General features: G+C 71.8%; 196 protein-coding genes, 4 tRNA genes, 1 other RNA gene and 1 pseudogene (2 of these 202 only partly in view). 77 read left to right on the top strand and 125 right to left on the bottom strand.

Going from position 1 to position 230,686, the window contains the following annotated elements; all coding sequences use genetic code 11:
* Positions 1–1,244, bottom strand: the 5' portion of a protein-coding gene (otsA, locus tag BLT36_RS13130; protein WP_092095710.1) for an alpha,alpha-trehalose-phosphate synthase (UDP-forming). It extends 349 nt beyond the left edge of the window; the window shows 1,244 of its 1,593 coding nt (coding positions 1–1,244); it begins with the start codon at positions 1,242–1,244; the stop codon falls past the left edge of the window.
* A gap of 182 nt (positions 1,245–1,426) precedes the next feature.
* Between otsA and BLT36_RS13125 the strand changes: the two genes are divergently transcribed.
* Both BLT36_RS13125 and BLT36_RS13120 read left to right on the top strand, forming a co-directional pair.
* Positions 1,427–4,099 carry a hypothetical protein gene (locus tag BLT36_RS13125; RefSeq protein WP_092095708.1) on the top strand — a complete coding sequence of 891 codons (2,673 nt, stop codon included), beginning with the start codon at positions 1,427–1,429 and terminating at the stop codon, positions 4,097–4,099.
* A 76-nt stretch (positions 4,100–4,175) separates the two neighbouring features.
* Positions 4,176–5,147 (top strand): magnesium transporter CorA family protein, encoded by a 972-nt coding sequence (locus tag BLT36_RS13120; RefSeq protein ID WP_092095706.1) that lies wholly within the window; start codon positions 4,176–4,178, stop codon positions 5,145–5,147.
* 238 nt (positions 5,148–5,385) lie between these two features.
* Here BLT36_RS13120 and BLT36_RS13115 read toward each other — a convergent pair whose 3' ends face one another.
* Positions 5,386–6,537 carry an SLC13 family permease gene (locus BLT36_RS13115; RefSeq protein WP_092095704.1) on the bottom strand — a complete coding sequence of 384 codons (1,152 nt, stop codon included), beginning with the start codon at positions 6,535–6,537 and terminating at the stop codon, positions 5,386–5,388.
* Between the two features lie 93 nt (positions 6,538–6,630).
* Between BLT36_RS13115 and BLT36_RS13110 the strand changes: the two genes are divergently transcribed.
* Positions 6,631–6,822 carry a hypothetical protein gene (locus BLT36_RS13110; RefSeq protein ID WP_092095702.1) on the top strand — a complete coding sequence of 64 codons (192 nt, stop codon included), beginning with the start codon at positions 6,631–6,633 and terminating at the stop codon, positions 6,820–6,822.
* Between the two features lie 122 nt (positions 6,823–6,944).
* Here the strand turns inward: BLT36_RS13110 and BLT36_RS13105 are convergent, their stop codons facing one another.
* The 4 genes from BLT36_RS13105 to BLT36_RS13090 all read right to left on the bottom strand — a co-directional run bounded on the left by BLT36_RS13105 (position 6,945) and on the right by BLT36_RS13090 (position 11,400).
* Complete coding sequence (locus tag BLT36_RS13105; protein ID WP_092095700.1) at positions 6,945–8,108, bottom strand: mechanosensitive ion channel family protein; 1,164 nt, start codon at positions 8,106–8,108, stop codon at positions 6,945–6,947.
* 102 nt (positions 8,109–8,210) lie between these two features.
* Positions 8,211–9,134, bottom strand: a complete 924-nt coding sequence (locus BLT36_RS13100; RefSeq protein ID WP_092095698.1) for a glycine betaine ABC transporter substrate-binding protein — start codon at positions 9,132–9,134, stop codon at positions 8,211–8,213.
* A 14-nt stretch (positions 9,135–9,148) separates the two neighbouring features.
* The gene (locus BLT36_RS13095; protein ID WP_254787617.1) at positions 9,149–10,123 is read right to left on the bottom strand and encodes an ABC transporter permease; all 975 of its coding nucleotides are present in this window, start codon (positions 10,121–10,123) and stop codon (positions 9,149–9,151) included.
* Positions 10,120–11,400: a quaternary amine ABC transporter ATP-binding protein gene (locus BLT36_RS13090; protein WP_254787631.1), complete on the bottom strand. Its 1,281-nt coding sequence runs from the start codon at positions 11,398–11,400 to the stop codon at positions 10,120–10,122. The genes BLT36_RS13095 and BLT36_RS13090 overlap by 4 nt, the downstream gene beginning before the upstream one ends.
* Before the next feature lie 516 nt (positions 11,401–11,916).
* On the opposite strand from BLT36_RS13090, the gene BLT36_RS13085 reads away from it, so the two are divergent.
* Complete coding sequence (locus BLT36_RS13085; protein WP_092095696.1) at positions 11,917–13,473, top strand: amino acid permease; 1,557 nt, start codon at positions 11,917–11,919, stop codon at positions 13,471–13,473.
* A 97-nt stretch (positions 13,474–13,570) separates the two neighbouring features.
* Complete coding sequence (locus BLT36_RS13080) at positions 13,571–13,876, top strand: hypothetical protein (protein ID WP_092095694.1); 306 nt, start codon at positions 13,571–13,573, stop codon at positions 13,874–13,876.
* Here BLT36_RS13080 and BLT36_RS13075 read toward each other — a convergent pair.
* The 9 genes from BLT36_RS13075 to BLT36_RS13035 form a co-directional block, all read right to left on the bottom strand.
* Positions 13,873–14,709: a VOC family protein gene (locus BLT36_RS13075; protein WP_092095692.1), complete on the bottom strand. Its 837-nt coding sequence runs from the start codon at positions 14,707–14,709 to the stop codon at positions 13,873–13,875. The two genes, BLT36_RS13080 and BLT36_RS13075, sit on opposite strands and share 4 nt — an antisense overlap.
* 102 nt (positions 14,710–14,811) lie before the next feature.
* The gene (locus BLT36_RS13070; protein WP_092095690.1) at positions 14,812–15,477 is read right to left on the bottom strand and encodes a PepSY domain-containing protein; all 666 of its coding nucleotides are present in this window, start codon (positions 15,475–15,477) and stop codon (positions 14,812–14,814) included.
* Between the two features lie 48 nt (positions 15,478–15,525).
* Positions 15,526–16,944, bottom strand: coding sequence for a sensor histidine kinase (locus BLT36_RS13065; RefSeq protein WP_254787615.1), 1,419 nt, complete (start codon positions 16,942–16,944; stop codon positions 15,526–15,528).
* On the bottom strand, positions 16,937–17,614 hold the full coding sequence (locus tag BLT36_RS13060) for a response regulator transcription factor (protein ID WP_092095688.1): 678 nt from the start codon (positions 17,612–17,614) through the stop codon (positions 16,937–16,939). Before BLT36_RS13060 ends, BLT36_RS13065 begins: the two co-directional genes overlap by 8 nt.
* 135 nt (positions 17,615–17,749) lie before the next feature.
* Positions 17,750–17,962 carry an SCO4848 family membrane protein gene (locus tag BLT36_RS13055; protein WP_092095687.1) on the bottom strand — a complete coding sequence of 71 codons (213 nt, stop codon included), beginning with the start codon at positions 17,960–17,962 and terminating at the stop codon, positions 17,750–17,752.
* Positions 17,963–18,087: 125 nt separating this feature from the next.
* Positions 18,088–18,912: an alpha/beta hydrolase gene (locus BLT36_RS13050; protein ID WP_092095685.1), complete on the bottom strand. Its 825-nt coding sequence runs from the start codon at positions 18,910–18,912 to the stop codon at positions 18,088–18,090.
* Between the two features lie 133 nt (positions 18,913–19,045).
* Entirely contained in the window at positions 19,046–19,972 is a 927-nt protein-coding gene (locus tag BLT36_RS13045; RefSeq protein WP_092095684.1) for a hypothetical protein, read from the bottom strand.
* Entirely contained in the window at positions 19,969–20,430 is a 462-nt protein-coding gene (locus tag BLT36_RS13040; protein WP_092095682.1) for an ImmA/IrrE family metallo-endopeptidase, read from the bottom strand. The genes BLT36_RS13045 and BLT36_RS13040 overlap by 4 nt, the downstream gene beginning before the upstream one ends.
* On the bottom strand, positions 20,427–20,867 hold the full coding sequence (locus BLT36_RS13035; protein WP_092095681.1) for a hypothetical protein: 441 nt from the start codon (positions 20,865–20,867) through the stop codon (positions 20,427–20,429). The genes BLT36_RS13040 and BLT36_RS13035 overlap by 4 nt, the downstream gene beginning before the upstream one ends.
* Positions 20,868–20,950: 83 nt before the next feature.
* Here BLT36_RS13035 and BLT36_RS13030 point away from each other — a divergent pair, with 83 nt between their 5' ends.
* Positions 20,951–21,601, top strand: coding sequence for an IMPACT family protein (locus BLT36_RS13030; RefSeq protein WP_254787613.1), 651 nt, complete (start codon positions 20,951–20,953; stop codon positions 21,599–21,601).
* A 114-nt stretch (positions 21,602–21,715) separates the two neighbouring features.
* Here the strand turns inward: BLT36_RS13030 and BLT36_RS13025 are convergent.
* Positions 21,716–21,791 (bottom strand) — tRNA-Lys (locus tag BLT36_RS13025).
* Positions 21,792–21,883: 92 nt separating this feature from the next.
* Here BLT36_RS13025 and bcp point away from each other — a divergent pair.
* Positions 21,884–22,354 carry a thioredoxin-dependent thiol peroxidase gene (bcp, locus tag BLT36_RS13020; protein ID WP_092095680.1) on the top strand — a complete coding sequence of 157 codons (471 nt, stop codon included), beginning with the start codon at positions 21,884–21,886 and terminating at the stop codon, positions 22,352–22,354.
* Positions 22,355–22,432: 78 nt separating this feature from the next.
* Here bcp and BLT36_RS13015 read toward each other — a convergent pair whose 3' ends face one another.
* Positions 22,433–22,855, bottom strand: a complete 423-nt coding sequence (locus BLT36_RS13015; protein WP_139166466.1) for a hypothetical protein — start codon at positions 22,853–22,855, stop codon at positions 22,433–22,435.
* Positions 22,856–23,114: 259 nt separating this feature from the next.
* Between BLT36_RS13015 and BLT36_RS13010 the strand changes: the two genes are divergently transcribed.
* On the top strand, positions 23,115–23,363 hold the full coding sequence (locus tag BLT36_RS13010) for a WhiB family transcriptional regulator (RefSeq protein WP_022904217.1): 249 nt from the start codon (positions 23,115–23,117) through the stop codon (positions 23,361–23,363).
* A gap of 196 nt (positions 23,364–23,559) precedes the next feature.
* Here BLT36_RS13010 and BLT36_RS13005 read toward each other — a convergent pair whose 3' ends face one another.
* Positions 23,560–25,062, bottom strand: coding sequence for a sensor histidine kinase (locus BLT36_RS13005; protein WP_092095677.1), 1,503 nt, complete (start codon positions 25,060–25,062; stop codon positions 23,560–23,562).
* Between the two features lie 100 nt (positions 25,063–25,162).
* Between BLT36_RS13005 and BLT36_RS13000 the strand changes: the two genes are divergently transcribed.
* Positions 25,163–25,594: an Rv3235 family protein gene (locus BLT36_RS13000; RefSeq protein ID WP_139166465.1), complete on the top strand. Its 432-nt coding sequence runs from the start codon at positions 25,163–25,165 to the stop codon at positions 25,592–25,594.
* Between the two features lie 85 nt (positions 25,595–25,679).
* Here BLT36_RS13000 and secA read toward each other — a convergent pair whose 3' ends face one another.
* From secA to mtrA, 6 genes are all read right to left on the bottom strand, one after another.
* Positions 25,680–28,460, bottom strand: coding sequence for a preprotein translocase subunit SecA (secA, locus tag BLT36_RS12995; RefSeq protein ID WP_092095673.1), 2,781 nt, complete (start codon positions 28,458–28,460; stop codon positions 25,680–25,682).
* A gap of 156 nt (positions 28,461–28,616) precedes the next feature.
* Positions 28,617–29,324, bottom strand: a complete 708-nt coding sequence (gene raiA / locus BLT36_RS12990) for a ribosome hibernation-promoting factor, HPF/YfiA family (protein ID WP_092095672.1) — start codon at positions 29,322–29,324, stop codon at positions 28,617–28,619.
* A gap of 164 nt (positions 29,325–29,488) precedes the next feature.
* Positions 29,489–30,163 (bottom strand): ComF family protein, encoded by a 675-nt coding sequence (locus BLT36_RS12985; RefSeq protein ID WP_092095670.1) that lies wholly within the window; start codon positions 30,161–30,163, stop codon positions 29,489–29,491.
* A gap of 219 nt (positions 30,164–30,382) precedes the next feature.
* The gene (locus tag BLT36_RS12980; RefSeq protein ID WP_092095668.1) at positions 30,383–32,065 is read right to left on the bottom strand and encodes an LpqB family beta-propeller domain-containing protein; all 1,683 of its coding nucleotides are present in this window, start codon (positions 32,063–32,065) and stop codon (positions 30,383–30,385) included.
* The gene (gene mtrB, locus BLT36_RS12975; RefSeq protein WP_302847118.1) at positions 32,065–33,639 is read right to left on the bottom strand and encodes an MtrAB system histidine kinase MtrB; all 1,575 of its coding nucleotides are present in this window, start codon (positions 33,637–33,639) and stop codon (positions 32,065–32,067) included. The genes BLT36_RS12980 and mtrB overlap by 1 nt, the downstream gene beginning before the upstream one ends.
* Positions 33,640–33,845: 206 nt before the next feature.
* The gene (gene mtrA / locus BLT36_RS12970) at positions 33,846–34,520 is read right to left on the bottom strand and encodes an MtrAB system response regulator MtrA (protein WP_092095666.1); all 675 of its coding nucleotides are present in this window, start codon (positions 34,518–34,520) and stop codon (positions 33,846–33,848) included.
* Positions 34,521–34,663: 143 nt separating this feature from the next.
* On the opposite strand from mtrA, the gene BLT36_RS12965 reads away from it, so the two are divergent.
* Genes BLT36_RS12965 through BLT36_RS12945 form a run of 5 tightly spaced genes read left to right on the top strand, consistent with a single transcriptional unit; the run spans position 34,664 to position 40,317 of the window.
* Positions 34,664–36,115: a glycerophosphoryl diester phosphodiesterase membrane domain-containing protein gene (locus BLT36_RS12965; RefSeq protein WP_139166464.1), complete on the top strand. Its 1,452-nt coding sequence runs from the start codon at positions 34,664–34,666 to the stop codon at positions 36,113–36,115.
* Positions 36,112–36,750 (top strand): DUF4129 domain-containing protein, encoded by a 639-nt coding sequence (locus BLT36_RS12960; protein ID WP_092095663.1) that lies wholly within the window; start codon positions 36,112–36,114, stop codon positions 36,748–36,750. The genes BLT36_RS12965 and BLT36_RS12960 overlap by 4 nt, the downstream gene beginning before the upstream one ends.
* Entirely contained in the window at positions 36,747–37,976 is a 1,230-nt protein-coding gene (locus tag BLT36_RS12955; protein ID WP_092095660.1) for a DUF4350 domain-containing protein, read from the top strand. The genes BLT36_RS12960 and BLT36_RS12955 overlap by 4 nt, the downstream gene beginning before the upstream one ends.
* Entirely contained in the window at positions 37,973–38,965 is a 993-nt protein-coding gene (locus BLT36_RS12950; RefSeq protein WP_092095659.1) for an AAA family ATPase, read from the top strand. Before BLT36_RS12955 ends, BLT36_RS12950 begins: the two co-directional genes overlap by 4 nt.
* Positions 38,965–40,317 carry a DUF58 domain-containing protein gene (locus tag BLT36_RS12945; protein WP_092095657.1) on the top strand — a complete coding sequence of 451 codons (1,353 nt, stop codon included), beginning with the start codon at positions 38,965–38,967 and terminating at the stop codon, positions 40,315–40,317. The genes BLT36_RS12950 and BLT36_RS12945 overlap by 1 nt, the downstream gene beginning before the upstream one ends.
* 4 nt (positions 40,318–40,321) lie before the next feature.
* Here BLT36_RS12945 and BLT36_RS12940 read toward each other — a convergent pair whose 3' ends face one another.
* Positions 40,322–41,317: a stage II sporulation protein M gene (locus tag BLT36_RS12940; protein ID WP_092095655.1), complete on the bottom strand. Its 996-nt coding sequence runs from the start codon at positions 41,315–41,317 to the stop codon at positions 40,322–40,324.
* A 132-nt stretch (positions 41,318–41,449) separates the two neighbouring features.
* Here BLT36_RS12940 and BLT36_RS12935 point away from each other — a divergent pair, with 132 nt between their 5' ends.
* Positions 41,450–42,319, top strand: a complete 870-nt coding sequence (locus tag BLT36_RS12935; RefSeq protein WP_092095653.1) for an RDD family protein — start codon at positions 41,450–41,452, stop codon at positions 42,317–42,319.
* A gap of 194 nt (positions 42,320–42,513) precedes the next feature.
* Here BLT36_RS12935 and ahcY read toward each other — a convergent pair whose 3' ends face one another.
* A complete protein-coding gene (ahcY, locus tag BLT36_RS12930) occupies positions 42,514–43,992 on the bottom strand; it encodes an adenosylhomocysteinase (protein ID WP_092095652.1) in 1,479 nt (492 codons plus the stop codon).
* A 103-nt stretch (positions 43,993–44,095) separates the two neighbouring features.
* Positions 44,096–44,311: a DUF3499 family protein gene (locus tag BLT36_RS12925; protein WP_092095650.1), complete on the bottom strand. Its 216-nt coding sequence runs from the start codon at positions 44,309–44,311 to the stop codon at positions 44,096–44,098.
* A 139-nt stretch (positions 44,312–44,450) separates the two neighbouring features.
* Here BLT36_RS12925 and BLT36_RS12920 point away from each other — a divergent pair, with 139 nt between their 5' ends.
* On the top strand, positions 44,451–44,810 hold the full coding sequence (locus BLT36_RS12920; RefSeq protein ID WP_254787611.1) for a metallopeptidase family protein: 360 nt from the start codon (positions 44,451–44,453) through the stop codon (positions 44,808–44,810).
* A 103-nt stretch (positions 44,811–44,913) separates the two neighbouring features.
* On the opposite strand, the gene BLT36_RS12915 is transcribed toward BLT36_RS12920, so the two are convergent.
* From BLT36_RS12915 to manA, 5 genes are all read right to left on the bottom strand, one after another.
* A complete protein-coding gene (locus tag BLT36_RS12915) occupies positions 44,914–46,317 on the bottom strand; it encodes a DUF5719 family protein (RefSeq protein WP_092095648.1) in 1,404 nt (467 codons plus the stop codon).
* Positions 46,314–49,187, bottom strand: coding sequence for a glycosyltransferase (locus BLT36_RS12910; RefSeq protein ID WP_092095647.1), 2,874 nt, complete (start codon positions 49,185–49,187; stop codon positions 46,314–46,316). The genes BLT36_RS12915 and BLT36_RS12910 overlap by 4 nt, the downstream gene beginning before the upstream one ends.
* A 174-nt stretch (positions 49,188–49,361) precedes the next feature.
* Positions 49,362–49,685 carry a WhiB family transcriptional regulator gene (locus BLT36_RS12905; RefSeq protein WP_071292023.1) on the bottom strand — a complete coding sequence of 108 codons (324 nt, stop codon included), beginning with the start codon at positions 49,683–49,685 and terminating at the stop codon, positions 49,362–49,364.
* Between the two features lie 200 nt (positions 49,686–49,885).
* Complete coding sequence (galE, locus tag BLT36_RS12900; RefSeq protein ID WP_092095645.1) at positions 49,886–50,848, bottom strand: UDP-glucose 4-epimerase GalE; 963 nt, start codon at positions 50,846–50,848, stop codon at positions 49,886–49,888.
* Positions 50,849–50,902: 54 nt separating this feature from the next.
* Positions 50,903–52,111 carry a mannose-6-phosphate isomerase, class I gene (gene manA, locus BLT36_RS12895; protein WP_092095644.1) on the bottom strand — a complete coding sequence of 403 codons (1,209 nt, stop codon included), beginning with the start codon at positions 52,109–52,111 and terminating at the stop codon, positions 50,903–50,905.
* A 62-nt stretch (positions 52,112–52,173) separates the two neighbouring features.
* Between manA and BLT36_RS12890 the strand changes: the two genes are divergently transcribed.
* Positions 52,174–53,553 (top strand): O-antigen ligase family protein, encoded by a 1,380-nt coding sequence (locus tag BLT36_RS12890; RefSeq protein WP_092095642.1) that lies wholly within the window; start codon positions 52,174–52,176, stop codon positions 53,551–53,553.
* Between the two features lie 91 nt (positions 53,554–53,644).
* Here BLT36_RS12890 and BLT36_RS12885 read toward each other — a convergent pair whose 3' ends face one another.
* Positions 53,645–55,060 carry a hypothetical protein gene (locus tag BLT36_RS12885; protein WP_092095641.1) on the bottom strand — a complete coding sequence of 472 codons (1,416 nt, stop codon included), beginning with the start codon at positions 55,058–55,060 and terminating at the stop codon, positions 53,645–53,647.
* Between the two features lie 103 nt (positions 55,061–55,163).
* On the opposite strand from BLT36_RS12885, the gene BLT36_RS12880 reads away from it, so the two are divergent.
* Positions 55,164–56,465 (top strand): O-antigen ligase family protein, encoded by a 1,302-nt coding sequence (locus BLT36_RS12880; protein ID WP_092095639.1) that lies wholly within the window; start codon positions 55,164–55,166, stop codon positions 56,463–56,465.
* 192 nt (positions 56,466–56,657) lie between these two features.
* A complete protein-coding gene (locus BLT36_RS12875; protein ID WP_092095637.1) occupies positions 56,658–58,517 on the top strand; it encodes a glycoside hydrolase family 25 domain-containing protein in 1,860 nt (619 codons plus the stop codon).
* Positions 58,518–58,586: 69 nt separating this feature from the next.
* Here BLT36_RS12875 and BLT36_RS12870 read toward each other — a convergent pair whose 3' ends face one another.
* Both BLT36_RS12870 and BLT36_RS12865 read right to left on the bottom strand, forming a co-directional pair.
* Positions 58,587–59,324, bottom strand: coding sequence for a polyprenol monophosphomannose synthase (locus tag BLT36_RS12870; protein ID WP_092095636.1), 738 nt, complete (start codon positions 59,322–59,324; stop codon positions 58,587–58,589).
* The gene (locus BLT36_RS12865; protein ID WP_092095857.1) at positions 59,321–61,810 is read right to left on the bottom strand and encodes a glycosyltransferase; all 2,490 of its coding nucleotides are present in this window, start codon (positions 61,808–61,810) and stop codon (positions 59,321–59,323) included. Before BLT36_RS12865 ends, BLT36_RS12870 begins: the two co-directional genes overlap by 4 nt.
* A gap of 218 nt (positions 61,811–62,028) precedes the next feature.
* Between BLT36_RS12865 and BLT36_RS12860 the strand changes: the two genes are divergently transcribed.
* Complete coding sequence (locus BLT36_RS12860) at positions 62,029–63,327, top strand: glycosyltransferase family protein (RefSeq protein ID WP_092095634.1); 1,299 nt, start codon at positions 62,029–62,031, stop codon at positions 63,325–63,327.
* A gap of 114 nt (positions 63,328–63,441) precedes the next feature.
* On the opposite strand, the gene BLT36_RS12855 is transcribed toward BLT36_RS12860, so the two are convergent.
* Positions 63,442–65,880 carry a hypothetical protein gene (locus tag BLT36_RS12855; protein WP_092095632.1) on the bottom strand — a complete coding sequence of 813 codons (2,439 nt, stop codon included), beginning with the start codon at positions 65,878–65,880 and terminating at the stop codon, positions 63,442–63,444.
* Positions 65,880–66,464, bottom strand: a complete 585-nt coding sequence (locus BLT36_RS12850) for a hypothetical protein (protein ID WP_092095631.1) — start codon at positions 66,462–66,464, stop codon at positions 65,880–65,882. Before BLT36_RS12850 ends, BLT36_RS12855 begins: the two co-directional genes overlap by 1 nt.
* A 217-nt stretch (positions 66,465–66,681) precedes the next feature.
* Here BLT36_RS12850 and BLT36_RS12845 point away from each other — a divergent pair, with 217 nt between their 5' ends.
* From BLT36_RS12845 to BLT36_RS12825, 5 genes are all read left to right on the top strand, one after another.
* Positions 66,682–67,584 carry an ABC transporter permease gene (locus BLT36_RS12845; RefSeq protein WP_092095629.1) on the top strand — a complete coding sequence of 301 codons (903 nt, stop codon included), beginning with the start codon at positions 66,682–66,684 and terminating at the stop codon, positions 67,582–67,584.
* Between the two features lie 3 nt (positions 67,585–67,587).
* Positions 67,588–68,817 (top strand): ABC transporter ATP-binding protein, encoded by a 1,230-nt coding sequence (locus BLT36_RS12840; RefSeq protein WP_092095628.1) that lies wholly within the window; start codon positions 67,588–67,590, stop codon positions 68,815–68,817.
* On the top strand, positions 68,736–69,851 hold the full coding sequence (locus tag BLT36_RS12835) for a glycosyltransferase family 2 protein (RefSeq protein WP_092095626.1): 1,116 nt from the start codon (positions 68,736–68,738) through the stop codon (positions 69,849–69,851). Before BLT36_RS12840 ends, BLT36_RS12835 begins: the two co-directional genes overlap by 82 nt.
* 74 nt (positions 69,852–69,925) lie before the next feature.
* Positions 69,926–71,092 carry a glycosyltransferase family 4 protein gene (locus tag BLT36_RS12830; RefSeq protein ID WP_254787609.1) on the top strand — a complete coding sequence of 389 codons (1,167 nt, stop codon included), beginning with the start codon at positions 69,926–69,928 and terminating at the stop codon, positions 71,090–71,092.
* The gene (locus tag BLT36_RS12825; protein WP_092095623.1) at positions 71,089–71,943 is read left to right on the top strand and encodes a glycosyltransferase family 2 protein; all 855 of its coding nucleotides are present in this window, start codon (positions 71,089–71,091) and stop codon (positions 71,941–71,943) included. The genes BLT36_RS12830 and BLT36_RS12825 overlap by 4 nt, the downstream gene beginning before the upstream one ends.
* 193 nt (positions 71,944–72,136) lie before the next feature.
* Here BLT36_RS12825 and BLT36_RS12820 read toward each other — a convergent pair whose 3' ends face one another.
* The 3 genes from BLT36_RS12820 to BLT36_RS12810 are packed head-to-tail and all read right to left on the bottom strand — an operon-like array spanning position 72,137 to position 75,502.
* Positions 72,137–74,011 (bottom strand): glycosyltransferase, encoded by a 1,875-nt coding sequence (locus BLT36_RS12820; RefSeq protein WP_139166463.1) that lies wholly within the window; start codon positions 74,009–74,011, stop codon positions 72,137–72,139.
* Between the two features lie 8 nt (positions 74,012–74,019).
* A complete protein-coding gene (gene rfbA, locus BLT36_RS12815) occupies positions 74,020–74,883 on the bottom strand; it encodes a glucose-1-phosphate thymidylyltransferase RfbA (RefSeq protein WP_092095620.1) in 864 nt (287 codons plus the stop codon).
* A gap of 10 nt (positions 74,884–74,893) precedes the next feature.
* Positions 74,894–75,502, bottom strand: coding sequence for a dTDP-4-dehydrorhamnose 3,5-epimerase family protein (locus BLT36_RS12810; RefSeq protein ID WP_092095618.1), 609 nt, complete (start codon positions 75,500–75,502; stop codon positions 74,894–74,896).
* Between the two features lie 140 nt (positions 75,503–75,642).
* On the opposite strand from BLT36_RS12810, the gene BLT36_RS12805 reads away from it, so the two are divergent.
* From BLT36_RS12805 to BLT36_RS12780, 6 genes are all read left to right on the top strand, one after another.
* Entirely contained in the window at positions 75,643–76,584 is a 942-nt protein-coding gene (locus tag BLT36_RS12805) for a glycosyltransferase family 2 protein (protein WP_092095617.1), read from the top strand.
* Positions 76,574–78,157 (top strand): DUF2142 domain-containing protein, encoded by a 1,584-nt coding sequence (locus BLT36_RS12800; protein WP_092095615.1) that lies wholly within the window; start codon positions 76,574–76,576, stop codon positions 78,155–78,157. Before BLT36_RS12805 ends, BLT36_RS12800 begins: the two co-directional genes overlap by 11 nt.
* Complete coding sequence (gene rfbB / locus BLT36_RS12795; protein ID WP_092095614.1) at positions 78,154–79,140, top strand: dTDP-glucose 4,6-dehydratase; 987 nt, start codon at positions 78,154–78,156, stop codon at positions 79,138–79,140. The genes BLT36_RS12800 and rfbB overlap by 4 nt, the downstream gene beginning before the upstream one ends.
* A 14-nt stretch (positions 79,141–79,154) precedes the next feature.
* The gene (gene rfbD / locus BLT36_RS12790; RefSeq protein WP_092095612.1) at positions 79,155–80,006 is read left to right on the top strand and encodes a dTDP-4-dehydrorhamnose reductase; all 852 of its coding nucleotides are present in this window, start codon (positions 79,155–79,157) and stop codon (positions 80,004–80,006) included.
* Positions 80,003–80,950, top strand: coding sequence for an NAD-dependent epimerase/dehydratase family protein (locus tag BLT36_RS12785; RefSeq protein WP_175529635.1), 948 nt, complete (start codon positions 80,003–80,005; stop codon positions 80,948–80,950). Before rfbD ends, BLT36_RS12785 begins: the two co-directional genes overlap by 4 nt.
* A gap of 78 nt (positions 80,951–81,028) precedes the next feature.
* The gene (locus tag BLT36_RS12780; RefSeq protein ID WP_092095609.1) at positions 81,029–82,132 is read left to right on the top strand and encodes an acyltransferase family protein; all 1,104 of its coding nucleotides are present in this window, start codon (positions 81,029–81,031) and stop codon (positions 82,130–82,132) included.
* A gap of 90 nt (positions 82,133–82,222) precedes the next feature.
* On the opposite strand, the gene BLT36_RS12775 is transcribed toward BLT36_RS12780, so the two are convergent.
* Complete coding sequence (locus BLT36_RS12775; RefSeq protein ID WP_092095607.1) at positions 82,223–83,401, bottom strand: glycosyltransferase family 4 protein; 1,179 nt, start codon at positions 83,399–83,401, stop codon at positions 82,223–82,225.
* A 29-nt stretch (positions 83,402–83,430) separates the two neighbouring features.
* On the opposite strand from BLT36_RS12775, the gene BLT36_RS12770 reads away from it, so the two are divergent.
* Together BLT36_RS12770 and BLT36_RS12765 are read left to right on the top strand one after the other, a co-directional pair.
* Positions 83,431–84,486, top strand: coding sequence for a lysylphosphatidylglycerol synthase transmembrane domain-containing protein (locus tag BLT36_RS12770; RefSeq protein WP_092095605.1), 1,056 nt, complete (start codon positions 83,431–83,433; stop codon positions 84,484–84,486).
* A gap of 57 nt (positions 84,487–84,543) precedes the next feature.
* The gene (locus BLT36_RS12765) at positions 84,544–85,686 is read left to right on the top strand and encodes a glycosyltransferase family 4 protein (RefSeq protein ID WP_092095603.1); all 1,143 of its coding nucleotides are present in this window, start codon (positions 84,544–84,546) and stop codon (positions 85,684–85,686) included.
* 16 nt (positions 85,687–85,702) lie between these two features.
* Here BLT36_RS12765 and purE read toward each other — a convergent pair whose 3' ends face one another.
* The 4 genes from purE to BLT36_RS12745 all read right to left on the bottom strand — a co-directional run bounded on the left by purE (position 85,703) and on the right by BLT36_RS12745 (position 90,194).
* A complete protein-coding gene (gene purE / locus BLT36_RS12760; protein ID WP_092095602.1) occupies positions 85,703–86,215 on the bottom strand; it encodes a 5-(carboxyamino)imidazole ribonucleotide mutase in 513 nt (170 codons plus the stop codon).
* A 9-nt stretch (positions 86,216–86,224) separates the two neighbouring features.
* Entirely contained in the window at positions 86,225–87,334 is a 1,110-nt protein-coding gene (locus tag BLT36_RS12755) for a glycosyltransferase (RefSeq protein ID WP_092095601.1), read from the bottom strand.
* Positions 87,335–87,353: 19 nt separating this feature from the next.
* On the bottom strand, positions 87,354–88,859 hold the full coding sequence (locus BLT36_RS12750) for a glycoside hydrolase family 6 protein (protein ID WP_092095600.1): 1,506 nt from the start codon (positions 88,857–88,859) through the stop codon (positions 87,354–87,356).
* A gap of 198 nt (positions 88,860–89,057) precedes the next feature.
* Positions 89,058–90,194, bottom strand: a complete 1,137-nt coding sequence (locus BLT36_RS12745; RefSeq protein WP_092095599.1) for a 5-(carboxyamino)imidazole ribonucleotide synthase — start codon at positions 90,192–90,194, stop codon at positions 89,058–89,060.
* Positions 90,195–90,347: 153 nt separating this feature from the next.
* On the opposite strand from BLT36_RS12745, the gene BLT36_RS12740 reads away from it, so the two are divergent.
* Complete coding sequence (locus BLT36_RS12740; RefSeq protein ID WP_175529634.1) at positions 90,348–90,824, top strand: GtrA family protein; 477 nt, start codon at positions 90,348–90,350, stop codon at positions 90,822–90,824.
* Positions 90,825–90,953: 129 nt separating this feature from the next.
* On the top strand, positions 90,954–92,570 hold the full coding sequence (locus tag BLT36_RS12735) for a DUF2142 domain-containing protein (protein ID WP_092095596.1): 1,617 nt from the start codon (positions 90,954–90,956) through the stop codon (positions 92,568–92,570).
* Between the two features lie 60 nt (positions 92,571–92,630).
* Here BLT36_RS12735 and BLT36_RS12730 read toward each other — a convergent pair whose 3' ends face one another.
* The 3 genes from BLT36_RS12730 to BLT36_RS12720 form a co-directional block, all read right to left on the bottom strand.
* Positions 92,631–93,938, bottom strand: coding sequence for a UDP-glucose dehydrogenase family protein (locus BLT36_RS12730; RefSeq protein ID WP_092095594.1), 1,308 nt, complete (start codon positions 93,936–93,938; stop codon positions 92,631–92,633).
* A 76-nt stretch (positions 93,939–94,014) separates the two neighbouring features.
* Positions 94,015–94,563 carry a PH domain-containing protein gene (locus BLT36_RS12725; protein WP_092095593.1) on the bottom strand — a complete coding sequence of 183 codons (549 nt, stop codon included), beginning with the start codon at positions 94,561–94,563 and terminating at the stop codon, positions 94,015–94,017.
* A 4-nt stretch (positions 94,564–94,567) separates the two neighbouring features.
* Positions 94,568–95,383 carry a biotin--[acetyl-CoA-carboxylase] ligase gene (locus BLT36_RS12720; protein WP_092095591.1) on the bottom strand — a complete coding sequence of 272 codons (816 nt, stop codon included), beginning with the start codon at positions 95,381–95,383 and terminating at the stop codon, positions 94,568–94,570.
* Positions 95,384–95,457: 74 nt separating this feature from the next.
* Here BLT36_RS12720 and BLT36_RS12715 point away from each other — a divergent pair, with 74 nt between their 5' ends.
* Together BLT36_RS12715 and BLT36_RS12710 are read left to right on the top strand one after the other, a co-directional pair.
* Positions 95,458–97,053, top strand: coding sequence for an acyl-CoA carboxylase subunit beta (locus BLT36_RS12715; protein WP_092095589.1), 1,596 nt, complete (start codon positions 95,458–95,460; stop codon positions 97,051–97,053).
* A 31-nt stretch (positions 97,054–97,084) separates the two neighbouring features.
* Positions 97,085–97,402 (top strand): acyl-CoA carboxylase subunit epsilon, encoded by a 318-nt coding sequence (locus tag BLT36_RS12710; protein ID WP_092095588.1) that lies wholly within the window; start codon positions 97,085–97,087, stop codon positions 97,400–97,402.
* Between the two features lie 957 nt (positions 97,403–98,359).
* Here the strand turns inward: BLT36_RS12710 and BLT36_RS12705 are convergent.
* From BLT36_RS12705 to BLT36_RS12690, 4 genes are all read right to left on the bottom strand, one after another.
* Positions 98,360–99,409 (bottom strand): hypothetical protein, encoded by a 1,050-nt coding sequence (locus tag BLT36_RS12705; RefSeq protein ID WP_092095586.1) that lies wholly within the window; start codon positions 99,407–99,409, stop codon positions 98,360–98,362.
* The gene (locus BLT36_RS12700) at positions 99,406–100,857 is read right to left on the bottom strand and encodes a sensor histidine kinase (protein ID WP_092095585.1); all 1,452 of its coding nucleotides are present in this window, start codon (positions 100,855–100,857) and stop codon (positions 99,406–99,408) included. Before BLT36_RS12700 ends, BLT36_RS12705 begins: the two co-directional genes overlap by 4 nt.
* Positions 100,858–100,862: 5 nt before the next feature.
* Entirely contained in the window at positions 100,863–101,576 is a 714-nt protein-coding gene (locus BLT36_RS12695) for a response regulator transcription factor (RefSeq protein ID WP_071290598.1), read from the bottom strand.
* A gap of 165 nt (positions 101,577–101,741) precedes the next feature.
* Positions 101,742–103,001 (bottom strand): class I SAM-dependent RNA methyltransferase, encoded by a 1,260-nt coding sequence (locus BLT36_RS12690; protein WP_092095583.1) that lies wholly within the window; start codon positions 102,999–103,001, stop codon positions 101,742–101,744.
* 14 nt (positions 103,002–103,015) lie between these two features.
* On the opposite strand from BLT36_RS12690, the gene BLT36_RS12685 reads away from it, so the two are divergent.
* Both BLT36_RS12685 and BLT36_RS12680 read left to right on the top strand, forming a co-directional pair.
* Positions 103,016–103,843: a Maf family protein gene (locus BLT36_RS12685; protein WP_092095582.1), complete on the top strand. Its 828-nt coding sequence runs from the start codon at positions 103,016–103,018 to the stop codon at positions 103,841–103,843.
* Between the two features lie 65 nt (positions 103,844–103,908).
* Entirely contained in the window at positions 103,909–105,687 is a 1,779-nt protein-coding gene (locus tag BLT36_RS12680; RefSeq protein ID WP_092095580.1) for an acetyl/propionyl/methylcrotonyl-CoA carboxylase subunit alpha, read from the top strand.
* Between the two features lie 156 nt (positions 105,688–105,843).
* Here the strand turns inward: BLT36_RS12680 and BLT36_RS12675 are convergent, their stop codons facing one another.
* The 13 genes from BLT36_RS12675 to BLT36_RS12615 form a co-directional block, all read right to left on the bottom strand.
* Positions 105,844–106,770 carry a hypothetical protein gene (locus tag BLT36_RS12675; RefSeq protein ID WP_092095579.1) on the bottom strand — a complete coding sequence of 309 codons (927 nt, stop codon included), beginning with the start codon at positions 106,768–106,770 and terminating at the stop codon, positions 105,844–105,846.
* Positions 106,771–106,997: 227 nt separating this feature from the next.
* Positions 106,998–108,659: a phospho-sugar mutase gene (locus tag BLT36_RS12670; protein WP_092095577.1), complete on the bottom strand. Its 1,662-nt coding sequence runs from the start codon at positions 108,657–108,659 to the stop codon at positions 106,998–107,000.
* A complete protein-coding gene (locus tag BLT36_RS12665; protein ID WP_092095576.1) occupies positions 108,656–109,498 on the bottom strand; it encodes a purine-nucleoside phosphorylase in 843 nt (280 codons plus the stop codon). The genes BLT36_RS12670 and BLT36_RS12665 overlap by 4 nt, the downstream gene beginning before the upstream one ends.
* Positions 109,499–109,527: 29 nt before the next feature.
* The gene (locus tag BLT36_RS12660; RefSeq protein WP_092095574.1) at positions 109,528–109,806 is read right to left on the bottom strand and encodes a PTS sugar transporter subunit IIB; all 279 of its coding nucleotides are present in this window, start codon (positions 109,804–109,806) and stop codon (positions 109,528–109,530) included.
* On the bottom strand, positions 109,803–110,249 hold the full coding sequence (locus BLT36_RS12655) for a PTS sugar transporter subunit IIA (protein ID WP_092095573.1): 447 nt from the start codon (positions 110,247–110,249) through the stop codon (positions 109,803–109,805). The genes BLT36_RS12660 and BLT36_RS12655 overlap by 4 nt, the downstream gene beginning before the upstream one ends.
* 3 nt (positions 110,250–110,252) lie before the next feature.
* Positions 110,253–111,365: an adenosine deaminase gene (locus BLT36_RS12650; RefSeq protein WP_092095571.1), complete on the bottom strand. Its 1,113-nt coding sequence runs from the start codon at positions 111,363–111,365 to the stop codon at positions 110,253–110,255.
* Positions 111,366–111,485: 120 nt separating this feature from the next.
* Entirely contained in the window at positions 111,486–112,784 is a 1,299-nt protein-coding gene (locus BLT36_RS12645) for a thymidine phosphorylase (RefSeq protein ID WP_092095570.1), read from the bottom strand.
* A gap of 4 nt (positions 112,785–112,788) precedes the next feature.
* Positions 112,789–113,268, bottom strand: coding sequence for a cytidine deaminase (locus tag BLT36_RS12640; protein ID WP_175529633.1), 480 nt, complete (start codon positions 113,266–113,268; stop codon positions 112,789–112,791).
* A gap of 119 nt (positions 113,269–113,387) precedes the next feature.
* Positions 113,388–114,677 (bottom strand): ABC transporter permease, encoded by a 1,290-nt coding sequence (locus BLT36_RS12635; protein WP_092095568.1) that lies wholly within the window; start codon positions 114,675–114,677, stop codon positions 113,388–113,390.
* Entirely contained in the window at positions 114,674–116,101 is a 1,428-nt protein-coding gene (locus BLT36_RS12630) for an ABC transporter permease (protein WP_254787607.1), read from the bottom strand. Before BLT36_RS12630 ends, BLT36_RS12635 begins: the two co-directional genes overlap by 4 nt.
* Positions 116,102–116,150: 49 nt before the next feature.
* A complete protein-coding gene (locus tag BLT36_RS12625; protein ID WP_092095567.1) occupies positions 116,151–117,671 on the bottom strand; it encodes an ABC transporter ATP-binding protein in 1,521 nt (506 codons plus the stop codon).
* Positions 117,672–117,745: 74 nt separating this feature from the next.
* Positions 117,746–118,819 (bottom strand): BMP family lipoprotein, encoded by a 1,074-nt coding sequence (locus BLT36_RS12620; protein ID WP_092095565.1) that lies wholly within the window; start codon positions 118,817–118,819, stop codon positions 117,746–117,748.
* Positions 118,820–119,028: 209 nt separating this feature from the next.
* Positions 119,029–120,144: a mannose-1-phosphate guanylyltransferase gene (locus BLT36_RS12615; RefSeq protein WP_092095563.1), complete on the bottom strand. Its 1,116-nt coding sequence runs from the start codon at positions 120,142–120,144 to the stop codon at positions 119,029–119,031.
* A 164-nt stretch (positions 120,145–120,308) separates the two neighbouring features.
* On the opposite strand from BLT36_RS12615, the gene BLT36_RS12610 reads away from it, so the two are divergent.
* From BLT36_RS12610 to BLT36_RS12585, 6 genes are all read left to right on the top strand, one after another.
* Entirely contained in the window at positions 120,309–121,547 is a 1,239-nt protein-coding gene (locus BLT36_RS12610) for a glycosyltransferase family 4 protein (RefSeq protein ID WP_254787605.1), read from the top strand.
* Between the two features lie 77 nt (positions 121,548–121,624).
* Entirely contained in the window at positions 121,625–122,104 is a 480-nt protein-coding gene (gene sdhC / locus BLT36_RS12605) for a succinate dehydrogenase, cytochrome b556 subunit (RefSeq protein WP_092095560.1), read from the top strand.
* Between the two features lie 11 nt (positions 122,105–122,115).
* Positions 122,116–122,562, top strand: a complete 447-nt coding sequence (gene sdhD, locus BLT36_RS12600) for a succinate dehydrogenase, hydrophobic membrane anchor protein (RefSeq protein WP_092095559.1) — start codon at positions 122,116–122,118, stop codon at positions 122,560–122,562.
* 77 nt (positions 122,563–122,639) lie between these two features.
* Entirely contained in the window at positions 122,640–124,433 is a 1,794-nt protein-coding gene (gene sdhA / locus BLT36_RS12595; protein ID WP_092095557.1) for a succinate dehydrogenase flavoprotein subunit, read from the top strand.
* A 1-nt stretch (position 124,434) separates the two neighbouring features.
* Positions 124,435–125,208, top strand: a complete 774-nt coding sequence (locus BLT36_RS12590) for a succinate dehydrogenase iron-sulfur subunit (RefSeq protein WP_092095556.1) — start codon at positions 124,435–124,437, stop codon at positions 125,206–125,208.
* Positions 125,209–125,277: 69 nt separating this feature from the next.
* Positions 125,278–125,937 carry a TNT domain-containing protein gene (locus BLT36_RS12585; protein ID WP_092095554.1) on the top strand — a complete coding sequence of 220 codons (660 nt, stop codon included), beginning with the start codon at positions 125,278–125,280 and terminating at the stop codon, positions 125,935–125,937.
* A gap of 66 nt (positions 125,938–126,003) precedes the next feature.
* Here BLT36_RS12585 and BLT36_RS12580 read toward each other — a convergent pair whose 3' ends face one another.
* The 7 genes from BLT36_RS12580 to BLT36_RS12555 all read right to left on the bottom strand — a co-directional run bounded on the left by BLT36_RS12580 (position 126,004) and on the right by BLT36_RS12555 (position 130,096).
* Complete coding sequence (locus tag BLT36_RS12580) at positions 126,004–126,777, bottom strand: DUF805 domain-containing protein (protein ID WP_092095553.1); 774 nt, start codon at positions 126,775–126,777, stop codon at positions 126,004–126,006.
* A complete protein-coding gene (locus tag BLT36_RS12575) occupies positions 126,774–127,322 on the bottom strand; it encodes a DUF805 domain-containing protein (protein ID WP_092095551.1) in 549 nt (182 codons plus the stop codon). The genes BLT36_RS12580 and BLT36_RS12575 overlap by 4 nt, the downstream gene beginning before the upstream one ends.
* Positions 127,319–127,831: a DUF805 domain-containing protein gene (locus BLT36_RS12570; protein WP_092095549.1), complete on the bottom strand. Its 513-nt coding sequence runs from the start codon at positions 127,829–127,831 to the stop codon at positions 127,319–127,321. Before BLT36_RS12570 ends, BLT36_RS12575 begins: the two co-directional genes overlap by 4 nt.
* 64 nt (positions 127,832–127,895) lie before the next feature.
* Positions 127,896–128,417, bottom strand: coding sequence for a DUF805 domain-containing protein (locus BLT36_RS12565; RefSeq protein WP_175529632.1), 522 nt, complete (start codon positions 128,415–128,417; stop codon positions 127,896–127,898).
* Between the two features lie 108 nt (positions 128,418–128,525).
* Positions 128,526–129,458 (bottom strand): NADP-dependent oxidoreductase, encoded by a 933-nt coding sequence (locus BLT36_RS12560; protein ID WP_092095546.1) that lies wholly within the window; start codon positions 129,456–129,458, stop codon positions 128,526–128,528.
* A 123-nt stretch (positions 129,459–129,581) separates the two neighbouring features.
* Positions 129,582–129,731, bottom strand: coding sequence for a hypothetical protein (locus tag BLT36_RS18780; protein ID WP_175529631.1), 150 nt, complete (start codon positions 129,729–129,731; stop codon positions 129,582–129,584).
* Positions 129,732–129,826: 95 nt separating this feature from the next.
* A complete protein-coding gene (locus BLT36_RS12555; protein ID WP_092095545.1) occupies positions 129,827–130,096 on the bottom strand; it encodes a hypothetical protein in 270 nt (89 codons plus the stop codon).
* Between the two features lie 65 nt (positions 130,097–130,161).
* Between BLT36_RS12555 and BLT36_RS12550 the strand changes: the two genes are divergently transcribed.
* Positions 130,162–130,737, top strand: coding sequence for a hypothetical protein (locus BLT36_RS12550; RefSeq protein ID WP_092095543.1), 576 nt, complete (start codon positions 130,162–130,164; stop codon positions 130,735–130,737).
* Between the two features lie 598 nt (positions 130,738–131,335).
* Here BLT36_RS12550 and BLT36_RS12545 read toward each other — a convergent pair.
* Complete coding sequence (locus BLT36_RS12545) at positions 131,336–131,803, bottom strand: hypothetical protein (protein WP_139166461.1); 468 nt, start codon at positions 131,801–131,803, stop codon at positions 131,336–131,338.
* Positions 131,804–132,150: 347 nt separating this feature from the next.
* Between BLT36_RS12545 and BLT36_RS12540 the strand changes: the two genes are divergently transcribed.
* Both BLT36_RS12540 and BLT36_RS19180 read left to right on the top strand, forming a co-directional pair.
* Positions 132,151–132,495 carry a hypothetical protein gene (locus BLT36_RS12540; RefSeq protein ID WP_092095540.1) on the top strand — a complete coding sequence of 115 codons (345 nt, stop codon included), beginning with the start codon at positions 132,151–132,153 and terminating at the stop codon, positions 132,493–132,495.
* Positions 132,438–132,788: a TNT domain-containing protein gene (locus BLT36_RS19180; RefSeq protein WP_092095539.1), complete on the top strand. Its 351-nt coding sequence runs from the start codon at positions 132,438–132,440 to the stop codon at positions 132,786–132,788. Before BLT36_RS12540 ends, BLT36_RS19180 begins: the two co-directional genes overlap by 58 nt.
* On the opposite strand, the gene BLT36_RS12530 is transcribed toward BLT36_RS19180, so the two are convergent.
* Genes BLT36_RS12530 through BLT36_RS12500 form a run of 7 tightly spaced genes read right to left on the bottom strand, consistent with a single transcriptional unit; the run spans position 132,774 to position 137,387 of the window.
* Complete coding sequence (locus tag BLT36_RS12530; RefSeq protein ID WP_092095537.1) at positions 132,774–133,304, bottom strand: hypothetical protein; 531 nt, start codon at positions 133,302–133,304, stop codon at positions 132,774–132,776. The genes BLT36_RS19180 and BLT36_RS12530 overlap by 15 nt on opposite strands.
* Positions 133,301–133,846 carry a hypothetical protein gene (locus BLT36_RS12525; RefSeq protein WP_139166460.1) on the bottom strand — a complete coding sequence of 182 codons (546 nt, stop codon included), beginning with the start codon at positions 133,844–133,846 and terminating at the stop codon, positions 133,301–133,303. The genes BLT36_RS12530 and BLT36_RS12525 overlap by 4 nt, the downstream gene beginning before the upstream one ends.
* Positions 133,847–133,882: 36 nt before the next feature.
* Complete coding sequence (locus tag BLT36_RS12520) at positions 133,883–134,146, bottom strand: hypothetical protein (protein WP_175529630.1); 264 nt, start codon at positions 134,144–134,146, stop codon at positions 133,883–133,885.
* Positions 134,147–134,190: 44 nt separating this feature from the next.
* On the bottom strand, positions 134,191–136,290 hold the full coding sequence (locus BLT36_RS12515; RefSeq protein WP_092095532.1) for a hypothetical protein: 2,100 nt from the start codon (positions 136,288–136,290) through the stop codon (positions 134,191–134,193).
* 29 nt (positions 136,291–136,319) lie between these two features.
* Positions 136,320–136,703 carry a DUF6507 family protein gene (locus BLT36_RS12510; protein ID WP_092095530.1) on the bottom strand — a complete coding sequence of 128 codons (384 nt, stop codon included), beginning with the start codon at positions 136,701–136,703 and terminating at the stop codon, positions 136,320–136,322.
* 1 nt (position 136,704) lies between these two features.
* The gene (locus BLT36_RS12505) at positions 136,705–137,022 is read right to left on the bottom strand and encodes a pore-forming ESAT-6 family protein (protein ID WP_092095528.1); all 318 of its coding nucleotides are present in this window, start codon (positions 137,020–137,022) and stop codon (positions 136,705–136,707) included.
* Positions 137,023–137,051: 29 nt separating this feature from the next.
* A complete protein-coding gene (locus tag BLT36_RS12500) occupies positions 137,052–137,387 on the bottom strand; it encodes a WXG100 family type VII secretion target (protein ID WP_079236509.1) in 336 nt (111 codons plus the stop codon).
* 130 nt (positions 137,388–137,517) lie between these two features.
* On the opposite strand from BLT36_RS12500, the gene BLT36_RS12495 reads away from it, so the two are divergent.
* The 8 genes from BLT36_RS12495 to BLT36_RS12465 are packed head-to-tail and all read left to right on the top strand — an operon-like array spanning position 137,518 to position 147,132.
* Positions 137,518–138,612: an FHA domain-containing protein gene (locus BLT36_RS12495; protein WP_092095527.1), complete on the top strand. Its 1,095-nt coding sequence runs from the start codon at positions 137,518–137,520 to the stop codon at positions 138,610–138,612.
* Positions 138,609–139,718, top strand: coding sequence for a DUF6177 family protein (locus tag BLT36_RS12490; RefSeq protein ID WP_092095525.1), 1,110 nt, complete (start codon positions 138,609–138,611; stop codon positions 139,716–139,718). The genes BLT36_RS12495 and BLT36_RS12490 overlap by 4 nt, the downstream gene beginning before the upstream one ends.
* Positions 139,702–139,944: a hypothetical protein gene (locus BLT36_RS12485; RefSeq protein WP_092095523.1), complete on the top strand. Its 243-nt coding sequence runs from the start codon at positions 139,702–139,704 to the stop codon at positions 139,942–139,944. Before BLT36_RS12490 ends, BLT36_RS12485 begins: the two co-directional genes overlap by 17 nt.
* Positions 139,941–141,308, top strand: coding sequence for an EsaB/YukD family protein (locus BLT36_RS12480; RefSeq protein ID WP_175529629.1), 1,368 nt, complete (start codon positions 139,941–139,943; stop codon positions 141,306–141,308). The genes BLT36_RS12485 and BLT36_RS12480 overlap by 4 nt, the downstream gene beginning before the upstream one ends.
* Before the next feature lie 2 nt (positions 141,309–141,310).
* Complete coding sequence (locus tag BLT36_RS18915; protein ID WP_139166459.1) at positions 141,311–142,165, top strand: hypothetical protein; 855 nt, start codon at positions 141,311–141,313, stop codon at positions 142,163–142,165.
* Positions 142,162–146,190 (top strand): type VII secretion protein EccCa, encoded by a 4,029-nt coding sequence (gene eccCa / locus BLT36_RS12475; protein ID WP_139166458.1) that lies wholly within the window; start codon positions 142,162–142,164, stop codon positions 146,188–146,190. The genes BLT36_RS18915 and eccCa overlap by 4 nt, the downstream gene beginning before the upstream one ends.
* On the top strand, positions 146,180–146,527 hold the full coding sequence (locus tag BLT36_RS12470; protein WP_092095518.1) for a hypothetical protein: 348 nt from the start codon (positions 146,180–146,182) through the stop codon (positions 146,525–146,527). Before eccCa ends, BLT36_RS12470 begins: the two co-directional genes overlap by 11 nt.
* Entirely contained in the window at positions 146,524–147,132 is a 609-nt protein-coding gene (locus tag BLT36_RS12465; RefSeq protein WP_092095516.1) for a hypothetical protein, read from the top strand. Before BLT36_RS12470 ends, BLT36_RS12465 begins: the two co-directional genes overlap by 4 nt.
* 137 nt (positions 147,133–147,269) lie before the next feature.
* Here the strand turns inward: BLT36_RS12465 and BLT36_RS12460 are convergent, their stop codons facing one another.
* The 4 genes from BLT36_RS12460 to ptsP form a co-directional block, all read right to left on the bottom strand.
* The gene (locus BLT36_RS12460; RefSeq protein WP_092095515.1) at positions 147,270–148,427 is read right to left on the bottom strand and encodes a mannitol-1-phosphate 5-dehydrogenase; all 1,158 of its coding nucleotides are present in this window, start codon (positions 148,425–148,427) and stop codon (positions 147,270–147,272) included.
* The gene (locus tag BLT36_RS12455; RefSeq protein WP_079236519.1) at positions 148,424–148,861 is read right to left on the bottom strand and encodes a PTS mannitol transporter subunit IIA; all 438 of its coding nucleotides are present in this window, start codon (positions 148,859–148,861) and stop codon (positions 148,424–148,426) included. Before BLT36_RS12455 ends, BLT36_RS12460 begins: the two co-directional genes overlap by 4 nt.
* Positions 148,862–148,937: 76 nt before the next feature.
* Positions 148,938–150,491, bottom strand: coding sequence for a PTS mannitol transporter subunit IIBC (locus BLT36_RS12450; protein WP_092095513.1), 1,554 nt, complete (start codon positions 150,489–150,491; stop codon positions 148,938–148,940).
* Positions 150,492–150,567: 76 nt separating this feature from the next.
* A complete protein-coding gene (gene ptsP, locus BLT36_RS12445) occupies positions 150,568–152,223 on the bottom strand; it encodes a phosphoenolpyruvate--protein phosphotransferase (RefSeq protein ID WP_092095512.1) in 1,656 nt (551 codons plus the stop codon).
* Positions 152,224–152,474: 251 nt separating this feature from the next.
* Between ptsP and BLT36_RS12440 the strand changes: the two genes are divergently transcribed.
* From BLT36_RS12440 to BLT36_RS12395, 10 genes and pseudogenes are all read left to right on the top strand, one after another.
* Complete coding sequence (locus BLT36_RS12440; protein ID WP_092095510.1) at positions 152,475–153,245, top strand: DeoR/GlpR family DNA-binding transcription regulator; 771 nt, start codon at positions 152,475–152,477, stop codon at positions 153,243–153,245.
* A gap of 95 nt (positions 153,246–153,340) precedes the next feature.
* Positions 153,341–153,613, top strand: coding sequence for an HPr family phosphocarrier protein (locus tag BLT36_RS12435; protein WP_092095508.1), 273 nt, complete (start codon positions 153,341–153,343; stop codon positions 153,611–153,613).
* 113 nt (positions 153,614–153,726) lie between these two features.
* On the top strand, positions 153,727–154,569 hold the full coding sequence (locus BLT36_RS12430) for an exodeoxyribonuclease III (RefSeq protein ID WP_092095507.1): 843 nt from the start codon (positions 153,727–153,729) through the stop codon (positions 154,567–154,569).
* 37 nt (positions 154,570–154,606) lie between these two features.
* Positions 154,607–155,617 carry a tryptophan--tRNA ligase gene (trpS, locus tag BLT36_RS12425; protein WP_092095505.1) on the top strand — a complete coding sequence of 337 codons (1,011 nt, stop codon included), beginning with the start codon at positions 154,607–154,609 and terminating at the stop codon, positions 155,615–155,617.
* Positions 155,618–155,619: 2 nt separating this feature from the next.
* Positions 155,620–156,198 (top strand): GNAT family N-acetyltransferase, encoded by a 579-nt coding sequence (locus BLT36_RS12420; RefSeq protein ID WP_092095503.1) that lies wholly within the window; start codon positions 155,620–155,622, stop codon positions 156,196–156,198.
* Between the two features lie 112 nt (positions 156,199–156,310).
* Positions 156,311–157,363: a bifunctional diaminohydroxyphosphoribosylaminopyrimidine deaminase/5-amino-6-(5-phosphoribosylamino)uracil reductase RibD gene (gene ribD, locus BLT36_RS12415; protein ID WP_254787629.1), complete on the top strand. Its 1,053-nt coding sequence runs from the start codon at positions 156,311–156,313 to the stop codon at positions 157,361–157,363.
* Between the two features lie 35 nt (positions 157,364–157,398).
* Positions 157,399–158,019, top strand: a pseudogene (gene ribA, locus BLT36_RS12410) (GTP cyclohydrolase II); the annotation flags it as partial.
* A 244-nt stretch (positions 158,020–158,263) separates the two neighbouring features.
* Complete coding sequence (locus BLT36_RS12405) at positions 158,264–159,676, top strand: MFS transporter (RefSeq protein ID WP_092095500.1); 1,413 nt, start codon at positions 158,264–158,266, stop codon at positions 159,674–159,676.
* 275 nt (positions 159,677–159,951) lie between these two features.
* The gene (locus BLT36_RS12400) at positions 159,952–160,152 is read left to right on the top strand and encodes a hypothetical protein (protein WP_214528518.1); all 201 of its coding nucleotides are present in this window, start codon (positions 159,952–159,954) and stop codon (positions 160,150–160,152) included.
* Positions 160,153–160,159: 7 nt separating this feature from the next.
* Positions 160,160–162,016, top strand: a complete 1,857-nt coding sequence (locus tag BLT36_RS12395) for an ABC transporter ATP-binding protein (protein ID WP_092095496.1) — start codon at positions 160,160–160,162, stop codon at positions 162,014–162,016.
* Between the two features lie 10 nt (positions 162,017–162,026).
* On the opposite strand, the gene BLT36_RS12390 is transcribed toward BLT36_RS12395, so the two are convergent.
* From BLT36_RS12390 to BLT36_RS12370, 5 genes are all read right to left on the bottom strand, one after another.
* Positions 162,027–163,508: an NAD-dependent succinate-semialdehyde dehydrogenase gene (locus BLT36_RS12390; protein WP_092095853.1), complete on the bottom strand. Its 1,482-nt coding sequence runs from the start codon at positions 163,506–163,508 to the stop codon at positions 162,027–162,029.
* A 26-nt stretch (positions 163,509–163,534) separates the two neighbouring features.
* A complete protein-coding gene (locus BLT36_RS12385) occupies positions 163,535–164,155 on the bottom strand; it encodes an isochorismatase family protein (RefSeq protein WP_092095495.1) in 621 nt (206 codons plus the stop codon).
* Positions 164,156–164,178: 23 nt separating this feature from the next.
* A complete protein-coding gene (dacB, locus tag BLT36_RS12380; RefSeq protein WP_092095493.1) occupies positions 164,179–165,684 on the bottom strand; it encodes a D-alanyl-D-alanine carboxypeptidase/D-alanyl-D-alanine endopeptidase in 1,506 nt (501 codons plus the stop codon).
* An 11-nt stretch (positions 165,685–165,695) separates the two neighbouring features.
* On the bottom strand, positions 165,696–166,730 hold the full coding sequence (locus BLT36_RS12375) for a Gfo/Idh/MocA family protein (RefSeq protein WP_092095492.1): 1,035 nt from the start codon (positions 166,728–166,730) through the stop codon (positions 165,696–165,698).
* A 161-nt stretch (positions 166,731–166,891) separates the two neighbouring features.
* Positions 166,892–168,331: an ArnT family glycosyltransferase gene (locus BLT36_RS12370; RefSeq protein WP_175529628.1), complete on the bottom strand. Its 1,440-nt coding sequence runs from the start codon at positions 168,329–168,331 to the stop codon at positions 166,892–166,894.
* Positions 168,332–168,484: 153 nt separating this feature from the next.
* On the opposite strand from BLT36_RS12370, the gene BLT36_RS12365 reads away from it, so the two are divergent.
* Positions 168,485–170,143 carry an HAD family acid phosphatase gene (locus BLT36_RS12365; RefSeq protein WP_092095490.1) on the top strand — a complete coding sequence of 553 codons (1,659 nt, stop codon included), beginning with the start codon at positions 168,485–168,487 and terminating at the stop codon, positions 170,141–170,143.
* Between the two features lie 68 nt (positions 170,144–170,211).
* Here the strand turns inward: BLT36_RS12365 and BLT36_RS12360 are convergent.
* From BLT36_RS12360 to BLT36_RS12320, 9 genes are all read right to left on the bottom strand, one after another.
* A tRNA-Thr gene (locus BLT36_RS12360) sits at positions 170,212–170,287 on the bottom strand.
* 44 nt (positions 170,288–170,331) lie between these two features.
* Positions 170,332–170,967, bottom strand: coding sequence for a TetR/AcrR family transcriptional regulator (locus tag BLT36_RS19040; RefSeq protein ID WP_139166457.1), 636 nt, complete (start codon positions 170,965–170,967; stop codon positions 170,332–170,334).
* 170 nt (positions 170,968–171,137) lie between these two features.
* Positions 171,138–172,280: a DNA polymerase III subunit delta' gene (locus BLT36_RS12350; protein WP_092095489.1), complete on the bottom strand. Its 1,143-nt coding sequence runs from the start codon at positions 172,278–172,280 to the stop codon at positions 171,138–171,140.
* A 25-nt stretch (positions 172,281–172,305) separates the two neighbouring features.
* Complete coding sequence (gene tmk, locus BLT36_RS12345; protein ID WP_092095487.1) at positions 172,306–172,941, bottom strand: dTMP kinase; 636 nt, start codon at positions 172,939–172,941, stop codon at positions 172,306–172,308.
* Positions 172,938–176,222, bottom strand: coding sequence for a type I DNA topoisomerase (gene topA / locus BLT36_RS12340; RefSeq protein ID WP_139166456.1), 3,285 nt, complete (start codon positions 176,220–176,222; stop codon positions 172,938–172,940). Before topA ends, tmk begins: the two co-directional genes overlap by 4 nt.
* On the bottom strand, positions 176,219–176,524 hold the full coding sequence (locus BLT36_RS12335) for a TadE family type IV pilus minor pilin (protein ID WP_092095486.1): 306 nt from the start codon (positions 176,522–176,524) through the stop codon (positions 176,219–176,221). The genes topA and BLT36_RS12335 overlap by 4 nt, the downstream gene beginning before the upstream one ends.
* Before the next feature lie 34 nt (positions 176,525–176,558).
* Positions 176,559–176,756 (bottom strand): DUF4244 domain-containing protein, encoded by a 198-nt coding sequence (locus BLT36_RS12330; RefSeq protein WP_092095484.1) that lies wholly within the window; start codon positions 176,754–176,756, stop codon positions 176,559–176,561.
* 84 nt (positions 176,757–176,840) lie between these two features.
* Entirely contained in the window at positions 176,841–177,689 is an 849-nt protein-coding gene (locus tag BLT36_RS12325) for a type II secretion system F family protein (RefSeq protein WP_139166455.1), read from the bottom strand.
* Positions 177,686–178,720: a TadA family conjugal transfer-associated ATPase gene (locus tag BLT36_RS12320; RefSeq protein ID WP_092095481.1), complete on the bottom strand. Its 1,035-nt coding sequence runs from the start codon at positions 178,718–178,720 to the stop codon at positions 177,686–177,688. The genes BLT36_RS12325 and BLT36_RS12320 overlap by 4 nt, the downstream gene beginning before the upstream one ends.
* A gap of 652 nt (positions 178,721–179,372) precedes the next feature.
* On the opposite strand from BLT36_RS12320, the gene acs reads away from it, so the two are divergent.
* Entirely contained in the window at positions 179,373–181,346 is a 1,974-nt protein-coding gene (gene acs / locus BLT36_RS12315; protein ID WP_092095480.1) for an acetate--CoA ligase, read from the top strand.
* A 79-nt stretch (positions 181,347–181,425) separates the two neighbouring features.
* On the opposite strand, the gene BLT36_RS12310 is transcribed toward acs, so the two are convergent.
* Positions 181,426–181,887, bottom strand: a complete 462-nt coding sequence (locus tag BLT36_RS12310) for a RidA family protein (RefSeq protein ID WP_092095478.1) — start codon at positions 181,885–181,887, stop codon at positions 181,426–181,428.
* Entirely contained in the window at positions 181,884–182,042 is a 159-nt protein-coding gene (locus BLT36_RS18770; protein ID WP_022907077.1) for a Sp36 family protein, read from the bottom strand. The genes BLT36_RS12310 and BLT36_RS18770 overlap by 4 nt, the downstream gene beginning before the upstream one ends.
* 50 nt (positions 182,043–182,092) lie before the next feature.
* Between BLT36_RS18770 and BLT36_RS12305 the strand changes: the two genes are divergently transcribed.
* The 5 genes from BLT36_RS12305 to BLT36_RS18765 all read left to right on the top strand — a co-directional run bounded on the left by BLT36_RS12305 (position 182,093) and on the right by BLT36_RS18765 (position 187,645).
* Positions 182,093–184,654, top strand: a complete 2,562-nt coding sequence (locus BLT36_RS12305; RefSeq protein ID WP_092095477.1) for a transglycosylase domain-containing protein — start codon at positions 182,093–182,095, stop codon at positions 184,652–184,654.
* Positions 184,651–185,607, top strand: coding sequence for a metallophosphoesterase (locus tag BLT36_RS12300; protein WP_092095475.1), 957 nt, complete (start codon positions 184,651–184,653; stop codon positions 185,605–185,607). Before BLT36_RS12305 ends, BLT36_RS12300 begins: the two co-directional genes overlap by 4 nt.
* Positions 185,608–185,708: 101 nt before the next feature.
* Positions 185,709–185,782: transfer RNA gene (locus BLT36_RS12295), tRNA-Pro, on the top strand.
* A gap of 172 nt (positions 185,783–185,954) precedes the next feature.
* Positions 185,955–187,028 (top strand): sensor histidine kinase, encoded by a 1,074-nt coding sequence (locus BLT36_RS12290; RefSeq protein WP_092095474.1) that lies wholly within the window; start codon positions 185,955–185,957, stop codon positions 187,026–187,028.
* A complete protein-coding gene (locus BLT36_RS18765) occupies positions 187,025–187,645 on the top strand; it encodes a response regulator transcription factor (protein ID WP_175529627.1) in 621 nt (206 codons plus the stop codon). Before BLT36_RS12290 ends, BLT36_RS18765 begins: the two co-directional genes overlap by 4 nt.
* A gap of 214 nt (positions 187,646–187,859) precedes the next feature.
* Here the strand turns inward: BLT36_RS18765 and BLT36_RS12280 are convergent, their stop codons facing one another.
* From BLT36_RS12280 to ffs, 13 genes are all read right to left on the bottom strand, one after another.
* Positions 187,860–188,903, bottom strand: a complete 1,044-nt coding sequence (locus tag BLT36_RS12280; protein WP_092095472.1) for an LLM class flavin-dependent oxidoreductase — start codon at positions 188,901–188,903, stop codon at positions 187,860–187,862.
* 274 nt (positions 188,904–189,177) lie between these two features.
* Positions 189,178–189,804, bottom strand: coding sequence for a thymidine kinase (locus tag BLT36_RS12275; RefSeq protein ID WP_092095471.1), 627 nt, complete (start codon positions 189,802–189,804; stop codon positions 189,178–189,180).
* Positions 189,804–190,505 carry a response regulator transcription factor gene (locus BLT36_RS12270; RefSeq protein WP_254787603.1) on the bottom strand — a complete coding sequence of 234 codons (702 nt, stop codon included), beginning with the start codon at positions 190,503–190,505 and terminating at the stop codon, positions 189,804–189,806. The genes BLT36_RS12275 and BLT36_RS12270 overlap by 1 nt, the downstream gene beginning before the upstream one ends.
* Positions 190,492–191,733 carry a hypothetical protein gene (locus BLT36_RS12265; protein WP_092095469.1) on the bottom strand — a complete coding sequence of 414 codons (1,242 nt, stop codon included), beginning with the start codon at positions 191,731–191,733 and terminating at the stop codon, positions 190,492–190,494. The genes BLT36_RS12270 and BLT36_RS12265 overlap by 14 nt, the downstream gene beginning before the upstream one ends.
* Positions 191,730–192,956: a sensor histidine kinase gene (locus BLT36_RS12260; protein WP_092095467.1), complete on the bottom strand. Its 1,227-nt coding sequence runs from the start codon at positions 192,954–192,956 to the stop codon at positions 191,730–191,732. Before BLT36_RS12260 ends, BLT36_RS12265 begins: the two co-directional genes overlap by 4 nt.
* A 157-nt stretch (positions 192,957–193,113) precedes the next feature.
* Positions 193,114–194,283, bottom strand: coding sequence for an Rv2578c family radical SAM protein (locus tag BLT36_RS12255; RefSeq protein WP_092095466.1), 1,170 nt, complete (start codon positions 194,281–194,283; stop codon positions 193,114–193,116).
* A 46-nt stretch (positions 194,284–194,329) separates the two neighbouring features.
* Positions 194,330–195,817 carry a malate:quinone oxidoreductase gene (locus tag BLT36_RS12250; protein WP_092095464.1) on the bottom strand — a complete coding sequence of 496 codons (1,488 nt, stop codon included), beginning with the start codon at positions 195,815–195,817 and terminating at the stop codon, positions 194,330–194,332.
* A gap of 107 nt (positions 195,818–195,924) precedes the next feature.
* The gene (locus BLT36_RS12245; RefSeq protein ID WP_092095462.1) at positions 195,925–196,977 is read right to left on the bottom strand and encodes an aspartate-semialdehyde dehydrogenase; all 1,053 of its coding nucleotides are present in this window, start codon (positions 196,975–196,977) and stop codon (positions 195,925–195,927) included.
* Between the two features lie 17 nt (positions 196,978–196,994).
* A complete protein-coding gene (locus tag BLT36_RS12240) occupies positions 196,995–198,260 on the bottom strand; it encodes an aspartate kinase (RefSeq protein ID WP_092095460.1) in 1,266 nt (421 codons plus the stop codon).
* Between the two features lie 131 nt (positions 198,261–198,391).
* Complete coding sequence (gene recR / locus BLT36_RS12235) at positions 198,392–198,991, bottom strand: recombination mediator RecR (protein WP_022908014.1); 600 nt, start codon at positions 198,989–198,991, stop codon at positions 198,392–198,394.
* Positions 198,991–201,699: a DNA polymerase III subunit gamma and tau gene (locus tag BLT36_RS12230; protein WP_092095459.1), complete on the bottom strand. Its 2,709-nt coding sequence runs from the start codon at positions 201,697–201,699 to the stop codon at positions 198,991–198,993. The genes recR and BLT36_RS12230 overlap by 1 nt, the downstream gene beginning before the upstream one ends.
* 142 nt (positions 201,700–201,841) lie before the next feature.
* Positions 201,842–209,269, bottom strand: coding sequence for a choice-of-anchor G family protein (locus BLT36_RS12225; protein WP_092095457.1), 7,428 nt, complete (start codon positions 209,267–209,269; stop codon positions 201,842–201,844).
* A 356-nt stretch (positions 209,270–209,625) separates the two neighbouring features.
* Positions 209,626–209,722, bottom strand: an RNA gene (gene ffs, locus BLT36_RS12220) — signal recognition particle sRNA small type.
* A gap of 37 nt (positions 209,723–209,759) precedes the next feature.
* On the opposite strand from ffs, the gene BLT36_RS12215 reads away from it, so the two are divergent.
* Complete coding sequence (locus BLT36_RS12215) at positions 209,760–210,434, top strand: SDR family oxidoreductase (RefSeq protein WP_092095456.1); 675 nt, start codon at positions 209,760–209,762, stop codon at positions 210,432–210,434.
* A 78-nt stretch (positions 210,435–210,512) separates the two neighbouring features.
* Here the strand turns inward: BLT36_RS12215 and BLT36_RS12210 are convergent, their stop codons facing one another.
* The gene (locus tag BLT36_RS12210; RefSeq protein WP_092095454.1) at positions 210,513–211,709 is read right to left on the bottom strand and encodes an acetate/propionate family kinase; all 1,197 of its coding nucleotides are present in this window, start codon (positions 211,707–211,709) and stop codon (positions 210,513–210,515) included.
* Between the two features lie 50 nt (positions 211,710–211,759).
* A complete protein-coding gene (gene pta / locus BLT36_RS12205) occupies positions 211,760–213,868 on the bottom strand; it encodes a phosphate acetyltransferase (RefSeq protein WP_092095452.1) in 2,109 nt (702 codons plus the stop codon).
* 122 nt (positions 213,869–213,990) lie between these two features.
* On the opposite strand from pta, the gene BLT36_RS12200 reads away from it, so the two are divergent.
* Both BLT36_RS12200 and BLT36_RS12195 read left to right on the top strand, forming a co-directional pair.
* Positions 213,991–214,078: transfer RNA gene (locus BLT36_RS12200), tRNA-Ser, on the top strand.
* 395 nt (positions 214,079–214,473) lie between these two features.
* Positions 214,474–215,118, top strand: coding sequence for a hypothetical protein (locus tag BLT36_RS12195; RefSeq protein WP_092095450.1), 645 nt, complete (start codon positions 214,474–214,476; stop codon positions 215,116–215,118).
* A 96-nt stretch (positions 215,119–215,214) separates the two neighbouring features.
* On the opposite strand, the gene BLT36_RS12190 is transcribed toward BLT36_RS12195, so the two are convergent.
* Positions 215,215–217,176: a helicase HerA-like domain-containing protein gene (locus BLT36_RS12190; protein ID WP_092095448.1), complete on the bottom strand. Its 1,962-nt coding sequence runs from the start codon at positions 217,174–217,176 to the stop codon at positions 215,215–215,217.
* 43 nt (positions 217,177–217,219) lie between these two features.
* On the bottom strand, positions 217,220–218,476 hold the full coding sequence (locus BLT36_RS12185) for a multidrug effflux MFS transporter (RefSeq protein WP_092095447.1): 1,257 nt from the start codon (positions 218,474–218,476) through the stop codon (positions 217,220–217,222).
* Positions 218,477–218,710: 234 nt separating this feature from the next.
* On the opposite strand from BLT36_RS12185, the gene BLT36_RS12180 reads away from it, so the two are divergent.
* On the top strand, positions 218,711–219,292 hold the full coding sequence (locus BLT36_RS12180) for a TetR/AcrR family transcriptional regulator (protein ID WP_092095445.1): 582 nt from the start codon (positions 218,711–218,713) through the stop codon (positions 219,290–219,292).
* A 25-nt stretch (positions 219,293–219,317) separates the two neighbouring features.
* On the opposite strand, the gene BLT36_RS12175 is transcribed toward BLT36_RS12180, so the two are convergent.
* The 8 genes from BLT36_RS12175 to BLT36_RS12140 form a co-directional block, all read right to left on the bottom strand.
* Positions 219,318–221,333: a S53 family peptidase gene (locus BLT36_RS12175; protein WP_254787601.1), complete on the bottom strand. Its 2,016-nt coding sequence runs from the start codon at positions 221,331–221,333 to the stop codon at positions 219,318–219,320.
* 297 nt (positions 221,334–221,630) lie between these two features.
* Positions 221,631–222,200, bottom strand: a complete 570-nt coding sequence (locus BLT36_RS12170) for a type 1 periplasmic-binding domain-containing protein (protein ID WP_092095443.1) — start codon at positions 222,198–222,200, stop codon at positions 221,631–221,633.
* Positions 222,201–222,265: 65 nt separating this feature from the next.
* Entirely contained in the window at positions 222,266–223,657 is a 1,392-nt protein-coding gene (locus BLT36_RS12165) for an MFS transporter (protein WP_092095441.1), read from the bottom strand.
* Between the two features lie 109 nt (positions 223,658–223,766).
* Positions 223,767–224,912 (bottom strand): cystathionine gamma-synthase, encoded by a 1,146-nt coding sequence (locus tag BLT36_RS12160; protein ID WP_092095440.1) that lies wholly within the window; start codon positions 224,910–224,912, stop codon positions 223,767–223,769.
* Positions 224,913–224,991: 79 nt separating this feature from the next.
* The gene (locus tag BLT36_RS12155) at positions 224,992–226,356 is read right to left on the bottom strand and encodes a cystathionine beta-synthase (protein WP_092095439.1); all 1,365 of its coding nucleotides are present in this window, start codon (positions 226,354–226,356) and stop codon (positions 224,992–224,994) included.
* Between the two features lie 10 nt (positions 226,357–226,366).
* Entirely contained in the window at positions 226,367–227,800 is a 1,434-nt protein-coding gene (locus BLT36_RS12150) for a mechanosensitive ion channel domain-containing protein (protein WP_175529626.1), read from the bottom strand.
* The gene (locus BLT36_RS12145) at positions 227,797–229,986 is read right to left on the bottom strand and encodes an adenylate/guanylate cyclase domain-containing protein (RefSeq protein ID WP_092095435.1); all 2,190 of its coding nucleotides are present in this window, start codon (positions 229,984–229,986) and stop codon (positions 227,797–227,799) included. Before BLT36_RS12145 ends, BLT36_RS12150 begins: the two co-directional genes overlap by 4 nt.
* Before the next feature lie 341 nt (positions 229,987–230,327).
* Positions 230,328–230,686: the end of an ABC transporter ATP-binding protein gene (locus tag BLT36_RS12140; protein WP_092095846.1), read on the bottom strand. 1,516 nt of this gene lie beyond the right edge of the window; the window shows 359 of its 1,875 coding nt (coding positions 1,517–1,875); its start codon lies beyond the right edge, outside the window — the gene reads right to left on this strand; it ends in the stop codon at positions 230,328–230,330.

The raw sequence follows: 230,686 nt of genomic DNA, 5'->3' as shown, positions 1-230,686 counted from the left end.
TCGGACAGGATGAGGACGCCGTCGTTGTCGAACCGGGCCGCGACGTACTCCTTCGCGACGAGGTTCATGCCGTCGCGCAGGGCGGTGACGAGCATGATGTCGGCCGCGAGGTAGAGCGCCACCATCTCCTCGCGCGGGTATCCGTGGTGGAGGTACGCGATCGGCTGGTGCCCGATCACGCCGAGGTCGCCGTTGATCCGGCCGACGGTCAGCTCGATCTCGTCGCGGAGTGCGGCGTACGTGTCGACGCGTTCGCGGCTCGGGCTCGCGACCTGCACGAGCGTGGCGTCCTCGACCGCGATGCGGCCGTCCTCGACGAGCTCGCCGAACGCCTTGATGCGGTGCCGGATGCCCTTCGTGTAGTCGAGTCGGTCCACTCCGAGCAGCACCGTCTTCGGGTTGCCGAGGCTCGCCCGGATCTCGCGTGCCCGTTCCTGCACCTCGGGTCGGTGCGCGATCTCCTCGAAGCCCTCGGTGTCGATCGAGATCGGGAAGTGGCGCGCCTCGACGTGGCGGACGGTGATGCCCTTGCGGCTGCGCGGGGCCGCCGGGTCGTCGACCGGGACGTCGATCGTCGACCCCTTCGTCGTGTAGCCCTTGATGTGGCGCACGGCACGGAGGAAGTCGCTCGCGTCGTCGTGCCGCTGGAAGCCGATGACGTCGGCGCCGAGCAGGCCGTCGAGGATCTGCGCGCGCCACGGGAGCTGGGCGTAGATGCCGACCGGCGGGAACGGGATGTGGTTGAAGAAGCCGATCGTCAGGTCGGGGCGACGTTCACGGAGCAGGGCCGGCAGGAGCTGCAGCTGGTAGTCCTGCACCCAGACGATGCCGTCCTGCTCGACGATCTCGACGATCTGGTCGGCGAAGCGCTCGTTGACCCGCTTGTACGCGTTCCACCAGTCGCGGTGGTAGCTCGGGTGCTCGATGACGTCGTGGTAGAGCGGCCACAGGGTGTCGTTGCTGAAGCCCTCGTAGTACTCCTCGACGTCGTCGGCGCTGAGCGGCACCGGGACGATGTGGATGCCCTCGTTGTCGAACGGCGCGACCTCGACGTCGGGCTGCCCGACCCAGCCGACCCAGGCGCCGTCGTTCGCGCGCATCACCGGCTCGAGTGCGGTGACGAGGCCACCCGGCGAGTGCCGCCATCCCTCGTTCCCGTCCTCGTCGACCACACGGTCCACCGGGAGGCGGTTGGAGGCGACGACGAAGGCGTATCGGGTCTGTTCGGTGCTCGGTGATGCCATGGGGTGGGGATGTCTCCGTTCCGCCCGGCTCGAGCGCCGGGTTCGGTGCCGAAACTACCAGCGTGCCGACAGCGGATTCACGGCGGTTCGCCGGCTTCGGTAGGCTTCGCGTCGTGTCGGGGGGACACACGGGTACCGCACCGGCTGGTACCGCCCTCCCGCGAGGAGAGGAACCAGCCACCATGAGCGACCGACCACCCGTCCCACCGCAGGACCCGCGGGACGCGCACCAGAACGGTCCCGCGCCACAGTGGACGGGGCAGCCGACGTCGTCCGGTGCGCCGTACTCCGCCGCACCACCCGCTGGCGCGCCGTCCGCTCCGGCGCCGTCGTCCGACCCGTTCGGCCGGCTGCTCCGGACCGTCCCCGGCCGGGACTGGCTGGCGGGCGTCCTCGCCCCACTCGGCGGTTGGGTTGCCGCGTACGTCGTCGCGGCGCTGTCGTTGCTCCTCACCGTGGCGCTCGCCGCGGCCGGGGGCTCCGGTTCGGGCACCGGCTCGGGATCGTCCGGTGGCTTCGGGACCGACTCCGGTGCGGCCTCGGCGACCCCGGACGTGCAGACCCTGCTGTCCGGCATCAGCGTCCTCCTCGGCGCCCCGGCCCAGCTCGTCGCGATGGCCGACTTCGGACGACTGCACGGGTCCGGCTCAGTGGTGCTGCTGGGGTCCGGCTCCGGCTCGATCGGCGTGGTCCCGGTGCTCGTCCTCGCCGCCCAGGTCGTCCTCGCGGTGGTGCTCACCCGTCGCATCCGGACGCGGGCCCTCGCCCTCCCCCAGCTCGTCGTCACCTCGGTGCTGAGCGGGCTGGTCCTCACCGCGCTGACCACCCTGACGGGGCTCGTGCTCGCGATCCGGTTCCCGGCCACCACCGGCCTCGACATCGACCCGGTCCACGCCGTCGGCCTCGGCAGCGTCCTCGGCTCGTTCGTCATCGGTGCCCTCACCGCGTTCCTCGCACGTCCCTCGGTGCTGACCGGTCCGTCCGCCTCCGGCCGGTGGGCCGTCACCGTCGCCCGTGTCCTCGGCGTCGCCCGGATCGCCGCCTCGCAGCTGGTCGTCCTCGTCGTCCTGGTCGCGGTCGTCGTGATCGTCGTCGCCCTCATCGCGCAGCCGAGCTGGGGGGCCGCGCTCCCGCTGCTCATCGGCAACCTGTCCATCGCCCTGACGGCGCTCGGCTTCCTCGGCGGCGTCGGCACCTCCGGCTTCGGCGACGCCGGTGACACGGCCTCGGTGTTCAGCGGTGCCGGTGGATGGACCTGGCTCGCCGTGCTCGTGGTGCTCGTCTCGGCGGTCCTCGCGGGGCTCGCCGTGGCCGTCCGGCGCAACGACCGGGTGCGCACGGCACTCGACTGGGTCGTCACCCCCGCGGTGTGGCTGGTCGCCGGGATCGTCGTGTTCGTCCTCGGCACCGTCGTGGTCGGCTTCCAGCTGACCGCCGCCAGCGCCCTGACCGGCCCGGGCTCCGCGGGCGTCGGATCGCTCGGCGTCACGCCGTGGACCCCGGTCGTGTTCGCGCTCTGGGGTGCGGCGATCGAGGCCGTGGCGCGGTTCCTCGCCCCGGTCGTGCTCCCCCGCATCGGCAGCCGGCCCGTGCTCGTGCTGGCCCGGCTCGTCGGCACCGACCCGTGCCCGGCACCCGTCGCGCCGGGCGCTGCCGGTGCTCCGCAGCCGTTCCCGGGCGCCGCGCCCGTCCCGGGGGCCGCTCCGGCGTTCCCCGGTTCCGCGCCGTCCGCGGGCGCTGCACCGGCCCCCGGGGTCGGTGCACCGGTCGACGGATCCGCACCCGGGGTCGGTGCACCGGTCGACGGATCCGTACCCGGGTACCCGGGTGCCGCCGGCGCTTGGTCCGCCACCCCGCAGCCCTTCGTCGGCGCGGGAGCGGCGCCGGTCGCCCCGATGTCCCCGAAGGCGAAGAAGGTGCTCGTCCGCTCGCTCGTCGCCGGCGGCGTCGTCATCGTCGTCGTCATCGCGGGCGCCGTCACCACGTCGGTCCTCCGCGCGAACGTCTGGGGCCCGGCGCCGACCGTCCGGTCCTACGTCGGGGCCATCGCACGCGGTGACGCCCGGGCGGCCGAGCAGCTCAGCGAGGTCCCGGAGAACGCGGGCATGCTCGACTCCGCGGTGCTCAAGAGCGCGAAGAACCGTCCCACGGACGTCCGGGTCGGGCGGATCCAGACGAACGGTGACCGTTCCCTCGCCACGGTGACGTACGAGCAGGGCGGGAAGAACCGATCCGGCCAGGTCGAGCTCCGCCGCACCGGGACGTCGTTCCTCGTCAAGGACGAGTGGCGTGTCACACGGCCGCTCGCGGACACCGTCTCGCTCTACGCCGCCGACGAGCTCGAGGGCTCGCCGGTCACCGTGGGTGGCAAGGAGGTCGGCACGGTGCAGGACGGCAAGTACACCTCCCTCGCCTACCCCGGCACCTACTCCGTCGAGGTCGGCGGGACGAAGTACTTCACCGGCGGGACCAAGTCCGTGACCGTCGGGTCCGCGTCCTCGCCGTACGTCGACTTCGAGCCGAAGGCGACGAAACAGCTCACGACGGACGCCGAGCAGTACGTCACCGACCTCATCGAGACGTGCGCGGCGAAGACCGACGTCGACGCCCTCGACGGCTGCCCCTGGTACGGCCCGTACGACGCGGACGGTCCGGTGCGGTACAAGGTGACCACGATGCCCGAGCTCGAGGTCGAGGCGAGCGGCTCCGGCAGCGTCTCGGTCGAGAGCACGAAGGACGGCGTGATCGGCTACGACTACAAGTCGCTGTTCGGTGACTCCGGACACGCCGAGGACACGTTCGACGTCCACGAGTACCTGAAGGTGCAGGACGGCAAGCTCGTCTCCGGCTACTGAACCCGGGACTGACGATCCCCACAGTGAGACGGCCGACCTGCGATCGCGGGTCGGCCGTCTCACTAGGCTCGACGGCATGGTCATGACACGGGCGTGGCGGCACGGCAGCGCGGCGGAACAGGACTTCCCGATCGAACAGGTCTCCGAGCTCGTCGCCACCGACGGCACCTTCGTCTGGGTGGACTACACCGATCCGCAGCCGGCCGACCTCGAGCAGGTCGAGGAGGAACTCGGCATCCACGCGCTCGCCGTCGAGGACGCCGTCGAACGGGGCCAGCGGCCGAAGCTCGACCGGTACCGGGACAGCCTGTTCCTGGTCGTCTACGACGTCGACGGACTCGACGACGGGGGCGAACTCGTCACCCACGAGGTGAAGGCCTTCGTGACGAAGCACGCCCTCGTGACGATCCACGGCGCCGACGTCGACACCGGTGCCGTCGAACGCCGGCTCGGTGCGAACGCCGACATCGCGGACCACGGGGTGCCGTGGCTCGTGTGGGCACTGCTCGATGCCGTCACCGACCACGCCACCCGTACGGTCGAGGACATCGAGCGACGGATCGACGACCTCGAGGACGACCTCTTCGAGCACGGGAACCCCCGCGAGCAGCAGATCCAGCGCCGGTCGTTCCGGCTCCGGAAGGCGCTCGGGGTGCTCCGACGCCAGGTCGTCCCGACGCGGGACAGCGTCGCGTCGCTGCTGCACGGCGACGCCGAGACGATCTCCGATGGGATCCGTCCGTACTTCCGGGACGTCGAGGACCACCTGGTGTCGATCGCGGACTCCGTCGAGCAGCTGCGGGACGCGGTGTCGAGCGTCCTCGACACGAACCTCAACCTGGCGTCCAACCGGCAGAACACCGTGATGAAGAAGGTGACGAGCTGGGCCGCGATCATCGCGATCCCGACGGCCATCACGGGGTTCTTCGGACAGAACGTGACCTTCCCGGGCGAAGGGCAGTGGGGCGGGCTGTACGCGTCGCTCGCGCTCATCGTCGCGTCGTCGCTCGTCCTGTACCGCGTGTTCAAGTCACGCGACTGGCTGTAGGCGCGCGGGTCGCCCGAGCGCACGCGCCCCGAACCTCGCACCGTGCGAGGTCGGTCACGGCCCGCGCGAGGTCGGTCACGGCCCGTGCGAGGTTCCGCGCCCGGTGCGGCGCAGCAGGCCCGCACCGATCGCCCAACCCGGCACCAGCTGGCGAGACGCGCACCGTGCGCACCGCACCGAGCCAGACGCGCACCGTGCGCACCGCGCGAGACGCGCCGCGCCCTCGCGGCGCCGCCCGCTACAACCGCAGCGCCAGCACCCCGGCGACCACGGTGAGCGGCGCGACGATGCACCCGAGCGCCATGTACTTCCCCCACGACAGGTGGACGCCCTCGGCGGAGAGCCTCGCGTGCCAGAGCAGCGTCGCGAGCGAGGCCCACGGCGTGATGAGGCACCCCGCGTTCACGCCGATGAGGAGTGCCGCGTAGCGCAGGGCCTCGTGACCCGCGGCCGGCTCGAGCACCAGGTAGGCGGGCAGGTTGTCGATCAGGTTGGCGGCGACTCCGCCGGCGCCTCCGAGCAGGAGCAGCGACCCCGTTCCCGTCCCGCCGGACAGCGCATGCACGATCGGGTCGGTGAGGCCGGTGGTGTGCAGGGTCTCGACGACGACGAACAGCCCGGCGGCGAACACGAGGGTCGACCACGGCACGCGTGACGGTTTCAGCTCGCCGGGCGCGCGGAACGCCGCGACGACGACGAGCACCACGGCCGCGGCGATCGCCGCGATCCAGACGGTCACGCCGGCCGTGAGCGCGATGACGAGCGCGACGAGGACCGCCGACGCCGCCCAGAAGAACACCGGGTCGGTGGCCTGTCGCACCGAGACCGGCGTGTACCGGCCGAACAGCTTGCCGCGGAAGACGACGAGCAGCACCGCGCAGGGCACGACGACCCCGGCGAGCGCCGCCCACACCATCAGGCCGGCGAACGGGATCGGACCGTCGAGCCCGATGCGATCGACGGCGAGCAGGTTCGTGAGGTTCGACACCGGCAGCAGCAGCGACGCCGTGTTCGCGAGCCAGACGGTGGTGAGGGCGAACGGCATCGGCGGCAGTCCGACCCGTCGCGCGAGCGTGATGACGATCGGGGTGAGGAGCACCGCGGTGGTGTCGATCGACAGGAACACGGTGCAGACCACGGCGAGGACGACGACTGCGCCCCACAGGCCGATCGTGCGGCCGCCGCCGACCCGTGCGGCGAGGTCTGCCAGTCGGTCGAAGACGCCGGCGTCGGCTGCGAGCTCGGCGACGACGGTGAGTCCGAGCACGAACGCCAGGACGGGGACCACCCGCTCGGCGAGCGTGGCGAGGTCGGACAGGGGCAGCAGACCGAGGGCGACGCAGACCGCGCCGACCACGAGCAGGACTGCGCCGATGACTGCCTGGCGCAACGGGGGCTCCTCTTCGCGTGCACCGGCAGGGCGACCGGCGGCGCTCCAATGTACTGGCCGGTAGCGTGGTCGGGACGACGACAGGAGGAACCCGTGCGGAAGTTCATGTTCAACGGTGCCGTGTGGAGCTCGATCATCAGCGGCTACAGCGTGCTGCAGACGACGCGGCAGGGCCCGCGCGACTGGCGCCTGGCGCTGACGTGGGTGGCGTGGCTCGCGACGACGATCGTCGCGATCGGCACGGTCGTCGAGGACGACCGCGCCGTGAAGGCGCGGCAGCCGTAGCGCGCGAGCGTGCGGTCGCGGACGCGGCCGGTGACGGACGGGAGGCACGTGGCGGGTTCGCCACGTGCCTCCCGTCCGTCCGGGGTCGAGCCGGGGCCGGTCCGGGGCCCGGCTCCCGGTGCTCAGCGCTCGGACCGCGGGATGCCCGACGTCTGGATCGGCCCGGTGAAGAGCGCCGCGTCCTGCTGGTCCGGCGTGAACAGCGCCGACGCCGACGCCGTCGACGCGGTCCGGCGCCGGGGCTCCGCGACGTCGTCGACCATGAGCACCCGCTGGACGGGCAGGGCATCGGGGTGGGTGCGCTGGATCCAGGCGACGAGCTCCTCGCGGACGTAGCAGCGCAGGTCGAAGAGCGACGGGGCGTCGTGGGCGGTCACGAGCACGCGGACGTGCACGAACCCCTGCACCGCGTCGGTCACCTGCAGCACCTGTACCCGGCGGTCCCACAGCTCGGTGCGCTCGAGGATCCGTTCGAGCTCGACGCGCATGTCGCCCGGTCGGACCCGCCAGTCGAGGTCGAACTCGACGGCACCGAGCAGTTCGCTGTTCGTCCGTGTCCAGTTCTCGAACGGGGTCGAGGTGAAGTACGTCGACGGCAGCACGAAGCGACGGTCGTCCCACAGGTGCACGACGACGTAGGTGAGGGTGATCTCCTCGATGCGGCCCCACTGCTGCTCGACCACGACGACGTCGTCGACGCGGATCGATCCCGAGAACGCGAGCTGCATGCCGGCGAAGACGTTGCCGAGCGTCGACTGCGCGGCGAGGCCGGCGATGACGGAGATGAGCCCGGCCGAGGCGAGCACGCTGGCGCCGGCGGCCTCGACCCCGGGGAAGGTCAGGAGGATCGCGCCGATGCCGATGATGACGAGCACCGCGACGGTGAGCCGGCGGAGCACGAGCACCTGCGTCCGGATGCGTCGGGCGACCCGGTTGTCCGGGACGTCCACGCGGTAGCGGTGCAGGCCGAGGCTCTCGAGGAAGATCGCGATCTCGCACGCCAGCCAGGTGCCGACGCCGATCGTCGCGATGAGGAACGTGTGCGAGACCCCCACCCGCCACGGGTACAGGTCGGCGTTGTGCGGGACGCTCGACGCGAACGCCGCCCAGAGCAGCGCGACCAGGAGCATCGTCCTGGTCGGGTGCTTCGTCCGACGGGACAGGACGGCGGCCCATCGCTCGCGGCGGGCGAGGGCACGGAACACGAGGTGCAGGACCAGGGCGGCGACGGCGGTGGCGAGCAGCGCGAAGCCGACCGCGACGAGGAGTCGGAGGAGGATGTCCATCCCTCCATGCAAGCAACGCGCGACCGCCGTCGCCCAGGAAGGCCGCCGGACGACGGGAGGCGCGGTGCCGGACCGGCACCGCGCCTCCAGGCCGTGGTCTTCCTACTTCGACGACGTGAGCGAGTCCACGAAGTCCCGGTGCTGCGCGGCCCACTTCTTCGTGATCGCGGGGTACTCGCTCGTCTTGGCGCCGCTGTTCACGAGCGCGTTCTCGAGCGAGTAGAGCGTGTCGGAGTCCATCCGGAACCCCTTCATCCACTTCGATGCCGTCGGGAAGTCGTCCTCGATGGACTTCTTCGCGACGGTGTGGATCTCCTCGTTCTTGCCGAGGGCACCCTTCGGGTCCTGCAGGTCCTTGATCGGGAAGGCGTCGTAGGCCCAGTGCGGACGCCACAGCGTCACGACGACGTCCTCCTTCTTGGCGATCGAGGCCTTGAGGTCCGCGAGCATCGCCGGCGTGGAACTCGTGATGAAGTCCATCCCGTCGAGGCCGTACTGCGGGATGACGTCCTCGGACACGACCTTGGTCTCACCGGCGGCGGGCTCGATGCCGATGATCTTGTTGCCGAAGTCCGACGCGTGCGCCTTGAGGTCGTCGATCGAGTCGATGTCCGAGTACTCCGGCACGGCGAGCTCGAGCGACGCCTGGTCGTTCCAGGAGCCGAGGTCGGTCAGCTGCTTCCCGTAGGTGTCCATGTACTGCTTGTGCGTGTTCGGCAGCCAGGTGTCGAACACGACGTCGTAGTCGCCGGAGGCGAGGCCCGAGTAGGCCGGTGCGACGTCCGAATTGGTGAGCTGGACGTCGTAGCCCTTCTGCTCGAGGACGTACTTCCAGAGGTAGCTCGCGGCGGTGTCCTCGTCCCAGCCGTTGAAGACGACGACGTGCATCGACTTCTGGTCGCCGTTGTCGAGGGTCCCGCTCGCGCCGTAGTAGCCCGGGGGCATGCAGGCGGACAGGCCGACGGCGGTGGCCGCGGCGAGCGCGAGGGCGGCGATGGTGCGCTTCGTGCGCTGGTGCTTCGTCATGGTCTGGTCCTTCCTCACGCGTCGACGGTCTGGCGGTCGGTGACCGCTTCGGTGGTGGCGGCGGTCTGGGCGGTGGCCGCGTTCGGCGTCGCGGTGACGGCCGTCCGCGGCTTCCGGGTCCACAGCCTGGAGGCGCGCCCCCCGTCGCCGCCGAGCGCTGCGGTCAGGCGGTCCAGCAGGATCGCCAGGACCACGACCGACAGGCCGGCCTCGGCTCCCAGCCCGACGTCGATGCGGTTCAGCGACGCGACGATCTGCTCGCCGAGCCCGCCCGCGCCGACCATGCCGGCGATGACGACCATCGAGAGCGACAGCATGATGACCTGGTTGACGCCGGCCATGATGCTGGCCTTCGCGAGGGGCAGCTGGATCTGGCGGAGGATGCGCCACGGGCTGGAGCCGAACGCGGCACCGGCCTCGACGACCTCGCTCGGGACCCCGCGGATGCCGAGTTCGGTGAGGCGGACGCCCGGAGCCATCGCGAACACGATCGTCGCGACGATGCCGGGGACGACGCCGACGCGGAAGAGCAGCAGCGCCGGGATGAGGTAGACGAAGGCCGGGGTCGTCTGCATGAAGTCGAGCACCGGGCGGATGACCCGGCTGGCGGCGTCCGACCGTGCAGCCCAGATGCCGAGCGGGATGCTGAACACGACGGCGAGGCCCGCGGCGACGACAACGAGCGCGAGGGTGTCCATCGCGTTCGTCCACTGGCCGACGCTCACGATGAAGAGCAGGCCGATCGCCGCGCCGAGGGCGAGCTTCCAGCCCTTCGCGACGAACGCCAGGACGACGAGGATCGCGACGATCACCCAGAACGGCGGGGTGGAGAGGAAGTACTCCATCCACGCGTCCATCCACGTGAAGACGTAGCGGACGACGTCGAAGAAGCCGGAGAGGTACGTGGTGATCCAGTCGACGATCGCTGCCACCCAGGTGCCCAGGGGCAGGTGGAAGTCGCCGAAGGAGTTGGTGCCGGGGGTGATCACGCGAGGTCCCCTTCCGTGGTGGTGGCGGTCGGGTGGTCGGTGGCGGCGAGCGTGCTGTCCATGTCGGAGTCGCTGATCCGCGTCACCGGCTCGAGCACCGGGATCGGCATGGTCGACGTCGGGACGTTGCCGAGCGCCGCGAGCAACGTCACGCGCGGGACGACCCCGAGCAGCCGCTGCTCGTCGTCCACCACCGCGATGGGCAGCGGGGACTCGACCGCCAGCTCGAACAGGTCGGTGAGCGCGGTGTCCGGCGCGACCTTGGCGTACTCGGTGTTCACGATCGCGTCGAGGTTCGTGTCGCCGGCCTTGACCTGGCGCATCACGTGGCGGTCGCGGACCCAACCCTCGAGCTTCCGGCCACGACCGGTGACGAACAGTGCTGCGGTCTGCAGGTCGCGCATCGTGCGGAGCGCACCGCGGGGGCCGACCGTCAGCGGGACGGTCGCGCGCGCCGGCTCCATCACACTCGCGGCGGTGAGCACACGGGCACGGTCGACGTCCTGCACGAACTGCGCAACGTAGTCGTTCGCCGGGTCGGTGAGGATGTCCTCCGGCGACCCGATCTGCACGATCCGGCCGTCGCGCATCACGGCGATGCGGTCCCCCAGGAACATCGCCTCGTTGAGGTCGTGCGTGATGAACACGATCGTCTTGCCGAGGCGCTGCTGCAGGTCGACGAGCTGCTCCTGCATCTCGCGACGGATGAGCGGGTCGAGGGCGCTGAAGGCCTCGTCCATGAGCAGGACGTCCGTCTCGGCGGCGAGGGCGCGGGCGATGCCGACGCGCTGCTGCATCCCGCCGGAGAGCTCGTCGGGCTTCGCGTCCGCCCAGACCTCGAGTCCGACCAGCCCGATCACCTCGCGCGCCTTGGCGAGCCGGGTCGTCTTGTCGACGCCGTTCACCTCGAGGCCGTACGCGACGTTCTCGAGCACGGTGCGGTGCGGGAGGAGCGCGAAGTGCTGGAACACCATCGAGACGCTCGTCCGACGGATGTCGCGGATCTCCTTCGGGGCGGCCTTCGTCACACGCCGTCCACCGATCTCGACGGTGCCGGCCGTGGGCTCGAGCAGGCCGTTCAGCATGCGGATGAGGGTCGACTTGCCGGACCCGGACAGGCCCATCACGACGAAGATCTCGCCGGGGCGGACGTCGAAGGACGCGTCGATGACGGCGGCCGAGCCGAGGTCGCGGACCTCGTCGCGGGTGGCGCCGGCGGCGAGGCGCTTCACGGCCTCGGCCGGTCGGCGTCCGAACACCTTGTAGGCGCCGTGCACACTGACGGCGGGCGCGCCGGTGGGGTCGTCCGGCGTGGTGGCACGCCGGTCCTGGGGTGGTGCGATGGTCAACGGTGCTCCTCGCGTGACCGTGGCGCGAACGGCGCACGGCGATCACGGTGTGGTTGCGGACGGGTCGTCCGGCACCGTGTTCGGCGACATCACTTCGAGCCCGCGCACCGGTTGTCCATCACCTGGCTGGCGCAGGGCGAGCGATCACGCACGCGGGGGTCGTACTCGGGACGACCCCGGTCCGGCCGACCGTACGGTCGCCACTGGTGCTGCTGCAGCGGACGCGTCCTGATCGTCGGTGTCCCCTGTGGGGACGTTCAAGGCTATCGACGCTTGTCCCCCGTCGCGAATCGTGGTCCGCCGGAATCCCGGCAAGCTTGTCCCCCGATCACGGCGTGTCGGGCATGCTCACGGGGATCCTGATCGTGACCGTCTCGTTACAGTGCAGCCGACTCGCATGTTTGTGTGCCACCCCGCGTTCGCTGCACCTGTAGCGTGACGCGCATGACAGCGCAGAACGACACCGGGGTGGGCCGGGCGCCCGCGAACGACTTCTCGCACGAGCAGGAGGGCTACCAGCACGGGCTGAAGCCCCGGCAACTGCAGATGATCGCCATCGGCGGCGCGATCGGCACCGGGCTCTTCCTCGGCGCCGGTGGACGACTCCACTCCGCCGGCCCCGCGCTCGCACTCACGTACCTCATCGCGGGCGTCTTCGCCTTCTTCATCCTCCGTGCGCTGGGCGAGCTCGTGCTGCACCGCCCGTCGTCGGGTTCGTTCATCTCCTACGCCCGCGAGTTCTACGGCGAGAAGTTCGCGTACGCCGCCGGGTGGATGTACTTCCTGAACTGGGCGATGACCTCGATCGTGGACACCACGGCCGTCGCCATCTACCTGCAGTACTGGAAGGCCTTCACCGCCGCGCCGCAGTGGCTCCTCGCACTGATCGCCCTCGTCGTGGTCCTCGCCGCCAACATGGTCGCGGTGAAGGTCTTCGGCGAGCTGGAGTTCTGGTTCGCGCTCATCAAGGTCGCCGCGCTGGTGTCCTTCCTCGTCGTCGCGATCATCTGGCTCGTCTTCGCGTTCCCGGTCGAGACGGGCGGCGAAGCGGTCCGCACCGGGTTCTCGATCTGGGGTGACAACGGCGGCCTGTTCCCGAACGGCCTGCTGCCCGCGGTCATCGTGATCCAGGGCGTCGTGTTCGCGTACGCGGCCATCGAACTCGTCGGCACCGCCTCGGGTGAGACGCAGAACACCGAGAAGGTCATCCCCCGCGCGATCAACTCCGTGGTGTTCCGCATCGCGGTCTTCTACGTCGGCTCGATCGTCCTGCTCTCCCTGCTCCTGCCGTACACGTCGTACAAGGAGGGCGAGAGCCCCTTCGTGACGTTCTTCTCGTCGCTCGGCAACCCGCAGGTCGGCGCGATCGTCGGCGGCATCATGAACTTCGTCGTCCTCACCGCCGCGCTGTCGTCGCTGAACGCCGGGCTCTACTCGACCGGCCGCGCCCTGCACTCGATGGGCATGAACGGTTCGGCGCCGCGCTGGACCACGAAGATGTCGAAGGGCGGTGTGCCGTACGCCGGCATCCTGCTCACCGCGGCGTTCACCGTCGCGGGCGTCGTCCTCAACTACTTCGTCCCCAGCCAGGCGTTCGAGATCGCCCTGAACATCGCCAGCCTCGGGATCATCACGGCGTGGGGCACGATCATCCTGTGCCAGATGCGGCTGCGGCAGTGGGCGAAGCAGGGGCTCGCGAAGGAACCCACGTTCCGGCTCCCCGGCGCTCCGGTCACCGCGTGGCTGACCCTGGCGTTCCTGGCGTCGGTCATCGTCCTGATGGCGATCGACTACCCCGTCGGCACGTACACGATCGCGTCGCTCGTCATCGTGATCCCGCTGCTCATCGTCGGCTGGTTCCTGCAGCGCGACCGCATCCTCCGCATCGCGTCGCTCCGCGAGGGCGTCACCGGCCCGTACCCGATCGGCGTCCGCGACCCCGCGGCCCAGGTGCGACGCAGTGACGGTACGGACGGCACGGACGACGACGCGACGCGCTGACCCCGTTCGGGGCACGTCCCCGCCCGGCGCTGTCCGCAGAGCGAAACGGCACCGCGAAGCAGTCTGCAGGTCCGGCACCCGTCGGTACGATCGGCGGGTGCCGGACCCTTCTGTCTCCCCGACGCTCGACCTGCAGCTGACCTGGCGCGGCACCTTCGGCCGCGTCCGGGTCTTCGACGACCGGGTGCACGCCGAGACGAACTTCGAGCGGGACGGGCTGACCCCGGTGCCGATGGACGCAGTCCGCGGGTGGCGGATCGAACCGTGCGACTTCGATGCCGTGTGCGTCGAGTTCGTCACCCCGGACGACACCTACCGCGTGCTGCTCGACACCTCGGACGAGAAGCTCGCCGGGATGGCCCTCCGTCGCGTGCTCGGCTCGCCGCTGCCGTCGGAGTCCTAACCGGCGCTCGGCGCGAACTGCGTGACCCGGAAGGCCGCGCCCTGCGGGTCCTGGAGTTCGGCGGCGCGGGTCCAGTAGCCCTCCCAGGTGCCGAGCACCCGCCCGCCGAGTCGCTCCGTCAGAGCGGCCGCGTCATCGCGGTCGGCGACACTGAACGAGACGTGCCAGTCGTCGTGGCCCTCGTCCTTGCGGGCCAACGCCCCGATGACGTCGGCGAACCCCTCCGGCGCACCGGCCTGGCGTTCGCGGATGTCCGGGTCCGAGGTGGCAGCCAGGTGGTCGCCGTACCCGGGCAACCGGACCATCGTGCTCGGGCCCTCCTGCATGTCGGACACCCGCCAGCCGAAGAGCTCCTGGTAGAAGGCGAACGCCCGCTCCGGGTCGGTCGACCGCAGGTCGCTGAAGACCCAGCCCCCGGGCGCGTTGATGTGCTGTGCACCGACCCGGTCGCGCGCCTGCCACAGTGAGAACGCCGCACCACGCGGGTCGATGCAGTCGACCCCGCGCCCCGCGGAGCCGCCGGGCCCGGCGTCCTGCGGCCGGGCGGCGGTCCCGCCGAGTTCGACGACGCGCGCTGCGGTGGCGTCGGCATCGTCGACGGCGATGTACGTGGTCCAGGTCGCGGGGTCGTCGCTCGTGGTGATCGCGCCGACGTCCCGCCCGTCGATGCGCACGATGCGGTAGGAGCCCGGGGCGCCCGGGGGCATGCGCTCCTCGCCGTCCCAGCCGAACAACCCGCCGTAGAAGGCCATCGCGGCGTCGGTGTCGGGGTGGCGGGCCTCGATCCAGCTCGGGACGCCCTGCGGGTACGTCCTGGTGGTCTGGTCGGTCATGGTGCCTCCCGTGCTCGTCCGGATGCCCCAGGTCTACCGCGCACCACCGACCGCCGCACGACCGGGCCGCGTCCGTGCGGGGTCCGGCGGCACGGTGCCGGGTCAGTCGTCGGTGTCGACCTGGTCGGTGACGACCGCGCCCGAACCGGCGTCGATGCGGACGCTGTGCTTCGTGCCGGATGCCTCACGGACGTCGCCCTCCCAGACGACCTTCCCGAGGTGGTCGTCGAGGCCGAGCTCGGTGATCGTGCCGGCGTGCAGGTCCGTCAGCTTCGACACGGCGTCCTGCACGTCCAGGTCGGCCGCTGCGGTGAACCGGTCGTGCTCGGCTCGGTCGTCCACATCGGACTGCTCGGTGCGCGGCGATCCGGTGACCGCGGTGCCCTCGGCGTTCGTGTGCACCTCGTGCTCGGTGCCGTCCTTCGTGACGAGCAGGACCTCGAACGCGGAGCCGTTCTGCTCCTGCTCGACCGAGATGACCGTGCCGGACGCGACGGCCTTCCGTGCGGTCTCGACCGCGGCGAGCAGCCCGTCGTTCGACACCGCAGACGCGGCGGTCGCACCACCGCTGGCGGTGCCGCTGGCGGTGCCGCCGGAGCCGCCGGTGCCGCCGGAGCCGGACGCCGAGCCGCTGGTGGCGTCTCCGTCACCGCCGGACGCACACCCGGCCAGGGCGAGCGAGGCCACGAGCGGCAGCGCTGCGAGGCCGACGAGACGGCGAGTCGTGCGGGTCGTGCGGGCGGTGTGGTCGCTGGTGCGTGTGATCATGCGGCAAGCCTGGCGAGGGGGTGCTGAAGCAGACCTGAAGCGACCTGTTCAGGCACCGAGTGCGATGCGCACGACGAAGCGGGCACCGCCGAGCGGGGAGTCCGTCACCGTGACCGTGCCGCCGTGCGCCCGGACCGCATCCCGCACGATGGCAAGCCCGAGCCCCGCGCCTCCGGCGTCCCGGCTGCGTGCCTCGTCGAGCCGGACGAACCGTTCGAACACGCGCTCCCGCTCCCCCGTCGGGACGCCCGAACCGTCGTCGTCCACGGTCAGCACGGCGTCCGGGCCGTCTTCGGCGAGGGCCACCGTCACCCGGGTCGATGCGTGCCGGACGGCGTTGTCGACGAGGTTCTGCACGACTCCCGCCAGGATCCGCGAGTCGCCGCGAACCCGAGCTGCGCCGATCCCCGACCCGTCGACCCGCACGCCGTCGACCCCGGCCGCGCCACCACCACCGCCACCGCCACTGGCCGCGCCACCGCCGCCGGCCGCCCGCATCCGCGCCCGCGCCCGCGCCACCGCGTCCAGCGCCAGGTCGTCGAGGTCCACCGGCCGCCGGGCACCGGTCCCGCCCTCGTCGAGCCGGGAGAGTTCGAGGAGCCCGCTGACGAGCTCCTGCAGCCGCAGCGCCTCCGCCCGGACCACGTCGGAGAGCTCCGCGACGTCGGTCCGGTCGGGGTGGGCGGCGGCGACCTCGGCGTGCTGACGGATGGTCGCGATCGGCGACCGGAGCTCGTGCGAGGCATCGGAGACGAACCGGCGCTGTCCCTCGGCGGATCGGTCGAGCCGATCGAGCATGGTGTTCATGGTGGCGGCCAGCCGGGCGATCTCGTCCCCGGTGTCGGGCACCTCGACGCGGGCGTCCGGCCGCGCTGCCCGGATCGTCTCGACCTCGGTCCGCATCCGTTCCACGGGTCGGAGGGACCGTCCGGTCACGAACCAGGTGACGATCCCCATCACGGCGACGAGCCCCGGCACGCCGACGGCGAGCAGCCCGATCGCGGCACGGAGGGCGGTGTCGGACTGCTCGAGCGAGACACCGTAGACGAGCGTCCCCTCGCCACCGCCAGGCAGGTCGACGTCGTCGGCGACGAGCAGCCACCGCTCCCCGTCGTGCGTCCAGCGCGACTCGTCGGCGGTCGGCAGGGCGGGTGGGTCGGCGTCGTCCCCGTGCGCGAGCACCGAGCCGTCCTCGCCGACGACCTGCACGAGCACGTCCTCGTAGCCGCTGACCACCCCGGCGCCGTCGGCCTCCACGCGGGTGGACGCCTGCTCGAGCCCGGCCTCGGCCGAGGACCGCACCCCGTCGAGGAGCACGAGTCGCAGCACGACGACGAACGCCACGGCGCCGACGAGCAGTGCCGCGAGCACGACGGCGACCGCACCGAGCGTGGTCCGTGCCCGGACGGACCGGAAGCGCCGACGCGGACGACGACCGGGACGCGACACCCGACCGGCCTCAGCCACCGTCCGCCGCCAACCGGTAGCCGGCTCCGCGGACGGTCTCGATGGACGTGCGCCCGAACGGCCGGTCGAGCTTCCGCCGGAGGTGCCCGACGTACACCTCGACGATGTTCGGGTCGCCCTCGAAGTCGACGTCCCAGACGTTCTCGATCACCTCGCGCTTCGAACGGACCTGCCCGGGGTGTCGGGCGAGGAACTCGAGCACCGCGAACTCGCGGCTCGTGAGCTCGACGGGCGTGCCGGCCCGTGTCACGGTGCGGGCTGCCGGGTCGACGACGAGGTCGCCGAGGGTCAGGACCGCCGGCCGCTCGCGGGCGCCCCGGCGGACGAGGGCGCGGAGCCGGGCGACGAGGACCGGGTGCGAGAACGGCTTCGTGACGTAGTCGTCCGCTCCGGCGTCGAGGGCCTCCACCTGGTCCCACTCGCCGTCCTTGGCGGTGAGCATGAGGACGGGGGTCCAGTCGCCGTCGGCCCGCAGCGCGGCGCAGACCGCCCACCCGCTGAGGCCGGGCATCATCAGGTCGAGGACGATCGCGTCGTAGGGGAACTCGCGCGCGTGCCAGAGTCCGTCGACGCCGTCGTGCGCGACGTCGACCGCCCAGCCCTCCGCCTCGAGGCCGCGGCGCACGCCGTCGGCGAGCCGCACCTCGTCGTCGACCACCAGGACACGCATGCGTCGATCCTCCCGTGGCGCGCTGAAGCGCGCCTGAAGCGGCCTGGAGGCGCGGCGCCCGCCCGGCGGACCGGCACCGCGCCTCCAGGCGGTCACCCGGTGCGCGGTGCGCGACCCGCGGTGACGACGCGCGCGTCAGACGAGCAGCAGGATGCCCGCGATGACCGACGCGACGGCGATCGCGAGGGCGATGAGGAGCAGCACGAGGTGCACCGTGTAGAAGGTCGTCGGCTTGCCGGCCGCGTCGCGTGCGCGCGCGTCCTTCGCGACCCGCTGGAAGAAGCGCGGCCAGGCGATGACGTTGAAGACGGCACCGATGAACAGGACGAGAGCTGCGAAGACGGTCACCAGACGATCCTAGACACCGCCCCCGGAGCAGACGGCCGAGGCGGAGCGAGCCGGGGCGGGTGGTGCTCGGCCGCCCCCAACGCGGCCGAGACCCAGCCCGGCGGCCACAGGATCTGTAGCAACTGCTACAAACTGTACACGGCACCGACGGCGGAGTCGAGCCATCCAGTGGGATCAGCGTCCCGTTCACCGCCGTGTTGCGCGCCGTTCACCCGGCGGAGCGTCGCCCGGCCCGGCCAGCCCGCGACCAGGCGCTCGCTCGCGGCGAGCGGCACCGTACGGTCGGCGTCACCGTGCACGACGAGGAGCGGCGGGACGCCGGACGCTGTCGGGATCACGGGCATGCCGATGCGGACGGGGCGTCGCTGTCCGGCGAGGCGGGACAGGACCGGCAGGGCGAGAGTGCCCCGCGCGACGGCGGCGACGGCGCGGCCGAGGGGTCCTCCGCCGGCACCGTGGCCGATCGCGGCGTCCCAGTCGGTCAGCGGACCCGTGAGGACGAGCGACCGGACCCTGACCGGGAGCGGACCTCCGGCGAGGACGCGGAGCCAGAGCGACGCGCCGAACGACCAACCGAGCAGGACGACCTCGGTCGCCCCGCGTGCGGCGGCGAACCGGAGCCAGGCGAGCGCTTCGTGCTGCTCGGGGACACCGAAGCCGTGCCGGCGTGCGGGGTGGCGGGCGGAGTGCGCCGCGAAGAGCACCGTGCAGCCCCGGTCGACGAAGGCCCCGGCGGTCTCCTGGTGGCGGAGCGGGTGCGAACCGAGCCCCGGGAGGAAGACCGCCCAGCGCGAGCCGTCGCCGCCGGACCGCACCCAGCCGGGGAGCCCGTCGAGCATGACCGGCTCGAGGCCGGGGGCGGGGTCGAACGACGGTGTCGGGGGGAGGGCCGCGGCCTTCCGGGCGATCACGACGCCGGCGGTCGCCACCAGCGCGACGGCGCTCGTCACCGCGATCGCCGCGACGGTCGATGCCGCGCGCGCTGCCGCGACCGATGCCGTGGGCGCTGCCGTGGGCGCTGCCGTGTGCGCTCTCGTGGCGCGCGTCCTCGCCGGGCGGGGCCCCCTCGCCGGGCGGCCCCCGCTAGGCCGCATCGAGCGCTGCCTCGGCGTCGGCGAGGGCCGCCCGTTCGTCCTCGCTGAGGGGGCGCCGAGCGCGTCGGGCGCCGTCGTTGATCTCGACGATGATCCGGCTGAGCCGGGTCGCGGGGTCGACGGAGTCCGGGTACGCGTTGTCGATGCCGACCCGTTCGTGCAGCGGAGCGAGACGCCGGAGGGCGACCTCCACCCGACGAGAGCGTCGACGGCGGGCCGCCTGGTGGCCGATGACGAGGAGGAGCATCCCCGAGGAGACGCAGATCACCGCCCCGGGCGTCGTGATGTCGTACGGCAGCGCGAGGGCGTGCGTGGTGTCGAGGTCGCCGAACACGTGCGCGAGGTCCATCACCACGACGACGACCATCCGGACGACCCCGAGGACGCCGCCGAGCACGAGGACCCACAGCCCCACGAGGTCGGTGGTCGTGCGGGCCTCGCGCAGGCGGAGGACGCAGATGAGACCGGTCGCCCCGAGCGCCACGCCGAGGTAGACGGTCTGCGCGATCGAGTAGACCGTCGCTGCCGGGTGCTGCCCGGCGTCGAGCATGAACGTCGTCGTCGTCGGTGGCTTGTCGAGCACCGTGAACGCCACGATGACCACCACCACGACGACCGCGCAGGTCACGACGATCGCGTTGCGCAGCCAGGTCCGAGCCGACCCGACCGCCTTCGCGACACCCCAGAGCAGCGTGCTGGTGCCAGCGACCATCAGGCAGTCACTGATCACCGTGACGACGTTGAACCCGCCGAGCAGCGGATCGAGCCAGCGGTACAGCGGGTCGACGTTCGTGACGATGGTCGCGGCGAACAGCAGGAAGGTGACGGCGAGTGTCCGGTCCTGCCGGCGCTGCAGCACGAGCAGGGTCACCGTGCCGGCGATGAGGAGCAGCGCCTGGACGACGGAGACGATCACCCGAAGACCCCGCGGAAGGCGCTCGGACGGTCGCGGTGATCGCGGATGAGCCCGGCCAACCGGTCGGCGAAGACCTCGGCCTCGTGCTCGTACTCGTTCGAGAACAGTCCGCGGGCGAGGGCCCGCTCGACCTTGTACTCCGGCAGGTCCGGGATGACGTCGCGGATGTAGGCCGCCTGCGGGGCGTGGTCCTGGTGGCGGTGCAGGATGTGGCCGAGCTCGTGGCCGATCACGAACGACCGGAAGGTCTGGGACGCGGTGGGCGAGATCATGATGAGGTGCTGCCGCTCGAGCGTGGCGACGAAGCCGCACACCGGCTCGGCGGAGAGGAAGGCCTCTTCACGGACGACGATCGGCTTGCCGACGACCGTGGCCGCCGCCGCGACGGCCTGGTCGACGTCCGACCAGCCCTCGCGCGCACCCCGGGCCCAGAACGCCTCGACGAAGGACTCGGTCATACGACGCTCCCCCGCTCGGACTCCTCCTCGAGCACCTCTGCGATGCGGCGGAGCGCCTCGGGCGACAGCTCGCCGGGGAACGTGCGGGCGGCGAACCCGCTCACCCGGGCGGAACGGAGCGAACGGACGAGGGCGAGCTGCGCACCGATCCGCTCGGGGACGTCGCTGTCCTCGAGCAGGAAGCGTTCGTCGATCTCGAAGTAGCCGGCCAGCAGGCGGAGGAGCTCGGTGTCGCGGTTGCGCCGACCGTCACCGGACAGCATGTAGGTCCACTTCGCCCGGGACAGCGAACCGCCCTGAGCAGCGACGTACTCCTCGATCGCGGCGAACGGCACCGGTGACCCGCGCTGCGCTTCCTCGAAGTCGAGCAGCAGGTTGAGCCGGCGTGCCAGCTCGGCAGCGTCGAGGACGCCACCCTTCGGATCAGCTCTCGCCATGTCGATCTGACTCCTCCCCAGCCGCACGTCGTGCTCGTCATCGTACCGCGGGCCGGCTGGCCGTCGCGGCTACCCTCGGGGACGTGCCCGCCGCCTTCCCGTCCACGATCGCCCACACGCTGGAGCACGAGATCGTCATCACGAAGTCGCGGTTCATCATGACGGTGGCACCCGTGACGAGCGTCGAGGACGCCGACCGGGTCATCGCCGACGTCCGACGCCGCCGGTGGGACGCCCGGCACAACTGCACCGCGATGGTGACCGGCGTGCTCGGGGACCAGGCGCGGTCGTCGGACGACGGCGAACCCTCGGGCACCGCCGGGGTCCCGATGCTCGAGGTGCTGCGGCGGCGCGGGCTGACCGACGTCGTCGCGGTCGTGACCCGGTACTTCGGCGGCGTGAAGCTCGGCGCGGGTGGGCTCGTCCGCGCCTACTCGACCTCGGTGTCCGAGGCGCTCGACCTCCTGCCGCTCGTGCGCCGTCGCGCCCTGACCCGCGTGACGGTGGACACCCCGCACGCCGACGCCGGCCGGATCGACAACGTGCTGCGCGAGTGGGTGCGGCACCACGAGGCGACGCTCGGCGAACCCGCGTACGGGCAGGCCGCGACGTTCGAGCTCTGGGTGCCCGCCGACGAGATCGGTGCGCTGCGGGCCGACCTCGCCGCGACGTCGGGCGGCGTGCTCGAGCCCGTGGTGGGTGCGGAACGTGTCGTCGACGTCACGACGTCCTGACCGATCCGGGCGGGGCAGGAGATCAGCGCCCGATCGCACTCCGGGCGTGTCCCGCGCAGACGACTGCGCGGCAGGAACGACGAAAGCCCCGCACGTGGTGTGCGGGGCTTCCGGTGGTGCACCCCCTCGGACTTGAACCGAGAACCCACTGATTAAGAGTCAGTTGCTCTGCCAATTGAGCTAGAGGTGCATGTTGCGCTTCCGTGCTGCAACGGGAAACAACAATAGCATGGGTTTCGCGTGCTCATGACCACCCGGGCACCGAACACGAACAGGAGCACCATGACCGATCGTCTCGCCGCCGGCGACACCGCGCCCGACTTCACCCTGCCGGACCAGGACGGCGCCCTGCACACGCTCGCAGCCCTCCGCGGCAAGAAGGTCATCGTGTACTTCTACCCCGCGGCGTCGACCCCGGGCTGCACCACCGAGGCGTGCGACTTCCGCGACAACATGTCGTCGCTGCAGGCCGCGGGCTACGAGGTGCTCGGCGTCTCGAAGGACGACCTGCCGGCACTGCAGGAGTTCCACCACGAGCAGGCACTCACGTTCCCGCTGCTGAGCGACCCCGACCTCACGGTGCACAAGGCCTACGGAGCATGGGGAGAGAAGAACAACTACGGGAAGATCGTCACCGGCACCATCCGGTCGACGATCGTCGTCGACGAGGACGGCACGGTCCAGCTACCGCTCTACAACGTCAAGGCGACCGGACACGTGGCGAGCCTGCGGAAGAAGCTCGGCCTGGTCTGAGAACCGGCCACGCACTGGAGGCCCGGTGCCGGTTCCGAGGACCGGCACCGGGCCTCCAGTGCGTTCGGACCAGACCGTCTACTCGGCCGGACGGGCGAGCGCTTCGGTCACGGGACGCGACAGCACCAGCGTGATCCCGAGGAGTGCGGGGATGAGGAGCAGCCAGCCGACGGCCGGCACGCGGAACACGCCCTGGAACGCGCCGATCGCCAGCGCACCCTGCAGGACCTGCCAGACGATGATGCCGGAGCGGACCCACGGGCGACGGTTCCGCAGTCCGATGAACAGCGCACCGAGCCACAGCGCGGCGATGGCAGCGAGGATCGTCAGCGCGATGCCGGACGCGAGGCTCGATGCCGGGGCCACGATGACCTCCACGAGGAGGACGATCGTCACGACCGCGAGGGCGGCGAACTCGACGCCGACGACGACGAGGAGCGCCACGAGTGCCGGAGACCTCCGCTCTCGGGGCTCGGACTCGTTCGGGGTGGTGTCGTGCACAGCATTCCTCCAGCGTCGGAACCCTTGATTTGGCCCTACCAGTATGGAACGATATTCGAGGTCGTTTGGACGGCACGATGTGGTGTGCGTCTCCCGTGGTTCGACGCTCCTCCCCCGAGCGTTCGCGGGCGTCAGACTCGCTTCCAGCGGACTCCTCCCCCACGGGTGTCCCCTCGTGCCTCGCGCATGCTCAGCGTTCCGATCCCCGAACCGCGGCCCCGGCCTGCCGTTCGAGCATCGATTTCAAGGAGCACCACACATGGACTGGCGTGACCAGGCAGCCTGCCTCACCGCGGACCCCGAGCTCTTCTTCCCCGTCGGGAACACCGGACCGGCCGTCGATCAGATCGAGAAGGCGAAGTCCGTCTGCGCTCGCTGCACGGTCACCGAGATGTGCCTGCAGTACGCACTCGAGAACAACCAGGACTCCGGTGTCTGGGGTGGCCTCAGCGAGGACGAGCGTCGTGCGCTGAAGCGCCGCGCTGCTCGTGCCCGCCGCGCTTCCTGACCCGAGCCCTTCCGCTCCACTCGACGCCCGCCGCCCCTCGGGGCCGGCGGGCGTCGTCGTGTCCGGGCGCGCTGCGCGGTGTCCGGGCGTGCTGAACACCGGTGCTCACGCGTCGCGCCGCGTCATGGAGCGGTTCGACGGACGAACACCGGTGTTCAGCGGACTCGGTTCCACCCGGGAGCCCGGGGAGGAGGGACTAGCTCGCCGCCGCGGTCAGCCAACGGAACGGGATCGTGATGGTGACCTCGGTGCCGCTGCCGGTGAGCGTGTGCCAGTCGATCGTGCCGCCGAGCTCGCCCTGGATGAGCGTGCGGACGATCTGCGTGCCGAGGCCCGACCCGACCTTGCCCTCGGGCAGCCCGACACCGTTGTCACGCACCTGGATGTCGAGGTGGTCGTCGAAGCGCTCCGCCACGATCTCGACCTCGCCGTCGCGGCCGTCCAGCCCGTGCTCGACGGCGTTCGTGACGAGCTCCGTGAGGCCGAGCGCGAGCGGCGTCGCGGCCTCGGAGGGCAGCACCCCGAACTCCCCGGTCTTCTTCGGGCGCACCGTCGTGTTGTGCGACGCGGCGACCTCGGTGACGAGCTTCAGGACCGAGTCGAAGACCTCGTCGAAGTCGACGTTCTGGCTGAGTCCGCTCGAGAGCGTGTCGTGCACCACGGCGATCGCGGCGACGCGTCGCATGGCGTTCTGCAGTGACGTCCGGGCCTCGTCCGAGTGAGTCCGGCGGGCCTGGATGCGCAGGAGGGACGCCACCGTCTGCAGGTTGTTCTTCACGCGGTGGTGGATCTCACGGATCGTGGCGTCCTTGGTGATGAGCTCGCGCTCCTGGTGTCGGAGCTCGGTGACGTCGCGGCAGAGCACGATCGCGCCGATGCGGTCGCCGTGGTCGCGGAGCGGGATCGACCGGAGTGAGACGGTGACGCCCTTCGACTCGACGTCGGCACGCCACGGTGCCCGTCCGGTGACGACGAGCGGCAGCGACTCGTCGACCTCGAGCTGTGCGCCGATGAGTTCGGTGGTCACCTCGGCGAGCGACTTCCGCTCGAGTTCACCCTCGAAGCCCATCCGGTTGAAGGCGCTGAGGCCGTTCGGGCTGGCGAAGGTGACGATCCCGTTCGTGTCGAGACGGAGGAGACCGTCGCTCGCGCGCGGTGCACCACGGCGCGGCCCCGCCGGCGCACCGATGTCGGGGAAGTCGCCCGTCGCGATCATGCCGAACAGGTCGTTCGCACTCGCGGTGAAGTTGAGCTCCTGGCGGCTCGGCGTCCGCATCTCGTCCTGGTTCGAGTGCCGCGTGACGACCGCGATCGGGCGCTCGGTGGTCTCGGCACTGTTCGCGCTCAGGCGACGGAGCACCGGGATCGCCCGGACGCGGGTCGGGGTGTCCTCGTACCAGTCCGGCTCGGCGGAGTCGACGACCTTGGCGCCGGCGAAGCACTCGGTGACCTGCTCGCGCCACTCCTCACGGATCTCCTGCCCGACGATGTCGCGGTAGAAGAGCGTCGCCGCGGAGCTCGGCCGGGCGTGCGCGACGGCCACGAACGAACCGTCCTCGGCCGTCGGGACCCACAGGACCATGTCCGCGAAGGACAGGTCGGCGAGCAGCTGCCAATCACCGACGAGCAGGTGGAGCCACTCCACGTCGGCTTCGGAGGAACGGCCTTGTGCGAGGACGAGGTCACTGAGGGTCGACACCCCGCCAGTCTAGGTGCGGGGCGCTGTGGACAACTTCGCACTCTCCACACCCCAACCGCTGTCATATTTCTCATGTTGCACTCGCCATACGCTCAGCCCGATGAAAGGGGCACGGGTGGCCGAGGAAGCACACCGGATCGATGACGACGAGGGGCCCGAGCGGGAGGTCGTCCGACTCGTCCCGGCCCCGGTACCGACGGACGCACACGACACGGCTCGCGCACTGGGGCTCTGCGTCGCCGAGGTCCTCACGGGCGCGCGGGAGGTCGACAGCATCGCGCGGTGGATCACCGACGAGGTGCACCGGCACCTGCAGCAACGCGCCGCCGTCGCCGCGCGGTCCCGGCAGGTCGGCGGGCGCGCCCCGGCAAGGGCACTCATGCGGGTGGGGAGCGTGCTCGTCTGCCGGCCCGCCGACGGCGTCGCCGAGGCGACGGTCATCGTGCACACCCGCAGTCACGCGCGCGCCGTGGCGCTCCGACTCGAGGAACGGCAGGGGCGCTGGCGCGCGACCGCCGTCGGGGTGCTGTGACGGCGCGAGGCGGTGGACGACCGCCCTGACGGACAGGAGGCACGGTGCCAGCCGGCACCGTGCCTCCTGTCGGAGCGTGTGTGCGTCAGCCCTTCTTCGCGGCCTGACGACGCTCGGCACGGTTGCTCGCCGCTGCCTGGCCGGAGGCCGTCGCGGCGTTGCCGAACGCGGAACCCTGCTCGGGCTCGGCAGCGGCCTCGGCCTCGGCCTGTGCCTTCTGCGCACGCGCCGTGGCGGCCTGCTCGAGGCGGCCGCGCTCGTCGCGGACCTCGACCTCGCCGTCGATCGACGGGGCCGAGTACTCGAGCCCGGAGACCTCGTCCTCGCTGAGGCCCTTCGCCTCGATGACGGCGTTCTCACCGTCGGACTGCACCTGCACCTCGAGGTTGAACAGGTAGCCGACCGACTCCTCGCGGATCTGCCCCATCATGCTCTGGAACAGGGCGTAGCCCTCGCGCTGGTACTCGACCAGCGGGTCACGCTGCGCCATCGCACGGAGGCCGATGCCGTCCTTGAGGTAGTCCATCTCGTACAGGTGGTCGCGCCAGCGGCGGTCGATCACGGAGAGGACGACGCGACGCTCGAGCTCACGCATCGCCTCGTCGCCGAGCATCTCCTCGCGCTTCTGGTACGCCAGCTTCGCGTCGGAGAGGATCTCGCGGCCGAGGAAGTCGCGGGTGGCCTTGCCCTTCGAGCCGGCCTCGGTGATGACCTCGTCGATGGAGATCGAGATCGGGAACAGCGTGCCGAGTTCGGTCCACATCGCGTCGAGGTCCCAGTCGTCCGGGGAGCCGTCGCCGGTGTGGGTGTCGATCACGTCGTCGACGACGCTCTTGAGGAACGCCTGCGCACGGTCGTGGATGTCGTCACCCTCGAGGATGTGGCGGCGGTCGCTGTAGATCGCCTCGCGCTGACGGTTCAGGACGTCGTCGTACTTCAGGACGTTCTTGCGGATCTCGGCGTTGCGGCCCTCGACCTGCGACTGGGCCGAACGGATCGCACGGCCGACGAGCTTGTTCTCGATCGCGAGGTCGTCCGGCACGTTCGAGCGGCCCATCAGGCTCTCGGCGGCACCGGAGTTGAACAGGCGCATGAGGTCGTCGGTGAGCGACAGGTAGAACCGGCTCTCGCCCGGGTCGCCCTGACGGCCGGAACGACCGCGCAGCTGGTTGTCGATGCGGCGGGACTCGTGCCGCTCGGTACCGAGGACGTACAGGCCGCCGGCTGCGCGGACCTTGTCGCCCTCTTCCTCGACCTCGGCCTTGACGCGGGCGAACACGTCGTCCCACTCGGCCTCGTACTCGTCCGGCGTCTCCGTCGGGGACAGCCCCTTGGCGTGCATCTCCTGCACGGCGAGGAACTCCGAGTTGCCGCCGAGCATGATGTCCGTTCCACGGCCGGCCATGTTCGTGGCGACGGTCACCGCGCCGAGGCGACCGGCCTGGGCGACGATCGCTGCTTCACGCGCGTGGTTCTTCGCGTTCAGGACCTCGTGCTTGACGCCCTTCTTCGCGAGGAGCTTCGACAGGTACTCGGACTTCTCGACACTCGTGGTACCGACGAGGACCGGCTGGCCCTTCTCGTGGCGCTCGGCGATGTCCTCGGCGACCTGCTCGAACTTCGCCTTCTCGTTCTTGTAGACGAGGTCGGTCTGGTCGAGGCGCTGCATCGGCTTGTTCGTCGGGATCGGGACCACGCCGAGCTTGTAGGTCGACATGAACTCGGCGGCCTCGGTCTCGGCGGTACCGGTCATGCCGGACAGCTTCTGGTAGAGGCGGAAGTAGTTCTGCAGGGTGACCGTGGCGAGGGTCTGGTTCTCGGCCTTGACCTCGACCCCCTCCTTCGCCTCGATCGCCTGGTGGATGCCCTCGTTGTAGCGACGGCCCATCAGGATCCGGCCGGTGTGCTCGTCGACGATGAGCACCTCGCCGTTCATCACGACGTAGTCCTTGTCCTTCTTGAACAGGGCGACGGCCTTGATGGAGTTGTTGAGGAACGAGATGAGCGGGGTGTTCGCCGACTCGTACAGGTTCTCGATGCCGAGGTAGTCCTCGACCTTCTCGATGCCGGGCTCGAGGACGCCGACGGTGCGCTTCTTCTCGTCGACCTCGTAGTCCTCGCCCGGGGTGAGGCGGGTGGCGATCGACGCGAACTCGGTGAACCAGCGGTTCGCCTCGCCGGAGGACGGGCCCGAGATGATGAGCGGCGTGCGGGCCTCGTCGATGAGGATCGAGTCCACCTCGTCGACGATGGCGAAGTAGTGGCCGCGCTGGACCATGTCGGAGGACTGCCACGCCATGTTGTCGCGGAGGTAGTCGAAGCCGAACTCGTTGTTCGTGCCGTACGTGATGTCGGCGGCGTACTGCTCGCGACGCTCGGCCGGCGACTGGTTCGCGATGATGCAGCCGGTCGTCATGCCGAGCGCACGGAACACCCGGCCCATGATCTCGGACTGGTACGACGCGAGGAAGTCGTTGACGGTGATGACGTGCACGCCGCGCGACGGGATCGCGTTGAGGTACGCGGCCGTCGTGGCGACGAGGGTCTTGCCCTCACCGGTCTTCATCTCGGCGATGTTGCCGAGGTGGAGCGCGGCGCCGCCCATGAGCTGGACGTCGAAGTGCCGCATGCCGAGGGTGCGCTTCGCTGCTTCGCGGACGGCGGCGAACGCCTCGGGGAGCAGGTCGTCGAGGGTCTCGCCGTTGGCGTACCGCTCGCGGAGCTCCTTCGTCTCGTCCTGGAGCTCCTCGTCGGTGAGACTCGCGAAGTCGTCCTCGAGGTCGTTGATGGCCGAGGCGTACGCCTTCAGCCGACGGAGGGTGCGTCCTTCGCCGATGCGGAGGACCTTCTCCAGCACGTTTGCCACGTGAGCTCCTTACGAGATCGTCTCGCGCGACCTGCGCGATGCGAACAGCCAGTCATGCTAGCAACCCGGGCGAGCCGGGTGCTGGGAGCGGCACGGGTGTGCGCGGCCCGCGAACGGACCGCGCACACCCGGATCGGTCGGTGGTGGACGTCGCCGTCAGGCGATCGCGACCGCCGCTTCGGTCTCGGACGCCGCCGCCACGGACCCGCCGGCGGTCGTGTCGTCGATGCCGATCACGCCGTAGTCCCAGCCCTTCCTCCGGTAGACCACGCTCGGCCGGTGCGTCTCCGCGTCGACGAACAGGTAGAAGTCGTGCCCGACGAGCTCCATGAAGTAGAGGGCATCGTCGACGGTCATCGGAGCCGCCTCGAACACCTTGTGGCGGATGACCACGGGGCTGTACACCTCGGTGTCGTCCTCGCTCGCATCCGCGTCGACGACGGGGACCGCGCCGGTGGCCACGTCCTCGATCAGCTTGCCGTCGGCCGGGACGATGCCCATCCGCTCGAAGCCGCTGCTGGCGGCCTCGGCGACGGAGGTCGGGCTGTGCCGGCCACGGTGCACCTTGCGGCGGTCGCGCGCCCGGCGGAGCCGTTCCATGATCCGGGCGAAGGCGAGGTCGAACGCGGCGTACTTGTCGGAGGCCGCGGACTCGGCCCGGACGAGCGGCCCGGGGCCGATCAGGGTGAGCTCGACGCGGTCCTCGCCCTGGGAACCGCCCGACTTCTCGTGGTGGCGGCTGATGCGCACCTCGAACGCGAGGGCGCGGTCGGCGAGCACGTCGATCTTCTCGGACTTCTGTTCGACGTAGGTGCGGAATCGGTCGGTGACCCCGATGTTCCGGCCCGTGATCGTCACGTCCATGTGGCGGCTCCCATCCAGACTCAGCGCGTCGCCTCCATCCGGCGATCATCAACGCCTTGCCGCGAGGCTAGACCCCGCCGGACCCGGGTGTCACCAGATGTCGGTGAGTCGTGCCGGACACCCATCGGACACACAGTGGTCACCGAGCGTTCACCGATGTCACATCAGTCCTCGACGCTCGCCACCGCGACGCAGCGGACCACCCGCCCGCCCGCCGCCCGGACCGCACGCACCGCCTCGGCCATCGTGACGCCCGTCGTGACGACGTCGTCCACCACGACCACGGACCGCCCGGTGACCCCGACCGCGCGGAGCGTGCCGACCGTCGCCGCGACGCGCTCGACCCCGGAGCGTTCCTTCTGACCGTGTCCGGAGCCGGGCGACCGAGCCCGTCGCAGTGACCGCGACCGCGCCCGGTGCAGCGACCTCGGCCGACGCACGCCCCCGCGCGCGAGCAGCAGCACGACCGGGTCGAAGCCCCGGCGCCTCGCCCCCTGCCGTGAGGGCGGGACCCGGAGCAGCACCGCGTCCGACGGTGCCTCGGCGAGCGCCGCACGGACGAGCGCCCCGAACCGGGTGCCGAGCGGCCGTGCCAGGTCCACCCGGCCGCGGAGCTTCAGTTCGAGGAGCAGCGTCCGGACGATCCCGCCGTACTCGAAGGCCGCGTCCAGCCGGACCCCGGCGACGAGCCGGACCCGCCCCGGTTCGGCGGCGAGCGTCTGCCGACACCCTCGGCAGAGCGCGCGGTCCGCCCGGCCGCACCCGGCGCAGGCGACCGGCAGGAAGAGTCCGAGCACGGCGAGGAACGCGTCCTGCCAGGGCGGGTCGGGGGTGGTCATGCCCACCACCCTGGCGGTGACCGACGGGCGGACGCGGGCCGGTCCCGGGGACGGTGGACGGGCCTCCAGGCGAGCGCACCTGTGGAGGAGAGGCGAGCGCACCTGCTGAGGACTGGCGACCGCACCTGCTGAGGACAGGCGACCGCACCTGCTGAGGACTGGCGACCGCACCTGCTGAGGACGGGCACCCGCCCGCCCCGCGGCGGTCGGGACGGCTCGTCAGCGCTGGATGCCGAGCACGTCGGCGCTGACGCCCGTCGTGTCCCACCCACCACCCGTGGACTGCAGGACCGACCCGTCCGACATCCGCAGCAGCATCGACCCGGCGCTGCCACCCGCGATCGTCGTCGCGCGCCCGTCCGGCTTCGGCAGGGTGCTCGACTGCCCGCCGACCGTGCTGCGGACGACGTCCGGGCCGGACGGCGTCTGCCCGAGCGAGGCGATGTCGGAGTCGCTGATCCAGGCCGCACCGACGGCGTCACCCGTGGCGGCCTGCACCCGGACGGGCGGCCCGAGGGCGGTCGGCGTGCGGTCCGACCCGCGGATGATCGCCATCACGTACAGGCTCGGTCCGTCGTTCGTCTGGATGAGGGCGAGGGCCCGCGTGGAGTCGCGGGAGACCTGGAAGGACACGAGCTCGCCGGTCGGCAGGGTCGTGCTCACCGCGTGCGGGTCACCGCCGAGACCGTAGGCCGTGACCTTCCGGGTGTCCCGGGACGACGCGACCCAGACGAAGCCGAGGTCGTCGATCGACGGCGCGACGAGGTCCTCCGTCGCGTCGACGCGCAGGTGGTTCCGCCCGCGCACCACGGAGACGCCGTCGTCGTTGCCCACCACCGCGGCGGTGCCGGACGCGGAGAGGGCGAACGCCGACGGGTCGAGGCCCGCGATCTCGTCCCCCATGCCGTTGCCGAGCTCCGCGATCTTGCCGGTGCTCGAGGCGGCGTACCCGACGGACCCGTCGCGCTCGACGAGGGGGCGCGAGTCGACGTCCGGGTTCTGCTGCGCGTCCGCGCCGCCGGTGTCCGGGACCGAGAACGTCGCACCCTCGACGGTGATCGCGACCGAGGACACGGTCGCCACGGACGCCAGGGACTTGCTGAGCTGCTCGCGCATCCGGACCTTGTCCTGGCTGCTGGCACGGAGGGCGTCGCTCGACAGGTCGACGAGGGCGGTGCCGTTGTCGACGGTCACGGCGTTGAGGGAGAGCTGCGTCCCCTCGGGGAACGACGAGACGACGGCACCCTTCAGCCAGGTCGACGGGCCGGCGAGCAGGGCGCTCGCGATCCGGGTGCTCGTGGACGAGCGGGCGAGGAACCAGCGCTCGTCCGGCACGAGGAACCGGTAGGTCGGGTCGAAGAAGTACAGGGCGTGCTGCTGGAACACCGAGTCGAAGTTGACCGGCGACAGGATGATGCCGTCGGGCGCGTAGGCGATGCGCCACTCCCCGTCCTCGCGCGTGAACTGGAACGTCAGCGTGGACGAGGTCGGACGGACGGCCTGGGTGTACTCGCCGTCCGAGTCGACGGTGGCGCTCGCGGTGAGTGTGTAGGAGAGCTCCCGGTCGCCGACCCGCTCGACGGCGGGGTTCCCCTGCCGGATGGTGACGCCGCGCCGGGGGTTCCACTTCTCGGAGAAGCTCGACGCGAGGAACTGCCGGGCGATCGCGTAGTCGTCCTGGGCACCGGTGCCGGCCGCGATGAACCCGCGGAGGATCGCGGTCTGGTCGGATCCGGCGACGGGCTTGTCCGGCCGGTAGTCCACCCCGGAGATCGACTCGTCCTTGATCGTCTGTCCGGCACGCACGGGCCCGTCGGTCGGGATCGCGGCACAGGCGCTCACGGCGACGACGGTCAGCGCGGCGAGCGCCGTGGCGACGAGGGTCCGGAAGCGGGTGCGCATCAGTCTTCCTCTCGGACGGCGCGGGGGCCCTCGTAGGACTCGTCGAGCTCGGGCAGCGGGATCGCGGACGTTGTGACGGGCACGCGCTCCGTCCGGGGCAGGGTGAGGACGAAGGTCGAGCCCTCCCCCGGCCGGGACCACACGTCGATCCGCCCGCCGTGCAGGTTCGCGTCGCCGAGGGAGATCGCGAGGCCGAGGCCGGTGCCGCCGATGGTGCGGCGGCGACTCGGGTCGGCACGCCAGAACCGGTCGAACACCCGAGCGGCGTCCTCCGGCGGCATCCCAATCCCCTGGTCGCGGACCGCGATCGCCACCGTGCGGGCGTCACTGTCGACCACGACCTGCACGGGTTTCTCGTCACCGTGCTCGATGGCGTTGCCGACCAGGTTGCGGAGGATGCGACGGACGCGCTTCGCGTCGAGCTGCATCGTGGTGTGCCCACCGGGGGTGACGAGCTGCAGGTCGACGCCGGCGCGTTCGGCGAGCGGGCGGAACTCGTCCACGATGTCCATCGCCAGCGCCGCCGGGATCACGGGCTCGGGGTCGAGCTGCACCGCCTGCGCGTCGAACCGGGAGATCTCGAGGAGGTCGGCCAGCAGCAGCTCGAACCGCTCGACCTGCGCGTGCAGGAGCTCGGCGGAACGGCCGACGGCGGGCTCGAACGCGTGCCGCGAGTCGAAGAGCATGTCGCCGGCGAGGCGGATCGTGGTGAGCGGCGTCCGGAGCTCGTGCGAGACGTCGGACACGAACCGCTGCTGCACCCGCGAGAGCTCGGCTAGCTGCGTGATCTGCCGGCTCACCGCGTCCGCCATGCCGTTGAAGCTGCGGGCCAGCGTCGCGATGTCGTCGTTGCCCTTCACCGGGATGCGCTCGTCGAGCCGCCCGGCCGCGATCTTCCGGCTCGTCTCGGCCGCACCGCGGATCGGCACCACGACCAGGCGCACCACGAGGGACGTCACCAGGGCGATGAGGACCATCAGCGCGACACCGCCGATGGACAGCGTCTGCGACACGAAGTCGAGGGTCTGCTGCGCGTCCGACAGGTCGTAGACGAGGTACAGCTCGTACTGTCCAGCACTGGGGATCTGCAGCGTCGACCCGACGGCGAGCCCGGGCTGCTTGCGTCCGTCGGACTCGAGCTCGACGGGCTGCAGGGCGAGCTTGCCGGTGTTCTTCCCGACCTCCTTGCGGAGGGCCTCGGTGATCGCCGCGTCCGGGAAGCCCGTGCTGGCGAGGGTCTGCAGCGTCTGCGGGGCCGACTGGTCCGGGCTCCGCTCGATCGCGATGCTCGTGCCGCCGGGGCTCGTCGTGTTCGACTGGATCGCCTGCTGGGCCTCGTTCTGCAGCGTCTCGAGCTCAGTCTGGTTGTTGTCCTCGCCCGCGGTCGCCGCGTCGAAGATGCCCTGGGCGACGATCGTCGCACGGGCCGACTCGGACTCGATCTGGTCGCGGCGCTGCGCGTAGACGTTGTTCGAGATGCTGATCATCACGGCGGTGCCGATGATCGCGATGGCCAGACCGGTGGTGGTCACGGTGATCGCGACCGAACGGAACATCAGCGAGCGTCGCCACAGGTACGCGACCCCCCGCAGGCCGCGTCGGACCCAGCGACGGAGGCGTCGGCGGAAGCGTGCCAGCGTGCCGGTCGCCCCGGGGCGGCCCGCGGCGGCGGGCTGCCCCGACGCCGCGGGTTTCCCGGACGCCGCGGGCTTCGCGGCCGCCGCCGGTTGCTCGGACGCGGCCGATCCGGTCCCTCCGGACGGTTCCGGCGGCACGGTGCTCAGGCCCCTCCGGCCCGGTACCCGACGCCGCGCACCGTGGTGACGATCTTCGGGTTGTCGGGGTCGTGCTCGATCTTCGCGCGGAGGCGCTGCACGTGCACGTTCACCAGACGGGTGTCCGCCTTGTAGTGGTAGCCCCACACCTGCTCGAGGAGCATCTCGCGCGTGAACACCTGGTTCGGCTTCTCGGACAGCGCCCGGAGCAGGTCGAACTCGAGCGGCGTCAGCGCGATCACCGCGTCCCCGCGACGCACCTCGTGCCCGGCGACGTCGACGGTGAGGTCGCCGACGTGCAGGACCGTCGCGTCGCTGGCCGTGGGGCGCAGTCGCGTGCGGATGCGGGCGACGAGCTCCTTCGGGTTGAAGGGCTTCACGACGTAGTCGTCGGCGCCGTTCTCGAGGCCGGCGACGACGTCGGCGGTGTCGCCCCGCGCCGTGAGCATGATGATCGGCGTCCCGCTCTCCGCGCGGATGCGCTTGCACACCTCGATGCCGTCGATGCCCGGGAGCATGACGTCGAGGAGCACGAGGTCGGGCTTCGTGCTGTGGAAGGCGTCGATGGCGTCGTTGCCGTCGGCGCTGAACTCCGGCTCGTAGCCCTCGGAACGGAGGACGATGCCGATCATCTCGGCGAGGGCCTGGTCGTCGTCGACGACGAGGATGCGCGGTGTCATGTGATGTGGACTCCGTGTGGCGTGCGGCGGTGCCGGGTGCACCTGACCACTCACGATAGCCGAGGCCCCGTCGAGCGGCGTTTTCCGACAGGATGGTGTCGACCACGCTCCGCTGCGCGGTCGCGGACCACGAGGGGGCGGCGATGTCCGATTGGCAGGTACCGGGTGGGCAGGGCGGTGCGCCCGGTGGTCCGTCCGCCGGTGGACCGAGCGGTGCGTCCGGCGGTGGGCCGGGGTGGCCGTCCGGGCCTGGAGGCACGCAGCCGTCCGGCGGGCAGCAGCAGCCCGGCCCGTGGCCGGGTCCGCCTGCCCCGCGACCGTCCGCGGGATCGCGTCCGGTCATCCCGCTGCGGCCGCTCGGCCTCGGCGACGTGCTCGCGGGTGCCTTCACCGTCTTCCGCCGGAACGCCCGGGTCCTCCTCCTCTGGAGCGTGCTGCTGAGCGGCGTCCTCGGTCTCCTCTCCACGCTCGTCAGCACCTTCGGGCAGCGCGTGCTGCAGTCGCGGATGCTGTCCGCGGTGGACGGGGGCACCGGCGCCGACACGATCGCCGCCGGGTCGTTCACGCTCTGGCTGGTGCTGTCCATCGCGCTGCCGTTCCTGGCGTACCTCGGCCGCGGGTTCCTCGTCGCACCGGTCGCCGCCGACACCGGGCAGCGGATCCTCGGGCGTCGAGCGACCTTCCGCGGGCTGTGGGCACTCCTCGCGGGTCGCCGCTGGTCCGTCGTCGCGTGGATCCTCCTCCAGCTCGCCGCCGGTCTCGTGATCGGCGTCGTGTTCGTCCTCGTCGTGTTCGGGTTCGTCGCGACGCTCTCCGCCGGCCAGTCGAACGTCTGGGGGTTCGTCCTCGCGATCCTCGGGCTCTTCGCCGGGTTCGGGGTCGTCCTCGTCTGGCTCGGCACCCGGTTCGCCTTCACCGTGCCGACGATCGCGCTGGAGGGCCGGACCGCCTTCGCCGCGGCCGCGCAGTCGTGGCGGCTGACCAGCGGCGCGTTCTGGCGGACCTTCGGCATCCTGCTCCTCGTGCAGGCGATGTTCGGGTTCGCCGTCTCGATCGCGTCCTTCCCGTTGACGATCGGCGCGGCGCTCGTGGGCGGCACGTTCGACCCGCTCGGGCAGACCGACGCGTCGTCCGGCGTCGGTGTGGGCGCCACCGTGGCCATCGTCGTCGGCAGCCTGCTCGGGATCGCGGTGCAGTGCATCACGGACGTCCTCACGGGCTCGGTGACCACGCTGCTCGCCGTCGACCGGCGGATCCGGACCGAGGCGCTCGACCAGCGGATCGCGTCGCACCTCGAGTCCGGGCAGCCGACCGACCCGTTCGCACCCGGGCCGCGGGTCGCCCGTCCGCCGTGGCCGCCGCAGGGCCCCGGGCAGCAGTGGGCCGGGCCGCAGCAGTACGGCCAGCCCCAGCAGTACGGCCAGCCCCAGCAGTACGGCCAGCCCCAGCAGTACGGCCAGCCCCAGCAGTACGGCCAGCCCCAGCAGTACGGGCAGCCGCAGCAGTACGGCCAGCCGCAGCAGCCCCCGGGCCGGTCGGCGCCGCCGGAGTGGGGCGGGGCGCCGAACCGGTACCCGCCGAACGGAGGGGCATGAGCATCGACCCCGACGAGGCCCGCCGACTGCTCGAGCGCGAGCTCGAGAAGTCCCAGTACGACGGCGCCCACGTGACCTGGTGGGACCGCGCCTCGCGGGCGTTCCTCGAGTGGCTCGGCTCGTTCCGCGCGGACGGCCTGGGCTCCCCCGCCGTGGCGCACACCCTGCTCTGGGTCGCGATCGTCGTGCTCGTCGCCGTCGTCGTCCTCGTGGTCGTCGCCCGGGGGCTCCCCCGCCGACGTGCCCGACTCGCCGCGGGCGGCCCCGGCGGGGTGTTCGACGACGACGACCTCCGCTCCGCCCGTGACCTCGGCGACGACGCCCGTACCGCGCTCCGCACCGGGGACTGGGCCCGTGCCGTGCTCGACGGCTACCGCGCCCTCGCCCGCGGGCTCGGGGAGCGCGACCTCGTGCCGGACGTCCCCGGCGCGACCGCCCGGGCGATCGCCGACCGGGCCGCGCGGGTGTTCCCGGCCCAGGCGACCGACCTCCGCCGTGCCGCGGCGACGTTCGACGGCGTGCGCTACCTCGACGTCCCCGCCACCGAGGCCGCCGCCCGTGCCGTCCTCGACACCGTGCACGCGGTCCGCTCCACCCGGCCCGCGCACGTGGACACCCCGGTGGTCCCCGCGTGACCGCCACGACGGCCCCGGTCGAGCAGGCGGCGACGACCCCGCACGACGGACGCCGGGTCCGCATCGGCTTCTGGATCGCCATCGTCCTGGTCGGCCTCCTCCTCGCCGTGCTGACCGCCGCGGTACAGGGCACGAACGGGCCGTCCAGCACGCCCCTCGACCCGACGTCGGCGGGTGCGAGCGGCTCGAAGGCGCTCGTCCGCGTGCTCGAGCAGCAGGGCACCGACGTCCGGGTCACCGACAGCGCGGACGGCATCACCGGCGGCACCGTGTTCGTCGACGACTCGGAGCGTGCGCTCGACCGCACCGTCGCCCGCCGGCTCGCACGGGAAGCGGCCCACGTGGTCCTCGTCTCCACGAGTGCGACCGCCCTCGACGCCTTCGACCTCGACGTCGAACCGACCGCGCAGGTCGACGGCGACGACACCGTCTCCACCGCCTCGTGCACGATCCCCGCGGCGTCGAACGCGTCCCGGATCACGGCCACCGGCACCGCCTACGCGGTGCCCGACGACAAGCGTGCGTCCGCCGGCACGGTGCTGTGCGCGCCCACCGGGACCGGCGACGACCGTGCCTGGGGCCTCGTCCGGGTCGACACGCCGGGCGGCGACGTCACCCTCGTCGGCACCACCGCCGTGTTCCGCAACGACACGATCACCACCGCCGGCAACGCTGCGCTGGCGCTGGGGCTGCTCGGCGACGACGACGCCCTGACCTGGTACACCCCGAAGCCGGGCACGCCCGACGCCGCGCCGACGCTCGGGACGCTCGCGCCGCCGTGGGTGCCGAGCGCACTGGCGCTGCTCGCGCTCGTCGCGGTCGCCGCCGGGTTCTGGCGTGGACGCCGGCTCGGGCCGCTCGTGGTCGAGCGGATGCCGGTCGTGGTCCGCGCCGCCGAGACGACCGAGGGACGCGCCCGGCTCGCCGCGCGGACCCGTGACCGCACCCACGCACTGGACACCCTCCGGATCGCCGCCCTCCGCCGCATCGGACGCCGGCTCGGGCTCCTCCGCTCGGCGCACGTCGACGAGGTCGTCCGGGCCGCCGCCCACGCGACCGGCATCCCGGACACCCGCGTCGGCGAGGTGCTCGTCGGCGGCCCCACCGCAGACGACCGGTCGCTCGTCGCGGGCGCGGCGGCGCTCGACGACCTGGAGCGAGCCGTCACCGCCGCGACCACCGGCGACCAGCAGACCGACACCGACCGACGAGGAGCACGACCGTGACCGACCCCTCCACCACCCAGACCCTCCAGCAGTCGGCGGGCGATCCGCTCCGCGACGCCTTCGGTCGGCTCCGTGCCGAGGTCGGCAAGGCGGTCGTCGGACAGGAGGGTGCGGTCTCCGGCATGATCGTCGGCATCCTGGCGCAGGGACACGTCCTGCTCGAGGGCGTCCCCGGGGTCGCGAAGACGCTCCTGGTCCGCAGCCTCGCGGCCGCGATGTCGCTCGACACGAAGCGCATCCAGTTCACGCCCGACCTGATGCCCGGCGACGTCACCGGATCGCTCGTCTACGACGCCTCGACCGGCACCTTCCCCTTCCGCGAGGGGCCGGTGTTCACGAACGTGCTCCTCGCCGACGAGGTGAACCGGACACCGCCGAAGACGCAGTCGGCCCTGCTCGAGGCCATGGAGGAGCGTCAGGTCAGCGTCGACGGCGAGGCCCGGCAGCTGCCCGCCCCGTTCTTCGTCGCCGCGACCATGAACCCGATCGAGTTCGAGGGCACCTACACGCTGCCCGAGGCCCAGCTCGACCGGTTCCTGATGAAGCTCACCCTCGACGTGCCCCCGCGGGACGTCGAGTGGCAGGTCCTCCGCCGGCACGCCGACGGCTTCGTGCCGCGCGACGTCCGGTCCGCCGGCATCGTGCCCGTCGTCGGCGTCGACGAGGTCCTCGGGGCGCAGGACGCCGTCCGCGCGGTCGGCGCCCGGGACGACGTCCTGGCCTACATCGTCGACCTCGCCCGTGCGACCCGTCAGGCGCCGTCCGTCCGGGTCGGGGTCAGCCCCCGCGGTGCCACCGCACTGCTCGCCGCCGCGAAGGCCTGGGCGTGGCTCACCGGCTACGACGCGATCACGCCGGACCACGTGCAGGCCATGCTCCTGCCGGTCTGGCGGCACCGGCTCCGGGTGGCGGCCGACGCCGAACTCGAGGGCGTCGGCGCGGACGGGGTGCTGCAGCAGGTGCTCGAACAGGTCCGGGTGCCGATCTAGTGGCGATCTCCGGCCGGTTCGTCGCGCTCCTCGCCGTCGCGATCGTCCCCACCGTGCTGCTCGGCACGGGGTGGGCGGGTCTCACCTGGGCGGGGGTCGTGGTCCTCGCCGCGGTGCTCGACGTCCTCCTCGCCGCGGACCTCGGACGGATCCGGGTCGAGCGGCGGATGCCCCGGCTCGCGCGCCGCGACACGACGACCGACGGCACGCTCGTGCTCGCGAACGACGGCGCGCGGCGGCTCCGGGCACTCGTGCGGGACATGTGGGAGCCCTCGGCCGGCCGTGCCCCGCGGCGCCTGCGGCTGGACGTGCCGCCCGGCGAGCGCCGGACCGCCCGGATGCGGTTCGCACCCTTCCGCCGCGGTCGGCGGGTGACCCTCGGTGTCGCCGTCCGCGCGTTCGGACCGCTCGGACTCGCCGCCCGGCAGCGGGTCCTCGCCGTCCCCGCGGAACTCGTCGTGACGCCGCCGTTCCGGTCGCGCCGGCACCTGCCCTCACGGCTCGCCCGGCTCCGCGAGCTCGACGGTGAGACGACGCTGCAGCTCCGCGGCCACGGCACCGAGTTCGACTCCCTGCGGGACTACGTGCGCGGTGACGACGTGCGGTCCATCGACTGGCGTGCCACCGCGCGCCGCCAAGACCTCGTCGTCCGGACCTGGCGTCCGGAGCGGGACCGTCGCGTCGTCGTGGTGGTCGACGCCGGGCGCGCGGGCGCCGGTCGGGTCGACGACGAACCCCGGCTCGACACGTTCATCGAGTCCGCGCTGCTGCTCGGCGCCCTCGCCGCTGCGGCCGGTGACCGCGTCGACCTCGTCGTGCTCGACGACGCCGTCCGCGGGCGGGTGCACGGTGCGACCCGGACCGACGTCGTGCAGCGGTTCGGCGAGACGCTCGCGACGGCCGAACCCGGACTCGCCGCCACGGACTGGTCGGCCGTGCCCGGGATCGTCGACGGCATCACGACCTCGCGGGCGTTCGTCGTGCTGGTGTCGAGCCTCGACTCGGTGGGTGCCTCCGGCGACCTGCTCGCGGTCCTCCCGCGGCTCGTGCGGCGGCACGCCGTGGTCGTGACGTCCGTGACCGACCCGACGGTCGAGCGGATGGCGAGCGGGGCACCGGAGCCGGCCGGCACGGAACTCTGGCGACGGGGCGGACGCGCACCGTCCCTCCCGGCCCGTGCGGAGCGCGACGTCCACCGCAGGGCCGCCGCCGAACGCTCGCTGCTGGACGCCGACGGCGTCGCGGACGTGGCCAGACGAGCCGGTGCCGAGGTCGTGCGGGCGACGCCCGAGCAGGTGCCGCCGCTCGTCGCCGACGCGTACATCCGGGCGAAGGCGACCGGGCGGCTGTAGCCGCTCAGTCGGCGACGAGCGCCGTGGCGCCGCGCTCGAACTCCTCGAGGTCGCCGCGTTCCCCGGCCCGGTGCGCACGGCCGCCCAGCACCCACTGGTACCAGAGGACCGCGACGAGCGCGACGGTGCCGATCCCGATCTTCACCGGCCACGGCCAGTCCTGCCGCGTCACGGTGCCCTCGATGATGCCCGACAGCAGCAGGGTCAGCGTGAGTCCGACCGCGATCGTGATGAGCGCGCGGCCGTCCTCGGCGAGGGCCTGGCCGCGCGTCCGTGCCCCGGGCGCGACCCAGGACCAGAAGATCATCAGGCCGGCGGCCGCCGCGAGGAACACCGAGTAGAGCTCGAGCTGGCCGTGCGGCGTGATGTACAGGAAGAAGTCGCCGAGTCGCCCCTCGGAGTGCATGATCGCCGCCGAGACGCCCAGACTGACAGCGTTCTGGCCGATCGAGAACGGCACCCAGAGGCCCGTGATGCCGAACGCCACCATCGTCGCCGCGATGTACGCGTTGTTCGTCCACACCTGCGTCGTGAACGCCCCGAGGCCGTGGTCGGAGTAGTAGTCCTGGAAGTCCTGCGTGGCGTACTGCCGGAGCGACTCCGGCGTCCCGAACGTCACGATCGCCCCCGGGGTCGTGCTGATCCAGACCGCCACGATCGCCGCGACGGCCGCGGTGGCGAGGGTGACCCAGATCGCCAGCCAGCGGATCCGGTACAGCGCTGCGGGCAGCTGCACGACGAAGAACGAGGTGACGGCCGTGAGCGGGTCGACCGGCGTCCCCGTGAACCGCAGCCGTGCACGGAACAGGGTCAGCGACAGCCGGTCCCCCACGGCGGTGCGGGGTGCGGCGCCCCGGATGCGGGCGAGGTCGGTGGCCGCCTGCTGGTAGTCGGACACGAGACGGTCCACGTCGGCGCCGGACGCGTGGCGCGATCGGGCGAGCCGGTCGAGTTCCTGCCACCGCTCGCGGTGCACGTCGGTGTAGGCATCCAGGTCCACGTCACTCCCCCATCGTCGGTCGGCCGGTGTCGTCGGTCCCGCTCGAGTGTGTCGTCGGGCTCGCTCGTGCGGTGTCGACGCCGATCCGGTCCCACCCGGGCGGTCGGCGACGACGTCCGCCATGATGATCCCATGCCGAAGACCCGCGCGCCGCGTGACCTCGCCGATTCCCGCTTCGTCCGCGCGCTCGACGACACCGGCGACGAACTCGTCGTCGGTGAGGCCGTCGCGCTCGACGTGCAGCCCGCGGGCATCGCGCTCCGGCTGGCGTCCGCCCTGCTCGACGGGGTCTGCGTGTTCGCCCTCTACCTGATGCTCCTGTTCGGGCTGTCCCGGGTCTGGCCGAGCGAGCTCGACGACGGATGGGCCGCGGCACTGCAGATCGCGCTGCTCGTCGGCGTGCTCGTCCTCGTGCCCGCCGCCGTCGAGACCGTCACCCGGGGCAAGAGCGTCGGCCGGTACGCCGTGGGCACCCGGGTCGTCCGGCTCGACGGCGGGGCGATCGGTCTGCGGCACGCGTTCACCCGTGCCCTCGTCGGACTGTTCGAGCTCTGGATGACGTTCGGGTCCGTGGCGCTGCTCGTGGCACTGTTCGGCGCCAAGCCGCGCCGGCTCGGCGACCTGCTCGCGGGGACGTTCGTGCAGCACGAGCGGGCGGCGAAGCACCGTGATCCGGCGGTGCTCCTCCCCGCCGAGCTCGTCGGGTGGGCCGGGGTCGCCGACGTGTCCGCGCTGCCGCAGCGGCTCGAGAACCGGCTCGGGGCGTTCTTCCGGGGCGCGGCGGACCTGCGGCCGGAGATCCGGGAGGCCACCGCGCGCTCCCTCGCCGAGGCGGTGGCGGAGTACGCGCACCCGGTGCCGGCCGTGCACCCGGAGGTGTTCCTGGCGGGCGTCGTCGTGCTGCGGCGCGAGCGGGACCTGCGGGCGCTGCGGTCCCGGGCCGAGATCCTCGACCGCGCTGCCGAGAGCGCCGCTGCCCGGCCGCCGGGCTTCCCGCGCTGACGCAGGCCCGCGGGCCGCGGGCCGCGCGGGCCGCGGGTCCGGGCCGCGGGTCCGGCCGGCCGCGGGTCCGGCCGGTCGCCCGGGCCGCGGGTCCGGACCTGATGCACGACACCGGTGTTCGTGCGCCGCACCCCTCCATGTCAGGGTTCGACTGACGAACACCGGTGTTCAGCGAGCACCCGGCCCGCAGCCGCTCAGTAGCGGTAGTGCTCCGGCTTGTACGGGCCCGCGACCGGCACACCGATGTAGGCGGCCTGCTCCGGACGGAGCTCGGTCAGCTGGACCCCGAGTGCGTCGAGGTGCAGGCGCGCGACCTTCTCGTCGAGGTGCTTCGGCAGGACGTACACGCCCGTCGGGTACTCCTCGCGCCGGGTGTGCAGCTCGATCTGGGCCAGGACCTGGTTCGTGAACGAGTTGCTCATCACGAAGGACGGGTGCCCGGTGGCGTTGCCGAGGTTCATCAGGCGCCCCTCGGACAGCACCAGGATCGAACGGCCGGTCGGCAGACGCCACTCGTGCACCTGCGGCTTGATCTCGACCTTCTCGACACCCGGCAGGGCCTCGAGCCCGGCCATGTCGATCTCGTTGTCGAAGTGGCCCACGTTCGCCACGATCGCGAGGTGCTTCAGCGCGAGCATCTCGTCGACACCGACGACCCCGAGGTTGCCCGTGCAGGTGATCACCATGTCCACCTGGTCGGCGACGTCCGCGAGGCGGGCCACCTGGTAGCCGTCCATCGCGGCCTGGAGCGCGCAGATCGGGTCGACCTCGGACACGATGACGCGGGCACCCTGACCGCGCAGCGCCTCGGCCGCACCCTTGCCGACGTCGCCGTACCCCACGACGAACGCGACCTTGCCACCGATGAGGACGTCGGTGGCGCGGTTGAGGCCGTCGGGCAGCGAGTGACGGATGCCGTACTTGTTGTCGAACTTCGACTTCGTGACGGAGTCGTTGACGTTGATCGCCGGGAACCGCAGCTCGCCGGTGCGGGCGAGCTCGTACAGGCGGTGGACGCCCGTCGTGGTCTCCTCGGTGACGCCCTCGATGTCGGCCGCGATGCGGGTCCAGCGGTCGGTCGACTCCTGCAGCGAGGCGGCGACGGTGTCGAGGACGATCTTCCACTCGGTGCTGGCGTCGGCGCCGGCCTCGGGAACGCGACCCGCTGCTTCGGCGTCCGCACCCGTGTGCACGAGCATGGTGGCGTCGCCACCGTCGTCGAGGATCAGGTTCGGGCCGATCCACTCGGCGCCGACTGCTTCCGCCTCGGCCGACCAGTCGAAGATCCGGTTGGTGCACCACCAGTACTCGTCGAGCGTCTCGCCCTTCCACGCGAACACCGGCACGCCGGCGGGCGACTCGGGGGTGCCCGTCGGACCGACGGCGATCGCGGCGGCGGCTTCGTCCTGCGTGGAGAAGATGTTGCAGCTGGCCCAGCGCACCTGCGCACCGAGCGCGACGAGCGTCTCGATGAGGACCGCCGTCTGCACGGTCATGTGCAGCGACCCGGCGATGCGGGCACCGGCCAACGGCTGCGAGGCGCCGAACTCCTCGCGCAGCGACACCAGGCCCGGCATCTCGTTCTCAGCGAGGCGGATCTGGTGGCGGCCCGCCTCGGCGAGGGAGAGGTCGGCGACGCGGAACGGTACGGCGGTACGGGCTTCGGTGGGCATGCGGTCAGTCTCCCACGCCGGGAGGCGCGGGTCGTCAGACGACGTCGCCCACGTGGGGCGTGCCTCCAGTCCGGTGCCCTGTGGAGGACTGACCGTCCGACGCTCAGTCGGCGTCGCGGCGGAGCGGCTCCCGCCGCACCACGTTCCAGCCCTGCGGCACCCGCAGGGTGGCGGCGTGGCGGGCGCACAGGTCGTACCCGTGGGGTTCGACGCGTGTCGAGAGGGGGCCGACGACGACCATCGAGTCGGCGTAGTCGTACGTCAGGGTCGCCGCAGCGCTCGCGCCGCACGCGACCTTGCTGCAGATCCTCACGTCCATACCGGAGTCGACCCTATCGGAGGGGAGGCCGGGGGCTCCTTCCGCGTAGCATGTGGGGATGCGTCGCAGGACCCGTCTCGTCTCACCGGTCGACCGAGGCCGCGGCCGTTCCCGGCACGGTCGGGGCGGACGGTCGAGCGTGACCGGTCCGGAACTCGCGCCGATCATCACCCGCGCCGAGACCTTCGACAGGATCGTCGGCGACACCGCGCACTACCTGCTCGGGCTGTGGCCGGACGAGCTCGCGGGCGTCGTCTTCCAGGTCGCGGACATGCCGACGGACCCCACGCTGCCGGACCACATGCCCCGGTGGCGCGTCGACCACGAGGGGCGCCGGGTCACGGTCTTCCGCATCCCGGTCGAACGGGTGACGCGCAGCCCGGAGAAGGACGACACCGACAAGCGGGTCATCATCGAGACCGCGGTGTTCCGGGCGGTCGGCGAGCTCATCGACAAGGATCCGTGGGACCTGGCGCCGGACCGCTACCGGCACTGGTGAGCCCGACGAGGGCACCGCGCGCGCAGCGCCCGACGAGGGCACCCCGCCCGCCGTGCCCGACGAGGGCACCACGCCCGCGGCCGGAACCGGCGCGCACCGTGCCTCAGGGGTAGACGCGCACCGGCGTCGACACCTCGGTCGCCGAACGGATCGGGAACCCGGCGATGCCGTCGTCGCCCATGTAGGTGACCCCGGCGACGAGGCCCTTCGTGCCGGTCAACGTCAACTGCTTCGACAGCGGGACGATCACGGTGCTCGTGCCCCCGGCGACCACGTCGACCTGCTGCTCGTCGCCACCCGTGCGGATGGTGACGTCGGCGTCCTCGCGGGTGGGGTTGACGAGCGTCAGCCGCTGGTTCTCCCCCGGCGCGAGCGCGGTGATCGTCGACGGACCGAGCGGCTCGGCGGACGCGAACCAGCCGAGGTCGGTGCGGTCGTCCTGGGTCGGCGTGGTGGTGCGGGCGCCGGCGACGAGGGGCTCGGTGGCCGTGACGGTGAACGAGTAGCGGCCGTCCGGGAAGTCGTCGAGGGCGACGTCGGTGACGACGCCGGGCTCGGCGGTCGCGTTGACCGTCGACCCGCCACCGTCCGAGGTGGTGATCCCGAGGGTGACCCGGGCGGCCTTCGAGCCGGGCACGAACAGCCGGACGATGGGTGCGGCGTCGGCGGTGTCGTCCCCGCGCTGGGCGGCCTGGGCACCCTGCAGGACGACGCCGGCGATGATCTGCGTCCGGGACGGTGCGGCACCGCCGGAGACGATGTCGAAGCCGCCCGGGGTGAGGGTCCGGACGATCGACTCCTGCATGTGGGCGACGATCTGGCCGCCCGACGATTCGACGTGCACGACGGTGGAGCCCTGGTCGGACACGAAGCCCGACAGCGGGACGACCTTCTGCGTGTTCGGCGCGACGACGATGCCGGTCGTTCCCGGGGCGCTGACGGCGCCGGAGTCGTCGTAGATCGACAGGTCGACCGTGGCGTTGACGTCCGTCGGGTTCGACAGCGTCACGAGGCTGGTCCGCCCGGTCTCGGTCGATCCGCCGACGAGCCACGTGGACTGGCTCGGGTCGTCGCAGGACGCGGCACCGACACCCACGAGGTCGCCGCTGGAGACGTCCTGGTAGCTGCTGCCCGCAACCTGGGGCGTGGTGGCCCCGGCCGGCGCGGTCAGGAGGCGTGGGTCGCTGCCGCCGGTGGTCGACGGGTCGAGCGAGGACCGCTCGACCGTGGACCCGGTGGTCGCCGTCGCGACCGTGGCGGAGCCGACGGTGCTCGCCTTCGTCGCGTCGTTGCCGGCGTCGTCGGACAGGCGCAGGGCGCTGCCGGCGCAGACGCGCTCGGCGTCGGCCGGCACCGGCGTCACGGTCTTGCCGGCGGGGCGTCCGGGGTCGGACTCGGTGCCGATCGCGTGCGCCGCGGTGACGGCACCGGCGGCGACGACCACGGCGACCGCGGTGGCGGTGCCCCGGACGACCCAGCGCCGGACGGAGGCGGGGGTCCTGCTCATTCGTCGCGCTCCTCGTCGAAGGTGGTGGCGGGTTCCTCGGCCTCGATGACGTTCGAGGTCGCACGGCGTCGGCGCGGCGCGGTCGGCACGGCGAGCAGTGCGGCTGCGCCGAACACCACGCCGAGCACCACCAGGTAGAGCACGTGGGTGGCCTGCGCCCCGGCCGAACCGGTGGACGGACGGTCGACGTCGCCCTCGTAGTGGAAGAGCTGCCCGCTCGTCGTCTCGCCAATGCTCGTGAACAGCGCGTTCTGTCCGATCGCCCCCGCGGCGCGGTCGTGGACGTCCTGGGCCGCGGAACCGCTCGAGCCGCGGGCGGCGTCCGAGGAGTCCGAGGAGTCGGAGACGTCGTCGAGCAGGACGAAGCTCACGCCGAGCTGCCGGAGCGCCGGCTCGGGGTCGTAGCCGCTCCGGCTCGCCAGGTTCCCGGCGAGGGTGGCCAGCTGCGCACCGGACCGGCTGAGCGTCAGCGCCGTGGAGTCGAGCGTCGACTGGTCGTCGAGCGTCGAGCCCTGTCCCCGCTCGAGCGACACCGCGAGCGAGCCGTCGGTCTGCGGGTCCACGACGAGGGTGCCGACGTCGGGGTTCGCCTGCGCCTCGGCGTTCACGTAGGCGCTGAGCACCCGGCCGGTGGTCGGCTGGATGACGGCGTTGCCGAGGTAGAAGGCCGCGAACGCGGGTGCGACGGCCACACCGGCGAGCACCGTGGCGACGAGTCCGGCGACCGGCGCGAGCTTCGGGAGGACGTCGATGCCGATGCACGCCGCCGCGACGATCGCGAGCCAGTACACCGACAGGCCGCTGCCGGGCCAGACGATCGTGGTGGTCGAGCCGACGCCGGTCACGGTCAGGTGGGTGGCGGCGACCGCCGTGGCGAACCCGAGCAGGGCGACGACGAGCGCTGCGCCGGCGACGGCCCAGCGGTGCCCGAGCACCGCGCCGAGGGCGGCGGCGGCGATCGGCAGCGCGAGGACGGCCATCAGCACGGGCAGGATCAGGGCGACGGTCTGCAGGCCCGCGGTCGTCGGCAGCCAGCCGCTCCAGTCCGGCACCGGCTGGCCGATCGCGAGCTGGAACGCGGACGGCGCCCGTGTGGCCGACGGGACGCCCGGGTCGGCGAAGACCGCGAGGACGTTGCCGCGGGACAGCTGCGCGAGCACCAGCGGCAGGAAGAGCACGGCCGCGGGCACCGGGATGAACACGCGTCGGTGCGCCCGGCGCCAGCCGACCACGAGCGACACGATCCACGCGATGAGCAGCACCGGCAGCAGCGACGGCGCCGAGGCCGCGACGACGGCGAACAGCAGCGAGGCGCCGGACGCCCAGGCCCACGAGCGGTGCGCCTCGAGTACGGCGAGGAACAGCCACGGCAGGAGCACGTGCGCGATCACGGCGCCGAGGTGGCCGCTCGTGACGGCGCCGACGAGGGTCGGGGCGATCGTGTACAGCGCCGCGCCGATCACCGGCACCCAGGTGCGCGTCGTGACCTTGCGGACGGCGAACCACGCCCCGAGCGCGGACACCGGGAACGCGACGAGCATGACGAGCACGACCGAGGTCGACGGCGACCAGAACGTGATGGACCCGAGCACGGCGACGACGGCGGCGAACGGGTCGGACGGCCCGGTGAAGCCGGTGCCGATCGAGTGCCACCCGTACCCGACGTTCTGCCAGAGCCGGCTGACGTCGGTGCTGAGCGGCAGGAGTCCCCCGCCGGTCAGCGCCGGCGAGCCGAGCAGCGGGTAGAGCGTGACGACACTGAGGACCGCGGCGGCGAGGACCACCCAGATCCCGCCGTCGCTGAGGAACGACGCCCGGGCGATCGGGGCGTCCTCGACGCGGGCGAGTTCGACGTCGCGGGACGTGGTGCGCCGCTCGTGCACGCGGCGCCAGCTCACGCGGAGCGGCTCGACGGCCGCCCACCCGATCTTCTTGTTCCGCGCGAGGACCTTCCGCGCACGACCGACACCGCCGCCGAACGCCACCGCGAACGCCGCGGCGAGCTCGGCGCCGACGGCCGACGGGTGCTTCGCGACGAGGTGCCCGACGGCGCGACCGATCGCGAACGGCACGAGGGTCAGCCAGTGGATCCAGAGGACGCCGGCCGGGGCGTAGGTCATCCGTCGGTGCAGCTGGGCCTGGCGGTGCATCCGCACGCGGCGGCTCTCGGAGACGCGCTTGCGGCCGAACTCCTCGATCGGTCCGGCGGTCGTCACCCGGGCCTCGGGGACCACGGCGACGCGGTGTCCGGCGAGGCGCACCCGGACGCAGAAGTCGAGGGCGGCGTCGACGTTCGGCAGCGCCGGGTCGAACCCGCCGAGTTCGTTCCAGACGGACCGGCGGACGAGCATCCCGCCCGCGGCGACCGCGAGCACGTCGGTGTGCCGGTCGTGCTGCCCCTGGTCGAGTTCGTCCTGCACGAGGGTGAGGGACCGGCCGAAGCGGGTCATGGTCTCACCGAAGGCGCGGATGACGGACGGCTCGTCGACGTCGACCAGCTTCGGACCGGCGACGACGACGGAGGGGGCGATCTCGACGGCGGACAGCAGGTCCGCCAGGGCTGTCGGGGACGGCGCGTTGTCGTGGCCGAGGAGCCAGAGCCACTCGTCGACCGGCTCGTCCGTGACGGCGGGCGGCGCTTCGCGCTCACCCTGGGCGACGGCCTCGCCGAACGTGCGGCCGGCCGGCAGACGGAGGAGTTCGGCCGAGCCGCCGAAGGACAGGTCCGCCGTGGAGCCGTCGGTCGAGCCGACGTCGACGACGACCAGGTTCTCGGGGTGGCGGGTCTGGGCGGCGAGCGCGTCCAGGGTCCGGTCGAGGTGGGCCGCCCCGTTGGCGGCGACGAGGATCGCGGTGACTCTGGGCTGCATGACGGGCGTCACTCTACGGTCTGGAGGCGCGGCACCGGCCGTGCACGACGGCGTGCCGTGAACCTGTGGGGACGATCACTGCAGCGTGTGCGCCGCGCGGTCGATGGCCGGTCCCGGCGTCCCCGTCGCAGGCTCCTCGGCGAGCCTCCGCACGGCGCTGCGCGCCGTGACTGCTCAGGCTCGCTTCCTGAGCTTGCGGCGCTCGCGCTCGGACAGCCCACCCCAGATGCCGAAGCGCTCGTCGTTCTCGAGTGCGTACTCGAGGCACTGCGACCGGACCTCGCACGAGGTGCAGATCTTCTTCGCCTCGCGGGTGGAGCCGCCCTTCTCGGGGAAGAACGCCTCGGGGTCGGTCTGCGCGCAGAGGGAGTCCACCTGCCAGGCGAGCGGGTTCTCCTCGTCGTCGGTCTCCGGACGCCGGACGCCCGGGACGCCGAGCGCCACGGGGTCGACGTGCCAGTCCTCCGGTACTCCGGCGTGGAAGTCGGAACCGTTCACCCTGATCACCCCTGACATCTCGTAACGCGACCAGACGATCGCTGCCCTGTGCCTGTAATTACAGCGGTGTCATTCGCGAGAGTCAAGTCGCGGATCATAGAAGGCACTGACCGTTCCGGCGTGTCATGTCCCCCGTACGGGCGTGTCGCGGTCGGTCTGTCCGGGCTTCGGGGGACAACCGTGGCCCCCGGAGCACCGGGTCAGGCGCTGCGGCGCCGGGCCTCCCACGCGCTGGTGACCATCTGGTCGAGCGTGTGGCGCATCTCCCACTCGAGGTCACGCGCCGCGGCCTCACCGGTCGCGACGATCCGTGCGGGATCGCCGGGGCGACGCGGGGCGACCTCGGGTTCGAAGGCGATGCCGGTGCCCGCGGCCATGGCGTCCATGATCTGCCGGACGCTCACCCCGTCGCCGCTGCCGAGGTTGTAGGCGCGGTCGAGCGGCTCGCCCGCCTCGAGCTTCCGCGCGGCCACCGCGTGCGAGTGCGCGAGGTCGGCGACGTGCACGTAGTCACGGACGCAGGTGCCGTCGGGCGTGTCGTAGTCGTCGCCGTTGATCCGCGGGGTGCGCCCGGCGAGCAGCGCGTCGAACACCAGCGGGAAGAGGTTGTGCGGGCTCGCGTCGTACAGGTCGGGCTCCCCCGAGCCGACGACGTTGAAGTAACGGAGCGAGGTGGTGGTGAAGTCGCGGGCGACCTCCATGTCGCGGAGCAGCCACTCGCCGATGAGCTTCGACTCCCCGTAGGGCGACTCCGGGGCCTTCGGGGTGCTCTCCACCACCGTCTCGACGTCGGGCGTGCCGTAGACGGCGGCGCTCGACGAGAACACGACCTTCGTGACGTCGTTGTCCGCCATCGCCCGGAGCAGGGTCGCCATGCCGGTGACGTTCTGCTCGTAGGTGTGCAGGGGCCGCTCCACCGAGACACCGGCGTACTTGAAGCCGGCGACGTGCACCACACCGGTGACGTGGTGCTCGCGCAGCGTCCGGCCGACGAGGTCCCCGTCGAGGATCGTGCCCTCGACGAACGGCACGTCCTCGGGCACGAACGCCCGGAACCCGCTCGACAGGTCGTCCAGTGCGACGGTGTCGATGCCCGCCGCCCGGAGCGCGCGGACGACGTGGGACCCGATGTACCCGGCAGCGCCGGTGACCAGCCAACTCATGCTGGCAACGCTAGCGGAACCGGATCACCCGCAGGCCGCCGCCACGTGCGCGCCTCACGCACCCGTGGCGATGAACACCGTCGAGGTGATGCCGTCGGTGGCGTCCGCCTCGACCGTGACGTCGCCCTCGTCCGGCGTGATGTAGCAGGACTCCCCCTGGCGGAGGAGCGTCGCCGAGGTGGCTCCGACCAGGGTCACGACGCCGGCGGTGCAGATCGCGATCGACGGGCCGTGCAGGGGCGCTACGCCGCCGGTGCCGAGGCCGACCGGGCGACCGTCGCCGGCGACCCGGAGCAGCGAGAAGCCGACACCCTCGGGTGCGAAGCGCTCCACGCCCGGGCTGACCTGCTCGGGTGTGAGGACCGGCGCCGGGTACGCGGTGAAGTCGAGGACGTGCAGCAGCTCCGGCACGTCGACGTGCTTCGGGGTGAGGCCGCCGCGCAGCACGTTGTCCGAGGGCGCCATCAGCTCGATGCCGAGGCCGTCCAGGTAGGCGTGGATGTTGCCGGCGGGCAGGTACATCGCCTCGCCGGCCGACAGCGTGACGCGGTGCATGAGGAGCGACACCACGATGCCCGGGTCGCCCGGGTAGCTCGCGGCCAGGTCGCGGACGGTCGCCGTGTTCGGTGTCAGGGCGTCGTCGGGCAGTGCCGCGGCGAGGTCGCCGGCGGCCTGCACCACGGCGAGCGCCGAGGCGTCGGCGGTCTCGAGCCAGCGCACGGTGTCCTCGAGCCCGTGCTGCAGGTGCACGTGCAGCGGGCCGAGCCGGCCGGTGCCGGCGTCGAGCGTGTCGACCTCGGCCAGGGTCTCCTCGACCGGGCGGAAGCCGCTGAGTGCCTCGAACCGGTCGCTGAGCGCGACGACGAGCTCGGGCTTCGGGAAGGGGTCCTTGTAGTTCCGGGCCGGGTCGTCGATCGCCACGCCCGCCGCCTCTTCGCGCTCGAACCCCTCGCGCGCCTGCTCCGGTGTGGGGTGCGCCTGCAGGGACAGCGGGGCCGCGGCCGCGAGGACCTTCAGGAGGAACGGCAGGCCGGAGCGGTCCGTGCCGAGGGCGGTCTGCGGTTCGGCCGCGATCCAGTCGAGGAGCGTGTCGGCGCCGCCCACCATCGCCGGGTTCACGACGACGCTCGGGCTGCCGGGGTGCGCGCCGAGCCAGAGCTCTGCCTGCGGGGCGCCGGTGACGGTGCGCCCGAGGAGCTCCGGGATCGCGGTGACCGATCCCCAGGCGTAGTCGCGGGGCGTGTTCGTGATGCCGAGGAACATGGCCCGAGCCTATCGGCGGTCGCCCCGGCGGACCTCCGTGGCCCTGGCGGTACCCTGTCGTCGTGACGAACACCTGGCCGCTGTCGCGCGGGACCGTACCCGAGCGCGAGGCGTTCGCCTTCGGCGCGACCATGCTGTTCGTGCTCTTCGCCGGCGACGCCGTGCCGAACACGCTGACCTGGGTGGGTGCGGGCGTGCTGTGGGCACTCGTGGCCGTCTGGGGCGTGACCGTCCTGGTCCGTGCGCGTCCGCCGATCACCCGGACGCCGCGCTCCCTCTGGTTCTTCCTCGCCTGGTGCCTGGTGTCGCTCGTCTGGTCGCACTGGCGTCCGGCGACGCTCGCGAGCATCACCGTGCAGGTCATCTGCGCCGCGATGGCGTTCACGGTCGCCTCGACCCTGACGTGGCGGCGCATCCTCGACGCCCTCAGCGTCGCGATGCGCTGGGTGCTCATGCTGTCGCTGCTGTTCGAGGCCGTCGTGGCGGTGTTCGTCCGGCACCCGATCGCACCGATCTGGACGGACTACGGCGACCGGAAGATCCCGGACGCGTTCTACTTCTCCCGCGCCGAGCTCTTCACGGGCGGGCGCATCCAGGGGCTGCCCGGCAACGCCAACCTGCTGGCGATGGTCGCCCTGCTCGCCGCGATCGCCGTCGCCGTGCAGTTCGCCGAGGGCCGGATCGGCCGGAACCGCACCATCGGCTGGCTCGTCGTCGCCGCGGCCGTGCTGCTCCTCACCCGTTCGTCGACCGTGCTCGCGGCCGCCCTGGTCGTCGCCGTGGCGCTCGTCGTCGCGCTCTGGATCCGGCGCGTGCCGACCGAACGCCGGACGCCCAGGTACCTCGTCGTGCTCGCCGGTGCCGTCGTCGTCGGGGTCGTCGGCTTCCTGGCCCGCGGCACCGTCTCCGAACTGCTCGGCAAGGGTGCCGACGCCACCGGTCGGGGTGAGATCTGGCAGCGCGTGCTCGGGCTCATCGACGCGCACCCGGTCGTCGGCTGGGGCTGGATCGGCTACTGGTGGCCGTCCATCCCGACGCTCGCCGACCTGGCACACCGCAAGGGCGTGACGTACCTGCAGGCCCACGACGCGTACCTCGACGTCTGGATGCAGACCGGCATCATCGGTCTGCTCCTCTTCGCGCTGTACGTCGTCACGACCCTGAACCGGTCGTGGGCGTCGGCGACCCGGATCGGGTACGACGCCGCGCTCGCCCCCCGGCCGTTCGACCCGGTGTCGCTCCTGCCGCTGCTCGTCGTCGTCGCGCTGCTCGTGCAGTCCGTCGCCGAGTCGCGCCTGCTCTACCAGGGGAACTGGGTGCTGTTCGCGCTCATCGCGATCAAGACACGCATCGTGCTCGTCGGCGAGGAACCGCTCTCCACCGGCGACGGCCCGCGCACGCCGCCCGCGCGGCGCGAGTTCCGCCAGCCCGCCAGGCGCTGAGCGACCCGGGCGCCGAGGACCTCAGGCGTCAGTCGTCAGCGCCTCAGCGCATCAGCGCGTCAGCGCATCAGCGCATCAGCGCGTCAGCGCATCAGCGCCCCAGCAGCTTCGCGCACGGCACCTGCGCCGTCCACGGCGCCGTCCGCACCTCGACGACACGCGACGCGTCACCGTCGCACGCGGCGACGGCCGCCGGGATCTGCGCGGCCCACACCGGTCCGTCACTCCGTCTGGTCGCACCGGGCGCGGCGTGCACGACCAGCGCGGCGACCACCACGGTGACCACGCACCAGCCGGCCACCGCCCCGACGAGCCGCACCGCGCCTCCAGGCCCGCTCCGGACCCGCGACCGACCGGACGCGACCGATCCGTCACGCGGCCGGCCCCTCGACGGACGAGGCCGCTCCCGCCACCCGATGAGCACGCTCGAGGCGACGACCACGCCGGCCAGCAGCAGCAGCCCGGAGGCGGCGGCGTACCGCTGCGGCCCCACGGCCTCGAGCGCGGCGACCGGGTGCGCCCACGGCTGCGCCGCTCCCCCGTTCGCCAGCAGGGCCGCCCACCACACCCCGCCGGACGCCGCGACCAGGGCGAACACCGTCCACCGGGCGCGCCACGGTCCGACGACCAGCGCGGCGACGACCACGAGCGCGAGGAGCACGGCGGGGACGACCACGACCGCCCACCCGTCGGCCAGCACCGTCCGGACCACGGCGACGACGTCCGGGTCCCAGACCGCCGCGAACGGCTGCAGCAGCCAGCCGGCGACGACGTCGGCGACGGCGGGCGACCCGGGCCGCGCCGTCCGCTCGTCGGTGAGCGCCGCGACGACCTGGGCCGCACCCCCGGCGAGCGCGACGACCGTGACCGGCACCGCCCGCGGCCAGGCGCGTGCACCGGACGCGTCGCGGAGCGGCAGCCAGGCGAGGAGCAGCATCGGCAGGAACAGGACCGCCTGCAGCTCGGTGAGGACCACGAACACCGTCAGCACGGCGACCACGCCCGATCCCCACCAGCTCCGGGCGCGGTACGAGAAGAGCCACGGTGCGGCGAAGAGCATGTACCAGTGCAGGTTGGCGACGTTGCCGCTGATCTCGTACGGGGCGAGCGGGACGAGTGCGGGCACGACGGCGAGGAGCACGCGGAGCGGCCAGGACGGCACGACGTCCCGGGCGAGCACGAACACCACGGCGGCGAGCGCGCCGACCACCAGGCAGGCGCCGGCGGAGAGGACGTGTGCGTAGTCCTCGACCGGTTGCGCCCAGGCGAGGTCCACCAGCAGGCGCGGGACGAGGTGCAGGTACCCGGCGTACGGGTGGAGGAGCGCGTCGACGGGGCCGAGGGCGACCCGGTCGCGGAGGAAGATCCCGCCGTCCTCCGCCCACACCGTGCTGCGGGTCACCGGGCCGAGGCGCCACCAGGCCAGGGCTGCCGTGCCGAACCCGACGACGATCGCGGCGCCGAGCGTGCTGAGCAGGCGGACGATCGTTGTCGGTGTGCGCTCCATCGAGCGCTGACGCTAGCCGAGACATCACGTATCGGCCATATCGACGCACCGCGATGGCCGTGCACGGGGGCGCGCACCGAGGCGCGTACGCCAAGATGGACCCGTGACGGACGGACGGCTGACGAAGCGCATGCTCGCCAGGCGCTACCTCTCCGCCTGGATCGGGTTCTCCGCGGGCGGACGGTTCAGTCAGGCCCTCGCGACCGTGATCGTCCTGTTCGCCTTCGGACAGCCCACCGTCGAGGCGCTCGTCGGCACCGCGGGCGTGTGGGCCGTGCTCGTCACGCTGTTCGTCCTCGCCGGTCTCAGCCTGCTCGGCCAGCGGTACCGGATCGAGTGGCACGGGGTGCTCCCGCTGTCCCTGCTGGCGTTCGTCGGGTACTGCGCGCTCAGCGTCCTCTGGAGCGAGTACTCCTGGGTCGCCCTCCGCGGGCTCGTGGCGACGGTCTGCTTCATCGGACTCGGGCTCTACCTGGCGCTCGGACGCGACCTCGTGCAGGTCATCCGGGCCTCCGGCGACGCCTTCCGGATCCTGCTCGTCGTCGCCCTCGGCCTCGAGGTCCTGTCCGGCCTCGTCCTCGACGTCCCGATCCCCGCGTTCGACATCCAGGGCAACATCGCGTACGGCGGCCCGATCCAGGGCGTCGGCGGCACCCGCAACTTCATGGGCTTCATCGCCGCTATGGCCCTCGTGACCTTCGTCGTCGAGTTCCTCACCCGCTCGGTGACGCGGTGGCGCGCGATCGGTTCGACCGCCCTCGCCGTGATCGCGCTCATGCTCGTGCAGTCCCCGATCACCGGCCTCGCCATGATCGCGCTCGCGGTCACCGCCCTGGCGCTGTGGTCCCTCCGGCACGCACGGCCGACGACCCGGCCGGTGGTCAACGGCGTCCTCGGCGGCGCGGTGCTCCTCATGCTCGTCGTCGGCGTCATCGGACGGCACCGGGTGCTCGCCGAGATCGGCGCGGCCGGCGGCACCGCGACCCGCCTCGACCTCTGGTCGCAGATCCGCGTGTTCGTCGCCCAGTTCCCGATCCAGGGCTGGGGATGGGTCGGCACCTGGCCGCACGAGGCGGTCGTGCCCTACGTCACCTTCATCGACCCCGCCGGGCACCGGTTCGGCTCCGGCCTGAACGCGTTCGTCGACGCCTGGCTGCAGATCGGGTTGGCCGGCACGATCATCCTCGGCATCACCGCGCTGCTCGCGTTCGCCCGGGCCTGGGTGACCGCGACGACGTTCCCGGGCGTCGCGTACGTGTGGCCCGCTGCGGTACTCGTGCTGCTCGGCGTGACGAGCACGGCCGAGAGCTACCTCCTGCACGGCGCCGGACTGATGGTGTTCGTCGCGGTGCTGGTGATCGCCGCCCGGCGGCGCTCGTGGCGGCGGCACCTGCCGCGCAGCTGACGTCGACGGCCTGGAGGCACGGGTCGGGTCCGCCGCGTCGCGCACCGCCGTCCGCGCTCGAGTGGGTGCGGCGCGGGCCCGCCGCGTGTGTCCGGAGACGCACATCCGCACAGGTTGCACTGCGCACCGTCCGGCGTTCCCTAGACTGCCAGCGGCCGTCAGGGGGACGGCCCTCCCACGAGAAGGACCTCCATGCGCCTGCAGCACCGGCTCGCCCTCGTCCTCACCGCCCTGGTCGTCGCCACCGGCATCGCCGCCGTCGGCCCGGCCACCACGGCAGAGGCAGCAGCTCCCACCACCGGCCGCTACACGGCCCTCGACACCACGCGTGCCTGGTCGGGCACCGTCGGCACCACCGCGAAGGTCGTGCCCATCGCCGGCCGCGCGGGTGTCCCCGCGAACGCCACCGCCGTGGTGGTGAACGTCGAGGTCGAGAAGCCCACCGCCGCCGGCTACGTCCGGGTGACCCCGGGCGGCGTCGACGCCCGCGTCGCCACCCAGGAGTTCCGTGCCGGGCAGACGATCTCCAACCTCGCCACCGTGCGGCTCGCCAAGGGCGGACTGCAGGTGAAGCTCTCCGCCGGCCGCGGCACCGTCTACCTGGACGTCTCCGGCTACTACGCCGACGGCTCCGGCGCGACGTACACGCCGCTCGACGCCGCCCGCGTGTTCCAGGGGCGCGTCGGCACCGGCGCCGTCCGGGTCCCCCTCGCCGGCAAGGCGGGGATCCCGTCGACCGCGACCGCCGTCGCCGTGAACACCGAGGTCGAGTCGCCCACGGCGGACGGGTACGTCCGTGTGACGCCCGCCGGCAAGGACGCGCAGGTCGCCGCGCAGGTCTTCACCCGCGGCACCACCATCTCGAACCTCGTCACCGTGAAGCTCGCCGGCGGCGCCGCGCAGGTCAAGGTGTCCCGCGGTACGGCGACGGTCTACATGGACGTCGCCGGCTACTACGCGAACTCGTCCACCGGCTCCGTGTTCGTGCCGATCGACACCGTCCGCGCCTACGCCGGCCCCGTCACCACCACGGCACGCACCGTCCGGCTCACCGGTACCGCGGGTGTCCCGGGCACCGCGACCGCCGTCGTCGCCAACGCCGAGACCGAGCAGACGACCGCAGCGGGCTACCTCCGCGTCACACCGGCCGGCAAGGACGCCCAGGTCGCGACGCAGGTGTTCGGGGCGAAGCAGGCGGTGTCGAACCTGGTCATCGCCAAGGTCGTCGGGTCGAGCGTGGACCGCCGCGTGCAGGTGAAGGTCTCGCGCGGGTCCGCCGTGCTCGACCTCGACGTCGCGGGCTACTTCGTGGACGGCTCGAGCGGTTCCGGCTTCGGCGCGGACGTCTCCTGGCCCCAGTGCGGAACGACCCTGCCGACGGGCCACGCGTTCGGCGTCGTCGGCGCGAACGGTTCGCTGCCGAACCAGAGCAACCCCTGCGTGACACAGCAGGTCGCGTGGGCTGCCGGGGCCGTCGGTGGCACCTCGCAGCCGAAGGTCCAGCTCTACGCCCTCGCGGCGAACCCCGGTCGTGCGGCGTCGGTCTGGCCGACGTCGAACCGCGATCCGGGCGGCAACACGGTGGCGAACCCCTACGGGACCTGCGCAGGTGCCTACGACCGCCAGTGCTCGTACATGTACGGCTACGCCCGAGCGTACGAGGCCACACACTCCCGGGGTGTCCCGACGCCGTCCGCGTACCGGTGGTGGATCGATGTCGAGACGAGCCTCTCCTGGCAGAAGGCCGCCGACTCGTCCGACTACCGCAACCAGAACCGCGCGGACCTCGAGGGCATGGTCGCCGCCCTCACGGCGGCGAAGGTGTCGACGGTCGGGATCTACTCGACGAAGTCGCAGTTCAACCAGATCGTCGGCGCGGTCCCCTCGAACTCGAGCCTCACCGGCCTGCCGAGCTGGATCGCCGTCGGCACCGACGGCGCCGCCGCGGCCCAGGCAGCGTGCTCGGCCGGTGGCCTCACCGCGGGCAGCCGGGTCATGATGACCCAGTACGTCGTCGCCGGTCCGAAGGACCAGGACGTCAGCTGCGTCTGACGCGACCGGCTGACCGACCGGAGGCGCGTGGCGGACCCGCCACGCGCCTCCAGTCCGTCCAGAAGTGGGTCAGCGGCGTCGGAACCGGCGCTGGAAGCCCCACTGCGTGACGCGGAGCATGGCCTCGAGGACGATGCTGCGACTCATCTTCGAGACGCCGTGCACGCGGTCCCGGAAGCGGATCGGGACCTCGACGATGCGGCCGCCGAGGTCGTCCACACGCAGCGTCATGTCGACCTGGAAGCAGTACCCCTTCGAGTCCACCGAGTCGAGGTCCATCCGGGCGACGGTGTTCGCGCGGTAGACCCGGAAGCCGGCGGTGATGTCCCGGACGTGGAGCCCGAGCGCGAACCGGGCGTAGGTGTTCGCGCCGCGGCTGAGTACCTCGCGGCGGAGCGGCCAGTCGACGACGGAGCCGCCGGGGACCCAGCGCGAACCGATCGACAGGGCGACCCGCTCGTCCGACCGCACTGCGTCGATCAGGGCCGGCAGGCGGTCGGCGGGGTGCGAGCCGTCGGCGTCCATCTCGACGAGCAGCGGGTAGCCGCGCTCGAGGCCCCACCGGAACCCGGCGACGTACGCCGTCCCGAGACCGAGCTTCCCGCTCCGCTCGAGCAGGTGCACGCGCGGGTCGTCGGCAGCGATGGCGCGCACGATGTCCGCGGTGCCGTCCGGGCTGCCGTCGTCGACCACGAGCAGGTGCGCCGTCGGGACCGCGTCGAGCACCGCCTCGGCGATGGCACGGACGTTCTCGGCCTCGTCGTACGTCGGGACGATGACGAGTGCCGTGGGACTCCCCTGGCTCACCGGTTCTGCAGGCGCCGCTTGATCTTGCCCGCGACGCTGCGCGGCCCTTCCGTGCGGAAGTAGTGCACGGCACGGCCGAGGTCGTGGCGGACGCCGTAGAGCTTCTTGCGGTCCGGCACCCGCACGCGCATCTGGTGCGCGTCGACCGGGGCGGCCGTGTCCCGCACGGACTTGTCGGCGGCGCGGACGGGGTTCCGGCAGAACTCGACGAGCGGCGCGAGGACGTTCTCCCACGTGAACTGCTCGCGCACACGGTCGACGTTGCCGATGAACTCGGCCCGGGCCTTCTTGTCGAAGAGGGCCGTCTCGAGCGCGGTGGCCAGGCCGTCGATGTCCTGCTCGTGCACCGCGACGCCGAGCTTCTCCTCGGCGACGAGGTCGCCGAACGAGTCGCCGGCCGTGGTGACGATCGGCAGGCGTGCCCAGAGGTAGTCGAGGATGCGCGTCCGGAACGAGAACGTGGTCTCGAGGTGCTCGTAGTGCGTCGAGACGCCGGCGTCGGCCTCGAGCAGGTAGGCGCCGCGCTCCTCGTACGGGATCCACGAGTCGTTGAAGAACACGTTCTTGCCGGTGAGCCCGAGGGCGTCGGCCTCGGCGCGGACCTTCGCGACGATGTCCATCTCGGGGACGTCGGGGTTCGGGTGCTGGACGCCCATGAAGAAGAGCTTGACGCTCGGTCGGCGCTCCGCGAGCTGGCCGATCGAGCGCACGAGCGTGATCGGGTCGAACCAGTCGTAGATGCCGCCGCCCCAGACGACGAGCTTGTCGTTCTTGCCGATGCCCGGCACGACGCCCTTGACGCGCGCCTGGTCGTGCACCGGCGGGGTCGAGGAGAGGCCGAACGGCACGACACCGATGAGCGAGCGGAGGTCGGCGTCGCGCGAGTACGTGCGGGCGTTCACCCGGCCGGAGCCGGCGAGCTGGCCGAGCCAGAACATGCGCTGCCGCTCGGACGCGCAGATGAAGTAGTCGCCGAGCTCGAGCTGGTGGTTGAGCGTGTCCGAGGCGTCGAGGATCTGCCGGTTCCACTGGTCGACGTCGTCGCTGCGACCCTGCTCGAGCTGCTCGAGGTGCAGCGGGTCGTACACGTCGACCACCAGGATCTTGCGCGTCGACTCGAGCACCGGGAACAGGCGGAGCGCGTGGCCCTGGACGATGATGACGTCGGCCCAGGCCTCGTGCTCGACCATCTGGCGCGGGTGGCGGTGCGGCACCGTGACGACCTCGTACGTCGGGTCGATCGGCGACGAACGGGTGAGGCTGATCACCCGGACGTCGTGCTCGTTCGCGAGCTGCTTCGCCATCTGGGTCGCCCGGATCGCCGGGCCGGCCATCTTCTCGCCGATGGAGTCACCGGTGATGATGAGGATGCGGCGACGGGTGCCGACCTCGAGCACGCCGAGGGAGTGCACGATCTTGTCGTAGCCGGCGAGGTAGTTCTCGATCGGGTACGCCGGCTCGTCACGGTTGCCGAACAGGCGGAGGAGCTCGCGGTCGCTACGGACGCGGCTCGCCTGGATCTCGCGACGGGACTCGGTCATCGAGGGGAGCTGCTCGACGAACTGGTCGATGCCGTAGATGCCCGCCATGCTCGTCTTCGGCACCGGGATCGTCGGGACGCTGTCGTCGCCGGGGTTGCGCAGGTCGAGCTCGGTGGAGTCGAGTTCACCGCGCCCGATCGCGCGTCGGACAGCGAGGGCCAGGGACCCGGGCAGTGCTGCGGCGAGCTGCTCGTCGCCGAGGTTCTTGTAGAGCGTGAAGAGGGCGTTCCGCTCGAGCAGGTACGTCTCGCGGAAGTCTCCGAACTTGTTCATGGAGGCGTGGTGCTTGTGGAACGCGACCGACTTCGGCTGGTAGCGGAACCGCCACCCGAGCAGGTTGAGGCGCCACCCGAGGTCCACGTCCTCGTAGAACATGAAGTAGCGGTCGTCGAACCCGCCGAGCTGCTCGAAGAGCTCCGCGCGGATGAACATCGCCGCACCGGTGCCGAACAGCACGTCGGTCTCGGACTCCCAGCGGCCGGTGTCCGGCGACCCGGCGAAGGGCTTGTAGCCCATGCCGTACCAGGTCATCGCGGCCTCGGTGAAGTCGACGTTGACGCCCTCCCAGTCGAGGACCTTCGACGCGACCGCGCCGATGTCCGCGCCGGAGGCGAAGGTCGCCATCGCCTCGCGCACCCAGCCGGTGTCGGGGCGGGCGTCGTTGTTGAGGAACGCCACGATCTCGCCGGAGGAGTGCTCGACGCCGAGGTTGCACCCGCCGGTGAAGCCGAGGTTCGCGCCGGAGTCGACGAAGGTGAAGTCGAGGTCGGAGGCCTTCAGCCGGCCGACGTGCTCCGCACCGGAGCCGTTGTCGACGACGATGACCTCGAGCTTGTCCTGCGGCCAGTCCTGCTTCCGGAGCTCGGCGATGCTCGTCAGGGTGTCGTCCGTGCCCTTGTAGTTCACGAGGACGACGGACACGACTCCCGGCTTGCGCTCTGTCACGGCGGGTTCCTCCAGCAGGTGCCGCGCGCGCGGCATGGATCGACGGTGCTGCCGGCGGGGATGCCCGTCGGCCGTGATCACCCTACAAGGCCCAGCACGGCGCTCCCCTGAGATCCCGGCCGGTTCGGGCACAATGGCTGACGGCCCCCACCCGGCCACCCCGTTCGCCGCGACCACCGGAGCCACGGCGACACCACTCCCCCAGACCCGGAGTCCACGTGACGCACCCCTCGATCCCGACCTCCCCCGCACCCTCGCCCCTCGCCGACGAGTACGCCGCCATCGCGCGCGGCGACCACGCCACCGGCGACCGGGGCACCATCCGGTTCGCGGTGTCGACGGACGACCCGACCGAGGGCAAGGGCGACCTCTTCGTCGCGCTGGGCCTCGCCCGCGCCCTCCGCGCCGAGGGCTGGGGCGTGGCGATGTGGCCGATCCGCCGCTGGGCCGAGGAGGTCCCGGCCGACACCGCGGTGCTGGTGAACATGATCGAGTCGTTCGTGCCGGGCCTCGTGCCGTCCGGAACGGCGACGATCGCGTGGGTCCGCAACTGGACCGCGCAGTGGGCGACACTCCCCTGGCTCGGCGAGTACGACGCCGTGTGGGCGTCCTCGTCGATCGCTCGTGACGAACTCGCGAAGGTCGTCGAGGGCCCGGTCGAGGTCGTCCCGATCGGTGTCGACCTCGACCTCTTCACGACCGACGTCGACGGGGCCGCGGAACCCCGGACCGACCGCACGGTCGCGACGGTGAACTTCTGGGGCGCCCGGCGCGGCGTGCAGGACGTCCTGCAGCAGGTCGCACCGGCCGAACCGATCGTCTGGTTCGCGGCGAACGTGCAGCACGTCGACGCCGCTCCCGGCGTCGAGCTCCGCCCCGCGGTGTCCTACTTCGCCCTGCCCGAGGTCTACCGGGCCGCCGCCTTCGTCGTCGACGACGTGATCGCGCCGGCCGCCGAGTTCGGGACGCTCAACTCGCGCCTCTACGAATCCCTCGCCTGCGGTGCCCTGCCGGTCACCTCCTGCGCGCTCGGGCTCGACGAGCTCGGCCTCGGGGACGTCCCCGTCTTCACGGACGCCGCGTCGCTCGAGCGGGCGATCGCGATGCCCACGGCCGAGCGCGACGCCCTCGCCGAGCGGCTCCGGTCGGTGGTCGTGGAGCGGCACTCGTACGCCGCCCGCGCAGCACAGGTCGGGCCGTCCCTCGACGCCGCGATCGCCCGCGCCGCGACGCGCTCCGGAGCGCGCGACCCGCTCCTCCGCTGGGCGGCGCTGCAGCGCGAGGTGCTCCGCGAGACCGAGCAGGAGCGCGACGTGCACCGTTCCGGCGTCGAGGAGATCAACCGTCGCCTCATCGTCTCGGAGGAGGCCGTCGCCGTGATCGACCACGCCCGGCAGACGGCGGAGTCCGAGCGCGACGCGATCGCCCGGAGCTACGACGCGCTCACCCACTCGGCCGAGTACCGGGTGCTCGACCGTCTGGGCGGCGTCGCGCGCGCGCTCCGCCGACGCGGCTGAGGACCGGACGCAGGACGGACTCGCGACCGAGCCGGAGCCCGGGAACCACACCACGAACGGACGGGAGGCGCGGTGCCAGCTGGCACCGCGCCTCCCGTCGATCGTGGGTGGCGTCTACCGCACGGTGATCGTCCGGCAGACCTCCGTGTTGGAACCGCTGCCCTGGTTGATCGCGAACACGCAGACCTCGGTGCTGCCGGAGGCCCGGTTGCCGAGCGTCGTCGAGAACGCGTGGTTCCCGCCGTACCCGGCGTAGCTCGTCGCGATCCCGGCCTTCGCCTGGTTCGCGGTGACCGACTGCGCCGGCTTGCCGCCGATGTAGACGTGCACCTGGACGGCCCCGGCGACGTCCGGGTCGATCGACCAGCCGCGGACCTTCACCTGACCGGCAGCCGGCGAGGAGACCTCGTCGAGCAGCAGGACCGGGTCCCCGGTCGCCGCGGCGACCTTCGCGCAGACGCTCGTGTTCGACCCGCCGCCGACGTTCTTGCCGACCGCGCACACCGTGTGCGCCCCCGGTCCGACACCGGTGATGGTCTGCGCGAACGCGTGGTCGGCACCGTACCCGGGGTAGGTCGTGGCGAGCGCGGCCTTGGCGACGTTCGCCGTCCCGGTCGCGAGCGTCTTGCCGTCCACCGTGTAGGACATCGGGACCGCGGCGGTGACGTCGGGGTCGACCGCCGAGCCGCTGATGGTGATCGAGCCGAGTCCGGCCGTTGCGGCCTTGTCGATCGTCACCTTCGGCGACCCGGTCGGCGTCGAGAACGTGCGGCAGATGTTCTGGTTGATGCCCGGGCCGACGTTGATCGCGATCACGCACGCCGTGTGCTTGCCGGCACTGATGCCGCCTCGCTCGAACAGGTAGGCGTGGTCGTCCCCGTAGCCGGGCCGAGCCGTCCCGAGACCGGTCTTGGTCTTGTTCGCGTCGACCGCGGTCAGGGCCTTCCCGTCGAGGTAGACGTGCACGCGCACCGACGCGGTGGTGTCGGGGTCGATCGTCCAGCCGCGCACCCGCATCGTGCCGGGCGCCTTCGACGAGACCTCGTCGAGGATCAACCACGGTGCTCCGCTCGGACGCTCGACGCTCTTCGTGCCGAGCAGCTTCCACGCCTTCGACGACGTGTCCTGCACGTACGTCTGGATCGTGTGCTTGCCCGCCGTGATGCCGGTGAGCTTGGCCGAGAAGCCGTGGTTGTTCCCGTAGCCCGGGTACCGCTTCCCGACGTCGCCCCGGCCCGTGTTCGCCGTGACGGTCGTCTTGGTCGTCCCGTCGACGCGGACCTGCACCTGCACCGGTCCGGTGCTGTCCGGGTCGATCGCCCAGCCGCCGACCGTCAGCGTCGAGGCCGCGACGGCTGCGCTGTCGAAGCTGCCGAACGGGTCACCGGACCGGATCGAGAACGTCTGGCAGGAGAGCAGCGTGTTCGCACCGGCGCCCTGGTTGATGCCGTACACGCAGAGGTTGTGCGATCCGCCGGAGACGTTCGACAGGGTCGTCGAGAACCCGTGGGTCGTGTTGTTCGCACCGAGGCGCGACGCGAGGTCCGTGCGGTTCGTGTTCGCGGTGATCGTCTGCTTGCCGACGCCGTCGATGTAGAACGCGACCCGGAGGGGTGCCGTGGTGTCGGGGTCGGCGGCCCAGCCGGTGACCGTGATCGCCTTGTAGCCGGCGGACACCGAGTCGACGTGCCCGATCGGCGACGACCCGCCGGTGGGCGAGCCGAACCAGTCGGTGTACATGCGCCAGAAGTTGCGGTTGCCGTAGGCGGAGCAGCTGTCACCCGTGCCGTACAGGTTCGCCATCGCGGCGGAGTTCGGGGTGTACGGCGTGTAGATGTACAGCGCGGCCGTCGCCTGGTTCGTGATGTAGACGGTCTTCCGTCCGCAGGCGGCGTTCGGGTTGTACAGGATGGCGTTGTTGCGGCCCGCCTGGTACGCCCACGCGGTCGGCGACGCCTGGTAGCGCTTGAACTGCAGCGCCGCGGCGTAGACCTGCTGGCCGAAGCCGTAGTACTTCGGGTCGCAGGGGGCGGTGTCCGGGCACGCGAACCCGGTCGCGTGGAGGTACATGTACGACGTCGGACGCGACGTCGAGACGATGGCCTGCTCCTTCTGCAGCAGCACGAGCAGGACCTTCTGGCTGATCCCGCACGCCGAGCCGACCTGGGCGATCATGGTCGCGGCCGACTTGCTGCCACCAGGGATCGCCGAGCAGCGCCCGGAGACCGCGGCGATGGCGCTCATGTTCTGCGTGAAGTCCTTCAGGCAGGCCGGCCCACCGGATGCCTGCCGGCAGTTCGCACCGGCGCTGTTGAGGAACGACTGCACGGCCGAACCGCTCATCGCGGACCCGTTGTAGAAGTTCGCGTCGCTGATGATGTTGCCGGGGTCGAAGCCCGCGGCGGTCGCGGCGGACGCGGACTCGGTCGTCGTCGCCTCGGACACGATCGTGCCGAAGGTCAGGCCGCTCACCGCGATCGCGAGTGCGGCGACGATGCCCAGGGTGGAACGGAACGGGCGACGCCGCCCGCTGTTCGTCAGGATGGAACGCATCACGGCACCTCCGCCGTCATCGGGTCGGACGTGGTCGACTTCGACCCCACCGAGTACTTGAGGGTGATCGACCACGTGCCGGTCGACACCTGCGCCGCGGGGAACGACACCTGGGCGCAGTTGACCGAGGACGCGCTCGCCTCTGCCGTGCTGGTCAGGGTGCGCGTCACACCGCTCTTCGTGGCGCTGAACGTGCACGTGCCCGACGTGTTCGTCGTGCCGGACACCAGACCGCCCGCCTGCAGGGTCTTGCTCCCGGTGTCCCAGCCGGCGAACGTCACGAGGGCGGTGGCCGGGAAGTCGGACGGGTCGGTGTCGGGCTGGCTCGTCTGCCCGGTGCCGGGGAACGCCGTGGGGGCGTCGTCGGAGCCACCGTCGTCGTCCCCGGTGCCGGTCGAGGGGGCGTCCGTGCTCTGGGTGGGAGCAGCGGATGCGGTCTCGGTGGCGGTCGCCGACGGGGAGGAGCTGGTGGTTCGGGAGGGGGAGGGAGTGGGGTCGTCGCCTCCGGCGGAACAACCCGCCGCGAGGAGACTGAGAGCACCGACCACCGCGAGCGCAGCGATCGGCCGTGGAGCAAGCTGCATGCTGTCGGGCCGTCCTGTGGATGTTGACAAGGGTCCGGGTTGCGTCAACGGTAACCCCAAAGTGAAGGTTGAGGGTTGAATCCGCGGACATTCACCCCCGCTCGGGGTGCACGACGCCTGTCGTCCAGCGTTCCGCGGACTCCGGGTTCCCGTCAGGTGTCCTCGACGGCCCGGTGAGTATGCTGTTCCGGTCCTGCCCCCACGAACGAAGAGACGAATGGTCGATCAAGCCCGCATGGCGGCGCTCGCGAAGGAGCCCCTCGTCGTGATCGGCGCTCCGACGAGTGCCTTCCGAGGAACCTGGCGCGAGCTGCGCGACGTCTTCCACCAGCGCGAGATGCTCGGGATGCTGATCCGCCGCGACCTCAAGGCGCGGTACAAGGACTCGGCCCTCGGGTTCGTGTGGACGCTGGTGCGTCCGCTGACCCAGCTCCTCATCTACTACTTCGTCATCGGCAAGGTGCTCGGCGCCGCCCACGGCATCGACAACTTCGCGATCTACGTCTTCACCGGCCTCAGCGCGTACACGCTCTTCAGCGAGATCGTCGCCGGGTCGACCGGCTCGATCGTCGGCAACAGCGGGCTCATCAAGAAGGTCTACGTCCCACGAGAGGTCTTCCCGCTCGCGAGCGTCGGTGCGGCCCTGGTGAACTTCGCGATCCAGTTCTGCATCCTCCTGGCAGCGACGCTCGTCCTCGGGCAGTTCCCGTGGCACGGCGGCCTCGTCTACCTCATCCCGTCGCTGCTGGTGATCCTGGTCTACGGTGCGGCGATCGGACTCGTCCTGGCGGCGCTCAACGTCTACCTGCGCGATGTCCAGTTCGTCATCGACGTCGGACTCATGGTGCTCCTCTGGGGATCGCCCATCGTGTACTCGTACGCGATGGTGCTGAAGGAGGTCACCGCGCCGTGGCTCCTCACCCTCTACACGAACAACCCGTTGACCCTGGCCGTCCTCGGCCTGCAGAACGCGATCTGGCTGCACGACCCGGCGACGGTCGTCTACCCCGGTCACCTCATGACCCGCCTCGGCATCGCGTTCGTGATCGGGCTGTTCTGCCTCCTCGGTGCGCAGCGGGTGTTCTCCCGTCTGCAGGGCAACTTCGCGCAGGAGCTGTAGACCATGGCCATCAGCACCCCCGTCGCCCCGTCGACCACCGGCGACACCGCCGAGCGCCCCGACGTCATCGTCATCGACCACGTGCGCAAGCGGTTCGTCGTCCGCAAGGACAACACGATCCGCGAGCGCATCGTCACCCTGGGCCGCGCCGGCCGGAAGCACCGTCAGGACTTCTGGGCGCTCGACGACGTCACCGTGTCGATCCAGGCGGGCACCACCGTCGGCCTGATCGGCCAGAACGGCTCCGGCAAGTCGACGCTCCTCAAGGCCATCGGCGGCATCATCCAGCCGACGTCCGGCACGGTCTCCCGCCGAGGACGTCTGGCCGCGCTGCTCGAGCTCGGCGCCGGGTTCCACCCCGACCTGTCCGGCCGCGAGAACGTGTTCCTGAACGCGAGCCTGCTCGGCCTCAGCCGCAAGGAGACCGAGGAGCGCTTCGACGACATCCTCGCGTTCTCCGGCATCGGCGACTTCATCGACACCCAGGTGAAGTTCTACTCGTCCGGCATGTACGTGCGACTCGCCTTCGCGGTCGCCGTGCACACCGACCCCGACGTCCTGCTCGTCGACGAGGTCCTCGCCGTCGGTGACGAGGCCTTCCAGCGCAAGTGCCTCGACCGCATCCGCTCCTTCCAAGAGCAGGGGAAGACGATCATCATCGTCACGCACTCCCTCAGCCAGGTGCAGGAGATGTGCGACCGTGTGGTCCTCCTCAACAAGGGCAAGGTCCTGCACGACGGCGACGCGGTCCAGGCGGTCAGCATGTTCCGCGACGTGCTCGAGGAGCGCCGCTCCGACGAGCTCAGCGCGGACGTCGCCGTCGGCCGCGGCACCGTGCTCGGCGCGACCGTGCAGGTCGACGGGAAGCCCCACCGTGCACCGGTCACCCCCGGCGACGACCTCGTCGTCGACATGGAGTTCGAGCACCTCGACGGCGTCTCCGACTGGGAGGCCGCGGTCCAGATCAACAACACCGGCGGTCAGGTCGTCTACGGCACGACCACCGGCATCATGGGCATCCACCTCGAGCCGCTGCACGGCCGCCGGAAGCTCCGTCTCCGCATCGCGGACACGAACTTCGGCACCGGCAAGTACTTCATCAACGTGTCGATGATGGACTCCGCCGGACGGCACCTCCACGACCTGCCCGAGTGCGACTCGTTCGAGGTCCCCGCGTTCGGCGACGCTGTCGGCACCGTCTACGCCAAGCCCTCCATCGAGGAGCTCGGCTGACGCTGCACGACGGCGGCACCCGCACCGCGGTCGTCGTCGTCAACTGGAACCGCGCCGACCTCACCACCCGGGCGGCGCGCGCCGTGCTCGACGACGGCACCGCCGACCGGGTGATCGTCGTCGACAACGGCTCCACCGACGACTCGGTCGCGGTGCTCCGGCGCGCCCTGCCGGACGCGACGGTGCTCGCGCTCGACACGAACGGCGGGTTCGCAGCGGGTGCGAACGCGGGCGTCCGGCACTCGGACGCCGACGTCGTGGTCCTCCTCAACAACGACGCGGAACCCGCCCCGGGATTCGTCGCGGCCCTCCGCGACCACCTCGTCGCCGCCCCGGCCGACGTCGCCGCGGTGACGGGCCGCATCGTGCTCGCCGGGCGCTGGACGCGCCTCCCGGCCGGCACTGCCGCGGGATCCGACCAGCGCGTGCTGCGGGACCACGACGGCCGCCTGTGGGTGCCGTCGGCCGACGGCGAGACGCGCCTGAACTCCACCGGCGTCCGTCTCGACCGCGACGGGAACGGCATGGACCGCGACTGGTTCGCACCCGCCGACCGCGTCGCGGCCCCCGCCGTCTTCGGCTTCTCCGGCGGTGCTGCGGCGCTCCGCCGCGCCGCGCTCGAGGACGTCGGCCCGCTCGACGAGTCGCTGTTCATGTACTACGAGGACGCCGAGCTCGCCTGGCGCCTCCACCGTCGCGGCTGGCGCGTCGAGTACGTCGCCGACGCGGTCGTCGTGCACGACCACTCGGCGTCCTCCGGTGTGCAGAGCGAGCTCTTCCTCTTCCGCAACGCCCGCAACCGACTGGTCGTCGCCCTCTGGCACGCGCCGTGGCCGACGGTGCTCCGCGCGGCGGCACGGACCCTGGCGCGCGGCCTCCGCGGGCTGACGGGGGGATCCACCAGACGGGAGGCACGGCTCGTCCTGGCAGCGCTGGCCGACGTCGTCCGGCACCTCCCCGCGCACCTCGCGCACCGCGTCCGCCAGTCGCGGGTCGCGTCCGTCCCGCGCCGTGCGGTGGACCCGGGCGCATGAGCGCTTCGGGCTATCCTGGACGCTCCCCCGTCGACGGTCCCGGCCGCCGCGTCCCCGCACGGAAGGAACCACGCGTGCCGCAGCTCACCGTCCTCATCGACGGGACCGCGGTACCCGAGGCCCTGGGCGGCGTCGGACGCTACGTCGAGGGGGTCGTCTCGCACCTCACCGACCCCGGCCTCGACGTCCACCTCGTCGTGCGCCCCGTGCACGCCGACCACTTCCGTGCACTCGCACCGCACGCCACCGTGCACACCGCCCCGGCGTGGACGGACTCGGTCCCGCTGCGGTTCGTCTGGGAGCAGACCGGGCTGCCCGCACTCGGTCGCCGCCTCGGTGCCGCGGTGCTGCACTCGCCGCACTACACGTTCCCGTTCACCTGGCGACGCGGGTCCGTCGTCACCCTGCACGACGCGACGTTCTTCTCGAACCCGGAGTGGCACTCGCGGCTGAAGCGCACCTTCTTCACCTGGTGGAGCCGACGGTCCCTCCGCACCCGACCCGTCGTCGTCGTGCCGAGCGCGGCCACCGCGACCGAGGCCGCCCGGGTCGTCAGCGGCATCCGCGCCGACGTCCGGGTCGCACCGCTCGGGGTCGACCGCGAGCGCTTCCACGAACCGTCGGTGGCCGAGGTCGAGGACGCCCGCATCGCCGCGGGCCTGCCCGACGACGCCGCCTGGATCGCGTTCCTCGGCACGATCGAGCCCCGCAAGAACGTCACCGCCCTGCTCGACGCCTACGCCGCAGTCCGCGGTGCCCGGGACGCCACCGGCTCCCCGACGCCGTGGCTCGTGTTGTCCGGCGCTCGCGGCTGGGACGACGCCGCGATCGAGCGGCTCGACGCGCTGCAGGACGCGGACCACGTCGTCGAGGCCGGGTACCTCCCGCTCGAGGACCTCGCCGGTTTCCTCGGCGGCGCGGAGTTCGTCGTCTACCCGTCGCTCGGCGAGGGCTTCGGCCTGCCGGTGGTCGAGGCGATGGCGACCGGCGCGTGCGTCCTCACCACGCGCCGCCTGTCGCTGCCCGAGGTCGGTGGTGACGCCGCCGTGTACACCGAGCCCGACGCCGAGGCGTTGGCGGCCGCCCTCGCAGCGCTGCTCGACGACCCCGACCTCGTGACCGCGCACCGGGCAGCCGCGCTCCGTCGCGCCGAGGACTTCACGTGGGACGCCACGGCAGCCGTGCACGTCTCGGCGTACCAGGACGTCGCTGCCCGTGCCACGGCCGGAGGTGCGCGATGACCCGCGTGGCGGTCCTGACGGTGACCTACAACACCGGTGAGACGATCCGGCCGTTCCTCGCGAGCGTCGAACAGGCGTCGTCGTCCCCGGTCGCCGTGGTGATCGCGGACAACGGCTCAGCCGACATCGACGCGCTGCGGGCGATCGGCGAGTCCTACGGCGCCGTCGTGGTGTCCTCCGGCGGGAACCGCGGCTACGGCGGAGGCATCGACGCCGCCCTCGCCGCGCTCGACGACGTCCTGCCCGACGTCCGTCCGGAGTTCCTGCTCGTCACGAACCCCGACGTCGTCCTCGAGCCCGGCTCGATCGACGAGCTCGTGGCCGCTGCCGACCGGCTGCCCGAGGGTGGGTCGTTCGGCCCGCGGATCCTCGACGACCAGGGCGAGACCTACCCGTCCGCCCGGCGGCTGCCCTCGCTCCGCACCGGCCTCGGTCACGCGGCGTTCTCGCGCGTCTGGCCGGCGAACCCGTGGAGCCAGCGCTACTGGTCCACCACGCAGGTCGTCGAACGCGAGGCCGGCTGGCTCTCCGGCGCGTGCTTCCTCATCCGCACGGACCTGTTCCGGCAGCTCGGTGGCTTCGACGAGTCGTACTTCATGTACTTCGAGGACGTCGACCTCGGGCAGCGCGTGGGCCTCGCCGGGCGCGCGAACGTGTACGTGCCGACCGCCGTCGTGACCCACACCGGTGCGCACTCGACGTCGTCGAACCGGCGCCGGATGGAGATCGAGCACCACCGGAGCGCCTACCGGTTCCTGTCGCGGAAGTACCGGGCGTGGTGGCTGTGGCCGCTCCGTGCCGTGCTGCGGGTCGGCCTGGCCGTCCGTGCGCGCTGGGTGACGCGCAAGTAGCGCACCCGGCCGGGTCCGGTCCGTGCGGGTCGGGGCGGGTCGGCCGGGTCGGTCCGGTCCGTGCCAGCAAAACACCGGTGTTCGTCGAACGCACCCCGACATGTGCGGGCGCGTCGGACGAACACCGGTGTTCAGCAGGACCACGGACGGGTCCGGCCGGGTCCAGTCGGGGCGGGGCGCGGGGGCGCGGGGGTCAGCCGCGGAGACGCGTGCGCTCGGCGCGGGCGGCGTCGAGCAGCACGCGGGCCCGGGCGTCGAACGAGTGCTCGGCAGCGATCCGGGCCGCGATCGCCGCACGGTCGCCGGGCGAGGGCCACGGGTGCGCCGGGTCGAGCAGCTCGGCGAGTTCCTCCCGAGAGCGGGCGACGGCGACGGTCGGCAGGTCGAGCACGCCGGACAGCCCCGCCACCGGGTCGGTCACGACGACGCCTCCGGACGCGAGCACGTCGAACACCCGGTTCGACACGAAGCCCCCGGCGGCCATGTCCGGCCAGTGGTCGTTGAGGACGACCCGGGCGGCTGCGTAGGCACGCGCGACCTCGGCTCGTGGGAGTGACGACTCCCCCAGCGCCCCGGCGGGGACGAGCCCGGACCACCCCGGCCCGTGCACCCGCAGGTCAGCGCCGACCGCCACCGCGTCGGTCACCACCGGGCGGGACGTCCCCCGGGTGGACCCGACGAAGACCACGCGACCGGCGTCCTCGGTCGCCGCGGCAGCGGATGTCGCAGCGGCGGAAGGCCGGAACACGGCCGGGTCGGTGGCCTGCAGGAGCGTCGTCACCGGCACGCCGGAGCGCTCCGTGGCGGCGGCCGCCCACACCGGCCCAGCGGCGAACGCCCGATCGAACGTCCGGAGCTCGGTGTCGGTCACGTCGTCGGGGTGGCTGATCACCCAGAGCAGGTTCACCGACGCCGGGTTCGGCGGCACCCGGTCGAGTCCCCGGATGACGAGCGTCACGTCGTCGGCATCGTCGTCGTCCCGCACGTGGGCGTCGCGCCGGTCGATCCGGACGCGCTGGCCGAGCCGCTCGAGGGCCCCGGCCAGCTCGGCGGCGAAGTGCACGTCGCCCCAGCCGTCGCCCTCGGGACCGGCGGGCGCCGCGATCTTGATCGACCACGCGAGGTGCTCGGCGGCCGGGACGCCCGGGGACGCGGGCGCGACCGGCCGAGCGCCCCACGGCGGCAACGGCGGCCCGGCCACGACCGAGCCGGTCCCGTCGACGGCGCGGTCGCGCCATGCCGAGACGGCGTCGACGGTCGCCGCGTCGACGGTGCGCCCGGCCTCGGCCGAGCGCTCGAGCGCCCACACCACCGCGACGTCACGATCGGTGCGGTCCGCGACCGCGCGGCTCCACGCCGACAGCGTGGTGCGTTCGTCCGGGAGGCACGGTGCGGGGACCAGCGCACGTCCCGGCATCGCCAGTGCGGGCTGGTCCGCCGCGAAGACGGTCGCAGCGGGTGCGGTGCCGTCGCGTGCTGCGAGGACCATCTGCCGGAGCTCCTCGTCACCGGGTGCGACCGACGCGCTGTCGTCGCTCCAGGGCAGCGCCCCGGGCCGGAGGAGCCTGGCCCCGTGGCGCGCGGAGCCGTCGGCGAGCCACACGCGCGCCTGCCCCACACCGTGGGCACCCGCCTCGGCGAGTACCTGGAGGTCCTGGTCCGTGACGCCCACGGTCGAGTCCACCACGACGAGCACGCCGCGCACCCCACCGCCGACCCCGGCGTTCACGGCCGACCCGATGCCGTCGACGGCATCCGGCCGCACCCACGGCACACCCGGGGGCGACGGCAGGAGCGGCGACGCGTCCGCGACGTAGGCCACGGCACGGACGTCCGCCTCGGGACCGAAGGCGGTCCGGGCCGCGGTGACCATCGCGGGCAACCGGTCGTGGCGGTCGGACCGGCTGACGAGGAGCACGGTGACGCCGATCTGCCGGACCTCGGCCGGGCCGTCGAAGCCGGCCACCCGCACGGGCGACGCCGCCGTCGCGGACGGGTGTCGCGCCTCCTGGACCGCATCCGGATCGGAGGGCGTCGCGTCGCGACGGCGGCGTCTGAAGATCGCCACGGGGGTGGCTAGGCGGAGAGGAGCCGCTGGAGGTAGACGCCGTAGCCGCCCTTGACGAGCGGCGCGGCGAGGTCGGCGAGCTGCGCGTCGTCGATCCACCCGTTGCGCCAGGCGATCTCCTCGATGCAGCCGATCTTGAAGCCCTGACGGTCCTCGATGACCTTCACGTACTCGGACGCCTGCATCATCGACTCGAACGTACCGGTGTCGAGCCAGGCCGTGCCGCGGTCGAGGACCTGCACGCCGAGCTCCCCCGCCTCGAGGTAGCGCTCGTTGACCGTTGAGATCTCGAGTTCGCCGCGGGCGCTCGGCTCGATCGTCTTCGCGATCTCGATGACCTTGTTGTCGTAGAAGTACAGACCGGGGACGGCGTAGTTCGACTTCGGCTCCGCCGGCTTCTCCTCGATGGAGACCGCGGTGAAGTCGTCGTCGAACTCCACCACGCCGTACGCCTTCGGGTCGGCAACGTGGTACGCGAAGATCGTCGCACCCTCGACCTCGGTGTTCTTCCGGAGGTTCGTGCCGAGGCCCGTGCCGTGGAAGATGTTGTCGCCGAGGACCAGCGCGACGCTGTCGTCGCCGATGAAGTCCTCGCCGATGACGAACGCCTGCGCGAGGCCGTCCGGGCTCGGCTGCACGGCGTACTGGATGTCCATGCCGAGGGCCGAGCCGTCGCCGAGGAGCGCGCGGAACTGGTCGTTGTACTCCGGGGTCGTGATGATGAGGACCTCGCGGATGCCCGCCATCATCAGCGTCGACAGGGGGTAGTAGACCATCGGCTTGTCGTAGATCGGCATCAGCTGCTTGCTGATGCCCTTGGTGATCGGCCAGAGGCGCGTGCCGGAACCGCCGGCGAGGATGATGCCCTTCATCGGTCTTCCCTTACTTCTTCGTGCGGAGGGACTCGGTGTACGCGACGCACTCCTCGTACGTCGGCAGCAGCCCCTGCTCGGCGGCCTGCTCGAGCGTCGGCGCGGTGGTGTCCTTCTCGGAGAGGACCGGCTCGCCGATGCCGTCCGGCAGCGTCAGGCCGACGGTCGGGTCGAGGATGCTGATCCCCTTCTCGCGCTGGGGGTCGTAGTGCGCGCTGACCAGGTAGTTCACGGTCGACTGGTCCTCGAGCGCGACGATCGCGTGACCGAGGCCCTCGGACAGGTAGACGGCCCGGCGGTCGACGTCGTCGATGCGGACCGAGTCCCACTGCCCGAACGTCGGCGAGCCGACGCGGATGTCGATGATGTAGTCGATGAACGCACCGCGGACGGCGGTGACGTACTTGGCCTGGCTCGGCGGCACGAGGGCGTAGTGGATGCCCCGGGCGACGCCGGCCGCCGAGATCGACATGTTCACCTGGCGGAGGTCGAGCGGGTGACCGACGGTGTCCTCGAGGACGTCGGCCCGGTACGCCTCGAGGAATGCTCCTCGTGCGTCGCCGTGCTGGACGGGCGTGAACTCCCACGCGCCGGGGATCTTCAGTTCGCGGATCTGCACCGGAGCAGCCTAGCAAGGGCTCTGGTACACCACACATCGGGGGCCGAACGGCGGCGTCGCGCTCCCAGGACACGCGCGTCGCATAGGCTGTCCTGGTTTCGAGCACGTTGCCGACTCCCTGAAACGAGACACCGCGACCCGTGAAGCTATTCGTCCAGATCCCCTGCCTCAACGAGGAGAACACCCTCGCCAGCGTCATCGACTCGATCCCGCGTGAGATCGACGGCATCGACGAGATCGAGATCCTGGTCATCAACGACGGCAGCACCGACCGAACGGTCGAGGTCGCCAAGGAGCACGGTGTGAAGCACTTCGTGCACCACACCACGAACATGGGTCTCGCCCGCTCGTTCCGTGACGGCGTCGACTACGCGCTGCTGCACGGTGCCGACATCGTCGTGAACACGGACGGTGACAACCAGTACCCGCAGGCGCAGATCGCCGACCTCGTCCAGCCGATCCTCCGCAAGGAGGCCGAGATCGTCATCGGCGACCGGCAGACCCGGACGATCGAGCACTTCTCCGGGTTCAAGAAGCTCATGCAGCGCTTCGGCTCGTGGGTCGCGTCCCGAGCCGCTGGGCTCGACCTGCCCGACGCCGCCAGCGGGTTCCGTGCCTACTCGAAGTACTCGCTCATCCGGCTGAACATCGTGACGCGCTTCAGCTACTGCATGGAGACGATCGTGCAGGCGGGCTACAAGCGCCTGGCGATCGCGTCGATCCCGATCACGACGAACCCGAAGACCCGTGAGTCCCGGCTGTTCAAGAACATCTGGCAGCACATGTTCCAGTCCGGCTCGGCGATCGCCCGCGTCTACCTGATGTACCGCCCGATGGCGCTGTTCCTCTGGGTCGCCGCCGTCCTCGGTGTGCTCGGACTGTGGCCGCTCGTCCGCTACCTGGTGCTCCTCGCGATGCACACCGGCGGCAACCACCTGCAGTCGATCATCCTGGGGGTGGTGCTGCTGATCACGGCCGTCCTCGCGATCGTGATCGGTGTGGTGGCGGACCTCACTCGCCTGAACCGCACGCTCGCCGAGGAACAGCTCGACCTGCAGAAGCTCCAGCGCTATGGCGACTGAGACCATCGGCGCTCCGCCGGTGACCCGGGGGGAACGACGCGCCGTCATCGCGCTCACCGCGGCGTTCGCGCTGGTCCTGACGCTGTGGGCGTTCCTGACGCCCATGTTCTCGGCGCCGGACGAAGCCGCGCACTACGACGCCGCCGAACAGCTGGCGCTCGGCTACGGCTGGCCGGACCCGGGCGACATGGACCTCCTCGCCGTCACCTACGCCGAGCAGCAGCAGATCACCACCGTCGCGGCACCGAACCGCGAGACGGTGGCGTCGCTCATCGCGACGAACCCGGGCCACCACGACTTCGTCAACCAGATGACCCAGCACCCGCCGACGTACTACGCCGTCGGCGCTGGCGTGCTGAAGGCCATCGGGTTCTTCCACCTCCGGTGGGACATCGGTGTGATGGCGCTCCGCCTGATGGACGTCGTCATGCTCCTGCCGCTCCCGTTCCTCACCTGGGCGACGATCCGACGGGTCACCGGTTCCCCACGGACCGCGCTGGTCGGCGGACTGGCGCTCTTCGCCGTCCCGCAGCTCTTCCAGATCGGGTCCTCGGTCACGAACGACGCACCGATCATCGCGCTCGGTGGCGTCATCGCGTGGCTGCTCGTCCGCGCCCTGACCGGCGACGACCGATGGCGCACCGTGGTCTGGACGGGCGTCGCGCTCGCGGTCGCCTGTTCGATCAAGGGGACCGCTCTGCCCGCGGTGCCGTTCGTCGCGGTCGCCCTGCTCGTCGCCGGCCACGGGCGACTCTCCTGGGGTCGGCGGATCGCCCGCACCGCCGTCGCGGGAGCGGTCGTCGCCGTGCTCGGGTCCTGGTGGTGGATCCGCAACCTGGTCGTCTTCCACGCGCTGCAGCCCGACGGCGTGAGCGGCGTCCGCGACGAGAAGCCGTGGGGGCGTGAGCAGAGCGCCAACTTCGGCGACTTCTTCAACGTGGAGTGGGACCGGCTGTCGGCGTCCTTCTGGGGACAGTTCGGCGCGCTCCGGTACCCGATGACGCAGATCCTCACCGACTCGCTCACCGTGATCGCCCTCGCCGTGATCGTGGGCTGGGCGTTCCGCCGCTCCCCCGTGCGCGACGTCGCGATCGTGATGACGATCCTCCCCGGGCTGACGCTGATCAGCCAACTGCAGAACAACTTCGCGGCGTACAACAGCACTCAGCTCATCGCCGGTGCGCAGGGCCGCTACCTGTTCATGGCGATCATCCCGCTGCTCGTGCTCAGCGCGATCGGCTGGCGGAACCTGATGCCGCGGTTCGAGGACCGGGTGCGCTTCGGACGCATCGCCCTGTGGGCGTTCCCGCTCATCGGCGCGTACGGGTTCTCCGTCGCGTACCGCGGCTTCTACGAGAACACCCACCTGCAGGTCACCACGGACGGCCTCGGCCGCCTCGTGAACCTCTCCGCCGCCGGCCAGCTCGGCTTCGGCGCACTGGCAGCGCTCGCGGTCGTCTCCGTGGTGTGGGCGGCGTTCGAGATCCGACGCCAGACGACGGCCGCCCCCGGCCCGCTACAATCGCAGATCGATCCAACGCCAACGGCAACCCAAAGGAACCAGACCACGTGAAGATCCTCGTCACCGGCGGAGCCGGCTTCATCGGCTCGAACTTCGTCCGCCGCACCCTGCAGGACGCGTACCCCGGGCTCGAGGGCGCCGAGATCGTCGTCTACGACGCCCTGACCTACTCGGGCAACCTCGAGAACCTGGCGCCGGTCGCCGACTCGCCGCGCTACACGTTCGTGCAGGGCGACATCCGCGACGCCGCGAAGCTCGACGAGGTCATCCCCGGCATCGACGCGATCGTGCACTTCGCCGCCGAGTCCCACGTCGACCGCTCGGTCCGCGACTCCGGCATCTTCGTCGAGACGAACGTCGTCGGCACCCAGCGTCTGCTCGACGCTGCGCTCCGCCACGGCACCGAGCGCTTCGTCCAAGTCTCCACCGACGAGGTCTACGGCTCCATCAGCGAGGGCTCGTGGGACGAGGAGCGCCCGCTCGAGCCGAACTCGCCGTACTCGGCGTCGAAGGCCGGCAGCGACCTCCTCGCGCGGAGCTACCACCGCACGCACGGCCTGAACCTCTCGATCACGCGCTGCTCGAACAACTACGGGCCGTACCACTTCCCCGAAAAGGTCATCCCGCTGTTCGTCACGAACCTCATCGACGACAAGCACGTCCCGCTGTACGGCGAGGGCAACAACATCCGCGACTGGCTGCACGTCGACGACCACACCCGTGGCATCGCGCTCGTGCTCACCAAGGGCCGCGCGGGCGAGATCTACAACATCGGCGGTGGCACCGAGCTCACGAACAAGGAGCTCACCCAGCTGCTCCTCGACGCCACCGGCAAGGACTGGTCGTACGTCGACCGCGTCGCCGACCGGCTCGGCCACGACCTCCGCTACTCGGTCGACATCTCGAAGATCCAGGCCGAGCTCGGCTACGAGCCGAAGGTGCCGTTCGAGCAGGGTCTCGCCGACGTCGTCCAGTGGTACCGCGACAACCGTGCCTGGTGGGAGCCGCTCAAGGAGCGTGCGGCGCTCGCCTGAGCCCGGACCCGACGATGACCCGCACCCTCATCACCGGCGCCGCCGGCATGCTCGGTCGCGACCTGCAGCTCGCACTGCAGGGTCGTGACGTCACCGCGCTCGGACGCGCCGACCTCGACATCACCGACCCGGACGCGGTGGACGCAGCCGTCGCCGGGCACGACGTCGTGATCAACTCCGCGGCGTACACGAAGGTCGACGACGCCGAGACGCACGAGGCCGACGCCGCCGCGGTGAACGCCACGGGGCCGAAGCTGCTCGCCGAGGCCGCGGTGCGGCACGGTGCGAAGCTCGTGACGATCTCGACGGACTACGTGTTCGACGGCAACGGCACCGCGCCCTACGCCGAGGACGCCCCGACGGACCCGCTGAACGCCTACGGCCGCACCAAGGCCGAGGGTGAGGCGCACGTCCGCCGGATCGCACCGGACTCGTCCTACATCGTCCGCACCGCCTGGATCTACGGCGCGCACGGGCCGAACTTCGCCGCGACGATGCTCCGGCTCGCGGCGTCCCACGACACGGTCAAGGTCGTCACCGACCAGGTCGGCCAGCCGACGTGGACCGGCGACCTCGCCGCACGGATCGTGGAGCTCGTCGACGCGGACGCACCGGCGGGCATCTACCACGGCACGAACTCGGGCCAGGGGTCCTGGTACGACTTCACGAAGGCGATCTTCGCCGAGAACGGGCTCGACCCGGAACGGGTGCTGCCGACCGACAGCGCGTCGTTCGTACGCCCGGCCCCGCGCCCGGCGTACAGCGTCCTCGGACACGACGCGTGGTCGCGGGCCGGCCTCGCGCCGATGCGCGACTGGCGGACGGCGCTGCACGCGGCGACGGCCGCCGGGGTCTTCACCGCGTGAGCGATCCGGCTGTCCGCACGCTCGTCGTCGGGGCCGGGGGGTTCCTCGGCCGTGCGGTGCGACGAGCGTCGGCGGAGCGACCGCGCGCGACGGCGGCCGGTTCCGATGTCGTCCGCTCCGCATCGGTCCCCTGGGCCGACGAGGACGCCGCCGTCACCGCCCTGGTCGACGCGATCCGGACCGTCCGCACCCCCGACGCGCCCTGGCGGATCGTCTGGTCCGCCGGGACGGGTGTCGTCGCCACCGGCGCCGAGGTCTTCGAGGCCGAGCAGCGCCTGATCGGCCGCGTCCTCGAGACCGTTGCCGACGACGCGGCGGCCCCGGGCACGCTCTTCTTCGCGTCGTCGGCGGGCGCGGTGTACGCCGGCAGCGCCGACGCCCCGTTCGACGAGGGCACCGACCCGCACCCCCTCGCCCCGTACGGTCGGGCGAAGCTCGCGGCCGAGGCACGCTTCCGTGACTGGGCGACGACGACCAGCACCAGACTGCTCGTCGGCAGGTTCTCGAACCTCTACGGCCCGGGCGCGAACCTCGGCAAGGCCCAGGGGCTCGTGTCACAGCTCGCCCTGGCGCACCTCGAGGGGCGTCCGTCCTCGATCTACGTCCCCACCGAGACCACCCGCGACTACCTCTACATCGAGGACGCGGCGTCGATGGTCCTCGACGCCCTCGACCTCGTCGACGAGGAGCCGGCGGGCACCGCGGTGACGAAGATCTTCGCGTCCGGGCAGAGCGCGACGATCGCCGAGGTGATCGCGACGGTCGAGCAGGCGTTCGGCGAGTCCCTCGACGTCCGCGACGGCGCCGACCCGTCCGCCACCTTCCAGGGGCTCGATCTGCGGTTCGCGTCGCGGGTGCTCGCCGAGGTCGACGACCGGACGTTCACCGACTTCGCCGAGGGTGTCCGGCGCACGGTCGAGGCGCTGGGCCGCGACCGCCGCTGAGCGCAACAGGAACCTGGCCGTCGTCGTCCGCAGGGCCGACCGGACGGGAACGGCTCCTCGGGCGGGTACGATCTCCCCATGCGCGATCGCCCTGCGGGCAGGATCGGCTCGCTCGACGGTCTCCGTGGGATCGCGGCAGCGGTCGTCCTCGTCCACCATGCCTTCCTCACGGTGCCACCGTTGTCGAAGTCGAACTACGGGCTCGCCGTCCCGGACTCGCTGCTCTGGCTGACGAACTCGCCCTTGCACGTCATCTGGGCCGGGCGTGAGGCGGTCTTCGTCTTCTTCGTGCTGAGCGGCTTCGTGCTGACGCTCCCGGCACTCCGGCGCACGCAGGACTGGGTGGCCTTCTTCCCGAGCCGCGCGGTGCGGCTGTACATGCCCGTCGTCGCGTCGCTCCTCATCGCGCTGGTCCTGTACCTGCTCGTTCCGCGCACCTCGGACCCGCACCAGGCGCTGTGGGTGAACGCACACGCGCAGACGCTGTCCCTCCGCAGCCTGTTCGACGACTTCACGCTCGTCTCCCCGACGCTGCTCAACAGCCCGCTGTGGTCGCTGACGTGGGAGGTCCTCTTCTCCCTGCTCGTGCCGCTGTTCGTCTCCATCGCCGCGGTCACGATGCAGCGGTGGTGGCTCACCGCCATCGCCGGCGTCCTGCTGTCGGCCGCCGGCGAGTACCTGCACCTGCAGTGGCTCATCTACCTGCCGATGTTCCTCATCGGGTCGGCCCTGGCGGCGGGCTGGGAGCGCATCCGCGCCGTCCCGACCGGTCTCGGCTGGGGGCTCCTCGTGGCGAGCCTGCTCGGCATCTCGAGCCCGGCGTGGTTCCCGCCGCCGTTCTCGCACCCCGTCGTCGAGCAGGTGGTGATCCTGGCGGCGGCGTTCACGATCGTGCTGCTCGCCGGCAAGTGGCTCCCCGCGGAGCGCTTCCTGCTCGGCCCGGTCCCCCGCGAACTCGGGCGGATCTCGTTCAGCCTGTACCTGGTGCACGAGCCGATCGCCGTGTCCCTGGCGAACCTGCTGCCGGTGACGTGGTCGCCGTGGTGGACCGTGGTCGCGACGATCCCGATCGCGATCGGCGCGGCGTTCGTGTTCTCGCGTTTCGTCGAACTCCCGGCGCACCGGCTGGCGAAGGCCATCGCGAAGCGGCTGTCGTCGGGCGGGACCGCCGCCCGGGTCTGACCGGTCCTGTCGGGCGAGCACGACTCGACGGTTCGCTCAGGCGAACACGACTCGACGGTTCAGTCCGGCGAGCACGACTCGACGGTCCGCTCAGGCCCGCGCGGCCGCCAGCAGCTCGCGGTACCGGTCGCCGACGGCGTCGACGGTGTGCGCGGCGGCGGTCTGCGCAGCCGCCGAGCCCAGTCGCGACGCCAGTGCTGGGTCCGCGAGCAGGCGGTCGACGGCGGCGGCGAGGGCGTCGGCGTCCCCGGGCTCGACGAGCAACCCGTTCACGCCGTCCTCGATGACGTCGACGATGCCGGGCACCGCCGAGGCGACGATGGCGCAGCCCGCGGACATCGCCTCGAGGAGGGCGACGGGCAGGCCGTCGCGGTCACCGTTCGCGGCCGGTACGGACGGGTACAGCGCGATGGACGCCTTCGCGTACTCGGCTGCCAGGTCCTCTTTCCCACGCGCCCCGAGGAACGTCACGGCCGACCCGGCGCGCGCCTCGAGCTGCGCGCGGAGCGGACCGTCACCGACGACGGCGACCTCGCCGGGCGCGGTGGTCATGCGGTCGAGCGCGTCGAGGAGGACGGTCGCGCCCTTCTTCTCGACGAGGCGCCCGACGAAGAGCACCCGGCCGGGCACGCGCGTCTCGCGGGCGACGGCGCGGGTGATCGGGTCGAGGTCGACACCCATCGGCACGACGTGCACCTGCTCGTCGCGGGCCCCCAGCTTGCCGAGTTCCCGCGCCATGTCCGTGCTCATGCAGGTCACCGAGGCGGCGCTCCGGATCACGGATCGCTTCACGGCCTGGAGGAGCGGGTTGCGCAGTGCGTACAGGTCGCCCCCCAGCGTCGTCACGACGCGCGGCAGGTCGCCGAGGACGAGCTGTCCGACGGCTCCCTGCGGGATGATCCAGTGCAGGAGCGCAACGTCGGGCTGCGAGCGGCGGCGTTCGCGGCGGAGCGCGGCGGCCATCGACACGAAGAAGAACGGCACCTGCAGCCAGCGCGACTTCTTCGCCTTGAGGTTGTCCACGATGGCACCGTCGGCGAGGTCCCGCCAGCGCGCCGGGAAGTACCCGTAGCGGCGGACCTCGACGTCGCCGATGCGCTGGTGTGCGCGAGCACCCTTCGTCATCGGGGCCACGACCACAACGCGGTACTCGTCGGAGAGGGCGGTCGCGAGGTCGAGCACGAAGCCGGGGGTGCCGTCACCGGGCTCGGCCGGGAACGTCGACGCGGCGACGAGCAGGGTGGGACGAGGGTCCGCATCGGGTCGCATCCAGCGCGCTCCCTTAGAGTTGTCGGTCGATGGACGCACAACAGCCTACGGGGTCGGCCGCCGGGTCCCCGGACCCGCTCGACACCTCCACGGACGCCGCGACGGGAGCCGTCCCGACCACGGGACGGCGCGCCCGCGTGCTCACCGCGGTGAAGTGGGTCGCGGCCGTCGTCGCGGTCGCGTTCCTGGTCTGGAGCATCGCGAAGCAGTGGGGTGACATCTCCCGCGACTTCGTCCGACTCGACGCCGTGACGGTCGTCGTCGGCATCGTGTTCACGATCGTCGCCCTCGTCGCGAACATGCTGTCCTGGCGGGCGATGATGGCCGCGAGCGGGTACCGCGTCCGCCTGGCCGCCGCGTCCTCGATCTTCTTCGTCGGCCAGCTCGGCAAGTACATCCCCGGCGGTGTCTGGTCGATCGCCGCCCAGGCCGAGCTCGGGCGCGCACACGGACTCCAGCGCACCGGCAGCGCCGTCGCGGCCCTCGCGTCGATGCTCGTGAGCATGGTCACCGCCGCGCTGGTCGGCATCGTCGCCGTGCTGCTCGGTTCGTCGACCGGCTTCGCGACCTTCTGGTGGCTCATCCCGGTGATCGTGGTCGGGCTCGTGTGCCTCACGCCGCCCGTCCTCGGGCGCCTCATCGCCATCGCCTTCCGGCTGCTCCGTCGCCCGCCGCAGGACACCACCCTGACCTGGTCCGGCACGGTGATGTCCCTCGTCTGGTCCCTCGTGATGTGGATCGCGTACGGCGTGCAGGCCTCCGTGGTCCTCCGGGCGTTCGGCGCCGACTCCCCCGCACTCTTCCCGGTGGCCGTCGGCGCCTACGCGGTGGCATGGCTCGTCGGGTTCCTGGTGATCATCGCGCCGGCGGGCATCGGCCCGCGCGAGGGCATCCTCGTGCTCCTGCTCGGCAGCGTCGCGGGTGGGTCCGCACCCCTCGCCCTGGCGGTCATCAGCCGGGTGTTCATGACCATCGGTGACGTCGTCCTCGCCGGCGTCGGAGCCGTCCTGGCCGCTCGTCACCGGCGGGTCACGGCCGCCGCGACGCCGAGCGTGGCTGCCCCGGTTCCTCCCCGTGCGGACTGATATGGTCGGCTTCCGACCGAGCCGTGCGCACGGGAGCACCACGAGGAGGCGCACCGCATGACAACACTCCACGTCGTCGTCGACCAGGTCGTCGCCCCCGTGCCCGGTGGCATCGGTCGCTACGCGGAGGAACTCACGCGGCACCTGATCGAGAACGCCCCGGCGGGCTGCGACGTCGCCGGCATCGTCTCCGCCGTCGGCAAGGACGAGCTCGCGCACATCCGGACGCTCCTGCCCGGGCTGTCCGACCTCGACCGCCTCGCACTCCCGCGCCGTGAGCTCTCGCTCGCGTGGCAGGGCGGCTTCGTCGGCAGCGTCGGTCGCGGCATGGTGCACTCCCCGAGCGTCCTCGCGCCGCTCGTCAAGCACGACCGGTTCAGCGATCCGGGCCGGCAGACGGTCGTCACGGTGCACGACACCGTCCCGTGGACGCATCCGGAGACCCTGACGCCGCGTGGCGTGCAGTTCCACCGCGCGATGATCAAGCGCGCGTGGAAGCACGCCGACGCCGTCGTGGTGCCCACCCACGCGGTCGCCGGTGCCCTCAACGAGATCCACCGCTTCGACGACCGCCTGCGGGTCATCGGCGGCGCACCGAGTGGCCGGCTCCGCACCCCCGTCGACGCCGACCTCCGCGCCGAGCGCCTGGGTCTGCCGGAGCGCTACGTCCTCGCCGTGGGGACGCTCGAACCCCGGAAGGGGCTCGGGTACCTCATCGAGGCGATGGCCCACCCGGACGCCCCCGCCGACATCCCCCTCGTCATCGCCGGCCCGGACGGCTGGGGCGACGTCGACGTGTACGGCACCGCCGAGCGGGCCGGACTCGCCCGCGACCGGGTGAAGGTGCTCGGACGCATCGACGACGCCGACCTCGCGGTGGCCTACGGTCGGGCGACGGTGTTCGTCTTCCCGAGCCTCGCCGAGGGCTTCGGTCTGCCGGTGATCGAGGCGATGAGCTTCGGCACGCCGGTCATCCACTCCGACGACGACGCCGTGCGCGAGGTCGCGTCCGACGCCGGGGTCACGGTCGCCCGCGACCCGCGCGACTCCTACCCGGAGCGACTCGCGCAGGCCGTGTACCAGGTCGTCAACGACCCGCTGCTCGCCGGCCAGCTCGCGGTCGCCGGACCGGACCGGGCGCGGATGTTCGACTGGAAGGACTCGGCCGCCGAGACCTGGCAGCTGCACGCCGACCTCTGAGCGGTCGGCGCCGCGGTCAGAGCGAGTCGCGGAGGCGCTGCGCCTTCTCCTCGACGAGCTGCTCGAGGCCGTCGGCGTACTCGGCCAGGCGGGCGGCGACGGCGGGGTCGGAGGACCCGATGATGCGCGCGGCGAGGAGCCCGGCGTTCGCGGCGCCGTTGATCGCCATCGTCGCCACCGGGATGCCCGCGGGCATCTGCACGATCGAGAGCAGTGAGTCGAGGCCGTCGAGGCGGGCGAGCTGCACCGGGACGCCGATCACGGGCAGGGTGGTCATCGACGCGACCATGCCGGGCAGGTGTGCGGCGCCACCGGCACCCGCGATGACGACGCGGATGCCCCGGGCCGCGGCGCCGCGGGCGAAGCGGGTCATCTTGTCCGGGGTGCGGTGCGCCGAGACGACGTCCGCCTCGAAGGGGATGCCGAGCTCGGTGAGCATCTCCGCCGCGGGGCGCATCGTCGGCCAGTCGGAGTCGGACCCCATGATGATCGAGACGAGCGGCTGGACGGGGGCTGCGGTGTCGGTCACGCGACGAGCCTAGCCGAGCAGCACGGCGCGCCAGGTGTCACCGTCGTCGCCGATCACCCGCTCGTCGCGCACCCACCGGGCCGCGCCGGGGTCGGCCCGCCCGGCCTCCACCGCGAGGCGCACGGCGTCCCGCCAGGCCGAGGCGTCGTCGGGGACCGCGAGCACGCCGTGGTCCCGCGCGGCCCGGTACGACGGTCGGTCGGACACGACGGCGGGGAGCCCGAGCATCGTGTACTCGATCGCCTTGAGGTCGCTCTTCGCCCGGTTGAACTCCTCGTCGCGCAGCGGGGCGACTCCCGCGCGCCACCGCTGCCGGTGGTCGACGAGCCACCGGGCGAACGCCGGGTAGTGGCCGTCCGGCACCTCGACGCGGCGGTACCAGGCGGGTTCCTCCGGCTCGTCGGTGACGCCGATGACCTCGAGCCGGATCGGTGTGCCGTCCGCGGTGGTGAGGTCCGTGAAGACGTCCCGGAGCAGGGCGAGGTCGTCCCCGTGCGTGAGCGTCCCCATGTAGAGCACACGGTGCTCGTCCGTCGGGAGGTCCGGGTCGACCACCGGCTCCCCGGGTGTCCAGATGGTCGGGTCGAGGGCGTTCCGGACCACGACGACGCGTCGGGCGATCGGGCGCACGACCTCGGCGAGCTCGTCCGTGCTCACGATGACGAGGTCCGCCCCGCGCACCAGGGCGTCGATCGAGGCGAGCCGGTCCGGGTCGTACTCGGCGCGGGCGAGCCGCTCGCGCCCGGAGTCGGTGAAGAAGTCGTCGTCCACCTCGGCGGCGACCCGGACGCCGCGGGACGAGGCGGCTGCGAGGAACGGGGCCACGAGGTCCCTCGGCAGGATGTCCCGCTGCACGAGGAGGGCCGCGTACGGCGTGTCGTCGGCGCCGGCGACGAACGCCTCGGGGTCGACCTCGCGGACCTCGGCCGTGCCGGTGCGGGCCAGGTGTTCGACGCGCCGGACGACGCGCACGTGGGCGGACGCCGGGTGTGCGCCCCCGCCGCCCGCGACGACGTAGCCGAGCACGGGAAGCGGCTCGGGTGCCGAGGTCGCGGGGGCCGTCCTGGTCACGGCCCGGCGGACGCGGCCGACGGCACGACGGAGGAGATCACGCGGCATGCTGCCATCCTCGCAGGGTTCAGCGCACCGTCACCGTCGTGCAACCCATCGAGGTGTTGCCCCCGCCGCCGATGCCCACGGCCGTCAGGCAGATGCTCCGGCGACCGCTCGGGGCCGAGACCGTCACGGCGAACCCGTGGTTCGCGCCGACGTGGTGGACACGGTCGACGTCCGCTCGTCGCCCGGCAGCGGAGGTGCTGCCGACGAGGGTGCTCCCCACGGAGACTCGAACCGTGACGGGCTTCGCGACGTCGTCACGGTCGAACGCCCATCCACGGACGGTCACTCGGCCCTTCGACCCGGAGGCCGCGAGTTCGCGGTGCGCGACGGGCGCGACGGACGGGCCCTTCTTGACCGGCGCCGCCGGGGCAGCCGAGACCGTGGGCTTCGGCGTCGCCGAGACCGTGGGCTTCGGCGTCGCCGACACCGTCGGCTTCGGTGTCGCCGAGACCGTGGGCTTCGGCGTCGCCGAGGCGGACGCCGTCGGCGCGGCAGACGCCACCGGTGTCCCCAGCTTCGCGTTCGCCACCAGCGCCTGCGCGAACGCCGACCACCACTTGCCCGCCGCCGGACCGCCGCCGCACGTGCCGTCGCTCGCGCCGGGGGTCTTCACCCACAGCAGGGCGTCGAGCCGGGTGCCGTCGGAGACGACGCGCGGCGAGGTGCCGAGGCCCGACCCTGGGCCGTTGCACCAGGTGCCGCGCCAGCCCTGTCCGTTCCGTGAGGTGTCGATGACGTAGTGGGAGCCGCCCGTCGCGGCGGACACCTTCTCGGCGTACGCCTGCTCCTGGACGGTCGGGTAGTAGTTCGCGACGTTCGTGAAGAAGCCGCGAGCGTTCTGCACGCCGGCACTGTTCAGCCTCGAGGCCATCAGCGCGGGCTGCACCCAGTTCGAGTTGCCCGCGTCGAGGTACGCCGGGATGCCCGCGGCGGTGAGGGCGCTCACCTCGCGGGAGAGGATCCGGTAGCGCTGCTCGTCGAGCGTCTCGCTGCAGGCAGCGTTGCTGAGCATCGCGAGGGAGTCCGGCTCGACGATGACCGCCGCCCGGTGTCCGGCGAGGCGGGTGACGACCTGGTCGACCCAGGCGTCGTAGGTGGTCTCGTCGAACCCGCCGGCGGAGTAGCCGCCGCAGTCGCGCTGCGGGATGGCGTACGTCACGAACACGGCGGTCGTACCGGCGCGGTCGGCCCCGGCGACGGCGGCGTCGATCGTCCTGGTGAGGGTCGCGCCCTGCGTCCAGTCGCCGAGCCAGGTGGCGACCGGGTACTGCGCGATGGTCTTCGCGGCGGTGGCGCCCGCCGGGTCGCTGGTCGCGAGCGCGGTGGCCTGCTTCGCCGCCTCGCTCGTGTCGGAACGGTACGGCCCGGCGCCGTAGAGGCTGGCCGACGTGGCGGCGCGGAGCGCCGTGGCGCTCGTCGCCGCGGACGCGGAGGTCGGGACGAGCGCGCCCGCGGCGAGCGCGACGAGCGCGCCGGCGGCGGTGATGACGGTGGTGGTCGTGGTGCGGCGCGGCGCGCGGCGCATGTGGTGCTCCCTGGTGGTGACGGTCCCCTGACCCGTCCATGGGAGCACGTGGGCACCGGAGCAGTACACACGCCAGATCGGGTGCCACCCGACCGGGTGTCCCCGCTTCGGCGGACCAGCAGCAGGACGGACCTGGAGGCGCGTGGCGGGCCCGCCACGCGCCTCCAGGTCCGTCACCGGCCGCGCCGGGACCGCGCGTCAGTCGTCGAAGTGCGCCGCGGCGGACCGTGCCCGGTAGGTGACGTCGTCGACGTCGTCACCGATCACGGTGACGTGGCCGACCTTCCGGCCCGGTCGGGGGGCCTTGCCGTAGAAGTGGTACTTCGCCTCGGGGAACGCCTCGAGCGCGTCGGGGTACCGGGCGGCCAGGTCGCCGTCGGCAGGACCGCCGAGCACGTTGACCATCACGGCTGCGGGGGCGTGCATGCCGGTCGCGCCGAGCGGCAGGTCGAGGACGGCACGGAGGTGCTGCTCGAACTGGCTCGTGGTCGCACCGTCGATGGTCCAGTGGCCGGTGTTGTGCGGGCGCATCGCGAGCTCGTTGACGAGGATGCGCTCGTCGTCGGTCTGGAAGAGCTCCACCGCGAGCACCCCGGTCACGCCGAGCTCGGTCGCGATGCGGACGGCGAGGTCCTCGGCGGCGTCGGCCAGCCGGCCCGCGCTGTCCGGCGCCGGGGCGAACACCTCGGCGCAGACCCCGTCGCGCTGCACGGTCTCGACGAGCGGCCACGCGACGACCTCGCCGGAGGGACGGCGCGCGACGGACTGCGCGAGTTCGCGGGTGAAGGGGACGAGTTCCTCGACGAGGAGCGCCTGGTCGCCGGCGGCCTCGGCGACGGCGGTGAACCAGTCGGCGACGTCCGCGGGGTCGGAGACGACCCGGACGCCCTTGCCGTCGTAGCCGCCGCGGGCGGTCTTCACGACGGCACGGCCGCCGTGGTCGTCGAGGAACGCTTGCAGCGCGTCGGGGTCCTGCACGGCGGCCCAGTCGGGCACCGGCATGCCGAGCTCGGTCAGGCGGGTGCGCATCGTGATCTTGTCCTGCGCGACGGCGAGGGCGTCCGGGCCGGGGTGCACCGCGACGCCGGCGTCGACGAGCGCACGGAGGACGTCCTGCGGCACGTGCTCGTGGTCGAACGTGACGACGTCCACCTCGCGGGCGAACGCCAGGACGGTCGCGGCGTCGTGGTAGTCGCCCTCGGCGGTGGCGGCGATCGCGGCCGACATGCCCGGACCCTCCGCCAGCACCCGGATGTCGAGCCCGAGCTCGACCGCCGCCGGCACCATCATCCGTGCCAGCTGTCCTCCACCGATGACCCCGACGCGCAACGCCATGCTGTGTGTTCCTTCCGTCGTTCCCACCGTGCGGTGAGAGCGCACTGTCTACAATCGCTGTTCGGGTCGCCGATCTCGCGCGACCGCTGTTCGATCGTGCAGAGCACGACCAGCGACAACTCTACGGACCATGGAGAACCCGTGCGGCGACTGATGTCCCAACTGGCACGCTTCGGCGTCGTCGGTGCGATCGGCTTCGTCGTCGACACCGTCATCTTCAACGTGCTGCGCGCGACGATCCTCAGCCCGGACGAGATCCACTCCGGTCCGTTCTGGGCGAAGGTGATCTCGACCGTCGTCGCGATCTTCGTGAACTGGATGGGCAACCGGTACTGGACCTTCCGTGACCAGCGTCGCTCCGTGGCCACCCGCGAGGGCGTCGAGTTCGTCATCGTGTCGCTCGGCGGCATGGTGATCTCGCTCGGCTGCCTCGGCATCTCGCACTACGCGCTCGGGCTCACCTCGGCGCTGGCGGACAACATCTCCGGCAACGTGATCGGCCTCGTCCTCGGCACCGCGTTCCGGTTCTGGCTGTACAAGGTCTGGGTGTACCACCCCGAGCGCACCGGCCCGGCGGAGCCCGTCACCCCGACCCGCGCGCCGGCGCCGTCCGAGCTGTCGGGTCAGTAGGGACGCGTCAGTCGGCACGGCTCAGTCGGCGCGGCTCAGTCGGCACAGCTCAGTCGGCACGGCTCAGTAGGCTCGTCGAGTCGCCGGACGCGCGGCGCCGATCGACCCCGACCCGCAGGAGCCCGTTCGATGCAGTCCGCCCCGCACCCGCCCGTCACCCGGCGCGAGGGACTGCTGGTCGCCGTCCTGACGGCGGTGTTCGGTCTGTGGCTCGTCCTCTGGGCACTCGTGGTCCCGGCCTTCCAGGCACCGGACGAGCCCGCCCACTTCGACGCCGTCGTGCACGTCGCGACCGGTTCCGGCTGGCCCGCACCGGGCACCCTGCACGTGTCGAACGCGGTCCTCGCCGCCGAGCAGGAGCAGGCGCAGGCACAGGCGCACGGTGATGCCTCGGCCTGGTCGACGATGAGCGAGCTGCTCTCGGCGCACCCCGGGGACTCGACGACCGTGAACCAGATGACGCAGCACCCGCCGACGGCCTACGCGGTCGACGCGGTCGTGCTCCGTGCGCTGCACTACGGCTCGCTCCGCTGGGACCACGCCCTGGTCGCCCTCCGCCTGTTCGACGCGCTCCTCGTGACGCCGCTCGCGCTCCTCGCCTGGGCCGCCGTCCGCCGGGTCACCCGGTCGCCCCGGGCAGCGCTCGTCGCCCCGCTGGCACTCTTCGCGACGCCGCAGCTCGCCTCGATCGGCGCCTCGGTGACGAACGACGCACCCGTGCTCCTCCTCGGTGGCGCGGTGGTGTGGCTCGCCACGAGGCTCCTCACCGGCGACCTCCGCACCCGGACGCTCGTCGCGCTCGGCGTCGTCACGGCGGCACTCGTCTGGACGAAGGGCACCGGACTGCCGGCCGTCCCCGTCACCGCCGTCGTCACGCTCGTCGCCGGCGCGGGGGTGCTGCCGGTCGCACGCCGGGTCGTCCGCACCGTGGTGGTGCTCGCCGTCACCGCCGTGCTCGGCGCCTGGTGGTGGCTGCACAACCTCGTCACGTACCACCGACTGCAACCCGACGGCTACGCGGCCATCCGACCGCACGCCGACTTCCCGCCCGGATCGCACCCGTCGCCGCTGCACTTCGCCGACGTCAGCTGGGGCACGATGGCCCGGACGTTCTGGGGCAGCCCCGGGCAGCGCGCGCAGGTCAGCATCGGGGACCTCCTGACGGCCGTGCTGACGATCGTCGCCGTGCTCGTGGTCCTCCTCTGGGCCTTCCGCCGCCCGCGCTCCGGCCCGGACACGCGCGCGGCGGCCTGGAGCCTCGCCGTCTTCCCCGTGCTCCTCCTCGCCCTGCAGACGGCGAGCAGTGCCCGCGCGTACCTCGACACCACGCAGGTCGCCGGGACACAGGGCCGCTACCTGTTCCCCGCACTCCTCGCGCTCGTCGTGCTCAGCGCCGTCGCCTGGCGCCGCATCCCCCGCACGGCCGGTGGCCGACGCGGGCTCGCCGCGGGCGTCGCGGTCGTCGCACCCGCCGTCGGCCTGTACGGCCTCGCCGTCGTCGCGAGCTGGTTCTGGAACGCCGCACGGTTCCCGGTCACGGTCGCGGGCGTCGCCCGGTACCAGGAGCTCGGTCCGGTCCCGTTCGCACTCGTGGTCGTCGTCGCCGTCCTGGTCGCGGTGGGCCTGACGCTGTCCGTGGAACGGGTGGCGCGGTGGTCCGGGCCTGGAGGCACGGATCGCCTTCCCCGCTCGGCTGCGGTCGGCCGCGGTGCCGGTGCCACGGCCGACACCCGCCAGGTCGAGTGAGCAGACGACGACGGCCGCGCCCGTGGGGCGCGGCCGTCGTCGTACCGGGGTCGGTCGGGGTCAGCGCCCCATGCCCCGGTACGTGAACCCGGCGGCGGTCCAGGCGTCACGGTCGAGGCAGTTGCGGCCGTCGACGACCACCGGCGACGCCACGAGGGACGCGACCTCGGTCGGGTCGAGCTCGCGGAACTCGTTCCACTCGGTCAGCACGAGCACGAGCTCGGCGTCGCGGAGCGCGTCCGCTGCGCTCTCGACGTAGTCGAGCTCGGGGTGGATGCGGCGGGCGGTGACGACCGCCTCCGGGTCGTACGCCGCGACGACGGCACCGAGGCCGAGCAGCCGGGCGGCGATGTCGAGCGCCGGCGAGTCACGGACGTCGTCGGAGTTCGGCTTGAACGCCAGGCCGAGCACGGCGACGCGCTTGCCGGTGACGACGCCGCCGAGGAGCTCCTGGGCGAGCTCGACCACGTGCGCGCGGCGGCGGAGGTTCGTCGCGTCGACGTCGGCCAGGAACGCGAGGGACTCCCCCACGCCGAGCTCGTTCGCCCGGGCCTGGAACGCCCGGATGTCCTTCGGCAGGCACCCGCCACCGAAGCCGAGGCCGGCGTTCAGGAACTTGCGGCCGATCCGGGCGTCGTGGCCGATCGCGTCGGCGAGCGCCGTGACGTCCGCACCGGCGACCTCGGCGATCTCGGCCATCGAGTTGATGAACGAGATCTTCGTCGCGAGGAACGCGTTCGCGCTGATCTTCACGAGCTCGGCGGTGGGCAGGTTGACCACGAGCCGGGGCGTGCCGGCGGCGAGCGCCTCGGCGTAGACCTCGTCGAGGGTGTCGACCGCGCGCTGGCCGGCTTCGCCCTCGGGCACGCCGTAGACGAAGCGGTCGGGCGAGATCGTGTCCTGCACCGCGAAGCCCTCGCGGAGGAACTCCGGGTTCCAGACGAGCGTCGCGCCGGGGACCGCGGCGTCGACCTCGGAGGCGAGCCGCGCGGCGGTGCCGACCGGGACCGTCGACTTGCCGACCACGAAGTCGCCCGCGGACAGATGCGGCGTGAGCGCGGCGACCGCGGCGTCGACGTAGGTCAGGTCCGCGGCGCCGGTCGGACCCTGCGGGGTGCCGACGGCGAGGAAGTGCACCCGGGCGCCGGCCACCTCGGCCATGTCGGTGGTGAAGCGGATGCGGCCGGAGGACAGGGCCTCGGACAGGATCTCGGGGAGACCGGGTTCGAAGAACGGGGCGTCGCCCGCCGCGAGCCGCTCGATCTTGACCGGGTCCACGTCGACGGCGACGACGTCGTGCCCGAGCTTGGCCATGGATGCGGCGTGCACGGCACCGAGGTACCCGCAGCCGATGACAGAGATTCGCACGGGAAGACGCTACCGGGTTCTCGTCGAACTTCCACCGAGTGCGATGGGAGCCCGCGTCGTGGACCCGTCCGACGCGTCAGGGACGGACGTCGCCCCACTGCGGCCGGTCCGCGCCGCCGACGATCTCGTCCCAGTCGGGCTCGCGGTGGCGGCGCCGGGCCTCGTACGCCTCGACCATGTCGTGCAGGACGGCGACGACGAGGTCGGCGTGCGGGACGTCCCCGAGCACCAGCGCCGGCTCGTCCCCGGGGAACACGAGGACGTCGCCGGAGCGGAACACCCCCTGCAACCCCCGGCGCCGCACCGTGACGTCGTACCCGCGCGAGTGCAGGAGCTCCCGCCGCGTCCGGGTGCCGAGCCCGTGCACGACGACGAGGCGCCGGGTGGTCACGACGTACCGCTCCGACATCCAGCGGAACAGGGGCATCGCTCCGCCCACGAACAGCAGGAGCAGGACGAGCCCGGCCACCACGGCGTTCAGCCACGCGAGCTGTGCCCGGAAGACCCCGAAGCCGAACCCGCCGGCGACCATCACGAGGACGACGAACACCGCGGGCCGGACGAGCCGGCGCGCGTGCGGTCGCAGGCGCGCGACGACGCGTTCGGGCGGGGGCTCGTCGGTCATGCGCTCATGCATACCGCAGGTGGGTGATGTCCCCCACCGCGACGCCCGTGGAGGTGCCCTGTCGATCCCGGATCGTGATGCGGCCCTCGTCGTCGATGCCGGTGGCGTCCGCCTCCAGGGCCGTGCCGTCGGGCAGCTCGAGCCGGATACGCTGCCCGATCGTGCCGCAGACCGACCGGACGTGGGACCGGACCGTCTCGGCGGCGGAACCGCCCGCGACCAGGGCGACCACTGCCTCCAGGACGCCGGCGTGGAACGCGACCAGCACCCGGTCGGCGAGCTCGTCGGCGGAACCGCGTGCTCCCGCGACCGCCAGCGAGGTCGCGGTCGGCGTGGGGAGCCGGTCCGCGGGGATCGTGAGGTTCACGCCGGCACCGACCACGACGCTGCCGTCCGCCGCGACCTGGCAGAGGATGCCGCACACCTTGCGGCCGTCGACCTGCACGTCGTTCGGCCACTTCACGGCGACGACCGGCCCGGGGGCGGCCCCGTCGGCCGGCAGCTCCGCGGCGATCGCGTCCCGCATGGCGGCGCCGGCGACCAGCGGCAGCCAGCCACGGTCCCGCTCGTCGAGGTCCGCGCGGACGAGCACGCTGACGGCGAGCGTCTCGCCCGCCGGGGCCGACCACGAGCGGTCGAGACGCCCGCGCCCCGCCGTCTGGTCGAGGGTGGCGAGCACGCTGCCGTGCGGCTGACCGGGTGCCAGGGCGAGCAGATCGGCGTTCGTCGATCCGGTGCGCTCCGGTGCGGTGAAGACGGCCCCCGCGGACGCGACGGCGGCTCGGCTGCTCGGGAACGTCGACGACAGGGGTGTGGACATGCGTGCAAATGTACGGGCAGGAACCGTGGGGGTCCTCCAACCGGCCGTGTCGTCGCCGCCGGTAGGGTGAGCGGGTGACTTCAGGAGACACCCCCGATCTCTCGACGACGGCCGGACGGCTCGCCGACCTCCGCGAGCGGTACCACGAAGCAGTGACCGCCGCGGGTGAGTCCGCGATCGCCAAGCAGCACGCCAAGGGCAAGGGCACCGCGCGCGAACGCATCGAGCAGCTGCTCGATCCGAACTCCTTCGTGGAGTTCGACGAGTTCGTCCGCCACCGCACCCACGCGTTCGGCATGGAGTCGAAGCGCCCCTACGGTGACGCGGTCGTCACCGGCGTCGGCACCATCCACGGCCGGAACGTCGCCGTCTACGCCCAGGACTTCACGGTCTTCGGCGGCTCCCTCGGCGAGGTCGCCGGCGAGAAGATCATCAAGGTGATGGAGCACGCCATCAAGACCGGCGTGCCGATCATCGGCATCCTCGACTCCGGCGGCGCCCGCATCCAGGAGGGCGTGGTCGCGCTCGGCAAGTACGGCGAGATCTTCCGCCTCAACACGCAGGCGTCCGGGGTCATCCCGCAGCTCTCCATCGTGATGGGTCCCGCAGCCGGCGGTGCGGTGTACTCCCCCGCGCTCACCGACTTCGTGATCATGGTCGACAAGACCAGCCACATGTTCGTCACCGGCCCCGACGTCATCAAGACCGTCACCGGCGAGGACGTCGGCTTCGAGGAGCTCGGCGGCGCCCAGACGCACAACGCGGTCTCCGGCGTGGCCCACTACCTGGCCGAGGACGAGACCGACGCGCTCGACTACGCGCGCTCGCTCATCGGGTTCCTGCCGGACAACAACCTGTCCGACCCGCCGGCCTACGACGTCGCCCCGGAGCTCGAGACCACCGACGCCGACCACGAGCTCGACCTCGTCATCCCGGACTCGACGAACCAGCCGTACGACGTCACGACGATCATCGAGCACCTCGTCGACGACGGCGAGTTCCTCGAGGTCCAGCCGCTCTTCGCGCCGAACATCCTCATCGGCTTCGGCCGGGTGGAGGGTCGCACGGTCGGCATCATCGCGAACCAGCCGCAAGCGATGGCCGGCACGCTCAACATCGACGCCGGCGAGAAGGCCGCCCGCTTCGTGCGCTTCTGCGACGCGTTCGGCATCCCCATCCTCACCCTCGTCGACGTGCCCGGGTACCTGCCCGGCACCGACCAGGAGTGGACCGGGGTCATCCGACGCGGCGCCAAGCTCCTCTACGCCTACGCCGAGGCCACCGTCCCGCTCGTCACCGTCATCACGCGTAAGGCGTACGGCGGCGCGTACATCGTGATGGGCTCGAAGCAGCTCGGCGCCGACATCAACCTCGCGTGGCCGACCGCCGAGATCGCCGTCATGGGCGGGCAGGGCGCCGTCAACATCCTGTACCGCGCCGAGATCAAGCGCGCCGAGGAATCCGGTGAGGACGTCGCCGCGGTCCGCGCGAAGCTCGCGAACGAGTACACGTACAACGTCGCCTCGCCGTACCTCGCCGCCGAGCGCGGTGAGCTCGACGGGATCATCCAGCCGCACGCCACCCGCGTGTCGGTCATCAAGGCGCTGCGGGCCCTCCGGGGCAAGCGGGCCTCGGTGCCGCCGAAGAAGCACGGGAACATCCCGCTGTGACCGGGCTGCACGCGCGGAAGGTCGGACGCTGATGGGTCGCCACGCCGCCCCGGTCCCCGCCGACGAGGGCGCCGAGGTGGGCGCCGCGGTGGGTGCCGACGAGCACGCCGCGGTGGGCGCCGACGAGCACGCCGAGCTGGGCGCCGACGTCCGCGTCGTGTCGGGCGACCCGACGCCCGAGGAGCTCGCCGCCGTCATCGCCGTCCTGCAGCGGCAGGCAGACGAAGCGGCAGCGAACGGTCGCGCCGAGGTGACGGTGTCACCGCGATCCGGGTGGGACGTGTCCGCCCGCGGGCTCCGACGGCCCCTCGAGCACGGCGTCGGCGCCTGGACCCGCTCGCTGCGCTGAGCCGAGTTGCGCACGGTCACACGCCTCCGTGTGTCCCGGCCTTGCGCTCCCCCGTGGGAACGGGCGACCATGTACCCCTGGGTATCGAGCCGCCGGCAGCGTTGCAGCGTGCACTTCCCGGTCGGTCTCCCCTCAGACGGGGGACAACTTCCGCCGCCGGAGTTGGAAATCGCACGTTTTGTCCCCCATAATGACGACTGACAACGTGCTTGGCGACAGGCATAGTAGTTGTTGTTCGGTGTCCTTCTACGAAGAACATCGCAGGTCGGTGGCCGACTAGGGTACGACGCCACCACCAGCTACGAGTCAGGGCGATATTCGGGTTGTCGCTCAGACTCGGGTCGTGAACGGGCCGGTCGGATTCCGACCGGCCCGTTCCCCGTTTCCGGGGTGTCCCGGTCGCGCCCCGAAGGCCGGTGCCGCGTGCCGCCGGTGCACGCATCGACTACGTGGGCACCTTCCGACAAAGCACGCGTCGATCCACACGTGCAATGTCGCCCCATGCCCACGCATCGACTACGTGTGCACCTTCCGACAAAGCACGCGTCGATCCACACGTGCAATGTCGCCCCATGCCAACGCATCAACCGAGTCGGGACGACGCACCCGACGTCGTACGACATCGGGTTCGTCGTCCGGCTGCGCACGCACCCCGGGCCTGGAGGCGCGTGGCGGCGCCGACACGCGCCTCCAGGCCGATGCCGGGCACGTCGGGGGCGTCCGCCGCACCACCCGACGCACCGACCCGGAACGACGAACCCGCTGTCGTACGACAGCGACCGCGTCGCTCCCCCGCGCGCGCAACTGTTGCGGCCGCGCAGCAACGACGTGCCCGCTGTCGTACGACGTCGGCGATGTCGTTCCGCTCCGCACGACGTCCGGCGCACGACGTCCGGCGCACGGCGACCGGCGCACGGCGCACGGCGACCGGCGCAGCGCAGCCCCGCCCAACCCCGCCTACGCCGGGACGTGCCGTGGGATCTCGAGCCAGAGCACGACGGAGTCGTCCTCGTCGCCGTCCTCGTCGTCCATGCCCGCTCCGAGGGCCGCGGACTCGCTCGCCGCCAGGTCGAGCCGGAGCCCGACGACGGTCACGGCCGAGTCGGACCCTTCCGAAACGGTGCGGACGATGACGTTGTCGGCCTCGCGGGCTTGCCGCAGGGCCTCGGCGATCCGGGCGTGCACCCGCCGCAGGTCGTCGATCTCGAGGTCGTCGAGCCCGCCGTCGTCGTGCAGCTGCACGGTCGCGCCACGACGGCGGAGACGCATCACCTCGTCGCGGACGTCCTCGGAGAGCAGCGACCGGCCGCGGATCTCGTCGCGGATGGCCTGCTCGAGGTGCAGGCACTCGGCACGCTCGGCCTCGTCGAGGTCTCCGCCGGTGTCGATGATCCGCTGCAGCATCGGCAGCGCCATGCGGGTCGTCTGGCTGAGCCGGAACTGCCGCTCGAACACGTGCGCGTCCTGCGCTGCCTGCCAGTCGGCGGTCTCCTGCTCGGCGCGGATGAAGTCCCGGGTGACACGCGTGGCACGGTTCATCGCGAACGCGAACCCGGTGGCGATGGCGACCCAGGACACGCTGCCGAGGACTCCGAGCGAACCGAGCGCGCCGAGGCCCGCCCACGCCACGGTGTGCACGGTGAGGAACCCGACGCCCACCCAGGCGAACGGCCCACGCCCGCGGACGACGAGCACGACCATCAGGGTGCCGACCGCGGCGATCCACCAGGTGCTGTACCCGGGGCCGTTGCGGAGTTCGACGACGGGCGACGCGACGATGGGCATGACGATCGCGGTGGCGAGGGAGAAGCACGTCGCCCAGATCGGCAGCGCGCGACCCGGGATGAAGAGTGCGACACCCGTGGCGGCGGCGTAGAGCACCATGCAGGCGAGCACCGGCCCGACGTCGAGGACCCGCGGGAGCGTGGTGGCGGCGAGGAGCAGGTGGTAGACGGAGAACAGCGCGGCGAGGCCGATGGCGACACCCGCAGGGATCGAGACCTTCACCGTTGCACCTCCGCCTCGGGCACCCAGTCGAGGTGGACCCGTGTGCCGCCGCCGGGGCACGTGACGACCTCGGCACGGCCGGAGACCGCCACGACGCGTTCCACGATGGAGCGGCGGACACCGAGTCGCTCGGCGGGGATCCCCGCGAGGTCGAACCCGGCTCCGTCGTCGCCGACCTCGAGGTGGACGCCGGCACCGCGCTGCTCGACGGCGACCCACCGGTCGACGTCCGGGCCGCCGGCGTGCTGGACGCTGTTCACGGCCGCTTGGATCGCCGCTGAGGCCAAGGCATCGGCGACGGGCGCGGGGATCCGGGCACTGCCGACGCGGGTGTCCTGCACGCGGACCGGTGCGGCGAGCGCGCCGACCGCCTCGCCGATCCGGGAGCGGAGCTCGACGAGGGAGACCGGTGGCGCGTCGGCGGGATCGTCCGACGCGGCGGCCTCGAGGTGGTCGATCGCGTTCCGGGCCATCCGCGCGGCGAGCATCTCGGCGTCGACGGTCTCGGCGCGGGCGGCCGACAGCAGGGTCGTCAGGACGCTGTCGTGCACGATCGCGTCGACCTGGACGCGCTCGACCTCGGTCGCGTGCTCGCGGATGGCGTGTGAGTACCGGCGGACCGCCGTCGCCTGCGCTGCGTCGACTGCGGTGGCGGCCCGGCGCAGCACGACGGCGATGACCAGGACGGCTCCGCTGAGGATGGCCGTGTACACGCCGTCGAGGAGCGCCCGCATGCCCGCGTCGCCGCCGACCGGGGTGAGCCGGATGACCACGTACACGGTCGGGACGAGCGCGGTGTAGACGGTCGCGCGCCACGGGGCGAAGCCCATCGCCGCCGCGGTCGAGCCGACGGTGCAGAGCCACCACGGCCACGGGACCTGGTCCGACGGGATCGCCTCGGCGACGGTGAGCGGCCACGTCACCAGTGCGACGAGGAACAGCAGCGCGCAGGTGATCTGCGCCAGCTGGGCCGCCCGTCGGATGAACACCGACGCGCCCACGAACAGGAACGACGCAGCCAGGCCGCACGCCACCACCGGACCCCAGACCGGATCGAGGTACGGCAGCTGCGCGAGCACGGCGGGAACGGTCGTGGCACCGAACCCGAGTGCGGCGACGGCGATGAGGATCGAGAACGCCCGTTCGACGGACGCCTGCGTGATGGTCGCGCGGACGCTCCGCGACGGGTCGGCTCCGAGGGGCGCCCGTTCCGAACCGCTGCCGCCCGTCGAGGACGACGCCCCGACGGCGGTCGACCCGACAACGGTCGACCCGACAACGGTCGACCCGACAACGGTCGACCCGACAACGGTCGACCCGGCGCCGGTCGAACCGGCGCCGGACGGCGCGGGTCCTCGGCCGTTCCCGGGCCGTGCCGACGCAGACCGGCCCGCCGCCCCGCCGGCACGTGCCGGTCCGGACGTGGACGCCGCGTCAGCCGCAGCCATCGGACTCAGCGACCGTCGCCGTCGGGGTCGATGCCCGAGTCGAGCCCGGGGAGGATGCCGTCCTCCACCGCTCGACGGAGCAGGTCGACCTTCGTCGGGGCGGGACGGCCCACCTCGACGTACTTCACACGGATGCGGTCGAGGTACTCACGCGCCGTCGAGTACCCGATGCCGAGCTGCTGCGCGGCGAGCTTGAGCGGCAGACCGGATGCGTACAAGTGGAGGATCTCGCGCTCGCGCCGGCCGAGCTGGGCCTTCGCGAAGTCACGATCCGCGTCGATCGCGCTCGCCCATTCGAGGTTGTTCAGCACGTCGCCCCGGGCCACGGTCGCGACGGCCGCCATCACGGTCTTCGTCGCCGAGGACTTCGGGATGACGCCGGCAGCCCCTGCGGCCAGTGCCTCGCGGACGTTCGCGACGCGGTCGGCGATGGAGTGCACGAGGACCGCGGAACCGGTGCCCTGCACACCCTTCACGTTCGCGGTCACGGTGGAGCCGTCGCCGAGCGACAGGTCGAGGACGACGACGTCGACCTCACGCCCGTCGAGGTGCTCGATGTACTCGGGCACGCTCGCGGCGGTGAGGACCACCTCGAACCCCTCGTTCTGGCACGCTGCCTGGATCCCGAGTCGCACGGACTCGTGGTCGTCGACGATCGCGACACGGACGGGCTTGGTCGCCAGTCCGGTCGTTCCGGTGGTGGTCGTGTCTGTTGCCACGGTGGCCTCTCTCGTCGATGCGCACCCCCGGCCCCTGAAACCGGGGAGCCATCACCGACCAAGGATACCCAGGTCGGACTCAGGCAGCAGCGCGACGCGAGCAGAAGCGACGGTTTGTGTTGCACTCCGCCACACGGACGCAGCGCGGCGGGGCCGCGCCCGCCGTCAGCCGACGGGCACCAGGCGCGCCACGGCCTCCAGGTGGTGGGTGTGCGGGAAGAGGTCGAACGCGCGCAGGGCCTCCAGGCGGTACCCGAGGTCAGCGAACGTCGCGACGTCCCGCGCCAGCGCGACCGGGTCGCAGGCCACGTAGACGACCTGTGCCGGCTGCAGGGCGGCGATCTGGACGACCACTTCGCGGCCGGCGCCGGACCGCGGCGGGTCCAGCACGATCGTGCCGGCCCGGTACCGCTGCCGCTCGCTCGCGGTGAGTGCGGAGACCGTCCGCTGCAGCCACCGGTCGACGCGACCGGTCTCGGCGCGCGCACCGATCCACTCGGCGAGGTTCTCCTGCGCGTGCTCGGTCGCGCGCGGCGCGCTCTCGACGCTCGTCAGGCGCGCCTTCGGGCCGACGAGGTCGCCGAGCGCGGCGGCGAGCAGACCGACGCCGCCGTAGAGGTCGAGGTGCTGCCCCTCCGGGTCGAGCCGGTCGCGGTCGACGAGGTCCTGCACCGCCTCGGTCAGCACGACCGGTGCGGCGCGGTGCACCTGCCAGAAACCGTTGTCGTCGACGGCGAACGAGCGCTCCCCCACCACTTCGGTGACGACGGTCGGCTTCTGCTCGTCGATGACGAGACGGGCACCGTCGGCGCCGCTCGGTGCGAGCACGTCGATGACGGACGAGCCGGGCAGGGCCCCGCGGCCGAGAGGTGCACTCTCCTGCACGACGGCGCTGGCGAGCGGGAGCGAGGTGACGGGGACGACCGTGTGCGAGCGTGCGGCGAAGGGACCGGCGGTGCCGTCCTCGTCGACGTGCAGCCGGACGCGCGTGCGCCAGCCGAGGCCGTTCGCCGCGTCGTCGCCGGGGGCCGCCTCGACGACGACGTCGTGGCCGAGCACCGCAGCGAGGTCGACGTGGGCGAACCGCGCGAACGAGTCCACCAGGACGTCGTGCTTCAGCGTCCGCTGGTGTGCGAGCGCGATGTGGCCGAACTCGGCACCACCGGGACGGACGGCCGGGTCACGGTCCAGCGCGGCCTCGGGCCAGACGTGGTCGACGCGGTGCTCGCTCGGGGACTCGACCGACACCGTGTCGGCGCGCCAGAACGACTTCTTCCGGTCCTCCGTCACCCGCGCGGTCACCCGCTCACCGGGGATCGCATCCGAGACGAAGACCACGCGCCCCTCGTGCCGTGCCACCGAGATGCCGCCGTGGGCGATCCCGGTGACGTCGAGTTCGAGCAGCGTTCCGACGGATTCACCCATGGTTCGATGTTCCCATGCGTCTGTACCTCGCGAGTACCTCCCCCGCCCGCCGTGCCCTCCTCGCCCAGACCGGGATCGAGCCGGTGCTCGTCGCGCCGGGTGTCGACGAGGACGCCGCGGTCGCCCGGGTCGCGTCCGCGCTCGGCCGCGACCTGACCGGTCCGGAGCTCGTGGCGATGCTCGCGGTGGAGAAGGCAGCGGCGGTGGCGGACGGCGCGGTCACCGTCGACGGCGGCCCGGTGGACGGCTTCGTGTTCGGCGGGGACTCCGCCTTCGAGGTCGACGGGGTCCTGTACGGCAAACCCCACGACCCGGCGGTTGCCCGCGACCGATGGCGGCAGATGCTCGCCGCAGGCGGCGGCACGTTGTGGAGCGGACACTGCGTCATCGACCGGCGGCGTGCTCTGGACCCGGCTGACGGCGGGCCTGGAGGCGCGTGGCGGGCCGGCACCGTGCCTCCCGTCCGCCGTGTGGACACGCCGGGCGGCGGGCCGCTCGGCCTGGCTGGTTCCGTCACGGACGTCGCGCCCGGTGGATCCGGCATGGTCGCCGCCGACGACCGCGTCGTCGCAGTCGACAGCGCGGTGCTCACCTTCGCCGACGACATGTCGCCCGAGGAGATCGACGCCTACGTCGCAACCGGCGAACCGCTCGAGGTCGCCGGCGCGTTCACCATCGACGGCCGCGCCGCCGCGTACATCACGCGGATCGACGGCGCCCCGTCCGCCGTGGTCGGGCTGTCCCTGCCGGTGCTCCGCTCGATGCTGCTGCGGGGTTTCGGGATCGCGTGGCACGATCTCTGGGCCTCCGAGCCCCGCGGCACTGTAGACATCCACACTTGATCGGGGTGGTTCTTTGTGGGTGCCAGTCAATTCACACCCCCGCCGCACGAATACGCTGATGTGTCATGCCCCGTATCAGCAAGGTCCTCATCGCGAACCGCGGCGAGATCGCCGTCCGCATCATCCGCGCGGCCCGCGACGCAGGCAAGGCATCGGTCGCGGTCTACGCCGACCAGGACCGTGACGCCCTCCACGCACGCCTCGCTGACGAGGCCTACGCGCTGAACGGCACCACGAGCGCCGAGACCTACCTCGTCATCGACAAGATCATCTCGGTCGCCCGTCGCTCCGGCGCCGACGCCGTGCACCCCGGGTACGGCTTCCTCGCCGAGAACGCCGACTTCGCCCGCGCCGTCATCGACGCCGGACTCACCTGGATCGGCCCGTCGCCGGCGTCGATCGAGCAGCTCGGCGACAAGGTCTCTGCGCGCCACGTCGCCGAGAAGGTCGGGGCACCCCTCGCCCCCGGCACCATCGAGCCCGTGCAGGACGTGTCCGAGGTCTTCGACTTCGTCGACCAGGTCGGACTGCCCGTCGCGATCAAGGCCGCGTTCGGCGGCGGTGGTCGTGGACTCAAGGTCGTGCGCGATCGGGCTTCGGTGGAAGAACTCTTCGAGTCGGCGACGCGTGAGGCCATCGTGGCCTTCGGTCGCGGTGAGTGCTTCGTCGAGAAGTACCTCGACAAGCCGCGGCACGTCGAGACCCAGTGCCTGGCCGACGAGCACGGCAACGTCGTCGTCGTGTCCACCCGCGACTGCTCGCTGCAGCGCCGCCACCAGAAGCTCGTCGAGGAGGCGCCCGCGCCGTACCTGACCGCTTCGCAGACGGAGCGCCTGTACGAGTCGTCGAAGGCGATCCTCCGCGAGGTCGGGTACGTCGGCGCCGGCACCTGCGAGTTCCTCATCGGTGCCGACGGAACCGTGTCCTTCCTCGAGGTGAACACCCGCCTGCAGGTCGAACACTGCGTCTCCGAAGAGGTCACCGGCATCGACCTCGTGCGTGAGCAGTTCCGCATCGCCGAGGGCGGCGTCCTCGACTACGACGACCCCGCGCCGCGTGGCCACTCGTTCGAGTTCCGCATCAACGGCGAGGACCCGGGCCGCAACTTCTTCCCGGCGCCCGGCCCCGTGCACGCGTTCAACGCCCCGTCCGGCCCCGGTGTCCGGGTGGACTCCGGCGTCGTGTCCGGCGACGTCGTCTCGGGTTCGTTCGACTCGATGCTCGCGAAGCTCATCGTCACCGGCGCCACGCGAGCCGAGGCCCTGGAGCGGTCGCGCCGTGCCCTCGCCGAGTTCGAGGTCACCGGCCTGCCGACCGTGCTGCCCTTCCACCGCGCGGTCGTGTCCGACCCGGCGTTCGCCACGGACGACACCACGCCGTTCTCGATCTACACGCAGTGGATCGAGACCGACTTCCAGAACGACATCCCGGCCTGGAGCGGTTCCCCCGAGGAGCTCCCCGCGCCGGCGTCCCGCGACTCCGTCGTGGTCGAGGTGCAGGGCAAGCGCATCGAGGTCACCATGCCCTCGATCGTCGGAGGTGGCGCTGCCGGTGCAGCCGGTCGTCGTCCCGCCGGCCCGTCGGCCCCGCCGAAGCGTCGCACCTCGAACGTGCGCGGGGGCCTCGCGTCGACCGGCTCGGTCACGTCGCCGATGCAGGCCACGGTCGTGAAGCTCGCCGTGGAAGAGGGGCAGCAGGTCGTCAAGGGTGACCTGCTCGTCGTGCTCGAGGCGATGAAGATGGAACAGCCCGTGCAGGCACCGCGCGACGGTGTCGTCACCGGGCTGAACGCCCCGGTCGGCCAGACGATCTCGTCCGGTCACGTGCTGCTCGAGCTCGCGTAGGGGCGCGCCGGGCGCGGCCGGGTCTTGTCCGGCCGGGTTTCGTCCGGCCGGGTCTTGTCCGGGTCTTGTCCGGCCGGGTCTTGTCCGCAAGACACCGGTGCTTGTCCGCTGAACCCTCGCATGACGCGGTTCGGCAGACGAGCACCGGTGTTTTCGTCACACTTCCCGCCGCACACCTGCTCGTTCCAGACGTTCCGGACCCGAGCCACCCGGTTCGACGTCGCGCCACGTCACCCTGACGACCGTTCGCACCTCGGGCAACGCACGGAGCCGATCTTCGCGGATCTTCTCGTCGACGACGACGCGCTCTGGCGTCCTCCCGCCGCGCATACCGCGATCTCGGTACTTCGTGAGGCCGTCGAACTCGACCACGACGCCGGCTTCCTCGAACCAGAAGTCCACGCGGCCGATCGCTCCGCGTGAGTCCCGGAACGCCCGCTGGAGCACCGCTGGTGGGAACCCTGCTTCCGCCCAGCACAGTCGCGACACGGACTCCCCCGGTGACTCCGCTCGGCCGTCGGCGAACTCGATGGCCCGTCGCGCCCGGGACGCCGCGCGGGGCCGTGGCGCACGTCGAGAAAGCTCGGCGAGCAGTGCCTCGCGCGGAACGCCGCGAGCCAGAACCGCGTCCAGCACGACGACGGCGGTGCGGAACGGTGCGCGCAGCGCGATGTCGACGGCGGTCACGTGCAACGGCGTCACGTCCACACCGTCGACGCGGACCGGGGCGACACGACGGCCAGCAGCGCCCACCTTCTGCAGATGTCTCCGGCGCTGCCCCGTCGATCGTTTCGGGTCGAGGACGACGACGTACTCCGGAAGTGTCCCGACCCAGGGCAGGCCGTGCACGACGACGGCGGACTCATGCGAGACGACGAGGTCCGGACTCACACCAGGCATGACCGCGTCGAGCCGTGCCCGGTGCCGGTCGTGCTCGTCCGCGGAGTCGTACGCCGAGCGGGTGACGTACCGACCGGGCATCAGGCGGACCAGTTCGCCGCGGCGGGCACCGTCGATGAGTCGACGCTGTGCGCGCGGGTCTGGATCTCCGGCGGCGGCCGAGAGCAACTCGAGGTGTGACATGGCGACATGGTGGACCGCCCTCAGCCGTGCACCGGTTCCTGTTCGCCACCCCGTGGACACCGAACCTGCGCACCGCGTCCGTGTACGACGTGTCCCCCGGGGTCCTCCTCCGCAAAACACCGGTGCTCGTCCGAGACACCCCGGAATGCCTGGGTGTGTTCGACGAACACCGGTGTTTTGCGGGCACCGCGCCGCGCCGCGCCCGAGCCCCGCGACGCCGCCCAGCGCTACGACACGAGGGGGCGCACCGCGGCGGCGAGGGCATCGACGATCGACTGGGCCTCAGCGGGAGTGGACGCCACGGTGTCGATGTAGACCTTCACCTTGGGCTCGGTCCCGCTCGGGCGGACGATGACCCGCGCCTCGCCGGCGAGGTCGTAGCGCAGGATGTCCGACGGCGGGAAACCCTCCACACCGTCGAGGTAGTCCGTCGTCGTCAGCACGGAAAGGTCGGCGAGGGACGCGGGCGGCGAGGTGCGCAGCCCGTGCATGATCGCGCCGATCCGCGAGAGGTCGTCCACACGGGTCGCGACCTGACCCGATGCGAAGGCACCGAACTCCGCCGCGAAGGCGTCGAGGTGCTCGGCGATCGAGGACCCTGCCGCCGCGAGCTCGTCCGCGAGGGAGAGCAGGTCGAGTGCCGCCGAGATCCCGTCCTTGTCGCGCACCACGTCCGGGTCGACGAGGTACCCGAGCGCCTCCTCGTAGCCGAACAGCAGGTCCGGCACGCGCGACACCCACTTGAAGCCCGTCAGGGTGTCGCGGTGGTCGAGACCGTACCGGGCGGCGACACGGGACAGCGCGGGCGAGGACACGATCGACGCGGCGAGCACTCCGGTGCGCCCGGCTGCGACCGCGCGCGCGGCAGCACGCCACCCGAGCAGCCATCCGACCTCGTTGCCGGAGAGCCGACGGAAGGAGTCCCCCGACGGGATCGCGAGTGCGAGCCGGTCGGCGTCGGGGTCGTTCGCGATCACCAGGTCGGCGCCGACGGCGAGACCGCGGGCGATCGCCAGGTCCATCGCGCCAGGCTCTTCCGGGTTCGGGAAGGAGACCGTCGGGAATGCACCGTCCGGCTCGATCTGCTCCGGCACCACCGACGGTGACGCGAACCCGGCCGCGTCGAACACCGCGCGCGCGGTCTCCCACCCGACGCCGTGCATGGCCGTGTAGACGACCTTCGGCTGCTCCGAGGGTGCGAGTGTCGGCGCGGTGACCGTCGCGGCCGTGGCGGCCACGTACGCGTCGACGAGGGCCGGGGTGGCGACGGTGTAGTCCGTCGCCCGGACCAGCTCGGTGATCGATCCCGCAGCGACCGCGTCGATGGCGTCGGCGATCTCGGCGTCGACGGGCGGCACGATCTGCGACCCGTCGTCGTCCCCGCCGAGGTACACCTTGTAGCCGTTGTCCCGCGGCGGGTTGTGGCTCGCCGTGACCATGACGCCGGCCCCGACACCGAGGTGCCGGACCGCGAACGCCAGCACGGGCGTGGGCAGCGCCGAGGGCAGCAGGGTGACCTCGAGCCCGAGGCCGCGCATCACCTCGGCCGAGTCACGGGCGAACACGTCGGAGTTCACGCGCCCGTCGTACCCGATGACGACGCTCCGCTGCCGGCCCGTGTCGATGAGGAAGCGGGCGAGCCCGGCTGCGGCCTGGGTGACGACGACCCGGTTCATCCGCAGCGGACCGTAGCCCAGCTCGGCGCGGAGCCCGGCGGTGCCGAACTGCAGCCGTCCGCCGAACCGAGCGGCGAGCGCCTGCACCGCCGGACCGGAGCCGTCGGATGCGGCGTCGACCGCCGCGGCGAGCTCGCCGCGGGTGAGGTCGTCGGGGTCCTGTTCGAGCCAGGCCCGAGCGGTCCCGAGCACGTGGTCCAGGTCGATCTTCACGATGCAGGCTGTCCGAGCGCGGTCACCACGCGGGCGAGCAGGTCGGCGATGACCGGCTCGGCCTCGCGACCGGCCTCGAGCACCTCGGTGTGGGACAGCGGCGTCTTCTGGATGCCGGCGGCGAGGTTCGTGATGAGCGAGAACCCGAGGACCTCCATGCCGGCCTGGCGGGCGGCGATGGCCTCGAGCGCGGTCGACATGCCGACGATGTGCCCGCCGATCGCCTTCGCCATCTGGACCTCGGCCGGCGTCTCGTAGTGCGGGCCGCGGAACTGCGTGTAGACGCCCTCGTCGAGGGACGGGTCGACCGCTCGGGCGATCGCGCGGAGCCGTGCCGAGTACAGGTCCGTCAGGTCGATGAAGGTGGCGCCCTCGAGCGGGCTGTCCGCGGTGAGGTTGATGTGGTCGCTGATGAGGACCGGGGTCCCCGGGGTCCAGTGCTCCTTGATGCCACCGGCACCGTTGGTGAGCACCATGATCGAGGCACCGGTGGCCGCTGCGGTGCGGACGCTGTGCACGACGCGACGGACGCCGTGGCCCTCGTAGTAGTGCGTGCGGGCGCCGATGACGAGCGCGTGGCGGCCGTCGGCGAGGCGGATCGAGCGGACCGTGCCGGAGTGTCCGGGCACCGCGGAGGCGCTGAAGCCGGGGACCTCCGCCGCGGGGATCTCCGACACCGTCTCCCCGACGAGGTCGGCGGCCTTGCCCCAGCCGGAGCCGAGGGTCAGGGCGATGTCGTGGCGTTCGATGCCGGACCGGTCGGCGATGACTGCGGCGGCGTCACGCGCGACCTCGAACGGGTCGGCGGCGGGGTCGTTCAGCGGGTTCTCCGTGCTCATGCCCCAACTCTAAAGGGCGGACTGAGCGCTCAGTGCTCCCCGAGCGCCCGGTCCACCGCAGCCGTGATCTCGCCCTGGTCGAAGTGGTTCCGGATCACGATCACCTCGGCGTAGGTGTCCCCGATCGCCTCGACGAACTCCTGGCTGGTCAGGATCACGTTCGCGTCGTCCGACACCTTCCGCACCGATGCCACGTCCGCCGCGACGACCGACGCCGTCAGCCCCAGGGCGGTGAGGGCCTTCTCGGCGTTCACCTTGAGGATCCCGCTCGCACCGATCCCGGCACCGCAGATGGTCACGATCTTCACGCCGACGCCCCCATGATCGTGCGGACCTCGTCCGCGCTGGTCGCTGCCGCCAGCCGTCCGGTGACGGTCGGGTCGTTGAACAGGTTCGCGATCTCGCCGATCGACTCGAGGTGCGCGCCGACCCCGGCCACCGCGAGCCCGAGCACGACCTGCACGGGGTCGTTGTGCGGGTGCCCGAACACGACCGGCGACGCCAGGGTCACCACGGCCAGCCCGTCACGGAGCACAGCGGGCCCCGGCCGGGCGTGCGCGAACGCGAGCCCGGGTGAGATGACGATGTACGGTCCGTGCTCCTCGACCAGCCCGATCATGGCGTCGGTGTAGGGCTCGGTCGTCGCCCCCGAGGTGACGAGCGCGCCGCCGACCACGCGGAGTGCGTCGCGCCACGAGGACGCGCTCGTCCCGAGCACGACGGCGTCGTCCGGCAGTGGCGGCAGCGGCATGCGTCAGGCCTCCTGGTAGCCGGCCGTGATGGTGGCGATGATCTCCTCGCGGTCCTCGAGCGGGAGGAACGAGCCGAGGGCCGCGTTGATCTGGAACGCTGCGAGGTCGTCGAGGTCGTAGCCGAACGTGCCGGCCAGCAGCGCGAGCTCCTTCGACAGCGAGGTGTCGCTCATCAGGCGGTTGTCGGTGTTCACCGTGACCCGGAAGCCGAGCTGGTACAGCACGTCGACGGGGTGGTCGGCGAGGTCGTCGCCCCACGCGGCGATCGCGCCGGTCTGCAGGTTGGACGACGGCGCGACCTCGAGCGGGATCTCGCGGTCGCGCACCCAGGCGGCGACCTCGCCGAGCGAGGCGAGGGTCGAACCGTCCCCGGCGTCGGACAGGGTGACGTCCTCGAAGATCCGGACGCCGTGGCCGAGCCGCAGTGCGCGGCCGTCGACCAGTGCCGAGCGGATCGAGGCGAGCCCGTCGGCCTCGCCCGCGTGGACGGTGACCGGGAAGAGCTCGGACGCGAGGTAGTCGAACGCGGCGCGGTGGTTCGAGGCCGGGAAACCCGCCTCGGCGCCGGCGATGTCGAACCCGACGACACCGCGGTCACGGTGCCGGACGGCGAGCCCGGCGATCTCGAGCGAACGGTCCGCGTGGCGCATCGCGGTGACGAGCTGCCCGACGCGGATGCGTCCGTCGGCTGCGTCGACGGCTTCCTCGATGCCGGCCTGCACCGCTTCCACCGTCTGGTCGAGCGTCAGCCCGCCCTGCAGGTGCTGTTCGGGCGCCCAGCGGACCTCGCCGTAGACGACGCCGTCGGCGATGAGGTCCTCGACGAACTCGCGCGCGATGCGGGTCAGCTGGGGAGCGGTCTGCATCACCGAGGTGGTGACGTCGAAGGTCTTGAGGTACTCGACGAGCGAGCCGGAGTTCGACTGGTCGGCGAACCACTGCCCGAGCGCGGCCGGGTCCGTGGTCGGCAGCGAGATGCCCGCCTCCGCCGCGAGCTCGATGATCGTCGCGGGCCGCAGACCGCCGTCGAGGTGGTCGTGCAGCGAGACCTTCGGCAGGTCGTTGATGACCGCTCCGGCGTCGGGCAGGCGGTAGGTCGTGGCGTCGGCGCTCATGCACTCAGGCTATCGGTGGTAACCGACCGCGCGCAGGGACCTGTGCACAACAGACGACCGAAGAGACTGGAGGCTCCCCACACGTGTGTGGAGAGCCTCCGGTCAGCGAGGTGGTCGGGTTCAGCCCGCGATGCGCTCCCGCACGATCGGCCCGCGCGCGACCGCGGCAGCGTCCGGCGAACCGATGGCCCACGCACCCTCGAGCGACTCCAGCGCCCGCGGGATGCGCGACTCGTCGTCGGTGTGCAGCGTCCAGAGCGGCTGCCCCTCGGTCACGGTGTCCCCGGGCTTGACGTGGAGCTCGATGCCCGCTCCCGCCTGCACCGGGTCCTGGGCGCGTGCACGCCCGGCTCCGAGGCGCCACGCCGAGACGCCGAACGGCAGGGCGTCCTGCTGCGTGAGCACACCCGAGGTCGGTGCGGTGACGACGTGCTGCTCCCGTGCGACGGGCAGCGCCGCGTCCGGGTCGCCGCCCTGCGCGGCGATCATCCGGCGCCAGGTGTCCATCGCGCGACCGTCGGCCAGCGCGGCCGCCGGGTCCGCGTCGGGCAGCCCGGCGAGCGTGAGCATCTCGGACGCGAGTGCGAGCGTCAGCTCGACGACGTCCGACGGTCCCCCGCCTGCCAGCACGTCGACCGACTCCCGCACCTCGAGTGCGTTGCCGATCGTCAGGCCGAGCGGGACCTCCATGTCGGTGAGCAGCGCGGTCGTGGCGACGCCGGCGTCGTTGCCGAGGTCGACCATCGTCCGTGCGAGTTCGCGCGAGGCCTCGTAGGTGGGCATGAACGCCCCCGAACCGAACTTCACGTCGAGCACGAGCGCACCCGTGCCCTCGGCGATCTTCTTCGACATGATGCTCGACGCGATGAGCGGGATGCACTCCACCGTGCCGGTGATGTCGCGCAGCGCGTAGAGCTTCTTGTCGGCCGGGGCGAGTCCGGTGCCCGCGGCGCAGATCACCGCACCGACGTCGGCCAGGATCGACATCATCCGGTCGTTCGTCAGCGACGCCTGCCACCCCGGGATCGACTCGAGCTTGTCGAGCGTGCCACCGGTGTGTCCGAGCCCGCGGCCGGACAGCTGCGGCACGGCGACCCCGAACGACGCCACGAGGGGCGCCAGCGGCAGCGTGATCTTGTCGCCGACGCCGCCCGTGGAGTGCTTGTCGACGGTCGTCTTGCCGAGCGAGCCGAACGACATCCGCTCCCCGGACGCGATCATCGCGAGCGTGAGGTCCTTGATCTCCCGCCGCTCCATCCCGTTCAGGAAGATCGCCATCGCCATCGCCGCCATCTGCGGGTCCTCGACGTAGCCGCGGGTGTACGCGTCGACGAGCCAGTCCACCTCGGCGGTGCTCAGTGCTCCGCCGGAGCGCTTGGTGCGGATGAGGTCGACGGTGTCGAACGGCTCGACGGCCATGGGATCAGTGCTCCTGCTGGTAGGTGGCGAGGGTGCGCGGCCCGAACGCGTCGGGCAGGACCTCGTCGATGGTGCGAATGCCGGACACCGTCTCGAGGAGCATGCCCTCGGTCGAGTGCTCGAACAGCAGCTGGCGGCAGCGCCCGCACGGCATCAGGGTCGCCCCGTCGCCGTCGACGCACGTGAAGGCGACGAGCTTGCCGCCGCCCGTCATGTGCAGCTGCGAAACGAGCGAGCACTCTGCGCAGAGCGTCACGCCGTAGGACGCGTTCTCGATGTTGCAGCCGGACACGATCCGGCCGTCGTCGGTGAGCGCCGCGGCGCCCACCGGGAACGACGAGTACGGTGCGTAGGCCTTCCGCATGGCGGACGTCGCTGCCGTCCGCAGGGCGGCCCAGTCCACGTCGGCCTGGAGGCGCGTGGCGGCGTCGGCCGCGGACGTTTCGGTGACCCCCTGGTCACCCTGGGCGTTCGTGTGGGTCATGTGCCGTGCCTCCAGGCCGGTAGATGGTCTGCAAAACACCGGTGTTCGTCCAATGAACACCCGCGAACCGCGGTGTGGTCTACGAACACCGGTGTCTTGCGGAGGGGGGAACTCGGGAGCTAGCTCTTGATGTAGGGCTTGCCGGACGCGGCGGGACCACGCGACTGTCCGACCAGGCCGGCCACCGCGAAGATCGTCACCACGTAGGGCAGCATCAGCAGGAACTCGCTCGGCACGGGCGAGTTGATCGCCCCGAGGGTGTTCTGCAGGTTCGACGCGAAGCCGAAGAGCAGCGCCGCGAGCGTCGCGCGGATGGGGTCCCAGCGCCCGAAGATGACCGCCGCCAGGGCGATGTAGCCGGCGCCCGCCGTCATGTCCTTCGTGAACGGACCGACCGCGTCGAGGGTGAAGTACGCGCCACCGAGGCCCGCGATCGCGCCGGCGAGCGACACGTTCCAGAACCGGGTGCTGGTGACGTTGATGCCCACCGTGTCAGCCGCCTGCGGGTGCTCGCCGACCGCGCGGAGGCGGAGGCCCCAGCGGGTCTTGAACAGCGCGAACGTGACGACCGCGACCGCGATGTACGCCAGGTACACGACGACGGTCTGCTCGAAGAAGATCGGACCGATGACCGGGATCTGGTGCAGCACCGGGATCTCGACCTTCGGGAACCGGACGCCGACGTTGAGCGTCTCCTCGTTCGGGGAGAGCACCTGCGAGTACAGGAACCCGGTGAGGCCGGAGATGAAGGCGTTGATGACGACACCGACGATGACCTGGTCGACGAGGTACTTGATGCTGAACGCCGCGAGGACGAACGACACCAGGACACCCGCGACGAGCGCACCGACGAGACCGACCCAGGGCGACCCGGTCAGCGAGGCGATGAGCGCCGAGGTGAACGCGCCGGCGAGGAACTGGCCCTCGATCGCGATGTTCACGACGCCGACACGCTCCGAGATGACGCCGCCGAGGGCACCGAACACGAGCGGCACGCTCAGGCCGAGCGCACCGACGAGCAGACCGGGCAGCGGGATCGTCGAACCGGCGGCGGCCCACGTGAGGAAGCCGACGACGAAGACGATCGCGAACACCGACGTCACCCAGAGCGGGACGCTCCGGAACGCACGGACCTCGACGAAGGCGTACACGGTGGCGATCGCCAGCAGCACGACGACGACGTACCCCGTCGCCACGGCGGGCAGCGGGACGTTCGGCAGCGCGAAGAAGTCGCCCGGGTTGGCCAGGCGGAACGTCGTCGTGCCGGTGCGGCGCAGTGCCACGAAGAACACGAGCGCGAGGACGGTGAAGACCGCGTACCCGATCGGGAGCTTCCAGCTGCGGGTGGTCTCGACCGGACGGTCGGCGAGGGGCGACGCGGGGGCCGCGGTGGGGCTGAGGGTGCTCACGCGGCGACCGCCTTCTTGCTGTTCTTGCTCGTCCTCGTGCGCTTGCGGGCGCCTGGCTGCGGGATCCGGAAGATCGCGCGGACCAGCGGCGGGGCCGCGATGAAGAGGACGATGAGTGCCTGGATGACACCGACGATGTCGATCGGGATGCCGTTCGCGGCCTGCATGGCGTAGCCGCCGTTCTTCAGGACGCCGAACAGGATCGCCGCCCAGAACACGCCCCACGGCTTCGACCGGCCGAGCAGCGCGACGGTGATCGCGTCGAAGCCGATGCCGGCGTCGATGTTCGAGGTGAAGCCGGAGGTGACCGCCCCCTGCACCTGGTAGGCGCCGGCGATGCCGACGAGCGCGCCCGACAGGACGAGCACCCAGATGGTCAGCGCGGGCACGCTCATGCCGGCGACGCGCGCCGCACGGGGGTTCTCACCGATGGTCCGGAAGCGGAAGCCGAGCGACGACTTGTTCACGAGCCACCACACGACGACGACCGCGATGATCGCCACGACGAACCCGAGGTCCACGCCGTACCGCGGACCGAACAGGGCCGGCAGCACCGCGCTGTCCTTCGTCGCGGGCGAGATCGGGTTCGTGCTGCCCGCGGCCTGCAGGAGCCCCGGGGTGCGGAGCAGGTAGCTGACCAGGTACAGCGCGACGTAGTTGAGCATGATCGTCAGGACGACCTCGTTGGCACCGGTCCGGGCCTTGAGGACACCGACGATGCCGCCCCACACCGCACCGCCGACGATGCCGGCGATGATCGTGAGCGGGATGTGGACCGCCGCGGGGAGGTCGAACGAGAAGCCGACCCAGCCCGCTGCGGCAGCGCCCATCAGGATCTGCCCCTGGCCGCCGATGTTGAACAGGCCCGCGCGGAACGAGAGCGCGATGCCGAGACCGGCCGCGACGAGCGGGACCGCGTAGTCGATCGAGCGTGTGAGCGGCACGATGGCCTGCTGGAAGGAGTCGGCGCCGAAGTTGATGACCGAGCCCTGGAACAGCGAGGCGTACGCGCCGCCGACCGCGGTGCCGATCGCCTGGAGCGTGTCGGCCGGACGGGCGAAGAAGTAGCCGGCCGCGGCGCGGACGTTCTCGTCGGTGATCGCGATGAGGATGCCGCAGGCGACCAGCGCGAGGAACACCGCGAGGACGGTCACGAGGGCCGAACCGCCGATGACGTTCTGCAGCGCGGCCTGCCAGCGGTCGGCGCCGGCGCGGCGCTCGGTGTCGTCGGCGGAGTCGGTCATGAGGTGCGGGGTCGCCTCGACGTCCTGGAGGCGGTCGTCGGTGGGCGTCTCGGCTGCGGTGGCCGCGTCGACCCGGTGCGCCGTGCCCGGCTGTGCGTCGTCCGGCACGGGGGTGCCCGGCTGCGTGTTCTCTGGCACGGGCGTGCCCGGCTGCGTGTTGTCCGGCGTGGGGGTGCTCACGCTGCCAGCTCCGTTCCTGCTCCGGTGGGTCCTGCGAGTTCGCCGGCCATCATGCGACCTGTTCCGTTCCTTCGGGGAGTTCCCCGGCCATCATGAGGCCGAGGACGTCGCGCGGGGTGTCCGCGGGGACGATGCCGACGATCCCGCCGCGGTACATCACGGCGATCCGGTCGGCGAGCGCCGCGACCTCGTCGAGCTCCGTGGAGACGACGATGACCGGGACGCCGGTGTCGCGGGTGGCGACGATGCGCTTGTGCACGAACTCGATCGACCCGACGTCGATGCCGCGCGTGGGCTGCGCCGCGACGAAGAGGCGCAGGTCGCGGCTCAGTTCACGGGCGAGGACGATCTTCTGCTGGTTGCCGCCGGACAGCCGGCCCGCTGCGGTGGTGCGGCCCGGGGTGCGGATGTCGAACTCGGCGATCTTCGCGTCGGCGAACGCGTCGCGCTCCGCTGCACGGATGGTGCCGGCGCGGACGAACTCGGCGTGGTCGGCGCGGTCGAGCATGAGGTTCTCGGCGATGGTGAACTCGCCAACGAGCCCGTCCTCCTTCCGGTCCTCGGGCACGAAGCCGACACCGGCGTCGAGGATCTGCTTGACGCTGCGGCCGGTCAGTTCGTGGCCGTCGAGGATGACGCGGCCGGCGTGCACGGGCTCGAGGCCGAGGATCGCCTCGGTGAGCTCGGTCTGCCCGTTGCCCTGCACGCCCGCGATCGCGAGCACCTCGCCGCGCCGCACGGTGAAGGAGACGTCGTCGACGAGCACGATGCCGGACGGGTCGGTGACGGTGAGGCCCTCGACGACGAGGGCGTCCTCACCACCCGAGGCGGGCTCCTTGTCGACGACGAGCGAGACCGCACGGCCGACCATCAGCGCTGCGAGCTCGTTGTTCGTCGCGGTGGGCGATGCCTCGCCGACGACCTTGCCGAGCCGGATGACGGTGATGCGGTCGGCGACCTCACGGACCTCGCGGAGCTTGTGGGTGATGAAGACGATGGCGGTGCCCGCCTCGCGGAGCTGCCGCATGATGCCCATCAGCTCGTCGGTCTCCTGCGGGGTGAGGACGGCCGTCGGCTCGTCGAACACCAGGACCGACGCGTCGCGGGACAGCGCCTTGATGATCTCGACGCGCTGCTGCACGCCGACGGGGAGGTCCTCGACCTTGGCGTCGGGGTCGACGTCGAACCCGAACCGCTCGGAGATCTCGCGGACGCGCTTGCGAGCGCCGGCGAGGTCGAGGCGGCCGCCGAAGGTCGTCTGCTCCTGACCGAGCATGACGTTCTCGGCGACGGTGAACACCGGCACGAGCATGAAGTGCTGGTGCACCATGCCGATGCCGGCGCGCATGGCGTCGCCGGGGCCGTCGAAGTCCTGGACGACGTCGTCGAGGAGGATCTCGCCCTCTTCCGCCTGGTACAGGCCGTAGAGGACGTTCATCAGGGTCGACTTGCCGGCGCCGTTCTCGCCGAGGAGGCAGTGGACCTCACCCGGCTCGACGGTGAGCGAGATGTGGTCGTTGGCGACGAGGGGACCGAACCGCTTCGTGATGCCGCGGAGTTCGAGCTTCATGTTCGGGAGTCTATTTCTGTGATCGGCGCACGGAAACGCGGGCGAGGGAGGTCCCCCCGCCCGCGTTGTCCGGACTACTTGACGGTCGCCTTGGTCTCGACCTTGATCGAGCCGTCGATGATGCCCGACTTGATCGTGTCGAGCTCCTTCGAGAGGCCCTTGTCGACCTTGTCGGCGTAGTCGTGGAACGGCGCGATGCCGACGCCGTCGTTCTCCAGCGTGCCGACGTAGGGCTCGTTGGAGAACTTCTTGTCGGCGGCCTGCTCGACGACGTCCTTCGTGGCGGGGCGCATGCCCTTCTCGACGGACGTGAACGCGATGTCCTTGTAGCGGGGGTCGGCCTCGTAGAGGTCGCTGTCCGCACCGATCAGCACGGAACCGTTGTTCGCGTCCTTGATCGCCTCGGCTGCCGACTGGTAGATCGGGCCACCGACGGGGAGGATGACGTCGGCGTCCTGGTCGATGAGCGTCTGCGCGACGGCCTTCGCCTGGGTGCCGGCCTCGAAGCCGCCCGTGAAGGAGCCCTTCTGGCTGTCGACGTCCCAGCCGACGACCTTGACGTCCTTCTTCTTCTGCTCGTTGTAGTACTTCACGCCGTCCGCGAAGCCGTCCATGAAGATGGTGACGGTCGGGATCTGCATGCCGCCGAAGGTGCCGACGACGCCGGACTTCGAGTAGGACGCGGCCGCGTAGCCGGCGAGGAACGCCGCCTGCGAGGTGTCGAACGTGATCGGCTTGACGTTCTTCGCGTCGATCGAGTTGTCGTCGATGATCGCGAAGTCGGTGTCGGGGTTCGCGGCGGCCTGCTTCTTCGTCGCGTCGGCGAGGTTGAAGCCGACGGTGACGATGAGGTTGCAGTTCTGGCCGACGAGCTGCTCGATGTTCGAGTCGTAGACGGTGGCGTCCTTGGACTCGGCCGACTTGTAGGTCGCGCCGAGGTCGGCGGCGGCGTCCTTCATGCCTTCGAACCCGAGCTGGTTGAACGACTTGTCGTCGAACCCACCGGCGTCGGAGACCATGCAGGGGCGGAAGTCGGTCTTCTTGGCGGTCGTGGTGCTGGACGGGGCGGCCGAGCAACCAGCGAGGACGGCGACGGTGCCGGCGAGCGCGAGGGTGCTCAGCAGGACCTGACGGGTACGAGATGTCACGGGTGGGTTCCTCCGGGGAGCGTGCCCGGACCACGTGCGTTCCGGGCGATCGTGGCGACAGTACACGACCGCCCGGCCGGTACAGGACCCCTCGTGAGGGGTCTGCGGATCAGTTACGGGATCGCGACCGCGCGGAAACGCGCCCGTAACGCGGAGTCACGGCCCTGACCCCAGTTCTGGGGACGTCAAGCGCTTTTCGTGATGGAGCGCTACAGGACGTCGCCGCGGCCGGAGATCTTCAGCGCATCCACCACACTCTTCACCCGCTGCGCGTTCGCGCTGGTGGTGACGAGGAGGGCGTCCGGGGTGTCGACGACGACGATGTCCTCGACGCCGATGAGCGAGATGAGCCGCTGGCTGTGCGAGATGACGATGCCGCTCGACGAGTCGGCCAGGATGCGTGCGCCGTCGCCCAGGACGGCGAGGTTGTTCGCCCGGCCGCCGGACTGCAGCTTCGCCAGCGAGGCGAAGTCGCCGACGTCGTCCCAGTCGAAGTCACCGGGCACGACGGCCATCCGACCGGCGGCTGCGGCGGGCTCGGCGACCGTGTAGTCGATCGCGATCTTCTCGAGCCCTGGCCAGACGGCGTCGACGACGGCCCCGCGGGCGGAGGTGTCCCAGGCGTCGGCCAGCTCTTCGAGGCCGGCGAGCAGCTCCGGCTTGGTCCGGCCGATCTCGGCGAGCAGGACGTCCGCGCGGGCGATGAACATGCCGGCGTTCCAGAGGTAGTTGCCCTCCTCGAGGTAGCCGGTGGCCGTCTCGAGGTCTGGCTTCTCGACGAACGACATCACGGAGTGGGCGGTCGGGGCGCCCTCGACGCCGAGGGCCGTGCCGTCGGCGTGGATGTAGCCGAACCCGATCGCGGGCTCGGTCGGGGTGATGCCGATCGTGGTGACGTACCCGGCGCGTGCGACCGCGACGGCTTCGCGCACGGAGCGGCGGAACCCGCGGGCGTCACCGATGACGTGGTCGGCTGCGAACGACCCGATCACGACGTCCGGCTCGCGGCGGACCAGGATCGCCGCGGCGAGTCCGATGGCCGCCGTGGAGTCCTTCGGCTCGCTCTCGAGCACGACGTTGTGGTCCTCGACGCCCGGGAGCTGCGACTCGACGGCCACGCGGTGTGCACGGCCGGTGACGACCATGATCCGCTGGTCGCCGGCGAGCGGCGCGAGTCGGTCCCACGTCTGCCGGAGCAGCGAGGTGCCGGATCCGGTCAGGTCGTGCAGGAACTTGGGCGCGTCCGCCCGCGACAACGGCCACAGTCGCGATCCGATGCCCCCGGCGGGGATGATCGCGTAGAAGTCCTCGAGCGCGTCTGCCACTCGCTCACCGTACCGGGCCGCCCGTCCGGAGCCTGGGCGTCACCCGCACGATTCCCGCATGCGGTGATCCGCACACGTCGCACGACCTGTTCACCCCGTGCGTGCGCCGCGTTCACGTCGGCGGCCCCGAGGGGTCACGCGGCCCGCGCAGCATGGGCATCGCCATGAACGCACGCAGCGTGGAGCGCGGCACGTCCCAACGGACCGTCGCCGTCGTGACCGAGAGCTTCCTGCCCACCCTCAACGGCGTGACCACGAGTGTCCTGGCGGTCCTCGACCACCTGGAACGCCGAGGCCACCGCGCGGTCGTCATCGCGCCGGACACCCCGGGGCTCGCCCAGTTCCGGTCCCGCACGCAGGTGGAGCGCTACCGCTCCTTCGACGTCCACCGGATCCCCGCCGTCGCGTACCGCCAGTTCCCGGTCGCCCTCCCCCACCCCGTGCTCGACACGATCCTCGCCGCCTCCGGCGCCGACGTGCTCCACGCCGCGAGTCCGTTCCTGCTGGGTGGGCGCGCGATCACGGCAGCCGGGAGGCTCGGCATCCCCTCCGTCGCCGTCTTCCAGACCGACGTGGCCGGGTTCGCCCGCCGCAACGGGCTGACCGCGACCGTCCCGCTGGTCCGACGGATCCTCGGCCGCATCCACGCCGGCGCGTCGCTGACGCTCGCCCCGTCGAGCGCGACCGCCGCGATGCTCGCGGAGGACGGCGTCCCCCGGGTCGCCCGCTGGGGACGCGGCGTCGACACCGGGCTGTTCCACCCGTCGCGCCGCGACTCCGGCCACGTGCGCGCGGTGCGGCGCCGCCTCGCGCCGGGCGGCGAGACGATCGTGGGGTACGTGGGCCGGCTGGCACCGGAGAAGGAGGTCGAACGGCTCGCGGAGCTCGGCGGCATCCCGGGCATCCGGATCGTGGTCGCGGGAGGCGGTCCCTCCAGGCCCCTGCTCGAACGTCGGCTCCGCCACCTGGACGTGACCTTCACCGGTCCGCTGCGCGGCGACGCGCTGGCGGACGCGTACGCGGCCCTCGACCTGTTCGTGCACACGGGCCCCGCGGAGACCTTCGGACAGACCCTCCAGGAGGCGCACGCCAGCGGCGTGCCGGTGATCGCGCCGGCATCCGGCGGCCCGCTCGACCTGGTGGCACCGGGACTCGACGGCGAGCTGTACGACCCGGACGAGCCGCAGGCGCTCCGCCGGGCGGTCCTCCGCCTGCACCACGGCCGCGCACTCGCGGCCCGGATGGGGTCCGCGGGACGCCTCCGGGTCGAGGGGACCACGTGGGAAGCCGTCGGCGACCAGCTGCTCGCGCACCACGACACGGCGCGGAACATCGGCGCGCCGCCAGCGACCGCGCGGGGTGCCCGGGCCGGGTGGAACGAGAAGGTCAGCGCACGAGCATAGGATGGTCGTGTTCCACACGAACACGAACGGCAAGGGCTCGCCGATCGGGCGAGCCCGTCCTATGGGAGGACGAGCTCATGGCCGAGCAGACCGGAGGCGGGACGGCGACAGCCGAACCGCAGGGCAGCATCGACGGACCCCGTACCGACGGACCCCGTCTCGAGGCGCCGCGCGCTTCTCGGAAGCTCGAGGGAACCCTCTACCGCGGTTCGACGGGCATGTGGTCGTGGGTCCTCCACCGCATCACCGGTGTCGCGATCTACTTCTTCCTGCTCGTGCACATCCTCGACACCGCCCTGGTGCGACTCTCCCCCGAGGCGTACAACGCGGTCATCGGCACCTACAAGACGCCGATCATGAACCTGGGCGAGATCGCCCTCGTGATGGCCATCGTGTTCCACGCGTTCAACGGGCTCCGGATCATCCTCATCGACTTCTGGTCCAAGGGGCCGAAGTACCAGCGGGCCATGTTCTGGATCGTGATCGTCCTCTGGGCGATCGCCATCGCCGGCTTCCTGCCGCGCCAGCTCATGAACCTCGTCGCGGACTTCAACTGAGGAGCGGACCGATGACCACGCAGACCGTCGAGCCCCCGCGCTCAGCAGCAGCAGCCCGTCGCACCACCAACTGGGAGAAGTGGGGCTGGATCTACATGCGCGCGTCGGGCGTCCTGCTCGTCGTGCTCATCTTCGGGCACCTCTTCGTCAACATGGTGGCGGGCGAGGGCGTCAAGCAGATCGACTTCGCGTTCGTGGCCGGCAAGTGGGCGTCCCCGTTCTGGCAGGTGTGGGACTCGCTCATGCTGGTCCTCGCGCTCATCCACGGCTCGAACGGCATGCGGACGATCATCAACGACTACGTGTCGAAGGCCGGCATCCGGAAGACGCTCCTCATCGCGGTGCTCATCGCGTGCGTCGTCCTCATCGTCCTGGGCCTGCTCGTCTGCTGGACGTTCGACCCGTGCCCGGCCGGCGCGGCCGCCGCCGACCTCCCGTCGTTCTGCCCGGCCCAGTAGCCGAAGCCCCAGCGCACTCCTGCTCGCCCGCCGACGACACCCCTGTCGGCGTGGCCACCACCCCCTGAAAGGCCCCAGTGACCGAGATCACCGTTCACCACCACCAGTTCGACATCGTCATCATCGGCGCGGGCGGCGCCGGCATGCGCGCCGCCATCGAAGCCGGTCCGAAGGCGAACACGGCCGTCATCTCGAAGCTGTACCCGACCCGCTCCCACACCGGTGCGGCGCAGGGTGGCATGGCTGCGGCGCTCGCGAACGTCGAAGAGGACTCGTGGGAGTGGCACACCTTCGACACGATCAAGGGCGGCGACTACCTGGTCGACCAGGACGCCGCCGAGATCCTCGCGAAGGAAGCCATCGACGCCGTCATCGACCTCGAGAACATGGGCCTGCCGTTCAACCGCACGCCCGAGGGGAAGATCGACCAGCGACGGTTCGGCGGCCACACCCGCGACCACGGCAAGTCCCCCGTCCGCCGTGCCTGCTACGCCGCGGACCGCACCGGCCACATGATCCTGCAGACGCTGTTCCAGAACTGCGTGAAGCTCGGCGTGAACTTCTTCAACGAGTTCTACGCGCTCGACCTCATCATGGTCGACGTCGTCGGCGAGGACGGCGTCACCCGCAAGCAGCCGGCCGGCGTCGTCGCGTTCGAGCTCGCGACCGGTGAGCTCCACGTCTTCCACGCCAAGGCGATGATCTTCGCCACCGGTGGCTTCGGCAAGATGTACAAGACCACCTCGAACGCCCACACCCTGACCGGTGACGGCGTCGGCATCGTCTGGCGCACCGGCCTCCCGCTCGAGGACATGGAGTTCTTCCAGTTCCACCCGACCGGGCTCGCCGGCCTCGGCATCCTCCTCACCGAGGGTGCCCGCGGCGAGGGCGCGATCCTCCGCAACGCCTCGGGCGAGCGGTTCATGGAGCGCTACGCCCCCACGATCAAGGACCTCGCTCCCCGTGACATCGTCGCCCGGTGCATGGTCCAGGAAGTGGCCGAGGGCCGCGGCGCCGGTCCGAACAAGGACTACGTGCTGCTCGACTGTACGCACCTCGGTGCCGAGGTGCTCGAGACGAAGCTGCCGGACATCACCGAGTTCGCACGCACCTACCTCGGGGTCGACCCGGTCGTCGAGCCCGTCCCCGTGATGCCGACGGCGCACTACGCGATGGGTGGCATCCCGACCAACACCAAGGCCGAGGTGCTGTACGACAACACCACCGTCGTCCCCGGCCTCTACGCCGCCGGTGAGTGTGCCTGCGTGTCCGTGCACGGCTCGAACCGCCTCGGCACGAACTCGCTCCTCGACATCAACGTGTTCGGCAAGCGCTCCGGCAACAACGCCGCCGAGTGGGTCCAGACCGCCGAGTTCCTCCCCCTGCCGGAGGACCCGGCAGCCGGGGTCCGCGACATGCTCGACCAGCTCCGCGCCTCGACCGGCACCGAGCGCGTGGCCGCACTCCGCAAGGAACTGCAGGAGGAGATGGACAAGAACGCGCAGGTGTTCCGCACCGACGAGTCCCTCGCCCGCGTGACCGAGACGATCCACACGCTCCGGAACCGCTTCATGCAGGTCTCCGTGCAGGACAAGGGCAAGCGGTTCAACACCGACCTGCTCGAGGCCGTCGAGCTCGGGTTCCTGCTCGACCTCGCCGAGGTCGTCGTCTACTCCGCCCGGAACCGCAAGGAGTCCCGCGGCGGCCACATGCGCGACGACTACCCGAAGCGCGACGACGAGAACTACATGCAGCACACCATGGCGTACCTGACGGGCGATCCGCACTCGTCGCTCGCCGACGACCACATCACGCTCGACTGGAAGCCGGTCGTGATCACCCGGTACCAGCCGATGGAGAGGAAGTACTGAGATGACCGACACCCTGGTCTCCGACGCACCCCGCACCGACACCGTGCAGGACGCCCCTCCCGGCTCGTTCCCCGTCACGGTGATCATCCGCCGCTTCGACCCGGACGTCGACGACGAGCCGCGCTGGCAGGACTTCGACGTCATGATGCTGCCGACCGACCGCATCCTCGACGCCCTGCACAAGATCAAGTGGGAGCAGGACGGTTCGCTGACCTTCCGCCGCTCCTGCGCGCACGGCGTGTGCGGCTCCGACGCGATGCGCATCAACGGGCGGAACCGCCTGGCGTGCAAGACCCTCATCAAGGACCTCGACGTGTCGAAGCCGATCTACGTCGAGGCGATCAAGGGCCTGCCGCTCGAGAAGGACCTCGTCGTCGACATGGAGCCGTTCTTCAAGTCCTACCGCGAGGTCCAGCCGTTCCTGCAGGCCAGCACTCCGCCGGAGAAGGGCAAGGAGCGCGTGCAGTCCGTCGCCGATCGTGCCCGCTTCGACGACACCACGAAGTGCATCCTCTGCGCCGCGTGCACCTCGTCGTGCCCGGTGTTCTGGACCGACGGCCAGTACTTCGGCCCGGCCGCGATCGTCAACGCGCACCGCTTCATCTTCGACTCGCGCGACGACGCGGCGAACGTGCGCCTCGACATCCTCAACGACAAGGAAGGCGTGTGGCGCTGCCGCACGACCTTCAACTGCACCGACGCGTGCCCCCGCGGCATCCAGGTGACGAAGGCGATCGCCGAGGTCAAGCAGGCCGTCATGCGCGGCCGGGCCTGACCCGGGGTCAGTGCCGACGCTCGGCGTCGTCCAAGGCTCGCCAGAGACACCACAGATAGGCTCCGGTCCATGACGTTCGCGGACACCCGCCCCATCCTCGACCAGCTCGGCTACACGATCCGCTACGTGCAGCTCCCCGGTGAGACCCTGCACGAGCCCCCGGTGGAGGGCGCCCTGCGCGTCGTGGCCGCCGACGCCGGTGGTGCGGGTCAGTCCGGGGACTTCGCACTCGAGGTCGTCGACTACGGCACCGCCCGACGTCTCGCGACGGCTCGTGGTGAAGAGGACGCGGTGGAGATGCTGCGCCGCTTCCTGAACCGGCCGTTCCCGGCACCGCGGGACATCCCGCGGCACGAGCTCGACGGTCTCCGCGACCGTGCGGCGTCGACGTACCCGCAGCTCGCGCAGCAGGTCGCCCAGGCCGGCGAACAGGGGCTGACCATCCAGATCCCGGCCGGCGTCCCGGTCGACCGCATCGGCGGACCGGACGGCTACCTGCTGCACCCGCTCGACACCCCGGCACCGAGCCGGTCGCTCCCGCCGCACGTCGCCGCCGCGCCGGAGACACACCGGTACCTGGTCGAGCGGCCGTTCCTCGTGACGGTCCGCTTCGTCCAGCCCTGGTTCGACCAGCCGGGCGGCGCGCTCCGCTTCCAGACCGCCGACCCGACCGTCACCGTGCGGGACCTCGTCGTCGACGGCTCGCTCGCCCGACTCCGCATCGTCTGATCCCACGAACGCCGAACGGCCCGCTCCACGCGACTGCGTGGGCGGGCCGTTCTCGTGTCGGTGCCGTCAGCCCTGGTCGGGACGGTCGAACCGGGCGCCCATCGGGTTCGGCGGCAGGCAGCCGAAGACGATCGCTGCCGGGTACGCGACGATGGAGACCAACCACAGCGGACCGGGGAGGTTCACGTCGTGCATCCGCCGCCAGGCGAGTGCGAGGCTCGGCACGATCGTGGCGAGCCACCAGATGCCGTACAGGACCAGCAGGATGTACGCCCATCCGGGGGCTGGGGAACTCGACTCCGCGACGCCGTACTCGTCGACCGTCGAGTGCGAGGCCGCCCAGCCGATGACCGTGGCGATGAACCCGCCGTAGAGCACGATCGTGACGATCGCGTTCGCGAGGGCCCAGTACCACCACTCGCTGCGACTGGCGCGGCCGTCGAACCGGGCGTACTTCTTCCAGAAGCGGGTGAAGGCGTCGAGGAACCCGATGCCGTACCAGGGTGCCCAGAGCGGTGGGACACCGTCGGGGCCGAGCTCGATCGGCTGGGCGTACTGCTGGTACGGCTGGGCGTAGGGCTGCGCGTACGGCTGCCCGCCGTACTGCGGCTGCTGGCCGTACTGGTTCGGCTGGCCGTACTGGTTTGGCTGCCCGTACTGGTTTGGCTGGCCGTACTGGTTTGGCTGGCCGTACTGGTTCGGCTGACCGTACTGGTTCGGCTGGCCGTACTGCGGCTGCTGGCCGTACTGATTCGGCTGGCCGTACTGGTCCGGCTGGCCGCTCGGCTGCTGTTCACCGTCAGCGGGCGGTCCCCACTGCGGGGTGCCGTCGCCGCTCATCGATCAGCCGCCGGGCGGTCGAACCGTGCACCCTCGGGGTTCGACGGCAGGAACATCATGATGAAGATCGCGATCGCTCCGAAGAACGGGATGAGCAGCAGCAGCGCCAGGAGCCCGCTGAGGTTCGCATCGTGGAGCCGCCGGACGATGAGCGCGAGCGTCGGGATCAGCAGCGCGAGCCCGAGGATCCAGATCGGGACGCCCGCCACGGGGTTCGTCGACATCGAGGACACCCCGACGGAGTTCGAGGAGGTCGTGCTGGTCGTCGTGCCCGTCGCAGCGACGAGGATGCCCGAGACGACGGAGAAGACCGTACCGAGGATCGCGCTCCAGAGGTACCACCACCAGTACTCGGAGCGGCTGGCGCGCCCGTCGAACCGGACGTACTTCTTCCAGAACCGCACGAAGGCGCCGGTGAAGGAGATGCCGTACCAGGGCGCCCACAGCGGCGGTGCACCGTTCGGCCCCGCGGAGGCCGGTGGTTGACCGTACGACGTGGTGTGCTCGGCGGGCGGACCCCACTGGGGCGTGCCGTCGGCGCTCATCGAGCACCCTCGGGGCGGTCGTACTGCGCGCCCTCGGGGTTGGAGGGCAGCAGGCCGAAGACGATGCCGACGATGCCGACGATCAGCGCGATGATCCACAGGGGACCGGCGAGGTTCGCGTCGTGCAGTCGCCGCCACCCGAGGGCGAGGCTCGGCACGATGGTGGCGAGACCCCAGAGGAGGGAGATCACCACGACGACCCAGTACAGGGGGCTGAGTCCGCCCGTGATCTGCCCCGAGTACTCGTCCACGCGCAGGTCAGAGGTCGCTGCGCCGATCGCGGCGAGGACGCCGAGCACGAGCGCGATGATCCCGTTCGCCAGGTACCACCACCAGAACTCGCTCCGGCTCGCTCGGCCGCTGAAGGTCGCGTACTTCTTGAAGAACCGCGAGACCGCCGTGCCGAACGACGCGCCGTAGTAGGGGGCCCAGAGCGGTGGCTCGCCAGCCGGACCAGTGGGTGCCGGCTGCTGCTGGCCGTACGAGTTGGGCGGGTACTGGTCACTCACGGGGTCCCCCTTGTGTGTCGGCTGATGTGTCGGATCAGAGTCAACCAGAAGGACGGCGGGACGGTCAGCCGCGGTCAGGCCGGTCGAACCGCTGCCCCTGCGGGTCCGTGCCCAGCAGCCCGACGATGAGCGCGAACAGGATGCCGATGGGCGGGATGACGAAGAAGAACGCGAAGTACCCGGAGAGGTTCACGTCGTGCAACCGTCGCACCGTGAGCGCGATGAACCCGATGAAGGTCGCGAGCGCCCAGAGCCGCACGACGCTGTCGTCGCCGTTGTCGACGAACGGCAGCACGGTGAACACCGACCCGACGATGCCCGCCGCGACGTTGCCGATGACGTACCAGAGTGCCCAGAACCAGAACTCGCTCCGACTGGCGCGGCCGTCGAACCGGACGTACTTCTTCCAGAAGCGCAGGAACGCCTGCGGGAACGGGATGCCGTACCAGGGCGCCCAGAGCGGCGGCGGCCCCTGCTGCTGGCCGTTCGGCGTCGGAGCCCCGTACGCGTTCTGGGCGCCGTACGGCTGCTGCCCGTACGGCTGCTGCTGCCCGTACGAGTCCTGGGGCTGGTACTGGTCGCTCACTGGTGTGTTCCTTCCGGCGGCGGTGTGCGGTTGCACGCTGTCGAAGCACACAGAGTCAAGCAGACCCGCAGCACGCACGCGTCCCTCCAGCGGAGGACACCACCGCCCCTACGGGATGAGCGCGAGCTTCCCGCCCGGGTGCTGGGACTCGAGGACCGCAGCCGCCTCCTTCGCGTCGGCGAGCGGGAACGTCCGGGCCACCGGCACCTCGAGCTGCCCCGCTCCCGCGAGGTCGATCAGCCGCTGGCGCACCGAGTCCCGGAACGCCTTGCTCTCCGGCTGCCCGCCACCCACCGCCGGGAAGCCGTCGCGAACCGCCCGACCCTGCGCGGCGATCGTCACGATGCGGTCGCGGTCCGCGACCAACGCGAGCGAGACGTCGACGGCCTCGTCGGTCCCGACGCAGTCCAGTGCCACGTCGACACCGGACGGTGCGAGTTCCCGGATCCGCGCCTCCAGGCCGTCGCCGTACGCGACCCACTCGCCACCGAAGCGTCTGACGGTGTCGGCGTTGCGCTCCGACGCGGTGCCGATGACCCGCGCGCCGAGCGGGCGGAGGAGCTGGAGGAGGCTGACGCCGACCGCACCGGACGCTCCGTGGACGAGGACCGTGTCGCGCCCCTCGGCGCGTGTGACGCGGATCATGTCGGCCGCCGTGGCGGTGGCGAGCAGGAGGTTCGCCGCCTCGGGGAAGCCGAGCGCGGCGGGCTTCGCGAACACGTCCGCGGCGGGGACCGTGACCCGTTCCGCCCACCCGCCGGCGACACGGAACGCGATGACCTCGTCGCCCACCGCTCCCCCACCAGAGGCGATCACGGTGTCCGGGCCGACGGCGCTGAGGACCCCTGCGACCTCGTAGCCGACGGCGATCGGCAGGTCCGACGGGTCGCCCTGCCGGGTGTGCTTCGTGTCGGCGGGGTTCATGCCGGCGGCGCGGACGTCGATCGTGACCTCGCCCGGGCCGGGCGCGGGGACCTCGGCGTCGACGTACTCGAGGACTTCGCTGCCGCCGAACCGCGGGGCCACCCAGTGCTTCGTCATGCGGTGGACGCTACGCCGGTCAGCCGAAGTCGTCTGGGCGGACCGGACCGGCGAGTCGCATCGCTGCGCGTCGATCCAGGGGTCGGCCGAACGGGGTTCATCGTCATCGTGCCAGCTCGTCCATCAGGGACGCGGGGGCTCGATGGTCGCCTCGATCTCGCGCGCGAGCTCCTCACCGATGACCTGCGGGTAGTTCAGTCCGTACTTCCACCAGGACGAGCAGATCCCGCAGCGGTAGAGGTGGCACTGGTGGTCGAGGCTGACCCCGACCAACTTCGGTTGGTCAGAGTCCGAGATCCAGAACTCCCTGCAGTACCGGCATCCTTGGTCGTGGAACGGGACGGTAGTGGGTGATCGGTCCTCTGCGCTCAATGCCCGAGTGGCTTCCTGCGCAGTTCCTCGTACCGAAGGAGACCCTGCACGCGCTCCACGAAGTCGCGGACTGCGTCCCCTCGGTCCGAATGGTCCTTGATCGATTCCTCGGTCGCCCGTTCGTTCGTCGTCGACACCCTCAAACCATATTCGGTCTCGGAGATGCACGCGGTGGTCACGTCGTTCGACGGACGCGTCATCCAGCAGAACGGAACGCCTGCTGCCTCGGCGAGACTCATGTCACGGGTTGCATCGATGTCGCCCATCGGTACATCCCGTCCGTCAGCGGAGTGTCCGCATGTGGCGGACGCTACGCCGGTAGCCTGCTGCCGTGACGAGCCACGAGCAACCGACGAGTCGTGCCGACGCGTTCCGCGCACGTGCCGCGGAGGGCTTGGCCCTGGTCCTCTTCGAGGGTTCGGGCAGCCACGCCGACGCGATCGTCGTCGACCGGCTCGACGACGGCCGGTTCCGCGTCGTGTCGACCGACGAGCGTGCGTCCGTGTGGGACGGGAGCACCCGGATCTACCCCGCGGACGCTGAGTCGTCGGCGCTCGACGATGCCCTCAGCCGGGCTCGTGCTGATCGTCGTGCCCGAGACGGCTTGCGCCGCCGTGAGGACGAGGCCGTCGCCACGTGGCGTGCAGCAGGTGGGGACGCCTGGGTGCGCAGCGAGACGGGGCTGTGGCTCAAGGGTGTCCACCACTCGGCGGGTCCGCGCTGGCAGGTGCTCCGACGACGTGAGGACTGGGGCTCGGAACGGGGCAACTCGCTGGGGTACGTCGCCCATACGCCTCGTGGCTACCTCGCGATTCCGCTGACCGGGTTCCCCGGCCCGGCGCACGCAACGTCCGCCGAGGCAGAACTCGCCCTCGAAGCGCTGGACCAGTCGGCTGCTAGCGCGTGAGGCACCGATCGTTCGTCGGCCGACAGGACTCGGTGCTCCGCTCGTCGTGGGACGTTCCGGCAGCTGCGCGCCGCTCTTGATGAGCGCGGCGTCCGCCCGGAGACCATCGCAGTCCCGAAGGATCCCCTGCCGGGCCGCCGGTCGAGAGCGCGTTCCGGGGGCCGCGCTGCAACTGCACTTCCCCTGACCATGGCGCAGGTCGAAGTGGACGCGATCGGGTCGAGGCTCGCTCCGTACCATCCGTAGCGCCGACAGCAGATCTCGGTTCCGGCGGGGCTCAGCCTCATCCAGCTCCCCGGGCGTGCTCGTCGACCGCACCGGCGCGATGAATGGTTGGCTCCTGGATCAGCTCGACTCGTCGTTCGAGTCGCGTTCCGGCCGCCGACGGCACTCGGCGAACCGTCCGGTGTGCACGCGTTCGTCACGGAGGCGACCGTACTCGTCCAGGCGTCGATCGTGGAGCCGCGGTTCAGGCGGCCCCGGCTCGCGATACTGCACACGATCGCTGACATTGCGGGACCTCCTGGTCGAGGACTCGCTGTCGTCGTCGCACGTTCGTTCGTCGTCTGGACGCGTCGCACGCCCCGAGTCGGCCCTCTCAGCCCCGAGCAGCCCGCGCCAGCAGCACCTCGATCGGGGTGTCCCGTGCCCAGGCGGCCAAGCAGAGGTTCTTCCGTTCCCCGAGTCTGGTCGTGCTCGTTCGATGCGTTCCGTCTTCTGACTCCCACGCGACGTTGAGCTTCGCTTCGTCGACGTCGACGTCGTCCGGCCAGGCGTACCGAGTGTGCGCGACGTCCCACGGTTCCGGAACGATCTCTGGTCGAGCGGAGACCACCAGGTATCGCTCGGCGTCTGCCTCGTGTGTGAAGGTCGTCACGATTCGCGTCGATCCCCGCTGTCGCTCGAACACGGCGAGTGGCTGAGCTTGGATGCCCAACTGCGTCTCCAGGTCGCCGAACTGCACCATGACGTTCGGTTCCCGCACAGCGCCGGAGAGGCTGGTCGGGTCGGGTTGCGGATTCCCGAGCGCCGCACCGATCGCTCTGCCGTGCCTCGTCGTCGTCATCGGATGACCGCCTCCCTGGTCATGAACTCGGCGGTGTTCAACCTTGGATGAGGATCGACTCGCAGTGTCAGGATGAAGGACTCTCCACCCACCGTGATGGCGGTGTGCCCTCCAGCAACGAAGTGCTCCGATCCGCCAGCACCCGCCGACGACGGGAGACGAGCCGCGAGACCGCCGATCTGCACGACGACACCGAAGACGTCCCCGCTCGTCTGCCGCCTTCCTCACCGACGGAGCCCTCCTCGGCTCGATGCTGGCGCAGAGTGCATCCATCTCCGCAGAGGCGGGCTCGCCCTCGCAGCGTTGACCGACGCCGCCGACGAAGCGTGGGACGCTAGCCCGGGACCGTGTCCTTCGCTTCGCTCCGCGCCGATCTCGACCGCTCCGGATTCACCTCCCAATTCGTCGTGCTGCCCGGTGACGACCTCGATGCCCCGCCCCTCGAGGGCGCGTTCCGGGTCGAGCTGACCGATGCGGCGTACGAAGTGCAGTGCGTGGACTACGGTCAGGCGCGGGTCATCGGACGCTCAACCGACGCGGACGGCGCCTGCGAGATCGTCCGGGCGTTCCTCCGGCGTCCGATCGCTGCGCCGCGTGACGTCCCCGGTGCAGAGCTGAGCCGTCTCAGGCGTACCTGCCCGAGCTCGCCGAACGGATCCGTACCGGGAACGGCGGCGTTCTCATCCAGCTGACGACCGACATCCCCGTCAATCGTGTCGGAGGGCCCGACGGCTGGATCCTCAATCCTCTCGGCGCATCCTTCGAGTCGAGGTCGCAACCTCCCACCGCACTGTCCGCCCCGGCGACCGTCCACCGGTACCTGACCGAGGGAGAGGTCCTCGTGCACGCCCAGGTCACGCTTCCGTGGTTCGGTCAGCCCGGCGGCGCGCTCCGGTTCTCGATCGCCGATGACGCGCTGACCATTCGCGACCTGCTCGTCAGCGGAGTCCTCCGGAGGATCGCCACCGGGTCATCTGCCCGCTGACGCCGCGGCGAAGGCCGTTCGGGAGTCCGACTCGAGCGCGCACCGCTCGATCCGGTCCACCCGGACGCGAGCGACCGTGGCGAACTGCACGGCCGGCGCGAGGAAGCGTCCGCTGCCGAACCACGCACGGTGGTCCACCCCGTCGACGTCCCACAGAAGGACGTTCTTCCCGTCCGCGACCGTGAGGGACATGCCCTCGGGGAGTTCTTCAGGACGACTGCGCAGCCAGTGCGCACGCCGAAGGCCAGCCCGGTCTCGGAGCACACCCGCGGCCGACGTCGCGATCCACCGAGCGGCGTCGTCCGGATCCTCGAAAACCACCCCGGTCCAGTCCCCCGCGCCGCGGTCACCCCGCCAACCTGCGACACCGGTGTCGCGAACCACGTACCGCTCGAGCGTCTCGTAGTCCCCGAACTCGACGAGTTCCGGCTCGACCACGACGCGCTCGTACCCAGCACGGTGAAGGAGGTCCTGGAGCAGATCGAGGTGCGGGATGGCCAGCCGCCTGTCGGTCACGACAGGATCCCGAGGTTCGGGAGATCGGCCGCCGACAGGAACTGCACGGGCGGACCCGGATTCATGAACCGGACCTGGAGGCCGCCACCCGGGTGACCGAAGGCCGGCGCGATCTCGCTCACGCGGCTGACGCTGAACCTCGAACGCACCGGTCGGACGTCCGGGTTCCGCGTCATGGTGATCACGGAGCCGCCGACCGTCGCCGACGTACCGGTCGGGACATCGTCCACGGTCCGCCGGACCCACCCCTCCGTCGAGAGTCCCTCCACAGCGCGGAGCTCTCGCACGGCCTGCAGCGCGACGTACCGAGCGGCGTCCTTCCGAGCATCGAACACCGTGCCGGTCGCCGTCACGACGCCGCGTGAGAACACACGCTCCACCACGCCCTCGGAGAGCACGTCGTACCGGAAGCGCGTTTCGAGGTCGCGGAACTCAACCCGATCGGGTTGCACCGTCGCGTCGGTGAACCCCGCGCGCGCGAAGAGGCGGCGCAACACGGCGCGCGTTCGGTCGCTGAAGACGCGCTCGTCGGGCAGACTCATGCGACCCATCACGACGACACGGGTGCGCTCACTCGTTCAGCGCCAGTCCCAGGAGAACTTCCACTCGAGTGCATCGATCGCTGCCGAGTCGAGCTCGGGGTGGAGTCGCGAGAAGTTCTCCTTGAACAGGTCCATTCCACGGATCAAGTCGTTGTCGACGGACGCCCAGTCGATCTGCGACAGGCCCTTGTAGTCGCGCATGATCTCCTCGAGATCCCGTCGAACGGTGTCGGAAGCGGACTCCACCGCAGCCCACGACTCACCCGGGGTCGCACTGCGCCCCTTTCCGATGAGTTGCACGACTGCCTGACTGAGGGCGGCATCGACGACCAACGGGTTTCCTTTCACTCGGGCCAGATCACCCGGGTGTACCCGGATGCCGGATCGACCTGCACGATCTTCGTGATGGCAGGGTTGTTCTTCAGGGCCTCGAACTCGCGCGTCACCCAGATACTGGTGGGTCTGATCCCTGTTCCACCGACCAGGTGTACCTCTCCGCTGGCACCTTCGGCGAACTTCTCCGAAACGGTCTTCCACGCTTCCACCGTCTCCGGCTTGCGGGCGTCGTACTCGGGCATGTGGATGTCGTTCTTGAGCAACAACTGTTCCAACGTCGAACCTCCGTGCTCCGTCGCAATGCCTCCCGCCACGCCCATCCCGCCGATGTCGCCGGTGCGGCCGGACCAGAACACAGCACCACCAGGTGGGGTGCGAAGGTCCGCGGTGTCCAGATCGGTGTGCCCGATCGGAGTCTCGATGTTCGGCCGGTCGTGGTACTCGAGTGTGTTGACGACACCGTCTCCGCTGTCCCAAGCCGCTTGACTCTTGTCGTGCGGAACGGGAGACGTGGCGGGGAGTTCACGGTCGAAGTCCGGAGATGACGGATCGTTCCCGCCATAACCGTGCCCGGTTGTCGGAACCTCGCCGTGGCCCGACGGATCGCCACCCGAGCCGCTCGGTCCCTCGCCGCCGGGCGACGAGTGGGCGTCACCAGCACCGTGTCCGTTCGACACGTGGTCACCGCCGGCAGCGTGCCCCGCACCGCCGTGCGCAGCACCGCCGTCACCGGAACCACCGTGCCCAGCACCCTCGCCGTGCGTGATCGTCGTCGTGCTCTCCCCGTGCCCGCCGTGCCCACCGGCACCGACGAGCTCCGGCTCGCGCACCGTCGGCGCCTCGACCGTCGAACCACCGGCGTGCGCATTCGCGTTGGCGTTCGCATCGGCCCCGGACTCCGACCGTGCCGGCGGCACCTCGGCGTCGCCACCGTGGTGGCCGTGCATGAAGTCGCCGAGCCCGGTCTTGAAGTCCGCGATCTTGCCGGTGAAGCCGTGCAGCGAATCGCCGAGCCCGGCCGAGACGATGCCCTTGAGGTCACCGAGCTTCGGGAGGACCGACGTCAGACCCTTGGAAGCCCACGCACCCGCATCGACGAGGTCGAGGAACTTGCCCGCCTTGCCGACGGTGCCCGCGACCTCGCCCACCTTGCCGAGCGCCCCGACCTTCCCGACCTCACCGGCGACGGGGATGAGCAGGGAGCCGATGCCCCAGATCGCCTGGCCGGCGGCGGTGCCCGGATCCTTCGCCCACTCGTCCCAGCCGACGGTCGCCTTGCCGAGACCCTTCCAGGCCTCGCCCGCGTTGCCCCAGCTCCAGGAGCCGTCCGCGGCGTTGTATCCGATCAGCGACCCCATGCCCTTCCAGGAGTCCGTGAGGGTGTCGAGGTGCCAGCCGGTGCCGTCGATCCCGACGAGCATGCCGAGACCCTGGACCGTGCCCCAGATGCCGTCGACGACCACGCCCTTGAGCAGGTTCGGCACGAAGTACAGCGTCTTCTCGCCGCAGCTCTCCTTGCGGGCCTCGGCGGTGCCCCAGGGCAGCTCGGTGCCCATCGGGAGTTCCTTGTACCCGTAGCCGAGCTTGTCGTCGGGATCATCGCCGGTCATCGCGTGGAGCGCCGGCAGACCCGAGAGCCCACGGATCGTGTTCGCGCACTTCCGTTCGGCGGCCTGGTAGGCGACGACCTGGTTGGCGACACCGTTGATGATGTCGTTGTTCTCGCCGTTGAGGGTCTCGTCCTCGTCCCACGCGCCGTCGTGCTGCTTGACGTCGGCGTGCAGGGTGTTCCCGCGGGTCACGTAGGTCTTGAGCTTCGCGACGATCGGCGTGACCTCGGTCACGAAGTCGTCGAGCGCCTTCGCCACGGTGTCCAGGTCGTCGCCGAACGCGGTGCCCTGCGGCACGATCGGCGTCATCGCGTCGTAGAGGTCCTGGTCGCCAGGACCCTCGTAGGAGTGCGAGATCGGCGTCCACGCGCTGTGGATGTCCGCCGTCCCGTCACGCACCGCCGACGCCACCGTCCGGAGCTTGCCGGCCCCCGCGGTGATGCCGGACGTGTCGACGTCGGTGTACGGGATCTCCCCGACGTTGACGAGTCCACTCATCGTTGCTGCACTCCCCCTGCTGCCTGCTGCTAGTTCGCGCCCGGCGCGCCGTCGAACGCCGAGAAGTTCCCGCTCGTCGCCGCAGCGACCGCGTTGGCCTGCGTGGTCGCGGCCATCTCGTCGTCACCGTCGATGACGGCCTGGGTCGCCCCCGACGCACCGAGCAGCGACGCGCGGACCCGGTTCTGGATGCCCGTCAGGGTCGCCTTCCGGTGCTCGAAGAACCCGGCGATCGCCTCACCGATGACCTGCGACTGCGCGGCGGTCGCCGCGTCCTGCACGATGGTGTCCACGCCCTGCACCGAGCCGTCCTCGGACCCGCCGAGGGCGGTGGACATCGTGATGGTCCGGTCCGAGACCGCCGTCAGGACGTTCTGCACTCCCGCGGGGTCGACCCGCCAGCCGTCGACCACGTCAGCCGATGTTGCCGACGGCCGACTTCGCCTTGCTGATCGCGGACTGCGCCGACTCGTCGTTCGACTGCAGCGACGCGCGCAGCGTGGCGATGATCTGCTTGACCTCGCCGGCGACGGTGTTCCACCGCTGCTCCTTGGCGTGGTACTCGTCCGAGACGCCGTCGGCCTGGTAGTCGGCCATCGCGGCCTTCACGTCCGAGTCACGCTGCGCGATGAGCGCCTCGAGCTGGGCCGCGACGGCGTTGAAGTTGTCCTGCGCGTTCTGCGACGCCGCGACGTCGTAGTCGCGACGGTCTGCCTGGTTGCCACCGCTCATGGTGTGTTCTCCCTCTCCCCGAAGACCCGTCAGGCGCGGCCGCTGAAGCGGGCCGCGTCGAAGTTTGAGCTGCCCTCGAGCGAGCTCGTGGACTGCGCCATGTCCTGGTCGCCTTCCTGGAACGACCGGTCCATGCCCGAGATGCCCTGGAGGACGCTCGCGAGCGCCCCGTTCAGCTCGTTGGCGATGGTGTCCGTCTCGGACTTGAAGCGGTCGAACGCCGCGCGGCCGGCACCGTTGAAGCGGCCCTGCAGCGGCTCGGCCGAGTCGGCGAGCTTCCGGACCAGGGTCCCCAGGTCACCGGAAGCGCCGGACGTCTGCTTGGTCAGGTTGGTGAGGACCTGTGCCCCCATTGCGAACTTCATCGCTCATCCTCTCTGTCTTTTCCCCCACCCCACTACGGGTGACAGCGAACGAGAGCAGCCTAGACCACGACGACGACACGCGTCACGCCCCGGTTCTGACATGATCGGACGTGCCGATGGGAGGTGGGGCATGTCGTCGATCGTGGTCGAGACCGGCGTTCCGGTCATGACCTGCGGGCGCTGTGGTGCTGCGTCCACGCAGGGACAGCGGTTCTGCACCGACTGCGGTGCACTCCTCGGTCGCACCGTCGCCTCGTCGGAGTACGACGCCCTGCGCGACGTCGCCGTGGCGGGAGCCGGCGCGGTCGCGCTGGCGCGACTCGTCGACGTGGTCGTGTGCCTGCTCGGCGCCGCCGCCGGCGCCGGCCTCCTCTTCCTCGCCCACACGGCCGTGCCCTCGTCCGACCCACTCGGTACGGCGATCGCCGGCGCGGTGGCCGGCTTGGTCGTGACGGCCGTGATCACGGCGATCCGCGCCTCCAGGACGGGCCGTGGACCGGGCGGTGTCATCACGGGGACCCGCGTCGTCGACGTCGAGGACGCCCTGCCCGCCGGGCCGGTGCGCCAGCTGTCGCGCCTGCGCGGGCAGCACCCCCGTCCCGCCGGTGCCGGTCCGTGGGCCACTGCGACCGGCACCCTGACCGCGTCGCTGCGCGCCGGTCGTGAACCGCTCTCCCCCGCGGCCCCGGCGCTCGGCACCGCCTTCGGTGCGGCCGCGTCGCCGGGTGTCCGTCCCGGGTCTGCTCCTCTTCCTGGAGGCGCGGCACCGGTCGGTCTCGACGCCACACGTCGGTCCGGGGTCGGCTCCGCACCCGTCGGTTCCGGACTCGACGGCGGCTTCGCGGCGGTGCCGCCGCCCGCCGCGCCGGTCGCGGACGAGTCCGTCCCGGTGGACGCCGTCGTGCTCCGCTTCGACTCCGGTGCGCTCCACTGGTTCCGCGGCACCTGCGTCGTCGGCCGCACCCCGGAGGCAGAACCGGGCGTCGCCACCGTCGCCGTGCCCGACCTCTCCCGCACGCTCTCGAAGACCCACGTCGCGCTCGTGCAGACAGACGGAGCCGTGGTGCTGCGTGACCTCGGCTCGACGAACGGCACGTCGGTGATCCGGCCGGACGCGTCGTTCGAGGTCCTCGTCCCCGGCGTGGACCTGACGGTCACGGCCGGCTCCACCGTCCGCATCGGCGACCACGCGTTCGTCGTCGACCGGGTCGGGGCCGCCGCGTGAACCCGTTCCGAGCAGCGCGGACGCACGACGACCGGCCGACCGCGAAGCACCCGCTCGTCGACTCGGCGGGCGGCGGCACCATCCGCATCGAGAGTCGTGCGGGCATCGTGCGCCTCGGCCGCGCCCAGGTGGACGTGCTCCGGACCGCGTCGGCCGAGGGCGCCCGCCCGATCCTCGTCACCGACGGGCTGTCCGTCGTGACCGAGGCGTTCCGGCAGGCGCTCGTCGACGCCGGCGGAGCGTGGGTGGTCCGCGGCGACGACGGCCTCCGCAACGGACTCGACGGGCGACGGCTCGAGGAGTTCACCGACGCGGTGCTGCTCGGCCCGCCGACCACGGTCGAGGACGTCGCCGTGGGACACCTCCGTCCGGAGCCCGCGACCGCGGACCAGCTCGTCGTCTCCGCTTCGGTCCGGCACCGTGCGAGTGCCGAGACCGTCCTGGGCACGACGACCGAGCTGCTCGCCGTGGAGCTCGCCGGCGCCGCCCCGACCGGCTGGGGCACGCACGAGCCAGCGACCCGTGCCTGGGACCGCCGAGCGGTCACCGAGGTCGCCCGCGAGCGCATGCCCGACCCGACCAGGTTGCTCGCGGTGGGATCACCCGCTGCGCCGCTCGCGATGACGATCACGGCGCAGCGGACCGAGCACGGCGTCGAGGAGCTCACCACCGGCCTGCTGTCGGTCGGCGCCCCCGGGGACGCCGCCGCATCGGTGCGGGTCGCAGCCGTGCCGCAGGTGCTCGGGCGTCTCGCCGCGACCCAACTCCCGCTCTTCGCCCTGGTGCTCCGACGCCCGGGTCGTGCCGACCTCGCGCAGGCGCCGCGGATGGCCCTCCCCCCGGTCCCGGTCGCGATGCTGCTCGGGGCGCCGTCGGTGCGAGCGCTCGCGCTCGACCCCGAGGCGATGCGCGACCGGTTCGGTGCGGTCGTCGCCGGCCGGCCGCGGATCCCGGCGCTCGTGCTGCCGTTCGGACGGAGCCCGGACCGCGACCCCGTTGAGGAGCTCGCGGCCGTGCTCGCCCACATCGGCCGTGACCGGGTGGCCGACGCGGTGGGGATGGACGACCGGACGAGGGAACAGGTGCAGCGTGCCGCGGAACAGTGACTCGATCCTGCTGGAGAGCGTCTCGACGCACCGACGACGGCTCCGGCAGGCGTTCGTGCTCGGGCGGCTCGCCGACCGTCGGATCGTCAACGACAACGTGAAGCGGTTCATCGGCAGCGTCGTCCTCGCCGCGGTCGTCGGCGTCGGGTGCCTCGGCTACTCGTTCGTCACCAACGCGCTCGCCCAGCAGGCGCCCCAGCAGCAACAGCAACAGGAGACCAAGTGACCGACTTCACCCGCGTGACCGTGGTCGGCGCCGGCCGTCGCGCCGACGTCGTCGTCGCGTCCGACGAGCCGTTCGCCGGGCTGCTGCCGCGACTGGTGGACATCCTCGACGAGCCGATCGCGGACAGCGCGCACCCGGTCGCGCTCGTGCGCGTCACCGGGGAAGAGGTCGCGCTCGCCGCCGACGCCGCCACGCAGGAGATCTCCGACGGCGAGGTCCTGCACCTCGTCCGCCGCGCCGACGCCCCGCCGCCGCCGGAGGTCTCCGACGTCACCGACGCCGTCGCCGACTCGCTCGGTCGCCGATCGGACGGTTGGGGAACGGCCGCACGACAGGCCGTCGCCGCGGGTGCCGTGGGCGCGACCGCGTCGGTCGTCGGGACCCTGGTGGTCGCGGCGTTCACGGTCGCCACGGTCCGAGCTGCCTTCGACGGCGGGGACGTCTCCCCCGCGGTGCTCCCGTCCGTGCTCGCCGGCAGCGGGGTCGTCCTCGCGCTCGCGGCCCTCGTCGCCGGACGAGCCGGAGCCCGTTGGACGGGCATCGCCCTCACCGCGGCGGCCACCGGGCTCGCCCTCCCGATCGGCCTGGCGGTCGGCCCGGTGCTCGGCCGCGACGGCGACCAGCCCGCGATGATCGCTGCGGTCGTGCTCGTCTGGGCGTGGATCGCGCTCGGCGTCGGGCTCGGCGTCGGACAGCGCACCCGGACCATCGGCGCCGCCGCCGTCGTCGGCGTCGTGCTGCCCCTGCTCGGCATGGTCACCTGGCTGACCCCGGCCCCGGAGGCCGCCGGGTGGGGTGTGGTGGCCGTCGCCGCGATCGTGGCGTGCGGGCTCCTGCCGTCCGCGGCGATGTCGTCCGCGGGGCTCACCGGGCTCGACGACCGGGTGAGCGGCGGCGACCTCGTCGCCCGTGACCGCGTGGTGAGCGCCCTCGACGACGCGTACCGGGCACTCGACTGGACCACGGCGGCCGTCGCGGCGCCGATCGCCATCGCCGGCGCTGCCCTCGTCGCCGACCAGGACCCGTGGGCGATCGGACTGGGCACCGCCGTCGTCGTCGTGGCCGCGCTCCGGACGCGGGCGTTCCCGCTCACCCTGCAGGGCGTCCTGCTCTGGACCGCGGTCGTCCTCGCCGCGGTGCTCGGACTCGTCGGGCACGCCGCCACCGCCCCCGTGCAGGTGCTCGGGATGCTCGCCGGGCTCGGTGTGGTGGGAGCACTGCTCGCCGGTGTCCGACCCGCGGCGCACCAGCGGGCACGGCTGCGATCGCTCGGCAACGTGCTCGAGACCGTCTCGGTGGTCGTGACCCTGCCCCTGTTGCTCGGGACGTTCGGCCTGTTCGCCGCACTGCTGGAGACGTTCTGACGATGCGGCTCTTCGACGACGTGGTCCCGGCACTCGGACGGGCGTTCTTCGGCAGTGTGGCCGGCGGGGCACGCGAGCTCGACGACGCGCACCGGGCGATCCGGCAGGGCGTGCCGACGAGCCGGCGCATCGCCTTCGCCTCGCTGCGCGGCGGGACGGGCTGTTCCGCGACCGCGGCGGCCGTCGCGACGGTGCTGGCACGTCGCCGGGCCGGACGCGTCCTCGGGGTAGACGGTGCCGCCGGGCTGCGCTCGTTCGCCGCGTACGCCGGTGCCGACCGGACCGAGCCGACGCCACCCTCCCCGCGCCGCAGTGCCGCGCGCACCTCGTGGGAGGCGACCGAGGGTCTGGCCGTGACCGGCTCGGGACTGCACGTGCTCCGGATCGGCGACCCGCGCCTCCCGAGCCGCCAGGCAGCACCCGACGAATGGACCGACGCCGTCGACCCGATCGCCCGCTTCTTCGACGTCGTCGTCGGCGACTGGGGTTCCCGCAGTCCCTTCGTCGACCTCGGCGCCGTCGCCGCCGACGCGCACGTCGTCGCCCTCGTCACCGGACCAGACCGCCCGTCGGTCGAGGAGGGCGTGGCGCACGCCGACGCGATCCGTCGACACGCCCCCGGGTCGCGCGTGCTCGTGGTCCCCGTCGACACCACCGGCGCCGGGCTCCGCGCGGCCCGCACGGCCGCGGAGTGGCCCGGCCACGCGGTCCACCCGATCCCGAGCGACCCGAGCGTCACCGGCGGCGGCGACCGTCCGACGGCCTCGCGCATCGCCCTCATCCAGCTCACCGCGGCCCTCGTCGACGCCGCCGTCGGCCGCCGCGTCGACCGTCACGCACCGGAGGTGTCCCGGTGAACCGCATCGTGCACCGACCCGCACGGGTCTCCACCCCGCTCGTCCGACCCGACGCCGAGCAGCTCGCCCCGCCGCCCCAGCTCCCCGAGGGCCCGAGCGGCGGCATCCCGCTGCAGTCCCTGCTGCCGGTGGTCGGTGCGATCTCCTCCGTCGTGATGATGGTCGTGCTGCGGGGCAACAACCCGGTGCTCATGGTCGTCGCGGCGCTGGTCTTCGTGGTCGCCCTCGTCGGTGGCCTCGGCATGGCCTTCACCCAGCGCGGCAACGCCGTGCGCAACCGTCGCACCCAGCGTGAGCGGTACCTCGACTACCTCGAGGAGCTCCGCGGCGACCTCCGTGCCCGGACGACGGCGGTGCGCGAACGCGCCGAGCACGTCGACCCCACCCCGGACACCCTCCCCCGGCTCGTCGGGGACCTGGCGCGGCTGTGGGAGCGGCGTCGCGGCCACGCCGACTTCCTGCGCGTGCGGGTCGGCTCGGGTGACGTCGCGTGGCTCGACCTCACGGTGCCGCCGGACCAGAACCCCGTGCAGCCCCTCGACCCGCTGATGCTCGCCGAGCTCGAGCAGGTGGCCGAGCACTACGGCACCGTGCACGCGATGCCGATCGCGATCCGGCTCGACGACGCCGGCGACGTCTCGGTCGTCGGCGAGCGAGCGGCCGTGCTCGACGTCGCCCGCGCCCTGGTCGCCCAGCTCGCGGCGATGCACGCCCCGGAGGACCTGCACCTCGCGGCGGCGTTCCCGGCCGACCGCGCCGACGACTGGGACTGGTTCGACCTGCTCCCGCACGCCCGGATGGACCGCACCTTCGACGGTCCGCTGCGCGCCCGACGGGTGGCCGAGGACGTCCCGACGCTCGCGCGCACCCTCGCGGGGGAACTCGGCGAGCGCGCCCGGACCGCGGCGATGTGGCGGCGGTCGGGCGATTCCGGGAAGCGGAGCGACCTTGCGCGTCTGGTGGTCTTCGCGGACGAGCACGGCAGCGTGGCCGTCCCGCTCGCGCTGCCGGAGGGCGAGACCCGCCCAGAGGACCTCCGGATCATCGTGGTGCACCTCGTCGCCGACCGCCTGCACGAGCCCTCGGACGTGCGGGTGCGCGTGACGGCACGGTCGGAGCAGCCCGGTCGCACCCTGCTCGAGATCGTCGACGCGCGCGACGTGGCCGAGGGTGAGCCCGCCCCGGTGCAGGCTGCCGTCTGCGACCCGGTCGCCCCGACGCTCGTCACCGCCGTCGCCCGCGCGCTCGCTCCCCTGCGGTTGTCCGCCGACGCCGAGGAACGCGCCGAGTCGTCGGCGGCGATCGGCGTCACCGACCTGCTCGGGGTGGAGGACGTCACGACGATCGACCCCGACCGGACCTGGCGTCCCCGGGCACCGCGCGACTTCCTCCGCGTCCCGATCGGCGTCGACGACTTCGGCGCCCCGCTGCTGCTCGACCTCAAGGAGTCGGCGCAACTGGGCATGGGCCCGCACGGCATCTGCATCGGCGCCACCGGTTCCGGCAAGAGCGAGATGCTCCGCACGCTCGTGCTCGGCCTCGCGGTGTCGCACCCGCCGGAGGACCTCGCGATGATCCTCGTCGACTACAAGGGCGGCGCCGCGTTCGCCCCGTTCGCCCGGCTGCCGCACGTCGCCGGCCTCATCGACAACCTCGCCGACGACCCGCAGCTCACCCGCCGTGCACGGGCCTCGATCGCGGGCGAGGTGCGCCGCCGCCAGGAGATGCTCCGCGACGCCGGGGCCGCGCCGTCGATCACGCACTACCGGGAGCTCCGCACGCACCGGCCCGAGCTCCCGCCGATGCCGCACCTCGTGCTCGTCATCGACGAGTTCGGCGAACTGCTCACGGCGGAACCCGAGTTCGTCGACCTGCTGCTCATGATCGGCCGCATCGGGCGCTCGATCGGCGTGCACCTGCTGCTCTCCAGCCAGCGGATCGAAGCGGGCAAGCTCCGCGGCCTCGACACCTACCTGTCGTACCGGCTCGGACTCCGCACGTTCTCGGAGGCCGAGAGCCAGGTCGTCCTGGACACCGGTGACGCGTTCCACCTGCCCGCGGTCCCAGGGTACGGCTACCTCAAGGTCGACACCAGCGTGTACACCCGGTTCCGGTCCGGCTACGTGTCCGGGCCGATCGAGGACGCCACCCCGGCCGCGGCCGCGGCACCGACCTCCACCGACACCGCACCGGAGCCGTTCGAGCTGCCGGTGTACAACACCCTCGCGTCGGAGGACGACGACCCGGGCGAGGCCACCCTCGAGGCCCCCGACGTCGGCCGGAGCGTGGTCGACGAGGCGGTCGAACGGCTCGGCCGCAGTGACCGGGCGACGACGCCGGTGTGGCTCCCGCCGCTGCCGACCCGTCTGGCGCTCGGTGCCGTGCTCGACCCGAACGCCGACACCGACCCGACCGGGCTCACGGTGCCGATCGGTCTGCTCGACGACCCCGGACGCCAGCGGCAGCGCCCGTGGATGCTCGACCTCACGCAGGGCGGCGGACACGTCGCGGTCATCGGTGCGCCGGGTTCCGGTCGGACCACCTTCCTGCGCTCGGTGGCCGCGTCGATCGCGCTCACCACGACGCCGCGCCAGGTGAGTGTGTACGGCATGGACCTGTCCGGCGGTGGCCTCGGCCGCATCGAGGGCTTCCCGCACGTCGGTGGCGTCGCGACCCGAGCGGACCGGAACCGCCTGCTCCGCCTGGTCGAGGAGTTGCAGGCGATGATCCGGTTGCGCGAGCGGGTGTTCCGCGACCACGGCATCGACTCGCTCGCCATGCTGCGGAAGCGCCACGCCGCGGGACGGGTGCCCGAGCTGGGGTCCGCCGACGTCGTCCTGCTCATCGACGGTTTCGGCGTGATGCGCACTGAGTTCGAGGAACTCGAGGACGCGTTCGGCGACCTGCTCCAGCGGGGTGGCAGCTTCGGCATCCACGTCGTGGTGGCGCTCACCCGTTGGAACGAGCTGCGGTTGGCGAACCAGCCGCTCATCGGGCAGCGCTTCGAGATGCGGCTGAACGACCCGGCCGACTCCACGATCGCCCGCGCGGCGGCGGCCACGCTGAAGTCCGGCGAGCCGGGCCGGGTGCTGACCGGTGACGAGCTGTTCGGCCAGGTCGCCCTGCCGGTGCTCGACGACGTCGAGGACGGTGCGGTCGGTGACGAGCTCGCTGCCCTCGCCCAGCGCGTCGCGGACAGCTGGGGCGGTCCGGCGGCAGCCCCGATCCGGCTGCTCCCGGAGTCGTTCGACCCCGCTGAGCTCCCAGACCCCCTCGTCGCGCCCGACACCGTGCCGTTCGCCCTGCGACAGGACACGATGGACTTCGTGGCGTTCGACCCCGCGGTCGACCAGCACCTGCTCGTGTTCGGTGACACCGCCAGCGGCAAGACGGCGCTCCTCCGGGGTCTCGCCGCCGGGTTCATGGAACGGTCGACCCCGGACGAGCTCGTCCTCGCCTTCATGGACGTCCGCGGAGGTGCCGCGGCGGGCACCCCGGACGACTTCCTCGGCGGACACGCCTCGAACGGCCGGGACGCCCGCGGGCTGGCGGCTGCCATCGCCGCCGAACTCGAGCAGCGCGCCGCCGGCACCTCGACCGGTCCGCGGCCCCGCATCGTGGTCCTCGTCGACGACTACGACATCGTCGCCTCCGCCGGCACCGACCCGCTCGCGCCGCTCATGCCGTACCTGCCGTCCGCGCGGGACCTCGGGCTGCACGTCGTCCTGACCCGACCGGTCGCCGGTGCCGCGCGTGCGATGTACGACACCGTCATCCAGTCCATCCGGGACTCCGGCGCCACCGGCCTCGTGCTGAGCGGCGAGCGGTCGGAGGGCCAGGTCTTCCCGAAGGTCTACGCCGAGCAGTTCCCGCCCGGACGCGGGCGTCTCGTGCGCCGCGGCACCGCTCCCCGCATCGTGCAGGTGGCCCACTTCGCCGCGGCACCGACGACGCAGCCGGCGCGCTCCGACGCAGCGGGCCAGACCACCGTCCTCGACCCGAAGGGAGCCGTCGATGCCCCGTGACGTGCTGATCCTGTCCGCGAACGCGCCCGAACTCGCGGCGTTCGTCGACGCCGGTGCCGACGTGGCACCGGACCTGCGCGTCCGGACCCTCGCGGGCGGTGCGGTGACCGAGGTCGTCGACCGCAGGGGCTCCGCCGTGCTCAGCGTCCAGGTGCCCGAGTTCGTCGAGAACGCCGCGGAGGTCGCCCGACTGGCACCGTGGGCGTCCGTGGACGGCCCGGTGTGGTGGACCGAGGCGTGGGCACCGTGGGGATCGGCCGGGGACGTCGGCGTCGAGATCGCCCGTGCGTTCGCCGCGGCGATCGGCGCACAGGTCCTCGTGGAGGACGGCTCGTGAGCGACCTCCCACCGACCTCGGCTCCGCTCCCCCCGATGCCCGGATCACGGCGTGCGGCGCTGCAGCGTGCCCGGACGGTCATCGTCACGGGCGTCGCCGGCGGCACCGGCACGACGACGGTCGCGGCGCTCCTGGCAGACGCGATCGGCGGCCGACTCGGCGTGGTCGTGCAGGCGACGGACCACTCCGGCGGTGAGCTCGCCGCCCGACTGCCGTCGCTCGAGCCGGCGACCACGCGGGTGACCCTGCACGACATGGGGGCGCACGTCGGTCCGGCCGCAGCACTCGCGGCGACTCCGGAGAACTGCCTCGTCGTCGTCGGCCGAGCGACCGTCGACGGTGCCGCCGACGTGCGCGCGGCACTCGCGTCGATCGCGCACGACCCCGACCCGACGCTGCTCTGGCGTTCCGTGGTCGTGCTCGTGGACCGCGCGGCGAAGCCGACCGCGGTGGACACGCGTGCGGTGCGGGACGCCGGGGTCGCCGGGGTCGTCGTGCTCCGCGCAGACCGTGCGCTGAGCCGGCCCGGTCGCATCGGGGTGGCCGGCCTCGGCCGCGCCACGATCACGACGGTGTCGGAGCTGCTGGCGGCCCTCGGCTGGTGAGGCGTCCTCCGACCGCAGCGGCGTCCCGCGGCTGGAGCGGCGTCTCGCGGCTGGAGCGGCGTCTCGCGACAGTGCGCGGACGGACTGGAGGCGCGGTGCCAGCTGGCACCGCGCCTCCAGTCCGTCAGCTGGGAACGCTAGGCGCGGGCGGAACGCACCCGCTCCGAGAAGGCGGCGTGCAGCGGGTGCTGCTCGTCGAGACCGGTGATCTCCGTGACGACGGCCTCGTCGCTCCGGTCGGAGTGCAGGAGCGCCTGCAGTTCGACGCTCTGCTCGTCGTCCGCGACGTCGAAGCGGAGCGCGGCGCCCATCGCGTCGAGGAGCGCCGTCGGCTCCGTGCCGTCCTCGGCGAGTGCGGCGGCGGGCGAGACGAAGCGCTCGTCACGCGACAGCTTCCGGAGCGGCTGCCGACCGACCCGGGTCACGGTGTCGGGCAGGTGCGGGTTCTCGAAGCGGCCGATGATCGCCTGGACGTAGGCGCGGTGCACCTCGGGGTCGAGCTCGTGCCGGCGGACGAGCAGGTCGCTCGTCTCGGCGAGCACGGACTCGAGCTCGGAGCGGACCGCGGGGATCGCGATGGCGTCCGAGATCTTGTCGGCCCCGGCGAGGAAGCCGTGGTAGGCGACGGTGGCGTGTCCGGTGTTGACCGTGAAGAGCTTGCGCTCGATCGAGGCCGCGAGTCCGTCGACGTAGTGCGCGCCGGGGATCTCCGGCTCGGTGCCACCGAACGGGGTGCGGTCGATCGCCCACTCGAAGTAGGTCTCCACGGTGACGTCGAGGCCGCCGCCCTCGGGCTGCGCGGGCACGATGCGGTCGACCGCGGTGTTCGCGAAGACGGCCTTCGCGAGGGCCTGGTCGCGGACGTCGGCCGGGAGCGCCTCGACGATGAACTCGCGGAGACGGTCGGTCGCGTTGAGGGCGTTCTCGCACGCCATCACGGCGATCGGTGCGGCGTCGGCATCGCGGGCCACCAGCGCGCGGGCGATGACCGGCGCGATGAACTTCAGGACGTTCGGCCCGACCGCGCACGTCACGATCGAGGCGGTGGCGATCTCGGCGACGACGGCCGCCTCGTCCTGCGCGCTGTTCAGGGCGCGGAAGTTCGTGACCTCGTGGTCCCGTGCGTTCGCGCCGACCTCGTGCACGGTGTACGACTCGGCGGCGGCCAGCGCGTCGATGAGCGGCGCGGCGACGTCGGCGAAGACGACCTCGTACCCGGCTTCGTGGAGCAGGAGTCCGACGAACCCACGGCCGATGTTGCCCGCGCCGAAGTGGACGGCGGTGGGGGTGCTCACTCGTTGACCTCGCCGAGGATCGAGAGGATCGCCGCGGTGTCCGGGGCGTCGGTCAGCTTCTGGACCTCGTCCTCGTCGGAGAACACGATCGCGATCTTCGAGAGGATGTCGAGGTGCTCGTTGTTGACGCCGGCGATGCCGACGACGAAACGCACCGGGTTGCCGTCCCAGTCGATCGGGCTCGCGTAGCGGATGAACGACAGCGCCGAGGACTTGATCGCGTCCTTCGCGTCGTTCGTGCCGTGCGGGATGGCGAGGAAGTTCCCCATGTACGTCGAGACGCTCTTCTCGCGCTCGAGCATCGCCGGGTAGTAGTCCGCCGTGACCGCGCCCGCAGCCTCGAGGATCTCGGCCGCCTCCTTCATCGCCTCCGACTTCGTCGGCGCGGTGTCCTCGGTGTGGATGCGGATCTGGCTCTCCTGCAGGACGGGCATCGGTGGTTCTCCTTGTTGGTCGAGGACGTGGTGGAGGGGACGGGTTGTGGCCCGTCCCCTCCGATACTGCACTTCGTTACTGGTTCTTGAGCTGTTCGACGACCTGGTCGTACTGCGGCGCGTTCATGAAGTTGCCGACCGACACGTGCTGTGCGTTCGGGTTCTTCTGTCGTGCGCGGTCCGTCAGTTCCTCCTGGGTGATGATGAGGTCCTCGTCACCGGTGAGGTTCGCGATCGCCTTGTTGACGACCGTGACCCCCTCGATGCCGGCCTTCTTCACCTTGTTGCGGAGGACGCTGGCACCCATGGCGCTCGAGCCCATGCCGGCGTCGCACGCGAAGACCACGTTGTGGACCTTCGTCGCGGTGGCCGTCGCGGCACCGACACCGCCGAGGGCGGCCTCGGACTCCTGCTCGTTGGCCGGGCTGTTGTTGCCGAGGAGGCCGGCGGTCGCGGCGTTGACGTCGCGGCCCTTGTTCGCCTGGAGCTTGGCCATCGCAGCGGTCATGTCGCCGCCGCCGTTCGCCAGGTCACGCTTGCGGGTCGCGATGAGGAAGAACGACGCCACCGCGAACGACACCGCCGCGGACAGGATGACCGACAGGATGACGCCGAGGAAGCTGTCCTTCGCCGTCGCACCGAGGACCGCGAAGATCGATCCCGGCGAGGCCGGGGCGACGAGGCCGGAGTGGAACGCGACGTTGGTCGCGACGCCCGTGGCACCACCGAGGATGACGGCGATGAACAGGACCGGCTTCTGCAGCACGTACGGGAAGTAGATCTCGTGGATGCCGCCGAGGAACTGGATGATGATCGCGCCGGGAGCGGTCGAGCGGGCGATGCCGACACCGAAGAAGGTGAAGGCGAGGAGGATGCCGAGGCCGGGGCCGGGGTTCGCCTCGAGGAGGAACAGGATCGACTTGCCCGACTCCTGCACCTGCGCGGCACCGAGCTGGTCGAGCACACCGTGGTTGATCGCGTTGTTGAGGAAGAACACCTTGGCGGGCTCGATGATGACGCTGGCGAGCGGGAGCAGCGAGTGGTTCACCAGGAACTCCACCGCGCTGCCGAGGCCGTTCGCGATCGCCTTGAAGATCGGCGCGAGCCAGAAGAACCCGATCATCGCCAGACCGAAGGCGAGGATGCCCGCGGCGTAGTTGTTGACCAGCATCTCGAAGCCCGGGCGGATCTTGCCGTCCCAGATCTTGTCGATCTGCTTGATGAGGTACGCGCCGAGGGGGCCGCAGATCATCGCGCCGAGGATCATGACCGTGCCGTTGGCGCCGACGATGACACCCATCGCCATCACGGAACCGACGACGGCGCCGCGGGTCTCGTAGATCATCCGGCCGCCCTGGAAGGCGATCGCGAGCGGGATCAGGTAGGTGAGGATCGGGCTGACGAGGCCGAGGTTGGCGACGCCGCCGGTCTCACCGAACCCGCCGAGGATGCCCACGGGCGTCCAGCCGGTCTCGATGAAGAAGGCGGTGATGATGCCCCACGCGATGAAGATCGCGATGTTGGGCATGACCATGCCGGAGAGGAACGTGCCGAACTTCTGAACGGCGACGCGTGCGCCGCCCCGCGACTTCGCGGGGGCGTCGGGCGCTGCAACGGACGACGTTGTCATGTGCGGTGACTTTCTGTGAGGTGCTGCGGCTGTGAGGGAGGTGGTGCTGGGGTCGGGTGGTGCTGTGGGGGTCGGCTCAGGCGGCGTGTGCTGCGGCCGCGGCGGACTTCGCGGCCGCCGCCGTGCTCGCAGCGAGTGCCGCCTGGGCCATCTCGCGGGCCTGCTCGAGCGTGTGCTGGCCGAGTTCGGCGCGCACGTCGGCCAGAGCCGCGGGGGTCATGGAGAGGGTGGTGGCGCCGAGGCCGACCAGGACGACGGCGAGGAGCGGGTCCGCCGCCGCCTCACCGCAGATGCCGACCGGCTTGCCCGCTGCCTGGCCGGCGGCGCCGAGCTGGGCGACGAGGCGGAGGACGGCGGGGTGCCACGGGTCCTGGTAGGACGCGACGGTGCCGAGCATGCGGTCGGCGGCCATCGTGTACTGGGTGAGGTCGTTCGTGCCGATCGACACGAAGTCGGCGGACTGGAACACCTGCTCGGCCATGAGGGCGAGCGAGGGGACCTCGGCCATCACACCGGCGGTGCGGATGCCGAGCTCACGGGCCAGGTCGACGAAGTACTCGGTCTCCTCGGCGTCGGCGACCATCGGGGCCATCACCCAGAGGTCGGCCTCCGTCTCGGCGTCGGCCCGGGCGAGCGCGGTGAGCTGGTCGCGGAGCACCTCGGGGTGGTTCCGCAGTGCGCGGAGGCCACGACGGCCGAGCGCCGGGTTCTCCTCGTCCTTGTCGGTGAGGAACGGCAGCGGCTTGTCGGCACCGGCGTCGAGGGCCCGGACGACGACCTTCTTGCCGGGGAACGCCTGGAGCAGCTGCTTGTACGACTCCTGCTGCTCCTCGACCGTGGGCGCCTTGGGCGAGTCGAGGAAGAGGAACTCGGTGCGGAAGAGCCCCACGCCCTCCGCACCGAGGGACACGGCGCCCGCGGCGTCGGCGGGGCTGCCGAGGTTCGCGAGCAGGGGAACGGTGTGGCCGTCGGCGAGCGCGCCGGCGGTCAGCGGGGCGGCGGCCGCGGCGAGGCGGTCGGCGATGCGCTGTTCGACCTCGGCGACGAGCGCGTCGGACGGCTCGGTGACGACGGTGCCCGCGACGGCGTCGACGACGACGTGCTGGCCGTCGGTCAGGTCGTCGGCACCGGTGACGCCGACGATCGCGGTGATGCCCTTGGCCCGGGCGAGGATCGCGGTGTGCGAGGTGGGGCCGCCGTCGCGGGTGACGAGCGCGAGGACCTTGTCGAGGTCGAGGAGTGCGGTGTCGGCCGGCGCGAGGTCACGGGCGACGAGCACGAAGGGGGTGTCCGACTCGGGCACGCCGGGCGCTGCGACCCCGCGGAGCTTCGCGACGATGCGCTGGGCGACGTCGTCGAGGTCGGCCGCGCGCTCCCCCATGTAGCCGCCCATGCCGACGAGCAGGTCGCGGAACTGCGCGAACGCCTCGTACACGGCGCGCTCGGGGTTCGTGCCGCCGTCGATGCGGGCGTGCACGTCGTCGAGGAGGGTCGGGTCCTGCGCCATCAGCGCCTGGGCCTCGAGCACGGCCTGGGCGTCGCCGCCGGCGAGCTGTCCGCGCTTGTTGAGGTCGTCGGCCACGTGCGAGAGCGCGTCGTGCACCGACTGCTTGGCGTCGTCCGCCGAACCCTGCAGCGCGTCCTTCGACGGTTCGCCCAGCGGGTCCGCCATCCGGAGCACGGTGCCGTGGGCGACGCCACGGCCGACGCCGGTTCCGAGCAGTTCGGACATTCGAGACTCCTTCATCTCACACGCGCTTGCGGTGGGGTGGTTCGTTCGGTGCGCAGCGACACGGCGGGAACCCGCCCGTGCGGCCTGTTCAGCACCATACCCCGATCCACGTTGACAAACAAACACATCCGGGGATAAAAATACAGAAACAGATGCCCGTTTGCGTCTGGCGGACGATCAAGTTCGGGGCAATCCGTCGCAGACGTGCCCGAGCATGTCCGTTCCGTTCCGACCTGAGACGATGGGGTCCGATGTACGCACCAGAGCGCCACCAGCGCATCGTCGAAGAGGCACGCGCCCAGGGCCGGGTCGACGTGAAGGACCTCGCCGAGCTGCTCGCCGTCACGCCGGAGACCATCCGTCGCGACCTCACGAGCCTCGAGCGACGCGGCCTCGTCCGTCGTGCCCACGGCGGCGCGATCCCGGTCGAGCGGATCACGCTGCACCCGGGCGTCGGGGACCGCGGCGGCATCAACCAGACCGAGAAGATGGTCATCGCCGAGGCCGCCCTCGACGAACTCCCCGAGAACGGCTCGATCATGATCGACGCCGGCACCTCCACGATCTGCCTCGCCGAGATGCTCCCCACCGACCGCGGCCTCACCGTCGTCACGCACTCGCTCCCCGTCGCGATGGCGGTCGCGAACCGCGCGGGCATCGACCTGCACCTGCTCGGCGGCAACATCCGCAGCGACTCGCTCGCCGGTGTCGGCACCTGGACGCACCAGCTCATCGGCATGGTGAGCGTGGACGTCGCCTTCATCAGCATCAACGGGATCACCCCGGAGCGGGGGCTCACGACGCACAACATGGCCGAGGCCGCCGTGAAGAGCGCGATGATCAAGTCCGCCCGACGGAGCATCCTGCTCGCCGACCACACCAAGTTCGGCCGCGAGGAGTTCGGCCGCGTCGCCCCCCTCGCCGCGATCGACACGATCATCACCGACCCCGCGGTGAACGCCGATCTCGTGCGCGAGGTCGAGGCCGCCGGCACCGAGGTGTTCTGGCCCGGCCGGGCCTGACCTGCGGGTCGCTCCCCGCCGCGCCCGCTCACCGAACCCACCCACCGGGCGCTCGCTACCATGAGCGCCACCACCCATCGACTAGGAGTCCATCGATGTCCGAAGCCACCCGTACCGTCACCGTCGCCAGCGCGTCCGGCCTGCACGCACGCCCCGCCTCCCTCTTCGTCCAGACCGTGACGGCATCGGGCCACCAGGTCACGATCGCGAAGGGCGAGAAGTCCGGCAACGCGGGCAGCATCCTCGCGCTGCTCGGGCTGGGCATCGAGAACGGCGACGAGGTCACCCTGACGGTCTCGGGCGACGACGCCGAGACGACGGCTGACAGCCTGGTCGAGTTCCTCAAGACGGACCACGACGCGGCCTGACCGCGCGCGTCACGCCCTGGGCGTGACCGGATGACGGCCTGGAGGCACGGTGCACGCTGGCACCGCGCCTCCAGGCCGTCGTCGTGTCGGCACCCGCCGATAGGGTGTTCTGCATGACACGCCTGCGCCTCGCATCCGTCAACGTGAACGGCATCCGTGCCGCGTTCCGGAAGGGCATGGGCGACTGGCTCGCCACCCGCGACGTCGATGTACTCGCGCTGCAGGAAGTCCGCGCGTCGAGCGACGACCTCTCCGGACTGCTCGGCGACGAGTGGGACATCGTGCACGACCCGGCGACGGCGAAGGGCCGAGCGGGCGTCGCGATCGCGTCGAAGCACCGGGCGCACATCCACCGCGTCGAGCTCGGTCCTTCGGAGTTCGACTCCGCGGGTCGCTGGCTCGAGGCCGACTACGAGATCGACGGCACCACGGTGACGGTCGTGTCGACGTACGTGCACTCGGGCGAGGTCGACACCCCCAAGCAGGACGAGAAGTGGAAGTTCCTCGACGCCATGACCGAGCGGCTGCCCGCCCTGCGCGAGCACAACCCGCTCGCGGTCGTCGTCGGCGACCTCAACGTCGGGCACGACCAGCGGGACATCAAGAACTGGAAGGGCAACGTCAAGCGGGCGGGCTTCCTGCCGCGTGAGCGTGCCTACTTCTCGCGGTTCTTCGGCGCCGACGGCGAGCAGGTCGAGGGCGCCGACGGCTCCACCGGACCGGGTCTCGGCTGGGTGGACGTGGGTCGCGCGCAGGCCGGCGACGTCGAGGGGCCGTACACGTGGTGGTCGTGGCGCGGCCAGGCCTTCGACAACGACACCGGCTGGCGCATCGACTACCAGATGGCGACCCCGGACCTCGCCGCCAAGGTCACGACGTACACGGTCGACCGGGCTGCGGCCTACGACCAGCGATGGTCCGACCACGCCCCCGTGGTCGTCGACTACGAACTCTGACCTCCCCACTCTCCAGCAGCAACAGGACACCAGCACCATGACGAAGACGCGCATCTTCTCGGGCATCCAGCCGTCGGCCGGGTCCCTCCACCTCGGCAACTACATCGGCGCGCTCATGCAGTGGCGTGACCTGCTCGACGACTACGACGCGATCTACTGCGTCGTCGACATGCACGCGATCACCTCGCCGCAGGACCCGGCCGAGCTCCGAGCGAACACCCGGGCGACCGCCGCGCAGTACATCGCGTCGGGTATCGACCCGACGAAGGCGACGCTGTTCGTGCAGTCGCACGTGCCGGCGCACGCCGAGCTCGCGTGGGTGCTCAACACCCTCACCGGTTTCGGTGAGGCGAGCCGGATGACCCAGTTCAAGGACAAGTCCGCGCGTCAGGGTGCCGAGGCGGCGTCGGTCGGGCTCTTCACGTACCCGATCCTGATGGCCTCGGACATCCTGCTCTACGACACGAAGGTCGTGCCGGTCGGCGACGACCAGCGGCAGCACGTCGAGCTCACCCGCGACCTCGCCGGCCGCTTCAACTCCCGCTTCGGCGAGACGTTCGTCGTGCCCGAGGCCCGGATCCTGACGGACACCGCCCGGATCTACGACCTGCAGGACCCGACGAGCAAGATGAGCAAGTCTGCGGCGTCGGACAACGGACTCATCCGGCTGCTCGACGACCCGAAGCGCACCGCCAAGAAGATCCGGTCCGCGGTCACCGACACCGAGCGCGAGATCCGGGCCGACCGGCAGGAGAAGCCGGGCGTGACGAACCTGCTGTCCATCCTGTCGGCGTTCACGGGGACGCCGATCGCCGCGCTCGAGGCATCGTTCGCGGGCAAGGGCTACGGCGACCTGAAGGGTGAGGTCGCCGACGCGGTCGTGGCCGAGCTCGAGCCGGTCCGCGCCCGCACGCTGGAGCTCCTCGACGACCCGGCAGAACTCGACCGGCTGCTCGCGGTCGGTGCCGAGCGCGCCGAGTCGATCGCCGAGGAGACCCTGGCACGGGTGTACGACCGCATCGGCTTCGTCCCGCGCCGCCGCGCCTGACCATGATCCCCTTCGCGCTGTCGTCCTCCCGGGTGCACCTCGACGTGCCGACCCGGGCGGACGCCGCCGCCATCGCCGAGGCCTGCCAGGACCCGGACATCGCGCGCTGGACGACGATCCCGACGCCGTACACGACGCGCGACGCCACGACCTTCGTCGACGCGCTCGTCGGCCCCGGGTGGGCGTCCGACAGGGAGTACGCCTGGGCGATCCGCCGGGCGGGCTCGACGTGGCTCGAGGGGGTCATCGGGTACCGGACCGCCCATCGTGACCTCGGGTTCTGGCTCGCGCCGTCCGCTCGGGGAGCCGGGCTCATGCACGACGCGGTGCGCCTGGTCGTCGACTGGGCGTTCGAGCAGGGCGCTCCGGACGTGTACTGGGAGTGCTACGCCGGCAACACCGCCTCGGCGGGCGTCGCACGCGCGGCGGGCTTCTCGTACACGGGCACGGGCGAAGCCCTCATCCCCGGTCGTGACGGTGGGCCCACCCCGGCGTGGAAGGGCCTGCGCCGTGCCGACGGGTCGCCGGCGTCCGACCTGGCCTGGCCGGCGGAGACCTTCCCCGCGGCCGGGCGCGTGTGACACCGGGGGACACCGTGTTGACGTGTCACCCGAGCAGCGCCGGTAGTCTCGTTCCGTGACCACCACCCCGGCTCCGTCGGCCCCTGCGGCCTCCCCCGCAGAGGTCCGGGCGATGCGTCGTGGGCTCGAACTCGCGGCACTCGGCCCGGTCGTGGGTGACCACGCCCGGGTCGGCGCAGTGATCCTCTCCCCCGCCGGCGACGTCCTCGCCGAGGGGTGGCACCGGGGCGCCGGCACCCCGCACGCCGAGGTCGACGCGATGGCGAAGGTCGACCCGGCACACCTCCGCGGCGCGACGGCCGTGGTCACCCTCGAACCCTGCAACCACACCGGCCGGACCGGTCCGTGCGCCGTCGCCCTCATCGAGGCCGGGGTCGGCCGTGTGGTGTACGCGATCGACGACCCCGGCGCGAACGTCCACGGCGGCGGCGACCGGCTGCGTGCCGCCGGCGTCGACGTGGTGTCGGGCGTGCTCGCCGACGAGGCCGAGGCGTTCCTCGAGCGATGGCTCCTCTCCGTCCGCCTCGGCCGACCGTGGGTGACCGTGAAGTGGGCGTCGAGCCTCGACGGACGCGCCGCCGCGGCCGACGGGACGAGCCAGTGGATCACCGGTGCCGCCGCACGCCAGCACGTGCACGAGCAGCGGGCCGCCCACGACGCGATCATCGTCGGGACGGGCACGGTCCTCGCCGACGACCCGAGCCTCACCGCGCGGGGCGACGCGGGCGAACTCCTCGCCGACCAGCCGCTCCCGGTGGTGCTCGGCGACCGCCCCGTCCCCGACGGCGCCGCGCTCCGACGGCACCCCCGCGGGCTCCTGAGCCTGCCCGGCCATGACCTCGCCGCCTCGCTCGGTGCGCTCCGTGAGCACGGCGTGCACTCCGTGTTCGTGGAGGGCGGACCCACCGTCGCATCGGCCCTGATAGCCGCCGGCCTCGTCGACGAGTACCTGGTGTACCTCGCCCCGGTGCTGCTCGGCGGACCCCGCGTCGCCCTCGATGACGTCGGTGTGGGAAGCATCGGCGAACGTCGGAGGTTGGACGTACTATCGACCACCAGCCTCGGCCCCGACCTGCTGGTCCGAGCACGACCGCACCGCGCCCCACGGCCGGCGGCGGACGCGCTCGGGAACGCGGGGCCCCAGAACGACCGGAGCACCTCATGACCGATGCACTCACTTCTCCCACCCCCGGGAGCCCGGTCCAGTTCGAGGTGTCCACGAACGTCCCCACCACGCACGGCACGTTCGAGATGCGTGCCTACCGTGACCTCGTGACGAGCGCGGAGCACGTGGCGATCATCGGCACCGGCCCGGACGGCGCCGCACCCCGCGACGGCGCACTCGTCCGCGTGCACTCCGAATGCCTGACCGGCGAGGCCTTCGGGTCGTTGAAGTGCGAGTGCGGCCCCCAGCTCGACGCGGCGCTCGACACCATCGCCGCCGAGGGTGGGGTCGTCGTGTACCTCCGCGGACAAGAGGGCCGCGGCATCGGCCTCATCAACAAGCTCAAGGCATACCGCCTGCAAGAGGACGGTCTCGACACCCTCGACGCGAACCTCGCGCTCGGGCTGCCTGCCGACTCACGCGCCTACGGCGGCGCCGCCGGCATCCTCGCCGACCTCGGTCTCACGAGCGTCCGACTGCTCTCGAACAACCCCGAGAAGCGCCGCCAGCTCGAAGAGCACGGCATCACCGTCGAGAGCCTCGTGCCGCTGGTCGTCGGGATCTCGGCGCAGAACGCCGGGTACCTCGACACCAAGCGCGACCGGATGGGGCACCAGCTGCCGGCGCACCTCGAAGCGGGCTCCGCCCTGGGCTGACCCGGCGGCGCGCGAGCGGGAGTCGTCCACGCGGCGGCTTCTGGGCGGATTCGCAGGTGCACGACATCTGTCGTACGATGCTGTCCTCCGTCACAAGCGGTCCTCCCCCGTACCGAACGCACCCGGTCACCAGCCACGCCACCCCGCGTGCACCGCGCACCACCCTGCGCGACCCGACCGGTGTCCGCCGTCCGGAACACCGCTGCGCTCCTCGTGAGCGTCCCCCACGGAGTCTCCTCACCCCATGTCCGCCGCACCGGCACCAGCAACCCCGAAGACCGCAAGCAACCCGCGCTCCCGCGTCGTGATCGCCAGCCTCGTCGGCACCTCCATCGAGTTCTACGACTTCTACGTCTACGCGACGGCCGCGGTCCTCGTCTTCCCGACGCTGTTCTTCCCGAACGAGGACCCGACGGCGTCGCAGCTGTCCTCGTTCGTCACCTTCGCCCTCGCGTTCTTCGCGCGGCCCGTCGGGTCGATCATCTTCGGCCACTTCGGTGACCGCGTCGGCCGCAAGGCCACCCTCGTCGCGTCGCTGCTCGTGATGGGCACCGCCACGTTCCTCATCGGCTGCCTGCCGACGTTCGACTCGATCGGCATCTGGGCACCCGTCCTCCTCGCCGTGATGCGTTTCGCCCAGGGCGTCGGCCTCGGCGGCGAGTGGTCCGGCGCGGCCCTCCTCGCGACCGAGAACGCCCCGAAGGGCAAGCGTGGCGTGTTCGGGTCGATGCCGCAGCTCGGCGCCCCGATCGGCTTCCTGCTCGCCAACGGCCTGTTCATCGCGATCAACGCCGCGATGCCCGCCGGTGCCGACGGCAGCGCGAACCCCGAGTTCCAGGCGTGGGGCTGGCGGATCCCGTTCCTGCTCTCCGCGGTGCTCGTGATCGTGGGCCTCTACGTGCGCTTCAAGCTCGTCGAGTCGACGGTGTTCCGTGGCGTGCAGGAGTCCGGCACGGTCGCGAAGGTCCCGCTCGGCCGGGTGTTCCGCACCTCGTGGAAGGCCGTCATCGTCGGCACCTTCGGCATGGTCGCCACGTACGTGCTCTTCTACTTCATGACGACGTTCACGCTGTCCTACGGCACCACGGGCGCCGAGGTCGGTCCGCTCGTCCCGAAGCCGGGCCTCGGCTACTCGCGCGGCGAGTTCCTCACGCTGCTCATGATCGGCGTCGTCTTCTTCGGCATCTTCACGCCCATCGCCGGCGTGCTCGCCGACAAGTTCGGCCGCCGTCGCACCCTCATCCCCACCACCATCGGCATCGCGCTGTTCGGGCTGACGTTCCAGTTCTGGTTCGCGGCGTCGACCGGGCCGATCACGGTGGTGACGTTCCTCATCGTGGGGCTGTCGCTGATGGGTCTCACGTTCGGTCCGATGGGTGCGCTGCTGCCGGAGCTCTTCCCGACGAACGTCCGCTACACCGGCTCGGCGATCGCGTACAACGTCGCCTCGATCCTCGGAGCCTCGCTCGCGCCGACGATCGCGCTGGCCCTCTGGAAGCCGGACGGGAACATCTTCCTCGTCGGCCTCTACCTCACCGGTGCAGCGGTGGTCACGCTCGTCGCGCTCCTCTTCGTGCGTGAGACGAAGAGCGCCGCCCTCGACGAGGCGGACCGCTCCGGCGCCCCCGACGCGGCCCCGGCGGACGTCCGCGCGTAACGCAGGCAGTCGACGGACGGGAGGCGCGGTGCCAGCTGGCACCGCGCCTCCCGTCCGTCATGCGTCACCCGCCGCACGTTCCTGCCCATCGCACGCGACCTGGGTTGCCGTTTCGCGCGTAGGGGGCCGGAAGATCCGACCTCCTACGCGCGATTCGTCATCCGGTGCGCGATTCGTCATCCCACGCGCGGATCGGCCCCGACCCACCTGTCCGTCAACTCAGGTTGACACGCACACGGTGTCAATGTAGGTTGACACCCGTGGACCGACCGACCATCACGAGCCTCGCGGCGGGGGCATCCGGGGACGACCCGTTCTCCGCCCTCGCCAGCGTGCGCGAGCTCCGCCGTGAGCTCGACCGGACCGAAGAACTCGCTGCCCGCCGCGCCCGGAACGCCGGTGCCTCGTGGCAGGAGATCGCGACGCTCCTCGGCGTCAGTCGCCAGGCAGTGCACAAGAAGTACGGCAGAAACTAGGAACACGATGAGCTCCCCCTTCGCACGACCCAAGAAGACCGACGGCCCCCGGGCCAGCTTCGGCCGACTGCTCAGCTACCTGTTCGAGAACAAGCCGGCGATGGTGGTCATCATCGTCCTGAGCGTCCTCGGCGCCGGCGCCTCGCTCGCCCAGCCGCTGCTCGTGAACCAGGTGGTCACGGCGGTGCAGCAGGGCAACACCCTGAGCATGCTCGTGTGGCTGCTGGTTGCCCTCGTGCTCGTGTCGGGCGTCCTGAACGGCGTCCAGCACTTCCTGCTCCAGCGCGCGGGTGAGGGCGTCGTGCTCTCGACCCGCCGCAAGCTCATCGCGCGCATCCTCAACCTGCCGATCTCCGAGTTCGACACCCGCCGTACCGGCGACCTGGTGTCCCGCGTCGGCAGCGACACGACGCTCCTCCGCGCGGTCCTCACGCAGGGGCTCATCGAGTCGATCGGTGGCGCGCTCACCTTCATCGGCGCGGTCGTCGCGATGGCGATCATCGACCCGCTGCTGCTCGGCATCACCGTCGTCATCGTGCTCATCGCGATCGTCGTCGTCGGCGGCCTCAGCCGGCGCATCCGCATCGCGTCGAAGCGCGCGCAGGAGAAGGTCGGCGACCTGACGGCCGCGGTCGAGCGCGGCATCGGCGCCGTCCGGACGATCCGCGCCGCCGGAGCCACCGACCGCGAGGTGCGCGAGGTCGACACGCACGCGACCGAGGCCTACCAGCGCGGCCTCGACATCGCGAAGATGTCGGCGTTCGTCGTGCCGGTCGCGAGCATCGTCATGCAGGTGGCGTTCATCGCGGTCCTCGGGGTCGGCGGTGCCCAGGTCGCCGCCGGCACCATCACCATCGCCACCCTCATCACGTTCATCCTGCTGCTGTTCATGATGATCATGCCGCTCGGCCAGGCGATGGGCGCCGCCGTCGCGGTCGCGCAGGCGCTCGGCGCGCTCGGCCGGATCGAGGAGATCCTGCACCTCCCGACCGAGGCGCAGGACGACGGCGCGGTGCGCACCGCCCCCGCCGTCGAGACGGACGACGCCATCACGTTCGAGCACGTGTCGTTCCGGTACCGCGGCTCCGCGGACGCGTCCGGTCCCGACGGCGCGGTCGCGTCGTCGGCGTCGTCGGACCAGCCTGGAGGCGCGGGTCGCCCCGCCGACACCGCTGACGACGAGCAGGCGGTGCTGCACGACGTGTCCTTCCGGGTACCGCGCGGCTCGCGCGTCGCCCTCGTGGGGCCGTCCGGCGCGGGCAAGTCCACGACGCTGGCCCTCATCGAACGGTTCTACGACCCGACCGACGGCGTGATCCGTCTCGGTGGCGTCGACGTCCGCGGACTCGACCGCCAGGAGCTCCGCGCCCAGATCGGGTACGTCGAACAGGACGCCCCGGTGCTGGCCGGCACGATCCGCGCGAACCTGCTGCTCGGGTCCCCCGACGCGACCGAGGACGACTGCGTGCGCGTGCTCGAGGCGGTCAACCTCGGCGAGGTCCTGCACCGTGACCCGCGGGGGCTCGACGCGCAGGTCGGCGAGGACGGCGTGATGCTGTCCGGTGGTGAGCGTCAGCGCCTGGCGATCGCCCGTGCCCTGCTCGCCGCTCCCCCGATCCTGCTGCTCGACGAGTCCACGTCGTCGCTCGACGGGGTGAACGAGCAGAAGATGCGGCTCGCGATCGACGCCGTCGCCGAGGACCGGACGCTGCTCGTCATCGCGCACCGGCTGTCGACGGTCGTCGATTCCGACGTGATCGTCGTGCTCGAGCACGGACGGGTGGTCGGGGTCGGCACGCACTCGGAGCTCGTCGAGTCGACGCCGCTGTACCGCGACCTCGCGAAGCACCAGCTGCTGGTCTGAGCGCCGGCCCCTACGCGGCGAAGGGGTCGGGGGTCAGGACGTAGACGGTCTCGAGGTACTCCTCGATGCCCTCGTGCGACCCTTCGCGGCCGAGGCCGGAGGACTTCACGCCGCCGAACGGGAACGCCGCGTTCGAGACGACCCCGGTGTTGAGCCCGAGCATCCCCGTCTCGAGGCGCTCGGCGAGCCGCTGGCCTCGGGCGAAGTCGGTCGTGAACGCGTACGCGATGAGGCCGAACTCGGTGTCGTTCGCCAGCCGGATGCCCTCCTCCTCGGTGGCGAACCGCGTGATCGAGACGACCGGCCCGAAGATCTCGGTGGTGAGGATGTCCGACCCGGGCTGCACGTCGTCGAGGACGGTGGCCTGGTAGTAGGTCCCCGGACGCTCCACGCGCGCGCCACCGGTCACGAGCCGCGCGCCACGCGAGACGGCGTCGTCGACGAGCCGGGCGGCCTTGTCCACCGCACGGTCGTCGATGAGCGGGCCGAGGGTCGTGCCGTCCTCGCTCCCCCGGCCGATGCGCAGCGCGTCGACCTTCGCGGTGAGCGCTGCGGTGAAGGCGTCCGCGATGCCCTCCTGCACGAAGAAGCGGTTCGCGGCGGTGCACGCCTCGCCCGTGTTGCGGAACTTCGCGAGCATCGCCGCCGACACCGCGGCGTCGAGGTCGGCGTCGTCGAACACCAGGAGCGGCGCGTTCCCGCCGAGTTCCATGCTCGTCGTGAGGACGTTGTCCGCCGCCTGCTTCAGGAGCGCGGAACCGACGGGGGTCGACCCCGTGAAGGTCAGCTTCCGGAGCCGGCGGTCCGCGATGATCGGCTCGGACAGCCCCTTCGCGTCGAGCGACGGCACCACGTTGAGGACGCCGTCGGGCAACCCGGCGCGGCGGAACAGCTCGACGAGGTACAGGGTCGTCAGGGGGGTGAGCTCGGCGGGCTTCACCACGACGGTGCACCCGGCGGCGAGCGCGGGCCCGATCTTCCGGGTGGCCATCGCGAGCGGGAAGTTCCACGGCGTGATCGCGTAGACCGGCCCGACCGGACGCTTCAGGACGATGGCACGGCCGGTGCCCTCGGGGTTCGTGCGGTAGTCGCCGGTGATCCGCACCGCCTCTTCCGAGAACCAGCGGAGGAACTCCCCACCGTAGGTGACCTCGCCCCGGGCCTCGGCCAACGGCTTCCCCATCTCGAGCGTCATGAGCGCCGCTAGGTCGTCCGCGTGCTCGTGCACGAGGTCGAACGCACGACGCAGGAGGTCGGAGCGCGTCCGCGGTGCCGTCGCGGCCCACGCGTCCTGCGCGGCGACGGCGGCGTCGAGGGCGGCCACGCCGTCCTCGGGGGTGGCGTCGGCGACCTCGGCGAGCACGGCACCGGTGGAGGGGTCGTGGACGGCGAACGTCGCACCGCTCGATGCCGCACGCCACGCGCCGCCGATGAAGAGCCCGGTCGGGACCCCGGCGACGGAGACGTTCTCGTCGGCGACGGTCGTCGTCAGCCCGGTGGTGGTCGTGGTGGTGTCGGTCACAGTACTGCTCCTCCGGGGTTCGCGAGCCCCTCGTCCATGTCGCTGCTGCTGATGTGCCCACCGGCCTCACGGACCTCCGCGAGGGCGAGGGCGCTGCGTTCCGCGTCGACGCCGGCGACCAGGTCGTCGATCACCTCGACCGCGTACCCGGCGGCGAGCGCGTCGAGCGCCGATGCGCGGACGCAGTGGTCCGTGGCCATGCCGATCACCTCGACCTCGGTGACGTGGTGGGCACCGAGCACCTCGTGCAGGGGCAGGCCGTCGTCCGTCGTGGCCTGGAACGCCGAGTAGTCCGGCTTCCCCTGGCCCTTGAAGACCTGGACGTCGACGGTGCGGGTGTCGAAGTCCGGGTGGAAGTCGGCGCCCGGGGTGCCGGCGACGCAGTGCACCGGCCAGCTCGTCACGAAGTCGGGCCCCTCGACGCCCGCGAAGTGCCCACCGTTGTCGTCGTCGCCGTGGTGCCAGTCGCGGGAGGCGACGATGAGGTCGTACTCCTCGGCGTGCCGGCCGAGGAAGGCGGTGATGCGCTTCGCGAGCGCCTCCCCTCCGGAGACGGCGAGCGCGCCGCCCTCGGTGAAGTCGTTCTGGACGTCGACGACGAGCAGTGCCCTGGCCATGGGGCCATCCAACACCCTGGGGCTCAGGAGCCGGTGAGCTTGCTCCCGCACGAGTAGGTGGCGGCCGTGACGGCGTCGAGGGCCGGCAGCGCCGCGGCCCGGGAGGACCCGATGGCGTAGAACGCGAACGTCAGGCGGGATCCGTCCGCGGCATCGATGTAGCCGCCGAGGGTGTTCGCACTGTCGATCCAGCCGGTCTTCGCGTGCACCTTGCCGCGGGCGACGGCGTTCGCCCCGGTGAACCGGCTGGCGAGCGTGCCGGACTGCCCGGACACCGGCAGGGCGTTCGCGAGCGTGCCGAGGCCCTTCGCGCCCGCCTGCACCTGCACCATGAGGTGGGCGACGAAGTTCGGGGACACCGCGTTGGCGGCGCTCTCGCCCGAGCCGTCCTTGATGACGATGCCGGCCGGGTCGACGCCGTACGACTTGAGCGCGGCCTGGTAGACGGAGGTCAGCGACACGGCCGATCCGTTCGACCCGGACTCCTTCGACGAGATCCGGGCGAGCATCTCGGCGAGGGTGTTGTCCGAGTTCGGGATCATCTGCCCGATCAGGGTGGACACCGGCTGGGACGACACCGTGGCGATCGTGTCCGAACTCGTCGTCGCACGCTTCACGAGTTGCGCGTTCGCCGCCCCCGCGACGCCGGCGTTCGCGAGTGCGGTGCGGAAGAGGGAACCGGCGCGGCCGACCGGGTCGGTGGAGCGCGGCGAGGTCGCGGCGCCCGGGTTCGCCCGGTCGCCGTCGACCATCAGCGCGGTGACGTTCGGCTGGTACCCGATCGTCCGTTCGCTGACCGGCCACGTCGGGTCCCAGGCGTCGGCGTCGTTCCAGTAGGTGTCGTCGGTGACGATCGTGGTGACCGGCGTGTTGCCGAGCTTCGCCTTCACCTGCTGGGCGAGCTGCCCCAACGTGGGCGCGCCGGGGTACACCGTCGCCCCACCGGCCGAGAGGGTGGCGTCACCGTGGCCGACGAGGGCGATGGTTCCGCCGGACTCCTTCGTCACCGTGGTCGGGATCCGGTGGTCGCCACCGAGGACGGCCAGGGCGGTCGCCGTCGTGAGGGTCTTCATGACGCTGCCGGTCTGCGCGGCCTTGTCCCCGTTGCGGGAGAACAGGACCTCGCCGGTCTTCGCGTTCATGACGTAGCCCTCGAACGCGCCGAGGCCGCTGGCGGACGCGGCGCTCGAGATCGTGCAGGTGCGGAGCGCCGTCGGACCGGGGACGTCCTTCGGCACGGCACGACCGGCCGGCGTCGGCGTGCTGGCGGGTGCCGTCGCGGTCGCGCTCGTCGACTGCGACGGCGTCGACGAGGTGCTGGCGTCGGCGACCGGGCTCGCGGAGGAGCGCGGCGCAGGCATCGTCGCCGCAGCGACGGCAACCGCGCCGCCGGAACCGAGCACGAGCACCGCAGCGAGGCCGCCGGCGATCCACGGGACCGGGCGACGGGCGGCGGACGCACGGACGGAGGCGAGCGCGTCGCGGAGGCGGTCCGCGACGGAGCGCGGTGCAGGCTGCTGGTCGGACATCGCGATCGATCCTACGGAACTGCGGGAGGAGCCTCCAGGCCGTCGGCGAGATCCGTGGACCCGGATCGGGCGTCAGCCGGGTAGCGGACGCCCACCTGGCGGCGGGCTTCGTCCATCAGCGCCATGACGGCGATGGTCTCCTCCGGGTCCATCGGGCCGCCCTCGTGGTTGCCGGACGTGACCATCGACTCGAACGCGCGGACCTCGTGTGCGTACCCGGTGAGCTCCTCACGGCCGTCGAACTCCTCGACGACCGCTCCGTCGCGGTCGCGGAGCCGCCAGGTCGTCGGCGTGTACCAGGTCGCGTCGAGGTCGATGCGACCGTCCTCGCCGATCACCGACGCGGTGTTCGGACTCCGCAGGTCGAGACCGAAGTGGATCATCGACTGCGTGCCGCCCTCGTGGGTGAGGACCAGTCCCATCTGGGTGTCCACGCCCTGCTCGCTCAGCGTGCCGGCGGCCACCACCGAGGTGGGGACGCCGAGCACGTCGACGGCGAACGAGATCGGGTAGACACCGAGGTCGAGCATCGCCCCGCCGCCGAGCGCCGGGTCGTTGAGGCGGTGGTGCGGATCCGTCGGGAGGGCCTGGTGGTGGGTGGCCTCGACGACGCGGACGCGCCCGATGCGGCCCTCGGCGACGAGCTCGCGCACCATCGACATCTGCGGGAGGAAGCGCGTCCACATCGCCTCCATCACCGCGACGTCGGCGCGCCGGGCGGCGTCCACCACGCGGCGCGCCTCGTCCGCGGTGATCGTGAAGGCCTTCTCGACGAGCACGTGCTTGCCGGCGTCGATCGCGAGGAGGGCGTCCTCGGCGTGTCGGGAGTGCGGCGTCGCGATGTACACCGCGTCGACATCGTCGTCGGCGACCAGTTCCTCGTAGGAACCGTACGAGCGCGGGATGCCGAACTCGGCCGCGAACGCGGCGGCGCGGTCGGGCGTGCGGCTGCCGACCGCGACGAAGTCGACCCCCGCGGCGGCGCAGTCGCCCACGAAGGAGCGTGCGATGCCGCCCGTGCCGATGACTCCCCAGCGAACCGTCATGCGTCCTGTCTACCAGGGGGCTCGGATCGGGGCGGGCGGCGCCGCGACACCACGGTCGTGGTCGTGGTCGTCGTCGCGGTCGCGGTCGTCGTCGCAGTCGCGGTCGGCGTCGCAGTCGCGGTCGGCGTCGCAGTCGCGGTCGTCGTCGCAGTCGTCGCCGTTCAGTGCACCACGGTGAGGCCGGCGCCCTGGTCGGCGATGGTCCCCGGCTCCTTCGGCGTGTACACGACGAGACCGTCGACGTCCCGCCGGACCAGCTCGTCGGCGTCGTTCCTGATGAGCGCGTTCACCGTGCCGGCGGCCGGGAACCGGGGATCCCCGCCCACCACGACCGCGGTGAACGGCCCCTTGCGGACGTCCATCGTGCCGCGGTCGGCGAAGTACGGGCGGTACACGGTCGGCGTCGCGGAGACGAACAGCACGGTGCCGCCGTCCACACCCCGGCTGCGGAGGTACCCGTCCACCAGGGCGATCCCCGTTGGCTCGGCAGTCGCGATGGCGCGGGACAGACCGACCGCGGGCACCGCCGAGACGAGCACGAGGAGCGCGGCGACCGCCGAGGTCCAGGTGCGCGGTGGCAGGCTGCCGAGCCGCGCGTACCCGATCGCCGTGAGGACGAGCAGCACCGGCATCCACGCCTCGTAGTAGTGCGGGAGCGCGATCTTCGCCACGACGACGTAGAAGACGACCATGCACCCGAGCGCCGTGGCGAGGTACGCGACCAGCACATCCGGACGGACCACAAGCGCGGCGATGAGCCCGACGACGATGACGACCGTCATCACGACGCCGACGCCCCGCTCGAAGAACAGCGGGTTCGCCCACCACGGCGCGAAGGTGTACACGTGCCCGTCGATGGTGATGGGGTGCCCGTTGGTGTTCTGCCCGTTCTGGAACGTGACCATGTACTCGATCGCGGAGCGGATGCCCATCGGCAGGTACACCACCACGAACACGACCCCGAAGGCCAGGGCCCAGAGCAGCCCGCCGATGAGCAGCTTCCGCCAGGCACGGTGGAACACCGGCAGCAGCAGGAACGCGGGCAGGAGCACGACCGTCGAGACCTTCGACGTGACGGACAGCGCCATGAGTGCGCCGGAGACCGGAGCGAGCCACCAGCGGTCCGTCCGCACCCAGGCCCACGCAGCGGCCAGGGCGAACAGCGCGAAGACCGCCATCACCGGGTCGAGCAGGGCGATCCGGTCGACCCGCGTGCCGACACCACCACGCGGCGTCAGCAGCCAGAGCCCCGCGGCCGTGAGACCGGCCCAGAAGCCGATGTGCCGCCGGAGCCACAGGAAGGCGACCACCGCGACGGCGAACACCAGGACCGCGACGACGAGCCGCGGGCCCAGGGCACCCTGCCCGAACACGAGCTGTGCCAGGCCGAAGAGGTACTTCGCGAACGGCGGGTGCTCACGGTTGTCGGCGAAGTCGCCGTGGACGTAGTCCCACCCGGCGCTGATGTAGATCGACTCGTCGCCCGCGATGTTCGACCCGAGCAGGTTCCAGAAGCACTGGTACAGGCCCCAGACGGCCACGACGAGGAAGGCGGCGATCCGGATCCCCGGGCGGTCGAGGGCCGAAGCGGAGGAGCGCACCCCGAGATCGTATCCATGACGACTGCGATGCAAGTGCTGTCCGTCTGCAGCACACTGCTGTGGACTCCACGGGTGATTGCCAGCTAGCGTGCTCTCACCCCCCTTCCGGGGGTGCACACTCCCCCCTCCCGACCGAAGGTGATCAGGTCCTCCATGCGCCGTTCCGTCCTGTCCGTCGTCGCCACCAGCGCGGCGATCGTCCTCTCGTCCACGGTGTTCGGCGGCGGTGTCGCCTCCGCCCACGGATGGGGCTCACCGGGACACTCGCCCGACACCGGCCTGACACCACGGACGCACTTCACGATGGCCGCGGACGGATCCTCCGGCGCCACCCAGGGCGGCGAGGGCATCCCGAACATCGACTCCGTCAAGAAGACCATCGCCACCTACTACGGGGACCCCGGCACCGGGCTGGCGAACCGCACGGACTCCCCCTACATCCGCGAGATGCGGTCCATCGTCGCGCGGCAGAGCGCCGGCCTCCAGCGCATCCACGACGCCGCCGTCCGGCACGGCGAGAAGCCCGCGATCGTGCTCGACGCCGACGACACCACGCTCTGGACGTACGACATGGAGGTCGCGGACATGCACTTCGTCTTCGACCCCGCCCGCCAGGACGAGTGGGTCCAGGACGAGCGGTTCCCCGCCGTCCCCTCGATGGTCGGCTTCGTGAACCGCGCGTCCGCGATGGGCTTCACCGTCTTCGGGCTCACCGGCCGGAACGACGACCAGAAGGCCGCGACCGTGCAGAACCTGACCAAGGTCGGGTACACCGCGTTCACCCAGGACCGGTTCTTCACGAAGTGGACCGGTGTCGGCGCGTCGCAGAAGCCCGCGTACATCAGCTGCGCCGCTGCCAGCTGCACCACCGTCGAGTACAAGGCCCTCACGCGGAAGCACATCGAGCAGGACCTCGGGTACGACATCACGCTCAACATCGGCGACCAGTGGAGCGACCTGCAGGGCGGGTACGCCGACCGCTCGGTGAAGCTCCCCAACCCGACCTACTACCTCCCCTCCGCAGACCTGCCCGGCGTCTCCGAACCCCGGCTGTCCCCGCGGACGCAGTTCACGATGGCCGCCGACGGCTCCTCCGGTGCCACGCAGTCCGGTGAGGGCATCCCGAACATCGACTCCGTCAAGAAGACCATCGCCACCTACTACGGCGACCCCGGCACCGGCCTCGCGAACCGCACCGACTCCCCCTACATCCGCGAGATGCGGTCCATCGTGGCCCGCCAGGCACCGGTCGTCGCCGCGCAGTGCAGCATCGGCCGCCACCAGCACCGCAACCCCGCGATCGTCCTCGACGCCGACGACACCACCCTCTGGACCTACGACATGGAGGTCGCCGCGATGCACTTCGTGTTCGACCCCGCGCTGCAGGACGAGTGGGTGCAGGACGAACGCTTCCCCGCCACCCCGTCGATGACCTCGCTCGCCGCCATCGCGTCCCGCTCCGGCTGCACCGTCATCGGCCTGACCGGCCGGAACGACGACCAGAAGGCCGTCACGATCGAGAACCTGCAGCGAGTCGGGTACCCGCAGATCTCCGCGGAACAGCACGGGACGCAGACGTACTACACGAAGTGGACCGGCGTCGGCACCTCACAGCAGCCGTCCTACATCACCTGCGCCACCGCGAAGTGCACCACGGTCGAGTACAAGTCACAGACCCGCGCACACATCGAGTCGCGCTCCGGCGGCCGGTACGACATCGTCGCCAACTTCGGCGACCAGTACAGCGACCTGCTCGGCGGATCGGCTGACCGCAGCGTGAAGCTGCCGAACCCGACGTACTACCTGCCCTGAGTCGACGCTGAGGAATGCGAAAACCCCGGCCGTGCAGTTCGCTGGAACTGCACGGCCGGGGTTCTTCGTGGAGCCGCCTGTCGGAATCGAACCGACGACCTATTCATTACGAGTGAATCGCTCTACCGACTGAGCTAAGGCGGCGGACGCTCCGGAGCCGGAGCGGCACGGGTCACGACTATACAGGTTCAGACGAGCGAACGCGAAACGAGCGCGTCGAGGTCCGCGAACGACCGTTCGAGCTCGTCGACCAGGTGCGTGTCCGTGTCGGAGTCGGACCACTCCCACCACGCGTGACGGAGCGTGGCGAGTGCCACGAGGGATGCCAGTCGTGCCCGCCGACGCAGCACCTCCGGCTCGACGACCGAGCCTGACGACAGCCCCTCGAGCCGCGCCACGATCGCCCGCTCCACCTCGGCCTGGAACTCCTTCATCGACTCCATCCGCCGGCTGAACAGCTCCGGCGCCGCTCGGAGCACCTGCTGCCGCTCCTCGATGAGGCCGCGCTCCTCGATGAGCTCGCGGGTGGCGTGCACGAGGAGGGTGCCGACGTCGGCGAGGAGGTCGCCCTTCGGACCACCCGCGACGAAGGTCTCGCGTGCCGCGTCGTCCGACAGGGTCGGGTCCTCTCCGAGGATCGCGGCTTCCTTGTTCGGGAAGTAGTTGAAGAACGTCCGCGGCGACACATCCGCCCGGCGCGAGATCTCGTCGACCGTCACCGCCGGCAGGCCGTCCTCGATGGCGATGCGGAGCGCAGCCTGCTGGATCGCGAGTCGGGTGGCGCGGCGTTTCCGCTCGCGCAGGCCGGGTTCTGCGTCGGACATGCCGTGATTGTCCCACGGGAGCCCGTGCGCGTGAGCGGCGCGGCGCACGGGTCGCGACCGGTGGTCGGACTGGAGGCGCGGGGCGGCCTGGCACCGTGCCTCCAGTCCGACTCGGTCGCGTCCACCGCGCGACCCGGCTCCCCCTGAGCGCGCCGCGTCGGAACGTGCCGTCAGCGGCGAGCGCGGGCGATCGTGACGAGGAGCGCCTCGAGCGCGAGGAGCGCGGCCACGTTCGCGGCGATGCGCTGCCGTGCCAGCGCGACCGCGTCGAGGACCTCCAGCGCGGCGGCCGGGGTCACCGACTGCAGCGCACGGTCGAGGTGCTCGCGCATCGCGAGGTTCACCGGTTCCGCCGGTGCACCGAGCCCGAGGAGCAGCAGGTCGCGGTAGAGCGACGACACGTCCACGAGGATCCGGTCGAGGCCGTCACGGAGGCTCCGTGTCGCTCGGCGCTTCTGGTCCTCCTCCAGCAGCCGGAGCTGGGAGCGGAGGGCCGGCGGGATCGTCCCGCCCGGCTCGATCCCCAGGGACCGCATCGCTGCGTCGCGCTCCTCGGAGTCCTGCTGCTGCGTGATGGCCTTGGCGTCCTCGTCGGCGACGGCGAGCAGGTCGGCAGCGGCCATGACCGCGTCGCCGACGGTCTGGACGCCCAGCACCGTGGTGAGGGTCCGACGCCGCCGGTCGCGCGCATCCTCGCTGGTGGCGAGACGCTGGGCCATCCCGATGTGGCTCTGCGCCTGGCGGGCGGCGTCCATCGCGAGCGTGCGGTCGACGCCGGTCCGGGCGACGAGCAGGTCGGCGACGGACTCGATGCCGGGCACCCGGAGGCGCACCGAACGGACCCGGGAGCGGATCGTCGGCAGGAGGTCGGCCTCGCTCGGGGCGCACAGGATCCAGACGGTGCGCTCGGGCGGTTCCTCGAGCGCCTTGAGCAGGAGGTTCGAGGTGCGCTCGGTCATGCGGTCGGCGTCCTCGATGATGACGACGCGGTAGCGGCCCACCGAGGGCGAGTAGTACGACGAGGTCACGAGCTGGCGGATCTCGTCGATCGTGATGATGACCCGCTGCGTGGTGAGGACCGACACGTCGGGGTGCGTCTTCGCGGTGATCTGCTGCAGGGTGTGGTCGTCGTCCGGCCCGTGGCCGACGAGCGCCGCGGCGAAGGCCGACGCCACGTTCGACCGCCCCGACCCGGGAGGCCCGGTGATCAGCCACGAGTGCGTCATCCCACCGGTGCCGTCGGTCGACTCGGCAGCGTTCCGGAGCGATGCGACCGCTTCCTCTTGCCCGGTCAGGCCGTCCCACACGCTCACGGGCTCATCCTGCCAGCCGCCACCGTCATGCTGCGTCGATCCCGACGAGCGGGGCGACCGCCGTGCGGATCCGCTGCTGGACCGCGGCTGCCGGACCCTCGGCGTCGACCACGAGGAACCGCTCGGGTTCGGCGGCCGCCATGTCGAGGAAGGCACGGCGGACGGACTCGTGGAACGTGGCCGCTTCGGACTCGAGCCGATCGAAGGTGTCCCCGCGAGCCGCGGCGACGCGGGCGCGCCCCACCGTCACGTCGAGGTCGAGCAGGACCGTGAGGTCCGGCGTGAGACCGTCCGCTGCCCACTCGGACACCGAACGGATGTGATCGGCGCCGAGCCCACGGGCGACGCCCTGGTACGCGACGGACGAGTCGATGTAGCGGTCCTGCAGCACGACGTCCCCGCGCGCGATCGCCGGGCGAACCAGGGTCTCGACGTGGTGGGCGCGATCCGCGGCGTAGAGCAGGGCCTCGGCACGCGGCGCGACGTGACCCCGCTCGTGCAGCACGATCTCGCGGATGCGCACGCCGAGGTCGGTGCCCCCGGGTTCGCGGGTGCGGACGACGGTGCGGCCGTGCTCCTCGAGCCACGCCGTCAGGAGCTCCGCCTGCGTGGTCTTCCCCGCGCCGTCGCCACCCTCGAGCGTGATGAACCGACCGGTCACTTCTTCTTGGCCGGCGCCTTCCGCGCCGGGGCCTTCTTCTTCACCGGCCCCTTGGCACGCTTGTCCGCGATGAGCTGGACCGCACGTGCGTGGTCGACCGCCTCGATGTCCTCGCCGCGCGGGATCGTCGCGTTGGTCTCGCCGTCGGTGACGTAGGGACCGAAGCGGCCGTCCTTCATCTTGATCGGCTTGCCGGACACCGGGTCGGCGTCGAACTCCTTGAGCGCCGCGCTCGCGGCGCGGCGTCCGCCGTACTTCGGCTGCGCGAACAACTCGAGCGCACCGGGCAGGTCGACGTCGAAGATCGCGTCCTCGCTCGGGAGGGTCCGGGTGTCCGTGCCCTTCTTGAGGTAGGGCCCGTAGCGGCCGTTCTGCGCTGTGATCTCGTCGCCCGACTCGGGGTCGTTGCCGACGACCCGGGGCAGGGAGAGCAGCTTCAGGGCGGTTTCGAGGTCGACCGTCTGCGGGTCCATCGACTTGAAGAGGGACGCCGTGCGTTCCTTCGGCGCGGCCTTCTTCGTGGTCTTCTTCGCCGGGGCCTTCTTCGCCGCGGCGGTCGTGCCCGCAGCCTTCTTGGTGGCGGTGGCCGTGGCGGTGGCCGTGGCGGTTGCGGCCTCTGCGGCTGCCGGTTCTGCGCCCGCTTCGATGACCTCGCCCGTGGCGGCGTCCACCGTGGGCTCCGGCTCCGGGGTGCGCTCGGTGACGTACGGTCCGAACCGGCCGTCCTTCGCGAGGACCTCCTTGCCGGACTCCGGGTTGATGCCGACCACGCGGTCGCCGAGCACCGGGGCGTCCACGAGCTCGCGGGCCTTCTCCGTCGTGAGCTCGTCGGGAGCGAGGTCCTCGGGCACGTTCACGCGGCGGGGCTTCTCGGGGTCGTCGCTCGGGACCTCGATGTAGGGGCCGTACCGACCGATCCGCAGGGTCAGGCCGGGTGCGAGCTCGACCGAGTTGATCTCACGCGCGTCGATCTCGCCGAGGTTGTCGATGACGGTGCGGAGGCCACGCTGGTCCCCGCCGCCGAAGTAGAACTCCTTGAGCCAGTCGACGCGGTCCTCGTCACCGCTGGCGATGCGGTCGAGGTCCTCTTCCATGCCGGCGGTGAAGTCGTACTGCACCAGGTCGCCGAAGTGCTCCTCCAGCAGCCGGACGACGCTGAACGCGATCCAGTTCGGCACGAGCGCACTGCCGCGCTGGGTGACGTACCCGCGGTCCATGATCGTCGAGATGATCGCCGCGTACGTCGACGGGCGCCCGATCCCGAGCTCCTCGAGCGTCTTCACGAGGCTGGCCTCGGTGTACCGCGGCGGCGCCGAGGTGTCGTGGCCCTTGGCCTCGACGTCGGTGACAGCGAGGTGGTCGCCCTCGGTCATCTGCGGGAGCTTCGCGTCGCCGCCCTCACCGGATGCCTCGTGGCGGTCCTCGTCGCGGCCCTCTTCGTAGGCGTTGAGGAAGCCACGGAACGTGATCACGGTGCCGGAGGCGGTGAACTCCACGTCGGTGCCGGAGGCCGTCGACGGGATGCCCTCGACCGACTCGGTCGATGCGACGCCGAGCACGACGGACGCGGTGGATCCCTTCGCGTCCGCCATCTGGGAAGCGACGGTGCGCTTCCAGATGAGGTCGTAGAGGCGCCAGTCGTTGCCACGGAGCACGCCGTCCATCTCGGACGGGGTGCGGAAGGTGTCGCCGGCGGGGCGGATCGCCTCGTGCGCCTCCTGCGCGTTCTTGCTCTTGCCGGCGTAGCTGCGCGGCTTGTCCGGGATCGTCTCGGCACCGTAGAGCGAGGCCGCCTGCTTGCGGGCCGCCGTGATCGCCTGCTGCGAGAGCGAGGACGAGTCGGTTCGCATGTAGGTGATGTGGCCGTTCTCGTAGAGCGACTGCGCGACGCTCATCGTCTGACGCGCCGAGAACCGGAGCTTGCGGGCCGCTTCCTGCTGGAGCGTCGACGTGGTGAACGGCGCCGCCGGACGACGGGTGTACGGCTTCGAGTCCACGCTGCGGACGGTCGCGTCACCGGCGCGCTCGAGCACGGCGGTGAGCGCTGCGGCGGCGGCCTCGTCGAGGCGCACGATGTCGCCCTTCAGCGCACCGCGGTCGTCGAAGTCACGACCCGAGGCGACCCGGGTGCCGTGGATGCGGGCGAGACGAGCGGTGAAGGCGGTGTCGCCCTCCTTCTCGAAGCGCGCGCTGAGGTCCCAGTAGTTGGCGGACACGAACGCAAGGCGCTCGCGCTCGCGGTCGACGACGAGCCGGGTGGCGGCGGACTGCACGCGGCCGGCGGAGAGCCCGGGGCCGATCTTGCGCCAGAGCACCGGCGAGACCTCGTACCCGTAGAGACGGTCGAGGATGCGACGGGTCTCCTGCGCGTCGACGAGGGCGGTGTCGAGCTCACGGGTGGCTTCCTGCGCGCGCTGGATCGCCTCCTTCGTGATCTCGTGGAACACCATGCGCTTGACGGGCACCTTGGGCTTCAGGACCTGGAGGAGGTGCCACGCGATGGCCTCGCCCTCGCGGTCCTCATCAGTTGCGAGGTAGAGCTCATCGGCTTCCTTGAGCGCCCGCTTGAGCTCGGAGACCGTCTTCTTCTTCGCGTCGGACACGACGTAGTAGGGCTCGAAGCCGTTGTCGACGTCGACCGAGAACTTGCCGAGGGAGCCCTTCTTGAGCTCGGCCGGGAGGTTCTTGGGCTCGACGAGGTCACGGATGTGTCCGACGGACGCCTGGACCTCGTATCCGTCACCGAGGTATTGCGCGATCGTCTTGGCCTTCGCGGGGCTCTCGACGATGACGAGCTTCTTCGTGCCTGGCACGTGTCTCCTTGATCGATGGTGCTCGTCGGCCCTGGACGACGAGTGCGTCCGGGTCGACCGGGGCACCGGTGACCGGGGGCCGACAGGCACACCATACACATAGTGTTCGGGCTGGTCGTCCGCCGGACCGGCGACCGCGACTGCGCCCACGGCGAACGGTGTGCCCTCGACGACGGCCTCGACGCGGGCGGTGGCAGCGGTCGTGCGACAGGCCCCGAGGGTCGCTCGGTTGGCCGCCGCGACCGCACCGGCCACGGCGCACGGGTCCCCCGGCAAGAGCCCGACGAGCGCCGACGCCGCGGCGAGCGCGGAGGCGTCCGCCGCGCCCTGCGCGCGGACGGTCTGGACGCGGACGCCGGCGGCGGCGAGCGCCGCGGTGACGAGCACGAGGACGACCCCGACGACGGCCGTGACGAGCACCGTGGCGGACCCCTGCTCGGCGCCGCCGGCGTGCGACGAGACGATCACGTCCCACCTGCTGCGGCACACGCCGTCGCACGCAGCGGCACGAGGGCGAACGGCCCCGTCCCGTTCCGCTCGGTGTCGACGCAGACGAACTCGGTGCCGCGGCTGACGGTGACGGAGGCCCCCGGGGCGATGCCCTCGGCCGCGCTCCGGCCGGCGTCGTCGTCACCGCGCCCGATGGCCCTCGCCGCCGTGGACGCCGCCAGCTGGAGCCGCCCGAGGCCGTCGACGACGACCACCGCGGCGACGAGCGAGGTCAGCACGAGGGCGACGACGGGGAGCACGACCGCGAACTCGACGCTCACGGTCCCGCGCTCCCCGTCGATCCCCGCTCGTGCATCAGAGGGAGAGCGCGCCACGGACGAGCTCGGTGAGGATGCTCTGGACTTCGCCCGACCGCATCACGGCGACGAGGACACCGGCGAAGGCGACGGCGGCGAGGATGACGACCGCGTACTCCGCCGTCGCCGATCCCCGGTCGTCGTGCAGGCGGTGACGGAGCCAGGTGGTGATGTGGGAGGTGGGTGTGTCGTGCATGGGTGCGGTCCTTCCTGTTGCGGTTCCTCCAGGCTGGCGCGCGACGGCGCTCGATCGGGGGCCGGGTCGGGATCTGTGGACGGATCACCGCACACCCACCACGGTGGAGGAGAGGACCCCGACCACCACCGGGACCACACCGACGAGGACGAACGCCGGCAGGACGCAGACGCCGAGTGGCAGCACGAGCCGGACTGCCAGGCGCTCGGCGGCGGCGAGCCCGTCGGCTGCGGCGTCGTCACGGACGTCCTCGGCGGCGGCGCGGAGGAGTGCTGCGGCGGGCACGCCTGCCCGCTGCGCGAGCTGGAGGACCTCGCGCAGTCGTTCCTCTTCACTGTGGTCCGTGTCGACCCGGGCGCCGTCGAACGCCGCCCGCACCGCCGCACCTCCTGCCGCCCACGATCCACCGCCGGACACCGCGACCGCCCACGCGTCGAGCAGGACGCCGGGAACGCGCCCGTCCGGTGTCGCGGCGCGGACGAGCCGTCCGGTCCACGCCCGCCCGGCTGCCACCAGCACCGCAGCGACGACGGCGCACGCCCAGCCGGCCGGGGTCGTGACGAGCACCTCGACGGCCCCGGCGCCCCAGGTCGAGCCGAGCGCGAGGCCGAGCACGGGCAGCGCCAGCACCACCCGGGCACTCGCGCGCGGGCCGGCGATCGCGACGTGGACGGCACGGTCGGACGCCGCGGAACGTCGCAGGGCCGCCGCGAGGGCGCGGAGGGCGACGGCGACGGGCGCGCCGGTCCGTGCGGCGACGTGCAGCACGGCGGTGACGTCCCCGCGCGCGGGGTCGTCACCGCCGGGGAGACCACCGACCAGTTCCCACGCTCGTGGCGGCGGGACGCCGGAGGCGACGAGCGTCGCCACCCGGTCCAGCGTCCGTGCCGTCGCCGCAGCGTCGCGAGGCGCCGCACCGGGCCGCCTCGTCACCGCGACGGCTCCACCGGACGCACGTCGAGCCTCCCGTCCGCGTCGGCCCGCAGCTCCCCCACCCCACCGAGCCGACGGCGCCCGCCGTGCCGCTCGACGTGCAGCACCAGGTGGAACGCGCTCACCGCCTGGCGCGCGAGCGCCTCGGGTCCGAACCCAGCGAGCGCCCCGAGCGCCTCGAGCCGGGCGCCCACGTCCGCGATGCCGTTCGCGTGCACCGTCCCCGCTCCCCCGTCGTGGCCGGTGTTGAGCGCCGACAGCAGCTCGCGCACCTCGGCGCCGCGGCACTCCCCGACGACGAGGCGGTCCGGGCGCATCCGCAACGCCTCGCGCAGGAGCCGTGCCAGGCCGAGCGCTCCGGCACCCTCGGCGTTTGCCTGCCGCGCTTCGAGTGCGACGACGTGCGGGTGGTCGATCCGGAGCTCGGCGACGTCCTCGACGGTGACGATCCGTTCGTCGGGCGGGACGGCACCGAGCATCGCCGCGAGCAGGGTCGTCTTGCCGCTGCCGGTCGCCCCGGTGACGAGGACGTTCCGGCGCCCCTCGACCGCGCGCTCCACCACCCCGCGCGGCACCTGGGCGAAGGCGCCGAGCCGCTCGAGGGTCGCCAGGGTGGGCAGCCCGGGACTCGGCAACCGGATCGAGACGGCGGTCCCGCCGACGGAGACCGGTGCGAGCACGACGTGCACGCGGATCCCGTCACCGTGCCGGACGTCGGCGCACGGCGTGGTCTCGTCGACGTGGCGTCCGCCCTGCGCCACCAGGGTGACGGCGAGTTCGCGGACGCGTCGCTCGGGCAGGTCGGGTCCGGCGCGTTCGAGACCCTGCCCGCGATCGATCCAGGTTCCTCGTCCGCCGACGACCAGGACGTCGGTCACCGCGGCGTCGGCGACGAGCGCGGCGAGTTCCTCGAAGTCGGCAGCGTCGACGTGTCGTCGCCGCGCCGGTGGCGCGGTGCCGGGGAGGAACGGTCCGCGGGAACGGGACGGCCCGGTGAGCGGGGACGGGGTGTCGGCACGGTGGCGGCGCATGCGGCCAAACGGTACGCACGACGCACAGGTCGCAGGGCGCGCCCGCCCTGCCGGTGCACAACACCCGGCCATCACCACCAACGGACTGTTTTGTACCCCGAACTGCAATGCCGTACCCCGCTCGGTGTCGGGTGCGCCGAGTGCCACGACCGCGGCGGTACGCGGACCGTGCGCCGTTGCCGAGGACAACAGATGCATCTCCGGCGGGCGCTGCGGTCTATACGGAAGCATGGACAGGTCTGTCCACGCTTCGGCATGTCCATGCGGATCGACGCCGCTCGAGGTGCCCTGCTCGATCGGGGAGGGTCGACACCCGGTCGGGGAAAAAGAAGAGGCGGCACCGGTTGGGGGGAACAGGTGCCGCCTTGACATCGGTGGATTGGGGGGAATCCGAACCGTTGCCGCCGGAAACGAGTCCAGCGGGAACTACTGTACCCCATGATCGGCCCTCCGGGGCAACCCCCGACACGACTTCCGGGCGCGGCGCACCCGACGCGCCACTCGCAGCGTTGCCGGACACCTCCGCGATCACCACGCGAGCCCCGGACGCACCACGGTGCAGAACCCGGGACGCGCCCCGCTGCATCCGGTTCCCGCCGAGGGGTAGTCTCCGGGTGCACCACCCCGGCCGCAACGACGCGAAAGGACATCGATGTCCACTCCGACCCAGACCGATCCCCGTCACGACGGAACCCACGACGGCGCCGACGACGGACCGACCTTCGCCCCGACGCCCGAGTTCGTGGCGGACGCGGTCGCCGGCGAGGACCTCCACGAGGCCGCCTCGGCGGACCGTGAGGCGTTCTGGGCCGAGCAGTCCCGCACCCTCCTGGACTGGCGGAGCCCGTTCACGCAGACCCTCGACTGGTCCGGTGCCCCGTTCGCGGAGTGGTTCGCCGACGGCACCCTGAACGTCGCCGAGAACTGCCTCGACCGGCACGTCCGCGCCGGCAACGGCGACCGCGTCGCGATCCACTTCGAGGGCGCGCCGGGCGACACCCGCCGGATCACCTACGCCGAGCTGACGGACGAGGTCCAGCGAGCAGCCAACATGCTCACCGACCTCGGTGTCGGCCACGGCGACCGGGTCGTGGTCTACCTCCCCCTCATCCCGGAAGCCGTCGTCACGATGCTCGCCGTCGCCCGCATCGGCGCCGTGCACTCCGTCGTCTTCGGCGGGTTCAGCGCCGACAGCCTCCGCGCCCGCATCGAGGACGCCGGCGCGAAGCTCGTCGTCACGGCCGACGGTGGCTGGCGGCGTGGTGCCGTCTCGCCGCTGAAGCCCGCGGTCGACGAAGCGCTCGAGGGCGACGGCACCGACAGCGTCGAGCACGTCCTCGTCGTCAAGCGCGGCGGGAACGAGATCGCCTGGAACGACCGCGACCTCTGGTGGCACGACGAACTCGCCAAGGCCGCGCCGACCCACGAGGCCGAGGCCTTCCCCGCCGAGAACCCGTTGTTCATCCTCTACACCTCGGGCACGACCGGGAAGCCGAAGGGCATCGTCCACACCTCCGGCGGCTACCTCACCCAGGCCGCGTACACGCACAAGAACGTGTTCGACATGCACCCGGAGAAGGACGTCTACTGGTGCACCGCCGACATCGGCTGGATCACCGGGCACTCCTACGTCGTCTACGGCCCCCTCGCGAACGGCGTCACGCAGGTGCTCTACGAGGGCACGCCGGACGAGCCGAAGCCCGGCCGTTGGTGGGACCTCGTCGACGCCTACGGCGTCACGGTCCTCTACACCGCGCCGACCGCGGTCCGCGCGGCGATGAAGGCCGGCCGGCAGATCCCCGAGGCCCGCAGCCTCGAGACCCTCCGCCTGCTCGGCAGCGTCGGCGAACCGATCAACCCCGAGGCGTGGAACTGGTACCGGCAGGTCATCGGCCACGACCGCACCCCGATCGTCGACACGTGGTGGCAGACCGAGACCGGGGCGATCATGATCTCCGCCCTGCCCGGCGTCACGAAGCTCAAGCCCGGTGCCGCACAGACACCGCTGCCCGGCATCGTCGCCGAGATCGTCGACGACGACGGCCACCGGGTCGACCCCGGCGGCAGCGGCTACCTCACCATCACCGAACCCTGGCCGTCGATGGCCCGCGGTATCTGGGGCGACCCCGACCGCTTCGTCGAGACGTACTGGTCGCGCTTCCCCGGCCGCTACTTCGCCGGCGACGGGGCACGCCTCGACGGGCAGGGCGACATCTGGGTGCAGGGGCGTGTCGACGACGTCATGAACGTCTCCGGTCACCGACTGTCGACGGCGGAGATCGAGTCGGCGCTGGTCGGCCACGAGGGCGTCGCCGAAGCCGCCGTCGTCGGCGCCGCGGACGAGACGACCGGGCAGGCGGTGGTCGCGTTCGTGATCCTCACCTCCGAGGCCGCAGCGGACGTCGACCGCCAGGCCGCCGCGACGGAACTGCGCAACTGGGTCGGCACACGCATCGGTGCGATCGCGAAGCCACGGCAGGTGGTGATCGTGCCCGAGCTGCCGAAGACGCGATCGGGCAAGATCATGCGGCGTCTCCTCCGCGACGCGGCCGAGGGCCGCCGCATCGGCGACACGACCACGCTGGCCGACCCGACGATCATGGCGACCATCGCGGAACTGATGTAGTCCCGGGGACGTGAGCAGGGCCTCCAGTCCGATCCAGACTGGAGGCCCTGCTCACGTGACGCGTGTCGCCGACGGTCCGTCAGTCGGTGAGCTCCACCACCAGCTCGACCTCCACCGGCGCGTCCAGCGGGAGCACCGCGACGCCCACCGCGCTCCGCGCGTGGACGCCGGCGTCACCGAAGACATCGCCGACCAGCGTGGACGCGCCGTTCGCGACGCCGGGCTGCCCGGTGAACGCCGGATCCGAGGCGACGAAGACCGTCACCTTGACGATGCGTGCGACGCGGTCGAGCGAGCCGGCGACCGACTGCACGGCCGCCAGGGCGTTGAGCGCCGCGGTCCGCGCCTCGGCCATCGCCGTCTCGGCGTCGACCGTCTGACCGACCTTGCCGGTGACGGGCAGCGCGCCGTCGACGAACGGCAGCTGGCCGGCCGTGTAGACGTACTTCCCGGTGACGACGGCGGGGACGTAGGCGGCGACCGGGGCCGCGACCGACGGGAGCGTCAGACCGAGCTCGGCGAGCCGGTCGGCGACGCTCACGCGTCCGCCTTCGGGCGCTTCAGGTACGCGACGAGGCCGCCTTCCGGGCCGGTGACGACCTGGACCAGCTCCCAGCCCTCGTCCCCGAAGTTGTTGAGGATGGCGGTGGTGTTGTGGATGATCAACGGGGTCGTGAGGTATTCCCAGCGAGTCATGGAGATCCTTGCCAGCCTTTCAGTCGGCGGTGTCGTTTAGGCTGCATCCTATGTCTGCCCTGAAGACGTCTGCCTCGCGGACCAAGCCCGTCTCTGCAGTCGGCGCCTTCATCGGTTTCGTCGGCTTCAGCGTGCTCGCCGGTCTGCTCGTCACCATCGGCGTCACCCCGGCGATCGCAGTGGCCGGTGTGACGACGACGTCCACCATCGGCGTGTTCGAGTCCCTGCCGGAGTACATCGAGATCGGTGACCTCCCGCAGCGCAACGAGCTGTACGCGTACAAGGGCGGCAAGTCGGTGCACTTCGCCACGGTCTACGACCAGAACCGGCAGGAACTGCAGTTCGACCAGATCAGCGACCAGCTGAAGAACGCGGCGATCGACGGCGAGGACAAGCGCTTCTACGACCACGGCGGCGTCGACATGACCTCGCTCGTCCGCGCGGGCGTGGGCTCGCTCGCCGGCGGCCTGGGTGAGTCCGGCGGTGGTTCGACGCTGACGATGCAGCTCGTCCGCAACATCAAGATGAACCAGGCGCTCGAGCTCCCGACGCAGGAAGAACGCGTCAAGGCGTACAACGACGCGGTCGAGCAGACCATCCCCCGCAAGCTCGAGGAGATGAAGCTCGCGATCGGCCTCGCGAAGAAGTACACCCACAAGGAGATCCTCACCGGGTACTTGAACATCGCGTACTTCGGCGACCAGACCTACGGCGTGCAGGCCGCGGCGCAGCACTACTACAACAAGAGCGCGACCGACCTGACCCCGGCCGAGGCCGCCTCGATCCTCGCGATCGTGCAGTCCCCGAACACCCGCAACCTGTCGAACCCGAAGTACTACGACGCCAACGTCGCGCGCCGCGACGTCATCCTCAAGTCGATGTACGCGCAGAAGCACCTGACGAAGGCCGAGTACGACCAGGCCATCGCGTCGAAGCCGGCGGACTACGTGCACCTGACCCAGCCGTCGCAGGGGTGCAAGGCCTCCGTTGGCGACGGCTCGCAGTTCTTCTGCGACTACGCCGTGCAGGTCGTCAAGGAGATGTCCCAGCTCGGGGCCACGCAGAAGGAGCGCGACACCTCCTGGCGCAACGGCGGGTACAAGATCCAGACCACGCTCGACATCGACGCCAACGCCGCGCAGAAGCAGGTGCTCAACACCTACGACAACAAGGCGGAGACGAACTTCAAGCTCGGTGCCGCGCTGGATTCGGTCGAGGTGGGCACGGGTCGCGTGCTGACGATGGCGCAGAACAAGGACTACGACCAGGCGCTGCAGTCGCCCCCGACGTCGACGTCGATCAACTACAGCGTCGACAAGAAGTACGGCGGCGGCATCGGCTTCCAGGTCGGATCGACGTACAAGCTCTTCACCCTGCTCGACTGGCTGAAGGCCGGCCACGGCCTGAACGAGACCGTCAACGGCACCCCGCACAACACGGCCGTCTGGCAGCACTGCGGTGAACCGACCTACACGAACTGGGCTCCCAAGAACGACTCGGCCGGCGAGAACGGCAACTACACGGTCGCCCGCGCCACCGCCCTCTCCGTGAACGCCGCGTTCGCGTCCATGGCGGCGAAGCTCGACCTCTGCGACATCAAGCAGACGGCGGAGGACCTCGGAGTCCACTCGGGCGACGACAAGACCGAGCTGAACTCGTACCCGTCGTCGATCCTCGGCACGAACAACATCGCGCCGCTGACGATGGCCACCGCGTACGCCGGTGTCGCGAACAACGGCACGTTCTGCGAGCCCATCGCCATCGACAACGTCACGAACGCCGAGGGCAAGAGCCTCGGCGGCCAGCCGAAGGCGTGCAAGCAGGTCCTCGACCCGAGCGTCGCCCAGGCGGCGATCTACGCCATGAAGGGCACGATCTCCGGCGGCACCGCCGTGGGAGCGCAGACCCCTGACGGCACGCAGCTGTTCGGCAAGACCGGCACCACCGACGACGCCGACCAGATCTGGCTCGTCGGTGCGAGCACGCGCGTCGCCACGGCGTACTGGCAGGGCAACACCGACGGTGGGAAGAACAACCTCCGCCACTACAGCAACGGCGTGAACGGCACCTACGCGGGCGCCCGTGCCGGCGTGTGGCGTCAGGCCCAGACTCCGCTGAACGCGCTCTACCCGGCTGGGCCCTTCACGGACCCGTCGTCGCAGGCGCTGCGCGGCAACAGCAAGGCCGTCCCGGACGTGACCGGCAAGAGCGCGGCCGACGCCAAGGCCGCCCTCGCTGCCTCCGGCTTCACCTACGTGGACGGCGGGGCGCAGCCCGGCGCAGCGAAGGCCGGCACCGTCTCCTCGACCTCGCCGTCCGCCGGGTCCCTGCTGTCGAACGGGTCGAGCGTGACCGTCTACACCTCGGACGGCTCGCAGATCACGATGCCGGCCATCGCCGGCGCACCGCTCGACACGGCCCGCTCGAAGCTCAACCAGCTCGGGTTCACGAACGTCACGATCTCGAAGGACTACGTGAAGGGCGGCGGTGACAAGGAGTGCCGCGTCGCCAGTGTCGACCCGGGCGTGCACGCGGCGGCGAGCAAGGACTCCGCCGTCACGTTGACGCTCTACGGCGACAAGAACGGCAAGGCTCCCAAGGACTGCAAGTGACCCGTGGTCGCGCCGCCGCCGGGGTCCTCGCGGCCGGCGCGGCCGTGGGCGCCGCGACGGCGGCCTGGGGAACCCTCGTCGAGCGTCGACGCTTCGGCATCCGGTGGGAGACGATCCCGGTCCTCCCACCGGGATCGCGCGACGTCACCGTCCTGCACCTCTCGGACATCCACATGGCGCCGTGGCAGGCGGACAAGCAGCAGTGGCTGCGTGACCTGAGCCTCGTCGAGCCGGACTTCGTGGTGAACACCGGCGACAACCTCGGCCATCCGACGGCGAACGCTGCGGTCGAGTACGCGCTCGAGCCGTTCCGCGGCGTCCCCGGTGCCTTCGCGTACGGGTCGAACGACTTCTACGGACCAACGCCCCGGAACCCGTTCAAGTACTTCTCCGGGCCGAGCAAGGTGCACTCCGAGCGTCGTCCCGTCGAACTCGACATCGACCGGCAGACGGCGTTCTTCGAGTCCCTCGGCTGGCTCGACGTCAACGACCACGCGCACGCCATCGAACTCCGGGGGTCGCGCTTCGAACTCTTCGGTACGTCGGACGCACACCGCGGCTGGGACCGGCTCGACCTCCTGCCCACCAACGTCGACGAGATGCGCAGTGACGTGCCGTGGTCGGAGGACGAGGACGGCCCCTCCCCCGTCGCCCTCGGGATCACCCACGCCCCGTACCGCCGCGTCCTCGACGCCTTCGTCACCCAGGGCGCGGACGTCATCTTCGCCGGACACACCCACGGCGGCCAGGTGCAGGTGCCCGGCGTCGGTGCGCTCGTCACGAACTCGGACCTGCCTCGCCGGTACGTCAGCGGACTGCACAAGTGGCAGCACCGCGGGCACTGGTCGTGGCTCGAGGTCTCGGCTGGTCTCGGGACGTCGATCTACGCGCCCGTGCGCTTCTCGTGCCGGCCGGAAGCGGTCGTCGTGACACTGACCGCCCGCACGGACTGACCCCTCCGCACGACGCGCCCGGGAGTTCGCCTGATGGTCACGAGCACCCCCGATCATCGGATAGACTTGTCGGGTTGCTCCGGTACGGAGTGACCACACCGCGGGGTGTGGCGCAGCTTGGTAGCGCGCCTCGTTCGGGACGAGGAGGTCGCAGGTTCAAATCCTGTCACCCCGACACTGTGTTGAGACAGTACGAAGTAGGCCCTGGTTCTCCGGAACCAGGGCCTACTGCTTTGTCCCGACGTAACGACTTGTCCCGGCAGCAGCGACAGCGTGTGTGTCCACGGCCACATCCCGACCGGTCGACGGCGTCCCGACGGACTGCTCCGCGCTACGCTCGATCCGCCATGGACATCCCCGCGCCGCTCGCCTCCGTCCTCGCGCAGATCGGTGCGCGCTTCCCCGCCCTCGCCGACGACCCGGTCATGGCGCAGAGCCTGTACGACAACGTCACGTCGATGATCGCCGAAGCGCACGAGCGGTACGCCGCCGGCGTCGAGTCGAGCGTGGTGAGCGATGCGTTCCTCGACCCGGCACACCTCGCGACCGGTGCCCTGCACGCCGAGCAGGCGCAGCACCCGGCCGGCGCGATGCTCGCCGCCGAGGTGCTGTTCGACGAGTACCTGCCGGTCTTCGTGGAGGAGGTCGGTGCGACCACCACCGACGAGCTGCTCCGAGCGACGCGTGCCCTGCACGCGGGCATCTGGAGCCGCTTCCCGGCGGGAGCGATCGCCTACACCGAGGCGCTCCGGCAACGGGTCACGACGGCGCACCTGGACTCTCGGACCCGGATCGCCAGGGACCTGCACGACCGTGTCGCCCACGGCATCCTGGCCGGGCTCCAGCGCATCGAGCTCACCCTGCTGACCGATCCCCCGGTGCCCGCGCGGACGACGCAGCTCGAGGACGCGGCGCGCCTGCTCCGGGGCGCACTGGGCGAGGTCCAGGACCTGGCGGTGTCCCTGCACGCCCGCGTCGGTGCGGACCACCTGGACGTGGCGCTCGCACGGCACGCGAAGGACCTCTTCCCCGCCGAGAGCGCCGCCGAGAGCGCCAACGACAGCGCCAACGAGAGCGCCGCCGAGACCGCGATCGAGATCGTCTCGCACGGTTCGCCCGTCGCGCTCCCGAACTGGAAGGCCGAGGAAGCCCTCACGATCCTGATCGAGGCGCTGACGAACTGGCGGAAGCACGCCCCGGGGTCGGCGGTCACCATCCGCTTCGACTGGGCGGAGAGCGCAGTCACGGTGGCCGTGTCCGACGACGGCCCCGGGTTCGACACCGCCGCGACCGCCGACGGCAGACTCGGGCAGCTCACCATGCGGGAGCGTGCGGCACTCATCGGCGCTGCCTTCGCGGTCCGCAGCCACCCAGGAGCCGGCACGACGGTCGAACTCACCATCCCGGTCGGTGCGCTGTGACCGCCGTCACCCACGTCGCGATCGTCGACGACCACCGGCTCTTCCGCGAGGGGCTGGCCACGATCCTGTCCGCCGTGCCCACCATCCGGGTCGTCGCGCACGGGGAGCGGCCGGCCGACGTGCTGGACTCCCCCGAGGCCGCCGCGATCGACGTGCTGCTCCTCGACGTCGAGCTCGACGGGCCGCCCGCACGCACGACCATCGCGACCGTGCGGCGGAACCACCCGGGCATCGCCGTGGTCGTGCTGACGATGCACCGTGATGCCGTGCTCCGCCGTGCCCTGCTCGACGCCGGCGCGGTGGACTTCGTGACGAAGGACACGCCGAGCCGCGACCTGGTCGACCGCATCGTCCGGGCGACGAGCGCCGACGCCGCGCCGGTGACGTTCCCGATCGACCTCGTCACGGAGGCCCGAGCGGGCGTCCCGCTCAGCGACCGTGAACTCGAGGTGCTCCGGCTCGTCGCGGCGGCCCGCTCGAACGCCGAGATCGCCAGCGACCTCGGTCTGGCGGTGGGCACGGTCAAGCGGCACGTCTACAACGTGTTCCGGAAGCTCGACGTCGGCTCACGCGTGGCTGCGATCGCCACCGCGACCCGGCTCGGCCTGCTCGCCTGAGGTCGACGGCGACGACGCTGTCCCCCCTTCGCACAACGCAAGTCACCCCGAACCACCCGGAACGGCGGTTCGGGGCGACTTCGGTTGTGCGAGAGCACGCGGAACCGCCCAGGGACGCACAAGCGCCGCAGGCACGCGGAACCGCCCAGCGACGCACAAGCGCCGCAGGACGCACGAGCGCCGCAGGAAGCCGAGCGCGCCAGGAAGCCTGGCGCTACACCGAGGCGCCAGCGCCCGCCCGCACCAGCCGCCCCTCGGCGTGCAGCCCGGCCACGACGTCGAGCGCCTGGTGCCGGTACCGCGCCTGGGCAGCCCCGGGAGCGACGATCACTCCGTCGGCCCCGGTGGACTCGACGAGGGCGTTGATCTTCGCCGCGACCTCCTCGCGGTTGCCGTAGGCCTGCCGCTCCGTGCGCGCCGCGATGAACCGCCGCTCGAGGTCGCTGAACTCGTACGCGCGGGCCTCCTCCATGGACACCGGCTCGGGCTTCGCACCCTGCCGCATCCGGATGAACGAGATCATGCCCGGTGCGGACTGCTCCTCGATCACGGCGGGGTCCTCGTCGGTGACGACCTGCACGCCGATCAGCGCGTTCGGGGTCTGCCGGAAGCGCGACGGCCGGAACGAGTCGCGGTAGAGCGCGAGCGCGGCCTCGGTGTTGTCCGACGCGAAGTGGTGCGCGAAGGCGAAGGAGACGCCGAGGGCACCGGCGACCTGCGCGCTGTACCCGGAGGACCCGAGCAGCCAGAACTCCGGCACGTCGCCGTAGCCCGGAACCGCTTTGATCCTGGCGAGGGGGTTCGAGGGGTCCATCCCGGTGAAGAAGCCGATGAGGTCGGCGAGCCGGTCCGGGAAGTCGTCGACGTCGAGCCGGTCGGTGCGCCGGAGGGCCATCGCGGTCGCGCCGTCGGTGCCGGGTGCACGGCCGAGTCCGAGGTCGACGCGGTCCCCGTACAGCGCACGGAGGGTGCCGAACTGCTCGGCGATGACGAGGGGCGCGTGGTTCGGCAGCATCACGCCGCCGGAACCGATCCGGATGGTGGAGGTCGCGGCCCCCACGGCGCTGAGCAGCACCGCCGGCGCGGACGAGGTGATGCCCGGCATGCCGTGGTGCTCGGCGACCCAGAAGCGCTCGTACCCGAGTTTCTCGGCGTGCACCGCCATGTCGATGGAGCCCTGCAGGGCTTCGGTGTTGGACTGGCCGTACTCGCGGGTCGCCAGGTCGAGGACGGACAGGTGCACGGATGCGTCGCTCATGTGGGCACCAACGCGTGCCGTCGCGCCGGCATTCCGCACCACCCACGGGCCTGGAGGCGCGTGGCGGCCTCGCACCGTGCCTCCAGGCCGTCACCGGGTCGCGTGTCCGGGCCGCGCCGTCACGTGGCCTCGGTTGCGTGCAGCGCGCCCCTGCGGGCGGGACACGCCACCGGCGGACCGCCGAGCGGGCGGAACCCGCCGGTCCCGGACGCCGAACGTGACGTCTTTCGCCCGCTCGTTGTCCCCGCACGGGGCCACGCCGATGGGCGGCGCCTCAGTCGCCGTCGAGGCGGCCGCCGGACTCCGTGAGGTAGCAGTTGGCGCACAGGGACTCGTACGTGACGTCGACGCCGTCGATCGCCACCTGCGATCCGTCGAAGACGAACCGGCCGTCGACCTTGCGGGCGTTGAAGACCGCCTTGCGGCCACAGCGGCAGATCGTCTTGAGCTCCTCGAGCGAGTGCGCCACCTCGAGCAGGCGCGCGCTGCCGGGGAACGCCTCGGTGCGGAAGTCGGTGCGGATGCCGTACGTGATCACCGGGATCTCGTCGAGGACCGCGATCCGGAGCAGGTCGTCGACCTGCCGCGGGGTGAGGAACTGCGCCTCGTCGACGAGCACGCAGCTGACCGGGCGGACCATGCCGTCGAGCCGGTCGGACTCGGGATCGGCGGCGCCGGCCGTGGTGATCGCGTCGCGGACGTCGGCGTCGGGGCCGAACACGATGTCGACCGTCCGGGTCACGCCGAGGCGCGAGACGATCTCACGGTCACCCTTGGTGTCGACGGACGGCTTGGCGAGGAGCACGCGGTGGCCGCGCTCCTCGTAGTTGTAGGCGGCCTGCAGCAGCCCCGTGCTCTTGCCGCTGTTCATCGCGCCGTAGCGGAAGTAGAGCTTCGCCACTACGCGAGGAACCCGTCCTCGGCCGCACGACGGATGAGGTCGGACTTCTTCGACGCGGGACGGCCGACCCTGCTGTACTTCTCGCGCACGCGGCGCAGGTACGTCTTGGCGGTCTCGTACTGCACGTTCATCTGCGCGGCGACCTCGTTCGTCGAGTAGCCCGACACGTACAGGCGCAGCGCTTCCTCTTCGCCGTGGCTGAGCTTGGGGCGCTGGTGCGCGTTCGCCCCGGTCGGCAGCGGACGCCAGTCGCGCTGCGGCGGGGTGTCGCGGGCGACGCCCATGATCTCGCGCGCGACGTCCATGACCTCGCGCATGGGCAGCGACTTCGACAGGAACGCGGCGGCGCCGGCGGCGAGTGCACGGTCGCGGGACTCGCGGCTGTCGACGCTCGACAGGACGATGACCTTCGCTCCGGCGGCACGGCAGGTGCGCACGCGGGCCTCGATCGAGACGGGTTCCTTGAGCTGGAAGTCGAGGAACACCAGGTCCGTCGGGAAGTTCTCGCTGTGCACCATCTCGAGCCACGTGTGGGCCGTCAGGGCGAGGTCGAAGTCGAAGGCGTTCACCGCGATCCAGCTCGACAGGCTGTCCAACAGCACCTCGTGGTCGTCGAGGATCGCCAGCCGCACGCGTCGTGTCCCCGGGTTCGGGAGGGCGGACATGCCCTCCGTGATCCGGCTCGGGTCAGTGCTGGTCATACGAGAACCTTAGTGCGAGGGCGGATGGTCGGACGGCGACGTCCAGGTCGGGGAACGTCACGCGGAGGACCGCGAAGTACGGGTCGAAGGTGCGGTGGATACCGACGTCGGAGTCGGCGACCGCGAGGTCGATCGCCACCGCGACGCGCGGCGTGCCCGTGGTGCCGCCGGCATCGGGTGCGTCCGCGCGACGGACGGTCGCCCGGAACCCGGCCGGGTCGACGGTGGAGGCGCGGAGCGCGGCACGCAGGAAGGTCCTGACCACCGTGCGCTGGTCGACGTCGAGGGTGGCGAGGAGCCCGTCCGGGTCGTCCACGACGGCGTCGCTCGCGCTCGCGCTCCCGCTCTCGACGGTCACCGCGTGCTCGAACCAGGTCCGGTCCGCGTCGGCCACCATCGACCGGCGGATCCCGTCGGCGATGGACCGGGCACGGGCGCGGTCGGCGTCGGTGATCACGTCACGGGTGCGGAGCTCGGCGAAGAACGGCGCGACGTCACGAGCGAGGATCGTCGAGCGGTCCTCCTGCACGCGCTCGGCGATGCCGTCCCGCTCCGCGCGCTCGACGGAGTACGACCCGGCGCGGATCTGCACGCGTTCGGCGAGCCCGGCGAACGTCCATGCGAACACCGCCGACGCAGCGGTCAGCACGAGGGTCGGCGCGGCCCCGAGGAAGCCCGCGACGGTGATCGGGACGTGGTGCGGGAAGACGGCGGCACCGAGGCCCCAGGCCACTGCGTTGACGGCAGCGAGGACGAGGCCGCCCACGGCGAGGTCGACCGACGGCCGGTACGGCGCGGCCATCACGATGCCGGTGGCCGTGAGCAGGCACATGAAGTCGTTCAGGGCGCTGCGGTCCGGTCCCCACTGCGCGGCGACGCTCGCCACCGTCGCGGCGGCCAGGAGCGCGACGTGCAGGACGAACGCCCAGCGCGGGAACGGGGCGCGGAACGGGCTCGACGCGACGAACACGACCGCGCCGGACGTCGCGACGAGCAGCACCGTCAGCGCGCTCAGGGTGGGGCTGCCGACCACGTCGCGATCGAACACGGAGACGAGGAGCGCCCAGAGGACACCGCCGGCGCCGAGGACGATGGCGAGCGGGCGGGAACCCATCGCACCGAGCGGGTCGTACTGCTGCGCGGTGCGGGTGGCGTCGGTGCGGGTCCGCACGCGAGGACGCGTGCGCGTGCGTGTGCTCGTGCTCTTGTCCGTGTCGGCGCGGGTCATCGGCCGGCTCCCTGTTCGTCGTCCGGCGTGGCCGACACGGCCGCGGTCAGGGACCCGTACGGCACGGACATCATCACGCTGGTGCCCGACCCCGGCGAGGACCACACCTGCACGTCGCCGCCGACCCGCCCGATGCGCTCCCTGACGGAACCGCGGAGTCCCATCCGGTCCGGGCTCGTCGAAGCCTCGTCGAACCCGCGGCCGTCGTCGACCACCATCACGGTGCAGGCTCTGCCGTCGTCGAACACGCTGACCTCGGCGGCGTCCGTGCCCGCGTGCTTCCGGACGTTCGCCAGGCACTGTCCCACCGCACGGAGGACCGCCGTCATCGCGCGCTGGTCGAGCCGGGTGAGGGCACCGGGGTCCCCGGTCACGGTCACGTCGAGTCCGAGCGCCCGGTGCTCGTCGACCATCGCCTCGAACGCCCGCACGGCTGCGCCCGGCTCGGGCCGCACGGGCTGCGCGTCCGGCGCGAGCCACTCCTTGCCGGTGAGCATCGCGACGTCGGCCTCGACGGTGCGGGCGAGGTGCTCGTCCATCGGCCCGTCGGGCGCGAGCGCGATCGCCCCGAGGTGGTTGAGCACGGTGTCGTGCAGGATCGCCGCCGCTTCGGCCTCGACGCCGGCGCGGTAGGCGGAGACGTGCTCCTCCCGCGCGGAACGGAGGAGCTCCGGCTGGACACGCTCGGAGCGTCCGGTGCTGCGGCTGGTGAAGAGCACGAGGGCCACGACGAACCCGAGTGTGACCCACGCGAGGACGAGGAGGCGCGGCGTCCCACCCTCTTGCACGATCCCGATGAAGGTCGCCGCACGGCCGATCAGGAAGCCCGCCACCGACCACAGCGCCACCCGGCCCGCGACGGCACCGGCACCGCCCACCAGGACCAGCGGGATGATCGCCAGGGAGAGCAGGTAGGACCCCACCCACTCGACGGGGACCTCGCGCTGGACGCTGACGGCGAACCACCACGAGCAGATGCCGCCGACGATCAGGAACGCGACCGCGGACCGCCAGGTGCTGAACTGCGCGTGCACCGCGATCATCGCGAGCATCGGCAGGAGGGCGAGCACCGCGCCGCCGACCCGCACACCGGGGTCGGCCAGGTGGTACAGCAGCAGCGTGACCGCGGCCGCGGCGAGCGACCCGACCGCGGCTGCGTGGAACGCGCGCACGGTCGACCACGCGTTGACTCGCGGAGCGAGGTGCGTGGGGATGCCGAGCACGGGTCAGTGGTCCTTCCGGACGAGTGGGGACGCCGCCCACGATCCAACCACCATTGGCGCGATCGTGTACCCCGAATGTCGGAGCGATCGGCGACCCGGTCGATGATACCGGCACGAGCGGCGGACAGGTGTCCCCCGAACGCGGACCCACGGGTACTCAGAAGAGTGTCGGTAGCCCGGTCGGCCTGGCCGGGGTGAGCCGCCGGTCGAAACCCGGGTCGGCGCGCTTCAGCGGGGACGTCCCCGGGAGCGACTGCTCGTCCTGGCCGTCCGGCACGCCGACGACGCCGGCGGTGCGACTCGACGGGTCCCCGCGGTTCGACGGGTTCACCCGGTTCGAGAAGCCCATCGACCCCGTCGCCGGATCGACCCTGCCGAGGCCCATGCCGTGCGCCCGGAGGATCGGCCGCACCCGCTCGGCCAGCCAGCGCCGGTAGTCCTTCGGCGCGTAGGTGTTGTCGAGGTACATCGACCGGTAGCGGCCGACGAGGTCCGGCCGGGTCCGCTCGAGCCACGCGAACCACCACGGCTTCACACCGGGTCGGAGGTGGAGCGCCGAGTACATGACACTCGACGCACCCGCAGCGGCGGCACGACCGATCGCGTCGTCGAGCGCCGCCCGGGTGTCGGTGATGTAGGGCAGGACGGGCATCAGGAACACCGAGCACTCGAGCCCGGCATCGCGGATGGCACGCACTGTCGCCAACCGGGCGGCGGTGGTCGGCGTGCCCGGCTCGACCTGCTGCTGGAGCTCGTCGTCGTACACCGCGATCGACATCGCGAGGTCCACCGGCACGGACTGCGCTGCCTCGGCCAGGAGCGGCAGGTCGCGGCGGAGCAGGGTGCCCTTCGTCAGGATGCTGAACGGGGTTCCGGACTCGGCGAGGGCGCGGATGATGCCGGGCATCAGCCGGTAGCGCCCCTCGGCACGCTGGTACGGGTCGGTGTTCGTGCCGAGCGCCACCGGGTGGCGGTCCCAGCTCGGCTTGTGGAGCTCGCGCTGCAGGACCTCGGCGACGTTCGTCTTCACCACGATCTGCTGGTCGAAGTCCGCTCCCCCGTCGAACTCGAGGTACGTGTGCGTGGGCCGGGCGAAGCAGTACACGCACGCGTGGCTGCAGCCGCGGTAGGGGTTGATCGTCCACCCGTACGTGCCGCCGCCGTCGGCCGAGGGAACCCGGTTCAGCGCGCTCTTCGCCAGGACCTCATGGAAGGTCACTCCCGCGAACTCCGGCGTCGTCACACTGCGGACGAACCCGCTGTTCGACTCGAGCCCGGGGAGCGCGTCGCTCCGCTCGGCACCGATCGCCTGACCACTCCACCGCATGCCGTCATTCGAACACATGTTCGAACGACCCGCAAGCGCGGACGTGTCAGTGGTGGAGTCCGAGCACCTTCGCCGTGTGCTCCAGCGTCTCGTCGGCGAGCTGCGGGTCGCTGCCGAGGTCCTGCCCGTAGGTGGGCACCATCACGCGGACGGCGGACTCCCACCGCTCCCAGCGGTCCGGGAAGCACTTCTGGAGCATCCCGAACATGATCGGCACCGCGGTGGAGGCACCGGGGCTCGCGCCGAGCAGCCCGGCGATCGAACCGTCGGCGCTCGTGATGACCTCGGTGCCGAACTGCAGCACACCGCCCTTGTCCTTGTCGGGCTTGATGACCTGCACGCGCTGTCCGGCGGTGATCCGGTGCCAGTTCTCCGGCTCGGCCGCGGGCATGAAGTCACGGAGGGCGTCGAACTTCGTCTGCTTCGACGCCAGGAGCTGGCCGATCAGGTAGCGGACCAGGTCGAAGTTGGAGAAGGCGACGCTCAGCATCGGCCGCAGGTTGTGCGGACGGATCGACTTGAACAGGTCGAGCATCGAGCCCTGCTTCAGGAACTTCGGGCTGAACCCGGCGTACGGGCCGAACATCAGCGACGCGTTGCCGTCGACGATGCGGGTGTCGAGGTGCGGCACCGACATCGGCGGCGCGCCGACGCTGGCCTTGCCGTAGACCTTGGCCGCGTGCTGCTGCACGACCTCGGGGTCGTCGGTGCGGAGGAACTCGCCCGACACCGGGAAGCCGCCGTACCCGCGGATCTCCGGGATGCCGGACTTCTGCAGCAGGTGGAGCGCCCCGCCGCCGGCGCCGACGAAGACGAACTTCGCCGCGATGCGCTGCGTCGAACGTCCGACGTCGTTGCGGACGTCGAGCACCCAGCCCTCGGAGACCTTCGAACGGGTGAGGTTCGTCACCTGGTGCGACGGCTCGAACTCGACGCCGTCGATCTCGAGCTGGTCGAACAGCTGCCGGGTCAGCGAGCCGAAGTCGACGTCGGACCCTGCCGCCGAGTACGTCGCCGCGATCGGCTGGTCCTTCTTGCGGCCCGGGATGAGCGCGGGCGCCCACTGCCGGATCTGGGCGGGGTCGTCGGAGAACTCGAGCCCCGTGAAGAGCGGGTGGTCCTTCATCGCCTCGTACCGCTTCCGCATGTACTCGACGTTGTCCGCGCCCCACACGAACGAGATGTGCGGGGTCGGGTTGATGAAGTTCGACGGTTCGGGGAGCGCGCCGGTCTCGACGAGGTGCGACCAGAACTGCCGGGAGACCTGGAACTGCTCGTTGACGGTGACCGCCTTGGCGATGTCGACGCGGCCGTCCGGGAGCTCGGGCGTGTAGTTCAGCTCGCAGAGCGCGGAGTGACCGGTCCCGGCGTTGTTCCACGGGTTCGAGGATTCCTGCGCGACGGTGCCCAGGCGCTCGTAAACGCGGATCTTCCAGGTCGGCTCGAGCCGGTGGATGATCGCGCCGAGGGTGGCGCTCATGATCCCTCCCCCGACCAGGACGACGTCGATGGGGTCCACCTGCTTCACTGCCACGCGACGATCCTAGCCGCGCGGGCTGACAAGCCGAGCCAAGGACGGACGGGAGGCACGTGGCGGGGCCGCCACGTGCCTCCCGTCACGCCGTTGGTCGAGCTGGGACGCTACGCGGCGACGCTCCGGCGCGCGACGATCGCCTCGGCGATCTGCACCGCGTTCAGGGCTGCGCCCTTGCGGAGGTTGTCGTTGCTCACGAAGAGCGCCAGACCCCGTCCCTCGGGAGCGGACTGGTCGGCGCGGATCCGACCGACGAAGGTCGGGTCCTGACCGGCGGCCTGCAGCGGCGTCGGGACCTCGGAGAGCTCGACACCCGGTGCATCGGCGAGCAGCTCGGTCGCGCGCTCGGGCGACAGTGCGCGGTCGAACTCGGCGTGCACCGAGATCGAGTGGCCGGTGAAGACCGGGACGCGCACGCAGGTGCCCGCGACCAGCAGGTCGGGGAGCTCGAGGATCTTCCGGCTCTCGTTGCGGAGCTTCTTCTCTTCGTCGGTCTCGCCGAGGCCGTCGTCGACGATGCTGCCCGCGAGCGGGACGACGTCGAACGCGATCGGACGGACGTACTTGACCGGCTCCGGGAACGTGACCGCGGACCCGTCGTGGGTGAGCGCCGCGGTGTCCTGCTCGAGCGCGGCACGCGCCTGACCGAGGAGCTCCTCGACCCCGGCGAGCCCGGAGCCCGAGACCGCCTGGTACGTGGTCGCGACCAGGCGACGGAGTCCGGCCTCGGTGTCGAGCACCTTGAGCACGGGCATGATCGCCATCGTCGTGCAGTTCGGGTTCGCGATGATGCCCTTCGGCGCCTCGTCGATGGCGTGCGGGTTGACCTCGCTCACGACGAGCGGGACCTCCGGGTCCATCCGCCAGGCGCTCGAGTTGTCGACCACGAGCGCACCCGCGGCGGCGAACTTCGGCGCGAGGGCACGGGACGCGGTCGCCCCGGCCGAGAACAGCGCGATGTCGATGCCCGACGGGTCGGCCAGCTCGGAGTCCTCGACGACGATCTCCTCGCCGCGGAACGGCAGGGTCGTGCCGGCGGAGCGGGCACTCGCGAAGAAGCGGACCCGGTCGGCCGGGAAGTCCCGCTCCTCGAGCAGGCGACGCATCACGGTGCCGACCTGTCCGGTGGCGCCGACGACGGCGACGGTGAGGGTGCTCATCTGCTGCTCCTGCTCGTTCAGCGGCCGGTGCCGGCGTAGACGACGGCCTCGGAGTCGGCGTCGAGGCCGAAGGCGCTGTGCACGACGCGCATCGCCTCGTTGAGGGTGTCGGCACGGGTGACGACCGAGATGCGGATCTCCGACGTGGAGATCATCTCGATGTTGATCGACGCTTCGTGCAGGGCACGGAAGAGCGACGCCGAGACGCCGGCGTTCGTGCGCATGCCGGCACCGACCAGGGCGAGCTTCCCGATCTGGTCGTCGTACTGGATGCCCTCGTACCCGATGTCGGCCTTCGCCACCTCGAGCGCGGTGAGGACGCCCTGCCCCTGGTCCTTCGGGAGCGTGAAGGAGATGTCCGTGCGACCGGTGACGGCCTCGGACACGTTCTGCACGATCATGTCGATGTTCGCGCCGGCACGGGCGACGATCGTGAAGATCTCCGCTGCCTTGCCCGGGGTGTCGGGCACGCCGACGACGGTGATCTTCCCCTCGGAGAGGTCTCCGGCGATGCCGGTGATGATCGGTTCTTCCACGGTTTCCCCCTCTGCAGGGTTGTAGACGATGGTTCCCTCGGCGTTGCTGAAGGACGAGCGGACGTGCAGGGTGACGCCGTGCCGACGGGCGTACTCGACGGCGCGGATGTAGAGCACCTTCGCACCGGAGGCTGCGAGTTCGAGCATCTCCTCGCTGGTGATGCGGTCGACCTTCTGCGCCTTCGGGACGACACGGGGGTCGGCGGTGAAGATGCCGTCCACGTCGGTGTAGATCTCGCAGATGTCCGCGTCGAGGGCCGCGGCGAGGGCGACCGCCGTGGTGTCCGAGCCGCCGCGGCCGAGGGTGGTGATCTCACCCGTCGTGCGGTTGAAGCCCTGGAAGCCGGCGACGATCGCGACGTGGCCGGCGTCGAGCGCCTCGCGCACGCGCTTCGGGGTGACGTCGACGATCCGGGCCTTGCCGTGCTGGGCGTCCGTGAGCATGCCGGCCTGGCTGCCCGTGTACGACGACGCTTCGACCCCGAGGCTCTTGATCGCCATCGCGAGGAGCGCCATCGAGATGCGCTCCCCCGCGGTGAGGAGCATGTCGAGCTCGCGGCCGGCCGGGATCGGGGTCACCGAGTGGGCGAGGTCGACGAGCTCGTCGGTGGTGTCGCCCATCGCCGAGACGGCCACGACGACGTCGTTGCCGGCCTTCTTCGTCTGGACGATCCGCTTCGCCACGCGCTTGATGCTCTCGGCGTCCGCGACGGAGGATCCACCGAACTTCTGCACGATCAAGGCCACTGGCTGGTACTCCCGGAGACGACGGTTCCGCGACGGGTTCGCGGTCTTGCAATGGTAGACGGTGTTTCGTGGATGTTGCGTCCGAGCGGTCGCAGACGCAACGATCCTGCGTGGCCGTGCCGGGCGGCCGATCAGCCGCCGACGACGCGGCGGCCCTCGAACGCCCGCCCGAGCGTGACCTCGTCGGCGTACTCGAGGTCGCCGCCGACGGGCAGACCGGACGCCAGGCGCGTGGTCCGGATCCCCATCGGCACGAGCAGGCGGCTGAGGTACGTCGCCGTCGCCTCGCCCTCGAGGTTGGGGTCCGTGGCGATGATGACCTCGTCGACGGTGCCGTCGGCCAGGCGCGTCATGAGCTGCTGGATGCGGAGGTCGTCCGGACCGATGCCGTCGATCGGGCTGATCGCGCCGCCGAGCACGTGGTAGAGCCCGCGGAACTCGCGCGTCCGCTCGATCGCGGCGACGTCCTTCGCCTCTTCCACGACGCAGATGACCGCCGGCGAACGACGGGGGTCGCGGCAGATGCTGCACTGCACGTTCTCGGTGACGTTGCCGCAGATCTCGCAGAAGCGCACGCGCTCCTTGACGTCCGCCAGGAGCTCGGACAGTCGGCTCGGGTCGAACGACTCGGTCTGGAGGATGTGGAACGCGATGCGCTGCGCCGACTTCGGTCCGATGCCGGGGAGGCGACCGAACTCGTCGATGAGGTCCTGCACGATGCCGTCGTACATCAGGCGCCTTCCTCGTGGAGGGAGGTCTCCTCGATGAACTGGGCATTGAGGATCTCACGCACCACGGCCTCGCCGTAGCGCCCCGCGACCGGGGTCCGACGGACCTGCGGGGCGGCCTGCTGGCGCGGCGCGGTCTGCTGACGTGGCGCGGCCTGCTGCTGCGCCTGCTCCGCCGGCGCGGTGGTCGGCTGGGCGGCCGGGGCGGTGCGGGCGGGTGCCGCAGCTGCGGCCCCGGCGGCTGCGTCCGGGTACGGCTCGCCGTCTCCGTAGGGGTCGTCGTCGAGCGGGTAGTCGTCGACCGGCACGTCCGGTGCGACGGGACCGCCTGGAGGCACTGCTGCCGTCGTCGACGCCGGTTGCGGTGCGCCGGTGGCCAGGGCTGAAGCGGGTCGCAGCTGCGCAGCCAGGGCCGCGTCCGCCGTCGGGTCGGAGACGATCTGGGCGGGTGCGACCGGTTCGCCCGTGTCCGTCGTACCGAACGGCGCGGACCACGAGGGCTCCACGGGTTCGGGCACGGCACCGGCGGTGGGGTCGGTCGCCGGGATCGCGGCGACGGCCCACTGGGTCACCGGTGCGCCGGAGGGCTCCGCCGCGGCTGCGGCGGCAGGGGGTTCCGGAGCGTGGGACGGGGACGGGGACGGCGCTACCTGCGGGGAACCGGCACGCTGCGCTGCCGGCGCGCTCGGCGCCGCGGACGGCGACGGCTCGGGGGCCGACGGCGGAGGGGCCGACTGCTGGGGCGCCGACGGCTGGGGCGCCGGAGCCTGCCGCGACGGTGCGCTCGGCTGCTGCGCCGGGGCCGGCGTCTGCCCACCGGTCGGCTGCGCGGGACGCTGCTGCCCCGGACCGCCCGGACCACGGGCGACGAACTTCACCCGGAGCCCGAGCACGTCGACGATCGCCGACCGGAGGAGCTCGCTGACGCTCGATTCCGGGTCGGACATCTCCTTGAACGATGCGACGTCCTGGTGGCTCGGGAAGGTCAGCGTGAGGACGTCCTCACGAAGCGCGGTGACCTGCGCGGTGACGACGACCGACCAGGCAGACCGCTTCGCGCGCTGGACGTGCTCGACGATCTGGGGCCACGCGTCGCGGAGCTGCTGGAACCCCACGGCGGCGATCGGCTGCACGGCGGGCTCGTCGCCGGCGGTCGTGCCCTGGCCCGTGGAGGACGCGTTCGCGGTGCCGCTCGGCGCGGGAGCCGGAGCGGGAGCGGGAGCGGGAGCAGCGGCCGACGGTGCGGGTGCAGGCGCTTCGGGGGCGCTCGGCACGGCGGCAGCCCAGGATGCCGCGGCCTGACGCGCGGCCGCACCCGGGTCTGCCGGTTCCGGCGCCGCGCCGGGCGCCTCGGTCGGGACGGCGGTCGGTGCCGGGGTCGCTGCTGCCGGGCGTTCCGGCGCTGCCTCGGGTCGCGGGGACTCCGCCGGTGCGGGCGCCGGAGCCGATGCGGTGCTCGACGGCGCTCCGGCGGACGCCGGCTCGGACGGAGCGGTGCGGGCAGCCGGGGGCAGGGTCTCCGGGCCGGCGTGGTGGCCGCCGGCGTCACCGACACCCACCCGCCGCTCGAGCCGCTCGACCCGGGCGAGGGCGCCGCGCTGGGTGTCGTCCGCCTCGGGCACGAGCATGCGCGCCGTCATGAGCTCGAGGTGGAGCCGGGGCGAGGTGGCGCCGGTCATCTCGGTGAGCGCACGGTTCGCGATGTCCGCCGCGCGGGACAGCCCGGTCGCGCCGAACACGCCGGCCTGGCGGGTCATGGTGTCGAGTTCTTCCGGGGAGACCCCGCGGAGCACTGCCGCCGCGCTCTCGTTCGTGGCCGCGACGACGATGAGGTCGCGGAGGCGCTCGAGCAGGTCCTCGACGAAGCGGCGCGGGTCCTGCCCGGTCTGCACGACGCGGTCGATCGCCGCGAAGGCCGATGCCGGGTCGGCCACCGCGAGCGCGTCCACGACGTCGTCGAGGAGCGCGGCGTCGGTGTACCCGAGGAGCGCGACGGCCCGCTCGTACGCGATCGCGCCGTCCTCGCTGCCGGCCATCAGCTGGTCGAGCAGGGAGAGGGTGTCGCGGACGGAGCCGCCACCGGCGCGGACGACCAGGGGCAGCACGCCCGGCGCGACCGTCACGGACTCCTGCGTGCAGAGCTGCTCGACGTACTCGAGCATCGCCGCGGGCGGCACGAGCCGGAAGGGGTAGTGGTGCGTCCGCGACCGGATCGTCCCGATGACCTTCTCGGGCTCGGTCGTCGCGAAGATGAACTTGACGTGCTCGGGCGGTTCCTCGACCAGCTTGAGGAGCGCGTTGAAGCCCTGCGGGGTCACCATGTGCGCTTCGTCGAGGATGAAGATCTTGTAGCGGTCACGTGCCGGCGCGAACACGGCCCGGTCGCGGAGGTCGCGGGCGTCGTCGACACCGTTGTGGCTGGCGGCGTCGATCTCGATCACGTCGAGCGAACCCGAGCCGCCGCGCGCGAGCTCGACACAGCTCGGGCACACACCGCACGGGGTGTCGGTCGGCCCCTCGGCGCAGTTGAGGCAGCGGGCCAGGATGCGGGCGGACGTCGTCTTGCCGCAGCCGCGCGGACCGCTGAACAGGTAGGCGTGGTTGACCCGGTTGGTGCGCAGGGCCGTCCGGAGCGGATCGGTGACCTGCGACTGTCCGATCAGCTCGGCGAAGTTCTCGGGCCGGTAACGGCGATACAGGGCGGTGACCACGCCCCAAGGGTAGCCGGGACGACCGACACCGTCGTCCCCCGCGCGACCATCTGTGGGGAGCGCGGTCCGGGGCGGAACGGCACCGCGCCTCCAGTCCGGGCAGATGCCGGACGGGAGGCGCAGTGCGGGCGGTGCTGCGGGGTCAGACGCGTCCACGGCGGCGGAGGCCGCGTGCCAGACGGGACAGGCCCAGCAGCAGGAACCCGAGGACCACCAGTCCACCGGCGGCACCGGCGAGCGGGGCGACGTCGGCGCCCGTGAAGGCAAGCCCACCGGTGCCTGAGCCGGCCCCGGTCCCGGTCACCGAGCCGTTGCCGGAACCGGTCGCGCCGGACCCGACCGGACCCGGCCCGCCGGGGAGCCCCGGAGCACCGGGTGCGCCCGGGGTCCCAGGAACACCCGGCGTGCCCGGCGTCCCCGGGTCGCTCGGACCGCCCGGTGTCCCGGCGGCGTCGACCACGACCGCGACCGACTGCACGGCCGAGGTCGCGCCGTCCACGGTCTGGGTGACGCGGATCGTGTGGCTCCCCACGCCGAGGCGGATGACGACCGCCCAGGCGCCGTCGGCGTCCGCCGTCGTCACGACCGGCGAGCCGTCGTCGGCCACGACCGTGACGGTCGCGCCCGGCTCGGCCGTGCCGGTGACCCGCCAGTCGACGTACCCGGCCGCCGAGGCAGCCTGGTGCGTGCCCGGCGTCGGCGAGGTGACCGCGAGCGGGTCGACGTCCGACACCACGACCGGCACGGGCTGCGACACGGTCGTCGTGCCGTTGACCGACTGCGACGCGGTGATCGTCCAGTCGCCCTCGGGCACCCGGTCGAAGGTCACGCTCCAGTCACCCTCGGCGTCGGCCGTGGTGACCCGCACCTGCCCGTCGGACAGCCGCACCGTCACCGTGGCACCCGGGGTGGCGTGCCCGGTGACCGTGATCGAGCCGGTGTCACCGGTGCCGTCGGCGGGGAAGAGCTGACCGGGGACCGGGTTCGTGATGGTCACGTCGGTCGGCTGGGCCGTGGTGACCCGGACCGTGCTCGTCACCGGCGCGGACGTCGCACCGGCGACGGTCTGGGTGACCGACACCGTGTGCGTGCCCGGCGGGACCTGGCCCACCGTGGCCGTCCACGAGCCGTCCGCTCCCGCGGTCGTCGTCGCGGTGCGTCCGTCGATGTCGACCGAGATCCGCGCGCCGGGTTCGGCGGTGCCGCTCACCGGGATCGACGTCGTCGCACCGGTGATCGGGAACGCCTGGCCGTCGGGCGGGCTGGTGACCCGGACCGGCGTGGCAGCGGCGACCGAGAACCCGACGGGTGCGGCGTTCGTGGTCGCACCGCCGACCGTCTGCGCGGCGGCGATCGTGTGCGTGCCGGTGCCGACCGACGGGACGGTGACCGCCCAGTCACCCTCGGCGTTCGCCGTCGTCGTGACGGGGGTCCCGCCGTCGACGCGGACCGAGACCGCCGCGTTCGGCTCGGAGACACCCGTGACGCGGACGTCGGTGGTGCCGCTGAGCACGCGGTACGCGGTGCCGTTCGCCGGCGAGGTGACCACGATCGCGTCCGCCTCGGCGACCTCGACCGTCACGTCCCGCTCGATCGGCGGCGACGTCGTGCCGCCCACCACCTGCGTGACGACGACGATGTGGGCGCCCTCGTCGAGCCCGGTGAGCTCGGTCGACCACGTGCCGTCCGAGCGGACCGGGACCTCGACGGGGTCGCGGTCGTCGGCCACGATCCGGACGACGCCGCCCGGCTGCCCCTGACCGCTGACCGGCAGGGTCGCGGTCGTGGTGCCGGCCGGGACGGTGACGGTGTCGCCGTCGGCCGGGGTGTCCACCGTCAGCGCCGCGCCGGGTGCGACCGTGAAGGTGGTCGACACGGCCGCGGAGGTCGAGCCGTCGACGGTCTGGGTGGCACGGATGGTGTGCTCCCCGGTGCCGACCCCGTCGAGGTCGACGGACCAGGTCCCGCCGGTGTTCGCCCGCACGGTCTGCGGGTCACCGCCGTCGATCGACACCCGGACGCTCGCTCCGGCCTGGGCCGCACCGTTCGCCGTGACGGTGGCGACGGAGTCCCGCTGCGCCACGCGCAGGGTCGATCCGTCCTCCGGGGTGGCGATCGTGATCGGGTCGGCGACCGTCACCCGGATGTCGACCGTGACCGGCGCGGACTCGGTGTCACCGATCTGCTGGGTCACGCTCACCGTGGTGCTGCCGGCGGGCACGTCCGGGACCGACACGGTCCAGTTCCCACCGCTGGTCGCGGTGGTGGACTCGCTGCGGCCGCCGCCGAGGTCGACCACGACGGTCGCACCCGGCTCGGCGGTACCGGCGACGTCGACCGTGGTGGTCGCGCCCGGGCCGGCGACGACGTACTCGTCACCGGTGGTCGGCTCCGAGATCCGGACGGGGGCACCGGCCGCGATCTCGAAGGTGGACTCGACGGGGGTGGTCGAGGTGGAGCCGTCGACCGTCTGCGTCACGAGCACGTCGTGCTTGCCGACGCCGAGGTCCGGGACGTCGACGGTCCAGGTGCCGTCGTCGCCCGCGGTCACCGTCACGGGGTCGCGGTCGTCGACGGTCACCGCCACGGTGGCGCCCGGCTCGGCGTCGCCGGCGACGGTCACGGTGGTCGTGGCGTCGCCGTCGGCGACCGTGATCGGGTCGTCGCCCGGCTGGCGGACGGTGAGGTCGGCCGCCGCCACGACGGACACCGGCCGCTCGACCGCTGCGCTCGTCGTGCCGCCGATCGACTGGGTCACCTCGGCCGTGTACGAGCCGGTCGGCACGTCCTCGACCGTCGTGGACCACTGCCCGTCGGCGCCGACCTCCGCGGTCGCGGAGCCGCCGTCGCCGAGGTCGACCGTGACGGTCGCGCCCGGCTGGCCGGTGCCCGCCAACGGGACGTCCGTCGTGGCGTCGTCGTCGGCGACGGTGACCGTGGTGGCCCGGGCCGGCGTGGTCACGGTGAGCGGCGAACCGGCGCGGACGGAGACGCCGGCGCTGACCGGCGCGGACGTCTGGCCGCCGACGACCTGGGTCGCGCGGACCGTGTGGTCCCCGACCGGGACGTCCCGGAAGGTGGTCTCCCAGGCGCCGTCCGTGTCGGCGGTCACCTCGTCGGAGGCTCCCGTCGACAGGGTCACCGTCACGGAGGCCCCGGCCTGGGCACGCCCTGCGGCGCGCACGTCGGCCGTGCCGGCGGCGTCCGCCACCGTCAGGACGTCGCCGTCCTCAGGCGTCGTCAGCGTCAGCGCGGTCCCGGCACGGACGGTGACGGTCTGCTCCGGACTGGAGGCAGTGGTGCCGTTCACCGTCTGGCTCGCGGTCAGCGTCGGGGTCCCGACACCCACCCCGTCGAAGGTCACGGTCCAGTCACCGTCGCCGTCCGCGGTGGTGGTCAGCACGGCTGCGCCGAGCTGCACCCGGACGGGCGCGTCGGCCGCGGCGGTACCGGTGACCGTCACGGGACGGGTGGCGTCGGCGTCCGGCACCAGGAGGACTGCGCCCGACCCGGGTGTCGAGATCGCCACGGCGTCCGCGGCCTCGAGCGTGACCGTCCGCGTCACCGGGTCGGACGTCGCCGGGTCGGAAACCGTCCCGGGCAGCGTCTGCGTGACCGCGACCGGGTGGTCGCCGACCCCGAGGTCGAAGCTGACCGACCAGGTGCCGTTCGGTGCGACCGTCGTCTCCTCGTCGTCGACGCCCGCGGTCGTCGCGGTCACCGAGGCACCGGGCTGACCGGTGCCGCTGACCGTCACGGCGCGCGTGACGTCCGGGCCGGCGACGGTGATCGGGTCGGTGCTCGGTGCCGTGACGGCGAGCGGGGTCGCGGTGACGACCTGGAACGTCGTCGGGATCGCGGACGTGTCCGCTCCCCCGACCGTCTGGGTCGCGTTCACCGTGTAGGTCCCCACCGGAGCGAGACCGGTGGCGTCCACGGTCCACGCCCCGGAGGCGTCGGAACGGGTCGTGAACCGGGTGTCCGGGCCGAGCGACACCGTGACGTCCGCGTTCGCAGCGGCCGTGCCCGAGATCGGGACGGTGGCGGTGGCGTCGCCGTCGACCACCACGAAGCGCGAGCCGACGGCGGGCGAGTCGATGGTGATCGCCGTCCCGGTCACGACGGTGAACGCCCGCGTGACGGTCGGACCCGTCGTCCCGTTCACGGTCTGCACGGCCGCGACGGTGTGGTCGCCGATCCCGAGCTGCAGCGGGTCGGTGGCCCACTCGCCGGACGCGTCGGCCACGACCTCGACGGGGTCGCCGTCGTCGAGCGTGACGGCGACGGTCGCGCCGGGTTCGGCCGTGCCGCGGACCACGACGCCGGCCTGGTCGTCGGCACCGGCCGGGACCACCTGTGCGTCGGTCGGTGAGTCGATGACGAGGTCCTCCCCGACCGCGATCGTGAAGTCACGGTCGATCGCCGTCGAGGTCTCGTCGCGCACGGTCTGCGTGACGGCCGCGGTGTGGTCGCCCGTGCCGACGTCCGGCAGCGTGACGGACCACGTCCCGTCGGTGCCCGCGGTCGTGGTGACCGGGCCGCCGTCGTCGAGGACGACGCGGATCCCGGCGCCGGGCTGCGCGGTCCCGGAGACCGTGACGTCGAGGGTCGAGTCGTCCGTCGCGACCGCGGTCGTCGCGCCCTGCGTCGGGGCGGTGACGACCAGGTCGGCACCGGCGGCGACGGTCACGACCTGCTGGACCGCTGGCGACGTGGTGCCGCCCACCGTCTGCGTGACCGAGATCGTGTGGCGCCCGACCGGCACGTCCTGCACCGTGGCGGCCCAGTCCCCGTCGTCGTCCGCCGTGGCGGTCGCCGTGCGGCCGCCACCGAGCGACACCGCGATCGCGGCACCCGGCTCGGCGGTGCCGGTCAGGTCGAGGTCCGTCGTGGTGTCCGCGTCGAGCACGGTCACCGTCGCGCCGGGGGCCGGCGTGGTGATCGTGACCGGAGCACCGGCGGCGACGGTGAAGTCGGAGGTCACCGGGCCGGAGACCGTGCCATCGACCGTCTGTCGAGCGGTCGCGGTGCGGTCGCCGACCGGGACGCCCTGGAACGTGGCCCGCCAGTCGCCGTCGTCGTCCGCGGTGACGGTGGCGGTGAAGGACCCGCCGATGCCGACCGTGACCTGCGCGTTCGGGGCTGCGGTACCGGACACCGTCACCGGCGTCGTGGACGTGGTGTCCGCGACGGTGATGGTGCTGTCGGCCTCCGGCGCGGTGATCCGCAGTGCCGGCGCAGCGGTGACCGTGAAGTCACGCGTGACCGGGTCGCTCGTCGAGGCACCGACCGTCTGGGTCACGCTCGCCCGGTAGTCCCCCGCGGGGACGCCGGTGATCGTCGCCGACCAGGAACCGTCCGCGTTCGCGGTGGTGGTCGCCGTCCGGTCGCCACCGTTGACGGACACGTCGATGCGGGCGCCCGGCTGGGCGCTGCCGGTGATCGGCACGTCACGGGTGTCACCGGCGAGCGGGAAGTCCTGGTCCGGCGTCGGGGTGTCGATCGTCAGACCGGCGGCGGCGGCGACCCGGAACGCCCGGGTGACCGGTGCCGAGGTGGTGTCGCCGACGGTCTGCGTGACGCTCGCCGTCTGCGCGCCCACCGGCACGCCCGGCACCGTGACGCTCCAGGCGCCGCTGCCGTTCGCCGTGCCGGTGGCGGTGCGCCCGCCGCCGAGGTCGACGTCGATCCGGGCGTTGGCGGTCGAGGTGCCCGTCAGGGTCACCGGCGTCGTGGTGCCGGTGGTGGTGAAGGTCTGACCGACCGTCGGCGTCGTGATCGTCAGGGGCTGCTGCGCGACGACGGAGAAGGCACGCGTGGCGGTGCCCGCTGCCGTCCCACCGACGGTCTGCGTCGCCGTGGCGGTGAAGTCGCCGACCGGGACGTTCGCGATGGTGGTGCTCCACGTGCCGTTCGCTGCGACCGTCGCCGTGCCGGAGCGGCCGCCGCCGAGGCTCACGGCGATCGACGCACCGGGCTCACCGGCGCCGGTGACCGTGACGCTGCGGGTCGAGGTGGCCGTCGCGACGCTGAACACCTGGTTCGCCGTCGGTGTCGCGATCGTCGGTGCGACGAACGCCGCCGCGCGCACCGTCGAGGTGGCGAGGTCCACCGTCGCGACGTTCGCGCCGGGCAGGACCGACAACCGCAGGGCGTGCACGCTCCGCGAGCCCGGGTCGTACCCGCGGGCGTCGCGGAATCCGGTGGTGGTGTCCTGCGCGTTCACGGTGAGGTCGATGACCTGGCGGAGCAGGAGCACGACCGGCGACAGGAGCGTGGCGACGCCGCTGATCGTGGTCGTCAGCGTGGTGCCGAGCGCGGTCAGGGCGGAACCGCCGACCAGCGGACGGAGCGCGGTCTGCAGGGTGGGGACCACGGTGCCGCTGACCACGGGCGCGAGGACGACGCCGAGGTTCAGCCCGAGGAGCGAGCCCGTGGTCGAGATCGTCGGGGTCGCGGTGGAGGTCCCGGCGAGCGCCCCGAGGGTCGTGTCGGCGCGGATCCCGAGCGCCACGGTCGCGAGACCGAGGGCGCGGACGTTCGCCGTGACGTTGACGGTCACGGCGGTCGAGTTGATCGTGTTGACCACCGCGGTCTGCAGGGCCGTCGGGAGCTGCGTCCCGAGGATGGTCGCGATGCTCTGGTTGATCGAGTTCACCGCAGCCGTGGTGAGCACGGGGGTGTTCGCCGGCTGGCCGTTGAGCGCGGTGAGCTTGTCCAGGTCGACCGTGATCGACCCGTTCGACGGGGTGATCGTCACCGCACCGTCCGTCAGCGGCTGCTGCAGGACCTGCGTCAGCGTGCCGTCGAGGTTGAGGTTCGCCGTGGCCGACACCGTCGTGCCGTTGACCGAGACGAGTCCGCCCACCGCGGGCCCGAGCAGGTCCTGGATCTGCGAGGTGATCGCGCCCGTCGTCCCGGAGAGCACGCCTCCGGACCCCAGCACGTTGTTGACCGAGGTCGAGACTGCCCGGAGCTGGGTCCGGAGCGACGTCGACAGGCCGGCGACCGCGGGGCTCGTCAGGTTCAGGTTGGCGCTGGCGATCCGGTAGTCGCTCGACGTCTCGACGGTGGTGCCGCGCGTGGCCGACAGCGTCGACGCGAGGGCACCGACCTGCAGCTGGGCGTTCGAGAGCACCGCCGTGTCCGCACCCACGCGGGAGAACAGCGGGTTGAGGTCCAGCGTGGCTGCGCTCGTGCCGGTCCCGGTACCGACGCCGATGCCGCCGTCGTTGGTCAGCAGGCCGGAGGACGCGGTCGCGCCGTTCGCCGAGGTCGTGGCGTACTGGCCGTCGACCCCGAGCGTCAGGATGCCGTTCGTCCCGATCAGGTTGACGTCGTTGCCGAGGTCGACCCCGACGGCGTTGAGCGCGGTGAGGTTGAGCGGCTGGTTCGTGGTGCCGCCGCCCGTGGTCGCTCCGCGGGCCGAGTAGGCGCCGCCGAGCTGGGCGATGTCGTCCACGTTCACGATGCCGGAGCCGCCGAGCAGCACGCCCTCGGCCTCGGACACGTCGGTCTGGGCTGCCGCTGCGGGTTGGATCGCCACGGTGGCGGCGATCAGCGCCGTCACCGTGGCGATGACGCCGCCGCGCAGGAGGAGACGCCGATCGTCCGATGCTCGTCGTCGAGCTCGGCCGCCAGCACCGATGATCCGTCGTGTCCAGTCGTTCGCTGTCGCGGGTACAGGGGTACCCCGAAGCGACGCGTGCCTGCGCATGCGTGTCTCTTTTCCTGGCGGGCGCACCCACCACCTGATCCGGACTCCTCCGCTGGTGAGGCGGTGGAGGTTCAGGAACCCTGGTTGGGAGTTCCTGGAGGTGATCTTTACACACGATCAGGTTCGTGTCCGCACGTCGTGACGAAAAGGTGACGATCGGTGTCGGAGAGCGCAGCGCACCGGTCCGCAGCACGCGGCCCGGTGGAGACGAAGAAGACTCCTCACGCACCCGCCAGAGCCCGGTTACCCTTGCTGCGTTTCCGCCCTGGGGGAGTTGGCCTGGATGGCGTCACGTGAGGAGCCGCCGAACAGTCTACCGGACGGAGCGGGCACAATCGGACACATGAAGATCGCCATCGCCGGAGGACACGGCAAGATCGCCCTCCACCTCGCCCGCCTGATCACGGACGCCGGCCACGACGCCGTCGCCATCGTCCGGAACCCCGCGCACGTCGAGGACGTGGAGCAGCAGGGTGCCTCCGCGATCGTCGCCGACCTCGAGCAGCTCGACGACGACGAGCTCGCGCTCCGCCTCCGCGGTGTGGACGCCGTGGTGTTCGCCGCCGGTGCCGGGCCGAACAGCGGCGCCGAGCGGAAGCTGTCGCTCGACCGGGACGGCGCGATCCTGCTCGCCGACGCGGCGGAGCGGGTCGGCATCCGACGCTACGTGATGATCTCGGCGATGGCGGCCGACACCTACGACCCCGAGCGCGCCGTCGTGCCCGCCCGCAGCGAGGCCGACGTGTTCCAGGTGTACCTCCGTGCGAAGGCCGAGGCGGACGCGAACCTCCGCGCGCGCAGCCTGCGCTGGACGATCGTCCGGCCCGGCGGCCTGCTCGACACGCCCGCGCAGGGCACGGTGGACGTCGGTCGTACCGTTCCGCGCGGGACCATCCCGCGCGTGGACGTCGCGGCCGTGGTGCTGCACGCCCTGCTCGACGACACCGCCGTCGGCGTCCAGTTCGAGGTCACCAGCGGCGACACCCCGATCCCCGCGGCCCTCGCCGCACTCGGCTGAGCGGTGCCGGTGCCGGCGCCGGCGCCGGCACCAACGCCTGCGCCAGTGCCCGCGCCAGCGCCAGCGCGCACCCCGGCGCTACAGCGCGACCGCAGCCGACTGCCGGGCGATCTCGAGCTCCTCGTTCGTCGGGATGACGAGCACCGCGACACGTGAGCCGTCCGTGGAGATGCGCCGCGCCTCCCGTGAGGCCAACTCGTTGCGGTCGGGGTCGATCTCGATCCCGAGGTGCTCGAGCCCGGCGAGCACGCGCCGGCGCAGCAGCGCGTTGTTCTCCCCCACGCCTGCGGTGAAGACGACCGCGTCGAGCCCGCCGAGCTGTGCCGTGTAGGCGCCGACGTACCGGCGGATGCGGTGCCGGTACACGGCGAGCGCCGCCTCGGCCTCGTCGTCGCCGTGCAGGGCGGCGTCCTGCACGTCGCGCATGTCGCCGTTGCCGGTGAGCCCGAGCAGCCCGGACTCCTTGTTGAGCATCGTGTCGAGCTCGTCGAAGGACAGCCCCGCCTCGCGGTGGAGGTGGATGAGGACCGCCGGGTCGAGGTCACCGGAGCGGGTGCCCATCACGAGCCCTTCGAGCGGGGTCAACCCCATCGAGGTCTCGATCGACTTCCCACCGTCGATCGCCGCGGCGGACGCCCCGTTGCCGAGGTGCAGCACGATCGTCTTGAGTTCGCCGAGGGGCCGGTCGAGGAACACCGCCGCCTGCTCGGAGACGTACTTGTGGCTGGTGCCGTGCATGCCGTACCGGCGGATCGCGTACTTCGCCGCGAGGTCCGCGGGGATCGCGTACGTGTACGCGTGCGGGGGCATCGTCTGGTGGAACGCGGTGTCGAAGACGGCGACCTGCGGCACGTCCGCGAAGACCTGCTTCGCCGCACGGATGCCGGAGAGGTTGGCCGGGTTGTGGAGCGGCGCGAGGCTGCTGAGTTCCTCGATCTGCCGTTCGACGTCGTCGGTCACGACCGTGGCCGCGTCGAAGGTGGTCCCGCCGTGCACGACGCGGTGCCCGACCACGGCCGGTGGGTACTCGTCGAACGACGGGCCCACCTTGCCGAATGCGTCGATCATCGCCTGGAACCCGGCGGCGTGGTCCGGGACGGCCGCCGAGTCGTTCGACGACGACTCCCCCGTCAGTGCGTTGGTGTGCTTCCACGCGCCCGTCGACTCGCCGATGCGCTCCACCAGGCCGGAGGCGAGCGTCCGCTCCCCCTCGAGCTCGATGAGCTGGTACTTGAACGAACTCGAACCGGAGTTCACGACGAGGGCTGCGGTCACGGGATGGTCGCTTTCTGTTGGTGCCTGGAGGCGCGGTGCGGGTCGGGCGGTCAGGCCGCGTCGGACGCGGTGCCGGCCTGGATCGCCGTGATGGCGACCGTGTTCACGATGTCGCCGACGAGCGCCCCGCGGGAGAGGTCGTTGATGGGCTTGCGCAGGCCCTGGAGTACCGGACCGATCGCGACGGCGCCGGCCGAACGCTGCACGGCCTTGTAGGTGTTGTTGCCGGTGTTGAGGTCCGGGAAGATGAACACCGTCGCCCGGCCCGCGACCGGCGAGTCGGGCATCTTGGTGCTCGCCACCGTCGGGTCGGCGGCGGCGTCGTACTGGATCGGGCCCTCGACGAGCAGGTCGGGTCGACGCTCGCGGACGAACGCCGTGCCCGCCCGGACCTTGTCGACGTCCGCGCCGGTGCCGCTGTCGCCGGTCGAGTAGCTGAGCATCGCCACGCGCGGGTCGATGCCGAACTGCGTCGCGGTCTCGGCGGACGAGATCGCGATGTCCGCGAGCTGCTCGCTCGTCGGGTCCGGGATGACCGCGCAGTCGCCGTAGACCAGGACCCGGTCGGCGAGGGCCATCAGGAACACGCTCGACACGATCGAGGTGTCCGGGCGGGTCTTGATGATCTCGAAGGACGGCCGGATGGTGTGCGCGGTGGTGTGCTTCGCGCCGGAGACCATGCCGTCGGCGAGGCCGAGCTGGACCATGAGCGTGCCGAAGTAGGACACGTCGGTGACGGTGTCGCGGGCCAGCTCGATGCTCATGCCCTTGTGCGCGCGGAGTTTCGTGTACTCCTCGGCGAAGCGTTCGCGGAGCTCGGGGTCGAACGGGCTGACGAGCTGCGCAGCGTCGAGGTCGAGGCCGAGCTCGGTCGCCCGGGTCCGGATCGCAGCGGGGTCGCCGAGGATCGTCAGCTCGCACACCTGTCGCTGCAGCAGCGTCGAGGCGGCACGGAGGATGCGGTCGTCGTCCCCCTCGGGCAGGACGATGCGCTTCCCGTACCCGCGGGCACGGTCGAGCAACCCGTGCTCGAACATGAGCGGGGTGACCACGCCGGACGGGGTGAGCTGGAGCCGGTCGCGCAGGGCATCGGCGTCGACGTGCTGCTCGAAGAGCGCGAGCGCGAGGTCGGCCTTCCGCGGTGAATCCGCGGCGAGCCGGCCACGCGTCTGGGTGATGCGGAGCGCGGTGTCGTACGTCCCGAGGTCGTTCTGGGCGATCGGCAGGGAGCTCGACAGCCCCTCGAGCAGCCGGGAGATCTGCGGCGCCGTCTCGAACCCGCCGTTGAGGATCACGCCGGCGAGGCTCGGGAAGGTCTCGGACTGGTTCGCCAGGAGGGTGGCGATGAGGACGTCGCTGCGATCGCCCGGCACCACCACGATGCCGCCCTCGATCAGGCGCGGCAGCACGTTCTCCATGCTCATGCCGGCGACCACGGTGCCCAGCGCCTCGCGGTCGAGGAGTGCTTCGTCGCCACGGACGAGGGTCGCCCCCGTCGCCGCCAGCAGGGCTCGGACCGTGGGGGCCACGAGCACGCGGTCCTCGGGGATGGCCCACACCGGGACGTCCGGGTGGTCGTCGTGCACGGCGTGCCCGACGCTGGACACGATCTCGGCGAGGGCGTCCGGGTCGGCGCGGTTCACGATGACGCCGAACAGCTGGGCGTGCGCCGCGCGGAGCTCGCTCGTCGTCACGTCGGCGACCTGCGCCATCGCTTCGGGCGTGCGGGCGGCGCGCTCGGCGGCGTCGCGGCCACCGAGCACGAGGAGCACGGGGGCGCCGAGGTTGACCGCGACCTTCGCGTTGAAGGAGAGCTCGGTGGGGCTGCCGACGTCGGTGTAGTCCGAGCCGAGCACCACGACCGCGTCGCACTGCCGCTCGACCTGGGCGAACCGCGTCACGATCGTCGCGAGGGCGGCGTCCGGGTCGGCGTGCACGTCGTCGTAGGTCACGCCCACGGCGTCGTCGTAGGAGATGCCGACCGCGGTGTGCTGGAGCAGGAGCTCGAGCACGTAGTCCGGTTCGTCGACCGACCGGGCGACCGGGCGGAACACGCCGACCCGTCCGACCGAGCGTGCGAGGGTCTCGAGGACACCGAGCGCGACGGTGCTCTTGCCCGTGTGTCCTTCTGCTGACGTGATGTAGATGCGGGTCGACACGGACCCAGGGTAGCCGCGCCCTTGTCGTGACAACTGGGAGCGGACGGGCCTGTGGAGAGCGGTGGTCATCCACACCCGCGAAGACCTGTACCATAGGGTGTCGTCATCGCGAGATGGCGCCAGGAGAATTCGCCTAGTGGCCTATGGCGCACGCTTGGAAAGCGTGTTGGGTGCAAGCCCTCGGGGGTTCGAATCCCCCATTCTCCGCCAGTAGCAGTTGGGTGCGCGCGCAGCACCCAACTGCGGGGTTCGAATCCCCCATTCTCCGCCAGTAGCAGTCGGGTGCGCGCGCAGCCCCCGGGCCCCCGGGACCGATCGGTCCCGGGGGCTTCGTCGTCCGAGGACCTGTCTCGTCTCGACCTCCCGCGCGTGACGGCCACAGTGGTCCCCCACCCGGCGGACCACGCTGCACCCCGTTCCCCATGGACTGGCCCCGAAACGACGCCGCGGGGTGGAACGGGCTGTCCCCGATACCCGTCGGTCGCCTAGACTGCCCAGACGGACGACCCCGGGACGGGTCGGACACGGTGCACGGAGCGGCAGGGGCGTCGCTCCCCGGGTGGGCGATCAGCGCTGCCCGGGCACCCGAAGGACGAGGAGTCCACGTGGGGGACCTGACGGCACCGACGGCTGCACAGCCGCGGGCGAACGCGTACGACGTGGTCCTCCGACCGCGGCGCTCGCTCGTGCGGTCGACGATCCTCAGCGTCGTGTTCTCGGCCGTCCCGCTCGCCGTCGCCCTCGTCTGGGTCTCGCTCCCCCTGCGCCTCTGGACCTTCGTCGCCACCGTCGTCATCGTCACCGCGATCGTCGTCGGCATCGTCTTCGTCCGTCTGGCGACCGCCTTCATCGGCATCGACCCGGCCGGGGTCACGGTCCGCGGAGTCGTCACCCAGAACCGTCGGATCGCTCGCGACCGGGTGCACAGCCTGGTCCTCGCGACCACCTACGGCAGCACGGTCGAGCGGACGACCCGCGAGCTCGTGGCGCTCGACGCCGCCGGGGCGCACCTGTTCCGACTCCGGGCCGATGTCTGGGGCGACCACGGAATCGACGAGGTCGTCGAGGCCCTCGGCGTGCAGGTCACGGACGAGGCCCGCCCGGTGTCCCTCCGCGACTTCGTGCGGCGCTACCCCGCGAGCCGGGCCTGGTACGAGCAGCGTGCCGCGTACATCACCGTCGGCGCGCTCGCGGTCGTCGCGGTGGCCGGACTGCTCGTCGTCGAGACCGCCGGCATCATCGGCTCCTGACGGCCCAGGGCCGACGGTTCAGCGACAGAGCGCCGACGGCCGAACTCCATCGACCGAACTCCACCGGCCGAGCTGCGCCGGCCGAGCTGCACCGATTCAGCGCCGCCGCCGCAGCGTCGAGAAGATCCCCTGCACGACCTCCTTGGCGATCGTCCCGCCGAGCCCCGACCCGAGCAGGTCCGACAGCGGGTCGCCCGCCTTCCGTGACGTCGTCGTCCGCGACGGCGACCGCTTCGACCGCCGGGCCTCCGCCGCACGTTCGGCCCGTTCGAACTCGCGCTGGGTCCGCTCGTACTCCTTCTGCGCCGCAGCCCGCTCGCGTGCCTCCTGCTTCTCGGCGGCTGCGGCCTCCTTCGCCGCGGCGGCCGCGGTCCGCGCGGCTTCCTGCTCGGCCTCGGCAGCGGCGAGCGCCGCGTCCTTCGCGGCGTCGGCAGCGGCGGCCTCGGCGGCTGCGGCCTCCATCCGGCGCGCGAGCATCTCGTAGGCCGAGTCCGGGTCGAGCCGGGTCCCGTAGGTGGCCAGGAGCGGTGACGCCTGCACGCGCGCCTGCATCTCGGCCGCGGGCATCGGGTCCATCGACCCCTCGGGCGCGCGGAGCCGGGTCCAGGCGACGGGCGTCGGCGCACCCTTCTCGTTCATCACGGTGACGATCGCTTCACCGGTGGCGAGGGACGTGAGGACCTCGCCGAGGTCGTAGTCGCTCGTCGGGTAGGTGGACACCGTCGCCCGCAGGGCCTTCGCATCGTCCGGGGTGTGCGCACGGAGCTGGTGCTGGATCCGGGAGCCGAGCTGTGCGAGCACGTCGTTGGGGACGTCCTTCGGGGTCTGGGTGACGAAGAAGATGCCGACGCCCTTCGAGCGGATGAGCCGCACGGTCCGGACGATCTGCTCGGTGAAGTCCTTCGAGGCGCCAGAGAAGAGCAGGTGGGCCTCGTCGAAGAAGAACACGAGCTTCGGCTTGTCCTGGTCGCCGACCTCGGGCAGCTCGTTGAAGAGGTCCGCGAGCAGCCACATCAGGAACGTCGAGAACACCTCGGGCTGGTCCTGCACGCCGGGCACCTCGAGCAGGCTGACGATCCCACGGCCGTCGGCGGCGGTGCGGAGGAACACCTGGGTGTCGATCTCGGGCTCACCGAAGAACTGGTCGGCACCGGCGTCGGCGAAGGTGATGAGTTCGCGGAGGATGACCCCGGCGGTCTGCTTCGACAGGCCGCCGAGTTCGGCGAGCTCCCCCTTGCCGGCGTCGCTCACGAGGAACGTCAGGACGCTCCGCAGGTCGGACAGGTCGACGAGCGGCAGACCGGCACCCTCGGCGTAGTGGAAGACCAGGCCGAGCGAGGACTCCTGCGTGTCGTTCAGCCCGAGCACCTTCGACAGCAGCAGCGGCCCGAACCCGGAGACGGTGGCGCGGATCGGCACACCGGTCCCCTGCCCGCCGAGTGAGTACAGCTCGGCCTGGCTGGCGACGGCCTGCCACTGCTGGCCGATGCCGGCGGTGCGGGCGAGGAGTTTGTCGTTCGCCTGCCCGGCGACGGCGAGCCCGGACAGGTCGCCCTTGATGTCGGCGGCGAAGACGGGGACCCCGTTCGCGGCGATCTGCTCGGCGAGGACCTGCAGCGTGCGGGTCTTGCCGGTCCCGGTCGCGCCGGCGACGAGGCCGTGCCGGTTGAGCATGCCGAGCGGGATGCGGACCTGCACGTCGGGCATCGCGTCGCCGTTGACGAGGGCGCCGAGTTCGAGGGCGGCACCCTCGACGGTGTAGCCGTCGCGGATGGTCGCGACCGCCTCGGCGCCGAGTGGTCCGCCTGGAGGCACGGTGCCGGTTCCCGACGCCGCCTCGGCGTCGGGGGTGGCCGCGTCCACCGCCGCGGGCACCGCGGCAGGTGCCGGAACGGCCTCCGCCGCCGGTTCGGCCGGTGGTTCCGGCACGGCGGCCTGCAGGGCCGCCGCGAGTTCATCGGCGCGCGCCGCGGCCTCGTCGGCGAGCCGTCGTGCCTCGTCCGCGGCGGCCCTGGCCGCCTCCGCTGCCGCTCGGGCCTGGTCCACCGCGTCGCTCATGCGCTCAGCATATGGACGACGGGCGCGCGGTGGAACGAATCCGTCAGTGGGTCAGCTCGGGAACCGTCCGGGGCCGGACGACGGCCCAGAGGATCACGATCGCCACGGTCGAGGTGCAGGCCATCACGGCGGCCATCGGGGTGGCGGTGGTGATGCCGATCCAGCCGACGATCGGCGAGATGAGCCCGGCGACGCCGAAGTTCAGAGCACCGAGCAGGGATGCCGCCGTCCCCGCTTCCTTGCCGTGGGCCGCGAGACCGATCACCTGGACGAGCGGGAACGAGAACCCGCACGCGGCGATGAAGAACCAGAGCGGGATGAGCACGCCGACGAGTCCGGCACCGAGCTGGTCGAGCACCATGATCGCGACCGCCGCCGTGAACAGCGTCGCCGTCGAGCACGCCAGGATCCACTGCGGTCCGACGCGCTGCGCCAACCGTGACGACACCTGCACGCCGATGACGACGCCGACCGAGTTCACCGCGAAGAGCAGGCCGTACTGCTGCGCGTCGAGCCCGTAGAGCCCCTGGAACAGGAACGGTGACGCGCTGAGGTACGAGAAGAGCCCGCTGAAGACCATCGCTCCGATGAGCGCGACCCCGACGAAGATCCGGTCCGAGAAGAGCGCCTTGTACCGCTGACCGATGGTCGAGTGGCCGGACTCGTGCCGACGGGCCGGCGGCAGCGTCTCGACGATGAGCAGGACGGACGCGAGGACCACGGCCGCGCCGTAGCAGGCGAGGAAGACGAACACCCCGTGCCAGCTGACGAACCGGAGCATCTGCGAGCCGATCAGCGGCGCGAGGATCGGCGCGAGCCCGTTGACCATCGCCAACCGGGACAGCATCCGCACGAGCGGCTTGCCACCGAAGAGGTCGCGCACGGTCGCCATCGCGACGACGCCACCGGCCGACGCTCCCATGCCCTGCAGGACGCGGAACAGCGCGAGGACCTCGACGTTCGGCGCCAGTGCCGCGCCGACCGAGGCGGCGACGTGCACCGAGGTCGCGATGATGAGGGGCAGGCGACGACCGACCTTGTCGCTCCACGGACCGACGAGCAGCTGGCCGACCGCGAAGCCGAGCGTGGTGGCCGTCAGGGTGAGCTGGACCGCCCCGTCGGTGATGCCGAACTGGTCCTTGATCGACGGGAACGCGGGCAGGTAGAGGTCGATCGTGAACGGCCCGAGCGCGGTGAGTGCGCCCAGGACGAAGACGTAGACGAGTCGCTGCCTGCGGGAGAGCGAGTCTCCGGGGTGCAGGACGACCCGGAGCGAACCGGTGGTGGCGGGCGCGGTCACGAGCAGGAGTCCTTCGACGGTGAGGGTGTGGTGAGGAGGTGATCGCGGCCGCAATCGAATCGAATCGATTCGCCCGCGGAACCATCCTACGGGTCGTGTGAGCGCTCCCGATGACCCGGCTGTGGGATTCCAGCGTGTTTCCGCGTCCCGGGGACCGTCGGAGCGCGGGGCATGCGATAGCGTCGGACTGCTCGGCAGGCCGGGCGGAACCGGATCAGGAATGGGGTGGGGGTCATGGTGGATGCCCGGATCCTGCACACGACGGCGGCGCTCCGCGAAGCGATCCTGCGTCTGGCAGCCGACCGCCCCGTCTCCGAGATCACCGTGGCCGACGTCACCCGGGCCGCCGGCATCAACCGCGCGACGTTCTACTCGCACGCGGTCTCCCCCGGCTCGCTGCTCGCCGACGTCCTCACTCCCGAGCTCGACCGCATCCGCGAAGACGACGCCGACGCCCGCCGCGCCGCGGCCGACCGCGGCGCCGGTGCCGGTGAGCTCGCGGCCATCACCCGACGGGGCATCAACGCCGTCGTCGAGCACGTGGTCGCCCACCGTGACATCTACTCGAAGGCGCTGCCCGACCCGAACGACGCCTCGCTGCACCGTCTCCTCGTGGAGCACTTCACGGTGTCCAGCGCGCAGCACATCCACTCCCTCGACGGCGAGCACCGGCCAGAACTCCTCGACGACGTCGCCGCGGGGTTCGTGGCGCAGGGGTTCGTCGGGGCGATCGAGGCGTGGCTGGCGGGCTCCCGTCGCTCCCGGAAGGCCCTCGTGGACACGATCGTCCTGTCGTTCCCGTCCTGGTGGAACTGACGGAACCGACAGGACGGTCGCGTCCCTAGCGGCGCGCCACCTGCGTCATCCCGGTGAAGGACACCGCGCCGAGACCGGTCACGTCGTCGTACCCCCTGGCGGTGGTGAGCGACGTGTCACGGTCGAGCGTGACGAGGTAGTCCTTGCCGGACGTCGCACTGGTGTAGGCCAGGGCGATCGGCGACGACGGCGGTCGGACGTCGCTGAAGGCCGACGGCGCCGCACGGTACGTCGCGTACAGCGTCGGGTTGGCGAACCCGAGGCGCGTGTGCGTCGACTGCTGCACCAGGGCCGACAGCGCCGCGGTCAGCGGCGACGCGAGCGAGGTGCCGCCGTACGTCTCGTTGACGAAGTCGCCCGTCGCGAGGGTCGTGTCGTCCGTGATCGGACGGATGCCGATCGAGAACCCGGTGTAGGGATCCGCGAGCGCCGCCAGGTCCGGCGAGACGCGCTGGCCACCGGCGAGGGACGCCGGGACGACGCCCTTCTGGTACGCGGGCTGGGCGAAGAGCGTGCTCCGACCACCGCCGGCACCGCCGCCGACCAGGCCACCGGGCAGCGGCGTCGAGTACACGTTGCCGCGGTCGCTGCTGACGATCTGGTCGAGCACGTCGCCCCACCCGGTCTCGAACGTCTTGCGGCCGTTCTTGCCGATGCCGAGACTCGTGCCGCCGACCGCGGTCACCCACGGGCTGGACGCCGGGAAGTCCGGCTGCGCACTGCCGAGGGAGGCCGACTCGTCGCCGTTGTCTCCGCTCGAGAAGTACAGGCCGATGCCCTCGCCGGCCGCCTGGATGTGCAGGTTCTCCTGGCCGCGGATGCTCGACAGCGGGACGTTCTCGCCGACGTCGCCGTAGCTGTTGCTGACGAGGTTCGCGAGTCCCTGGTCGAGGACCTTCGACATCGCGACGTCGAGGCCGCCGCCGCAGTTCGTGCCGCCGACGTAGAAGATCTTCGCGGCCGGCGCCACGGCGTGCACGGACTGCACGTCGAGCGTCTCCTCACCCTGCCACCCGCTCGGCTGCTGGCAGAGCACCTGGTCGGTGAACTCGGACGGCGACGGGATGCGCTGCTGGAACGTGGCGCTCGTCAGGGCCGGCTCGCCGTTCTGTGCCGAGTAGCTGTTCGTGTCGTGCACGATCGACGGCGAGGCGTACGCGTCGATGATCGCGACCGTCTGCCCCTGCCCCTGGACGCCCTTCGCGGCCAGGCCGTCGACGCCGTACGCCGACCGGATCTGCTTCGGGACGTAGCCGCACGCGAACGTGTGGACGCTGGTCTTCCCGTAGGCCGCCGGCACCGTCGCGGTGTTCTGGCCGTCGTACTGCGAGCACTTCGCCTGGATACCGGTCGCGCCGGTCGCCTGCTGCTTCAGGGAGCGGGCCGGGGTGGACGTGGCCGGGGTCTCGCCCTGCTGGACGAGCTCGGGGTGGGTGAGCAGGCGGCCCTGGTCGACGCTGACCCCGCTGACGAGGCCGGCGATCGACGCGGGGAGGCTCGGCGCGCTCGACGGCGCGACGAGGGTCCGGCCCGCGTGCTGGTACTCGTGCAGCGAGACGCCGAGGACCGAGTTCACGACCGAGGCGGCGCCCCGGAACACGACGAACTCGTGACTCGCCGGCACGGCGGTGATGGTCAGGCCCTGGGCTCGCAGGTACCCGGTGACCTGGTCGGCGTCGGCCTTCGTCGGCGCGAAGCGCTTGATCCAGGCGGCCGGGCTGAGCGGCTTCCGGTACTGGGCGGTGCCGGGCGTGGAGACCGCGGTCGCGAGCGCCTCGGCGCCGCGCTGGTCCTGGAGCGGCAGGTACACCTCGCCCTCGACGTCGGTCGAGGCGGCGACGGTGCCGGCGTCGTTCGCCGAGGTCGCCCACGCCGGGGTCGAGTCGGGCAGGGTGTGGCGGGTGGCCGCGTCGGCCGGGCCGGCGGCGAAGAGCACCGCGCCGATGGTGCACGCGGCGGTGGTGAGGGCGATCGCGGTGGTGCGGGTGGTGGTGCTGCGGGACGGGGTGGTCCGACCTGGGGTCGGTGGGCGTCGATGCACTTCGGGTCCTCTCGGCGGGAAGCCCGTCACTGGTCGGGGTCGCTGACGCGGTCTCGTTCCCAGCGCTTTCGTGGGCTGCGGTGAGGCGACTGTAATGAGCACGGGGATCGCGCGGACAGTCGGTCGTTCCACCGACGAACGATGTCACCCGTTCGGGGGCCGATGCTGTTCCTCCGCTCAGCAGTCGGCACCCGTGGTTGCTGGGATCGGCCCGGCACTGCTGGGTGGCTGCTCTGAACCGGCCGGTCGGTCTTGCGGGCGGCGCGCCGGGGGTGCGGGTCGGCCGCTGGTCGCCGGTCAGCCCTTCGCGGGCTTCTCGCCGCGCTGCAGGGACTCGACGACGGACACCGAGCGGCCGACGAGCGCGGCGTCCGAGTCGGTCCCCTGCACCCGGTAGTCCGACGAGACCCCGTCGCCACCGGTGCCGGTCGCGGGCAGCGGGTCGCCAAGCGCGACGACCACCACGCCGGCGTCGTGCGCGGTCTGGATCTCGCCGGTCAGGGCGGACGGGTCGGCGGCCTCGACCAGGAGCACCTTCGCCCCGGACCGCACGAGCGCGCGGACCGCGGCCCGCTGGTCCCCCGCGGGGTCGGCGGCACCCGCGACGCGGACGTCCGGTCGGAAGCCCGCCGAGGTCAGGTCCTGCCGGAACCGGTCCGGCAGCGCGACGTCTCCCGACGTGGGACCCGGTGTCGCGGCGGCTGCGAGGAGCACCACGCCGACGACGGCGTGCTGGTCGAACCCGCCGTCCGAGCTCGTCAGGTCCGAGCTCTCCACCGGGGTCGGCGCCACCGACGTCGTGCCCTGGCACCCGGCCAGCACGAGCATCGAGCACGCCGCCACGACGGCGGCCACGGAGCGCAGCACGACGGTTCCTCCCGGGTTCGATCGGACTGCCACGGTACCCGGTCGTCGGCCCACTCGGCCGCGCCTCACGCGGAGGAGGCGGCCGACGTCGCGGGCGCCGGCACCGGTCCGAGCCGACGGACCGCGGCGACCGCCAGAGCGGCGATCAGCGTCATCCCGGCGAACACGAGCGGGAACGACACCGCCGCGTCCGCCCCGCCCGTCCCGATGAAGAGCAGACCGGTGACGGCGAGGCCGATGACACTGCCCGAGGCGTCGGCGATCGTGAGGGCCGAGCTCGCGAACCCGTCGTCGCCCTCGCCCGAGAACCGGAGCGTCAGCATCGAGGTCCGCGGGTAGATCGCACCCATGCCCGCACCGCCGACGAACCAGCCGACGACGAGCAGCCACCACGGCAGCCCGAACGTCGCGACGGCGAGGGCGGTGAGGAGACTGACGAGCACGAGGGCCAGCCCGGCGCCGAAGGTCCGCGCCGCGGTGAGTGTCTCCTCGCCCAGCCGTCCGTGCACCCAGCTCGCCCCGGCCCAGCTGAGCGCCGCCACGGTCAGGGCGAGCCCGGCAGCCGAGGCGGACAGGCCGTCCTTCGCCTGCAGCAGGAAGGGGACGTAGGCCTCGCTCCCGAAGAACGACGCGGCGACGAGCCCACGCAGCAGGATCACGGACGGCAACCCCGGGGCGGCGCGGAAGGTCCCGGCGGGCAGCAGCGGGCGGAGTGCGAACCAGGTCCCGACCAGGCCGACGACGACCGCCGCCACCCGAGCCCAGACACCGAGGTCCGGCGCGATGTTGAGCAGCAGGATCGCCACGGCGGCGCCGACCGACCAGCCGATCCGCGCGCGCTGCCACGGCGGTCGGAGCCCGAAGGCCGGCGGGTGCAGCCGACTGAGCGTGGGGACGAGCAGGCTGAACGCGCCGACCGCGATGACGAGCGCCCCGGCGAACACCCAGTGCCAGTTCCACACGTCGGTGACGATGCCCGCGAGCGCCGGACCGATCAGTGCCGGCACCACCCAGGCGGCGGCGAACCCGGCGAACACGGGGCCGTGCAGCTCCGCCGGGAAGATGCGGGCGACGAGTACGTACAGGACGACGTCGATGGCCCCCGCGCCGAAGCCCTCGACGAGGCGTCCGGCGAGGAACACCTCCATCGTCGGGGCGAGCATGACCACCGCGGTCCCCACTGCGAACATGCCGGCCGACACCCATGCCACGATGCGTCCACCCGCGCGATCGGTCCAGTTGCCCGCGAGCACCATGCCCGGCACCCCGGCAGCGAGCGGCGCGGCGAAGGCCAGGGCGTAGAGGGTCTCACCGTCGAGGTCGCGGCTGATCTCCGGCATGACCGTCGTCATCGCCAGGTTCTGGAACGCGGCGACGGCGACGATCGCGACCATGCCGACGGTGGCGAGGGCGTACGGTCCGCTGAACAGACTGGTCCTCGTCGCGGCGGTGCTCACCGGATCATCGTAGGGCCAGCCGGTGACGGACCGGAGGCGCGTGGCGGCGCTGCCACGCGCCTCCAGGCCGTCGACCGGTGAGCGCCTGCGCGCGTGACCGGTCAGCTGCTCAGCGCGCGAGCGCCTGCTGCAGGTCCGCGACCAGGTCGCCCGCGTCCTCGATGCCGACCGACAGCCGCACCACGTTCTCCGGCACGGCGAGCTCGGTGCCCTTCACGGACGCGTGGGTCATCTCGGTCGGGTACCCGATGAGGGACTCCACCCCGCCGAGGGACTCGGCGAGCGCGAACAGCTCCGTCGACTCCGCGAAGCGCCGAGCGGCCTCCGGGCCGCCGGACAGCGCGACCGAGAGCATCCCGCCGAACCCGCGCATCTGGCGGGCGGCGACGTCGTGTCCCGGGTGGTCGGCGAGGCCCGGGTAGTAGACCCGCTCGACGCCGGGGGCCGCGACGAGCGCCTCGGCCACGGCCTGGGCGTTCTGCGAGTGCCGCTCCATCCGGACCGCGAGCGTCTTGATCCCCCGGGTGGTGAGGAACGCGTCGAACGGCGACGAGATCGCACCGGCACCGAACTGCAGGAACTGGACCTTCGCGGCGAGCTCCTCGTCGGCGAGCACCACGGCACCGCCCACGACGTCGGAGTGTCCGCCGAGGTACTTCGTCGTGGAGTACACGACGACGTCGGCGCCGAGGGCCAGGGGCTGCTGCAGGTACGGCGACGCGAACGTGTTGTCCACGACGACCAGCGCGCCGGACTCGTGGCCGAGTGCCGCGAGCGCGGCGATGTCGGCGATCTTCATGAGCGGGTTCGTGGGCGTCTCGACCCACAGCACGGTCGGCGTGGGCGCACCCTCGAGGGCGGCACGCACCTGGTCGAGCTCGCTCATGTCGACGACGACGAGCTCGACGCCCCACGGCACGTGCAGCCGGCTCACCAGACGGTGGGTGCCGCCGTACACGTCGTTGCCCATCACCACGCGTGCGCCCGGGGTGAGCGCAGCGCGGAGCAGGGCGTCCTCGGCGGCGAGGCCGGAGGCGAACGAGTACGCCGCGGCTCCTCCGTCGAGGTCGGCGAGGAGCGTCTGCAGCGAGTCGCGCGTCGGGTTGCCGGCGCGGGAGTACTCGTACCCGTTCCGCATCCCGCCGATGCCGTCCTGCACGTAGGTGGACGTCAGGTGGACGGGCGGGATGACGGCCCCGGTGGGGCCGTCGGGTTCCTGGCCGGCGTGGATCGCGCGGGTGCTGAACTCGGTCATGGCTGGGCTCCTGGTCGGGTCGGACGGGAGGCGCGGATCACGTCGGGCACGCACGTCGCGTCGTGCCCGCGGTCGCGCGTCACTCGGAGAGGTAGGTGAGCAGGTCGTGTCGCGTCAGGACGGTGACGGGCTTGCCGTCCTCGACCACGAGGAGCGCGTCGACGGACTCGAACGCGCGACGGGCGGCGGACACCGACTCACCGACGCCGATGAGCGGCAGCGGGGCTCCGACGGCTCCGGACACGGCGTCCGACATCTTCGCGGCGCCGGTGAAGACCTGCTCGAGCAGCGCTTTCTCCTCGACGGCACCGACGACCTCGCCGATGACGACCGGCGGTTCGGCACTGAGGACGGGCATCTGCGAGACGCCGTACTTGGACATGATGTCGACGACGTCGCGGACGGTGTCGGCCGGGTGCGCGTGCACGAGGTCGGGCAGCCGGCCGTCCTTGCCTGCGATGAGCGAGCCGACCGTGCGCTCGTCGTCGGTCTCGGCGAAGCCGTAGGAGCGCATCCAGCGGTCGTTGAAGATCTTCCCGAGGTAGCCGCGGCCACCGTCCGGCAGCAGCACCACGACGACGTCGTCCTCGGTGAGGTCGCGGGCTGCGCGCAGGGCGGCGACGACGGCCATGCCGCTCGAGCCGCCCACGAGGAGGCCCTCCTCGCGCGCGAGCCGACGGGTCATCGCGAACGAGTCGGCGTCCGACACGGCGATGATCTCGTCCGGCACCCCAGCGTCGTACGCGTCCGGCCAGAAGTCCTCACCGACGCCCTCGACCAGGTACGGCCGGCCGGTGCCGCCGGAGTAGACGGAGCCCTCGGGGTCGGCGCCGACGATGCGGACACCGCCCTCGGACGCCTCCTTGAGGAAGCGGCCGGTCCCGGAGATGGTGCCGCCGGTGCCGACGCCCGCGACGAAGTGGGTGATGCGACCCTCGGTGTCGCGCCAGATCTCCGGACCCGTGGTCTCGTAGTGGCTGCGCGGACCGTTCGGGTTCGCGTACTGGTTCGGCTTGTAGGCGCCCGGGATCTCACGGACCAGCCGGTCGGACACCGAGTAGTACGACTCCGGGTGCTCCGGCGGGACCGCGGTCGGCGTGACGACGATCTCCGCGCCGTACGCCGTCAGGACGTTGCGCTTGTCCTCGCCGACCTTGTCGGGCAGGACGAAGACGCAGCGGTAGCCACGCTGCTGGGCGACGAGTGCCAGACCGACGCCGGTGTTGCCGGAGGTCGGCTCGACGATCGTGCCGCCGGGCCGCAGCTCGCCCGAGGCCTCGGCCGCGTCGATGATCCGGGTCGCGATCCGGTCCTTCGACGAACCGCCGGGATTGAGGTACTCCACCTTGACCAGGACGGTCGCCCGGACCCCCTCGGTCACCCGGTTCAGCTTGACGAGCGGGGTGTCCCCGACGAGGTCGACGACGGAGTTCGCGTAACGCACGGGGACGATCCTAGGCGGCGGACACCGACTTGTGCTGGGACTCGACGTGCGCGGACACCGCCGCGGAGACCTCCTGCCGCCGCCGGTCGATCACGTCGCCCATGTCGCGGGCGAGGGCCGGTGTCCCGCGCACGATCTGGTCGAGCGCGGTGGCGGGGACGACCAGCACCGCCACCTCGGTGAGTGCGACGGCGGAGGTGAGGAGCGCCTCCCGGGTGAGCGCCGTCTGCCCCACGTAGTCGCCGGCCTCGACCCGCGTCGTGGGCAGCTCCACGTCCTCGAACGGGACCCGCAGGTCGACGCTGCCGCTCAGGACGAACCGGACCGCGTCCGGCACCGTCCCGGCGGTCAACACCACCTCTCCCGCCGCGTACCGCTCGAGCCGGGTGACCGGTGCGAGGGCGCTCGCGTCGTCACCGGTCAGGTACAGCGTCGCGGCGATCCCGCCGACCGCGTCGTCGCGGCGCTCGTCGGTGACGAAGTCGTCCGTGGTGTCGCCGTCCAGCCCGAGGCCCTCGCGCCGGGCGGCGTACCAGAGCCACATCCGGAACTGTGCGAGCGCATCCGCCTCCTGCGACGGGCCGCGCACCTCGAACGACACCGTGTAGTCGGCGCCGCCCGTCGGGACGGCCACCGCCTGCGTGCCGGGGTACCGCTGCGGCAGGCCGGACGCGACCCGCTGCAGCAGCGCGACCACGGCCGCCGGAGGGTCGTCCGTCGTGAACGTGACGTCCGTCGTGACCGGGAACGTGCCTCCCGTCCGGCTGAGGTTCGTGAACGACGCTCCCGCGAGCGAGGAGTTCGGCGTGATGAGGATCCCCGAGCCCGTGTCGATGTGCACGGACCGCCAGTTCACCTCGACCACCCGGCCACGCACGCCGCCGGTGTCCAGCCAGTCCCCCAGCCGGAACGGCTGCTCGAAGAGCAGGAACAGCCCCGCGATGACCGGGCCGACGGCGGACTGCAGCGCGAGACCGATGACGAGCGAGCCGACACCGAGCGCCGTGAAGATCCCCCCGACGTCAGCGCCCCAGACGATCTTGAACACCAGCGCCAGTCCGAGCGCGATGAGCACGATCCGGGCGATGTCCACGAAGATCGACGGGATCTTCTCGCGCCAGGTCCCCTTCCGCGCGTTCGTGAACAGCACGATGTTCAGGCCGTTCAGCACGAACACGATCACGAGGAACCCGAGCACCGTGCCGATGACCTGGTTCACGACGGGCTTGCCGGGGTCCACCGCGTCGGTGACCTGCACGGACAGGATGAGGATCGCGATGATCGGCACCACCGCGTTCCGGAGCAGCCCGACCACCTTGTGCAGCGAGTTGCCGCGGCGCTCGAGGTTCGACTGCAGCTCGGTCAGGACGAGGAGCAGCACCGGCAGGCCGACGATGACGCTGAGCGCCGGCCAGAACCACGGCTGCGCCCAGAAGTCGGTCACGATGCCGCCCCAGGGTTCCGCTCGAGCTTCCAGATCCGCTGCGGCCCGGCCTGGGTCTGCACCTCGCCGACGTCCTGCAGCCCCCCGCGGTCGCCGAGCTTGTCGACCACCCGCTGCGTCGCGTAGACGCCCGGTGCCGGGGCGATGCCCTGCACTCGGTAGGCGAGGCTCACCGCGTCGCCCCACATGTCGTAGACGATGCTCGACCGGCCGACCAGACCGCTCGTGACCTGACCGGCGTCGATGCCGGCACGGAGTCCGATCTTCGCCCCGTGCTGGGCGTTGAACCGCTCGAGCACGCCCTGCGCCTCGTCCGCCCAGTCGACGACCCGCCGGACGTTGTCCACGCGCGGCACGCTCAGGCCGCAGCTCGCCAGGTAGCCACTGCGGGTGGTGCGGACCCGCTCGATGCCGTGGCGCCCCGCGGCCTCGTCGAGGGAACGCCACACGTCGTTGACGAGCGACAGCGACTCCTCGGCCGTCAGGTCGGCGGCGAACTCGTCGAAGCCGATGATGTCCGCGTAGACGACGGCGACGTCCTGGTGGTCGGACGCGATCGTCTCGTCGCCCTGCTTGTAGCGGCGGGCGACCTCCTCGGGCATCAGGGTGAGCAGCAGGGTGTCGTTCTGCCGACGCTGCTCGTCGAGCAGGTCCTGCTTCACCTGCAGGCTCCGGCTCATGTCGTTGAACGCCAGACCCAGGTCACCGATCTCGTCGCCGCCCTTCGTCTTCACCTCGACACCGAGATCACCCGAGCTCACCCGGTTCACGGCGGTCTGCAGGCGCCGGACGGGCCGGACGAACACCTGCGCCAGCAGCAGCGACAGCAGGCTGACCAGCACGATGATGCCGACCAGGGCGAGCGCGATGTTCCGCGCGAAGTCGTTCACCGGTGCGAACGCCTCGGAGGTGTCCATCTGGGCCACCACGACCCACCGCAGACCGTCGACCTCGAGCGGGGCGTACGCCGACAGGACCTCCTTGCCGCGGTGGTCGGTGGAGATCATCGTGCCGGTCTTCCCCTGCAGCGCCCGCGTCACCGGGGCGGTGTTCACCTCCTGCAGCAGCACCGAGCCCTTGACCGCGACCTCCCGCTTCGCCGTCGCGGGCGCCGTCCCCGCGGAGACCACGTCCCGCTCGTACTGCTTCGGGTGCTCCATGAGCTGGCGGGGGTACGAGCGCATCAGGTGGTCGGCGCCGACGAGGTACGACTCCCCCGTGTCACCGAGCCCGTCGTCCTTCCACTGCGAATTCCCGGTCATCACCTGGTTGACGAGGGCGATCGGCACCTGCACCGCCATCACCCCGAGGACCTTGCCGTCCTCGCTCACCGGCGACATCACCCAGAGCGTCGGCACGTTCAGGCTCGGCACGTACCGCGCGAAGTCCGTCACGACGACGTCGTCGGCGCTCGTCAGCTGCAGCGCCTCCTCGTACCCGCTCGCGAGGTTCGAGTCGCGGTAGGGACCGTCGTCGAGGTTCGTCCCGAGGTCCGCTCCGGAGTACGCCGAGTAGACGACGTTGCCGTTCGTGTCCATGAGGAGCAGGTCGTCGTAGCCGACGGCCTCCACCGCCTGCTGGAAGTACGGCTGGTACTCCGCGTGCGCCTTCGACCAGGCACTGCCGTCGCCGGCAGCGTCCTGCTCGATCGCCTTGTCGTAGTCGGTGAACGGTGCCGTGTAGCGGGCCTGCAGGTACGCCTGCGGGTCCTGGGTCGGGGTGAACTGCTCCGGGTTCGCGGTGCCGCCGCTGCGCTCGTCGAGCTGTGGCACGAAGGAGTCCCGGTACCAGGCCTCCACCTTGTCGTGGTCGGCGGCGGCCACCGGGCGCGACTGCAGGTCGTCCCAACCGGACGTGAAGTCCTTCGTCGCCCCGATCACGCTGGCGTTCCGGGTCTGCGCGACGACCGTCTGGGTGAACTGGCGGAACGAGCGCTTCAGCTCGGTCGTCCGCGACTCCCGCAGCGAGGTCACCTGGTTGAACGCCGCCTGCTGCAGGGAGTCCTTGCCGTTGACGTACCCGACCGCACCGACGACGAGCGCCGCGAGGATGCTCACCGCCAGCAGCATCACGAGCAGCTTCGACTGGATGTCGAGGGTGCCGCTCGTGAGGAAGGCGCGGAACTTCCCACGCTTCCGCGGGGCCTCCTCGACGACGCGTGGTCCGCCGGAGTCGGCGGCTCCCATCGGCGGGATCGGATCGGGTGTCGGTGGGACAGCTGTCACGTCGGACTCCGCTCAGGGGCACGGTGCGCTCACGCGCTCTCCGGACAATCGGTACCACGTGCGGGACGGTCCTGTCCGCTTCCGCCGGACCCCTGTCCGCTTGCGCACTGCGCGCGCCGGGCCCCCGTCCGCGTGCGCACCGCGTGCGGGCTCGTGTCCGCTCGCGCCGCTCGCGCCGCTTGCGCTGTGCTGCAGGCTCGTGTCGCGCACGGGGCCGGCCGGTGACGGCCTGGAGGCGCGTGGCCGTGTCCGCCACGCGCCTCCAGGCCGCCCCGCTCGGACGCCGGTCGCGCGCTCTCTGGTCAGCTGCCGACGGCGTCGGCGGGCGCGTTCTGCTCCCGGTGGAGCGTCGCGTAGATCCCGCCGTGTTCCAGGAGCTCGTCGTGACTGCCCTGCTCGACGATCCGGCCGTGGTCGAGCACGAAGATGACGTCGGCGTCGCGGATCGTCGAGAGCCGGTGCGCGATCGAGATCGTCGTCCGACCGGCCGCGGCCGTGTCGAGCGCGGTCTGGACCACGCGCTCCGAGATCGAGTCGAGCGCACTCGTCGCTTCGTCGAGGACGAGCACCGGCGGGTCCTTGAGGAGCACGCGCGCGATCGCGATGCGCTGCTTCTCACCGCCGGACAGGCGGTACCCGCGCTCTCCCACGACCGTGTCGT

It is taken from the genome of Curtobacterium sp. UNCCL20 (assembly GCF_900101675.1).
Classification (GTDB): Bacteria; Actinomycetota; Actinomycetes; order Actinomycetales; family Microbacteriaceae; genus Curtobacterium.
Note: the sequence above shows the minus strand (reverse complement) of the source record. Positions and strands in the feature narration are given on the sequence as shown.

Bases quoted from the DNA above. Each gene is read 5' to 3' on its own strand.
- BLT36_RS12685 (WP_092095582.1), top strand. From the start codon at position 103,016: ATGCGTCTGTACCTCGCGAGTACCTCCCCCGCCCGCCGTGCCCTCCTC.
- recR (WP_022908014.1), bottom strand. From the start codon at position 198,991: ATGTACGACGGCATCGTGCAGGACCTCATCGACGAGTTCGGTCGCCTC.
- BLT36_RS12680 (WP_092095580.1), top strand. From the start codon at position 103,909: ATGCCCCGTATCAGCAAGGTCCTCATCGCGAACCGCGGCGAGATCGCC.
- BLT36_RS12255 (WP_092095466.1), bottom strand. From the start codon at position 194,283: ATGCGGTGGAGTGGTCAGGCGATCGGTGCCGAGCGGAGCGACGCGCTC.
- BLT36_RS12385 (WP_092095495.1), bottom strand. From the start codon at position 164,155: ATGGCCAGGGCACTGCTCGTCGTCGACGTCCAGAACGACTTCACCGAG.
- BLT36_RS12625 (WP_092095567.1), bottom strand. From the start codon at position 117,671: ATGAAGCTCGAACTCCGCGGCATCACGAAGCGGTTCGGTCCCCTCGTC.
- BLT36_RS12280 (WP_092095472.1), bottom strand. From the start codon at position 188,903: ATGAGCGACGCATCCGTGCACCTGTCCGTCCTCGACCTGGCGACCCGC.
- BLT36_RS12960 (WP_092095663.1), top strand. From the start codon at position 36,112: ATGAGCATCGACCCCGACGAGGCCCGCCGACTGCTCGAGCGCGAGCTC.
- BLT36_RS12935 (WP_092095653.1), top strand. From the start codon at position 41,450: ATGCCGAAGACCCGCGCGCCGCGTGACCTCGCCGATTCCCGCTTCGTC.
- BLT36_RS12545 (WP_139166461.1), bottom strand. From the start codon at position 131,803: ATGACGACGACGAGGCACGGCAGAGCGATCGGTGCGGCGCTCGGGAAT.
- BLT36_RS12745 (WP_092095599.1), bottom strand. From the start codon at position 90,194: ATGGCGTTGCGCGTCGGGGTCATCGGTGGAGGACAGCTGGCACGGATG.
- BLT36_RS12840 (WP_092095628.1), top strand. From the start codon at position 67,588: ATGGCCATCAGCACCCCCGTCGCCCCGTCGACCACCGGCGACACCGCC.
- BLT36_RS12825 (WP_092095623.1), top strand. From the start codon at position 71,089: ATGACCCGCGTGGCGGTCCTGACGGTGACCTACAACACCGGTGAGACG.
- BLT36_RS12800 (WP_092095615.1), top strand. From the start codon at position 76,574: ATGGCGACTGAGACCATCGGCGCTCCGCCGGTGACCCGGGGGGAACGA.
- BLT36_RS12245 (WP_092095462.1), bottom strand. From the start codon at position 196,977: ATGAGCACCCTCACCGTCGCCGTCGTCGGCGCCACCGGACAGGTCGGC.
- BLT36_RS12755 (WP_092095601.1), bottom strand. From the start codon at position 87,334: ATGCCGCGTGATCTCCTCCGTCGTGCCGTCGGCCGCGTCCGCCGGGCC.
- BLT36_RS12965 (WP_139166464.1), top strand. From the start codon at position 34,664: ATGTCCGATTGGCAGGTACCGGGTGGGCAGGGCGGTGCGCCCGGTGGT.
- ahcY (WP_092095652.1), bottom strand. From the start codon at position 43,992: ATGCCCACCGAAGCCCGTACCGCCGTACCGTTCCGCGTCGCCGACCTC.
- BLT36_RS18915 (WP_139166459.1), top strand. From the start codon at position 141,311: ATGCGGCTCTTCGACGACGTGGTCCCGGCACTCGGACGGGCGTTCTTC.
- BLT36_RS12925 (WP_092095650.1), bottom strand. From the start codon at position 44,311: ATGGACGTGAGGATCTGCAGCAAGGTCGCGTGCGGCGCGAGCGCTGCG.
- BLT36_RS12645 (WP_092095570.1), bottom strand. From the start codon at position 112,784: ATGGCCGTCGAGCCGTTCGACACCGTCGACCTCATCCGCACCAAGCGC.
- BLT36_RS12675 (WP_092095579.1), bottom strand. From the start codon at position 106,770: ATGTCACACCTCGAGTTGCTCTCGGCCGCCGCCGGAGATCCAGACCCG.
- BLT36_RS12505 (WP_092095528.1), bottom strand. From the start codon at position 137,022: ATGAGCGGTGGCAACCAGGCAGACCGTCGCGACTACGACGTCGCGGCG.
- BLT36_RS13120 (WP_092095706.1), top strand. From the start codon at position 4,176: ATGGTCATGACACGGGCGTGGCGGCACGGCAGCGCGGCGGAACAGGAC.
- BLT36_RS13075 (WP_092095692.1), bottom strand. From the start codon at position 14,709: ATGACCGACCAGACCACCAGGACGTACCCGCAGGGCGTCCCGAGCTGG.
- BLT36_RS19040 (WP_139166457.1), bottom strand. From the start codon at position 170,967: ATGTCCGACGCAGAACCCGGCCTGCGCGAGCGGAAACGCCGCGCCACC.
- BLT36_RS13070 (WP_092095690.1), bottom strand. From the start codon at position 15,477: ATGATCACACGCACCAGCGACCACACCGCCCGCACGACCCGCACGACT.
- BLT36_RS12580 (WP_092095553.1), bottom strand. From the start codon at position 126,777: ATGAGCGGCGACGGCACCCCGCAGTGGGGACCGCCCGCTGACGGTGAA.
- acs (WP_092095480.1), top strand. From the start codon at position 179,373: ATGTCCACTCCGACCCAGACCGATCCCCGTCACGACGGAACCCACGAC.
- mtrA (WP_092095666.1), bottom strand. From the start codon at position 34,520: ATGACACCGCGCATCCTCGTCGTCGACGACGACCAGGCCCTCGCCGAG.
- BLT36_RS12160 (WP_092095440.1), bottom strand. From the start codon at position 224,912: ATGACCGAGTTCAGCACCCGCGCGATCCACGCCGGCCAGGAACCCGAC.
- BLT36_RS12650 (WP_092095571.1), bottom strand. From the start codon at position 111,365: ATGAGCGCCGACGCCACGACCTACCGCCTGCCCGACGCCGGAGCGGTC.
- BLT36_RS12405 (WP_092095500.1), top strand. From the start codon at position 158,264: ATGTCCGCCGCACCGGCACCAGCAACCCCGAAGACCGCAAGCAACCCG.
- BLT36_RS12575 (WP_092095551.1), bottom strand. From the start codon at position 127,322: ATGAGCGCCGACGGCACGCCCCAGTGGGGTCCGCCCGCCGAGCACACC.
- trpS (WP_092095505.1), top strand. From the start codon at position 154,607: ATGACGAAGACGCGCATCTTCTCGGGCATCCAGCCGTCGGCCGGGTCC.
- BLT36_RS12190 (WP_092095448.1), bottom strand. From the start codon at position 217,176: ATGAGCGACGCGGTGGACCAGGCCCGAGCGGCAGCGGAGGCGGCCAGG.
- galE (WP_092095645.1), bottom strand. From the start codon at position 50,848: ATGAGTTGGCTGGTCACCGGCGCTGCCGGGTACATCGGGTCCCACGTC.
- ribD (WP_254787629.1), top strand. From the start codon at position 156,311: ATGCGTCGTGGGCTCGAACTCGCGGCACTCGGCCCGGTCGTGGGTGAC.
- BLT36_RS13125 (WP_092095708.1), top strand. From the start codon at position 1,427: ATGAGCGACCGACCACCCGTCCCACCGCAGGACCCGCGGGACGCGCAC.
- BLT36_RS12750 (WP_092095600.1), bottom strand. From the start codon at position 88,859: ATGCGCCGCGCGCCGCGCCGCACCACGACCACCACCGTCATCACCGCC.
- BLT36_RS12495 (WP_092095527.1), top strand. From the start codon at position 137,518: ATGTCGTCGATCGTGGTCGAGACCGGCGTTCCGGTCATGACCTGCGGG.
- BLT36_RS12290 (WP_092095474.1), top strand. From the start codon at position 185,955: ATGGACATCCCCGCGCCGCTCGCCTCCGTCCTCGCGCAGATCGGTGCG.
- BLT36_RS12215 (WP_092095456.1), top strand. From the start codon at position 209,760: ATGAAGATCGCCATCGCCGGAGGACACGGCAAGATCGCCCTCCACCTC.
- BLT36_RS12180 (WP_092095445.1), top strand. From the start codon at position 218,711: ATGGTGGATGCCCGGATCCTGCACACGACGGCGGCGCTCCGCGAAGCG.
- BLT36_RS12770 (WP_092095605.1), top strand. From the start codon at position 83,431: ATGGACGCACAACAGCCTACGGGGTCGGCCGCCGGGTCCCCGGACCCG.
- BLT36_RS12910 (WP_092095647.1), bottom strand. From the start codon at position 49,187: ATGCAGCCCAGAGTCACCGCGATCCTCGTCGCCGCCAACGGGGCGGCC.
- BLT36_RS12665 (WP_092095576.1), bottom strand. From the start codon at position 109,498: ATGAGCACGGAGAACCCGCTGAACGACCCCGCCGCCGACCCGTTCGAG.
- rfbA (WP_092095620.1), bottom strand. From the start codon at position 74,883: ATGAAGGGCATCATCCTCGCCGGCGGTTCCGGCACGCGCCTCTGGCCG.
- BLT36_RS12320 (WP_092095481.1), bottom strand. From the start codon at position 178,720: ATGCGCCGCCACCGTGCCGACACCCCGTCCCCGCTCACCGGGCCGTCC.
- BLT36_RS12395 (WP_092095496.1), top strand. From the start codon at position 160,160: ATGAGCTCCCCCTTCGCACGACCCAAGAAGACCGACGGCCCCCGGGCC.
- BLT36_RS12450 (WP_092095513.1), bottom strand. From the start codon at position 150,491: ATGACAACGTCGTCCGTTGCAGCGCCCGACGCCCCCGCGAAGTCGCGG.
- BLT36_RS12440 (WP_092095510.1), top strand. From the start codon at position 152,475: ATGTACGCACCAGAGCGCCACCAGCGCATCGTCGAAGAGGCACGCGCC.
- BLT36_RS12610 (WP_254787605.1), top strand. From the start codon at position 120,309: ATGAACGCACGCAGCGTGGAGCGCGGCACGTCCCAACGGACCGTCGCC.
- BLT36_RS12560 (WP_092095546.1), bottom strand. From the start codon at position 129,458: ATGACGAAGCACTGGGTGGCCCCGCGGTTCGGCGGCAGCGAAGTCCTC.
- BLT36_RS12455 (WP_079236519.1), bottom strand. From the start codon at position 148,861: ATGCCCGTCCTGCAGGAGAGCCAGATCCGCATCCACACCGAGGACACC.
- BLT36_RS12885 (WP_092095641.1), bottom strand. From the start codon at position 55,060: ATGGAGCGCACACCGACAACGATCGTCCGCCTGCTCAGCACGCTCGGC.
- bcp (WP_092095680.1), top strand. From the start codon at position 21,884: ATGACCGATCGTCTCGCCGCCGGCGACACCGCGCCCGACTTCACCCTG.
- BLT36_RS12875 (WP_092095637.1), top strand. From the start codon at position 56,658: ATGCGCCTGCAGCACCGGCTCGCCCTCGTCCTCACCGCCCTGGTCGTC.
- BLT36_RS12375 (WP_092095492.1), bottom strand. From the start codon at position 166,730: ATGACGGTTCGCTGGGGAGTCATCGGCACGGGCGGCATCGCACGCTCC.
- BLT36_RS12985 (WP_092095670.1), bottom strand. From the start codon at position 30,163: ATGACCACCCCCGACCCGCCCTGGCAGGACGCGTTCCTCGCCGTGCTC.
- rfbD (WP_092095612.1), top strand. From the start codon at position 79,155: ATGACCCGCACCCTCATCACCGGCGCCGCCGGCATGCTCGGTCGCGAC.
- BLT36_RS12365 (WP_092095490.1), top strand. From the start codon at position 168,485: ATGCGCCGTTCCGTCCTGTCCGTCGTCGCCACCAGCGCGGCGATCGTC.
- BLT36_RS12555 (WP_092095545.1), bottom strand. From the start codon at position 130,096: ATGGGCGACATCGATGCAACCCGTGACATGAGTCTCGCCGAGGCAGCA.
- BLT36_RS13040 (WP_092095682.1), bottom strand. From the start codon at position 20,430: ATGACCGAGTCCTTCGTCGAGGCGTTCTGGGCCCGGGGTGCGCGCGAG.
- BLT36_RS12855 (WP_092095632.1), bottom strand. From the start codon at position 65,880: ATGCGTTCCATCCTGACGAACAGCGGGCGGCGTCGCCCGTTCCGTTCC.
- BLT36_RS12915 (WP_092095648.1), bottom strand. From the start codon at position 46,317: ATGAGCAGGACCCCCGCCTCCGTCCGGCGCTGGGTCGTCCGGGGCACC.
- BLT36_RS12710 (WP_092095588.1), top strand. From the start codon at position 97,085: ATGGGTCGCCACGCCGCCCCGGTCCCCGCCGACGAGGGCGCCGAGGTG.
- BLT36_RS12305 (WP_092095477.1), top strand. From the start codon at position 182,093: ATGTCTGCCCTGAAGACGTCTGCCTCGCGGACCAAGCCCGTCTCTGCA.
- BLT36_RS12720 (WP_092095591.1), bottom strand. From the start codon at position 95,383: ATGTCCACACCCCTGTCGTCGACGTTCCCGAGCAGCCGAGCCGCCGTC.
- BLT36_RS18770 (WP_022907077.1), bottom strand. From the start codon at position 182,042: ATGACTCGCTGGGAATACCTCACGACCCCGTTGATCATCCACAACACC.
- BLT36_RS12690 (WP_092095583.1), bottom strand. From the start codon at position 103,001: ATGGGTGAATCCGTCGGAACGCTGCTCGAACTCGACGTCACCGGGATC.
- BLT36_RS12585 (WP_092095554.1), top strand. From the start codon at position 125,278: ATGACGTTCGCGGACACCCGCCCCATCCTCGACCAGCTCGGCTACACG.
- ptsP (WP_092095512.1), bottom strand. From the start codon at position 152,223: ATGTCCGAACTGCTCGGAACCGGCGTCGGCCGTGGCGTCGCCCACGGC.
- BLT36_RS12765 (WP_092095603.1), top strand. From the start codon at position 84,544: ATGACAACACTCCACGTCGTCGTCGACCAGGTCGTCGCCCCCGTGCCC.
- sdhC (WP_092095560.1), top strand. From the start codon at position 121,625: ATGGCCGAGCAGACCGGAGGCGGGACGGCGACAGCCGAACCGCAGGGC.
- BLT36_RS12435 (WP_092095508.1), top strand. From the start codon at position 153,341: ATGTCCGAAGCCACCCGTACCGTCACCGTCGCCAGCGCGTCCGGCCTG.
- BLT36_RS13060 (WP_092095688.1), bottom strand. From the start codon at position 17,614: ATGCGTGTCCTGGTGGTCGACGACGAGGTGCGGCTCGCCGACGGCGTG.
- BLT36_RS12515 (WP_092095532.1), bottom strand. From the start codon at position 136,290: ATGAGTGGACTCGTCAACGTCGGGGAGATCCCGTACACCGACGTCGAC.
- dacB (WP_092095493.1), bottom strand. From the start codon at position 165,684: ATGTCCGACCAGCAGCCTGCACCGCGCTCCGTCGCGGACCGCCTCCGC.
- BLT36_RS12265 (WP_092095469.1), bottom strand. From the start codon at position 191,733: ATGACCCGCGCCGACACGGACAAGAGCACGAGCACACGCACGCGCACG.
- BLT36_RS12780 (WP_092095609.1), top strand. From the start codon at position 81,029: ATGCGCGATCGCCCTGCGGGCAGGATCGGCTCGCTCGACGGTCTCCGT.
- BLT36_RS13085 (WP_092095696.1), top strand. From the start codon at position 11,917: ATGACAGCGCAGAACGACACCGGGGTGGGCCGGGCGCCCGCGAACGAC.
- BLT36_RS12430 (WP_092095507.1), top strand. From the start codon at position 153,727: ATGACACGCCTGCGCCTCGCATCCGTCAACGTGAACGGCATCCGTGCC.
- BLT36_RS12500 (WP_079236509.1), bottom strand. From the start codon at position 137,387: ATGAAGTTCGCAATGGGGGCACAGGTCCTCACCAACCTGACCAAGCAG.
- BLT36_RS12775 (WP_092095607.1), bottom strand. From the start codon at position 83,401: ATGCGACCCGATGCGGACCCTCGTCCCACCCTGCTCGTCGCCGCGTCG.
- BLT36_RS12330 (WP_092095484.1), bottom strand. From the start codon at position 176,756: ATGCACGACACACCCACCTCCCACATCACCACCTGGCTCCGTCACCGC.
- BLT36_RS12700 (WP_092095585.1), bottom strand. From the start codon at position 100,857: ATGGCTGCGGCTGACGCGGCGTCCACGTCCGGACCGGCACGTGCCGGC.
- BLT36_RS13100 (WP_092095698.1), bottom strand. From the start codon at position 9,134: ATGACGAAGCACCAGCGCACGAAGCGCACCATCGCCGCCCTCGCGCTC.
- BLT36_RS12980 (WP_092095668.1), bottom strand. From the start codon at position 32,065: ATGCGCACCCGCTTCCGGACCCTCGTCGCCACGGCGCTCGCCGCGCTG.
- BLT36_RS13010 (WP_022904217.1), top strand. From the start codon at position 23,115: ATGGACTGGCGTGACCAGGCAGCCTGCCTCACCGCGGACCCCGAGCTC.
- BLT36_RS12845 (WP_092095629.1), top strand. From the start codon at position 66,682: ATGGTCGATCAAGCCCGCATGGCGGCGCTCGCGAAGGAGCCCCTCGTC.
- BLT36_RS13035 (WP_092095681.1), bottom strand. From the start codon at position 20,867: ATGGCGAGAGCTGATCCGAAGGGTGGCGTCCTCGACGCTGCCGAGCTG.
- BLT36_RS13105 (WP_092095700.1), bottom strand. From the start codon at position 8,108: ATGGACATCCTCCTCCGACTCCTCGTCGCGGTCGGCTTCGCGCTGCTC.
- BLT36_RS12850 (WP_092095631.1), bottom strand. From the start codon at position 66,464: ATGCAGCTTGCTCCACGGCCGATCGCTGCGCTCGCGGTGGTCGGTGCT.
- BLT36_RS12270 (WP_254787603.1), bottom strand. From the start codon at position 190,505: ATGACCAGCACTGACCCGAGCCGGATCACGGAGGGCATGTCCGCCCTC.
- raiA (WP_092095672.1), bottom strand. From the start codon at position 29,324: ATGGACGTGACGATCACGGGCCGGAACATCGGGGTCACCGACCGATTC.
- BLT36_RS12470 (WP_092095518.1), top strand. From the start codon at position 146,180: ATGCCCCGTGACGTGCTGATCCTGTCCGCGAACGCGCCCGAACTCGCG.
- BLT36_RS12640 (WP_175529633.1), bottom strand. From the start codon at position 113,268: ATGACCCACACGAACGCCCAGGGTGACCAGGGGGTCACCGAAACGTCC.
- sdhD (WP_092095559.1), top strand. From the start codon at position 122,116: ATGACCACGCAGACCGTCGAGCCCCCGCGCTCAGCAGCAGCAGCCCGT.
- BLT36_RS12145 (WP_092095435.1), bottom strand. From the start codon at position 229,986: ATGGGAGCCGCCGACTCCGGCGGACCACGCGTCGTCGAGGAGGCCCCG.
- BLT36_RS12655 (WP_092095573.1), bottom strand. From the start codon at position 110,249: ATGCCGCTGCCGCCACTGCCGGACGACGCCGTCGTGCTCGGGACGAGC.
- BLT36_RS12725 (WP_092095593.1), bottom strand. From the start codon at position 94,563: ATGACCGACGAGCCCCCGCCCGAACGCGTCGTCGCGCGCCTGCGACCG.
- BLT36_RS12525 (WP_139166460.1), bottom strand. From the start codon at position 133,846: ATGAGTCTGCCCGACGAGCGCGTCTTCAGCGACCGAACGCGCGCCGTG.
- BLT36_RS12740 (WP_175529634.1), top strand. From the start codon at position 90,348: ATGTCCCAACTGGCACGCTTCGGCGTCGTCGGTGCGATCGGCTTCGTC.
- BLT36_RS12735 (WP_092095596.1), top strand. From the start codon at position 90,954: ATGCAGTCCGCCCCGCACCCGCCCGTCACCCGGCGCGAGGGACTGCTG.
- BLT36_RS13000 (WP_139166465.1), top strand. From the start codon at position 25,163: ATGAAAGGGGCACGGGTGGCCGAGGAAGCACACCGGATCGATGACGAC.
- BLT36_RS12590 (WP_092095556.1), top strand. From the start codon at position 124,435: ATGACCGACACCCTGGTCTCCGACGCACCCCGCACCGACACCGTGCAG.
- BLT36_RS12420 (WP_092095503.1), top strand. From the start codon at position 155,620: ATGATCCCCTTCGCGCTGTCGTCCTCCCGGGTGCACCTCGACGTGCCG.
- manA (WP_092095644.1), bottom strand. From the start codon at position 52,111: ATGTTCCTCGGCATCACGAACACGCCCCGCGACTACGCCTGGGGATCG.